This window comes from Dinoroseobacter sp. S76 (genome assembly GCF_049801095.1).
GTDB lineage: Bacteria > Pseudomonadota > Alphaproteobacteria > Rhodobacterales > Rhodobacteraceae > Dinoroseobacter.
Genome location: NZ_JBNAGH010000001.1, coordinates 723,886 through 950,888 on the forward strand (window position 1 = coordinate 723,886; position 227,003 = coordinate 950,888).

Consider the following 227,003-nt stretch of genomic DNA (forward strand, 5'->3'; position numbering starts at 1 on the left):
CCGCCGCCGGAACGGTCTTCGCCAGATCCGGGATCACCGTCTCGGGCGCGGGCGCGTCGAGGTCCTTTTTCCGCACCATCACCCAGCGCACATATTCCAGCACGGTCTCGTCGCGCTGGTTGAGCCCGCGCGTGCGGACATAGACCACGCCGGACTTGCCGTTCGAGTTCTGCTTCAGCCCGATCACCTCGGAGACCGAGCGCAGGGTGTCGCCGGGATAGACCGGCTTCAGGAACCGCCCCTCGCCATAGCCCAGATTGGCCACCGCATTGAGGGAGACATCGGGCACGGTCTTGCCAAAGACGATGTGAAACGCCGCCATGTCATCCAGCGGGCTCGCAGGCAAACCACTCGCCTGGGCGAAGACGTCCGAAGAATAGAGCGCATGCCGCGCCGGGTAGAGCATGTGGTAGAGCGCACGCTCCCCCCCAGAGACCGTCCGCGGCACCGCATGGGTCAGCACCTGACCCAGGGAATAGTCTTCGAAAAAGCGGCCCGCATTGGTTTTGGCCATTATTGGTCTCCTAGTTTCATCTCGGGGCTGTAGGGGGTGTCGACCTCCTTGGTGACCGCCTGACCGCAGCGCATGACGCCATGGGCGGCGTCAAAGGCATAGGTCGGGTCGCCATGGAGCTCCCACCCCTTGGACAGCGCCTCCGAGACCTTGTGACAGAAGGCCGAGGTGTCATCCTCGGTCAGGAAGCGATAGATTTTCATGGGGTCAGGCTCCGAACGGCGACACGCCGAGCCAGGCATGGATGCCCGCGATCAGCACGTAGAGCACCACTGTGATCACAGCGAGGCGGATGGTCGTCTTGGTCCCGGCCTTTTCAGGCGCGGTCCAATCCGGCTCCGCCTTGTTGATCAGGATGACCGAGCCCACGGCCCAACCGAGGATGCTGCCAAAGAGCAGGATCGACGCGAGATCTCCGTTGACCAGCAGATGCGCGAAAGCCCAGATCTTCACCCCAAGAAGCTGCGGATGCCGGGTCCGGTACGCCGGCCAGGCCTTCGCGCCCTTTGCAGCACTCGAGCCGTAGACCCAGAGCGCCAGCAGCATCAGCGCGTTGTTTACATGGGTGAAAATCGCCGGCGGATACCAGACCGAGATGAACTCCGCCCCGCGATAGCCGAGGATCATCAACACCAGTGCTATGGCAATCGCCGCGGCGACCACTCCCTTGCCCATGTCGCCCATGGCGGCACGTTTCTCGGGCATCAGGCGTTTGAAATAATGGGCCCCAGTCCAGAGGACGAGACCGGCGATCAGAAGGACGAAAGACATGGCTTACTCCGCGGCGATGGCTTGGATTGCCTCCGCTTTTGCCAGAAGTTGCCGCGCGGTGGCAACGTGAAGGTTCTCCACGATCTTGCCATCGACCACGGCGACGCCCTGCCCGCTGGCTTCGGCCTCTTCAAAGGCGATGATCTGCCGATTGGCGAGGTCCAGCTCCGCCTCTGACGGGGCAAACGCGCTGTTCGCAACGGCGATCTGCGCCGGGTGGATCAGGGTCTTGCCATCAAAGCCCATATCGCGCCCTTGGTCGCATTCCGCCTTGAGCCCCTCTTCATCCTTGAAGGCATTATAGACGCCATCCACAGCCACCAGCCCGTAAGCCCGCGCCGCCAGAAGGCAGAGGCCCAGACCCGTCTGCATCGGCAGGCGGTCGGCGCGGAAGCGGCTGTCGAGCTCTTTGGCCAAATCATTGGTGCCCATCACGAAGCCCGCCATGCGCGGCGCCGCAGCGATCTCGGCCGCATTCAGCATCCCTAGCGGGGTCTCCATCATGGTCCAGATCGTGGTCTCGGCCGTCTCGGGACGGGCGTCGAGCTTGGCAGCGAGCGCTTCGACATCGGCTGCCGAATTCACCTTGGGCAGGAGCACAGCCTCGGGCTTCGCAGCGGCCACCACATCCAGATCCGCTTGCCCCCACTCCGTGTCAAACCCGTTCAAACGCACGATTTTTGCCCGCGCACCGTAGTCTTTCTCGGCCAGCGTCTCGGCGAGCAGATGGCGCGCATTCTCCTTTTCCTCGACGGCCACAGCATCCTCGAGATCGAAGATGATGGCGTCCACGGGCAGGGTCTGGGCCTTTTCGAGCGCGCGCGCCTTGGAGGCGGGGATGTACAGAACGGAACGGTAAGGGCGCGCACGGTGATCCATGATTCTCTCCAAAGACAAACTTCGCGGAAAGAACCCCAGAGCGAGAAATTTTGCAAGAAAGTTTCTTCTGCGCCGCAGAAATGCAGAAAGGTCAACAACTTGGACATAATTGCTGCAGGTGCGAAAAGGTCGCACGCTGCATTAACACATTTTGAGGTATTCTATGGGCACGATAGCTCTATGCGTCGGACTTAGGAGGGATGCGCGATCCGGCCCGGATCGCACGATACAAGCGGGTAGTCCGGCATGGCTTAACCAACGAAAGCGGTTCTCGGGATCTCCCGAGGAGTGCAAGGAAAGGTAGACCCATGAAGACCCAACTGAAGACGCTGTCCCTTGGCCTGATGACGACCCTGGTGTTCACCGGCGCGGCTTTGGCACAATCCTCCCCCTCCCCCTGCGCGGAACGGGACAAGGTGGTAAGCCGCCTGACCTCCAATTACGGCGAAACGGTTCGGAGCATGGGGCTCGGTGCCAATAATGGCGTGATGGAGGTGTTTGCCTCCGACGAGACCGGCACCTGGACGATCACGGTGACAATGCCAAACGGCCAGACCTGTCTCATCGCCTCCGGTCAGGCCTTTGAGGGCGCGGCCGTGATGGACAAGATCGCCCCCGGCGACGACGTCTGATCTTGCTTCCGCGCCGCGTTTCAACCGCGCGCGCACGGCAAATCGCCCCCCAGATCCCTCATTTCCCTTCCGCGCAGCCCTGATTTCGGGGCGCGCGCCCCCTCTACAGGGGCGCTGATCCCACCGCAGCCCCGACGGGAATCGCCCATTTCGGCCTGTTTTCAGGACCAATCCTCCGATTTGTATGCAACGGCACACCGAATGCGCGATGGGTCGCACCCGCGGCCCTCGCGAGATAATCACCAGTTTTCCAACTCTTAGCCATACCTGCCGAAGTCGCGGCAGCCTTGGGGCGTTCCGCCGCGCGGCACTTCCCTTGTAAGGCCATGCTGCAGCCGCTAGGCACGCTGCGAAGATCAACGAAAGCCGGAGACTTATCCATGGCCCGACCCAAGATCGCCCTCATCGGCGCTGGTCAGATCGGTGGCACCCTTGCCCACCTCGTCGCACTCAAGGAACTCGGGGACGTCGTTCTGTTCGACATCTCGGATGGCATCCCGCAGGGCAAGGCGCTCGACATCGCCGAGAGCGGTCCGGTCGAAGGCTTCGACGCCGCATTGAAAGGGACCACGGATTACGCGGATATCGCGGGCGCCGATGTCTGCATCGTCACCGCCGGTGTGCCGCGCAAGCCGGGCATGTCCCGCGACGACCTGCTGGGCATCAACCTCAAGGTCATGAAGTCGGTCGGCGAAGGCATCGCCGCCAACGCTCCCGACGCTTTCGTCATCTGCATCACCAACCCGCTCGACGCGATGGTCTGGGCGCTGCAGCAGTTCTCCGGCCTGCCGAAAGAGAAAGTCGTCGGCATGGCGGGTGTTCTGGACGCCGCGCGCTTCCGTCACTTCCTGTCCGTGGAGTTCGACGTCTCCATGAAAGACGTCACCGCCTTCGTGCTGGGGGGCCATGGCGACACGATGGTGCCGCTGACCCGCTACTCCACCGTGGCCGGCATCCCGCTCCCGGATCTGGTGAGCATGGGCTGGACCAGCCAGGAGAAGCTCGACGCGATCGTGCAGCGCACCCGGGATGGCGGCGCCGAGATCGTTGGGCTGCTGAAAACCGGTTCGGCCTTCTACGCGCCCGCCGCCTCCGCGGTGGAGATGGCGGAAGCCTATCTCAAGGACCAGAAACGCCTCCTGCCCTGCGCGGCCTATTGCGATGGCGAGTTCGGCCTCGAAAAGATGTATGTGGGCGTACCCACCGTGATCGGCGCCAATGGCATCGAGAAGGTCGTGGACATCAAGCTCAGCAAGGACGAGCAGGCGATGTTCGACAACTCCGTCAACGCCGTCAAAGGCCTGATGGAAGCCTGCAAGGGCATCGACGACAGCCTGTCCTGATCGCGCAGAGCACCTCAAGAAATCCGGCGACGCATGGCAGCATGCGTCGCTTTTTTTGTGCCCCATGGGTACCGCGCGCTTCGCGTTGAGACCCCGGTTTCGAATCGCTTGCTGCTTACCAAGTTCCTAATGGTTTTGGATTTGTGATCACACTTTTTCGGGGTGTGATCACAAATGTCGAAAAAAGACCCTGTGCGGCGAATTGGCGTTTTGCGGCCCTTCCTGCCTGTGTAACACCCGAAGAAATACAAGCAGAACGGGACAGTTTCATGAACATTCATGAGTACCAGGCGAAAGCCCTCCTTCGCAGCTACGGCGCTCCGGTGTCGGATGGTCGTGTGGTCTTGAAGGCAGAGGATGCCAAAACGGCCGCGGGCGAGATGGACGGGCCGCTTTGGGTGGTCAAGGCGCAGATCCACGCCGGGGGCCGCGGAAAAGGGTCCTTCAAAGAAGCAGATGCGGGCGAAAAGGGCGGTGTCCGTCTCGCCAAGTCGGTCGAAGAGGCCGCCGATGAAGCCAAGAAGATGCTGGGCCGCACGCTTGTGACCCACCAGACCGGCCCGGTCGGCAAAACCGTCAACCGGATCTACATCGAAGACGGCTCCGGCATCGAGACCGAGCTCTATCTCGCGCTGCTCGTGGATCGTGGAACCTCGCGGATCTCCTTCGTCTGCTCCACCGAGGGCGGCATGGATATCGAGGAAGTGGCGGCCTCCACCCCGGAAAAGATCCTCTCCTTTGCAGTGGACCCGGCAACCGGTTATCAGGCCTATCATGGCCGCCGCATCGCCTTTGCCCTCGGCCTCACCGGCGCGCAGGTCAAGCAATGCGTCAAGCTGATGAGCCAGCTCTACACCTGCTTTGTCGAGAAAGACATGGAGATGCTGGAGATCAACCCGCTGATCGTGACCGATGGCGGTGATCTGAAGTGCCTCGATGCCAAGATGGGCTTTGACGGGAACGCGGTCTACCGCCACCCGGACATCGCCGAGCTGCGTGACGAGACCGAGGAAGACCCCAAGGAACTCGCGGCCTCTAAATATGACCTGAACTACATCGCGCTGGACGGCGAAATCGGGTGCATGGTGAACGGCGCAGGCCTCGCCATGGCGACCATGGACATCATCAAGCTCTACGGCTCCGAGCCGGCGAACTTCCTCGATGTGGGCGGCGGCGCCACCAAGGAGAAGGTGACCGAAGCCTTCAAGATCATCACCTCTGACCCGAACGTCAAAGGCATCCTCGTGAACATCTTCGGCGGCATCATGCGCTGCGATGTGATCGCCGAGGGAGTGGTTGCCGCGGTCAAGGAAGTGGGCCTGCAAGTGCCCCTGGTTGTCCGTCTCGAGGGGACGAATGTCGAACGGGGCAAGGAGATCATTAACACCTCCGGCCTTAACGTCATCGCCGCCGAGAACCTCAAGGACGGCGCAGAAAAGATCGTGGCAGCCGTCAAGGGCTGACCCAATATCCGCCGCGCGCCTTTCGGGGCGCGTGGCACCCAAGCTGCGAGACGGACCACGTCCGATGATGATCGACGCCACTGATATGCACGCCCCTGCCCGCGCATCCCGCTTGTTGAGCGGTTGCGCGTTGGACAGAGCGACCGATCATGAAAGCGGGCCGCGCGTGATCGCGGGTTGCCCGGGCGCTGTCTCGCTTGGCCCTGCGGGGGCCCGCCCATGAGCGCGTCCTATCTCTTTCCCCTCTCCGCCCTGATTTCCGGCGTGATCTTCGCCGCCCCGCAAATCCCCGCGCGGACCCTCACCTTTGAGGACGCAGCTAGGATCAACCTGCAGGAAGCGGCCGAGATCTGCTTTGCGCCCGCAGCCAGCAATGACGCGATTGTCGCGGAATTCCGGGCAGCCGGCTATGCCGAGACCGTGCGCAGCGACGCGCGCAACACCGGCAAGACCTATACGTTCCGGGCCCCCTCCGAGACCGTCGTGGCCGAGGTCTATTCCGGCGAGCGACCGGACCGCTGCGCCGTGGCGACACGCGCCGTCGGTGTGCAGGAAGCCTCCGCCATTCTCGACCAGATCGTTCCCGATTTTTATCCCGAATTCATCCGCAAGGTGAACCGCGGCGGCCTCTCCCCGGTCACCGGCGAGCAAATCACCTGCGTGAATTTCGAGGATCCCGACAATCCGATCGGGCGCTATTTCAGCACCCGCAGCGCTCAGACCGATGCCTGTGTCGATGACGGCACGAGCATCCTGTTTTCCGCCTATCGCCAATGAGGAGCCGCCCATGACCCGCCGCCTCTCATGGCCCCGCGCATCTCAGGCTCTCTCCCGGAGCCAGACCCGCACGATCACGCGACACATGATGTCGCGACCAATGACATAAACGACCCGAAGGACACCCAATGGCCGTACTTATCGACGAAAACACCAAAGTCATTTGCCAGGGCTTCACCGGCAGCCAAGGCACCTTCCATTCCGAGCAGGCCATTGCCTATGGGACGAAGATGGTCGGTGGCGTCACGCCCGGCAAAGGCGGGATGACTCATCTGGACCTGCCCGTGTTCAACTCGGTCCACGAGGCCAAGCATGTGACCGAGGCCAATGCGACCGTGATCTACGTGCCGCCGCCCTTCGCCGCGGATTCGATCCTCGAGGCCATTGATGCCGAGATGGAAGTGATCGTCTGCATCACCGAAGGCATCCCGGTGCTCGACATGATGAAGGTCAAGCGCGCACTTGAGGGGTCCTCCTCGCGTCTGATCGGCCCGAACTGCCCCGGCGTGATCACGCCCGATGCCTGCAAGATCGGCATCATGCCCGGCCATATCCACAAGCGCGGCTCCGTGGGCGTTGTGTCCCGTTCCGGCACCCTGACCTATGAGGCGGTCAAGCAGACCACCGATGTGGGCCTCGGCCAGTCCACCTGTGTTGGCATCGGCGGTGACCCGATCAAAGGCACCGAGCATCTGGACGTGCTCGAGTGGTTCCTGGCCGATGACGAAACCACTTCGATCATCATGATCGGCGAGATCGGTGGCTCCGCCGAAGAAGAAGCCGCCCAGTTCCTTGCCGACGAGAAGAAGAAGGGCCGCTGGAAGCCGACCGCTGGCTTCATCGCGGGCCGCACCGCCCCTCCGGGCCGTCGCATGGGCCATGCCGGTGCGATCGTCGCGGGCGGCAAAGGTGGCGCTGAAGACAAGATCGAAGCCATGCAGAGCGCAGGCATCGTGGTGGCCGAAAGCCCCGCGGGCCTGGGCGAAGCCGTTCTCAAGGCCATCGAGAACGGCTGATACAGCAAGTTCAGGTCCCGGCGGAGCGCCGCAGAGCGCGCCGGGGCCTGCACCGTCCAACACTCTTCGAGGGGGGATCCCATGACCGACCAAAGCCCGAACGATGTTTTTCATGCCTCCTCGTTTATGCAGGGGCATAATGCCGAGTATCTCGAGCAGCTCTATGCGCAATATGCCAACGACCCCAATGCGGTTGATGCGGCCTGGGCCGAGTTCTTTCGCGCCCTCGGGGACGCCGAAATGGACGTCAAAGCCGAAGCGGCAGGCCCGTCCTGGTCACGAGGCGACTGGCCGCCCGCGCCGAGCGACGACCTGACCGGTGCGCTGACTGGCGAATGGCCCGCCCCGGCGCCGACCGAAGCGAAAGCCGCCGGCAAGAAAATCGCAGCGAAAGCCGCCGAGAAGGGCGTTGAGGTCACCGATGACCAGATCAAGCGCGCCGTGCTCGACAGTATCCGCGCCCTGATGATCATCCGCGCCTACCGGATCCGGGGCCACCTCGTGGCCGATCTCGATCCGCTGAAGATGCGCAACCAGACGCCCCATCCGGAGCTTGATCCCAAGACCTACGGCTTTGCCGAGGCGGATATGGATCGCCCGATCTTCATCGATAACGTTCTGGGTCTGCAGATCGCCTCCATGCGCCAGATCATCGAGATCGTGAAGCGCACCTATTGCGGCACCTTCGCCCTGCAATACATGCACATCTCCAACCCCGAAGAGGCCGCCTTCCTGAAAGAGCGGATCGAGGGTCTGGGCAAAGAGGTGCAGTTCACCCGCGAGGGCCGGAAGGCCATCCTGAACAAGCTGGTGGAGGCCGAGGGCTTCGAGAAGTTCCTCCATGTGAAATACATGGGCACCAAGCGCTTCGGTCTCGACGGCGGGGAATCCCTCGTCCCCGCCATGGAGCAGATCATCAAGCGCGGCGGCAATCTGGGCGTCAAGGAGATCATCATCGGCATGCCCCACCGGGGCCGTCTGTCGGTGCTGGCCAATGTGATGTCCAAGCCCTATCGCGCGATCTTCAACGAGTTCCAGGGCGGCTCGTTCAAGCCTGAGGATGTGGATGGCTCCGGCGATGTGAAATACCATCTCGGCGCCTCTGCGGACCGGGAGTTTGACGGCAATTCCGTGCACCTGTCGCTGACTGCGAACCCGTCGCATCTCGAGGCGGTGAACCCGGTTGTGCTCGGCAAGGCGCGGGCAAAGCAGGACCAGCTCAATGATGAAGAGCGGATCGCCTGTCTGCCGATCCTGCTGCACGGGGATGCGGCTTTTGCCGGACAGGGTGTCGTGGCCGAATGCTTCGCGCTCTCGGGCCTGCGCGGTCACAAGACCGGCGGCACGATCCATATCGTTGTGAACAACCAGATCGGCTTTACGACCGCGCCGCATTTCAGCCGCTCCAGCCCCTATCCCACGGATAACGCGCTGGTGGTCGAGGCCCCGATTTTCCACGTGAATGGCGACGACCCGGAGGCCGTGGTCCATGCCGCCAAGGTGGCCACCGAGTTCCGGCAGAAGTTCCACAAGGACGTGGTTCTCGACATCTTCTGCTACCGCCGCTTCGGGCATAACGAGGGCGACGAGCCCATGTTCACCAACCCGATCATGTACAAGGCGATCAAGAAGCAGAAGACCACGCTGCAGCTCTATACCGAGCGGCTGGTCAAGGACGGTCTGATCCCCGAGGGCGAGATCGAGGACATGAAGGCCTCGTTCCAGGCCCATCTGAACGAAGAGTTCGAGATCGGCAAAGACTACAAGCCGAACAAGGCCGATTGGCTGGATGGGCGCTGGTCCCACCTGCAAACGGATAAAGAGGATTACCAACGCGGTCAGACCGCCATCAAGCCCGAGACCATGGCCGAGGTCGGGGCCGCGCTTTGCCGCGCGCCCGATGGCTTCCCGATGCACAAGACTGTCGGGCGGCTTCTGGAAACCAAGTCCAAGATGTTCGAGAGTGGCGCCGGGTTCGACTGGGCCACGGCCGAGGCGCTGGCCTTTGGCTCGCTCCTGACCGAGGGCTATCCGGTGCGTCTCGCCGGGCAGGACTCGACCCGCGGGACCTTCTCCCAGCGGCATTCGGGTCTGGTGAACCAGGACACGGAAGAGCGCTACTATCCGCTCAACAACATTCGCGAGGGTCAGGCACGCTACGAGGTGATCGATAGTGCGCTCAGCGAGTATGCGGTGCTCGGGTTCGAGTATGGCTACTCGCTCGCCGAGCCGAACGCGCTGACTATGTGGGAAGCTCAGTTCGGCGACTTCGCCAATGGCGCGCAGATCATGTTCGACCAGTTCATCAGCTCTGGTGAGCGGAAATGGCTGCGCATGTCCGGTCTCGTTATGCTGCTGCCCCACGGGTTCGAGGGTCAGGGACCCGAGCACTCCTCCGCACGGCTGGAGCGGTTCTTGCAGCTTTCGGCAGAAGACAACTGGATCGTTGCGAACTGCACGACCCCGGCGAACTACTTCCACATTCTGCGTCGCCAGCTGCACCGGACGTTCCGGAAGCCGCTGGTCCTGATGACGCCGAAATCGCTGCTGCGCCACAAACTGGCCGTATCGACGGCGGCGGAGTTCACCACCGGGTCGAGCTTCCACCGGGTGCTCTGGGATGACGCCCAACAGGGCAATTCCGATACGCAACTGGTGAGCGATGACAAGATCAAGCGGGTCGTGATCTGCTCGGGCAAGGTCTATTACGACCTGCTGGAAGAGCGCGACGCGCGCGGGATCGAGGATGTCTACCTGCTGCGTCTGGAGCAGTTCTATCCCTTCCCGGCGCTGGCCATGATGAAGGAGCTCGAGCGGTTCAAAGGCGCCGAGATCGTCTGGTGTCAGGAAGAACCCAAGAACCAGGGTGGCTGGACCTTTGTCGAGCCGAATATCGAATGGGTCCTGAGCCGCATCGGCGCCAAGCATAGCCGCCCGGTCTATGCCGGACGCGCGTCCTCCGCGTCGCCGGCCACCGGTCTCGCCAGCATGCACAAAGCACAACAAGCCGCGCTCGTGAATGAAGCGCTTACGATTGAGGGATAAGAATATGTCTGTAGAAGTCCGCGTCCCCACGCTGGGGGAAAGCGTCACCGAGGCGACGGTCGCCACCTGGTTCAAGAAGCCGGGTGACACTGTGGCGGTCGACGAAATGCTCTGCGAGCTGGAAACCGACAAAGTGACCGTGGAAGTGCCCTCCCCCGCTGCGGGCACCCTCGCCGAAATCGTGGCCGAAGAAGGCACCACCGTGGGCGTCGATGCCCTGCTCGCCTCGATCGGCGAAGGCGCAGGTGCGGCCCCGGCCGAAGCGCCCGCGGCTGCCTCTGCCGAGGCTCCGGCCGCGGGTGGTGGTGAGAGCGTGGATGTCATGGTCCCGACCCTTGGGGAAAGCGTGACGGAAGCCACCGTCTCGACCTGGTTCAAGAAGGTGGGGGATACGGTCGCTCAGGACGAAATGCTCTGCGAGCTGGAAACCGACAAGGTTTCCGTCGAGGTGCCCTCGCCCGCGGCGGGTGTGCTTTCCGAGATCGTGGCCGCCGAAGGCACCACCGTGGATGCCACGGCCAAGCTCGCGGTGATCGGCGGGGCCGGCGCGGTCGCGGCACCTGCGGCACCGGCTCCCGCACCGGCGGCGCCCACCGCCTCCGCCAAGGATGTCGAGGATGCGCCCTCGGCCAAGAAACTGATGGCGGAGAACAACCTGTCATCGGCGGATGTTCAGGGCACCGGTCGCGATGGTCGCGTCATGAAAGGCGACGTGCTCGCCGCCATGGCCGCCCCCAAAGCTGCTGCTCCGGCAGCGGTTGCCGCGCCGCGCGCGCCCGTTGCCGCAGATGATGTGGCCCGCGAGGAGCGCGTGAAGATGACGCGCCTGCGTCAGACCATCGCAAAGCGCCTGAAGGACAGCCAGAACACCGCCGCCATGCTCACCACCTATAACGAGGTGGACATGACCGAGACCATGGCACTGCGGAAGGAGTACAAGGACCTCTTTGAGAAGAAGCACGGCGTGCGCCTCGGCTTCATGTCCTTCTTCACCAAGGCCTGCTGCCACGCGCTCAAGGAAGTGCCCGAAGTGAATGCGGAGATCGACGGTACGGACATCGTCTACAAGAACTTCGTTCATATGGGCATCGCCGCCGGGACGCCCACGGGCCTCGTAGTGCCGGTCATCCGCGACGCAGACGCCATGAGCTTTGCCGAAATCGAGAAGGCCATCTCCGAAAAGGGCAAGCGCGCCCGGGACGGCAAGCTCTCCATGGCCGAGATGCAGGGCGGGACCTTCACGATCTCCAATGGCGGTGTCTACGGCTCGCTGATGTCCTCACCGATCCTGAACCCGCCGCAATCGGGCATCCTCGGCATGCACAAGATCCAGGACCGCCCCATGGTCATCAATGGCGAGATCAAGATCCGCCCGATGATGTATCTCGCGCTGAGCTACGACCACCGGATTGTGGATGGCAAAGGCGCTGTGACCTTCCTCGTTCGCGTCAAGGAAGCGCTGGAAGATCCGCGGCGTCTGTTGATGGATCTGTAAGAAACAAGCCCCGGCGTTTCGCCGGGGCAGCCTCGGACCCTTTGGGACGCTCGCATGTCGCTGACCCTGACAGCATTGAGGTGGATGATCGCTCTGGCGATCTTTGGGCTGGCTGTCCGCATTTTCGCGGCCTTCTTTGGTGAGGCGACGGCAGCTCAGGTCACCATGGCAACAGCAAACGTCGCAATTCTTTGGGGCTTCTTGGCTGCACTCAAAAGACCCATAAAATGGGTCGCCTATCTCGCGCTCCCACTGTGCATCTTGGATGTCTTTGGGGCCATGTCCGGCGGCTTCGCGCCAGAAAACGCAGTAAACATGGTCGACGCCATTTTCTCATTCGTCGCCGCATGCGGTCTGGTGATCTGGATGAGTGAACAACGGAAGGCGCCTGTCCGATGACACCCGAACTTACTGTCCTTGCCCTCGCGGCCCTGCTCCAAGCGGTCCAATTCACCTTGTTTTCCGTTGCGGGCAACCTGCAAGTCGGATCCAAAACAGCCCTCGGCCCCCGCGACCAACCGATCCACCTCACAGGCATCCCCGGACGCTTCCAACGCGCGATGAACAACCATTTCGAGGGGCTCATCCTCTTCACCATCGCCGTTGTCGTGGTGACCCTTGGGGAGCAATCCACACCCTTCACCGCCCTCTGCGCCCATACCTATCTGATCGCGCGGATTCTCTACATTCCGGCCTATGCCCAGGGCCTGGCCCCATGGCGCTCGGTCATCTGGTTCGTTGGCTTCGCCGCCACCATCGCGATGATCCTGGCAGCGCTCCTATGACCTCATTGTTCCCGAAATACTCCGGGGGAGTCGCGCAGCGACGGGGGCAGCGCCCCCTCAGCCCCCGCCCGCCCATGAAAGGACCTCTCCATGGCAAGCTATGACGTTATCATCATCGGTTCCGGCCCCGGTGGCTATGTCTGCGCGATCCGTTGCGCGCAGCTCGGCTTGAAAACCGCCTGTGTCGAAGGGCGCGAGACCCTTGGCGGCACCTGCCTGAATGTGGGCTGCATTCCGTCCAAGGCGCTGCTGCATGCTTCGCATCAGTTGCACGAGGCAGAGCACAACTTCGCGAAGATGGGCCTCAAGGTTGCGCCCAAGGTCGATTGGAAACAGATGCTCACCTACAAGGATGACGTGATCGGCCAGAACACCAAGGGCGTCGAGTTTTTGTTCAAAAAGAACAAGGTCGACTGGCTGAGGGGCTGGGGCTCGATCCCCGAGGCCGGCAAGGTCAAAGTCGGTGACGAGGTCCATGAGGCCAAGCATATCATCATCGCCTCGGGCTCTGAGGCGGCCTCGATCCCCGGCGCCGAAGTGACCATCGACGAGAAGGTCGTCGTGACCTCCACCGGTGCTTTGGAGCTGGGCAAGATCCCCAAGCGCATGGTCGTTGTCGGTGGCGGCGTGATCGGGCTGGAGCTCGGCTCGGTCTATGCCCGCCTCGGCACCGAAGTGTCCGTCATCGAGTTCATGGATGGCATCACCCCGGGTCAGGACATGGAAGTGGCGCGCCAGTTCCAGAAGATCCTGACGAAGCAGGGCCTGAAATTCATCCTCGGCGCCGCAGTTCAGAAGGTCGCCGCAACCAAGACCAAAGCCACGGTCACCTACAAGATGCGCAAGGATGACAGCGAGGAAAGCCTCGAGGCAGATGTCGTCCTCGTCTCCACCGGACGCAAACCCTATACCGAAGGCCTTGGCCTCGATGCTCTGGGCGTCAAACTGACGGAGCGCGGCCAGGTCGCCACCGATGGCAGCTACCGCACCAGCGTGGCCGGGATCTATGCGATTGGCGACGTGATTGACGGTCCGATGCTGGCCCATAAGGCCGAGGATGAGGGCATGGCCGTGGCCGAGATGATCGCCGGCCAGCACCCCCATGTGAACTACGACGTGATCCCGGGCGTGATCTACACCCATCCGGAGGTCGGCAGCGTCGGCAAGACCGAAGAACAGCTCAAGGCCGAAGGCATCGACTACAAGGTCGGCAAGTTCTCTTTCATGGGCAATGGCCGCGCAAAAGCGAATTTCGCCGCCGAGGGCTTTGTGAAGCTGCTGGCCGATGCCAAGACCGACCGGATCCTGGGCGCCCATGTGATCGGGCCCATGGCAGGTGATCTGATCCACGAGGTTTGCGTGGCCATGGAATTTGGCGCCGCGGCGGAGGATCTGGCCCGGACCTGCCATGCGCACCCGACCTATTCCGAGGCCATGCGCGAAGCAGCTCTGGCCTGTGGCGATGGCGCGATCCACGCCTGAGCAAGGCGACATCTGCAAACGACAAAGCCCCGCGCCATGGCGCGGGGCTTTGGATTTCTGGCCTCCGGCGGGGATATTTCCGGACTTAAGTCAGGCCCTCAAACCGAGAGGCAGATGTATTTCATCTCGAGGTATTCTTCGATCCCGTGGTGGGAGCCTTCGCGCCCGAGACCCGATTGCTTGACCCCGCCAAACGGCGCGCTCTCGGTTGAAATGATCCCGGTGTTCACGCCAACAATACCGTATTCCAGCGCCTCGGAGACCCGCGTGATCCGCCCGATGTCACGGGCATAGAAGTACCCCGCAAGGCCAAAGATCGTGTCATTGGCCATGGCGATGACCTCGTCATCCGTCTCAAACCGGAAGAGAGGCGCCACGGGACCAAAGGTTTCCTCCTGCGCGACTTTCATCTCCTGGGTCACGCCAGTGACTACGGTAGGGGTGAAGAAAGTCCCCCCCAGCGGATGCGGCTCGCCACCTGTGATCACATCACCACCCTTGGCACGCAGATCGTCCAGATGGTCCTGAACCTTTTCCACGGCGGGCATGTTGATGAGCGGGCCGATCGTGACACCCTCCTCGAACCCGTCGCCGACCTTGAGCGCCTCGACCGCCTTGGCCAGCTTCTCGGCAAAAGCATCATACACGCCATCCTGCACGTAAATCCGGTTCGCACAGACACAGGTTTGCCCGGCATTGCGGAACTTGCAGGCCATGGCGCCCACGACCGCCGCATCCAGATCCGCATCATCAAACACGATGAAGGGCGCATTGCCCCCGAGCTCCATGGAGCATTTCTTCACCTGCTCCGCCGCCTGCGCGAGCAGGATCCGTCCGACCTGGGTCGAGCCGGTGAAGGTCAGTTTGCGCACCGTGTGGTTCTCACAGAATTCCTTGCCAATGGCCGCGGAATCGTTGCTCGGCACCACGGCAAAGAGCCCCGCGGGGATCCCCGCGCGCTCCGCGAGGACTGCCAGCGCGAGGGCTGAGAGCGGCGTGTCTTCGGCCGGTTTCGAGATGAACGCGCAGCCTGCCGCCAGCGCCGGGGCGGCTTTGCGGGTGATCATCGCCACGGGGAAGTTCCACGGCGTGATCGCCCCCACAACCCCCACGGGCTGCTTGATCACCTGGATCCGCGCATCGGGGAGATGCGCCGGAATGGTCTCGCCATAGATCCGCTTGCCTTCTTCGGCGAACCACTCGACGAAAGAGGCTCCATAGCCGATCTCGCCCTTCGCCTCGGCGAGCGGCTTGCCCATCTCAGCGGTCAGGATCCGGGCCAGATCCTCGGTATTCTCGGTGATCAGGTCGAACCAGCGGCGCAGAACGTTGGCGCGATCCTTGGCCGTGCGCGCGGCCCATGCCTTTTGCACCGCATCGGCGGCGGCGATGGCGCGCGCGGTCTCGGCGCGGCCCAGATCCGCCACTTCGGCGATCAGGTCCCCCCGGGCCGGGTTGCGCACCGGGAAGGTCGCGCCGCTATCGGCCTCGATCCAGTCACCACCAATATAGGCCCGCGTTTCCAGCAATGTCGCATCGCTGAGCTGCCCGCGCAGATCGGTCACGGTATCAAGCATTCTGGACCCTCCCTCGTCACTTGTGCCAGACCAAGAGCTAGCCGCGCCGGAAGGCGAGGACAAGAGCAAGGAGCAGAGCAGATGGATTGGAGCGCCGCTTATGACAATGCCGGGTTCATCCCCGAGGCTGCCGGGTATCTGACCCGCTGGCCGACGGAGGCGGCGGCCTTTCGCGCCGAGGCGGCGGGGCGGTTGGACCTGCCCTATGGCGCGGGGCCGCGGGAGGCGTTTGATCTCTTCACGCCCGAGGGTACGCCCGAAGGATTGGTGATCTTCGTCCATGGCGGCTATTGGCGGCGCTTTGACCGGACGGATTGGTCGCATTTCGCTGCCGGCCCGCTGACGCGGGGTTGGGCGGTGGCGATGCCGAGCTATCCGCTCTGTCCCGATGTGACGATTCCAGAGATCACCGATTGCATCCGGCGCGCGGTCGAGGCCGCGGCGGCGGAAATTCCCGGGCCGATCCGGCTCACCGGGCATTCGGCGGGCGGGCATCTGGTGGCGCGCATGCCGGCAGCAGAGCTCGCGCCCGAGGCGCTGTCGCGGGTCGAACGGATCTTGCCAATCTCCCCGGTCAGTGATCTCCGTCCGCTCCTGCAGATCGATCTGGTCGAAACCCTGCGCCTCACGCCGGAGAGCGCCGAGGCCGAGAGCCCGCGTCTTGCCCCTGCTCCGGATATCCCGGTGGATGTCTGGGTCGGGGCAGAGGAGCGCCCTGTCTTCCTCGATCAGGCCCGTTGGCTGGCCGAGGCCTGGGGCGCGGCCCATCATGTGGCGACCGGACGGCACCATTTCGACGTGATCGATGATCTGCGCGATCCCGAGAGCCCGATGGTGGCGGCCCTGCTGGCCTAGCCGGGCAGATCGACCCAACAGGGCAACACATCCTCCGGCGCCGGGCGGGCCGCATGTACGCCACGTGCAATCGCCCGCGCCAGGCAGAGGGACGCCGCATGCCCCAGGAGCAGCGGATCAGACGCGCGCGTCCCGAGCGAGGCCGCGAAGACCAGATCGCCATCCATGGGCGTGTGAGACGGGACCAACGCCCGGGCCATCCCATCATGGGCCGCCACAGCCATGCGTGTGGCTTGAGCCTGGGTCAGGGCGGCATCCGTGGCGACGATGGCAATAGTCGTCGCCGTGCGAGCCACACCCTTGATCGGGGGCAGCGCGGTCGGATCCGCTGCGCCCAGACTGAGGCCGCCGAACTCATCGCCAATCTCAAAGGGTGCAGCCCAGAATTGGCGCGTCCCCGGGACGGTTGCGGAGCCCAGCGCGTTCACCGCCACCAAAGCCCCGACCGTCGCTCCATCGGGCAAGACCAGCGAGGCGGAGCCGAGCCCGCCCTTCAGGGTCGCAGTCAAGGCTCCGGTCCCCGCGCCCTTGGACCCCAGGTCAAACTCGGGCGAGGCGTCCTCCAGCGCCTCCCGCCCGAGCCAGTTATAGGGGTTCACCATCCAATCCTTGTCGCCACCATTCAGCAGGTCAAAGAGGATCGCGGCGGGGACGATCGGGACCCGCTGACCGCCCACATCAAAGCCCCGTCCCTTGGCGCGCAGAGCATCCGCCACGCCCGAAGCCGCATCGAGCCCGAGGGCCGAGCCCCCGGACAGGACGAGGGCATCGACCTGCTCCACGGTTTTGTCTGGCGCGAGAAGATCCGTTTCCCGCGTTCCGGGCGCGCCGCCCATCACATGGACCCCCGCGGTGAAGGGCGCGTCGGCGGTCACCACCGTGACGCCGGATTTCAGCCCGTCATCCTCGGCACTGCCCACAAGCAAGCTGGGCACATCCGTGATCAGGTTCCGGGCGCCCGGGCGCATGGCTACCCCGCTCATGCGCGCCTCAGGGTCCCCTGGGCAAAGCCCAACGGAGTGAGCCGCGCGCTGCCGGGGAAGACGCCCGCATCGGGCATCATGAGGACCAGCGTGTCGTCCTCGTCCAGCGCCACCAGCAACCGCGTGACCGTCTCGGGTGGAAAGAACCCCTCCAGCCGTTTGCGGATCCCGCGATCCTGCAGCACTTCGATCTGGTCGAAATCGAGATTGGGCGCCTCGTCGAGGAGATGGGCGAAGACCAGAGGCTGGCTCTCGAAGGTGCCGGCGAACACCGCGATATCCGCGGGCAGGTCCTGCGGCCCGCTCATATGCAGCGCCCTCCGTCGACTTCCATGGCCACGCCGGTGATCATGCTGGCCTCGTCCGAGCAGAGGAAGGCCGCGGCATTGCCCAGATCCTCGGGCTGCGAGAACCGGCCCAGCGGGATGGTCGACAGGAATTTCGCACGCATCTCGGGCGTGTCCTCCCCCATGAAAGAGGCCAGCAAGGGCGTCTCCCCCGCCACCGGGTTCAGGGCGTTCACGCGGACGCCATGGGGCGCAAGCTCCACCGCCATGGCCTTGGTCGCCGTGATCATCCACCCCTTGGAGGCATTGTACCAGTTCAGGTTCGGGCGCGGGCTCACCCCAGCGGTCGAGGCGATGTTCAGGATCGCGCCGGATCCCCGCGCCTTCATCCCGGGCACGAAATGGCGCGCCGTCAGATAGACCGACTTGGCATTGACCGCGAGCACCCGGTCGAACTCGTCCTCGGTCACCTCTTCCATGGGTTTCGGCAGATGGGTGATCCCGGCATTGTTCACGAAGATATCCGGCGCGGGATGGGCTGCGGCCAAAGCCGCAACGCTGGCCCCATCGGCCACATCCACCTCTGCCGCGATGCTGCCAAACTCCTCGGCCACATCACGGGCGGCCTGCAGGTTGATATCGGCAACGATCACCGAGGCGCCCTCGGCGGCGAATTTGCGGACGATCCCGGCCCCGAAGCCGGAGCCCCCACCGGTCACGATTGCGGTCTTTTCAGCCAAGCGCATGCTGGTTCCTCCCCTTGGGACCAAGGTGCTCAGGATCCCCGCAGCGCGCAAGCCGAAACGCAAAACGGGCGCGCCGAGGCACGCCCGTCAGAACCTCTATGCCGCGCGATTACGCGGCGACTGTGCCTTCCACGGCCTCGGCCTGGCGGCCATTGCCGATGGCGATCCGGCGCGGTTTCAGCGCCTCAGGCACTTCGCGCTTGAGATCGATATCGAGCATGCCGTTCACAAGGCTCGCCCCGGTCACACGGACATGGTCGGCGAGATGGAAGCGACGCTCGAAAGCGCGGGTGGCGATGCCGCGATGGAGATAGCTGCGCTCAGCCTCATCCTCGGGCTTCTTGGCGGTCACGACGAGTGCGTTCTCGCGGACCTCGATGTTCAGATCGTTCTCACCGAAGCCAGCCGCAGCGATCGAGATGCGATAGGCATCCGCGTCGGTCTTTTCGATGTTGAACGGGGGGTAGCTCGGCTGGTTGCCGGCATCGGCCCGCATAACCCGGTCCACAAGATCGGCGAAGTGGTCAAAGCCAACAGTGGCGCGGTAAAGCGGGGACATATCAATAGATCGCATGGTCATCCTCCTGGAGCGATGTGCGGTGTTCAGGCCCCCCATCCGGGGCGACCTTGGTTGAGATACCGGACCCGATTGGCGTCCGATGACATTGATCTGGGGATGTGGATTTGGGCTTTCAAGAGGGGGGACGCGCATCACGGGCGCAGAAATTTCGCCCCTGCCCCTTGCATGGCGCGGTCCCGGGTCAGGGTGCGCACCTTGGGGGCCTCGCGCTTGAAAACCCCATCGGTTTCCGCGAGATGGCCGCGCAGATCCTCCACGGCGGTTTCGACCTTCACGGCGAGTGCGACGCGCTCCTCCTTGTAGAGGGACTTGGCCGAGATCACCGAGACGACGCGCGGCACCCCGTTCAGCCAAGCGAGGACCGGCGCCCCGGAGGAGCCGAAATCCACATCGCAGGAGAGGACCTGCACCGCCTCCTCCCGCTCCAGCACGCGGCAGGAGGATTGGAGCGAGGGTACCTCCTCCCGGTCGCGGGCATAGGAGACGAGCGCCACCTCGTTCAGCCAGCGCGGGGTCTGGTCCACGATGAGCGGCGTGATGTTGGACTGCCGGATCGGCTGGGCCAGCTCGAGAATGGCCAGATCCGTGGCAACCCGGTGCAGGGTGTCCGGATCCCCGAAGGTGTAATCGGGATGGATCGCCGCGCGCCGGATGCTGCGATAGGCCGCCGCGCGCCCATTGCGCAGCCCCGGCTTGAAGGTGATATCCTGGGCCCGGACCCGCTCCCCGCTGCGCTTGTCGAACAGGCAATGGGCCGCCGTCAGAACCAGATCCATGCTGACCAGCGTCCCGGTGCAGAACCCGGTGCCGCCGATATCGAGCCGCCCGACCGCCTGATACGCGCGGACGGCATCCGCCGTCTCCAACGCTTCGAGCGGTTCATCCGCCAAGGCCGCAGGGCCCTGTGCAAAAAGCGGGGCCAGAAACAGGGCCAGAACACAAGCCTTCAGAAAGGATACCACACCACACTCCGTCCACGACCGATCCAGGGTGCAGGCACCCTAGCGCCGGTTTAGGGCGGAAATCAGGCAGCCTCCGCCGCGACCAGTGCCTGCGGCTTGGGACCCCCGGTCGCCCAATCGATCAGCTCGACCGTATGCACGATCGGGACCTGCGTGCCAGAGCCGATCTGCATCATGCAGCCGATATTCCCCGCGGCGATCAGATCCGGCGATTTGGCCTCCAGCGTCTCGACCTTGCGCGCCTTGAGCTGGCCCGAGATCTCGGGCTGCATCAGGTTATAGGTCCCCGCCGAACCACAGCAGAGATGGCTGTTCTCCGGCTCGACCACCTTGAACCCGACCCGACGCAGCAGGTCCTTGGGGAAGGTCTTGATCTGTTGGCCATGCTGCAGCGAGCAGGCCGCATGATAGGCCACCGTCAGGCCCTGGCTGAACTTCTCATGCTCGGGCACCTCAAGCCCCATGAGCACCTCCGAAATGTCCTTGGCGATCCCGGCCACGGCTGCGGCCTCTTTGGCCAGCGGCTCATTGCGGAACATATGGCCGTAATCCTTGACCGTGGTGCCGCAGCCCGAGGTGTTGATGACGATGGCGTCGAGCCCCTCGCCCGCCATCTCCCGGTGCCAGGCGCGGATGTTATGGGCTGCCGTCGCGTGGCTCTCGGCGGTCTTGCCCATATGGTGCGTGAGCGCCCCGCAGCAGCCCTGCCCCTCGGCGATCACCACCTCGCAGCCCAGCCGCCGCAGCACCCGGATTGTCGCGTCGTTGATATCGGTGTTGAGCGCCCGTTGGGCACAGCCGGTCATCAGCGCCACGCGCTTCTTGCGCGGACCAATCGCGGGAAAGACCTGCGGGTCGTCATTGCGGCTGACAGGCGGGATCGTCTTGGGCGCCATGTCCAGCATCGCGCGCAACCGGGCATCCGGCACAAAGCGCTTGAACGGTTTGGCGATCTTCGCGCCCAGCATCGCCACCCGGAACCGCATGGGATAGGGCAGGATCCGCGCCAGGGTCCAGCGCAGCAGCCGTTCGGTCAGCGGGCGCTTGTAGGTCTCTTCGATATACTCGCGCGCGTGATCCACCAGATGCATGTAGTTTACGCCCGAGGGACAAGTGGTCATGCAGGCCAGACAACTCAGGCAGCGGTCCACATGCTTGACGGTCTTCTCATCCGCCGGGCGCCCCTCCTCCAGCATGTCCTTGATCAAATAGATCCGGCCTCGTGGGCTATCGAGCTCATCGCCCAGCACCTGATAGGTCGGGCAGGTCGCCGTGCAGAACCCGCAATGAACGCAGTTGCGCAGGATGCCATTGGAATGGGCCGTGGCCGGATCCTTGAGCTGTTCGGGCGTGAAATTCGTTTGCATGAGTGTCTCCCTGCTCTGCGGTCAGGCCATCAGGCCGGGGTTCAGGATGCCCTTGGGGTCAAACTGCGCGCGCAGCCGGGTCTGGATCGCGGCCAGCGGCGCAGGCTCGGGTTGGAACACGGGCCGTGCGGCACGGGTCTCTTCGCTGGCGCGGATCAGGGTCGCATGACCCTGGAAGCCCTCGGGCAGCTTGGCGCGCAGGTCGAGCCCTTCGGGCACGCGCGCCCAAATGAGGCCACCACCCCAATCATAGTAGACCGCTCCGCCCAGCCCTGCGACCAAGGCCCCAAGCGCGGGCCCAGCCGAGGGTTTGACAGAGATCCGCCAGATATCCCCATCCTCCGCGCTGAGCGGCGCCACGTCTCGCAACCCCTGCCACAGCGCCGCGCCCGCATCTCCACTCACGAGAGTCACCTGCCCAAACCGCCCCAGCACGGCGCGCAGCTTCTCGGTGCGATAGGCGACCGAAGCCTCAAACCCCTCGATCCGCACGCAGGTCTCAGGCCCCGAAGCGCCCTTGGGAAGATGCGCCGCCCCCGTCACCTCATAGGGGGCGCCCAAAGCTGCGGATAAGGCGCCGACCGCATCCGCATCGGACAGGCCATGCACCACCAGCGTCGCCTCGGTTTCCGGCTGCGGCAGCACCTTGAAGCTCACTTCGGTCAGGACCCCGAGCGTGCCAAAGCTCCCCGCCATCAGTTTCACGAGGTCATAGCCCGTGACATTCTTCATCACGCGACCGCCGTTCTTGATGACCTCGCCCTCGCCAGAGACAAACCGCACCCCGATCAGGCTGTCGCGGCAAGCCCCGGCCTGGATCCGGCGCGGGCCGGAGATATTGCCCGCGACGACACCGCCAATCGTCGGCTCCCCTGCCTGCCCCAGCAGCCCGCGATGGTCCATGGGCTCAAAGGGCAGCCTCTGCCGCTCCGCCGCCAGCGCCGCCTCGATCTCCGCCACCGGCGTGCCGGCCTGGGCCACAATGGTCAGCGCCCCGGGCTCATAGAGTCCGATCCCCGACAGCGCCGCCGTGGACATAACCTCCCCCGCCACGGGTTTCCCAATGGGCCGCGTGCCCCCACCACGCACCCGCAAAGGTGCCTCTGCAGCCGCAATCATTCCGGCCAGATCGGCCTCGCTCGTCGGTGCCAGCATGGGCCCGCCCCCTCATTGTTCTTGAAATACTCCGGGGTGAGGCGCGCAAGCGCCGAGGGGCAGCGCCCCTCCCCCGCCCAGACCTCAGGCCGCTGCGTCCGGCCGCGCGCGCCGCGCCTCTGTCACGTCCAGCGGAAACACCTTGGACGGGTTGAGCAACCACGCGGGATCGAACACATCCTTGACCCGCAGCTGCATCTCCATATCCGCACCGGTGAACTGCGTGTTCATCAGATCGCGCTTCTCGATCCCGACCCCATGCTCCCCGGTCAGACAACCGCCAACCTCGACACAGAGTTTCAGGATCTCGGCCCCAAAGGCCTCACAAAGCTCCAGATCCCCCTCCTTGTTCGCATCGAACAGGATCAGCGGATGCATGTTGCCATCCCCCGCATGGAAAACATTGCCAACCTTGAGCCCGAACTCCTCGGACATCTCTCCGATCCGGCGCAGCACGTAGGGCAGCTCCGATACCGGGATCGTCCCGTCGAGACACATGTAATCGTTGAGCTGCCCGATCGCGCCAAAGGCTGATTTCCGGCCCAGCCAGATCTTGGCGCTCTCCTCGGGCGATTGGCTCTGGCGCAGCTCCACCGGATTGTGCTTGCGCGCGATCTGAAGGATCACACCGAGCTGCTCGTCGATCTCCGCCTGCGACCCCTCGACCTCAACAATCAACAGCGCCTCGCAATCGGGGTATCCCGCCTTGGCGAAATTCTCCGAGGTTTCGATGCAGAGCTTGTCCATGAACTCGATCGCCACGGGCAGAACACCCGCCTTGATGATATCCGCAACGCAGGCCCCGGCAACTTCGTTGTCGTCGAAGGCGATCAGGGCCGGACGCGCCCCTTCGGGCTTGCGCAGGATCCGCAAGGTTGCCTCGGTCACTACACCGAGCTGGCCCTCGGAACCGCAGATCACCCCAAGCAGATCGAGCCCGCCCGCATCCAGATGCGCGCCACCAATCTCGACCACGGTGCCATCCATCAGGACCATGGTCACACCCAGCAAATTATTCGTGGTCACGCCGTATTTCAGGCAGTGCGCCCCGCCGGAATTCATCGCGATATTGCCCGCAATCGCACAGGCGAGCTGCGAGGACGGGTCGGGCGCGTAGAAGAAATCCTCCTCTTCCACCGCTCCGGTCACGCTGAGGTTCGTGCGCCCGGATTGCACGCGGATGATCCGGTTCTCGTAATCGGTCTCGAGCACCTGGTTCAGCTTGGCCACCCCAAGGATCACGCTATCCGCCGTGGGCAGCGCCCCACCTGCGAGGGATGTGCCCGAGCCGCGCGGCACGACCGGAACCCCTTCCGCATGGCAGATCTTGAGCACAGCCGCGACCTCAGCGGTGTTCGCGGGCAGCACGGCTGCGAGCGGCGGGCATTTATAAGCGGTCAGCGCATCGCATTCATAAGCGCGCGTCTCATGGGGCTCGTGGATGACCGCATCTGTCGGCAGCACGTCCTGCAAGAGCGCGACGATGCGGCTCTTTTTGGCCAGAACAGCCGCATCTGGCGTTGGCATCTCCATCGGATTTCCTCCTGATCCACGGGGCCTTTGCCCAATTGGTAATAATTTATAACCAATTTCAGTGATCCGGCAAGGTGTTTCTGACCCACCCCACGCAAAAAGAAAAACCGCGCGAAGCAGAGCCCGCGCGGTTCAACCCCTGCAACTCACCGCGCGTTCGTCGCGGCAGATTTCGATTTCAAAGGGTTACTCGGCAGTCGCGGCCTCGACCAGACCGCTGAGCAGCGTGCTCATCCCCGCTTGTGCCTTGGCGGGCATCTCCAAGCCGTGGCGCGCCATAGCGGCCTCGGCCAGCCACTCGCCGGAGTTATAGGCCACGAAAACCTCGCCTTCGCCGGTTTCATAGACCAGCGCCCGCAGGGGCAGATCAATCGCAAGGGTCGGCGCCTTGAGGAACATGGGCGTCCCGGCCTTGGGCACGCCGAAATAGATCACCGTCGCCGCGGGCATCTGCAGGTCGACCCCGGCCGCGGCCGCCTGATGGTCGATCTTGCCCAGCAGCGTCATCTTGCGCGCAGCGATCTCCGCTTCGAGCTTGGCGATGGTCTCTTCCGCGGAATGGGCGCTGGGAACGGAAATCGGCGCGATATCATCGGCCAGGGCGGGCCCGCCAAACCAGGCGAGGCAGAGGATCACGAGGGCGCGAAAAGTCATGGGTCAGTCTCCTTGAGGACAATCTCTGGCGCGACGCTATCGGCAAAGCCCAGCGCCCCACAACGCACCCCACCGGAACGTGATGGCGCGTGCGCGGCCCGCCGCCGAACGGGCCGTCCGCGCACAAAAAAGAGGGCCCGCGTCGCCACGAGCCCCCTTGGGAAGAAAGGTCTTGGTGGTTAATTCACCATTCCAATCGAGCGGAACAACGTCTCGCCGGAATGGTCATCCACACCGTCATTGTCGGTGGAGATGAAAATTTCGCCTGCTTCGGTGATGGCCAGTCCCTCGACCTTATCGAGCACATAGCCACCGGTCGCCGTCAGGTCGGGCAGCAGGTCGCGGACCAGCTCCTTGGACACGACGGGCATGTCATCCCCGTCCAGCGCGCCCGGCACCATCTCGGCGGCTGGCACCCGGTAAACCTTCTTGGTTGCCGCTTCGAGGCCATGCTGGTTGTCACGCTCGAGGATGTAGAAATGGTCGCCATGGGCGGTGATCTCCGACAGACCAACCCAACCCTTCTCGGGATCCGCCTTGGGATAGAGCACCGCGCCCCATTCCTCGGTCTCGAGGTTATAGGCCACAAGCTTTACGTGGTTCTCCGGGTCATCCTTCCATTCGCGCTGAACGGCCATCCAAAGGGTGTCACCGACCTTGGTGATCCCTTCGAAGCCAAAGCGACGCTCCACCGCCATCAGTTCCGTCGGCAGGCCGATCTCCGCCTCGATCTCGCCATCCGAGTTAATGTGGTAGAGCGCATGGGGTGTGACGCGGTCCGTGCGGCCTTCGGAGGCAACCCAGAACCCGCCTTCGCCGTCCAGCGTGATGCCTTCCAGGTCGAGCTTCTGCGCCGGGCGGCCCTTGCGCGTTACCGGCAGGGCGGAGGTGATCCGCGCCGGGGTGGTCGAGGCGTCGATCGTGTAGATGGTCGGCTGGTAGCTGTAGAAGCTGTCATTGACCGCATAGATCGTGCTGCCTTCGCCCGCGACCATGCCAGAGATTGCACCCCAGCCGATCAGCTCATCTGCGCCCTCGGAGGTCAGATGCGGGTAAGAGGCCGGTGCCTCGGAATACTGATAAAGCATCACATGGGCGCGCGCGGCACCATCCTCGAGCCCGTCATACTCGTTGGCCGTCGCCAGGAGCCCTCGGGACGGGATCGCCACGGCGCCCTCCGGCGAGATGCCCGAGGGCAAAAGCTGTGCCAGCACCGGCGCTGCCGGATCGGTCACATCATAGACGCCCACGACCGAGGCCCGCTCGGCCATCACGAAGACATAAGGCGTGCCCTCGAAAGTGCCGAATTCCATACCCTCTGGCTCGACACCCTTGGCGTCCGAGCGCTTGTCCGGGTAATGGCCGATCTGCACGATCGCATGCTCAAAGCTCACGCCGGTCTCGAAGATCTCGGTGCCGTCCTTGGCAAAGATCGTCATCCCGCGGGAGCCGCCATCCATATCGCCCTCATTGGCGATGGCGAAATGGGTGTCGTCGATCCACTGGATCCCATCGGGTTCGCGCACCCGGCCCATCTGGCTCTCGGTGAAGATCAGCGCGCCGCGCTCATCCGTGGCGTCGATCCCGTCGAGATCCACGGCCCCGGCGGAGAAATGCGACACGATCGAGCCGTCGCGGGCCACCACGGCAATGTGGTTGTTCTCCTGCAGGGTGACGACCGTCTCCCCGAGGCTGTTGATGTCGACAAATTCGGGCTCGGGATCCTCGCCTGCCACTTCGGCCAAGCCGGTCAGGTCGGCACGGATCAGGCTGTCACAATCGAGGCTGCCCGCCACCACATCGATCATCACCAGATCGCCTGCGGGCATCTGCGGCACGCGGCCATCGCCCAGATCCTCGTCGCGCTCATTCTCGATCGCGATGGAAATGAAGGAGCCATCCGGTGCCTTGGCTGTGCTGTCGGGCTGGCCGCCCAGATCGCAGCGCGCGAGCTCGGTCATGGTGGTCACATCGATGGCCTTCACCATGCCCGACGGCGCGGTATAGCTCTCGGAGGTGTTGATCCCCACAAAGGCGGTGGTGCCGATGATCGACACGGCGGTTGGCTCTCCATCCATGGCCATGGTGCCAAGCGGCTTGGGGTTGGCCGGGTCGGTGATGTCGATGGCCCCGATCACGCCTGCCGGGCTGTCCGTGTAGACCAGCGTCATGCCGTCTGCGGTGGCGTCGATGATCTCAGCCGAGGTTTCCTCCGGCGCGGCCCCGTCAAAGTTTGTCGTGACCGGGAAAGAGGCGATGCGGTTGAAATTCATGTCGGCAGACGCGGACCCTGCGATCAGGGCGATGGCGGCGCTGCTCAGAAGACCAGATTTAGTCATGAAGCTCCCCAAGGTTTGGCGGCCTTGGCATGCAACGATTATGTAACACCCCCGCGTCAGACAGATGTCAGTTCTGTAAAACCCGCGCTGGCGCAGACGTGACTGCCCCTTGGCCGCCGCGCGTGCGAGACTGGCGCAAAGCCAAAGGAGCCCCCCGCATGACCCGATCGCCCTTCCGCACTACCCTCCTCGCCACAGGACTGAGCATTGCAGGCGCCGCCGCCCTCGCCAGCCCCTCGGTGATCGAACATGCGGAGGCCCAGCGCTCCGGCGAGACCTACCGGATCTCCGTCACCCTCAGCCATCCGGATACGGGCTGGGACCACTATGCCGATGGTTGGGAGGTGCAGACCCCGGACGGCACCGTGATCGGCACCCGCGTCCTGCACCACCCCCATGTGAACGAGCAGCCCTTCACCCGCAGCCTCAGCGGCGTGAACGTCCCGCCGGGCGTGACCGAGCTCGTGATCCGCGCGCGCTGCAATGTCGACGGTTATTCGGGCGAGCCCTACCGCCTGCGCCTCAACAACTAGGGCCGCGCGCGGATCCGCGCACAGCCCCTTTCATTGTTCCAAAAATACTCAGGGCGCGACCTTGGCCTTCCCGCGGCGCGCCCGCAGCGGTGCTCAGCCCGGCGTGCTGCGCCGCCCCTCTCGCAGCCATGCCGCAATGGTCAGCAGCGCCACAAGCGCCAGGAACAGCCAGGCCGCGATCAGCGGCGAGATCCGCAGATCCGTGGTCAGAGCCGCCTCGCGCGGGGTCAGGCCGATCCAGCCGCGCCCGGCCGCATTGCGCCCCGTGCCGACATCCCGCAAGCGCGGCACGCCATTCTCAATCGCCAGCACCCCGCCCCGCGTGGCATCCACCGCCGGGGCCAGCTTGTCGCCGCTGGCGAGGGTCTCCTCGAACTCGCGCGGCGCAGCAGGCCCCAAGGCCACCACAGCCTCCAGATCCCCCTCGGCGAGCCGATAAAGACCCGGCTCGGCGCCCGTGAACTCCGCGCTCCAGCGCCCCGGGGCGATCTCGGTCAGAGGCACAACCGTCTCAACCCCCTCGGGATCGACAATCGTCACTTCCCGGTCCCCATCGGTTAGGGCGCGGCGCGTGATGGTCATGGTTTGCCCCTCGGCAGTCGCGGTCAGCGCGTCCTCCTCGAGCTCCGGCTCCTTCATCATCCAATGGGCCAAACGGCGCAGAAGCTCGAGCTGCGGCCCCCCGCCCTCATAGCCCCGCGACCAGAGCCAGGCATGATCCGACGCCAGAAGCGCCACACGCCCCTCGCCCACGCGGTCGAGCAACAGCAGTGGCCGATCGCCAGGACCGGTCATCACCACATCGCCCGCCATGGGCTCGACCTCGATAAGGCGGAACCAGCGGCCCCAGGGCGTCTCACCTTCGGCAAGGTTCGCAGGCGCCAGACCGGCGGTGACCGGATGCCGGTCGCCCACCTCACTGATCGACGGGGTATACCCCTCTTCGATCACCTGCGCCGTGGGCTCTCCGGGCAGGATATCGGCCAAGGGCGAGCGATAGATCGAATTGGCCGAGGCGAAATCAGGTCCCGCGGCGACGAGCACGGCGCCGCCGGATTCCACATATTGCGCTATATTAGCCAGGTAGATCTGCGGCAGGATTCCCCGCCGCCTGTAGCGGTCAAAGATGATCAGATCGAAATCATCTATCTTCTCGAGAAAGAGCTCCCGCGTCGGGAAGGCGATCAGAGACAGTTCCGAAACCGGCACGCCATCCTGCTTCTCCGGCGGGCGCAGAATGGTGAAATGCACCAGATCAACGGCGGAATCCGACTTCAAGAGGTTGCGCCAGGTTCGCTCGCCCGCATGGGGCTCGCCCGAGACCAGAAGCACCCGGAGCCGGTCACGCACCCCGTTGATCTGCACCACGGCGGCATTGTTCCGATCTGTCAGCTCGCCTTCGGCTTCCGGCACCGAGAGCTGCACCACATTCATCCCGCCATGGTCGAGCAACAGCGGCACGGTGATATCGCGCCCCACGGGCACATCGACGGCAAAGCCCTCGCCGCCGTCGATGGCAATCTGGAGGGAGACCTGCCCCCGGGCGGATTGCGGCACCGCGCCCTGATCCTCAACGCTCAGGGTCAGCTCCACCTCCTCGCCCAGAATACCGAAGGCCGGCGCGGTCTTGACCACGAGACGGCGATCCCAGTCGCCCTCCCGCCCGGTCAGAAGCAGATGCAACGGCGCAGGCAGGCTGGGCATGGTGCCCAGATCATGGACCTGCCCGTCGCTCAGCAGAATCGTCCCCGCCAGCCGCGCCTGAGGGATCTCGCTCAGCGCCTCGGTCAGCGCGCCGGTCAGCAGCGTGCCCGCGTTCCCCGGGCCATCGCCCACACGCACCACGCGCAGCTCGGTGTTGGACCGCGCCTCGATCTCAGCCGACAGTTCGGCGAGCGCCGCCTCTGTCTGCTCCGCCCGGTCGGAGATCCGCTGACTTGCAGTGTCATCCACGACCACCAGCACGATATCCGTGAGCGGGCTGCGATCCTCCTCTTGCAAGGACGGATTGGCCAGCGCCAGCAGAAGTGCCGCCGCCGCGAGCCCGCGGATCCAGGCGCCCAGAAGCCCTCGCACCCCGGCAAAAAAGAGCAGCCCCACCATCAGAAGCGCAAGCACTGCCAGCGCCACCCAGGGCAGGTACGGATCGAAGATCACAGTCCCCGTGGTCATTGGCCGAGCCTTTCGAGCAGAGCAGGCACATGGACCTGGTCGGATTTATAATTCCCGGTCAGCACATGCATGATCAGGTTCACGCCGAACCGGTAGGCCAGCTCCCGTTGCTGGCGGCCCGAAAAGCCGCGCCCGATCGGCACCATGGCGCGCCCGTTTTCGTCCGTGGCCCAGGCGGCGGCCCAGTCATTGCCGCCGATCACCACAGGCGTGACGCCGTCATTGAGGTTGCGGAAGGGCATGCCCTCCACCTGCTCGGCATCGGGGGGGGCCGCCTCCACCCAGAGGGTCCGCCCCTGATGACGCCCGGGGAAATCCTGCAGCAGATAGAAGGTCCGCGTCAGCACGTGATCCGGCGGCAGCGGCTCCAGCGGCGGCACATCGAGTGGCGCCGCGAGGGCGCGGAGGGTCCGCATGCCCTGACTGTCCGTCCCGAACCGCGAGACATCCGCGTCGCGCGTATCAAACAGGATCATCCCGCCCCCACGCAGATAGCGGTTCAGCTTGGCATAGGCCTCCGCCGAGGGGAGCGGCTGGCGATCGGTCACGGGCCAATAGAGGAAGGGGAAGAACGCCAGCTCGTCGGTCTCGAGATCCACGGTGATCGGATCCGCAGGCTCGATGGAGGTCCGCTGTGTCAGGATCCGCGACAGGCCGCGGAGCCCGGCAAAGGCTGTGCGGTCAAGCTGGGCATCGCCCGTGCGGACATGGGCAAGGACCACGGCGCTCGTGGCCTCCAACGCGAGTACATCGTCGGGCACGCCCTGGGCCTGACCCGGCGCGGGCGCCATGGCCAGCAGGGCCGCGATGGCCAGCGCGGCGGGGGCCGCACGGTGGCTTTGACGCAACCGGCCCGAGAGCCAGAGCGCCGCCAGAATGTCCAACGCGAGCAGCATGAGCGCCGCGGTCAGAAGCCATCCTGCGAGCGGCTGATCCTGCTGCGCCTCCATCCCCTCCACGGTGATCGACGCGGGCCAGACCGCGGGTGCCAGCGTGGCATCGGGACCGAGCACGTTGCGCGCGAGGCGCCGATCCCCGCCCGCATAGAGCCCCGGGGGCACATCGGCGCTGAGCGGAGCTTCGGCGAGATCCTCGCCCGCGATCCCGGCAAGCTGTCCCGCATCTTCGAGCGTGCCATAGGGGCCAAGCACCTGCTCGGCGACCCAGGTCGTGCCCGCCAGCGCCTCAGCGGTCAGGGCCGCTGGGCGCGAGGACACGGCCAGTCGCTCCAGCATCTGCACGAAGAGCCCCGAGAGCGGCAGGCTCGACCATTCCGCATTCGCCGTCACATGGATCAGCACCACCTGCCCCTGGCCCAGCGCCTTGCGCGTGACCAGCGGCGTGCCATCGGTCAGGGCCGCGATCACGCGGTCCGGCAAGCTCGGGTCTGGCTGCGCCATCACTTGCGCGGTGACGGAGACATCCTCCGGCAAGGGCAGGCCAAAGAAAGGCGAGGTTTCCGCAAAGGGGCGCAGGGATTTCGGCTCCCCCCAGCTCATGGCGCCACCGACAGAGCGCCCGCCCGCGCGCAGGCGCACGGGCATGAGCGGATCCTCGGACGTGCGCGAGACATCCGATGCCGCCAATCGCGGCCCGGCAAAGCGCAGCAGCAGCCCGCCGTTTTCGACCCACTCCTGCAGGCCTTCCGCCTCGGTCGGGGCGAGCTGGGCGACATCCGCCAAGATGATCACATCGGGATTTGCCGGCAGGGCATCAACAAGCGGCACCTCAAGAATATCCGCCGTGGGCGTCAGAGCCCGGCGCAGGTAATGCAGCGGCGTGAGCAGCTCGAGCCCCTCGCGGTCATCCCGTCCGGAGAACAGCGCGATCTCACGGCGGCGCAGGGCGTCATCGGCGAGGCTGACCGCACCTGCCGTGGTCTGACCGGGGATCTCGAACCGGGTGATCCGGTTGCGCAGCTCCGGCGGCAGGTCAAACTGCGCCTCGGCGCTGGTCGCACCCGCCTCGAAGGTGATCTCGGACCGACCGAGCTCCCGCGTGATGCCGTTTGGCCCGGGGCCCCGGGCGATCACGGTCAAAGCGCGCTCCCCGGCGGCGGGGCTGCGCAGGACCTCGGCCGTCACGTCGCCGTCGTTAATCTGTGCCGGGGTCAGGCCGAACACGGCCCGCGGGCTTTCGAACACGCGCACGGATCCGCGCGCCTCAAGGGCTGCAAGCACATCACCGCGGCCGTCCCAATCGAGGCCGTCGGACATCCAGAACGTATCGAAATCCCCCTCGACCGCAGCGAGCCAGTCGAGCACCGCAGGGCCATGAACCGGCCAAGGCTGCGGTTGCACACCGGGCAGGCGCGCGCGCTCGGCTTCGGGCGCACCGAAGGCGATCTCGGCGGGCGGCAGGTCGGTCAGCGTCACCAGCGCGACGGGGCGCCCATCGCGGGCGGCCTCGGCCAAGAGGGCTTCAAGCCGATCCTGCCGCGCGGACCAGTCGCGCGCCGAGGCCCAGCTCGCATCCGCCGCGATCAAGAGCGGGCCATTTCCCGGCGTGCGCTCATCGGGGTTCAGGATCGGACCCGCAAAGCCAAGGATCATCGCCCCTACGGCCAGCGCCCGGAGCAAGAGCAGCCACCAGGGCGTCTTGTCGGTCTCGCTCTCGGGATCATTCAGCCCAAGCAGCAGCGCGACCCCGGGGAACCGCCGCGTGATCGGCGCAGGCGGCACCGCCCGCAGGATCAGCCACAGGATCGGCAGCGCCAGCAGCAACAGCAAGAGGCCCGGCGAGGCAAAGGCGATGGGTCCGAGGGAAAACATCAGCGCACCTGCTCCAACGCATGATAGAGCCAGAGAACCGGGTCCTCGGGCGGATGATCCGTATGGTGAATGTCGAGCCGCCAACCCGTACGCCGGGCCAGCATCTGTAGCCAGTCCTTGCGCTCGGCCAGACGCTCCAGATAGGCCTCGCGCAGGCCCTTGGCCTTCAGCGTCTCGAAGCGGATCGCGCCCGACATGCTCTCAAAGACCGTGCGCCCGTCATAGGGGAAGGCCTCTTCATCCGGGTCGAGGATCATCACCAGCGCACCCTTCACGCCGCGATCGGCGGCGGTGGTCAGGGCCTTTTCGATGGGCGCGGTCTCGCCCAGAAAATCCGACAGGAACACCGCCCGCGCGCCCGAGGGCATCACCCGGGGGACCGGGACGCCGTAATCATCCGGGTCCTTGGGGTCCATCAGGGCCGCAGCCAGCCGGATCAGCTGGGTGTTGCCGGCCTTGGGCGGCTCCGGCAGGGTCATGAGCCCAACGCGCTCGCCCGCGCGCACCGCGAGGATCGCCAGCGCCATGCCGATGGTCTGGGCCCGGCGCAGCTTCGACGGACGGTTCCGTCCGCCCGTGAACCCCATGGATTGCGCGTCATCGACCCAGAGCATCAGGCTCTGCGCCGCTTGCCATTCCTTTTCGCGCACGAAGGGGCTGTCGGCCCGGGCCGAGCGACGCCAATCGATGGCCCGCACCCCGTCCCCGGCCTCCGCCGGACGGTATTGCCAGAACTCGTCGCCCATGCCCGCCCGCTTGCGCCCGTGATTGCCAAGCATGATCGTGGCCGCCAGATGCTCCGCAGCCACCATGAGCGGCGGCAGGCTGCCCGAGACGGTCTCGGAGCGGTGGCGCAGGCTGTCAGGAGTGTGGAGCGCCTCGGAGAACCCGGATCGGCTCACGCGGCCTGCTCAATCCGGGTGACCCCGTGGGTGACGCTGTCGATCACCTCTTCGAGCACCACGCCCTCGGCGCGGGCCGCAAAGCTGAGCGCCATGCGGTGGGACAGGATCGGGCGGGCCAGAGCGGCGACATCCTCAGCCGAAGGCGCCAGACGCCCATCGAGCAGAGCGCGCGCCCGCACGCAGAGCATCAGCGACTGTGCGGCGCGCGGCCCCGGCCCCCAGGAAACGGAACGGGAGACCGCATCATGGGCCTCGGGTTCGTTCGGGCGGCAGGCGCGCACGAGATCGAGGATCATCTCGACCACTGCATCGCCCACGGGCATGCGGCGCACGACGTCTTGGGCGTGGATCAGCTCCTCACCGGTGAAGACCGGATGGGCCGTGGCACTCTCGGAGCCGGTGGTCGCCATCAGGATCCCCTTCTCGGTCTCACGATCCGGGTAATCCACATCGATGCGCAGCAGGAACCGGTCGAGCTGCGCTTCGGGAAGCGGGTATGTTCCCTCCTGCTCAATCGGGTTTTGCGTGGCGAGCACATGGAACGGCGCGGGCAGCGGACGCTCTTCGCCCGCGATGCTCACATGCTTTTCCTGCATCGCCTGCAGGAGTGCGGATTGCGTGCGCGGCGAGGCACGGTTGATCTCGTCGGCCATCAGTAGCTGACAGAAAATAGGGCCCTCAAGAAACCGGAAGGACCGTGCACCATCGGTCGCGGTCTCCAGCACTTCGGAGCCGAGAATATCCGCAGGCATCAGGTCAGGGGTGAACTGCACCCGGTTCGCGCTCAGCCCCATCACCGTGCTCAGCGTATCCACCAGCAGCGTCTTGCCCAGCCCGGGCAACCCCATGAGCAGCGCATGTCCACCCGACAACATTGCATTCAATGACAGATCCACAACTGTAGGTTGTCCAATGATCTGGGTCGCGATGCTGGCCTTGGCCTCGGCGAGTTTCTCACCCAGCGTCTCGATATCTTTCACCAGAGTGTCCGCGTCAGACATGTCCGCTCCTTGCCCTTGCCTTATATAGTCGCATTAAAGGGAAGTATGGCCCGTCTGACAAATGGCAAAAACAATGAGCGCACAAAACATCGTGACCCCCTCCGCCGAAGACATCGCGGCCTCGGCCCGCGCGGCCTCGGAAAAGGGGCTCCCGCCGGTGCATTTGTGGACCCCGCCCTTTTGCGGCGACCTGGACATCCACATCGCCCGGGACGGCAAATGGTATTATGAGGGCTCACTGATCAGCCGGGCACCGCTGGTGCGGCTCTTCTCCTCGATTCTGAAGCTTGAGGACGGCAAATACTTCCTCGTCACCCCGGTCGAGAAGGTCGGGATCACCGTGGAGGACGCGCCCTTTGTCGCCACAGATTTCGACGTCAGCGCTGAGGAGGACGTGCAGGTCCTGACCTTCACCACCCAAGTGGGCGACACCAGCCGCGCCGGCACAGAAAACCCGATCCGCGTCACCCGCGACACGGAGACCGGCGAGCCCGCGCCTTATATCCATATCCGGCGCGGGTTGGAGGCGCTGATCGACCGTAAGAGCTTCTACCGATTGGTGGAATTGGGCGAAACGGCCCCCTTCGAGGGCGAAGACTGGTTCGGCGTGCGCTCGGACGGCGTGTTCTTTCCGATGATCCCGGCGGCGGAGATGCAGGGCGTCTGATCCGCCCTGCAACAGGCCTCAGGCGCGGCGACGGCCGACCCCGAGCGCGCCCAGCGCGCCAAGTAGCAAAAGACCGCTCATCGGCAGCGGAATCACCGCCGGTTGTGGCAGACCGCTCAGGCTGCGCGGCATATCCCCGAAGCTGTCGATCGCGATCACCACCTCGCCCTCTCCCAACAGGTCGAAGGTGTCCGCGTCGGTCTTGAGCAGAATGGTCTCAAGGAAATCACTCTGAGAGATACGCGGATCCTCGAAGGTGAAGGTGACCGTGTCGCCATCGGCACTGCGCATGATCTCGACAGGCGGCACCTCGGGACCGGTGGGAGAAATCCAGCCGACATCCACGTCGAACCCGGCATAGCCCGACACGGAAAACACCGCCGCCCCATTCAACGCACCCGCGCCGCTCATATCGACCGAGGACAGGTCATAGGCAAAGACCGCATGGCCGTTGACCGACTGGATCGCGGTCGCCGTGATGGTGCCGGTCACATTGTAAAGGTCGTCCACCACCATGCTGCCATCAAACCCGTCGCGGATCTCCGTCGCCGAGGCGACCACGGTCACCAGCTCGGTCCCGAGGAAATCCGGATCTCCGGCAGTCACTTCCCCGGATGTGAAATAGTCGTTTTGATCCAAGGTCGTGCCCGGCAACAGCGTCAGGGCCTGCGCGGCCCCGGCAGCACAGGTGAGGACAAGGGCTAGGGCTGTTCTGAAATACATCTTCATCTCCAAAAATCGCCAAAAACATGGGGACGTTAACACAGATTAACGTTCTGGCCAGCTTTGCCTTGGGGCGCGGCCCGGGCCCGTAGGCGCGGGTTTCGAAACACGCCACGTGGGGAGCCCTGGTTTGCTCCCGCCAAGCCCTGCGATTGACCCATGACGTTCCGCCAGCGCAGGATCGCGGGGCAGCCATGGGAGGGACGGATGGGCAAAACGGATCTGGACAAGGTGCTGCAAAACTATGGCGCGGCTTGGAATGCAACCGATGCGTCCGAGCGGGCGACCCTGCTGGCGGCGTCTTTCGCCAAGGACGGGCTCTATTGCGATCCCAGCGCGCGGGTCGAGGGCCGCACAGCGCTCGTCGCCCATATCGGCGGGATGCAGGAAGGCATGCCCGGCGCGCTGCTGGAGCTGACCAGCGGACCCGATACCCATCACGGTTTTGTCCGGTTTCACTGGCACTTGCGTGGCGCGGACGGGGCGGTGGCGATCACGGGCCTCGATTGTTGCACGCTGGCCGACGATGGCCGCCTGCAGCAGGTGATCGGGTTTTTCGGCGAGGTTCCTGCCCTTCAGTGACTTTGTCGCTGACGCGGCGGGGCGGGTTGGCTAGAACCAGCCCATCTGCCCCTTGCGCGAGACGCCCGCGATGCTGCCTGCCCGATTTGCCCCTTACCTCTTTGCCCTGATCCTGTCCGGGGTGATGTCCTTCATCGTCTCAGGCGTGGTGAGTTTCAAGGCGCTGGGGCTCCCGCCGGGCTTTGTCGGGTTGTGGCTGAACGCCTGGCTCTTTGCCTGGGCCGTGGCTTTTCCCAGCGCTTTGCTGGCCGGACCGGTCGCGCGCAAGATCGTGGCGCGGCTGACCACGCCTGCGGGCTAGCGGCGAAACGGGCTGGGACGGAGGCCCGCGCCCGCGCTCTCGACCACATCAGCGATGCGTTTCGCCCGGGTTGGCGCAGTTTTTGCGGTCTTGATCCACTCCAGCGTGCCGCGCTTGACGGAGCGCGGCCAATCCTGCCAAACGGGCAAGAGATCGCCCAAAGCCGCGTCCAGATCCGCCGGACGCTCCAACCGCTCCACATCGTCGAGAAACACCCACATCCCGTTCGCTTCGGCCTCGGCGATCACCGCCTCGCCGGAAGGCTGCATGAGACCGGCGGCACGCAGACGCGCGACCTTTTCCTTGTTCACCCGGGACCAGGCGGATTTCGGATTGCGCGGGCTGATCCGCAGCTTTGCGCGATCCGCATCCACGCGCCCCGTGACGGAATCCACCCAGCCCCAACAGAGCAACTCGTCAATCGCCGCGTCATAGCTGAGATAGTGATCTGTGTGCTTTTTATAGGTGATCATCCAGACCGAGGCCGCCTGCCCGTGATGCTCTGCGAGCCAGGCGCGCAAGTCGGCGCGGCTGCGGACCTCCACCTCTTCAAGGCTGCTCATGACGCCATTCTCCCGGGGCGAGATCGCCCAGATGCCAATCGCCGATCTGCGTCCGGATCAGCCGGAGACAAGGCAGGCCAACCGCCGCACACATGCGCCGCACTTGCCGATTCTTGCCTTCGGTGATCGTCAGCCGCAGCCAGGCATCGGGCACGGTTTTTCGAACGCGCACGGGCGGATCCCGGGGCCAGAGCCAGTCCGGCGCGGGCACCTCGGCCACCTTGGCCGGTCGGGTCTTGCCATCCTTCAGGGTGACGCCCCGCCGCAGCTGGTCCAGTGCCTCCGATTTGGGCGTCCCCTCGACGAGCGCGTAGTAAGTCTTGGGCATCTTGGCGCGCGGCTGGGTGATCCGCGCCTGCAGCTTGCCATTATCGGTGAGCAGCAAAAGCCCCTCGCTGTCCCGATCCAACCGCCCGGCGGCATAAACCCCGGGCAGATCAATCCAGTCCTTCAACCCGCGCCACTGCCCCTCGGGCGTGAATTGCGAAAGCACATTCATGGGTTTGTTGAAGGCGATCAGCATCGGATCGCGCCGCTAGTGGGCCTCGGCCCAGCTCGCCCCCTGCCCCGCATCCACGGTCAGCGGAACATCGAGCCGGACAACTGGCTCAGCCGCGCCTTCCATGATGTCGCGCACGACAGGGATGACCTGATCCACGGCCTCCTCCGCGACCTCGAAGATCAGTTCGTCATGGACCTGCAGCAGCATCCGCGCGGGCAGATCGGCGATGGCACCCGGCATGCGCACCATGGCGCGCCGGATGATATCCGCCGCCGTGCCCTGGATCGGCGCGTTGATCGCCGCGCGTTTGGCAAAGCCCGCTTGAGGCCCCCGCGCGCCAATCTCGGGCGTGTGGATCTTGCGCCCGAAGAGGGTCTTGACGAACTTGTTCTCCTTCGCGAAGGCCACCGTGTCGTCCATGTACGCGCGGATCCCGGGGAAGCGCTCGAAATAGGTGTCGATGAAGGCCTGCGCCTCGCTCCGCGGGATGCGCAGATTGCGCGCAAGGCCAAAGCCGGAGATGCCGTAGATCACCCCGAAATTAATCGCCTTGGCCTGGCGGCGGATCTCGGGCGTCATCTCCTCCAGCGGCACATCGAACATCTCCGACGCGGTCATAGCGTGAATGTCGAGCCCGTCGCGGAACGCGGTTTTCAGCGCGTCGATCCCGGCGATATGGGCGAGGATCCTGAGCTCGATCTGCGAATAGTCGAGGCTGACCAGCACATTGCCAGGCTCGGCCACGAAGGCCTCGCGGATCCGGCGCCCTTCCTCGGAGCGGACCGGGATGTTCTGCAGGTTCGGATCCGTTGAGGCCAGCCGACCGGTATTCGCGCCGGCAATGGAGTAGGAGGTATGCACCCGTCCCGTCTCGGGGTTGATATGGTCCTGCAGCGCGTCCGTATAGGTCGATTTCAGCTTGCTGAGCTGCCGCCAGTCGAGCACCCGGCGTGGCAGGTCATGCTCGGTCGCCAGATCCTCCAGCACATCGGCGGGGGTCGAGTATTTGCCCGACTTGCCCTTCTTGCCGCCCTCGAACCCCATCTTCTCAAACAGAATATCGCCGAGCTGCGCGGGGCTGCCGACATTGAAGCTCTCGCCCGCAAGCTCGTGGATCTCCGCCTCGAGCCCGGCCATCTTCTGGGCAAAGGCATTGGACATCCGGCTGAGCGTGTCGCGGTCGACCTTGATCCCGTGCATCTCCATTTCGGCGAGGACCGGGACCATGGGCCGCTCCATCCGCTCATAGACCTTGGTGACCTGCGCCACATGCAGGCGCGGCTTCAAAAGCTGCCAGAGCCGCAGAGTGATCTCGGCATCCTCAGCGGCGTATTTCGTGGCCTCGTCGATGGGGACGAAATCAAAGGTGATCGCGGATTTACCCGTGCCCAGCAGGGTCTTGATCGGAATCGGCGTGTGATCGAGATAGCGCTCGGACAGGGCGTCCATGCCGTGATTGTGCTGCCCCGCATGGAGCGCGTAGCTCAAGAGCATCGTGTCATCGATGGGTGCTATGGCGATGCCGTTGCGGGCGAGGATCTTGGCGTCATATTTCATGTTCTGCCCGATCTTGAGGATCGCGGGATCCTCCAGAACCGGCTTGAGCATCGCAAGCGCCTCGTCGAGATCCATCTGGCCCTCGGCCAGTTTGGGCTCCGACGAAAAGAGGTCCGTTTCCCCGCCGCCATCCTTGTGGGTCAGGGGCAGATAGGCCGCCTTGCCCGGCTCGACACAGAGGCACACGCCGACCAGATCCGCGCGCATCTCGTTGAGCCCCGTGGTCTCGGTGTCGACCGCCACATACCCCCGGGCGTGGATCGTCTCGATCCACGCGGAGAGCGCGGCGGCATCCCGGATGGTCTCATAGGCGCTCGGGTCGAGCGGCGGAAGGTCCACCGCGTCTGCCTCGGCAGACGCGGCCGCTGGTTCGGGCACAGCGGGGGCCTCGACGCCCAGGGTCGCCGAAATCCGCTTGGTGAGCGTCCGGAACTCCATCTCCCCGAGAAACCCGAGCAGGGTCTCCGGCTCCGGGTCGCGCACCTCCAGATCATCCAGCGTGAAGCCGAGCTCCATCTCGCAATCGAGCTGCACGAGCTTCTTCGACAGCTCGATCTGCGCCCGATGCTCGATCAGGGTCTGGCGGCGCTTGGGCTGCTTGATCTCCTCGGCGCGGTCCAGAAGCTCTTCGAGCGAGCCGTATTCGTTGATCAGCAGGGCGGCGGTCTTGATCCCGATCCCCGGCGCGCCGGGCACATTGTCCACGGAATCCCCTGCAAGCGCCTGCACATCCACCACGCGCTCGGGGCCCACGCCGAACTTCTCATGCACCCCATCCACGTCGATGGTCCGGTTCTTCATGGCGTCGAGCATCTCGACCCCGCCGCCCACAAGCTGCATCAGGTCCTTGTCCGAGCTGATAATCGTGCAGCGCCCGCCCGCTTCGCGCGCCTGCACGGCGAGGGTGGCGATGATGTCATCGGCCTCAAACCCCTCGATCTCCTTGCAGGCGATGTTGAAGGCCTCGGTCGCCGTGCGGGTCAGGGGGATCTGCGGGCGCAGATCCTCGGGCATGGCCTCACGATTGGCCTTGTACTGATCATAGAGATCATTGCGGAAGGTGTGGCTGCCCTTGTCGAAGATCACCGCCACATGGGTCGGCGCGTCCGAGCCGGTATTCCCCTCCACATAGCGCTGCAGCATGTTGCAAAAGCCCGAGACCGCCCCGATGGGCAGCCCGTCGGATTTCCGCGTCAGCGGCGGCAGCGCGTGATAGGCGCGGAAAATGAACGCCGATCCGTCGATCAGATGCAGATGATGTCCCTTGCCAAATGCCATGGCCGCCCCCCAGTCTCGCGTCGCGTCCCCAGCGATATAGCCTTGCACCGGGATTGGCGAGGGGTCAGCGGCCAGTTCAGGCCGGTGGCAGCGCGGTCTGGGTCATATGGATGAAAACCGCGATGAAATAGAGCACGCTCGCGGTCACCACAAAGCCATGCCAGATCGTGTTGTGGAACCGCATCCGCGTGGCCAGCAGGAACGGCACGCCGATGGAATAGAGCAGCCCGCCCGCCACCATCAGCATCACCACCGTCCCCGAAAGCGTCGCCAGAAGCCCCTGCCCTCCGAGGACAATGGCCCAACCGAGCCCCAGACACAGCAACGCCGAAGGCAGCACCGAGCGATGGCGCCGCAAGGTGGCAAGCACCACGCCAAAGGCGGCCCCGCTCCAGATCGTGGTCAGCAGCCCGAAGCCCGTTCCCGAGAGCAATGCAAAGGGAGTGTAGGTCCCAGCGATCTTGACGAAGATCGCCCCCTGATCGAGCGCGCGCAGCCGCACCACCCAATCCGGGCGCGGCACGTGATTATAAAGAAACGAGCACAGCAGCATGGCGATCAGGCTCCCGCCATAGATCGCTAGCCCCGTGATCGGCCCGGCCCCCAGCTTCCACACGGCCGACAAGGTGATCAGCACCGGCACCGCCGCCAGGGCCGCCCCGAGCGCGCCCAGATGTACCACCGCGTCGCTGATACGCTCAGCGCGGGAATAGGGACGCTCCGGGTCGCGATAATGGGTCATGGGAAGGACTATAGCACGCTTATCCCCTCACACCGGGTTAACCGCACGGAACCCGCCCTGGCGGCAGGGGGCCGCCCAGACCAAACGACCAGCCGCGAAGGTCGAATGCCCTCGCCCCGCATCTCCCCCGTTCGACGTCAAGGCCGCGCGCCAGCACCCCCGGCGCCGCGCGTTCGGAGAGGCCTCAGTCGATGGCGATCTTGCCTTCGAAATCCTTGTGGATATAGCGCGCATCACAATAGGGGCACTCGACCCAGCCATGCTCTTCGGGGATCTGGAGCCAGACGCGCGGATGGCCGAGCGCGCCCTCGCCTCCATCACAAGCGATCCGCCAATCGGTCACGATTTTGGTCTCGGGGACAGCGGTGGGCATGGGATGGCTCCGTCGATAAGATCACAAAGTCTTGCCTCGGAGCGTGCACACCCCTAGGTCGGGCGCATCATACGCCTTGTCCCGCCCCGAACAAGAGCTTGGGGGCCAGAGGCGCACGGGGGGACGCCATGTCACATCAGAGCTCTGCAGCCGCTATCGAGATTACCGGCCTGCGCAAAACCTATGGCGCAGCCAATGGTCAGCCGCCCAAGGACGCGCTGAAGGGGGTGGACCTGACGATCCCGGCGGGCTCGATCTTTGGTCTGCTCGGGCCGAACGGGGCGGGCAAGTCCACGCTGATCAACATCCTCGCCGGGCTCGTGCGCAAGACCGCCGGACAAGTCCGGATCTGGGGCTTTGATCAGGATGTGAACCCGCGCCAGAGCCGCGCCGCGATCGGGGTGATGCCCCAGGAGCTGAACCTGGATCCGTTCTTCACCCCGCGCGGCGCGCTCGACATGCAAAGCGGGCTTTACGGCGTGCCGCGCAGCGAGTGGCGGACCGATGAGATTCTCGCGCTGATTGGTCTGAGCGACAAGGCGGACGCCTACGCGCGCTCGCTCTCGGGGGGGATGCGGCGGCGGCTTTTGCTGGGCAAGGCGCTGGTCCATACGCCTCATGTTCTGGTGCTGGACGAGCCCACCGCCGGGGTGGATATCGAGTTGCGCCAAATGCTGTGGCGCAATGTGCGCAAGCTCAACGAGGACGGGATGACGATCATCCTGACCACGCACTACCTCGAAGAGGCCGAGGAGATGTGCGACGAGATCGCAATCATCAATCACGGCGAAAAGATCGCCCAGGACAAGACCGCGAACCTGCTGGGGCGGCTCGACGCCAAGACGCTGGTGATCACCCCCGAGGCGCCCGTTTCAGGCCCGCTGCCCGAGATCCCGGGCGTGCAGGGACAGATCCGGCCTGACGGGACGCTCTGCTTTGCCTATCGGCGCGGGCAGATCTCGGTCGAGACGATCCTGGAAGCCGTGCGCCATGCGGAGATCCATATCCGCGAGCTGGCGACCGAGGAGCCGGATCTGGAAGACGTTTTCGTCGCCCTGACTCGGAGCGCGGACGCGGCCTAATCCGCCTCTGCCTCGCGTCCCTCCAGCCGCGCGGCGAGATCCGAGGCGTTGAAGAGGCGCCGTACGGCCTCGCCATAATCCATTTCCGGCGCGAAGGCCCCGGTCTCAAGGAAGGCGACCGATTGGGCGATCACCTTGGGATCGTTCATCATCAGCGTGTGGGTCACGGGCAAGGTGATGTGATCGGCCATGCCCGCCACCTTGGTCCGCGCGACCGAGACCTTGCCGTCATCCTCCCCCGGCAGCACCCGCGAGAAGAGCGGGTTGAGGCTGTTCGTGCCCGCGATCACACCAAGCTCGAAGGGAACGGGTCCCAGCTGGTTGGGCACCGAATCTGGCCCGGTCCCGAGCTGCCGCCCCGCCGGGCCGTTCACCCATTGAAAGAGCGCCCAATCGCCGAGCTCATCCACCAGTTCCGAGCCCTGGTTCGGCGGGCCGAGCATCACGACGCGGCCAATCCCCTCGGGACCAAGCTCCGCCGCGTGGGCGCGTAGCAGGATGCCGCCCATGGAATGGGCCACCACATCCGCCGCACGGGGCGCGCACTCCGCCAGCGCAGGTGGGATCACCTCGGCGGCGAGCGTTTCCACCGTCGCTTCGGTAGAGGCGTAATCCGGCGAGATCACCTCGTGGCCGAGCCCGCTGAGCACGACCTCCATCACCGTGAAGGACGCATCACTGCGCGCCAACCCGTGCAGAAGCACGATACAGGCCGCGCTCGCGGTCTGCGGCAAAAGGAGGGTGAGAAGGGCAGCGAGGACAGGAGCGCGCATGGCCACAACCTACCCGGGGGACAGGGCCAAGGCGAGAGGCTTGCCAAGTCGGGGACGCAACGACACTCTGACCCTATGTCCCGCCCCTCCCCCAGACTGGCCGTCCGCGCCCTGATCCTCGACGCGCAGCAGCGCCTGCTGCTGGTCAATGCCTATCGGGACAAGCGCTATGATCTGTGGTGCGCACCGGGCGGCGGGGTGGAGCGCGGAAGCTCCCTGCCCGAAAACCTCGTCCGCGAGGTGCATGAGGAAACCGGCCTGACGGTCGCCGTGGGCGCCCCCTGTCTGGTGAATGAGTTCCACGACCCGGGTGGCAGCTTCCATCAGGTCGATCTCTATTTCCGAGCGGTCGTGACAGACGGGGTGCTTGACCCAAACTGGCGCGATCCGGAAGGGATCGTCAGCGAGCGGCGCTTCGTGACCCGGGCGGAGATGGCCACCCTGCGCGTGAAACCCGACAGCCTGGCCGAGGCGGCTTGGGGCGAAGGGCTCCTCTATGATCCGCTGGAGCCGATTGTCCGCTAACCCTTGCGCAGGGAAATCGCCACCCCGCCCAGCACCAGAAGCGTCGCAAGCCCGGTGAGCCATGTCACCGCCTCACCCAGCAGGATGAGCCCGCCCAGCGCCGCGATCACCGGCACGGTCAGCTGCGCCACGGCCGCGCGCGTCGCGCCAAGCGACGGCAGCACCGCATACCAGAGCGCATAGCCAAGCCCCGAGGTCAGCGCCCCCGACACCACCGCCAGCAGGATCCCCGGCACCGACAGCGCATCATCGCTCGCCCAGATCAACCACGCGAGCAGGCCGAGGGGCAAAGCCAGCAGGAAGTTCGCCGCCGTATCCGAGAGCGGCGCGCGGCTCCCGCGACCGTGGAGGGAATAGATCCCCCAGCCCACAGCCGCGATCATCATCAGGCCAAGGCCCAGCGGATCCGGCCGCCCCACCGCCCCAGGCCACAGCAAGAGCGCAAGCCCCGCCAGCGCCATGCCCGCGCCCAGCCAACGCGCCAGCGGCACCACCTCGCGCGCCAGTAGCGCGCCGGCAAACATGGTGATCTGCACACCGCCAAAGAGGATCAGCGCCCCGAGGCCCGCATCAAGGCTCAGATAGGCGAAGGAAAACCCCAGCATATAGGCGGTCAGGCTCAGCACCCCGATCCAGCGCCCGGGCGTGGTCAGCCCCAGCGGTCCACGCCGCCGCGCCAGCAGCACCAGTGCCAGCGCGCCCGCCGCCAAACGGATCGCCGCAAAGGCTGCCGGGCCGATCCCGGCTTCGGCAAGCGCCGCCCGGTTCAGAAGGGAATTGGCCGCGAAAGCCGTCATGGTCAGGGCAACAAGCGCGAAAAGGCGGGGGCCGGAAAGCGGGGCAGTAGCAGTCGTCATGGGCCAGCCTGATCACGGGGCGCGGGGACGGGCAAGGCCGGATCGTCGGACCGCGTGCAACTCCCCGTGAAACCGGGCGGGTTTAACCCAACAGACGCTCGGCGAACCCTCCGCCAAGGAACGAGACGACGCCGCCGGAAAAGCTCGCCGCAACTTGGCCCGTGGCCCGCTCCAGCACCACCAGATCGGCGCGGTTTCCCGGTTGCAGTGTCCCGCGATCGGTCAGCCCGAGCATCTCGGCCGGGCGGGCGCTGATCTTGTCCCAGACCGGGCCAAGGGCGGGAGTGACCCCGCCGGCCAGATCAAGGGCGGCGGCCTTGAGCGACGGGTAGTGATAGTCCGAGACCAGCGCGTCGCAGAGCTCAGCCTCGATCAATGTCCGCGCCGAGACATTGCCCGCATGTGACGCGCCCCGCATGACATTCGGTGCCCCGAGGATGATCGGATCCCCATGGTCACGAGCCGCTTTGGCAGCCTCCTCGGTTTCCGGGAACTCGGCAATGGTGACGCCCATCTGTCGCGCGGCGGCGCGATCCTTGGCGGTGTGGTCGTCATGGCTGCCCAGCGTGACGCCGCGCGCGATCAGAGCCGCGGCCAGTGCAGTCAGCCGATCCGGCACCTCGCCACTGCGCGCGTGCAGGTCTTGCATCAGGCGCAGATGCGCCTCCGGGTTGCGCCCGCTCTTGAGAGCCTGCCCGGTCAGGCGCGGCGGGCGACGCCCCTCGGCCAGACGTTGATGAGGGAGGTGATCGTTGAAGACGACATAGCGGATCCCGGCCTCGGCCACGAACCCCTCCACCGTGTCGAAATCGTCGATCATATGGGTTTCCAGTCGCAGCTGGATCTGCATATCCGTGCGCAGGCGCGCGCGCGTCGCGGCCAGAGCCCGGGCAAGCTCGCGCGCGAAGTCGGGGCTGCGCATCCCCCCTTCCCAGGACCAGAACTGCGCGAGAATCGCCGTTGTGATCCCGGCGGCGGCGAGCTCTGCATCAAGCGCGAGCAATCCTTCCTCGGTGGTGCGCAAGGCGCCGCGGCGGGGCGCAAGATGCCGCTCGAACCCATCCCCGTGCAGATCGATCGCACCGGGGAGAAGCGCGTAGCCTTGCAAGTCCACCGACCGGCCCCTTGCCCCGTCAGGCAGTATGCGACCGTCGGCAATCGCAAGTTCCTCCAGCACGCCAAGGCGCGGATCGAGGATCAGACCGTTATGAAACCGAAGCGACAGCATGGGCGGGTGATGCGCCGGGCGGGCGGGCTATGCAAGCCCCCTCCGCGCGGCAGCCTGCCTCAGGACTTGACGTTGCCCAGCCCCCGGAAGAAGGCCGTGGGATAGCGCACATCGAACCGCTCGCCTCCGAGCCCCGGCTGGAAGGGCAGCAACATCAGATTGTTGCGCGGATAGGCGCTCGACAGTCGCGACGCACCTTTCACCGAGAAGCCGAACCGCTCGTAATAGGTGGGATCCCCGAGCACGAGGATCGCGGGCACATGGCGGCGGCGGAGGATGTCGATCCCCTCGCGCACGAGCGCGGCCCCGACGCCCTGCCGTCGCCGATCAGACCGCACCGTGAGCGGCGCCAGAGCGATCCAGCCTTCGGGGGTGATGAGCCGGGGAAAGGCGATATGGCCGATGACATGCCCGTTCTCGATCGCCACAAGCTCCAGCTCCATGGCGTTCTCGTCACGCAGGGCCTGGAGCAGGCGCGACTCGCCCGGCCCCTCAAAACTCGTATCCACCAGAATGGAGACCGCGCGGTGATCGTCCAACCGGACCGGACGGTAGTCAATCGGAGGGCGCGCGTTGATGTTCATCACGCTACTCTGCGCGGGATTTGTCCGAGAGGCCAAGCCTTTTTGCGGCGCGCTTGATGTTTCTCGGACAATTTATCGGGCGCCCCCGGACCGGGCCCGAGACCGGATCCGGGCCTGCACGCAAAAAGGGGGCCCGAAGGCCCCCTCTCGCATCTCGTGATGAGCCGGGCTGGCTTACATCATGCCGCCCATGCCGCCCATGTCGGGCATGCCGCCCGGTGCGCCTGCGCCTTCCTTGGCGGGCAGGTCAGCAACCATGGCTTCGGTGGTGATCAGCAGACCCGCGATGGAGGCTGCGTCTTCCAGAGCGGTCCGCACGACCTTGGCCGGGTCGATCACACCGAAGGCGAACAGGTCGCCATATTCTTCGGTCTGAGCGTTGAAGCCGTAGGAGGTGTCGTCGCTCTCGCGGACCTTGCCGGCCACGACCGCGCCGTCCACACCGGCGTTTTCGGCGATCTGGCGCAGGGGCGCTTCGATGGCCTTCTTGACGATGGCGATGCCTGCGTCCTGATCGGAGTTCACACCGGAGAGACCGTCGAGCGCCTTGGCGGCCTGCACGAGGGCCACGCCGCCACCGACGACAACGCCTTCCTGCACAGCAGCGCGGGTCGCGTTCAGAGCATCGTCCACACGGTCCTTGCGCTCTTTCACTTCGACTTCGGTCATGCCGCCAACGCGGATGACAGCCACGCCACCGGCGAGCTTGGCCACACGTTCCTGCAGCTTCTCACGGTCGTAGTCGGAGGTGGTCTCTTCGATCTGGTTGCGGATCTGAGCGACGCGCGCTTCGATCTCGGCCTTGGCGCCCGCACCGTCGACGATGGTGGTCTCGTCCTTGGTGATTGAAACGCGCTTGGCGGTGCCCAGCATGTCGATGGTCACGTTCTCGAGCTTCATGCCCAGATCTTCGGAGATCACCTGGCCGCCGGTCAGGATCGCGATGTCCTGCAGCATGGCCTTGCGGCGGTCACCGAAGCCCGGTGCCTTGACGGCTGCGATCTTCAGACCGCCGCGCAGCTTGTTGACCACGAGGGTCGCCAGCGCTTCGCCTTCCACGTCCTCAGCAATGATGAGGAGCGGCTTGCCGGACTGGATCACGGACTCAAGGAGCGGCACCATCGGCTGCAGCGACGAGAGTTTCTTCTCGTGCAGCAGGATGATCGCGTCTTCCAGCTCGGTGGTCATCTTGTCGGGGTTGGTCACGAAGTAGGGGCTCAGGTAACCACGGTCGAACTGCATGCCTTCGACGACATCGGTCTCGGTCTCGAGGCCTTTGTTCTCTTCGACGGTGATGACACCCTCGTTGCCGACCTTCTGCATCGCGTCCGCGATCTGGTTGCCGATTTCGGCTTCGCCATTCGCGGAGATAGTGCCGACCTGCGCAACTTCAGCGCTGTCTGCAACTTCGCGGGAGGCGGCTTTGATCGCTTCGACGATCTTCGCGGTGGCCATGTCGACGCCGCGCTTCAGATCCATCGGGTTCATGCCAGCGGCAACCGACTTCATGCCTTCCTTGACGATGGCTTGAGCCAGCACGGTGGCGGTGGTGGTGCCGTCGCCGGCCTCATCATTGGTGCGGGAAGCCACTTCCTTCACCATCTGTGCGCCCATGTTCTCGAACTTGTCTTCCAGCTCGATCTCTTTGGCGACAGAGACACCGTCCTTGGTGATGCGCGGGGCGCCGAAGGACTTGTCGAGGACCACGTTGCGGCCTTTCGGGCCCAGGGTCACTTTCACAGCATCGGCGAGGATGTTCACGCCTTTGAGCATGCGGTTGCGGGCGTCGGTATCAAACTTGACGTCTTTAGCAGCCATTGTGTTCGCTCCTATAGAATTTCGTTGAGGGGGTCAGCGGCGGCTCAGGAAATGATCCCGAGGATGTCGCTTTCCTTCATGATCAGCAGGTCTTTGCCGTCGACGGACACCTCGGTGCCGGACCACTTGCCGAACAGGATCTTGTCGCCTTCCTTGACGTCCATGGCGATCCGGTCGCCATCTTCGTCCTTGGCGCCTGCGCCCACGGCCACAACCAGGCCCTCGGCCGGCTTTTCCTTGGCGCTGTCGGGGATGATCAGCCCGCCTGCGGTTTTCTCTTCGCTCTCAACGCGCTCGACCAGCACACGGTCGTGTAGCGGAGTGAATGCCATGTCTGAGGCTCCTTCGCTCAGTGTTTCTCCCTGGCCCTTTCGGGCCGTTAGCACTCATCTCTGGCGAGTGCTAACGCAGCGTAGGTAGAGATCCCTCACGAGGGTGTCAACGGGCATGGCTGGAAAAAATGGGATCTGCCCGAGCGCGGATCTCGGACAGAGCTACGGAAGCCTGTTGGGACGGGTTGCGTCGAAACCTTGCCACGTTTGCAACGGCTTAGAAGTCTCGCACATTGTTGAGACGCGTGCAGAAGCGGCAGTTGGGGGAGCGACTTACCCCCGGAGCCAGCCCTGCTCGGTGCCGCTCCGGCGCTGCGCCGCGTCCCATGCGGAGCCGTCTACCCCTTGGCGGCACCCTGCTCGGAAGGATCCGTGCGGCGCCACTGGAGGAGGCTCAGCAGAATCGCCGAACCCGAGACGAGGGTCATCACAGTGCCCGGGAAGAAATGCACAAAACCCGGCAGGTCGAGAAAGAAGAAATAACCGAGATCCGCGAGCCCGCCGACCATCGCCGTCACCCAGAGCGCGGTTCGGTTTCCGCGCCAGATCAAAACACCGCCGATGCAGGTCGCCACCCCGAACCAGCCGAGGTTCCAGCCATGCTGGTTCAGGATGCCCGCCGCCGCCGGGTGATACTCCGCCTGCAAGAGCTCCGGCGCGACCGCATCGGCAATGGCCTGAAACCCGCCACTGGCATCGGAAGAGAGGACGATCACACCAGCCAGCGTGTGTACCAGCCCCCAGATGACCCAGAGGATTGCGATGATCTTGGGCAGCGACATGGTGGACCTCCGGTGGCGAACGCAATTTAGTAGACAAAGTCTACCATTATTGATGCAGTGGACCATGTCAACTATGCAAGGCCATGGCTGACACCGATCTCGCCCTGTTCGTGGACCGCTTCATGCGGCGGATCCACAGCGCCCTGCAGGCCAAGGCTGCGGAGTTCGACACCGAGAATGTGGGACCCGCCGGGGGCATGTTGCTGCTCACCCTCGCGGAAATGGGTCAGCCCGAGATCCGCGAGCTCACCGCCCGTTTTGCCAGGGACAAGTCGCAGATGACCCGCGTCATCGGCATGCTGGAGACCAAGGGCCTCGTGGCGCGCCGTCCCTCGCAACGGGATCAGCGGGCCAGCGTCGTCTCGCTCACCCCCAAGGGTCACGCGGTGGTCGCCGATCTCAGCCGCGCTTTGGCGGAGACCATCGGCACGCTCGTGGCGCCCTTGAGCGCCGAGGAGCAAGAGACACTCAAAACCCTGATGGCGCGGATCGCCTGAGCCCCGCGCCAAACGCCGGGTTGTCAGCGCTTATCGGATCAAAGGCCCGAAGCCCTCCACACGCGCTCACTCCTCAGGCGGCGTGTCGCCTTCCCAGCTATAGGCCCAGTGGACCAGCCCGGCGCGGCCCACCTCGGTGAGCCCGTAGACCCCGGTCTCGACCTTCTCGAACCAGCCATAATGGTTATCCCGCATCAGCCGAGTCGCGGCGGCGACCCCGCTGGCCTTGGCCACATCCTGCCCGCGCGACGGGCCTTGTTCAGCCAGGTAGGCCGCGCAGCGCAAGGCATCCTGCCGATAGGCAGTGACGATCCCGTGGCGCGTGGCGCCGCCTGCATTCGGGTCGCCCTCCAGCCGTTGGAACTCGCGCAGCAGCTTGGCCTGCTTGGCCTTGACCTTGCGCGGCGCATAGGGGCCTGGATCGCACTGCACCTCGGCGCGCCCATCTGCGCGCACGGTGATCAGGCCAAGCCCGAGACGTCGGCAGAGGCTGAGATTGTCCTTCAGGCTGCGCTTGGCCGTGCGTCCCTTGGGTTTCGGCACAGCGATATAAACCGTCTCGCTCAGGCGCAGCCGTGCCACGGCCTGATGATAAAGGCTGAGCGAGAAGCCGGTTTTCAGCTCCACCAGCACCGGTGGCTCGTCTTCGCGGATGGCCACCACATCCACCGCGCCCACCTCGCCCTTGACCACGTAGCCCTGCGCCTCGAGCAGGGCTTTGATCGGAGGGTAGAGGTCAGTCTCGCGCATATCCGCACCCTACCCGGCTGAGCGCTCGACGCCAGCCCGGCGCGCTGCAGTGCGGCGTCCAAATGCCGCCCACGGGACCCGGTGACACTGGACAGACGCGCTTCTATAAGGCGCGCAAAGATCCTTCCACAGATGGAACAACGCCATGACGATCCAAGTATTCGGCCATAAATCCCCCGACACTGATTCCACCGGCTCGCCCCTGATCTGGGCCTGGTACCTGTCGGAAATCAAAGGCACCCCGGCCGAAGCCGTGCTGCTCGGCACGCCCAACACCGAAGCCGCCTTCGTGGTGGAGCGCTGGGGCTTTGAGACCCCCGCGATCATCGAGGATGTGGCCGAGGACGCGCCGGTCGTCATCGTCGACACCAACAACCCCGCCGAACTGCCCGCCAGCATCAATGGTGCCGACATCCAGCAGATCATCGACCACCACAAGCTGGTCGGCGGGCTGGAAACCAAGGGTCCGATCGACATCACGATCCGTCCCGTCGCCTGCACCGCCACCATCATGTACGACCTGATGGGCGCGGACGCCGCCAAGATGCCCGAGAACATCAAGGGCGCGATGCTCTCCTGCATCATCTCCGACACGCTGGAATTCCGCTCGCCGACCACCACCGACCGGGACCGCGAAGTGGTCGAGGCGCTGGCGGGTGAGCTGGGCATCTCCGTGCCTGACTACGCCGCCGAGATGTTTGCCGCGAAATCCGATGTCTCGGCCTTCTCCGATGCGGAACTGCTGCGGATGGATTCCAAGGAATACGAGGTCGACGGCACCAAGTTCCGCGTCTCGGTTCTCGAGACCACCTCCCCCGCGACCGTGCTGGACCGCAAGGCGTCCCTGATCGAGAGCATGACCACCGTCGCCGCCGAAGATGGGGTCGATCAGGTGCTGCTCTTTGTGGTCGATATCCTGAACGAGGAATCCACGCTGCTCGTGCCCAATGATCTGGTCAAGACCGTCGCCGCCAAGAGCTTTGACGCCGACGCCACCGGCGATGCGGTGGTCCTGCCCGGCGTGGTCAGCCGCAAGAAGCAGATCATCCCGAACCTCAAGGTCTGATCGACCCAGCATCCGAACAGGAAGGGGACGCAAAGCGCGTCCCCTTTTCCATGTCGCTAAAACGACGAAGGGCTGCCCTTGCGGACAGCCCTTGCCAAGAGGGTCAAGCGCAGGTGTGTCAGGATTGCGCGCGACGCCGACGGAGCACCACGAGGCCTCCGAGACCAGCTGCCAGAAGCGGCAGACCGGCAGGAAGCGGAACCGGGGTGGCCCCCACTTCGAGAACGGACGGATCGCCATTGGTCGCCACATAGAGCAGACCGAACGTGCCCCCGTCGAAGCCGGAAACGCTGGTGGTGCGCACGCCGTTCGGACCGTTGAAGCCATCGACCAGCACGCCATCGTCGAAGATGTTCATGCCATCATCGTGACGCACGTCGAAGTCATGGGCGCCAACGCCGGCCTTGGTGAAGTAGAAGAAAGTCGAGGTTGCCGAGCCAGCGCCGATATCGGGCTTGCTGAGCTGCAGATCGCCCACAGAGCTGTCGAGACCGGAGACGGAGCCACCGACACCTGTGTCGAGCCACATCTGGATCGTGGTGCCGTCGGAACCGTCAAAGGTGCCGAAGCTGAGCTCACCGGTATAGGTGAAGGTGTCGGAGACCGACGCCACATTCGCCTGGGCCGCATTGAAATTCGCCATGGTCGCCTGAGACTGAGCCGAGCTCAGGTTCTGCAGGTTCACAACCGTGACGTCGAAGGTGCCGCTCAGGGTGGCAGCGCTTGCCATGCTTCCCAGAACGACGGATGCCAGAGCGGCACCCAGAACACGTTTAATCATTACAATTATCCTGTAACTGGTTTTCCGTATAATTGGCCTAGCAATTGAATAGCGCTTAATTCAAATTAATTTCGTGACTATTTTCCATTAATATTAATGGTTTAACCATAGTCGCAATTAACCATTTTCCGGGTTTACCTACAGGATCGGGAACGGTGCGGGCCCAGAGCCCGGAACTGTCAACGAGATGCAGGGCAAGCCCGGCCTTTATGGCCCAAATCCCGAGCAAACCGGGCCGAAGCGCGCAGGGGACGGCCTCCCGAACGGCCTTCCCCCTTGCGCCGCGCCACGATGACCGACACAAGTCCCGCAAAGGCCCGGGCCCCGTGCGGCCCGCCCCCTCGACCGACCAGGAGCTTCGCCCATGACTCGCATCGTGACCTCTCTGTCCGAGATTTCGCATCAATATGACGCCCTGCTCGTGGACCTTTGGGGCTGCGTCCATAACGGGGTTGCGGCCCATCCCGAGGCGGTGGCGGCCCTGACCAGCTATAAAGCAGGCGGGGGCACCGTGCTCTTGCTGACGAACTCGCCGCGACCTCGGGCCGGGGTGGAAAAGCAGCTCGACAGTCTCGGGGTGCCGCCCAGTTGCTGGCACACCATCGCGACCTCCGGTGACAGCGCCCGCGCGGCCATGTTCCGCGGCGTGGTGGGACAGAAGGTCTATTTCATCGGCGAGGATCACGACCAGCGCTTCTTTGACCCGATCAATGTGGTGAGCGACCCGGTCGCGATCCAGCAGGTGCCCCTGGCCGAAGCCGAGGGCATTGTCTGCACCGGGCCTTTCGACCCCATGGCCGACCCGGCAGAGAATCGGGCGGACTTTCTCTATGCCAAGCAGAAGGGGATGAAGCTGCTCTGCGCGAATCCCGACATCGTCGTGGACCGGGGGGAGCGGCGCGAATGGTGCGCGGGCGCCCTCGCCGCGCTCTATACAGAGATGGGGGGCGAGAGCCTCTATTTCGGCAAACCCCACCCGCCGATCTATGATCTGGCGCGGGCGCGCCTGGCCGAGTTGGGCAAGCATCCCGCCACAGACCGACTGCTGGCCATCGGCGACGGGATCCACACGGATATTCAGGGGGCCCAGGGCGAGGACATCGATTCCCTTTTTATTACAGGGGGCTTGGCCGCGGCGGAAACCGGCACGACCGACCAGCCGGATCCGGCAAAACTCGAGAGCTTCCTCGCCAAAGGCCAGATCACGCCGACCTATGCCATCGGGAAACTTCGCTAGGCTGCGCGACTCCGTCGCGTAACAATGTTTCAACACATGCGCTCAGTTTGTCGCATTCTTTCCTTCGCGGTTGCAGAAAGCGCGCAATTCGACTATCCAGCGCCCAGCTAGACTGGAGTGAGAGATGTTGGACAACACCCCGCGCGGCACAATTTGCATCGAAGACATCGAGATCGGCATGTCCCGGTCTCTGCGCAAGGTCATCTCGGACCGCGACATCGAGATGTTTGCCGAAGTCTCCACCGACCGAAATCCGGTGCATCTGGACGAGGAATACGCCCAGGACACCCGGTTCGAGGGGCGCATCGCCCATGGCATGCTGACCGCCAGCCTGATCTCGGCGGTGATCGGCGAGCAATTGCCTGGCCATGGCACGGTCTATCTCGGCCAGTCCCTGAAATTCATGGGCCCTGTCCGCCCCGGCGACATGGTCTTTGCCGAAGTCACCGTCACCGACATCAACTTCCCCAAGCGCCGGGTCTCGCTGGAGACCAAGTGCTTTGTGGAGGATAAGGTCGTGCTCAAGGGCGACGCCCTCGTGATCGCGCCCAGCCGCAAGTTCGACTGACCCTCCGCCAACGCTTGCGCGTCGCCGCGCTGCGGGCTACCTCAGGCTCATGATGAGGATTGTCCGAGACGCTGATTTCGTGTTGCCGACCGACCGGGGCGCTTGTGCCGCGATCGGGAATTTCGACGGCGTGCATCTCGGCCATCAAAGCGTTCTGGACCGGACCCGGGCCGCTGCCTCGGCGATCTCGGCGCCTGTGGGAGTTCTGACCTTCGAGCCCCATCCCCGCGAGTTCTTTGCCCCGGACGCGCCGCCCTTTCGGCTGATGTCCGAGACCGCGCGCGCCCACCGGCTGGAAAAGCTCGGGGTGGATGTGCTCTATCAACTGCCCTTTGATGCAGATCTGGCCGGGCTGAGCGCCGAAAGCTTCGCCCGCGAGATCATCCATGACGCGCTGGGGCTAAAGCATGTGCTGGTCGGGGCGGATTTCTGCTTTGGCAAGGGGCGCAAGGGCACCACAGAGATGCTGCGCGCCTTTGGCGAAGAGATGGGGTTTGGCGTGACCATCGCGGATCTTTTGCAGGATTCCGACACGGTCGTGTCCTCTACCTCGATCCGCAGGGCGCTCTCCGAGGGGCGGCCCGAGGATGCTGCGCGCATGCTGGGCCATTGGCACCGGATCGAAGGCCCCGTCATCCATGGGGAGAAGCGCGGGCGTACGCTCGGCTACCCCACGGCGAACATGTCCATCGCCGGTCTGCACCCGCCGAAATTCGGGGTCTACGCAGTGCTGGTCAATGTGCTCGAAGGCCCCCATGAGGGGCGTTATCACGGCGCGGCCTCCATGGGCGTGCGCCCGATGTTCGGCGAGAATGTCCCGAACCTCGAGACCTTCATCTTTGACTTCAAGGGCGATCTCTATGACACGGCGCTCTCGGTTGCGCTCGTGTCGTTCCTGCGCCCCGAAGAGAAATTCGACGGGCTCGATGCGCTGATCACCCAGATGGATGCGGATTGCGCCCGCGCGCGCGAGATCCTGGCCCGGGCCGAGGCCGCCGCGTGAGCCGCCGCAAGGCGCGCAAAGGCGCACCGCCCCCGACGCGCCTGCGCCGCCGGTTCTGGGAGACGGTCCCCCTCACCGAGATGACCCAGGCGGAATGGGAGGCGCTCTGCGATGGCTGCGGCAAGTGCTGCCTCCTGAAGCTTGAGGACGCGGACACCGCCGAGGTGGCCTTCACCCGGGTCAGCTGCCGGCTTCTGGACACGGAAAGCTGCCGCTGCGGGCAATACGAGCTGCGCAAGCAATTCGTCCCCGATTGCGTGGTGCTGACACCCGAGAATATCGATACCGTCGCCTATTGGATGCCCGCAACCTGCGCCTACAAGCTGCTCTATGATGGCAAGCCACTCTACCCGTGGCACCCGCTGATCTCCGGCCGGGCCGAGAGCGTCCATGAGGCCGGGATCTCGGTCGCGGGCTGGGCGATCCCGGAGTTTGAGGTCGCGGAAGAAGAGCTCGAGGATTACCTGATCGAGCCCGAGGGCGAGTAGCCCTCCGCCGTCAGAAAAGCCTGCAGCAGGGGCGCAATCTCCGCCGCATGGGTCAGGGGCAGCATATGCCCCGCCCCCGCGATCACCCGCGCAGTCGCTTGCGGCAGCGCCGTGCCAAGCGCGGTCTGGATCGCCGAGATGATCGGTGGCGAGCGATCCCCGGCCAAGAGGAGCGCCGGGCAAGTGATTTCCTCCAGACGCGGAACAAGGTCGAATTGATCCGCCAACATCGTGGGGATGGAGCGTGGGATCATCGGGATCCGCGCGGTCACCTCAGCCTGCTGCGCCGGGCTCAGGCGCGCCCAGGGCGCCCCACCCCAGCGATCAAAGAAGAGCGCCGCGGCCCGGGGCCAATCCTCGGCAGCGAAAGCTTCGCCCTCCGGGGCGCAGGACGCCTCATAGGCGCGCAAGGCCACAGGATCGGACAAGCGCGCGGCGGCGAAGAGCACAGGCTCCGCCAGCACCAACCGCCGCACCCGCGCCGGGTTCTCCAGTGCGAGGCGCAGGGCCACCGTGCCACCATAGCTGTGCCCGACCAGATCCACCGGCCCCTCGAACCGCGCGAGCAGGGCCTGCGCCACCTCCATCACATGGCTGTGATCATCGCGCGCCGGATCCCAGGGACCCGAGCCGCCATGTCCGGGCATGTCGAAGCTCACGAGACGCCGCCCGGGCAGGCGCGCAAACAACGGCTGCCAGCCCCGCGCGCTCCCAAGTGCGCAATGGAGAAAGAGCGTGACCGGGCCCTCCCCCGTCACGCTCCAGCATATTTCGGTCCCTGCGAGGGTCTCGCGCGGCACTAGAGCGTGCCGTCGAGATGCGCCTCCAGATCATCGAGCCGGTCCTGCCCCCAGAACCGCTGATCATCCTCGGTGATGAAGAAGGGCGCGCCGAAGACACCCCGGCTCACCGCCTCTTCGAGGTTGTTGGCATAGGCCTCGGCCCCGCTCAGGAGCCCACTATCGGCAAGGCTCGGGTCAAAGCCCGCCGCGCTGAGACACTCCTTGATCACGACATCCTCGGCCACATCCTTTTCACCGGCCCAGCAGGCCGCGGTGAGGCCATTGACCAGCTTGCCCATATCCCCACCTCCGGCGGCCTGCGCGGCGATGATCGCATAGGAGCTCGGCGCCGGGTTCGTCGGCCAATGGGCGGGTTTGATGTTGAGCGGCAGCCCGGTCTTTTTCGCCTGACGGGCCAGTTCCTGCAGGCGGTATTCCTGCCGGGAGGGGTGGCGATCCTTGGGTGGCGTGCCCCCGGTGCGGCTGAACAAAGCCATGATATCCAGAGGCTTGTAGACCAGCGTCAGGCCATGCTTGGCGGCGATCTCCTCGACACGCCCTCCGGTGAGATAGGTGAAGGGTGAAATTGTTGCGAAATAGTAGTCCAGCTGCGCCATTGATGCCCCCCGCTGCGCTGTGTGCGCCCGGATCGGGCGCTTACCTAGGCAAGACCGTATGGCAGTGGTAAGCGGTGTCAACTCCACCACGAGGTGAGTCCCCCGGCAACAGGCCCGCAAAGGATCAGAGACCCGATGCCCGCACAAATCTCCCCGAAAATCATCTCCGGCAATGCCAATGTCCCCTTGGCCAAAGCCATCTCCCGCCGCATGTCCGCCTATCGCGGAATGCAGGTCGGTCTGGTCGATACCCGCGTGGAGCGGTTCAACGATGGCGAGATCTTCGTCGAGGTCTTCGAGAATGTGCGCGGGGAGGATATGTTCATCATCCAATCCACCTCGAACCCGGCCAATGACAACCTGATGGAGCTGTTGATCATCTCCGACGCGCTGCGCCGCTCTTCGGCGAGCCGGATCACGGCGATCATCCCCTATTTCGGTTATGCCCGTCAGGACCGCCGCACTAAGGCGCGGACGCCGATCACGGCCAAGCTGGTGGCGAATATGATGGTCGAGGCCGGGGTCGAGCGGATCCTGACCATGGATCTGCACGCGGCCCAGATCCAGGGCTTTTTCGATATCCCGGTGGATAACCTCTATGCCGCGCCGATCTTTGCGCTGGATGTGCTGCACCACTTTGCGGGCAAGCTCGAGAACGTGACCGTGGTCTCGCCCGATGTGGGCGGCGTGGCGCGCGCGCGCGAACTTGCCCAACGGATCGGCTGTGGTCTGGCGATTGTGGACAAGCGCCGCTCGCAGCCGGGCGTCGTGGAAGAGATGACCGTGATCGGCGAGGTCGAGGGCAAGACCTGCATCATCGTGGACGACATCTGCGACACGGCCGGAACACTCTGCAAGGCGGCGGACCTGCTGATGAGCGAAGGGGCGACCGAGGTCCACTCCTACATCACCCACGGCGTGCTCTCGGGGCCTGCCGTGGACCGGATTACCAAATCCTCGATGAAGAGCCTCGTGATCACCGACTCGATTGCAGCCACGGAGCCCGTGAAAGCCGCCCATAACATCCGCATCGTGCCCACGGCCCCGGTCTTTGCCCAGGCGATCCTGAACATCTGGAACGGCACGAGCGTCTCGTCTCTCTTCGACACGGACACGCTGACACCGATCTATGAAGGCATGTACGCCAACGCGAGTTAGAGACTTTCGGGACTGATGATTGGCTAGCGTCGGTTTGGCGGACAAACCTGTCATCGTTTCCAAGCACCCAATGACGGCAGCACCACCCAAACCGGACACTCGCGTTAAGCGTAAGCTAAGGCGAGTATCTTAGGTCAATCGTTCTGGCACCTGCGCCATACTGCTCCATTGCCGGGGCGACTGACCGTACATCCGCTTAAACTCTCGGCTGAACTGAGAGGCGCTTTTATAGCCTACATCCCAGGCTGCCTCCGACACGGTCTTTCCTTCGGCAATCTTCATAGCGGCGTTGTTCAGCCGCATGGATTTCACGAACTGGATCGGAGACATCGTCGTGGCGTCCTTGAACCGCCGATGGAAGACCGCGCGGCTCATGCCAGCGTGGTCGGCCATGTCGTCGATGGTGACGTGCTTGTCCAGATGGGTCGACAGGTAGTCGATGGTGCGCGCGATTTCGTTGCCGACAACAAAGGCACGTCTTGCCGCTGCCCCGGCCTCGCCCATGAGCACCGCATAACACAACTCGCGCAGTCGCCCCTGTCCGAGCACCCCCAGATCCACCGGATTGTCGAGCAACTCAAGAAGCCGCAACAGAGCCTGCGTGAAACCAACATCCCAGGACGCCAATGCCAAAGCCGATGGCGCGTCATCCCACGATTGTCTGTGGCCATCGGCGGCGGTCTCGATCTCCATGGTGAGCTCGCGCATCATCCGTGACTCCAGCGCAATCACGACGCCGAGCAGAGGATCGTCCTTGGACGCCAATGGCGTGCCCGCCTCTACCGGTAAAGTCATGGGGCACAGCAGGTATTTGTCGCTGCCATAGACGTGGTGCTCACCGTCCAAGACAGCTTCCTTGGTGCCACTGAGAATAGCCACCACCGTGGGCTCGTAGACGGCAGGCACGCAGGGCTTGGCCTCGGTCACCCGGAAAAGCTGGACGCCTTTCAACGCGGTGTCGACGAGGCCTGCCTCTGGCAGACGGCCCTCGATTAGGTTTTTGATCTGGTCTTTGCTCATGCGCTCTAGCTGGCAGAGGACTTTCATCTTTGCAATAGGGTTGAGACGATTGGGCAAGTAATTGAGATTATATCGCCTGTTTCTGTGTCAAACCTGGTTCTATCTGTACTTCCAAGCAACCACACCTCAAACCGCCAGTTTGGGCTGGCAGGAGACAGAAAATGGCAGATACGACATTTGGACCCAAAGGCTGGACACCCGAGCGCCTGGGCAACCAGACAGGCAAGACCTACATCATCACTGGCGCCAATGCTGGCGCGGGCTTTCAAGCCGCGCGCATTCTTCTGAAGAAGAACGCTAGGGTGGTGATGCTGAACCGCTCAGCCGAGAAATCCGAGGCGGCCGTCGCGGACCTGAAACAGGAATTTGGCGCAAAAGCCGATGTGAGCTTCATTCGCATGGATCTATCCGTTTTGGATAGCGTGCGCGAGGCGGCCGAAGAAGTTCTGAAGACGGTGCCTCGGATCGACGCGCTGATCAACAACGCGGCCATCGCGCAGGTACCGACGCGCAAGCTGACCGTCGACGGGTTCGAAAGCCAGCTTGGCACCAACCACTACGGACATTTTCTGCTCAATGGCCTACTCTTTGATCGCATAGCCGAAAGCAAAGGCCGGATCGTGGTCGTTGCCAGCCTCGGCTACAACATGGGTCTCAAGACCATCAAGTTCGACGACATGAACTGGGATGAGGGCTACGGAGCGAACACCGCCTATTCTCAGAGCAAGCTGGCGCAAATGATGTTTGCCTATGAGTTGCAAGACCGTTTGGCTGCGGAGGGGCGTAAAGATGTAGAGGTCTTCGTCTGTCATCCGGGCTCGTCGGCCACATCGTTAATCACAACAAGCGGCAGCCGCACAATGCGTTTCATCTGGTGGCTGATGACGAAGACCCCGATGGTCCAAACCGCAGAGCAAGGCTCGTACCCTGAGGTCATGTGCGCGACCGAAGAGGCCCTGACCGAGCAACGCGCCCTTTACGGCCCGACGGGCCACATGGAAGCGGTCGGCCCAGTCGGCAAGGGCACATTGAACGGGCACGCCCATGACAAGGCTGTCATGACACGGCTTTGGGATGAGTCTGAAAAAGCTGTGGGGTTCGAGTGGAAACTCTGACCAATTGTTAGAAGTCGGCTACCAGCGCACCGGGACGGAAAGCGGCCATTGGTGCGCTGTGCAGCATCCTGAAGGTCTGGGCTCAAAGTTGACTTCCGTCGCCCCACATCAATCCACCTGCCACTGATCCTCTGAGGTCAACTCGCCAATTGCGAGCCACGTCGCGTGGAGGCGCGCCACCCGCGTATCTCCCCAGGTTCGAAACACCAGATCGAACCCATCCGCCGTGACCCCATCAGCCTGCAGGTCCGCGCGCTGGTTGGCGCCGTGATCGATATCCCAGAGCGCCAGCCCCACATGGACCACCGGAGCCGCGCTGAACGGCTCGGAGAAGGTCACCGAGCGGCGCACTTCGCGCTGGCCTTCGCCGGTCCACATCTCGCCACCGTCCTCGAAATCGGAAAAGAGCGAGACATAGCCTTGGTCCACACCGATCAGGTGGTTGCGCAGTTTCTTCATGACAGAGCTTTTCGGGGAAACATTGCCGTTCTTTTAGGCAAAGTGTCGCCGGGAGGCAAAGAAAAAGCCCCGCCGAAGCGGGGCCTTCTATTCTTCAGATGCCGGGCTGAGCGCAGAGGCCTCAGACCATATCCTCGAGCAGACGCACGAAGTCGGACACGACCTTTTCGGCCACGTCCTTATCCGCACCTTCCGCATCCGCGGCTTTGGCGCGGGCTGCTTCGAGATGCTCCTCGATGGCGGCGCGGGACTCCGCACCGGCAGGATAGGCCCGCTCGGCCAGCACGGTCGTGCCGGTCGGGCTGATCTCGGCAAAGCCACCGGTCACCACATAGGCCGACGTCCCCTCGGGGCCGTTGACCTGCAGCAAGCCGGGGCGCAGCGTCGTGATGGTCGGCGCATGATCGGCCATGGCCGTCATGTCCCCGTCCGCCCCGGGCAGCTGCACCTCGGTCACCTCAAGCGACGCGAGGCGCCGCTCGGGGGACACGAGGTCGAATTGCAGGGTGTTTGCCATGATGACCCCTTACGCCGCGTCTGCGGCCATGCGCTCGGCTTTGGCGATCACCTCGTCAATGCCGCCCACCATGTAGAAGGCGCCTTCCGGCAGGTGGTCGTACTCGCCCGCCACAACGGCCTTGAAGGACGCGATGGTGTCTTCGAGCGGCACCTGCACCCCGTCGGAGCCGGTGAATACCTTCGCCACGTCGAACGGCTGGGAGAGGAAGCGCTGGATCTTCCGGGCGCGGGCCACGGTCAGCTTGTCCTCTTCAGACAGTTCGTCCATCCCGAGGATCGCGATGATGTCCTGCAGCGACTTGTAGCGCTGGAGGATCCCCTGCACCGCACGGGCCACACCGTAATGCTCTTCGCCGACGATGGCCGGGTCCATGAGACGCGAGGTGGAGTCGAGCGGGTCCACAGCCGGGTAGATCCCGAGCTCGGAGATCGCACGCGACAGAACGGTCGTGGCGTCGAGGTGGGCAAAGGACGTGGCCGGCGCGGGGTCGGTCAGGTCATCCGCAGGCACGTAGACGGCCTGCACCGAGGTGATCGAGCCGGACTTCGTGGAGGTAATCCGCTCCTGCATGGCGCCCATATCAGTGGCCAGGGTCGGCTGGTAGCCCACAGCAGAGGGAATACGGCCCAGAAGCGCCGACACCTCAGAGCCTGCCTGGGTAAAGCGGAAGATGTTGTCCACGAAGAACAGAACGTCGGTCCCGGACTGGTCGCGGAACTGCTCGGCCAGGGTCAGACCGGTCAGAGCCACACGCATCCGGGCTCCCGGAGGCTCGTTCATCTGACCGTAAACCAGGGCCACCTGGCTCTTGGACAGATCATCAGGGTTGATGACGTTGGATTCGATCATCTCGTGGTAGAGGTCGTTGCCCTCACGGGTCCGCTCGCCCACGCCCGCGAACACCGAGAAGCCCGAGTGCACTTTGGCGATGTTGTTGATCAGTTCCATGATGAGAACCGTCTTGCCCACGCCGGCACCGCCGAAGAGGCCGATCTTGCCGCCCTTGGCGTAGGGCGCGAGCAGGTCGATCACCTTGATGCCCGTGGCGAGCACGGCGCTCTCGGTGGACTGTTCGTTGAACTCCGGCGCGTCCGCGTGGATCGAGCGGGTCTCGGTCGCTTCGACCGGGCCGCCTTCGTCCACGGGCTCACCCACAACGTTCAGGATCCGGCCCAGGGTCGCGTTGCCCACGGGGATCGTGATCGGGCCGCCCGTGTCCTCAACCGCCTGCCCGCGCACGAGTCCTTCGGTTGCGTCCATGGCGATCGCGCGCACGGTGTTTTCGCCGAGGTGCTGGGCCACTTCGAGGACCAGCCGCTTCCCATTGTTGTCCGTCGTCAGAGAGTTCAGGATTTCCGGCAGGGCATCCTCGAACTGCACGTCGACAACGGCGCCGATCACCTGAGTGATTTTGCCTTTAGCATTTGCCATTTGATGTCTCCGGTTCCGTTAGAGCGCCTCGGCGCCCGAAATGATTTCGATAAGCTCGTTGGTGATGACGGCCTGACGCGAGCGGTTGAACTCGATGGTCAGCTTGTCGATCATCTCGCCGGCATTGCGCGTCGCGTTGTCCATGGCGCTCATGCGAGCCCCCTGTTCGGACGCGCCGTTCTCCAGCAGAGCTGCGAAAATTTGCGTTGCGACCCCGCGCGGCAGAAGATCGGCGAGGATCGCCTCTTCCGACGGCTCGTAGTCATAGAGCGTGGCATCTCCGCCCTCTTCAGGGGCGTCGAAGGAGGCCGGGATGATCTGCTGCGCAGTCGGGGTCTGACTGATCACCGACTGGAATTGCGCATAGAAGATCGTCGCGACATCGAACTCTTCAGCGTCGAAGCGGGACAGCAGGTCCTGCGCGATATCGGAGGCATTGTCATAGCCGATGCGCTTGACCTCGGAGAGATCCACGTGACCGACGAAATACTCGCCCAGATCGCGCTTGATCGCCTCGCGGCCCTTCTTGCCGACGGTCAGGATCTTGACGGTCTTGCCCGCTGCGATGAGCTCCTGGGCATGGGTCCGGGCGAGCTTGGCAATGGACGAGTTGAACCCGCCGCACAGACCCCGCTCGGCGGTCATGACCACCAGAAGCTGCACCTGATCGCTGCCCGAGCCCACGAGGAGCTTGGGACCGCTATCGCCATCGCCGACCGATGCCGCGAGCCCGCCGAGCACGGCATTAAACCGCTCGGTATAGGGGCGCGAGGCCTCGGCCGCATCCTGGGCCCGCCGCAGTTTTGCGGCAGCCACCATCTGCATGGCCTTCGTGATCTTCCGAGTGCTTTTCACACTCTCGATCCTGTTTTTGAGGTCCTTAAGACTTGGCATGTCTCAGACCCCTTACGCGAAGGTCGCGGCGTATTCGTCGAGCGCGGCCTTGATCTTGTCCTCGGCGTCCCCTTTGATTTTGGGGTCGTCCTTGGTGATCATGTCGAGAAGCGAAGCGTGCTTGCCACGCAGATGGGCCAGCAGCCCCTGCTCGTAGCGGCCCACATCGGACACGTCGATCTTGTCGAGATAGCCTTTGGTGCCCGCATAGATCACGCAGACGATCTCTGCGTTGGTCAGGGGCGAGTACTGGGGCTGCTTCATCAGCTCGGTCAGACGCGCACCGCGGTTCAACAGCTGCTGGGTCGCGGCGTCGAGGTCGGAGCCGAACTGGGCGAAGGCCGCCATCTCGCGGTACTGAGCCAGTTCCAGTTTCACCGGACCGGCAACCGATTTCATCGAGTTGGTCTGGGCCGAGGAGCCCACGCGCGACACCGACAGACCGGTGTTCACGGCGGGACGGATGCCCTGATAGAACAGCTCGGTTTCGAGGAAGATCTGACCGTCGGTGATGGAGATCACGTTGGTCGGAATAAACGCGGACACGTCGCCACCCTGGGTTTCGATGATCGGCAGAGCCGTCAGCGAGCCATTGCCGCTGTCATCGCCGAGCTTCGCGGAGCGCTCGAGCAGGCGGGAGTGGAGGTAGAACACGTCACCCGGATAGGCTTCACGCCCCGGCGGACGGCGCAGCAGCAGGGACATCTGACGATAGGACACGGCCTGCTTGGAGAGGTCATCATAGATGATCAGCGCGTGACGGCCATTGTCGCGGAAATGCTCAGCCATCGCGGTCGCGGCATAGGGTGCCAGGAACTGCATCGGGGCCGGGTCAGAGGCGGTGGCTGCCACAACGATGGAGTAGTCGATGGCGCCGCTCTCTTCGAGCTTCTTCACCAGCTGCGCCACGGTGGAGCGCTTCTGGCCCACGGCGACGTAAACGCAGTAGAGCTTCTGGCTCTCGTCGTCGCCCGCGGCTTCGTTATAGGATTTCTGGTTCAGGATCGCGTCCAGAGCCACGGCGGTCTTGCCGGTCTGACGGTCACCAATGATCAGCTCGCGCTGGCCACGGCCGATCGGGATCATCGCGTCCACGGATTTCAGGCCGGTTGCCATGGGCTCGTGCACGGATTTACGCGGGATGATGCCCGGCGCCTTGACGTCCGCGATGCCGCGCTTGGAGGCGCCGATCGGGCCTTTGCCGTCCAGCGGGTTGCCCAGACCGTCCACAACACGGCCCAGCAGCTCGTCACCGATCGGCACGTCCACGATGGAGTTGGTGCGCTTGACGGTGTCGCCTTCTTTAATGTCGCGGTCGGAGCCGAAGATCACGATACCGACATTGTCGACTTCCAGGTTCAGGGCCATCCCGCGGATGCCGCCCGGGAATTCGACCATCTCACCGGCCTGCACATTGTCCAGCCCGTGGACACGCGCGATGCCGTCACCGACGCTGAGCACGCGGCCCACTTCGGCGACTTCGGCTTCCTGGCCAAAGTTCTTGATCTGCTCCTTGAGGATCGCAGAGATTTCGGCAGCTTGGATTCCCATTTACCCGACCTCTTTCATTGTATTCTGGAGTGCATTGAGCTTCGCGCGGATCGAGGTGTCGATCATCTTCGAGCCCATTTTGACGACAAGACCGCCGATAAGGGAGCTATCGACGGTCGTATTCACTTTAACGGTTTTGCTGGCGGAAGCGCTGAGGACCTTGGTCAGCTCGGCCAGATTGTCCGCGCTGAGCGGCTGGGCGGAGGTGACATCGGCGGTGATCTCGCCCTTCTCCTCGGCGATGCGCGCGCGCAGGCTTGCCACAAGCTGGGGCAGCACAAAGAGACGGCGCTTGCCGGCCATCAGGGTCAGCGCATTCGCGAGCATCGCGGGCAGCCCCATTTTCTGTGCAAGCGCAGAAATCGCAGCGCCCTGCTCATCGCGGCTATAGACCGGAGACGAGATCAGGTCGCGGAACTCCGCGCTGTCTTTCAGCGCGGCGTCGAGCGTGTCTGCACCCGCCTCCAGCGCGCTGAGGTTGTTTTCTTCCTTGGCCAGTTCAAAGATCGCCGTCGCATAACGATCAGCGATACCGGAGGAGATCGAAGCTGAGTCTGACACGTCCACCCTTCCGCTGTCTGTGCCGCACGGAGATGGAGGTTCCGTGGCAGCCGCTTGAGGACCCCGCCAGACGCAGGATCCGGAAATTCTCGGCGGAAATAACAGACACCCCCTGCTGCCGCAACTCTGTTAGTATTTGTGATCACTACCAAAAAATACGTAGTTTCAAGAGATTAGACCTAAGCCCTTGAGAGCGCGACACTTTGAAGCTTGAAGATTGACGGATCCCCCTCCTGTGTTAGCGCCAGAACAGTGAATCGTTCTACCTGAGGTGGATTCTGCAGCTGCTAAATCGGCTTGACCCCGGAGGCCGGAATCCCCTCCAGAACCTGAAGCGGTCGGCGCAACCGCGTGGCCCGGTCCGCATAGGTCGGTTCCTGCACGTGCTTGGACACTTCCACGAGGAAAACACCCCCCGCGAACCGCGCGGGCAGGTACTGCCCCAGCTTCTCGCAGGCGGCGGTGGAACGCAGCCAGAAGCGTTTCTCGCTGGGCGGTGTAAAGAGGGCCGAGGCGTGACGTTCGTTCACGAAGCCATGGTCGCTGAGCTGCGCCTCAAGCTGACCGAGGCTGTAAGGGCGGCCATAGCCAAAGGGCGTCCCGTCCCGCCGGGTCCAGAGGCCCGCCCGGTTCGGCACGACAAAGAGGCCCCGCCCCCCCGTGGCCAGCACCCGCCAACACTCCGCCAAGAGCGAGGCCGGGGTCTCGGAGGTCTCGAGCCCGTGCAGAACAACCAGCTTGTCCACACTGCCGGTCTCCAGGGGCCAGGAGCGTTCGTCGCACAGGACCGAGATATTGGGCATCCCCGCGGGCCAGGGCATCACCCCTTGGGGGCCGGGCATCAGGCCCACCACCCGTTCGGCATCGGCAAGATAGGGGCGCAGCAAGGGCACCGCGAAACCAAAGCCCGCCACGGTCTCGCCTTGCGCCTTGGGCCAAAGGCTCAGCATCCCGTCACGAATGGCCGCCTGTGCCACCCGCCCCAGACGCGTGCGATAGTAGAACTGGCGCAGATCAAGTACGTCGAGGTGCAAACGCGGTCTCACAAAGATGAACGGTCCCGCACGCCTCATCTTGAACGTGCCCACGGCATTATTAACTACATGGCCCGACCGGATCGGCAAAGAAATAGCGCGGCGCCAGACCGGTGATGTTGTCGCGGCCTCGAGAGGCTCGCCCCCGAACCGGGACACACGCAAGGGTGATAAAGTCCTGAGCCCCTTACCCTTAGACCACTTTTTGCACAAAAAATGTGCAACCCATTCAACAGAAATAGGGGCTGCGGCCCGAAACCCACCGAGACATCTCGTCTCAAAACACAGCCAATCCTTCGGAGCCCTTGCGGATCCACACGGTTTTTCGCCGGAGAAAGGCGCAAAACCCCAGAAAAATGCGCGGCGCCTCGGAATGCGCGCCACTGCCTTCAGCCTGATCACGAATGGGGTCAGAACGCGGTTTTAAGGAAAAAAGCCTTGAAGCGCGCCAAAGAACACCGAACTTTAATGAACAAGGGAAATGGTTACGGATACAGCCCCCATCCGTGGCCCCAATGAAAGGAGCTCCCGGTGCCTTCGTTTTCTAATACGCTCGAACAGGCAATCCACACCGCGCTCGCCCAGGCCAATGCACGTCGCCATGAGCTGGCGACGCTCGAGCATCTGCTTCTGGCGCTCATTGATGAGCCGGATGCCGCCAAGGTGATGAAAGCCTGCAATGTCGATCTGGACGCCCTGCGCCAGACGCTCGAAACCTTTATCGAAGATGACCTCTCGACCCTCGCCACGGATGTCGAGGGGTCCGAAGCCGTGCCCACCGCCGCGTTCCAGCGCGTGATCCAGCGCGCGGCGATCCATGTGCAATCCTCCGGACGGCAGGAAGTGACCGGGGCGAATGTCCTTGTTGCGATCTTTGCCGAGCGGGAATCCAACGCGGCCTATTTCCTGCAGGAGCAGGACATGACGCGCTATGACGCGGTGAACTTCATCGCCCATGGCGTGGCCAAAAACCCAAGCTTTGGCGAGTCCCGCCCGGTCTCGGGCGCGTCCGATATGGATGAGGAGGCAACCGCCTCCACCGATCAGGGCGGTGAAGAGAAAGAGTCCGCGCTTGCCAAGTATTGCGTCGATCTCAACGCAAAGGCCCGCAAGGGCGATGTCGACCCGCTGATCGGGCGCGATGGCGAGGTGGAGCGGTGCATTCAGGTGCTCTGCCGTCGGCGCAAGAATAACCCGCTTCTTGTGGGCGATCCCGGCGTTGGTAAGACCGCCATCGCCGAAGGTCTTGCGCGCAAGATCGTGCAGGCCGAGACGCCGGAGGTCCTACAAGGGGCCACGATCTATAGCCTCGACATGGGCGCTCTGCTCGCCGGGACCCGCTATCGCGGGGATTTCGAGGAGCGTCTGAAGGCTGTGGTCACCGAGCTCGAGGATCACCCGGATGCGGTGCTCTTCATCGACGAGATCCACACGGTGATCGGCGCGGGCGCGACCTCGGGCGGGGCGATGGATGCCTCGAACCTGCTGAAGCCTGCGTTGCAGGGCGGCAAGCTGCGCTGCATGGGCTCGACCACCTACAAGGAATTCCGCCAGCATTTCGAGAAGGACCGCGCACTGAGCCGCCGGTTCCAGAAGATCGACGTGACGGAGCCTTCGGTCGAGGACGCGGTGAAGATCCTCAAAGGTCTCAAGCCCTATTTCGAAGATCACCACGCGATCAAATACACCTCCGACGCGATCAAGACCGCGGTGGAACTCTCGGCACGCTACATCAATGACCGCAAGCTACCGGACAAGGCGATCGACGTGATCGACGAGGCCGGTGCCGCGCAGCATCTGGTGGCCGAGAGCAAGCGGCGCAAGACCATCGGCGCCAAGGAGATCGAAGCGGTCGTCGCCAAGATCGCCCGGATCCCGCCGAAGAACGTGTCCAAGGATGATGCCGAGGTGCTCAAGGACCTCGAGGTCACCCTGAAGCGCGTGGTCTTCGGTCAGGACAAGGCCATCGAGGCGCTCAGCTCCGCTATCAAACTGGCCCGGGCCGGTCTGCGTGAACCCGAAAAACCCATTGGCAACTACCTCTTTGCAGGTCCCACCGGGGTCGGCAAAACCGAGGTGGCCAAGCAACTCTCGGATACGCTGGGCGTCGAGCTTCTGCGCTTTGATATGTCGGAATACATGGAGAAGCACGCGGTCAGCCGCCTGATCGGCGCGCCTCCGGGCTATGTCGGGTTCGACCAGGGCGGTCTGCTGACCGATGGCGTGGATCAACACCCGCATTGCGTGCTCCTGCTCGACGAGATCGAGAAGGCGCATCCGGATGTTTACAACATCCTGCTGCAGGTGATGGATCACGGCACCCTGACCGACCACAATGGCCGGACGGTGGATTTCCGCAATGTGATCCTGATCATGACCTCCAATGCGGGCGCCGCCGAGCAGGCCAAGGCCGCCATCGGCTTCGGTCGTGATCGGCGCGAGGGCGAGGATACCGCCGCGATCGAGCGGACCTTCACGCCCGAATTCCGCAACCGTCTGGACGCGGTCATCAGCTTCGCGCCGCTCGGCAAGGAGATCATCCTGCAAGTGGTCGAGAAGTTCGTGCTGCAACTCGAAGCGCAGCTTCTGGACCGCAATGTCACCATCGAGCTCACGCCCGAGGCCGCGCAACTGCTGGGTGACAAGGGCTACGACGACAAGATGGGTGCCCGCCCGCTGGGCCGTGTCATTCAGGAGCAGATCAAGAAGCCGCTGGCCGAAGAACTGCTCTTTGGCAAACTGGCCAAGGGCGGTGTGGTGAAGGTCGCTGTGAAAGACGGCGAGATTGATCTGCAGATCGAGCCGATCGGCGCGCCGCGCCTTTCGAGCAAGAAGCCCCCTCTGCTGACCGCCGACTGAGGCAGTCGCCAAGACACACAAAGCCCGGTCCAAGTGACCGGGCTTTTTTCATGGCCCCAGATCCGCTTATTTCTCGGTGAATTTCAGCTCGATCCGGCGGTTGAGGGCCCGCCCCTCCGGCGTATCCGCCAAGCTCACCGGCTGGTACTCGCCAAAGCCCGTGGGCGCGAGCCGCCCGGGCGGGATGCCCAGATCCTCGATCATATAGCGCACCACCGACAGGGCCCGGCCCTGGCTCAGCTCCCAATTGTCCGCGTATTTCCCGCCGCCGAAGATCGGCACATTGTCCGTATGCCCATCGACGCGCAGCACCCAGTCGATGCCCGCGGGGATCCGGTCCGCCACATCCCGCAGGATACCCGCGACCTTGGCGACCTCTGCCTGCCCCTGCCCCGAGAGCTCCACTTCGCCCGTATCAAAGAGCACCGAGGACGAAAACACGAAGCGGTCGCCCTCGATCCGAACACCTTCCTGATCCCCAAGAAGATCGCGCAACTGCCCGAAGAACTCCGACCGGAACCGTTCGAGGTTCTGCGCTTCCGCCTCAAGGCGCAAGCGTTCGGCCTCCTCAAGATTGGCACGGGCGCGCTGTTCGGAGGCCACCCGGGCCAGCGCGGTGTTCAGCTCGGTCCCCAGAGCCTGGATCTGCACCTGCGCCTCGGCATCCTTGGCATTGGCCACGTCCAAAAGCCCCTGCAACCCGTTAAGCTGCGATCGCAGGGCCGCAACCTGCTCGTTGAGAACGGCGACGCGCCGGGCATCTTCGGCGGATTGCGCCTCGACCTGGCTGAGCTGGCGTTGCGCAAGCCCCAGCAAAAGCCGGTCGCGCTGCGCCGCGGTCAGGCGCTCGGACAGGTCTTCGGCCCGGGCGCTCGCCTCGGCCAGATCCCCCGACAATTGCTCCTGCGCCAGTTCGGCGGCGGCCAGCTTGGTCAGCGTATCCTCCGCCTCTTGCCGGCGCTCCTCCAGAGCGAGGGTCATCGCTGTCAGTTCCGCATCGGCGTTCTCGAGCCGCGCGCGCAGGGCCTCCGCAGCGGCTGCCTCGGCAAGACGGGCAGCCTCGGCCTCGCTCAGCGCGCCTTCGCTGTATTCCAACCGGGCACGCAGAGCCTCGGCAGCGGCCAGCTCTGCCAGACGCTCGGTTTCCGCCGCATCGAGCGCGGCAGTCTGATCCGCCACGGTGTCACGCAATTCTTCGAGACGCGCGAGATCCTCGAGCCGGGAAAGCTCGGCCGCATCCAGCGCCGCGGTCTGTTCCGCCACTTGCGTCCGCAGCTCCTCCAGACGGGCCAGACCTTCGAGACGCGCCAGCTCCGCCGCATCAAAGGCTTCGCTTTGCGTGGCCAGATCCGCCTCGAGGGCCGCACGCCGGGCCGCCTCATTCTCCAGCCCAACCTCCGCATCGGACAGGGCACTGCGCAGAGCAAGCTGATCCGCCTCCGCCGCCGCGATCTGGGCCAAGAGAGTGCTGAGCCGGGTTTCCTGTGCTGCCTGATCCGCCTGCAGATCCGCGACCAATGCCTCCAGCGCGTCCGAGCGTGCCGCAGCAAGACGTGCGGCCTCAACCTGGCTGTCCATCTCGGTCCGCATCCGGGCCAGCGCGAGGTTCAACGCCTCAGCCTCGCTGAGCGCCACATCCCGCGCGGCCTCGACCTCGGCGAGAGAGGCCGAGAGGCTGTCACGCTCGCCCGTACGATCCGACAGGGTCTGGCCCAGCGATTGGTTCTCAGACAGCAGAGCCGCCACCCGATCCTCAAAGCCGGAGATCCGTGCGTCGCGTTCAGCGATCGCTGCCTCGGCCGTGTCGATCTGCGCGGTGAGCGTCGCAATCAGCGTGTCCTGCGCCAGCGCCTGCGCCTCAGCATCATCCAGCGTGGCGGACAAGGCCCCGACCGTGTCCGACAGGGTCTCGGTCCGCGTCCGCTCCAACCCCAGCGCATCAGCCAGATCCGAGAGCTGCACGGTGAGGCTATCAAGCTCCGTATCCTTGACCTCGATCTGCTCGCTCAGCACCGATTGCATCACCATGAAGATCGTGAGCACGAAGAACAGCACCAGCAAGAGCGCCGTCATCGCATCCACGAAACCGGGCCAGATATTGCCCGTGGAACGTTGGTTGAACCGGCGCGTCACGGCCATGGATCAGCGCTCATCCGTGGGGTCATTGGGGCGGCGCGCGCGCTGGAACGCCTCCTCCGGGTCGAAGTCATCATGCAGAACCGTGCGCAGGGCTTCGGCAGCCACCGCGGTCGGATCGCTCACACCGGAGCGCGCGGCCTGTTTTACGGTCATGTTGAGCGAGGCCAGATCCCCGCGCAGCTCCGAGACCGTTTCCTGACGCCCGGCGGACATCTCTTCGAGGATGCGGAGAAGCTGCACATCGATGCTGCGCAGGCGCATGCGGCTCTCGGCGTCGATCCCGTCATGGCCCGAAGTGATCTGCTGCTCCAGCATATTGCTGAGCCGTTCCTGACTTTGCGCCACCCGTTCGAGCGCGGCAGTGGTCTGGTCGTTACGTCCAAGTTGCGACGTCAGCGAGGTCACTGACTGCGCCACGCCGACAAGACGCTGGTCGAGCCGGGTCGCACGCTCATCGGCCTGCACGAAGAGGTCCTGCAGGGATTCAATCTGCGCCACCATATGGTCGAGCACCTGCGCCACGATATCCATGTCAAAGCCGCCGCCCTCGACCTCGGAGGAAGCAAAGCCGACCTTGGTGATCGTGGATAGCCATTCTTCCAGCTCCCGGTAGAAGCGGTTTTGGCCATGACCCACGAAGAGCTCCAGAAGCCCGACCACAAGCGAGCCCGCAAGGCCCAGAAGGGAGGAGGCAAAGGCCGTGCCCATACCGCCCAGCTGAGCCTCGAGCCCGGTCATGAGGCGCCCGAACACGGCCACGCCGCCTTCCCCTTCGCTTGGGTCCAGCGATCGGATGGTCTCGACCACCGCCGGCACGGTCGTGGCCAGACCATAGAAGGTACCCAGAAGGCCTAGGAAAATCAGCAGGTTGACGATATATCGGGTGATATCCCGCGCCTCGTCGATCCGTGTCGCCACGGATTCCAGGATCGAGCGGGAGGAGTTCGCGCTCAGCTGCATACGCGCCTTGCGCGCCCCAAGCAGCCCGGCCAGCGAGCCCACGAGCCGCGGCGCGGTCACCCGGGTCGCCGAGGGGACCCCGTTGGCGAAATTCTCGATCCAGCGCACCGCCGACGAAAGTTGCAGCAACTGCAACAGACACGACATCACCCCCGCCACGAAAACCAGGACGATCACCCCGTTCAGATAGGGGTTGGCCAGAAAGATCGGCGCGACCCGCGGATAGGCGAGCCAGCCCCCGGCGCCCACAAGGCCAAGCACCATCAGCATCAGCAGGAACTGACGGGTCGGGCGACCGAACAAGCGCCGCGCTTGGGGGGCCGGAGTTTCCATGATCGAAGCCTTCTTGCCGGTTTTGGCGCAAACGATAAGGTCTGTGCCGCCTATTGCAAAGTGCGACTTACCTGTTTTCCGGCTCAGGTCAAAGAGTTGTGGGCAATTGTTCCACGCGTGCCACCAACCAGGCGAGGTCCGGATCCTGCAGACCGATCTCGCGCAGATGGGACTCGGTGTTGCGCAGATACTCCGTATTGGGACCACGTCCCCCCACAGCCTGGGAGATGATCTGCGCCTGATCCTCGAGCGGCAGGTTCCCGCAATACTGCACATGGCTCTGATCGACCACATAGGTCACCGCCGTCACCGCGCGCCCATCGCGCAAGACCACCGGGGCCGTGATCTCCAGATAGGCCGACGAGACCAGCTCACGCTCGCGCAGGGCCTCCATCGTGTCGGCCTCGGTGCCGGGGGTGACGCGGAACGCGACCCCGTCACAGAAACTCTCGGGCGCTTCATCGAGGGCCAGGACCAGCCCAGGATCCGTCTCGGTCCCGCGATGGTGGATCGAACGCATGCAGAAGGACCTGTGCCAACCGTCGAGCCGGGCAATCTGTTGCTCAGCCACGGGAAATTCCGGGTTCCAGATCAGCGATCCGTATCCAAAGACCCAAAGGGGCGCGTCCATTCTCTGGTCCTCCATGCTTCGCGCGGTTAAACAGCAGCACGTGCTCCGAGGGAAGGGAAAACCCTGATGAAATGGCTATTGGGTGTCTGTGCCGCAGCGGCGCTGGGATGGTTTGCCTATTGGTTCGTCGGGGCATCCGCGCTGGAGCGCAGCCTGACCGCCTGGTTCGAGGATCGGCGCACTGAGGGCTGGCAGGTGGAGTGGACCGAGCTCGACGTGCGGGGCTTTCCCAACCGGTTCGACACGGTGCTCACGGAGCCCGCCCTGGCCGATCCCGGCACCGGGCTCGCCTGGGAGGCACCGTTCTTTCAGCTTCTCGCGCTCAGCTATCAGCCCAACAAGGTCATTGCGGTCTTTCCCAACACGCAGGTGATTTCGACCCCGCTCGGCCGGTCGCAGCTGGATACGTCCAAGATGCAGGCCTCGCTCCATCTCGGCGCCAGTGCCCGCCTGCCCCTGCAAAGCGCGATCTTCGTGGCCGAGACGCCGGAGCTGAGCAGTGACATCGGCCGCACCCGGGCGCAGGCTCTGCGTCTTGCCATGCGCGCGACCGAAGGCGCGGAGCAGACCTATGATCTGGGGATCGAAGCCGTGGGCTTTGCCCTGCCCGTGGCGATCAAGCGGCGGCTCGACCCGGGGGAGCTTCTGCCCCCGGCGCTTGAGACCGTTCGGCTCGACGCGGTGATCCGCTTTGATCGCGATTGGGATCTGGACGCGATTGAAAATCGCCGCCCCCAGCCCCGCGCCATCACCCTCAATGAGGCCCGGGCGCAATGGGGCCCTCTGGGCCTGCGTGCGGTCGGTGACCTTGAGATCGATGAGCGTGGCCGGGCCAGTGGCGCGTTGACGATCAAGGCGAGCAATTGGCGCGAGATCCTGCAGGTGGCGGACCGCTCCGGGCTGGTGCCCAGTGCGTTCCTGCCCCTTCTGGAGCGGGGGCTTGAGGCTTTGGCCGGGCTCTCGGGGCCGGAAACCTCGCTGGACATTCCACTGACCCTGCGCGACGGGCAGATGCGGCTCGGGTTCCTGAACCTCGGCCAGGCGCCACGGTTCTTGCTGCGTTAGGCCGGGCGCCTCAGCGGCAATAGGGCCCGCTGCGATAGCGGGCGACATCGAAATGGAAGTGGTCCTTGTGGTAGCGGTCCGCTTCCGGGCCAAGCACCGTACCAAAGGGGCCACAAGCCGCCTTGTGCATCTGGCGCAGCATTTTGCCCTGCCGCCGGTCATCCCACCCCTTGAGGAGCGTGATCACCGTTCCGTCCTTCAGAACCACGCCGGAGATATCGATGGCCTTGCCCTTGCCATGTTCCGAGATCTTCGCGCCGGGTTTGTGGTTCCGGGTTCGGCAGCTGTAATGGGCCGCCACGCGCAGCTCGGCCAACCCGCCGCCCGTGCGTTTGACCGCCGGTTTGACGCCCGTATCGACCCAACGGCGCAGGGCCTCAGCCGCCTCGCAGGTCATGGTCGCGGCGGTCGACAGGCGCACGCCCTCCACCTCGACCACCTGCACCGCGCCGCGCACCCCGCAGCCGGGCAAGCGTCCCGCGATGTCCGGCACTGGGCGCCCAATGATCTGGCGACTGCCGCAGATACGACCCGTTTTCAAGGGCGTTCCCGGCGGGCGGGTGACCTTCACCCGGGCCTTTTGCGGCTTGAGATCCCCGCGAGGGGCCGGGCGGGGCGAGATCCGCAGGATCGAGAGGCTTGCCGCCTTGATCGCCGGGCGCGTATCCACAAGCGGCAGGGTTGGACGCGGCGCGGGCACGAACCGTTCGGCGACCTGCGAGAGGATCAGCGCCTCGGTACGCGGCGCAGGCCGGGGGGAGCGGTCGAGCGCGAGGGCGGGCAGGCCAAGCGCGATCAGCACCGCACCGAGAACCGCCCCGCGCCCCGGGCTCATTCCGCAGGCGCCTTGGTCTTGGTCAGCGGGACCCGGCCGAAATCTGGCGCATCCGTATCCTGACCCGCGTCGATGATCCCGCGCCGGATCGCACGGGTGCGGGTGAAATAGTCATGCAGGTGGTCGCCATCCTCGGTCCGGATCGCGCGCTGCAGGGCAAAGAGCTCTTCGGTGAAACGCCCGAGGATCTCCAGCGTGGCCGCCTTGTTGGTCAGGAACACATCCCGCCACATGGTCGGATCCGAGGCCGCGATCCGGGTGAAATCCCGGAACCCCGCCGCCGAATACTTGATCACCTCGCTATCGGTGACCCGGCGCAGGTCATCGGCCACGCCGACCATCGTGTAAGCTATCAGGTGCGGCGCATGGCTCGTGACCGCAAGCACCAGATCATGATGCGCCGGATCCATCACATCCACATTGCTGCCAAGCTGCTCCCAATAGGTGCGGAGCTTGGCGACCTCCTCTGCGTCGCTGCCCTCGACCGGCACCAGGATGCACCACTTATTGTCGAAGAGCTCCGCAAAGCCCGAGCGCGGGCCGGAATGCTCGGTCCCGGCGAGAGGGTGACCGGGGATGAAGTGCACGCCCTCGGGGATATGGGGCGCGACCGCTTCGATCACCGCGGCCTTCACGGAGCCCACATCGGTGACCACCGCGCCCGGCTTCAGAACCGGCGCGATCTGGGCGGCCACGCTGCCCATGGCGCCCACGGGCACGCAGAGCACGACGAGATCCGCATCACGCACCGCCGCCTCGACGGTGTCGCAGACCGTGTCGACAAGGCCGATCTCGGCGGCGATGCCGCGGGTCTCGGCACTGCGGGCATACCCTCGGATCTCGGTCGCCAACCCGGCGCGGCGCATGCCATGGGCCATGGAGCCCGCAATCAGACCCAGCCCGATCAGGGCAACCTTGGGGTAGATGACGGTCATCGCGCTTGCTCCTTGAAGGCGGCGACGCCCGCGACCAGCGCGCGGCAGCCTTCCTCATCGCCCACGGTCATGCGCAGGGCTGCGGGCAGCTTGTAGCCCGTCACCCGTCGCACGATCAGACCCCGCGCCTTGAGAAAGGCGTCGCAGGCGCCGGCTTCCTCGGGGCTGGCGAAGCGCGCGAGGATGAAATTGGCCGAGGAAGTATCCGACGGCACGCCAAGTGCTGCCAGTTCGGATGCGAGCCAGGACCGCCATTTGGCGTTCTCGGCGAGGCAATGGGCGGTGTAATCGGTATCCAGCACCGCAGCCTCCGCCGCAGCCAGCGCCCCGGTCGAGAGGTTGAACGGCCCCCGCACCCGGTTCAGCACATCCACCACGGCTTTCGGACCATAGCCCCAGCCCACGCGCAGGGCGCCAAGACCGTAGATTTTCGAGAAGGTCCGGGTCATCACCACATTCTCGCGGCTTTCGACCAGCGCGAGCCCGGCATCGTAATCCGGCACATATTCCGCGTAAGCCCCGTCGAGGACCAGCAGGCAGCCCTCGGGCAGACCATCGGCCAGACGGCCCAGCGCGTTGCCGCCGATCATCGTCCCGGTCGGGTTGTTCGGATTGGCGATGAAGACCAGTTTCGTGCGTTCGGTCACGCCCGCAAGGATCGCGTCCACATCCGTCACACGCTCCCGCTCGGGCACCTCGACCGGGGTGCCCCCGGCGGCAAGGGTGCTGATCCGGTACATGGCAAAACCGTGCTCGGTGTGGATCACCTCGTCCCCCGGCCCCACATAGGCCTGGCAGAGAAAGGCGATGATCTCGTCCGAGCCCGCGCCGCAGATCACCCGATCCGCGTCGAGCCCGTTCACCTCGGCAATCGCCGCGCGCAGGCCCGCGTGATCCGTGGAGGGGTAGCGATGCAGATCCCCTGCCGCGTCCTTATAGGCCGCAATGGCCCGGGGGCTCGGCCCTAGCGGGTTCTCGTTCGAGCTGAGCTTGATGACCTTTTCAACCCCGGCCACATGGGACGCCCCGCCCTCGTATAGCGCGATATCCATGATTCCAGGCTGCGGGGCGATCTGTGTCATATCAAACTCTTAGCGGACGAGAGTGTTCTGCAAGGCCCATGGCTCGTCCAGGGCCAGGTCCTCGGGAAAGGGGCTTTCGCGGTCGGTGAGAGGCGTCCAGTCGGTGTAATGCCCCTCCACCGGGCCGAGATAGGGCAGCTGCACTTCGAGGCAGCGGGCGTAATCCATCTCATCGGTCTCGACGATGCCGGCATTCGGGTTCTCGAGCGCCCAGACCATGCCCGCGAGCACGGCTGAGGTCACCTGCAAGCCGGTGGCGTTCTGATCCGGCGCCAGCTCCTTGGTCTCTTCATTCGAGAGACGCGAGCCATACCAGAGCGCGTTCTTCGCGTGCCCGTAGAGCAGGACGCCGAGCTCATCGATGCCGTCGGTGATCTCATCCACGTCAAAGATGTGATGCGCGGTCTGGATCTGGCCCGAGCCGAACATCTCATGGAGCGACAGCACCGCGTCATCGCAGGGATGATAGGCGTAGTGGCAGGTCGGGCGGAACTCCGGATGGTCGCCCTCGCCCACGGTGAAGTAATCAGCGATGGAAATCGCCTCGTTATGGGTGACGAGGAAACCGAACTGCGGCCCGCGGGTCGGGCACCAGGTGCGCACCCGGGTATCGGCCCCAGGCTGCTCGAGCCAGATCGCGGCCTTGCAGCCACTCTCCTGCCGGTGGGCATTGGCGGGCATCCAGGGCTCGAAGGTGCCCCACCCCATCTCGGAGGGTTGGTAGCCCTCGGCGATGAAGCCCTCGACCGACCATGTATTGACGAAGACCTGATGGGGCTTGGCCTCGGCGCGCACTTGTGTGTCTCGCTCGGCAATATGCACGCCTTGCACGCCCAGATCGCGCATCAGCGCGGCCCAGCCGTCGCGGTTGGTCGGCGCCGCGATGTCGCGCCCGGTATCCTTGGCGAGCATCATCAGCCCGGCCTTGACGAACCACGACACCATGCCCGGGTTGGCCCCGCAGCAGGAGACGGCGGTGGTCCCGCCCGGGTTCGCGGCCTTCTCATCCCGCACCGATTGGCGCAGGGCGTAATTGGTCCGCGCCGCGTTATCCGCCGTGTCGAAATAGTAGCCCGCCCAAGGCTCGACGACCGTGTCGATATAAGGCACCCCGATCTCGCGGCAGTGCTTCATCAGATCGAGCGACGAGGTATCCACCGAAAGGTTCACGCAAAACCCCTTGCCCTCCGGAAAGAGCGCGTTCAGCTCGTCGCGGTAGTTCTCGGGCGTCAGCGCCACCTGCTTATGGGCGATCCCGCGGGCCTTGAGGATCTCGACACCCTCGGGCTTGGGCTCCACTACCAGAAACTGATCGCGGTCAAAGTCGAAATGCCGCTCGATCAGAGGAAGCGTGCCCTGGCCGATAGACCCGAAGCCGATCATCACCACCGGGCCGTCGATGCGGCCATAAACGGGATAGTCGGACATGGGGCTCTCCTGCTCTGGATCGCGGACACGAAAAAAGGGCCGCGCGGATGTCGCGCGGCCCTGAAAAGCGGTTATGCGCGAACGGATTAGTTCTGTGCGTAGTATTCGATCACGAGGTTCGGTTCCATCATCACCGGATAGGGCACATCTGCAAGACCCGGCGTGCGGACGAAGGTCGCTTTCATCTTGTTATGGTCGGCGTCCACATAGTCCGGCACATCGCGCTCGGGCAGCTGGGTCGCCTCCAGCAGCGCGGCCATCTGGCGGGACTTCTCACGCACCTCGACGACATCGCCTTCCTTGACGCGGTAGGAGGGGATGTTGACGCGCTGACCGTTGACCAGGACATGGCCGTGGTTCACGAACTGACGAGCGGCAAAGATGGTGGCGACGAACTTGGCGCGGTAAACCACGGCGTCCAGACGACGCTCGAGCAGACCGATCAGGTTCTCACCGGTATCGCCCTTCACCCGCTCGGCTTCGCCATAGATGCGGCGGAACTGCTTCTCGGTGAGGTCGCCATAATAGCCCTTGAGCTTCTGCTTGGCGCGCAGCTGCAGACCGAAGTCGGACATCTTCTGCTTGCGGCGCTGACCGTGCTGGCCGGGGCCATATTCGCGGCGGTTGATCGGGGACTTCGGACGACCCCAGATGTTCTCGCCCATGCGGCGGTCGATTTTGTACTTGGCAGACGTGCGTTTGGTCACGGCTGATCTCCTTCGATAGAGCGCGCCCGGCTGGGCGCTATGAAGGGCGTTGTCCTCTGGCCTTGCGGCCTGACAGGGATCCTCTTGCGAGGGCCACCAACACCAATGAATGGCGCGCTTATACGCATCGCCCTCGCGGTGTCAACGGCTGTCGCGCCGAGCACGCGCCAAGGGGCGATTTGGCGCGCTCAGGCCCCGGTTTTGCTGGTCACAGCCGGCCCGCTCAGTTGCGCCTCGCCATGGAGCACCCGGTCCGCGAGCACCGCGGCAGAGGTGCGATTCTCCACACCCATCTTCTGGAACACCTGTTCGAGATGCTTGTTGATGGTGCGCGCGCTCAGAGACAGGATCTGCGCGATGTCGCGGTTCGATTTGCCCATGGAGAGCCAATAGAGCACCTCGGCCTCGCGCGGGGTGAGCTGGAACACCTGGGCCAGACGCTCTTCCGGGGCCAGGTCCACAGCCGCCCGGATCCGCAGAAGGATTTCGCGCGACGGCGAGGAGCCAAGATAGGAGATCTCGCACGCCCCCGCCCGGTAGGGCGTGGCGCTTGAGGTCGGCGCCGAACTGCAGGTGCGGAGCCACTGGCCAAAGGCCTGCCCGGAAAAGAGCTCCCGCGCGCAGGTGATCCCGCCGCGCGCCAGTTCTTCCTGGGCCTTGGGGCTGCTCCAGATCAGCTCGCCACTGGTGTTGACGGCGATCACCGTGCGGCCAGTGGTATCGAGGGCTTCGCGCGCGCTCTGGATCATCTTGGCGTTGATCATATGGATGGTGATCCGCGCCAGCAGCTCATCCACCACCACCGGTTTCGTGACATAATCGACCCCGCCGGAATTGAGCCCGCGCACGATATGCTCCGGCTCGGTCAAGCCGGTCATGAACACAACGGGTGCGGGGATCGGGTCGGCCCCGCTCTTCATGCGCAGGCAGGTCTCGAACCCGTCCATCTCGGGCATGACCGCATCCATCAACACCACATCCGGCTCGATCCGCCGCGCGAGATCGATGGCCGTGGCCCCGCTGCGCGCGACGATCACGGTGATCCCGTTTTCTTCGAGCACCGAGGCCACCATGCCGAGGGAATCCGGATCGTCATCCACCACAAGTGCAATATCGTGACGATCCCGATCAGCTGGCAACATCGCGCGTGTCCTTCAATACATCAACAATTCCCGGCAGGTCATAAAGTCCGGCCATCTTGTTCAATCGCACCAGCATCGAGCCGCGCAGGCTGCCGCTTTCGGCCAGCTCCGCGATGCGTTCGGTCAGGGCGCGCGCCATACCGTCCCGGGCCAGCTCGATCAGGGCGAGCCGGTCCTCATCCGAAAGCTCAGAGACCGCCACGCCCGTGGGCGCCGTCGTCTCAGTCATCACAAGCTCCAACCGCAGCAGCTCGGCGATCCGCACCAGAAGGTCGTCGAGGCTATAGGGCTTGGCGACAAAGGCATCGCAGAGGGCAACCTCGCGCGGGGCAGGCTTGCCCACGCGGGCATGGCCCGAAACCATCACGATGGGCGTGGCGCGGAATGCGCCCGAGCGGAGCTTTTCGGCCAGGGTCCAGCCATCCTGCCCCGGCAAGTCGATATCGAGCACAAAGAGGTCGGGCGAGATATCATCCAGCATCGCAAGCCCCTGCTCCGCGCTGTCGGCGGTCACCACCGCAAAGCCCAACGGATCGAAGAAGGCCGTGGCAAGCTGCAGGTGATTGCGGTCATCATCCACAACCATCAGCGTCTTGCGCGGCCCGACAAAGCCCCGCACCGCCCGGGTCCGCGACGGCGAGCCCGTGGTCGCCGGGGCCTGATGGGCATCCACCGCAACGCTGGGCAGCATCAGGCGCACGCGGAACACGCTGCCCACCCCGGGTGTGCTTTCGACGGTGATCTCGCCTCCGAGGATTTCGACCAGCAGCTTGGTGATCGTCAGGCCCAGCCCCGAGCCGGTTTCGCGCACGGTGTTGATCCGCTCGAACGGATTCCAGATCCGCTTGAGGTCCTCGGGTGCGATGCCGACCCCGGTATCGCGCACCTCGATCACGACAACCTCGTTGCGATAGATGATGTGGAGCCCGACCTCCCCTTTCTGGGTGTAGCGGATCGCGTTCGAGAGCAGATTGATGATGATCTGACGCAGGCGCTTTTCGTCGAAACTCACCCATTCCGGCAGCGCGCCCGAGGTGGTGAGCGAGGATTTGAGGCCCTTTTCCCGCGCGCTTTCCTCGAAGATCGCGCTCACTTGGCGCAGGAAGGAAGGAAAGGCGATGCGGTCCCGGCTGATCTCGAGCCGCCCGGCCTCGATCTTCGAGATGTCCAGCAGCCCCTCGATCAGCCCCGCGAGATGCTCGCTGCTGCGCCGGATCGTCTTGACCGAATTGCGTCGCTGGTCGGGGATCTCGGGATCCTTCTCGAGGATCTGCGCAAAGCCGTAGATCGAGTTGAGCGGCGTGCGCAGCTCATGACTGAGCCCGGTCATGTAGCGGGTCTTGGCCAGGTTCGCGGCCTCGGCCTTCTCCTTGGCACGTTGCAGCTCCAGATCCGTCCGCTCATGGGCCCGCACTTCGAACAGCAGGCGTTCGGTCTGCTTCTCGGCCTCGTCCCGGGCCTGATCCTGGCTCTCGCTGATCAGCAGATACATCCAGACCACGACGCCGATGGCGATCATCACCATGGAGAAGATCACCCAGAGCACCGCATCGAAATTCTCGGCATTCTGGAAACTTCGCACCAGCAGAAGGAGCGCCCCAAAGGCCGCCCCAAGCAGGGAGGTGACCATGGCAAACCGGAACATTCGGGACATCAGGACCGTCGCCACGGGGCGGGGGAACACCTCTGTCACGATGCTCTTGGACATATCCGCCAGTCGCGCATGCGGCTTGCAGGCGTCGCGACAATTGCTGTCCAGCGTGCAGCAGAGCGAACAGATCGGCCCGGTATGGAACGGGCAATGGGTCATGTCCTCGGGATCAAAGGTGTATTCGCAGATGATGCAGGTGGAGGCGATCTCCTCCGGGGTGGGGCGTGCGATGTAGTACTTGCCCTTGGTCGCCGCCGCGATCACCGGCGCAAGCACGAAGGAACTGCCCAGCGCGATGAAGGAAGACGTCGCCTCCGCCAGATCCCCGAAGAGCCCGCCATAGGCCAGAAACGACAGCACGCAGGCCGTCGCCATGGCACCAATGCCCACCGGGTTGATGTCATAGAGATGCGCCCGGCGGAACTCTATCCCCGGCGGGCTGTAGCCGAGGGGCTTGTTCACCACCAGATCCGCGACCAGCGCCCCGATCCAGGCCAGCGCCACATGGGAATAGAGCGCCAGTGTCTTTTCCAGCGCGCCGAACACGCCGAGCTCCATCAGCATCACCGCGATGCCCACGTTGAACACGAGCCAGACCACCCGCCCCGGATGGGCATGGGTGAGCCGCGAGAAGAAATTCGACCAAGCGATGGAGCCCGCATAGGCATTGGTCACGTTGATTTTCAGCTGGCTCAGGATCACGAAGACGCTGGTCAGAAAGAGCACGACCATGGGCGAATTGATCGTCTGGTTGAAGACGGTCTCATACATGCGCGTGGGGTCGGTCGCCTCCTCCGCCGGCACGCCATGGGCAATGGCCAGGGTGATCAGGTAGGAACCCGCCAGCATCTTGAGCATGCCCAGCACCGACCAGCCCGGCCCCGCCACGATCAGCGCGCCCCACCAGCGGCGCTTGTCGGCCTTGGTCTCGGGCTCTGGCAGAAAGCGCAGGTAGTCCACCTGTTCGCCGACCTGCGCGATCAGCGAAAAGATCACGCCCGAGGCCGCGCCGAGCAGAATCAGTTTGCCCGCATTGTCCACCGGCTCGGGCGTGTTGCCCTGAAAGCTCGACCAGCCCTCAATGTCGTAGCCCACAAAGGCGAGGATCACGAAGGGCGTGATATGCAGCACAACCCAGAGCGGCTGGGTCCAGGCCTGAAAGGCGGAGATCTTGGAAAACCCGTTGATCACCAAAGGGATGACCACAAACGCGCTGATGAGATAGCCGAGCACCAAGGGCACGCCGAAACAGTATTCCAGCGCCAGCGCGAGGATCGCGGCCTCCAGCGCGAAGAAAATGAAGGTGAAGGTCGCATAGATCAGCGAAGTGATGGTCGAGCCGATATAGCCGAAGCCCGCCCCGCGGGTCAGAAGGTCGATATCCACGCTGTAGCGTGCCGCGTAATAGCTGATCGGGAAGGCCGTCAGGAAGAGAAACGCCCCCACAAGCATGATCGCGAGAATCGCGATATCGAAGCCATATGTCAGGGTCAGCGCCCCGCCGATCGCCTCCAGCGCGAGGAAGGAAATCGACCCAATCGCCGTGTTCGCGACGCGGGCATAAGACCAACGCCGGGCGCGCCGCGCAGTGAAGCGCAGGGCGAAATCTTCCATCGTTTCATTGGCAACCCAGCGGTTATAGCGCCGCTTTTCCTGAGTTGCACGATAGAGCGTTGCCATGAGGCCCCCGGGGATCGATCGCCTTAACATACACAAGGGCGGTCGCGGCTTAGCTGCGGCTAAGCGCGTCCCTCCGCCCCCTGTGTCCTCTTAGTTCCGTTAACGACCTTACAGGGGAGGAACGCGCACCTGCATACGTCATTCGACGTATAAGGTTTCCGACGCTCTTCGGGAAAAAGTTAACGCAGACGGCAGACCCGCTGCCCGACACGTCACTCTATCCCCACAAGGAGCTGTTATGACTGATCGCAAAACACCCAAATCCATGGCCGGACCCAGCCGACGCGCTGTCATGGCCGGCGGCACGGCGCTGGCGGCCTCGCTGTTTCTGCCCAAGGACCTGCGCGCGGCGGATTACCCGACCGCCGAGGTGAACACCACAGGGCTGGCCGTGACCGACGACACGGTCACCATCGGCATCCTGCACTCCGTCACGGGCACCATGGCGATCTCCGAGACCGGCTCCGTGCAGGCCGAGAAGCTCGCGATCGAGCAGATCAACGCACAGGGCGGCATTCTCGGCCGCAAGATCGAGTACATTCAGGAAGACGGCGCCTCCGACTGGCCGACCTTTGCGGAAAAGGCCCGCAAACTGCTGGTCAACGACAAGGTCGCCTCGGTCATGGGCTGCTGGACCTCTGCCAGCCGCAAGGCCGTTCTACCGGTCTTCGAGCAGCATAACGGGTTCCTCTACTACCCGACCTTCTATGAAGGCCTCGAGCAGTCGCCGAACGTCATCTATACCGGTCAGGAAGCGACCCAACAGATCATCGCGGGCCTCGACTGGGTCTCCGAGACCAAGGGCGCCAAGACCTTCTACCTGCTGGGCTCCGACTACATCTGGCCACGCACCTCGAACAAGATTGCGCGGAAGCATATCGAGAACTTCCTCGAAGGCTCCAAGGTCGTGGGCGAAGAGTATTATCCGCTCGGCCATACCCAGTTCAACTCGGTCATCAACAAGATCCGCCTGCGCAAGCCGGACGTGATCTATGCGATCGTTGTGGGTGGCTCGAACGTGGCCTTCTACAAGCAGCTCAAGGCCGCAGGCATCGACCCGGCTGGCGAGAGCCCGCTTGTGCTGACCATCTCCGTGACCGAGGACGAGATCCGCGGCATCGGCGGTGAGAACATCGAAGGCACCTATGCCTGCATGAAGTACTTCCAGAGCCTGGAAAACGAGAACAACCTCGATTTCGTCCGTGCCTTCAAAGAGATGTGGGGCGAGGACATGGTGATCGGCGACGTGACCCAGGCCGCCTATCTCGGACCGTGGCTCTGGAAAGCCGCTGTCGAAAAAGCCGGTTCGTTCGATGTGGACAAGGTCCGCGAAGCGAGCCCGGGCATCGAGCTCACCACAGCCCCCGAGGGCTACGTCAAGGTCCATGAGAACCACCACCTCTGGTCCAAGACGCGGGTGGGCCGTGCCAAGGCGGACGGTCAGTACGACGTCGTGTTCGAGACAGCAGACCTGGTCGAGCCGGATCCGTTTCCCGAAGGCTACCAGTAAGCTGCGACCGAGGGAGGGCGCGGTGCCAGGCGCGCCCTCCCCCACTCCTCCCCCGGCGTTTTCCTAATCCCCCCAGAGGTTTGCGATGTTTTCCGACTATTCGATGGGTGAGCTCGGCGCGATTTTCGCGATGCAGGGTTTCGCCGGTCTCATCCTGTTTTCCGTCTTTGTCCTGATGGCCCTGGGGCTTGCGATCATCTTTGGCCAGATGGGCGTGATCAACATGGCCCATGGCGAGTTCATGATCCTCGGGGCTTACGTCACCTATCTGACTTCGAATGTCTTCGCGACCTACCTGCCGGATCTCTTCAGCATCTACTTCTTCGTCGCGATGATCCTCGCCTTCCTTGCCTCAGGCGCCCTGGGCCTGATCGTGGAATGGGGGCTCATACGACATCTCTATAAACGCCCCTTGGACACGCTTCTGGCGACCTGGGGTCTGAGCCTCATCCTGCAGCAGATCTATCGCAGCGTCTTTGGCGCGCGCGAGGTGGGCGTGACAATTCCCGACTGGATGATGGGCTCCCTGCCCCTGACCGACCTCGTGGAGGTGCCGATCAACGGGATTTTCGTGATGGTGCTCGCGACCTGCATCTCGATTGCCGTCTATGTCATGATGTTCCGCTCGTCCTGGGGCCTGCAGGTGCGCGCGATCAACCAGAACCGCGTGATGGCCGATGCCACGGGCATCAACACCGCCTGGACCGACCGGCTGACCTTCGGGATCGGCTGCGGCGTAGCCGGTGTGGCGGGCTCGGCCTTTACGATGATCGGCTCCACCGGGCCAACGGCGGGGCAGCTCTATATCGTCGACACCTTCCTCGTGGTGGTCTTCGGCGGCGCAGGCAGCCTGCTCGGCACCATCGCCAGCGCCTTCTCGATCAGCCAGGCCCAGTCGATCATGGAGTTCTTCCTCTCCGGATCCATGGCCAAGGTCCTCACCCTGCTGGTGGTGGTCGGCATCCTGATGGTGCGTCCGCAAGGCCTCTTCTCCCTGAAACTGCGCAAGTAAGGAGCTCGACCCGATGCAGGTTTCCTCCAACCGTATCTTCTCCCGCCAGGATCTGATCGCCTTTGCTGTGCTTGCCGCGGTGATCTTCATCCTCCTCCCGCTCGCCCTGGACAGCTTCCGCCTCAACCTTTTTGGCAAGTACCTGACATATGCCTTTGTTGCGGTGGGGCTCGTGCTCTGCTGGGGCGCGGGCGGGATCCTCAGCCTCGGCCAGGGCGTGTTCTTTGGCCTCGGCGGCTACTGCATGGCGATGTTCCTCAAGCTCGAGGCTTCGACGCCCGAGAACACCGCCATCCAGTCCACTCCGGGCATTCCCGACTTCATGGACTGGAACCAGCTGACGGCCCTGCCCTGGTGGTGGGAACCCTTCAACAACCTCGCCTTTGCCCTGTTCGCCGTCGTCGCGGTCCCGGTGATCTTCGCCTTCATCATCGGTGTGGCCATGTTCACCCGGCGGGTGGGGGGCGTCTACTTCGCCATCATCACCCAGGCCTTTGCCGCGATCCTGACGATCCTGATCATCGGTCAGCAGGGCTTCACCGGTGGCGTGAACGGGATCACCGATCTGCGCACTCTGAATGGCTGGGACATCCGCACCGATGAGGCCAAGGAACTGCTCTACTACGTCAATGGCGTTCTACTCTTCCTGTGTCTCGCAGCCGCGCAATATGTCCGCAAGTCCAAGCTCGGCCGGCTTCTGATCGCCATGCGCGACCAGGAAGATCGCGTCCGCTTCTCCGGCTACAACGTGGCCAGCTTCAAGATCTTCATCTTCTGCCTCGGCGCGGCCTTTGCCGGGATCGGCGGCGCGATGTTCACACTGCAGGTGGGCTTCATGTCCCCGACGCTCGTAGGGATCGTCCCCTCGATCGAGATGGTCATTTTCTGCGCTGTGGGCGGTCGCCTGTCGATCGTCGGTGCTGTCTATGGCGCACTCCTGGTGAACTGGGCCAAGACCTCGCTCTCCGAGAGCTTCCCGGAGCTTTGGCTCCTCGGTCTCGGCGGTCTTTTCATCGCGGTGGTGATGGCCTTCCCGAACGGTCTGGCCGGTGTCTATTCCGAGCATGTGGCCCCGCGCATCGCGGCCCTCTTCAAGAAGACGCCCCCGGATCCAAGCCCTGCCAACACGCCTGCCGCGCCGACCAACGTCGCGCCGGTCACCAAGACAGCCGCGGAATAGGAGGCAGCCATGCAAGGACATAACCCCAATTTCGTACTCGCGGTCGAAGGGCTCACGGTTTCCTTCGACGGGTTCAAGGCGGTGGACGATCTCAGCTTTTATGTGGAGCCGAACGAGTGCCGCGTGATCATCGGCCCCAACGGGGCGGGCAAAACCACGGTGCTCGACCTGATCTGCGGGCGCACCAAAGCCACGAGCGGGTCGGTCAACTTCAAGGGGCTTGAGCTGCTTGAAAAGCGCGAAGACCAGATCGTCCATGCGGGCGTCGGGCGCAAGTTCCAGACCCCGTCGGTCTATGAAGACCTCACGGTGTTCGAGAACCTCGAGCTCAGCTATCCGCGCGGGCACTCGGTCTTTGGCGCCTTGCTCTTTCGCCGCGACAAGGAGGTGCAGGCCCGCATCCAGGAGATCGCCGAGACGATCTTCCTCGACGATCAGCTCGAAGAGAAAGCCGCCTTCCTCAGCCATGGCCAGAAGCAATGGCTCGAAATCGGGATGCTGCTGATCCAGGACCCGGAACTGTTGATGCTGGACGAGCCCGTGGCGGGCATGTCGGTGGCCGAACGTAAGAAGACCGCCGAGCTGCTCAACAAGATCATCAAGGACCGCTCGGTCATCGTGATCGAGCATGACATGGGCTTTGTCGCGGATATCGCGACCCGGGTCACCGTGCTGCACCAGGGCAAGACCCTGTCCGAGGGCTCCATGGAGCGGGTGCAGGCCGATCCCAAAGTCATCGAAGTCTATCTCGGCCACTGAAGGAGAACCGCAATGCTGTCCGTTGAAAACCTCTGTGCGGCCTATGGCGAGTCCGAAGTCCTCCACAGTCTCAATCTTGATGTGAAACCCGCCGAGATCGTGGCCGTGATGGGCCGCAACGGGATGGGCAAAACCACCCTGATGAAGACCCTGATGGGGATTGTGCCCGAAAAGGATGGGGAGGCGCGGATCGGCGACACCCCGATCTCGGGCATGAAACCGCACCAGCGGGTCTCGTCGGGCATCGCCTATGTGCCCCAGGGCCGGATGATCTTCTCGGCCATGACCGTGCGCGAGAATATCGAGACCGGCCTGACCTCCACGGGCTCCAAGACCGTGCCCGAGGATATCTATGAGCTCTTCCCGGTGCTTCTGGAGATGAAATCCCGCCGGGGCGGCAACCTCTCGGGCGGGCAGCAGCAGCAGCTGGCCATTGCCCGGGCGCTCGCAAGTGATCCCAAGGTGCTGCTGCTCGATGAGCCGACCGAGGGGATCCAACCCTCCATCATCCGCGAAATGGCCCGGACCCTGCGCAAGATCCGCGATCAGAAGGGCCTGACGATTATCGTATCCGAGCAGGTGCTGAGCTTTGCGCTCGACGTCGCCGACCGGGTGATCGTCATCGAGAACGGCAATTTCGTCCATGACAGCCCGCGAGACGGGATCGACGAGGACCGCGTCGCAAAATTCCTATCGGTTTGACCAAGAAGGAGAGGACAAAACCATGGCTGACACACTGATTTCGGTGGATCTCAGCGAGAGCCCGCACACCAATGAGAATGTGCACAATCGCTGGCATCCCGATATCCCGATCAATGTCTGGGTCGAGCCCGGGGACGATTTCAAGATCGAGACCTATGACTGGACCGGCGGACAGATCAAGAATGACGACGACGCCTCTGACGTGCGCGACGTGGAGCTGGAACAGGTGCACTACCTGTCGGGTCCCATCGGGGTCAAAGGGGCCGAGCCGGGCGATCTTCTGGTGGTCGACATTCTCGATATCGGCGCCAAGGAAGAGATGCTCTGGGGCTTTAACGGCTTCTTTTCCAAGCAGAATGGCGGCGGCTTCCTGACCGAGCATTTCCCCGAGGCTCAGAAATCGATCTGGGATTTCGACGGCATGTTCACCAAGTCTCGCCACGTGCCGGGCGTGAAATATGCCGGTCTCATCCATCCGGGTCTGATCGGCTGTCTGCCGGATCGCAAGATGCTGGACATGTGGAACAGCCGCGAGACCAAGCTCTTCAACACCGACCCGGAGCGCACTCCGCCCCTCGCGGCCCTGCCCAACACCCAGAGTGCCCATATGGGCGCGATGAAGGGCGATGAGCGTGACCAGGCCGCGACCGAGGCCGCCCGCACCGTCCCGCCCCGCGAGCATGGCGGGAACTGTGACATCAAGGACCTGAGCCGCGGCTGCAAGATCTACTTCCCGGTCTATGTGGATGGCGCGGGCCTCTCCATGGGGGATCTCCACTTCAGCCAGGGCGATGGCGAGATCACCTTCTGCGGCGCGATCGAGATGGCAGGCTGGCTGCATCTCAAGGTCGAGCTGATCAAGGGCGGCGTCGAAAAATACGGGATCAAGAACCCGATCTTCAAACCCTCCCCGATCAAGCCGGTCTATGACGATTACCTGATCTTCGAAGGCATCTCCGTGGATGAGGCGGGCGAGCAGCATTATCTCGACGTCCATGTTGCCTATCGGCAGGCCTGCCTGAACGCGATCGAGTATCTCAAGAAGTTCGGTTATACGGGCGCCCAGGCCTACGCGATCCTCGGGACAGCACCTGTGCAAGGGCATATCTCGGGCGTGGTGGATATTCCAAACGCCTGTGCCACGCTCTGGCTGCCCAATGACATCTTCGAATGGGACATGATGCCGAATGCCAACGGCCCGACCAAGTATCTGGACGGCTCGGTGGACATTCCGCTCGCACCCGATCTCTGAGTCCTCACCTGAGGGAGGCCCCCGGGCCTCCCATTTTTATACCGCGCCCGGAGACCCCGATGCCCGTTTATGATTACCTCTGCGAAGAGTGCGGCCCCTTCACCGCCCTGAACTCCATCGCCAATTACAAAGAGCCCTGCGACTGCCCCTCCTGCGAGGCCGAGAGCCCGCGGGTCATGCTCAACGTTCCGCGTCTGGCGATGATGAGCAATGCGAGCCGCACGGCCCATGCCACGAACGAACGCAGCGCCGACAGCCCGAAGCGGTCCAAGAACCACGGGCCGAATTGCGGCTGCTGCGGGGGCGGATCCTCGAAGATGCCGTCAAAGACCCTTCACCACAGCAATGGCGCAAAGTCCTTTCCAACCAAGCGCCCCTGGATGATTTCGCACTGAGCTGCAGGGCCTCGGTGCGCCCCCGGGCCTCCGGGGCCTGGCGCGCGTGTTGGAGGACCGTGCGCCTTTTTTATGCGCTTTATGGAGGGGTTACTGGGTCTGGAAGGCCAGCGGCCACATGAAATCGAGCGGCTTGTAGCCTTGCCCGAGATACTGAACCGTCCCATTGTCGTCGGTCATGTTGTAGCCCGGATGCAGCGCGCCCGCGGGCACCGAGAAGGGGAAGAACGCGCCCGTCTCCGGATTGTAGGACGCGGTCGCGTGACAGGCATGGCAGCTCGCATTGAACCGGGTCCAATAGGCGGGCTGGGCGGTATTGGGACTGCCCGCGAAATCCTCCATATCCGTATGGCCGAGGATCACCGGCACCGTGCCCGCCCCATCCTGGGTGAAGCGGATCTGCGTCCCGTTCGGCGCGTAATTCTCGAACCCGAAGCCGGAGAGCCCCGCCGTCTCCAGCAGACGCGCGATCTCATCGGCAGGCAACGGCGCGCGCTGGGTGATGAAGCTGTCGCGCACATGGGCAATGCCGGGATTGTCGTTGAATTCGATCGTGCTCCAGAACCAGCTGGGGGCCTCGTCATAGAACATCGCCCCCGGATCCGGCAGGGACTGCATCTTCACCATCAGGTGCAGGCCCCGCCACCAGTACTCGCCGCCCTCGAACGGAAAGGTCAGCGCGCCCTCCGGCGCCGGGCTGCCCTCGGTCACCTGAAGCCAGGATGCTTTGAGCTCGATGGCGCCCACGGGCATGTCCACATAGTCGTTTTTGGTGAAGAACGCCGCGATGCCGCGCTTCGTGGTCAGGTCATTCTCGACCAGATAGTCATAGCTGATCTGGTTGCGGTTGACCTCCTCATTCGCCCCATCCGGATCCGCCGTGGCCACGCGCCCGGCCTTCAGGTCCTTCTTCTCGGCGGAGGGTTTCATGGTGCTCCGCGCCGTGTTGGAGAACTCGAAAGGCACCGCCGTCGCAAACGTATCGGGATCCGTGGGCCAGGCCATCCAGAGCGGCACCTGCCCAGTGTCCGACATGCCCCGCCCGGGATCCGCGATCAGCTGATTGACCCGGGCAAAGATCATCCAGGCCAGCAATTGGCGATCGGCCAGATCGCCCTCAAAGGCGAAACTGGCGCAGTCGGCAGCAAAAGCCGCATCGGATTTCTCTAGCCAGCCCGCCCCGGTGCAGGCCTCGGCATCGAGCGCCTGAGCCGGGCTCGCGCTGCCCAGAGCCAAAACGCTCAGGATTGCCGCATGTCGTGTGATGGTCATGAAAGGTGCCCCCCTTTGGAGTCAAAACGCGTGAAGAAAGCGGTCTTTGGATAAACTCCTTCGACTGTATCCCATTCCGCGCCAATCGGGAGAAAACTTGCGAACTGACGCTCGGATGCCCAAATTACCGCTCCGGAACCCAGGATCGATCAGCCCTTAACAGGACCGCCACAAAACCCTGTCAAAACCCGGGCAGATCCGGGCGGGGGCCAGATGCGGCGATGGGGAATTTCCCCTGTGCCCCGCGCACCGTTACACCGGAGAGAGCGCAGGCAAACAGGCACCGGAGACCGGAGAATGACGAGCATCTATGACGATCTGCAGATCGGAGCCGAGGCGCAGGCGACGCGCCTTTGTCGGGAAGAGGACCTGATCGTCTTTGCCAATACCTCGGGCAATTTCAATCCGTTGAACGTCCCCGATCAGGATGGCGACGGGGATGGCCGCCCAGAGGCGGTCGCGCCCTCCATGTGGGTCGCCTCGCTGATCTCTTCGGTGCTTGGGAACCAGCTGCCCGGGCCGGGCACGCGCTACCGGTCCCAGAGCCTGACATTTGTCGGGCAGGCCATGGCAGGCGAGACGCTGGTCGCCAAGGTCCGGGTCCGCGAGAAGTTTGCCGACCGGGTGGTGCGCCTCGACACATGGGTGGAGACAGAGGATGGGCGGCTCCTCGTCGAGGGCGAGGCTGAGGTCTATGCCCCCGAGGTCCTTGTCAGCCTCGACCGCGATCAGGTCCCGGGCCTCGTCGTGCAGCGCCATGTGCATTTCGACGAAATGATTGCCCGGGCCGCCCCTCTGCCACCCTTTACCACCGCTGTCGTCGCCCCGGAGGAGCCTGACGCGCTGGCCGGTGCGATCCTCGGGGCCGAGCACACCTTGATCACGCCGCTCCTCGTTGGGGATCCGGAAAAAATCGCCGCCGCCGCCGAAGCGCGGGGCATTGACCTGTCCCCCTACGAGATCATCGCCGAGCCCCAGCATAAGGCCGCCGCCAAGCGCGCCGTGCAACTGGTTCATGAGGGGCGGGCAAAGGCGCTCATGAAAGGCCATCTGCACACGGATGTGCTCCTGAGTGCGATCCTCAAGAAGGACGGGGGGCTGCGCGGGACGCGGCGGCTCAGCCATGTCTTCGTCATGGATGTGCCCGGGCTGGACCATCCGATCATGATCACCGATGCGGCCATCAACATCGCGCCGGATCTCAAGACCAAGGCAGATATCATCCAGAACGCCATCGATTTGGCCAATGCGATCGGGATCGACACGCCCAAGGTCGGGATCCTCTCGGCGGTCGAGACCGTGAACCCGGCAATCCCGTCGACCCTTGATGCGGCGATCCTGTCCAAGATGGCCGAACGCGGGCAGATCACCGGCGGGTTGGTGGATGGCCCGCTGGCCATGGACAACGCCGTGGATCTGGCGGCTGCGCGCACCAAGGGCATCACTTCGATGGTGGCCGGGCGCGCGGATATCCTCGTGGCCCCCAACCTGGAGGCCGGGAATATGCTCGCCAAGGAGCTGACCTTCCTCGCCCATGCGGATGCGGGCGGGATCGTGATGGGCGCCCAATGCCCGGTGATCCTGACGAGCCGCGCCGACAGCGATCAGGCGCGGCTGGCCTCCTGCGCCATCGCCGCCCTGGCCGTGGGTGCCGCCGGATGAGCGTGCTGCTGACCCTGAATGCGGGCAGTTCCTCGGTCAAGTTTTCGGTCTATGAGGTCACGGCAGAGCCGGACCTGCTGGTCGAGGGGCTGGTGGACGGGCTCGGTCCCGAGGCGCGGCTGATCCTGAAACCAGAGGACCGCGCGCCCTTGCCTCTGGGCCCCACGGACAATGCCGGTGCCATGAGCGCGATCCTCGCCGCGCTCGCTCCGGTTCTGGCCGGGCGGGAGGTTGCCGGGATCGGCCATCGCATCGTCCATGGCGGCCCGGCCTTTGGCGCGCCCGTGGCCCTGACCCCCGAGGTGCTGGAGCAGCTCCGCGCGTTCATCCCGCTTGCCCCTCTGCACCAGCCGCACAACCTCGCCATGGTCACCGCCGCGCAGGCGGCCTTTCCCTCGGCCATCCAGATCGGCTGCTTCGACACGGCATTCCACAAGGGGCATCCATGGGTGAACGACACCTTCGCCCTGCCCCGCCGGTTTTACGCCGAGGGCGTGCGGCGCTACGGGTTCCATGGCCTGTCTTACGATTTCGTCACGGGCCATCTGCGGGAAACAGAACCCGACCTGGCAGCCGGGCGGATCGTCATCGCCCATCTTGGCAATGGCGCCTCCATGTGCGCGATCCGGGATGGGCAAAGCGTGGGGTCGAGCATGGGCTTCTCGGCGCTGGACGGGTTGCCCATGGGCACGCGCTGCGGGCAGCTCGATCCGGGCGTGCTGCTCTATATGCTCGACCAGGGTCTCAGCCCGGCGGAGATCACCGCGCTCCTCTACAAGGAGAGCGGGCTCAAAGGCCTCTCGGGGATCAGCCATGACATGCGCACCCTGCTGGCCAGCGACGCGCCTGAGGCCGCCGAGGCGATCGACTACTACGTCTTCCGGATCCGCCGCGAGCTGGGCGCGATGTCGGCGGTGCTGGGCGGGCTCGATGGGCTCGTCTTCTGCGGCGGCATTGGCGAACACGCCGCCGAGATCCGCGCCCGGGTGGTCGACGGCATGGGCTATCTCGGCCTCACGCTCGATGCCGAGGCCAATTCCCGCGACGCCGGCCGGATCAGCGCGGGCCCGGTGCCGGTTCTGGTCATTCCCACCGATGAGGAGCGCGTGATCGCCCGTGCCGTGGCGCGCAACCTGACGGGCTGAGCCCCACACGTCTTGCAGCGCCCGCATTTTGCCGCCATCGTTGCGGCGACGGCCGGACAGGACCCCATGCCCAACGACACTGCCCCCAGCGATGCCCCGCTCTACCTGACCACGAAGGAGGTCGCGGATCTGCTGCGTGTGCGGGAACGCAAGGTCTATGACCTGGCAGGCGCCGATGAGATCCCGCACCGGCGGATCACCGGCAAGCTGCTCTTTCCCCGCGACGAGATCATGGCCTGGATCGATGGCTCGGGCGAGGTCGCACCCGCGCAGGTGCCCGATGTGCTCACCGGCTCCCATGATCCGCTGCTGGCCTGGGCCGTCGGCGAATCCGATGGCGGGCTCGCTGTCCTGCAAAACGGCAGCGCGGATGGTCTGGCCTGCTTTGCAGCGGGCAAGGCGGCGCTGACCGGATTGCATATTCCCGAGGGTGACGGGCGTTGGAACCGGAGCGCGGTGGCCAGCCTCGGCCTGCGGGATTGCGTGCTGATCCGCTGGGCCCTGCGGGAGCGCGGTCTGATCCTGCCCCCCGGGCTTGCGGACAAGGTCAAAAGCCTCAACGATCTCGCGGGCCTGCGCGTGGTCCGGCGGCAATCGGGGGCAGGTGCGGCCGCCCTTCTGGACCAGCTTCTGGGTGCTGAAGGCCTGTCAACCGACGCGCTGGCCCCGGCTGACGGGGTCGCGCGCACGGAATCTGACGCGGCCATCGCGGTGGCCTCCGGCGCGGCAGACGCGGCCCTCGGCATCGCCGCCATGGCGCGACAGTTCAATCTCGGCTTCCTGCCGATCCTGATGGAGCCGTTCGATTTGCTGATCCACCGGCGCGCCTATTTCACGCCGCCGGTGCAGAGCCTGATGCAACTCGCCCACAGAGCGGAGATCGCGCAGAAGGCCAGCAGCCTTGGGGGTTACGACATCTCGACCATGGGCGAAGTGCTCTGGAACGGGCCCTAAGCCGCTTCAGCCCCCGGCATTGGGGAAAAACAGCTGCTGCCCGTCCACCTGGAAAGCGGCAATCGCGGCCTGCCCCTCCTCCGAGAGGATCCAGTCGACAAAGCCCTGCCCCAGCTCGGCCTTGACCCGGGGATGCACCTCCGGGTTCACGAGGATGATGCCGTATTGGTTGAAGAGCCGCTCGTCCCCTTCGACCAGAATACGGTGCCCCGCCTTGTTGCCAAAGGCGATCCAGGTGGCGCGGTCGGTCATCACATAACCGCCCATGCCGATCCCCGTGTTCAGGGTCGCGCCCATGCCCGATCCGGTTTCGCGATACCAACCGCCAGAAACGGATTTGGCGTCGATCCCCGTCGCCTCCCAGAGCCGCAGCTCGGCCTTGTTGGTCCCGCTGTCATCCCCGCGGCTGAGAAACGGCGCCTCCGCCTCGGCGATCTGGCGCAGGGCGGCGGTCACATCCGTCTCGCCGGCCACGCCCGCCGGGTCCGCTTCGGGCCCGACAATGACGAAGTCATTATACATCACATCCGCCCGTGAGACGCCGTAGCCCTCCGCCACGAAGGCGAGTTCCGCCTCCTTGGCGTGGACAAAGAGGACATCGCCATCCCCGTTGGCCGCATTGCGCAAGGCCTGCCCTGTCCCCACGGCCACCACGCGCACATCGATGCCACTTTGCGCCTCGTAGATCGGCAGGAGATGGTCGAACAGGCCGGAATTCTGGGTCGAGGTCGTGGACTGGACCAGAATGAACCGATCCTCGGTCGCGGCTCCCTGCAGGGCGAAAGAAGACAGTCCGGCGGCGAGCGCCAGAGCGGCTAGACGAGATGTTATGGACACATTTCCCTCCTCGGATCGGGGTACAGACAAGAACGCCCGGGGATCTAATCTATCAGCCGCCCATCGAGCCAGGCGGCCACTTCGGGGCTGCGCGGCGCATGCAGGACCTGCGCGGCGCGCCCGGTCTCGGCCACGCGGCCCTTGTGCAAAAAGACGACATCATCGGCCAGACGCTGGGCCTGTCCGCGATCATGGGTGACCATCACCACCGACACGCCCGCCTTGTGGGCTTCGGTGACGAGGGTCTCGATATGGCGGGTCGCGGCCGGATCAAGGCTGGCCGTCGGTTCATCCAGCAAGAGCATGCGCGGCTGCGTGGAGAGCGCGCGCGCCACGGCCAGACGCTGCTGCTCGCCGCCTGACAGGACCCGCGCGGGCCGGTGGGCCAGATCGCTGAGACCGGCGCGCGCCAGCGCCTCGGCCTCCCGCGCGACGCGGGCCTTGCCGCGCACACCGCGCACGGAAAGTGCAAAGCGCAGATTGCCGAGCACGGAGCGCCGCAAGAGGACGGGACGCTGCAGCACCATGGCCTGGGCGGCGCGTGCAGTTGCATCAAGCGGGCCGCCTTCCCAGCTCACCGCGCCGCTATCGGGGGTGATCAACCCATGGAGCACCCGCAGGAGCAGGCTCTTGCCCGCCCCATTGGCTCCGAGAATGACCGTCTTCCGCCCGGGCTGGATCGCCAGAGACAGGGTGTCGAGCAGACGCGTTCCCCGCAGGGTCAGCGAGATATCCTGCACCGCGAGCTGGGCCGGGCCCAGCGGGCGTGTGGCATCCGCGACCAGCGGAAGATCGGGGGAGAGATCACGCATAGGCCGCCCTCACCGCAGAGGCGCGCACGGACATCACCAGCGCATTCACGATCACCGCAAGCGTCAGCAGGATCACCCCGAGGGCCAGCGCCAGTTCCAGATTGCCCTTGGACGTCTCGAGCGCGATCGACGTGGTCATCACCCGCGTTGCATGGTCGATATTGCCCCCGACGATCATCACCGCGCCAACCTCGGCCACGGCCCGGCCAAACCCGGCCAGAGCCACGGTCAGCAGCGCATAGCGCGCATCCCAGAGATAGGCCGCGATCCGGTCCAGGGGCCCGACCTGCAGCGACGCGAATTGCTCGGCATATTCCAGGTTCAGATCCGCCACCACCTGCCGCGTCAATGCGGCAATGATCGGCGTCACCAGCAGGGTCTGCGCGATGATCATCGCTGTGGGCGTATAGAGCAGACCCAGGGTCCCCAGTGGTCCTGCCGCCGACAGCATCAGATATACCAGCAGCCCCACCACCACAGGGGGCATGCCCATCGCCGCGTTCAGCAGGACCACCAGAACCGTTCGCCCAGGAAACCGAAACGCGCCGGCAGCCGCACCCAGCGGCAAACCGATCAGACAAGAGAGAGCGACGGCGGTGAGGGTGACACGCAACGACAGGCCAATGATCTCCAAGAGGTCCGGATCCCATGCAAAGATCAGACCAAAAGCATCTGCGAGAATGCTCCAGAAACCCGGCATCGTTAGGCGTCTCCTTCCCCTGTACGGGAAGAAATGCACAAAAATGCAGTCTCGGCCAGTAAAATCCACGGCGCGATACACGTTCCGGATGAGAAACGCGTGTTTTGCATGTGTCTTTTCAACGGGTAAGGCACGCCTTGCGACTATAGTCGCAAGCGCCGTCCGGTGGACTCTGCGCGGCTGGGTTTAGCGGGGGTCGTTCAGCTTACCGCTGATCCAATAGGCGTAGCTGACGCCCACATTGTCCAGAAGCTCACTGAATTCATTAGCCTGGGACACCATCTGCGCCTGGGCCTGGAGAAAGATATTGCCGGTGCGCTCGACGTATTTCGGCATGGTATTGGCCCCCTCGAGCGACTGGGCATAGGACATCCAATTGCTCCAATCCTGGATCCAGGATTGCTGCAAGGCGTTCATCCGCTTGTAGGTCGCCTCGGCCAGCTCCCAGCTCTCGACCAAAGTATCCGCGTTCGGCTTTTGCGCGGCCAGCTGCGCGGCATCCCGCGTCTGGGTCAGAGCGCGGCTCGCGAGGCTCGCTTGCAGCTTTGCCGTGGTCTCGAAGGCGCTTTCCATGGAGAAACCTCTCAGACGCCGCCCAACCGGGCCAGCATGGTGTGGATCGCGCGGATCTGCAGCGCGTCGCGGGAATAATAGTCCGGAGCATAGGGGTCAGCCGCGCTATAGCCCCACCAGTCCCAGCATCCTTCCGGGTTCTGGACGTCATTGCTGTCCCCGCCCTCGGCCTGGGGGAAGAGCAGGATCAGATCGTTCGCCTCGGCCCATTCCATGTAGCCGGTGGTCCGCACATAGCGGTCGCCATAGGGCGGCTGGTTCTGGCTGTCCTCGATCCCGTTGACGAAATCAATATAGGCATAGCCCTGCTTGCAGCCATGGAGCACCACATGCACGCCGATGGCCTGCGCCTCCCCGGCCGCGACGCGCGACGGGATATAGGCATAGCCGAACTCGGACATCGAGGCGCGCGGCGCGCCGATCTCGAAAAACTCCGACTGATCGAAGCGAATAAGGTCGCCCAGACACGACGGCGCGGGAGGATTCGCGCCGGGATAGAGATGGTCGAGGATCTGGTGCGACTGCACGAACGGACCCCTGTTGATATAGGGAGGCTGGTTCGCGGCAAGGAGGGAGTCTTCGGGGTTCATGGTGATGATCGAATGCCCCGCGGGCACATCGTCCACAAACTGGATCGCATCCGCGTCCACGCCGAGCTCTTCGTAGAAGGCCCGCGTCGCGTGGACAGCATACTGGTTGACCACCTTGTCCTCGGACCCGGTGAATATATAGAGCCGTTGCCCCGCCAGATTGGAGAGATCGTCGATATTCGCCGTCGCCCGCGCCAGCTCCGCCAGTTTCACGGGATTGGGCGCCGTGGAGGCGGTTAGCGGGGTCATCGCCACATAAAGCGAGTTCAGAATGCAGGAGGTTGGCGCCAGGGGCGCGGCCTCAAACGTCTCGGCAGCGCGGTAAGGCCCGCCGGCAATCACACCCGCGCCGATGAAAGAAGAAGAATGCGCGACATGCAGTTGGACCGTCATAAAGGCCCCGGACGAAAGCCCGGAGATCGAGTGACGCTTGTCGGAAGGAAAACTCGGAAGGGTAACGATAGCACTGTCGAACATAGGCGTCCCCGGGGTCCTAAAGCTTCCTGCATGTCGCGCAATAAAGGTCCAGTCAGAGGGCTGGAGGCAATCGAACCGCTCAGACAAAACACTCTGAACGTAGGGTCACTTTCTGCCATGCAGCATGATTCAAGCAAGCACTTATTTCGCCCATGCAGCATTTTGTCCATTTTCCGCCGATTGGCGCGAAAACAGCAACAAATACAGCGCCTCCCCTCTCAGAAAGCCTAATATGCAACCATCGTTTTCAGAGTGTATGTTGCAACTGCATCGTTCTCGGAATCGTGAAGATCCACATGCCACTGGATCTCGCCATATTCTTCCGTCCGCCGCGTCTTGCGCTTGACGGTCAGATGCGCGTGCACCGAAGTGCCCGGCACGACGGGCTTCTCGAACTGCAGATCCGCAAGGCCCGTATTGGCCAGAACCGGCCCCTCTGAAGGCTCCACAAAGAGCCCGGCGGCAAAGGACAGCAGGAGATAGCCATGGGCCACCCGCCCGGGGAAGAACGGGTTGCGCGCAGCGGCGGCCTCGTCGAGATGGGCGTAGAAGCGATCTCCGGTGAACTCCGCGAAATGGGCGATGTCGTCCTGGGTCACCTCCCGCGCTTGGGTCTCAAGCGTCTCGCCGATCTCGAGATCGCCAAACCGACGCTGGAACGGGTGACACGGACCCGAGTGCTGCGCCGCGCCTGGCACCCAGATCCCGCCGATCGCCGTCAGCAGGTCAGGGCTGCCCTGAATCGCGGTCCGTTGCATATAGTGAAGGACCCCGCGGACCCCGCCGAGCTCCTCGCCGCCACCGGCACGACCCGGGCCGCCATGGACCATATGCGGCAAGGGCGCCCCATGACCGGTGGCCTCGGCCATGCTGTGGCGGTTGTTGAAATAGAGCCGCCCGTGGTACGCCGCCGCCCCCAGGGCAATGTCGCGCCCGAACCCGGTATCGGCCGTGATCACCGAGGCGACGAGGCTGCCTCCGCCCCGGTTCACCAGATCCATCGCATCGCCCGGATCCCCATAGCCCATGACCGTGGCCACGGGGCCGAAGGCCTCCACCGCGTGCAGCGCCTGGGCCGCGTGCGGATCGGCGCAATGATAAAGCATGGGGGGCAAGAACGCCCCCGCCTCCGCATCGGCGCCCTGGACCTCGAAGGCCGCCGGATCGCCAGAGACCCGCTCGGCCTCCTGCCCGAGGATCTCCGCCTTGGCGAGCACATCGGCCCGTTGCCCGGCGGAAACCAGCGCGCCCATCTGCGTCTCTGCATGGGCGGGATGACCGACCACCGTCTCCGAGAGCCGCGCCGAGAGCGTACTCAACACCGGATCCAAATGGGCCTCGGGCACGAGGATCCGCCGGATGGCCGTGCATTTCTGCCCGGCCTTCACGGTCATCTCGCGGTGCACTTCGGTGATGAAGAGGTCAAACTCCGGCGTGCCCGGTCCCGCATCGGGGCCAAGGATCGAGGCGTTCAGGCTGTCCTGCTCGGCCACAAAGCGCACGGAGTTGCGCAACAGATGCTCAGAGCCGCGCAGCATCAGGGCTGTCTCCGCGGATCCGGTGAAGCTCACTACATCCTGACAGTCGAGCTGGTCCAACAGATCCCCGAGCCCGCCCGTCACCAGCTGTAGCGCGCCCTCGGGCAGGATCCCGCTCTGCAGCACCAGCCGCACGCAGGCCTCGGTCACCTGACAGGTCGCCGTGGCGGGTTTGACGATCGCGGGCATCCCCGCCAGCAGGGTCGGCGCGAGCTTTTCCAGCATGCCCCAGACCGGGAAGTTGAAGGCGTTGATATGGACCGCAACCCCGCGCAGCGGCGTGCAGATATGCTGGCCGACAAAGCTGCCGGAGCGGGATAGCGCCTCGACCCCGCCATCGAGATAGACCTGCCCGTCGGGCATCTCGCGCCGCCCCTTGGAGGCGATGACGAACATGGTGCCGATCCCGCCCTCGATATCGATCTTGCCGTCGCTCCGGGTCGCCCCGGTGCGCAGGGACAGGGCGTGCAGCACCTCCTTATGGGCGTTGAGATGGGTCGCCAGCGCCTTGAGCATCTTGGCCCGGTCATGAAATCCCATGGCCCGCAAGGTCGGACCACCCACGCGACGGGCATGGTCGCGCATCGCCGCCAGATCGAGGGCGCTGTTGCCCGCCCGGCCCAGCGCGGCGCCAGTGACCGCATCGTGAATGATCCGCGCATCCGCGCCCGGCGGTACCCAGGCCCCCGCGGCAAAGCTTTCGATGTCCTGCAGTGTCATGTCCCCTCCCAAGGATCCTGGGCCGGGGCCCGTCCTGGGGGATACTGCGCGATCCGGGGGGCTGATGGCCAGTCCCCCGCCTGCGCTCAGGTCACGGTGAGATCCAGCGTGCCGAGCCCGGCCACATGGGCCTCCAGCTGTTCACCCCGCTGCACCGGGCCCACCCCGGCCGGAGTGCCGGTCAGGATCACATCCCCCGGCTGCAGCACAAAAAAGCGCGACAGGATCGCGATCATCTCGGCGGTTTTCCAGATCATCTGGTTGAGATCCCCGCTCTGGCGCAGCGCGCCGTTGACCTTGAGCCAGATCGCCCCCTCCTCGGGATGGCCGACAGCGCTCACCGGGTGCAGCGGCCCGGCGGGGGCGGACATCTCGAACGCTTTCCCGATCTCCCAGGGCCGCCCCATTTTCTTCATCTGCCCCTGCAGATCCCGGCGCGTCATGTCGAGCGCGATGCCGTAACCAAAGACGCAGTCCAGCGCCGCCGCCACCGGGATTTCGGCCCCGCCCTGGTGCAGAGCGACGAGCATCTCGATCTCATGATGCACATCCGTGGTCTCGGGCGGATAGGGGAAGGTCTCGGCCTCCGGGATCAGGTTGTCCGGGTTCTTCTGGAAAAAGAAGGGCGGCTCCTTCTCCGGGTCATGGCCCATCTCCACCGCATGGGCGGCATAGTTGCGCCCGACGCAATAGACCCGGCGCACGGGAAACCGCGCGGCCTGCCCGGCAATCGATAGGCTCGTGGGCGCGGGCGGGGCAAAGACATAGTCGGGCGCGGCAGGGCGGGGCATGGGCGTCGTCTCCTCGGGTCGCTCCGGGCCTAGCACTCTTTGTCCGCGAAGGCCTGCGTGATCTGATCGCAGCCCTCAGGGCGCGGGGTGGGCGGCCTTGAGACAATCGAGGAACTCGCGGGTTTTGCGATCGGGCTCGGGATTGCGGCGGGCAATGGCGGCGAAGGTCGTGGCATAGGCGGTTTCCGCCGGGGCCACGGGCCGAACCCGCCCCTCGCGCAAAAACGCTGCGGCCACGTGATCAGCGAGAAACCCGAGATAGCGGCCCGATTGCACCAGAAGGGAGAGCGCCTCCTCCTCCTGCACCCGCGCGCTGCGCTCGACGCCGAGACCAACGCCCGCATGCATGTTGGGTGAGTTGAAGGCGTAGCCCGCGTATTTGTATCGCCCGAGATCCAGCTCGGACAGGGAGGTCGCCGGATCCGCATCAAAGAGCGGGTGGCCCGCGCCACAATAAAGCGTCATGTGCTCGGAATAGAGCGGCTGGTAGGCCAGATGGCTCGAATCCCGGTGGATCGGCACGATGGCCAGATCGAGGGAGCCATCGCTGACCCGCGCCTCCAACACCCCCGGGGCAGCCAGAGCGATCTCGAGCGAGACATCAGGCGCAATCGCGTCATAGGCCCGGATCGCCTCGGCCACATGGGCGTTGGGATTGGTGGAGGACTGATCAAACAGCCCCACCCGCAACGTCCCCGTCAGATGGGTGTGAATGCTGTCGATCTCGGCCTGGAACCCATCGATGGAGGCCAAGAGCTTGCGCGCGGCCTCCAGCACCAGTTCGCCCTCGGGCGTCAGGGAGAACCCGGAGGGTCCGCGATTGCAGAGTTTCAGGCCGATCCGAAGTTCCAGATCGGAGATATGCTTCGAAATTGTCGAGCGGCCGATATTCAATTCCACTTCCGAAGCGGCAAATCCCCCGCATTCGGTCACCGTAATGAAAATGCGGACCAGGCGAATATCGACGTCGCTTAGGGAGCGTAAGTGTGCGCGATTGAGCATCCAAAGTTTCCTGTGGCTGCAACTATAGTCGCCCATGTTGCAACTTACCAAAAGATGAACGTACCGTATGATACGCTCATTCAAGAACACGCGTAAAACGTGTGATAGTCCACAGGGAGACAGAGAAGTGTCTATAAAGCCCCCACTATCGGAGCTTCCGATCAAAACTGCGGATAGCGGTTTTTATCGAGGCTTCAGCCTAAACGTGACAGTCGTAAGTAAGATCATCATCAGCGTCCTGGTCGTCTGGTGTATTGTCTGGCCTACGGAAGCTGGCACGATCCTCGGTAACTGGAATACGGCCATCCTGGCGCAGTTCGCCGCCTGGTATATCTGGGTCGTGACCGCCTTTGTGCTGGTATGTATCGGTCTGGCCATCTGGCCGGCTGCCGGTCGCCTCAATCTCGGCGTGGCCGGAGAGAAGCCCGAGTTTTCGAATTTCTCTTGGTTTTCCATGATGTTCGGCGCCGGTATCGGTGTCGGCATGCTGACCTGGGCCGTGGCCGAACCCGTCGCGCATTTCCAGAACAACCCGTCCGTGATCATGGGCGAAACCACTGCGCTCGATGCCAATAACGTCCGCACCGCCTATGTCTGGTCCTACCTGCACTGGGGTCTCGGCGCCTGGGCCTGCTATGCGATTGCCGGTCTTGCGCTCGCGTTCTTCAGCTATCGCCGCGGCCTGCCGCTGACGATCCGGTCCTCGCTGACCCCGCTCTTCGGCAAGTCCCTGTCGGGCAATGTCGGGCATATCATCGACATCGTGGCCGTGGTGGCCACCATCCTCGGTGTGGCCCAGACCCTCGGTTTCGGGGTCGAGCAATTCGTGGCGGGTCTGACTCGGATCGGGTTTGGCGGCCTTGCGAATGCCGATGGCTCCGCGACCACCCTGGGTATCGTGATCGCCCTGCTGGTGATCATGGGGGCCTCGACCCTCTCGGCACTGTCCGGTGTCGGCAAGGGCATCAAGTGGCTCTCCAACATCAACATGACCCTGTCGATCTTCCTGCTCGGCTTCTTCATCCTCTTCGGCGCAACCTGGTTCGGTGCCATGGCCTTCTTCGTGGGCATCTGGGACTACCTGATCGCGCTGCCTTTCCTGAGCTTCAACGTCTACAGCTCTGACGGGGTCGAGGGCTCCGAAGCCTTCCTGCTGACCCAGTGGCAAGGCTGGTGGCCGGTGTTCTACTGGGCCTGGTGGATCGCGTTTGCGCCCTTCGTGGGCCTCTTCCTCGCGCGCATCTCGCGCGGCCGGTCGATCCGCGAATTCGTTCTGGGCGCCATGATCGTTCCGTCGCTGATGTGCTTTGTCTGGTTCGCCTGGGCCGGTGGCACCGCGATCGATCTGGAGCTCAACGGAGGCGCCGATGGCGTGATCCTGGGCGCGGCCAATGGCGACAAGATCTTCGCCATGACCGAGTTCATGCTCGCCCCCATCGCCGAGGCTCTGGCCTGGGGCATGGCGGTTCTGATCGTTGTGCTGCTGCTGACCTTCCTGGTGACCTCCGCAGACTCCGCGGTTCTGATCGTGAACACGATCAACGCGGCGGGCGATGAGGGCCCCAAGGCGCGTCCGCATATCCTCTTCTGGGGGGCGGCCCTGGCTCTGGTGGTTGGCGGTCTGCTGATCTCCGGCGGGACGGGCGCGATCCAGACCGCGATGGTGATCGGGGCGCTGCCCTTCTCCATCGTGATGGCGCTCATGTGCCTCGCGCTGATCAAGGCGATCTGGAACGATGGGCGGCGCGAAGCCGCAGGTGTTGCCACCACCATCGACCCGGAAACCGCGACCATGCCGGCGGAGTGATCCCCACCTCATAATTAGAAACGGCCCCGGAAATTCCGGGGCCGTTTTCGTTTCGGGCAAGTGTTGCGGCGTGGCTCAAGTCACGGGGACCGGCTCCGGCGCTCATGGCGTCTCCTGCAACTGAGCGCGGAGAAACCCGACATTGAGCGCGAGCCCCGGCAGCAGCCACTGAAAGAGCCGCACGACCTCCAGCACTTCCGCAACCGATGCATCCTGCGCCGCGGCCGCGCGCAGATCCTCTGCCATCAGGCCGGGCGCGCTCGGCAATCCCGCGACCAGGGCCACCGCCTTGTCATGCACCCGACACACATGCCCCTCATAGGCCGCGGACCGGACCGCCCGGCGCAAGTCCTCCCACGCAGGGATGAAATAGCTCGGCCACCGGGCGAAGGCACGGTAGTCGGTATTCACAAAAGGCAGGCCCAAGGTCTCGCGGATCTCGCCGTAAAGCGACGCGATGATCGGATCCGCATGATGGGGTTCGATCAGGGGCGGGCGCGGCACCGCTGGCGGCACGGGCATCGCAGGTCCGGGCGTCACGCCCCCGGCCCAATCCTGCCCTTCGAGCACCCGCCGCGCGAGGGTCGCCATCAGCAGATAGGGCATATTGCCCGCCGAGAAGACCTCGTTGCAGGCGCGGATCTCTTCCAGTTCTCGCGCGTCATAGCCCAGCGCGCGCAGCCGCCCCACGAGGGGTGCCGGGGAGAGGGCAGCAGCCTCCGCCTCCGCCTCCGCGCGCAGCTCTGCACAGGCCGTCGCGAAAGCCGCGCTGCGGGCCATGGGGTCCAGCGCGGACCAGAGACGGTCGTAGAACGCGGGATATTGCGCGAAGGCCATGGCCACCACGCCCATCCAGGGCACGCCGAAGCCCGTTTTGGTCCGCGCATAGGCCTCGGCCAGCGCCCCTGTCGCGGCATATTCGGGGACCGGGTGGATTGCGGGGATCGGCGCGGGCTTCAACCGCGCGAGTTCAGCCACCATCTGGCAGCTGGGGCAGATGCTCGCTCCACTCCCGCAGCTCGTTCAACACACCCAGCGCCGTGCGACCCCGCGCGGTAATCTCGTACTGCACCGAGACCGGCGCGGTCTCCATCACTTGCCGCGAGACGAGACCATGGGCCTCCAGATGGCGCAGCCGCTCGGTGATCATCTTCTTCGAGGCGCCCCCGACCATGCGGGCCAGATCGTTGAACCGCACCGGTCCATCCTTGAGATGCCACAAGATCGAGCCGGTCCATTTGCCGCCGATGATCCGCATTCCACGCTCGATCGCGCAGGGCTCGGTGCAGGCATCATGCACCTGCCGCCGCCCCGCCGCATCGGTCTCGACCCGCGCCTCCATGTGATCGCGCCTCCTCGCGCTGCCTAGGTTACCAAAAGTATACTAATTGCTTTTGGTGCATTTGCTTCCCAGCTTCCGCTGCAGGTCCCTGCCCGTCAAGGGATCCGAGAGCCACACCTGCCAGAGAGACCGCCCATGTCCGCACCCGATATCCATCTCTACACCGCCGCCACGATGAACGGCTACAAGCCCGTCATCTTCCTGGAGGAAGCTGGCGTGCCCTATGATCTGACCTTCATCGATTTCTCCAAACGGGAGCAGAAAGCGCCGGACTACATGCGCCTGAACCCGAACGGGCGGATCCCGACCATCGTGGATCGCGGCAATGGCGATTTCCCCGTGTTCGAGAGCGGCGCAATCCTGTGGTATCTGGCCGAGAAATACGGGCAGTTCCTGCCAGAGGCGCCCAAGGCGCGCTCCGAGGTGCTGCAATGGCTGATGTTTCAGATGGGCGGGATCGGCCCGATGATGGGGCAGGCCATGTATTTCCAGCGGATCGCCGCACCCAACGGCCATGAGGAGCCGTTTTCGATCAAGCGCTATGTGGACGAGACCCGCCGCCTGCTCGAGGTGCTGAACACGCGTCTTGAGGGGCGGGAGTGGTTGGCGGGCGACGCCTATTCCATTGCCGACATGGCGACCTATCCCTGGGCGCGGGCTTATCCCTGGGCCAAGGTCGAGGTCTCGGACCTGCCCGCGCTGACCGCGTGGTTCGACCGGATCGATGCGCGCCCGGCGGTGCAAAAGGCGCTGACCATCCCCAAGGCGCAGCCGCAATTCTGGGACGCGGCTGCGGATGATGGGGCCTTTGCCGCCGAGAACGCCGCGCGCTTTGCATCGGACGCCAAAAAGGGTTGAGGCATGGGGCGATCGCGGATCGCCCCTTCCCTTACCAGCTGCCTGTATTGGGCATGGAGGCCCAGGGCTCCTGCGGTGCGAGATCCGGGCCCGCCTGCAAAAGCTCGATCGAGATCCCGTCCGGGGAGCGGACAAAGGCCATATGGCCGTCCCGTGGCGGACGGTTGATCTCGACCCCGGCCTCCATCAGGCGCGCGCAAGTGGCGTAGATATCCGGCACGCGAAAGGCCAGATGGCCGAAATTCCGCCCGCCGGTATACGCCTCGGGGTCCCAGTTATAGGTCAGCTCGAGCAAGGGGGATTTCGCCTCGCGCGCACGCTCCGCATCGCCGGGAGCGGCGAGAAAGACAAGGGTGAAGCGCCCTTGGGCGTTCTCGTATCGGTTGGTTTCCACCAGCCCCAGCTTGTCGCAATAGAATGCGAGAGACGCATCCAGATCCGAGACACGCACCATCGTATGCAGGTATTCCATGGGTCCTCCAGAAAGATCTCCCCGGCCTGAGGGCGCGGGGCTGTGTGATATGCTTTAGGCCGCATCGCGGCGCTCGGACAGCGCTTCGAGCATCAGGGTCGCAACAGCAGCGCTCGACATCGGGTTCTGTCCGGTGATCAGGTGGCCATCGCGAACCGCCGTCTCGGTGAAAGTCTCGCCCCCCACAAACTGCGCGCCGAGCGCGCGGAACCGGGTCTCCAACAGGAAGGGAACCTCGCTGGTAAGCCCGACGGCCTCCTCCTCGGCATCGGTGAAACTATTGACCCGCAGCCCCGCAACCAGCGGCGTGCCATCGCCCCGCGTCGCATTCACCAACCCGGCCGGACCATGGCAGACTGCGGCCACGAGGCCGTCGCGCGCGTAGATGTCGCTGACGGCCGCGGCGAGAGCGCGGCTCTCGGGGAAGTCGAACATGGTGCCATGGCCCCCGGGCAGGAAGATCCCGTCATAGGTGGAAGGGTCCAGCGTCTCCAGAGCGGGCGTGTCGGCCAGTTGCGCCATGGCCTCGGGCGCCTCGAGAAACCGCTGCACAGCTGCGGGGCGCTGCGCTGGGTCGGGATCGAGGCTGGTGGGATCATGGGGCGCCGCGCCGCCCTGGATCGAGGCGAGCGTGACCGCGTGGCCCGCGTCAAGAAGCGCCCAATAGGGGGTCGCAAGCTCCTCGAAATAGAACCCGGTCGGTCGCCCTGTGCGGCCCAGCACCGTGTGAGAGGTCAGAACAATCAGAATATGCGCCATGGGATCCTCTGCTGTGAAACGCGTGTGGATCCCAAGATGGGGGCCGGGCCATGCGGCGGGAAATCGGATCTGCCGATAGCCGAAATCGGCCTGCCCGAGGTCAGCTGCCCGGCGGGAAAGACGCGCTGACCAGATCGCGGAACCACCGCTCGGCAGGGTCGCGATGGGTAGTTGCACTCCAGGCGAGCGTGTTGGTCACCGGCGGAACCGCCACGGGACAGGGCTCCACCGCGAAGGCCCCGTGCTGGCACAAGGCCTCTGCTACGAAATCCGGCAGTGTCGTGATCAGGTCCGTGCCCGGCAGGGTCGCAAGGATCAGGGCAAAGCTCGACAGGCCGAGCGCCACGCGCCGGGTCCGCCCCATCTCGCGCAGCTGGTCATCCACGAAGCCCGCAAGGTCTCCCATGGGCGTGACCAGCGCTTGCGGGCGCTGGCAGAAATCGTCGAGCCCTTCGAGCGGCGCGGCCCCCCTGTTGCGCAGCACGACCCAGGGCGCATGGCGCAGCACGCGCATCTTGGCGCTCGCCGCCGGATCGTCGCGCAAATAGCCCGCGATGGTCGCCACCTCGCCCCGCGCCAGCATCTCCGGGAGGGAGCGGTAATCGCCGATCCGCACCGAAAGATCGCAATGGGGGGCCTCCGCCCGGAGCCGCGCGGTCATGGCGGGCAGCGCACTCAGCGCCAGCGCATCGGTGCAGCCGAACCGAAAGACCCGCGCGTCCTGCGCCGGATCAAAGGCGCGCAGCTCGCCCAGTGCCGCGGCCAGCCCGTCATAATGGGGGCGGAGCGCCTGTACCAACTCCTCGGCGCGGGCGGTCGGGACCAGATCGCGGCCCTGCCGCACCAGCAGCTCATCCTCGAAGACATCGCGCAGCCGGGCCAGGGTCCCCGACACCGTGGATTGGGCAAGATGCAGCCGCCGGGCCGCCTTGGTGGTGGACCGTTCCTCGATCAGCGCGATCAGGGCCGAGATCATCTTGAGATCGAGATGATCGAGCCCCGGCGGGGTGCCAGCCATCTGGGTCTTTCCTGCAGGATACGGTCCCCTATGGCATGAGGGCGCGGCCCGAGGCAACGATGCCCGGCAGGGCAGGGTCAGACCACGCCGCGCGACGCGCGCGCCGAGAGGGCCACGCCGATACAGATGACACAAATGGCGATCCAGGTGCCGAGATCCGGCTGCTCCTGCAAGACCGGGATCGCCATGAGCGCGGCGAGCGCCGGGGTGGCCGAGCCCAACGCGGCGCAGCGGGCCGAGCCCAGTCGGGCAATGGCGAAAGCATAGGTCGCCACAGCCAGCACGCTGACAAGGATCCCCTGCACGAGGATGAATGGCATCGCCTCCGCCAACGTGAACGCCCCCCAATGCGTCGGGGCCAGACCGGTGGCCAGCAGCACCCCGATTGCCACCGTGGAGGGCAGCGAAATCACCAGCGCGCAGCCCAGCGGATCGAGGCCGGAGCGTTTTACGGCCAGCGTGAAGGCCCCCCAGCACAGCGATGCCAGCAGTAACGCCGCCACGCCACCGATGACCGCCTGCCCACTGATCGGCCCCACCATCAGAGCCACGCCGCCCAGGATCAACACCAGCGCGAGGCTGCCCAGGGCCGAGGGGCGCTCCCCATGCCGCAGCCAGAGCAACAGCGCCACGCTGACCGGCACCGTCCCGGCCACCAGCGCGGCCACATGGGCCGCCGAGGTCGCAGCCGCCCCGGCCACCGCGAGCCAGAAAAAGGGCAGCCCGGCGCCCACCGCAATGATCGCGCAGTTTCGCAGGCCCGCCCGCCGGATCATGCCCATCCGCGCGGGCAGAAAAGGCAAGAAAACGAGTGTCGGAACGAGGGAGCGGATCAGGGCGATATCGGCAAAGGCCAGTGCGGCGCCATCGCTCATCCGCGTGCTCAGGGCGAAGGCAGCCCAGACAAACACGGTTGCTGTCATGGCGAGATAGCCCATCGCCTGCCCCGCCCCGAGGGACGGAAGAAGGATGGGGCGGAAGGAGGCTGTGAGGACGGACATGGGACCACTTTCTGATTGCACGCTGCTTATGGCAGCTTTCCCAACGCCTTGGATTGCCAATCCTGCTTCCAGATGATCTTGTATTGGCAGATTCTGCTAAGAACATCGCCATGGATGCCAAAGACTATCAGATCATCAAGGAGCTGCAGCGCGACGGCCGGCTGACAAATCAGGAATTGTCGGAGCGGGTGAACCTCTCGCCCTCGCCCTGTCTGCGCCGGGTACGCAATCTCGAGAAGGCCGGCATCCTCAAGGGTTATGCCGCCGTGGTGGATGAGCGCGCCTTCGGGCTGTCGATGACCGCCTTTGTCCGCATCACGCTGGAGCGGCATTCCGGCGAGGCGGCCACGGCCTTTGAGCAGGGAGTGCAGGGGATCGACGAGGTGGTCGATTGCTATGTGATGGCCGGGGGGACGGATTACCTGTTGCGGGTGCTGGTCCCGGATCTGCAAAGCTACGAGCGGTTCATCCGCAACCGCCTGCACAAGATCAAGGGGATCGCCTCGATCGACACGGGCTTTGCCTATGGCGTCGTAAAGCAATCCACAGTCTTTCCCGACATCCCGCGCTAGGGGCCGGAGACGAGAAAGCGGTTGGAGCGGCGCGCGCCCCGCGTCTAGGCTGCCCTCACGACAGGAGGAGCCCCGCCATGAAGGACCGCTATGACAATCCGCTGAGCACGCAATCGGCCCGCGCCCGAGACCGCTATGTAGCTGGGCTCGACCTGCTGCTGGCCGGGCAGGTTCGCTTTGTTGATGCGTTTGAACAGGCGATCGAGGCGGATCCGGGCTTTGCCCTTGGCCATGTGGCTTTGGCCCGCGGCCTCCAGAATACAGGCGATATGACACGCGCCGGCGCGGCCATGGCCTCTGCCCGGGATCTGACTGCCGGGATCACCGAGCGGGAGCAGAGCCATGTCCACGCGATGGATCTTCTGATCTCCGGAAAGACCGCGCAGGCCTATCGGGCGATCCGCGCCCATGTGGACCGCTTCCCTCGGGATGCGCTGGTGGCGCAGACCTGCTCCTCGGTTTTCGGTCTGATCGGTTTCTCAGGCCAGCCGGGGCGGGAGGCGGAGATCCTCGCCTACACGGCCGCCCTTCTGCCCCATTACGGGGAGGATTGGTGGTGTCTCAGCCAATACGCCTTTGCCCTTTGCGAGACGGGGGCTTTGGATCCGGCAGATCAGTGTATCGACCGCGCTCTGGCGCTGAATCCGGACAATGCCAATGGCGCCCATGTGCGGAGCCATATCTACTACGAGGCCGGGGAGCCCGCGCGCGGGATCTCCTATCTGGGCGATTGGCTCGCCGGGTATCACCGGGAGGGCTACCTGCACGGCCATCTCTCCTGGCACGCGGCCCTTTGGGCGCTGGAACAGGGGGAGGCAGAGGTGATGTGGGCGCGGATCGATGCGGATATCGGCCCCTCGGCAAGCGCAGGACTGCCGATCAATGTGCTAACGGACACAGCGTCGCTTCTTTACCGGGCGGAGCTGGCAGGCCTGCCCGTGGCCCCGGAACGCTGGTCCGAGATCAGCCGATATGCCGCGCAGTTCTTTCCAGAATCCGGGCTCGGGTTCGTGGATATTCACGCCGCCCTCGCCCATGCCATGGCCGGAAACGGGGAGGCGATGGCCAAGCTGCTTGAGGCACCCAACGACCTCACCGGAGATCTCGTCACGCCGATTGCGGCGGCCTATCTGGCTATCGCGCGCGGTGATTGGGCGGAGGCGGCAGCCCTGCTGACCTCCGCCATGGCCGACCATGCCCGGCTCGGCGGCAGTCGGGCGCAGCGGGACCTGCTGGAGATCTCATTGCTCGGCGCGCTCCTGAAGCTCGGGAAGGATACCGAGGCAAGGCGGCTTCTGGCCCTGCGCCGCCCCGCATTGGATGCCTCGCGGCTGGTCCATGGGCTGGCCGCCCATAGCTGAGCCCTGCGCGGGGGTCGGTGCCGACAGGCTGTGCGATGATGCACAGGGACTTGCGGTTGACAGGTCCTGCGGCAATGGAAACGATCCAAGGCTCGAGAGCGGTATTGGCATCGCCCAAGGGGTCCTACCCACCATGGGCCCGCGCCATGCCGCTCATGTCAGACAGTGTTGCTGCCCGGTGCAGGCCTCTTAAAAGCCCTGCAATCTACCGGACCGCCTTTCTCCTCGGAGGCCCCATCATGAACCGTCGTGCCCTACTTAAACTCGCCGCTGCCGCCCCGGTCGCACCGCTCGCCATCCAGTTCGTGCCCATGGCACAGGCCGCTGGCCATGGCGACGTCACCCAGGTCATCGGGGTCCAGCATTTCCGCGTGGGCGATTGGATCGTCACCGCGCTGCTGGACGGCTCCCTGCCCATTGGGCCAGAGAACTTCTCGAACCTCTCCGCCGAGGAGGCCGAAGCCTTCACCCGCGCGGCCTTCGCCGAAGGCCCCGCCATGCCCACGGGCGTGAACGCCTATGTCCTGCGCAATGGCAGCCAGACCGTGCTGGTGGATGCCGGGGGTGCGAATGCCTTCCCCGGATTGGGCGCGCTGCCCGCGGCACTTGAGGCCGCCGAGATTGCCGCGGACGACGTCACCCATGTGGTGCTAACCCATTTGCACCCGGACCATATCGGCGGGCTTCTGGGGGAGGCCGGACCGGTCTTTGCCAATGCCAGTATCCATGTGAGTTCTGCCGATATCGCCTTCTGGACAGATGCCGAGATCAGGGCCCAGGTGCCGGAAGCATTTCAGGGCTTCTTCGATCTGGCCGTTGCTGTGATCGAAGCCTATGGCGACAAGGTCATGCCGTTTGACGGGGATACCGAGCTTCTGCCCGGTCTCGCCGCACGGGCCCTACCCGGGCATACCCCGGGGCATTCGGGCTTCCTTGTGTCCTCCGGGGATGCAGAGATGCTGATATGGGGCGATATCATCCATGTGGCGGCCTTCCAGTTCCCGAAACCCGCCGCCGCCATCGGCTTTGACGTGGATCCCGAGACCGCAGTCACCACGCGGCAGGCCTTGCTCGCCGAAGTCGCCGAGAGCCGCCTGACCGTGGCCGGGATGCACCTGCCCTTCCCGGGGGTTGGCCATGTGGTGACCGATGGCGAGGGCTATCGCTTCGTGCCGCAAGACTGGACCTTCGCGCTCTGATCCGGGCGTCGGGCGGGCCGGGGCGATCCGGCCTGCCCCCCCCGCTCACCAGGTCGTGAGCAGGCGCGGCTTTCCGGCCGCGCCGGGATCGCTAGGGTGCGACCCATACTCCAGCAGAAACCGGTGCCCGATGGCCGATCTCTTTTCCCCTTTCACCTTGCGCGGTGTCACTTTCGCGAACCGCGTTGCCGTCTCCCCCATGAGCCAGTACCGCGCTCGCGAGGGCCACGCCAATGACTGGCACATGGTGCATCTCGGACGGTTCGCGCTTGGCGGGGCGGGACTGGTCTATGCCGAGGCAACCGCGGTCACCCGCGACGGGCGGCGCACCCACGGGGATCTCGGTCTCTGGGACGACGCGCAGATCGGGGCCCTGCGCCCGATCACGGCGTTCCTCAGCGCCGAGGGCGCCGTCCCCGGCATCCAGCTGAGCCATGCCGGGCGCAAAGCCTCCGAACGCCGCCCGTGGGACGGGGAAACCCCGGTGGATGCCGAAGACGAGGCGCTGCGCGGCGAGGCTCCCTGGACCGCCTGCGCCCCCTCGCCCCTGCCCTATGCAGAAGGATGGCCCACGCCCACGGAGCTCTCCGAGGGCGAGATCCGCGATATCATTGCCGCTTTCGGCGCGGCGGCGGGCCGCGCGCGGGAGGCCGGGTTCAAGATCATCGAGGTCTATGCCGCGCACGGCTTTCTAATCCACCAATTCCTGTCGCCCCTGTCCAACCACAGGACCGATGCCTGGGGCGGTTCGGCTGAGAACCGGCAGCGCTTCGCCGTGGAGGTTGCCCGCGCCATCCGCGCGCAGTGGCCCGAGGATCTGCCCCTCGCCTTCCGGCTTTCGGCCACGGATTGGATCGATGGCGGGCTTGAGGTCGCGGACACGGTCGCAGCCGCCCGGGCGCTGAAGGCTGCGGGCGTCGACATGATCGATTGTTCGAGCGGAGGGATCGGCGGCAAGGACCGCCCGCGCCGCATGACCATCACCGAAGGTTTCCAGGCGCCTTTTGCCGCGACCCTGCGCGAGGAGGCCGAGATGGCCACCATGGCCGTGGGCTTTCTCTGGGATCCCAAAACCTGCAACACGCTGATTGCCGAGGGGCGAGCCGATATGATCGCTCTGGCGCGCGAGTTGCTGGACGACCCGAACTGGCCGCTCCACGCTGCGGCTGCGCTTGGCGCGGATGAAAACCACGGGCGCTGGCCGATTGAGGCGGGCTGGTGGCTGATGAAGCGGGACCGTCTGTTGCAGAAACTGGGGCTGCGCGGCTAGGCACCGCGCGCATTTCAGGTGACGAGCACCCGGCACCCCGCCTGCAGCGCGTCGATCAGGGCGCGCATGCGCTTGTTGATCCGACGCCCTGCGGGGTAGACGACCTGAATGCGGAAATCAGGCATCTCGCTCTGGGCGAGGACGGGGATAACCACTCCGGCGCGCCGCGCCTCCGCCACCATGAAATCCGGCAGCTTGATGATGCCCAGCCCCTGCGCCGCCGCGTCGAGCAGGAAGGGTCCGTTATTCGAGTTCAGGGCCGGTTGGAAGGTCACCGCCTGGGTTTTGCCCTCCCTGAGAAACTCCCACCGGGCGCGCCGCGCGGACCCGTAGTGCAGCAGGGCATGTTTGGGCAGATCCGACAGGGTCTCCGGCAGTCCATGCTCGGCGGCGTATCCCGGGCTGGCAAAGAGGCCGTGGCGCGTGACGCCCAGGGGCAGATGCACGAGCCCGTCGAGATCGTCCGAAGCGATGCGCACGCCCAGATCGTAATTCTCGTTCTCCAGATCCGCCATCCGGTCATCGAAATCGAGCGTCATGTCGATCTGCGGATGAGCCTTGAGGAAGGCAAACAGGGTCGGTTTGAGAAAGGACAGGCCAAACTCCCGCGCGACGCTGACCCGCAAGGGCCCGCGCAAGCTATGGGCAGCATGCATGAAGTCCGCGTCCAGATCCTCGGCATCGGCGACCATGAGGCTGGCCCGCTGATAAAGCTCCTGGCCCGCGGTCGTGACCTCCCATGTGCGCGGCTGGCGATCGATGAGCCGCATGCCATAGCGATCCTCAAGCTGGCTCAGACGCCGGCTGACCGCGGATTTCGCGATGCCCAGCACATCCGCCGCCCGCGCGATCCCCCCGCTATCGACCACGGTGACAAACATCCGGAGGTCCTCGATCTGGCCCATGACTATGTTCTCATTTTGTGACCCTTGAGGGCACTTCTTTCCATCTAGCCACAAAAAACACAACGCTTAGCTTGGCGGCATCCGAAATCTGAAAGGAGACCGCGATGTCCATTTCCAGATCCACCCTCACGGCGAGCGCCCTTGCCATGGCCATGGGATCCACCCCGATCCATTCGGCGGAGCTGCACTCCGCAGGCGCACTGGCCTTCGACACGGGCAATGTGCTCTTTGTCGGCGATGGCAAGGCCGGGCTGGTCCATGCCTTTGACCTCTCGGCGCTTGTTGCGGACCAGTCCGCGTATCAACTGGGCCGGGCACAGACCTTTGAGGGGCGCACGATCCTCGACGGGCTGGACACGGAGATCGCCGGACTGCTCGGGGTGCCACCCGGGGATGTGGTGATCAATGACATGGTGGTGCACAAGCCGAGCAAGCAGATTTTCCTGTCGGTGCATCGCGGCCATGGGCCCGAGGCCGAGGCGGTGATCCTTGCGGTGAATAACGGCGCGCTGGAGCTCGTCGATCTCGCTTCCGCCCCCCATAGCGCGCAAAGCGTGGGCCCCGTGCCCGAGGCCGAGACCTTTGAATTCGGGCAACCCCTGAACAGTCTCGCGATCACGGATATCGACTATTATCAGGGCGAGATCTTCGTGGCGGGCCTCTCGAATGAGGAGTTCAGCTCGACCCTGCGTCGCATTCCCTACCCTTTCACGGATCAGGTGGCCCAGTCCTCGATCGAGATCTGGCACGCGGTCCACGCGCAATATGAGACGCGGGCGCCCATCATCAGCCAGACCATCACCGAGCTCGACGGCACCCCGACCCTGATCGCGGTCTATGCCTGCACGCCGATCGTGCGGATCCCGCTCGACGCGCTGACCGATGGCGCCGCCTTGCGCGGGACGATGATCGGCGAGATGGGGTTCGGGAACACTCCGCTCGACATCGTGCCCTATGTGAATGCCTGGGAGGGGAGCAGCAATCTGGTGGTCACGAACTCGAACCGCTCTGCTGTCTCCATGAGCCTTGATGCGGTGGCGCAGGCCGAAGAGATGCCCCATGGCGAAGGCGTGCAGCCGGTCTTTTCCGTGGCCGGTGTGGCCCAGTTCCCCCTACCCATGAGCGGCACGCTTCATCTCGACACGCTGGATGACAGCTTCGCGGTCGTGGTGCGCCGCAGCCCGGAGGATGCGCGCAATCTCCAGCTGCACACCTTGCCGCTGCCGTTCTTCTTTGACCGGGCCGATCACATCGTGGAGATGAACTTCGCCGATGGTCCGGATCCGTTCGGCTACAAGGCGGCGCCGCCGCTCGAGTACAACTGATGCGGGGGCGCATGGGCTGGGCACTGTTGCTGGCGTGGCTCCTCCCGAGTGTCGCGGGATGGGCGGCCCCGGGCGCGGGCTATGACGCGGCGGCGGGCGAGATCCGGGTGACCGGGCTGAGCCCCGCCGAGCGGGCCGCGCTTCTGTCCGGTGCGCCCCTGCGCCTGCAGATTGCGGGCCTGAACAGCACGCGGGGCATGCCCCTGTCCATCGCCGAAACTGGGGCGGAGCTGCGGGTCACCCCGCGCTTCGCCCTGAAGCCGGGGACGCGCTATACCTTGCGGTTTGATCTTGCCTCTGCGCGTCACGCGCTGACCGTGACGCCGCCTGCCCTGCCGGAGGAAGCGCCAGCTCTGATCGGGTTCGACCCGGCGCAGGCAGTGATTCCGGCGAACACCTTGCGGCTCTATCTGCACTTCTCCACCCCCATGGCACGCGGACAGCTGCGCGACGCCCTCACTCTGACCAAAGCCGATGGCACGCCGGTCGAGCGTCCGTTTCTGTCGCTCGCGACCGAGCTCTGGGACCATGACCAGACCCGCGCGACACTTCTGCTCGACCCCGGGCGGATCAAACAGGGGGTCGGTCCGAACCGGATCGGCGGCGCGCCTTTGCAGGCAGGTGAAGCCTATCAACTGACGCTCGCGGCAAGGATGCGGAGCGCTGCGGGCGCGCCGATGGGAAAACCCTCGCGCATGACCTTCCGGGTGGGCCCGCCCGAGCAGACAGCCATCGACCCCGCCACCTGGCAGGTCGCGCCGCCCCCGGCGGGCAGCCACGCCCCGCTCTCCATCACCTTTGACCGGATCATGGATCCCGCCACGCTCCGGCGCCTTCTGACTTTGCAAGACCCGCAAGGGCGCCGGGTGCGCGGGCGGATTGCCAGCGATGGCGGCGGTTGGTCCCTGACACCGAGCGCGCCCTGGCAGACGGGGCGCTACACGCTCCGGCTTGACCCCGCGCTGGAGGATATCGCGGGCAACCGGATCGCCGCGCCGTTCGACGCCCCACCGGGCACGATGGGCACTGTCAGACACGCGGTTGAGCATGTCGTGGACATCGCCCCGACGCCCCAAACCCGCGCGCAGGTTTGCAGAATGCAATGCAATCGGTCACCCTGACCCATGCGCCCGCGCCAAGATCAGAACACGCCCGCAGGGGCGGCCACCCAGGAAGGACCCCATAGCATGAGCCAATCCGTTCCCATTATCGCCGCCAAGGCCCCGGCCAAGGTCACACTCGAGGCAGGCAAGGACTACCTCTGGTGCCGCTGCGGTCGTTCCAAAACGCAACCCTTCTGCGATGGCAGCCATGTGGGCACTGGGATCCAACCGCTCAAGTTTACTGCAGACAAGGATGGGGATGCGGTCCTCTGCCGCTGCAAGTCGAGCGCCAATGCGCCCTTCTGCGATGGGTCCCACACGCGGCTTGGCGATCTGGCCGTGGGTGATGCCGCCCCCGCGCCGAAATCGGAAATTCCCCAGGCAACCCCGACGCCCGAAGAACCCACGGTCGCGCGCATCCACGCGCTGGCCCGGGACGGGCTCTCGAAGCTGGGGCATCACGGCGAGATGGGCGCCATGGGCGTGCCGCGCAAGGACCTGCCCCATTGGGACGATATCCAGATCCTGCCCGCGCAGATGGCGCGCAAACCCCTGCTCGACGACGCGCCCGTGGCAACCTCTGTCACGATCGGGCCGCGCGCGGCCAAGCCCTTGCAGCTCGAGATCCCACTCTTTGTCTCGGATATGAGCTATGGCGCGCTCTCGGAGGAGGCAAAGACGGCGCTCTCCCGCGGGGCGCAGATGGCGGGGACGGGGATCTGCTCGGGCGAAGGGGGCATGCTCCCGGAGGAGCAGGCCGAGAATGACCGCTATTTCTATGAGCTCGCCTCGGCCCAGTTCGGCTGGTCGCTCGATCATGTGGCCAAGGTGCAGGCCTTTCATTTCAAGGGCGGCCAGGGGGCCAAGACCGGCACGGGGGGGCACCTGCCCGGCGACAAGGTGCAGGGCAAGATCGCCGAGGTGCGCGGGCTGGAACCCGGGCAATCGGCCATCTCCCCCGCCACCTTTCCCGAGCTGAGCACCCCGGAAGATTTCAAGCGGATCGCCGATCAGGTGCGGGAGCGGTCGGGCGGCATTCCCATCGGCTTCAAGCTTTCGGCCAACCATATCGAGGACGATATCGACTTCGCCCTCGCGGCCAGTGCCGACTACATCATCCTCGACGGGCGGGGCGGGGGCACCGGGGCGGCGCCACTGATCTTCCGGGATCACATCTCGGTGCCGACCATCCCCGCTCTTGCTCGGGCGCGCCGGCATCTGGACACGCGCGCCGGCCGAGACGTGACCCTCGTGATCACCGGCGGCCTCCGCGTGGCGGAGGACTTCGCCAAGGCGATGGCCCTTGGCGCCGATGCAATCGCGGTCAGCAATTCGGCGATGCAGGCCGTGGGCTGTATCGCGGCGCGGATGTGCAATTCGAACAATTGCCCCGTGGGGGTCGCGACGCAAAAGCCGGAGCTGCGCAAGCGGCTCGATGTGCAGGTCGGGGCCGAGCGGCTCTCCCGGTACTTCAGCGCGAGTGTCGAGCTGATGCAGGTGCTCGCCCGGGCATGTGGCCATGACAGCCTCTCGGGTTTCTCGCCCCGCGACATCACCACATGGAAGCGCGAAGTCGCCGATCTCAGCGGGATCCGCTTCGCCGGAGTAAGCTGACAAAGGTGGAGCAAGGCCCTTTCGGGCCTTGCATCCCCCGTGCAAAGACAAAGACTGCGCCCATGACCCGAGATCGCTCGACCGAAGAAGACCAGACCGACATCAAAGCCCGCCGGGCGCGTGGCGAGTTCGTGCGCGGAGTGAGCGGGTTTCGCCATGGGATTGGCGATCCCGATGTCCCGCCGGAGCCCGGGCGCTATCACCTCTTTGTCGCGCTGAACTGCCCCTGGTGTCACCGCGTCACCCTCGCCCGGAATGTGCTGGGGCTGCAGGACGCGATCAGCATGGATGTGGCCTTTCCCAACCGGACGGGCGAGGACGATCCGGAGGGGCTGAACCTCTGGGAGTTTGCGCCGCACCGTATGGCGAGCCTCACCGGAGCGACCCTGCCCGAATGCACCGCCGAAACCGGCACCGGACAGGGCCTGCGCCTCGCGCGGCAGGTCTATCAGCGCGAAGGCTCCGACGAACAGTCGGTCCCGATCCTTTATGACAAACTGGCCCAGCGCATCGTGAGCAACGAAAGCGCCGAGATCATCCGGATGCTGGATCGCCATGCGGAGGCTCTGGGCAGCACCCTGCCTGCGGGCGCGCGGGTGCAGCTTGTGCCTGCGGACGACGCGTTGCACACCGAGATCCAGAGCCTGAATGATCTGATCTACTCCACCATCAATAACGGCGCCTATAAAGCCGGGTTCTCGTCGGATCAGGCGGTCTACGCCCAAGCTTTCGCCGCCTATTTCGAAACCCTTGAGGCCTTGGAAATGCGGCTCTCGGATGGGCGTCCGTTTCTGACGGGCTCCGAGTTTACCGAAGCAGATTTACGCCTCTTTCCAACGCTCTACCGCCATGATCCGGTCTATTATGTCCGGATGAAGCTGAACGGCGCGCGGATCCTCGACTACCCGCATCTCTGGCGCTGGCTCTGCCGGGTGCATGCCCTGCCGGGCATCGCGGCAGCGGGTTCCTTGATCCATTGTCGGCAAGGCTATTTCGGGCGGTCCTGGAACGGGGTGATCCCCCTTGGCCCCCTCAAACCGGTGCCCTACCCGGAGGCCTATGCCCATCCGGAGCTTGCCGGTCCCTCGGGCGACTAGCCCTTCCAGACCGTCTCGCCTCCGATCAGCTTGAAGCCCACATCCCGCTTGGGATCGATGGGCTGACCGTTGATCTTGGCCAGCAGCATTTCGGCTGCGATCTGGCCGATCTTGAGATGGGGGATTGCCGTGGAGGTCAGCCGCCAGGGCTGGATCGACGCGATCGGCAGATCGCCCCACCCCGCAATCCCGATATCCTCGGGGATCTTCAGCCCGGCCTTCTGACAGTATTGCAGGCCGCCCACGGCCATATTGTCGTTCTGGTAATAGATCACCTCGACCTGCGCACCTGTGGCGAGCAGCTGCTCGGTGCCGTAGAAACCCGTGTAGAAGCCCGGCGTGTCCCGGAAGAGGAGCTGTTTCTCCAGCACGCCGCCCGCGTCACTGACCGCCTGCGCGTATCCGCTGACCCGGGAACTGGCTGCGTTACCCGTATCGTGACTCGTCCCCACATAAGCGAATTTTTTGTAGCCCAAACCAGAGAGATAGCGGCCCATCTCATAGCCGCTGTCATAGTGGTTCAACCCCACGGACATATCGAGCGGGCTGGAGTTCAGATCCCAGATCTCCACCACCGGCAGGTTCGAGCCGCTGAGCATCTGAATCGCCCGCGAGGTGTGGGAGCGCCCGGTGATGATCAGCCCCGCAGGCTGCCAGGACAAAACCGTCTCAATCCATTTTTCTTCTTGTTCTAGAGCATGTTCCGTCAATCCGAGCACGGTCTGGTGACCGAAGGAGCCGAGCTTGCGATCGATCCCTTCAAGGACCTGCGCAAAGATCTCATTGCCCAGTTCGGGGATGCTCACCCCCACAAAAGTCGATTTCTTGTCCCCGGCAAAAACAGTCGCGAGGCGATTCGGGAGGTAGCCCAATCGCTCCACTTCAGCCATGACTTTGGCCCGCGTTTTCTCCGAGAAGCCGCCCTCGTCACGTAACACGCGACTGGCCGTCATCTTGGAGACGCCTGCGCTGCGCGCGACCTCTGCCAAGCTTATCTTATTGTTTTTGTTCATCTATAACCTGATTTCTCTCGGTTACGTTACGGGTAACATTTTGTGGTTGACTTATTGTCGCACGAGCCGAATGCTAATCGAACGTTACGGGTAACTCAATGCTCCGATCGCATTTGAACTTGCCCAGCTGCCTTGGGAGGGGCGCACGTATGCTGCACGACTTGCGAAATAACCTGTTCTTTAATGGCGTCAAAAAACACTTTGGCGGCACATACGCCCTCCGCGATGTCTCTCTCAATGTCGAGCGCGGTGAAATCGTTGCCCTTCTGGGCGAGAACGGCGCCGGCAAATCGACCCTAATCAAGATCCTCGGCGGCATCCACAAGGCCGATGAAGGCGGAGTGCTGATCAATGGCGAGCCCTATGAGCATCGCCCCGGCAGTTTTGGCGAACGACAATCCGTGGCCTTCATCCACCAGGATCTGGGCATGATCGAGTGGATGAGTGTCGCCGAAAACATCGCACTGGCGCTGGGATATTCCCGCAAGGGCGGGCTGATCAAATGGGACGATGTCACGGCCTTTGCCCAGCGCGCCCTGGACAAGGTGGGCTGCGATTTCGATCCGACCACCCGGGTGCAGGACCTGTCGCGCACCGAGAAATCCCTCGTCGCCATCGCCCGGGCCCTGGCCGTGGACTGCGATTTCCTCGTGCTGGACGAGCCCACCGCGTCGCTTCCGGCGGATGAGGTCGAGCGGCTCTTCGAGGCGCTGCGCCCGCTCAAGGACCAGGGCGTGGGGATGATCTATGTCTCTCACCGGCTCGACGAGATCTTTCGCATCGCCGACCGGGTGGCTGTACTGCGCGATGGTGAGCTGGTCGGGCTGCGCGACATCGAACACACCACACCCGAAGAGCTGGTCTACATGATCGTCGGCCGCAAGACGCGGCAGGTGATGAAGCCCAAGCTGACCCGCGGCGACACGATCCTCGAGGTCTCAAACCTGCGGGTCGAGGCGGCGGGCCCGGTGGATTTCACCCTCCACAAGCAAGAGATCGTCGGTCTCGTCGGTCTGCGCGGCGCCGGGCATGAAGGCGTGTCGCGCGCGATCTTCGGCGCCGAGGAGTTCTCGGGCCAGATCCTGCTGGACGGGGAGGTCCCGGACCTCACCTCGCCGCAGACCGCACTCACCTCGGGCATCGGCCTTGTTGCCAAGGACCGGACCGAGGAATCCGTTGCCATGTCGCTCAGCATCCGCGAGAACACATTTCTCAACCCCGCGGCCTTTGGCAGGTCGCTCTTTTCCTTCATGAGCCCCAAGACCGAGACCGCCATGGCCGAGCAGATCGGCGCGGATGTGGCGCTCTCGCCCAATGACCAGACCATGGCCATCGAGAGCCTCTCGGGCGGCAACCAGCAGAAGGTGGTGATCGGGCGCTGGCTGGAGACCAAGCGCAAGCTCCTGATCTGCGAGGACCCGACCGCGGGCGTCGATGTGGGCGCCAAGGCCGAGATCTATGCCCTGCTCAACCGGGCCGCCGAGAACGGCGTCGGGATCGTCGTTGTCTCCACCGATTTCGAGGAGGTCGCCGCCATCTGCCACCGGGCCATCGTGTTCAGCCAGGGCGCCATCGTCAAAGAGCTCTCCGGGGCCGAGCTGACCACTGAAAACCTGATCCAAACCGCATCCGCGTCGAACGCTGCTGAGAGCTGAGGAAGAAGACTATGCAATCGCTTGAATCAAACGCGCTCGAGCCCACGAAAGCCGAACTGAAGAACGCCTCGCTCAAGACAAAGGTCATTCGCTTCCTGCCTGTCTATGGTCTGGTGATCCTGACGGCGTTGCTGATCGTGCTGTTTTCGATCCTCTTGCCGAACACCTTTCCGACGATGCTGAACCTGCGGGCGATCATTTCGGACAAGGCGATCATTGCGCTGCTGTCGCTCGGGGCGATGATCCCCATGGTGGCCGGGCGGATCGACCTGACCGTGGGCTATGGCATCGTGCTCTGGCATGTGCTCGCGATCTCGCTGCAGACGCTTTACGGTTCCCCCTGGCCCATCGCGGTGATGAGCGTGCTGGCCCTTGGCCTTCTGACCGGGTTCCTGAACGGGATGCTGGTGGAGATCGCCAAGATCGACAGCTTCATCGCCACGCTGGGGACGGGCACCGTGCTCTATGCGCTGGCCCTGTGGCACACCGGGGGCCGCCAGATGGTCGGCGCCCTGCCCGAGCCCTTTTATGCTATCAACGGGACCTTCGTGTTCGGCCTGCCGATCACCGGGTACTATGTGCTGGGCCTGACCATCGCCATGTGGCTGATCCTCGAATACACGCCCGTCGGCCGGTACCTCTACGCCATCGGCGCGAACCAGCGCGCGGCCCAGCTCAACGGCATCAACACCCGTAAATTCGTCATCGGGGCATTCATGTCCTCGGGCTTCATCACCGCCTTTGCCGGGGTGCTCTTGGCCTCGAAACTGCGGATCGGGCAAGCCTCGGTGGGTCTTGAGTTCCTGTTGCCGGCGCTGGTCGGGGCCTTTCTCGGCTCCACCACCATCAAGCCGGGGCGGGTCAATGTCTGGGGCACGGTTGTGGGGGTTGCGATCCTCGCCGTGGGGATCTCCGGCATCCAGCAATTCGGCGGCTCGTTCTGGGTTGAGCCGATGTTCAACGGTGTGACCCTGCTGATCGCCATCGGCATCGCGGGATACGCACAACGGCGCAAGGGCGCCAAGAAATAAGCATAAGCATCAGGGAGGACACCATGCTTAGAAAAACATTCACCACTGTCTCCGCCGCGGCCTTGATGGCCGGACTGGGCTTCACCGCCCTCGCCGAGACCCCGTTTGACGGACCGACCACGGGCCCCAAGGCCGCCGAAGGCAAGTCCATCGTCGTGGTCGCGGGTGACCTGAAAAACGGCGGGATCCTCGGGGTTACCAATGGCATCGAAGAGGCCGTGGCCACCATCGGCTGGGACCTGCGGGTGCTCGACGGCGCAGGCTCCATCCAGGGTCGCACCGCGGCCATCGGTCAGGCCCTGGCGCTGAAGGCCGACGGGATCATCATCAACGGGTTTGACGCCGTCGAACAGCAGGCCGCCCTCGAAGGCGTGGTCAATGCGAACATCCCCATGGTCGCCTGGCATTCCGGGCCCAAGATCGGCTGTGACGCGCCCGGTGGTGTGTTCACCAATGTCTCGACCGATGCGATGACCGTCTCCGAAGTGGCCGCGCAATGGGCCATGAATGACGCCGAGAAAGTGGGCGCGGTGATCTTCACCGACAGCACCTACCAGATCGCCATCGACAAGGCGGATCGGATCAAGGAAACCATCGAGGCCATGGGCGGCACGGTGCTCGAATATGTCGACACGCCAATCGCGGACACCTCCTCGCGCATGGGGCCGCTGACAATCAGCCTGCTGCAGAAATACGGCGATAGCTGGACCCACGCCCTGGCGATCAATGACCTCTATTTCGACTTCATGGGCCCCGCCCTTGCCTCTGCTGGCATCTCCAGCGCCGATGGCCCCCAGGCGGGCTCCGCGGGCGACGGTTCCGAAGCCGCCTTCCAGCGGATCCGGACCACGAACTACCAGACGATCACCGTGGCCGAGCCGCTGAACCTGCAGGGCTGGCAGCTGGTGGATGAGCTGAACCGCGCCATGCAGGGCGAGGCCTGCTCGGGCTATGTCACCACCCCGGCCCTCGTGACCCAGGAAGGTCTGGCCAAGCTCGGTGACAGCAACCAGTTCGACCCCGACAGCCCCTATCGCGAGGCTTACGCGGCCATCTGGGGCAAGTAACGCACCCAACAGGCGGCCCTGATCCACGCGGCTGACGCGCCGCGGCAGGGCCCCTTTTCCCAAACTCAGACCAGAACTTTTGAAACCGGGCCTGCCCGAACAGGAGAGCTGTGTCGTCAAGGAGGAAGACTATGAGTAATACGCCACTCATCCAAATGCGCGGCATTACCAAGCGCTTCGGGGGCGTCACCGCGCTTCAGGATGTCGATCTGGAGGCCTATGCCGGGGAAGTTCTGGCCATTGTCGGCGATAACGGCGCGGGCAAATCCACCCTGATCAAAGTGTTGACGGGGGTGTATCAGCCGACCGAAGGCGAGATCTACATGGATGGCGAGAAGGTCGAGTTTTCGAACCACGCCGACGCCGCCAAGCTGGGCATTGATGCGGTCTATCAGACCCTCGCCCTGGCCGATCATCTGGACCCGCCAGCCAACATGTTTCTCGGCAATGAGCTGACCAAGAAATTCCTCGGGATCACCATTCTCGACAACAAGAAGATGCGCGAGGAGACAGAGCGCGTTCTGATGGAACGCCTCGGGGTCCGCCTGCGCTCGCTGGAGGCCTCGACCGACAGCCTGTCCGGCGGTCAGCGTCAGGCCGTGGCCATCGCCCGGGCGGTCTATCACGAGGGCCTGCGGGTTCTGGTCATGGACGAGCCCACCGCCGCTCTGGGGCCGCAGGAAACCGCGCGCACCCTGAAACTCATCAAAACCCTGAAGGCCCAAGGACTGGCCGTGATCCTGATCAGCCACTCGCTGGACGATGTGTTCGAGGTCTCCGACCGCGTCCATGTCCAGCGCCGTGGTCAATGTGTCGGGGTCGCTCTGACCGCTCAAAGCTCCACCCAGGAGGTGCTGGGCATGATCGTTGGTGCCAAGGAGGACGCCGCATGAACGCCGCAGTTGCAACAAATGAGACCCCTCAGCCCCTCACGGAGCGGCTGGAGCCCTACATGGCGATCATCGCCCCGATGGCGATGATCCTGGCGATCTTTATCTTCATGGGGATTGCCTCGCCGGACCGGTTTTTCCGGGTCAGCAACCTGCAGCTGATCCTGCAGGATGCCGCCCTCTACATGCCCATGGCGATGGCCATGACCTTCGTCATCACCCAGCGTGGGATTGACCTGTCGGTGGGTTCGGTCGCGGTGCTCTCCGCGATCATCATGGCCTTTCTGGTCAAACAGTTCGGCTTCTCGATCTATGTGGGCATTCCGATTGCCCTGACCATCGGCGCGCTTCTGGGGCTGATCAACGGTCTGGTCATCACCCGGTTCAATGTGCCGGACCTGATCGGCACGCTGGCCATGGACCTCGTCTACAAGGGCCTGGCCCTGCTGCTGGCCAAGGGTCTGGTGCTGGCGCGGTTCCCCGACCTTTTGACCGAGATCGGGCGCGGCACCACGCCGTTCTTCATTCCGACCCCGGCTGTGATCGGGATCCTGACCATGGTCGCGGGCTACTTCATCCTGCAGCGCACCTATTTTGGCCGCTACACCGTCGCCATCGGCTCCAGCCCGGAATCGGCGGAACTGACCGGCATCGGTGTGAACCGCCACAAGGTCTATGCCTATGTGCTCTGCGGGGCCTGTGCCGCGCTCGCCGGTCTGATGCTGACGGGCAAGCAAAACGCGATCCAGGCGACGATGGCGCCGTTCTTCAACCTGCACGTGATCGCGGCGGTTGTCGTGGGCGGCACATCCCTCTTCGGGGGCCGCGCCTCGATCATCGGCTCGTTCTCGGGCGTTCTGCTTCTGGCGATGATGCTGAACGCGCTTGTGACCCTGCGGATCGAGTTCTTCTGGCAGCCGGTGGCCTCGGGCTTCGTGATCATCAGCTCCGTCGCGCTCTATGCCTGGATCCAGAAGAAGGACCGCGATGGCGCGGGCGGATGGCTCGCCGACCTGAAAACGGCCGAAGGCATGAAGATGGTCAGATTTGCAGCCGCGATCATCGGACTTCTGATTGCCCTTCTGGCGATCGGCGGACTGACAGCTGGCGACGTCGTCGCAAGCGGTTGACCCAAGTTTTCGGCGGCCGTGAGACCCATGGCCGCCGGGAAACCCCAACAAACCAATACGTAACGGGAGGAACGAACGTATGAAACTTCTGACAACAACAGCAATGGTCGCCGCCACGGCACTGAGCACAGCGGCTTTCGCAGACGGTCACAGCACCCTGCCCCTGAAGGAACTGCCCGACATCGCCGAGCGCGACCACTGGGTCCCCGCCGAGGTGAACGCGGATGGCACGCTGGAAGCCATGCAGGCCGTGGTCGGCGCAGCGGCCGTGAAGTTCACCGGCTCGCTCGACAAGCCGATCCAGATCGCACTGATCTATCCGTCCTCGGACACCTCGGACTTCTGGGCGCGCAACTATCTGGCCATGACCAAGCGTCTGGACCAGCTGGGTGTGCCCTATGAGACGACCGAGTTCGCCTCGCGTCAGATCGAACACTCGCTGCAGACCACCTATGCCAACCAGGTTGTGCAGGACAAAGACCTCTATGACTATGTGATCTTTGGCCCGTCCGAGCTGGCGGTGCAGGCGGACAATATCTCCAAGCTGGCCGCGGAGACCGACGATCTGACCACCTATGTCTGGGCGTTCCACACGCCGCTGAAGGACATGAAGGCCCAGCCCGCGGCCTGGTTCGACTTCTCCTCCGCTGCCGGGGCGCTGACCATGTGCGACTACATGCTCGAGCGTCTGGGCAATGACGTCACCATGGCCATGAACCGCGGCATTCCGGGCATCACCGACAACCAGCGCTCGGGTGATTTCAAGGCCTGCGTCGAGGAGAAAGGCAACTGGACCACGGTCTATGAGCATTATGGCGAGTACCAGCGTGAGGGCGGCTTTGCCGGCACCTCGCTGATCCTGCAGTCCTATCCGGAAGCCAAGATCATCCATAACGCGAACACCGCGATGGCCATGGGCTCGGTCGAGGCACAGGTCTCCGTCGGCAAGGAGAAAGAGATCTTCTCCACCGGTTGGGGCGGCACAGGTCTCGAGCTTGACGCGATCCGCCGGGGCGAGCTGGACGCCACGCCCATGCGCATGGGCGACGATGTGGGTGCGGCCACGGCCGAGGCGATCAAGGCCGATCTGGAAAACCGCGCGGGCGAGCTGCCCTTTGTCTTCCTGGGTCGGATCACCGTCGCCCATGACCAGATGAGCGCCGAAGAGATCGACGCGCTCGAAAAGGAAGCCTTCCGCTTCTCCGGCGTTGGCGCGCTGGAGCGCTAAGCCAAGGCTCGGGCGGGGCATGCGCCTCGCCCGACACCCCACGAAGACCACCCGCCGCAGACCCCCGGCACCGAGAAGAAGGGACATCCCCATGGCGCAATCCATGATGCTAATTGAGAAATGCAGCCATTGCGTAAGCTGGTACGACATCGAGACCGGCGCCCTGCAAGGTCGGTTGGGTCTGCCGGATTACCCCCATGAATTCGTCGTCGATGACGAATTTCACTACGCTTACATCGGTCATTACGGCGTTCAGAATTCCGGGATCGACGGCAATGATGGCCGCTCGGTGATCGTGGTCGACATCCGCAAACAGGAGGTCGCCCATATCTACGATCTGGGCGAACATGCCCGCCCCCATGGCATCGGGCTCGACGGCCAGGGGCGGCTTTATGTGCTGTCGGAATGGACCGGCCACCTGCTGGTCAAGGAGAACCCCCGCGCCTTTGATCAGGGTTGGGACCACATCACCCCCACGGGCGGCAGCAAATGCCACCTCTTTGCCCTGACCGAAGATGGCCAGACCGCCTATTCCATGAACCTGACCTCCGGCGACGTGACGGTCTTCAATCCCTATGACGCGGCGGTCGCGCCGATCTCGATCAAGACCGGCGAGAAGCCCGAGGGCCGCTGCCTGCGCGAGGCCGAAGGCATCCTCTATACCTCGCAGCGGATCTCCAACACCGTGGCTGTGATCGACACCGGCACCCTTGAGATCCTACGCAGCTTCCCGACCCCCGATGATCCCTGCCGCATCTACTATGACGGCAAGCGGAACCGGCTCGTGACCATGAACCACCATGGCGGGTCCTTCTCGGTCTTTGACGAGGCCACGGGCGAGATGCTCCACGAGCAGAAGACCCCCGCCAACCCGCTGGCGCTCTGCATCGATGACGAAGCGGCCTTCGCCTATATCGCCATCGATTGCGAGCAGGTGCAGCGGTTCAATCTCGACACATTCGAGGTCGTGCAGACCTTCGACACCGGCAAGGAACCTGACGTGATGGTCATCCTGCCGGACGGATTTTCAAAACACTGGGAGGGGCGGGCATGAGCAAGCCACGCATCGCCATCGTGCCGGGGGATCCCTCGGGCATCGGACCGGAACTGATCGCGAAACTGCTGCAGAGCGCAGAGGTCCGCGACGCCGCCGATATCCTGCTCGTGGGCGACAGCCATCTCTGGGAGCAGGGCGCGACACAGGCTCAGACCGAGCTGGAGCTGGCCACGATCTCCGAAGGCGAGATCGCCGATCAGGTCGGGCTCTCCCATCTGGAGATGGAGACGATCGCCCCCGAGGACGTGCAGGTGGCCGAGGTCACCGTGCCCGGCGGCACGACCTCCCTCCGCTGTCTCGACAAGGCCATGGATCTGGCCATGGCCGGGCTGGTGGACGGGATCCTCTTTGGCCCGTTCAACAAGGCGGCCATGACGGCGGCGGGGCTGAATGCCGAGGATGAGCACCGCTATATGGCCCGCTATCTCGGACATGAGGGCTACCATTCCGAGCTCAATGTGCTCGACGAGCTGATGACCACGCGGGTGACCAGCCATATCGGCCTGAAGGATGTGGCGGCGAACATCACCGAGGCGGGCGTGCTGCGTGCCGTGAACCTCGCCAATGACACCCTGCGCAAGGCAGGCAAGGCCCGGCCCCGGATCGCCGTGGCGGCGCTTAATCCCCATGCGGGCGACAACGGTAAGTTTGGCCGCGAAGAGATCGACATTCTCGAGCCCGCCGTCGCCTCCGCCCAGAAACGCCAGATGGATGTGACCGGCCCCTGGCCCTCGGACACTGTGTTTCTCAAGGCCCAGCGCGGCGAGGTCGATGCGGTCGTGACCATGTATCACGACCAGGGCCAGATCGCGATCAAGCTCATGGGGTTCGAGCGCGGCGTGACCGTGGCGGGCGGGCTGCCGATCCCGGTGGCCACCCCGGCCCATGGCACCGCCTTCGATATCGCCGGACAGAACAAGGCCAATGTGGGCGCCACGCGGCAAGCCTTTGATTTGCTGGTGCGCATGGCCAAGACACACCGCGCCGAACGCGACGCGGCCTGAAGGAGACACTGAGATGACCAAGATCAAATCCGTCCGCACAAGGGTGTGGAACTGGACCGGCCCCACGGTCCCGCCCACGGGGAATTTCTGCACCAACGCCTCGGACGTGCTCTGGGACAAGGGCGATGCCATGTCCTCCTTCCGGTTCCACCAATGGCTGACCTGCGAGATCGAGACCGAGGATGGCACCGTGGGCATCGGCAATGCCGCCCTCGCCCCGACCGTGGTCAAGACAGCCATTGATGACTGGTTCGGCCCCATGGTGATCGGCGAGGACCCGTTCGACTACGCTTATCTCTGGGAAAAGATGTACCGCCGCTCCCATGCCTGGGGCCGCAAGGGGATCGGGATGACCGCGATCTCGGCGGTGGATCTGGCGATCTGGGACCTGATGGGCAAGCTTGCGGGCAAGCCGGTGTTCAAGCTGCTCGGCGGGCGCACCAAGGAGAAGATCCCGGTCTATTACTCCAAGCTCTATGCCGGTCCGATCGAGGCGATGCAGACGGAGGCCGAAGAGGCTAAAAAGCACGGCTATCATTCCTACAAGATGCGCTTTGGCTATGGTCCCAAGGACGGCCCCAAGGGGATGCAGGAGAACCTCGACCGCGTGCGCGCGGTGCGCGAGGTGATCGGGGACGACGCGGACCTTATGCTCGAATGCTATCAGGGCTGGAACGTGGATTACACCAAGCGGATGCTGCCCAAGCTCGCCGAGTTCCAGCCCCGCTGGCTTGAGGAGCCGGTGATCGCCGACGATGTCGAGGGGTACCGCCAACTCAACGCCATGAACATCATCCCGATCTCGGGGGGCGAGCACGAGTTCTCGGTGATCGGCTGCAAGGACCTGATCGCGAGCAATGCGGTGAGCATTCTGCAATATGACACCAACCGGGTCGGTGGCATCACGGCGGCTCAGAAGATCAACGCCATCGCGGAGGCCTTCCAGGTGCCGGTCATCCCCCATGCGGGGCAGATGCATAACTACCACCTGACCATGGCCAATGCGAATTGCATGATCTCGGAATACTTCCCCGTCTTCGATGTCGAGGTCGGCAACGAGCTCTTCTACTACATCTTCGAGGGCGACCCCGATGCGGTCGACGGCTTCATCGATCTCGATGACGACCTGCCGGGCCTCGGGATCACCATCACCGACAAGCACCTGCACAATTTCGAGATCACGGAGTAACGCATGACCCAGTATACAGGGATATGGCCCGTGGCCCCGACCCCTTTCCAGGAGGACGGATCGCTCGATCTGGAGGGGATGAAGCGGGTGCTCGACTGCCTGATCGATCAGGGCGCGGACGGGATCTGCGTGCTCGCGAACTTCTCCGAGCAGTTCCTGCTGGCCGATGAAGAGCGCGAGATCCTGACCCGGCTCTGTGTCGAGCATATCGCGGGCCGCGTGCCCGTGATCGTCACCATCAGCCACTACGCCACCCGCATCGCGGTGGAGCGCGCGAAGCTCTGCAAATCGCTGGGCGTGGATATCGTGATGATGATGCCGCCCTATCACGGCGCGCTGATGAAAGGGAACGCCAACCAGACCTTCGAACAGTTTGCCGCCGTGGGCGAAGTCGGCGTGCCGATCATGGTGCAGGACGCGCCGCTCTCGGGCGTGGACCTGCCGGTGCCGCTTCTGGTGAAGATGGCGCAAGAGATCGAGGCGGTGAAGCTCTTCAAGATCGAATGCCCGCGTGCGGCCAACAAGCTGCGCGATCTGATCGCCGTAGGCGGTGACGCCATCGAAGCCCCCTTTGACGGAGAGGAGGCGATCACGCTTCTCGCCGATCTTGATGCGGGGGCCACGGGCTCGATGACCTCGGGTATGATCGTGGATCAGATCAAGCCGGTGATCACCCATTACCATGCAGGCCGGATCGACGAGGCCACGGCCGCCTATGGCCGGGTGGCCATGGCGATCAATCATGAGAACCGCCAATGCGGCTGGCTCTCTTGCAAGGCGGCGATGGTCGAGGGCGGCGTGATCGCCTCCGAGGCCTGTCGCCATCCCATCGAACCGCTCCATCCGGCCATTCGCGCCCGGATGATCGACCTTTTGAAACCACTGGACCCGTTGGTCCTGCGCTGGGGAAAGTAGAATGCTCTACGGTAAGAATTTGATTGATGGGGCCTGGGTCGGCTCCGAAGTGACCTTGGCCTCCGCTGATCTCGATGGTCAGGTCTTCGCCCAGGCCAGCCCCGAGCAGATCGATGTGGCCTGCCGGGCGGCGCGGCGCGATTTCCGTGCCTATTCCGCCCTGCCCCGGGCCACGCGCGCGGCCTTCCTGCGGGAATGCGCCGACCAAATCGACGCGCTTGGCGACGAGATCACCCGCACGGCCATGGCTGAGACCGGCCTGCCTGAGGCGCGGCTGGTGGGGGAGCGGGGCCGGACAACCGGGCAGCTCAAGATGTTCGCGGACCTTCTGGAGTCCACCGAGTATCTCGACATCCGCAAGGACGCGGCCCTGCCCGATCGCGCGCCCCTGCCCCGCCCGGATCTGCGCCTGATCCACAAGGCGATCGGCCCGGTCGCGGTGTTCGGGGCCTCGAACTTCCCGCTGGCCTTCTCGACCGCAGGGGGCGACACGGCCTCGGCCCTGGCCGCAGGCTGCCCGGTGATCGTGAAGGGCCACGGCGCCCATGCGGGGACCGCCGAGCTTGTGGGGCAGGCCATTGCCAAGGCCATGGAGGCCTGCGGCATGCCGCAAGCGACCTTCCAGATGATACAGGGGGCGAGTAACGAGACCGGCTCGGCGCTCGTCACCCATCCGGAGATCTCGGCGGTGGGCTTCACCGGGTCGCTGGCCGGGGGGCGCGCGCTCTTCGATCTGTGTCAGGCGCGCCCTGTTCCCATCCCCTTCTATGGCGAGCTCGGCTCGATCAACCCGATGTTCTGCCTGCCCGAGGCCATGGTTGCCCGCGCGGCCGAGATCGGCGGCGGCTGGGCCGGATCCCTGACCATGGGCGCGGGCCAGTTCTGCACCAATCCCGGCATCGCCGTGATGGTCAAGGGCGCCGAGGCTGATGCGTTTGAGGCCGCCGCGGTTGCGGGCCTGCAAGGCACGGCCGAGCAGGTCATGCTCACCGATGGCATCAAGGCCGCCTATGAGGCCGGAGTGAAGACCTGGTCCGAGCTCGCGCCGGAGCTCGCCGGTTGCCCGGCTCCCAAGGGCGCGCGCGCGGCCATGCCGGCGGTGTTCAAAGTGTCCGCCAAGGACTGGATGGCGACCCGCGCCCTGCAGCATGAGGTGTTCGGCGCGGCGGGGATCCTGGTGCTCTGCGAGGATACCGCCGAGATGGAGGCGCTTGCGGAAGGTCTGGAGGGGCAGCTTACCGCGACCTTGCAGATGGATGCGGGCGATACCGCGCTGGGGCAGACCCTGCTCCCGATCCTAGAGGAGAAAGCCGGGCGCATCCTCGCCAATGGCTTCCCCACCGGGGTCGAGGTGGCGCCCGCGATGATGCATGGCGGCCCCTACCCGGCCAGCACCGATGTGCGCGGCACCTCCGTGGGCACGCTTGCCATCACGCGCTGGCTGCGTCCGGTGAGCTATCAGAACGTCCCCGAGGCGCTGTTGCCTGCGGATCTGCGCGACTAGCGCCTGCTTCTTGCGGCGGGGCCGAACCGGTCCCGTCGTCTCAGACCACATCGCGCAAAGAGAGGACGCAGCATGACTTTCGGCGTCATTGAGGGCACGGGGTTCGAGGTGATCGAGCCGGAGTTTGCCGCCTGTTTCATCGGCCATGCCCGGGTCGAGCGGCTCTGGACCGGGGCGCGCTGGTCCGAGGGGCCCGCATGGTTTCCCGCCGGGCGCTACCTTGTCTGGTCCGATATCCCGAACAACCGTATGATGCGCTGGGACGAGACCGATGGCTCGGTCTCCGTCTTCCGCGCGCCCGCGAACAACACCAATGGCCATACGGTCGACACGCAGGGGCGGCTTGTCTCTTGCGAGCATCTGACCCGTCGCGTGACGCGAACCGAGCATGACGGCAGCGTCACTGTGCTCGCGGACCGCGTGGATGGCAAACGCCTGAACTCGCCCAATGATGTGGTGGTGAAATCCGACGGTTCGATCTGGTTCACGGACCCGTCCTACGGGATCATGATGGACTATGAGGGCGACCGCGCCGAGAGCGAGATCGGCGCCTGCCATGTCTACCGCATTGATCCGGCAACGGGCGATGTCCGTGCGGTCGCGACGGATTTCGTGAAACCCAACGGGCTGGCCTTCTCGGCGGACGAAGAAACGCTCTTCATCGCCGATACGGGCGGCACCCATGATCCGGATGGACCCGCCCATATCCGGCGGTTCGCCGTGGGTGCGGATGGCAAAAGCCTGTCCGGGGGCGAAGTCTTTGCGACCTGCACGAACGGGTTCTTTGACGGGTTCCGGCTGGATCGCGAGGGGCGGATCTGGAGCTCGGCGGCCGATGGCGTCCATTGCCTGGCGCCGGATGGGCGGTTGATCGGCAAGATCCACCTGCCCGAGATCGTGGGCAATGTCTGTTTTGGTGGGGCCAAGAAGAACCGTCTCTTCATGGCCGCCACCAGTTCGCTTTATGCGGTCTATCTGAACGTCAATGGCGTCTGACCGGGCGGGAGGGGCGCGCGGCCCCTCCCCCTTGGCCTAGCCGAGATCCATGCCGAGATCGGTGAGAGCCTGCACCAGCTGGCTCTCAGGCTCGAGGATCCCGCTCCAGGACGGTGCGGTCAGGCTGCCTTCAGTGAGGTCTTCGGCCTGCACTCCGTCGAGCACGACGAAATCGCCGCCATTGCCCAGCACCTCGAAGACGAGATCGCCTTCCTGCTCGGTCACGCCGATCTGATCGCCGGAGAAGGAGCCGAAGTCGAACGTGTCCTCCGCCGGGTTGAAGCCGGTGATCGTGGTGGTGGAGCCATAGCTCCAACCGAGCGTGTAGCTCTCGGCAGTGCCATCACTGAAGGCCACCGTGTCGCCGCCGTCCGGGATGCCGCCGCTGCCGCCATCATCCCCGTTGCCGTCGCCATTGCCGTCACCGTCCCCGTTGCCATCGCCATTCCCGTCGCCCTCATAGATCGAGCCGGTCATGTCGCCCGTCCGGGTCTGGAACCCGTCCGTGGTCGCCCCTGCCGGGGCCTCAGGCGTCAGCAGAACCGTGCGATCCACCAGCGTGACGTCGTTCTGATCAAAGCCAAAGGGCGTTTCGAGATTGTCCTCCATAACCTGGTCGAAATGGAACTCGACCAGACCCGGGATCAGATCCGCCTTGGTCACCCCGGTGAAGGTGAAGCTTTGACCGCTGGGCAGAGAGGAGATCACCAGACCGTCATCGCTGTCCTCGACGCTGAGCCGCTCGCGCGTGCCGAAATAGAGGAAGCTGATCTTCATGCTGGTGGGATCGAACCCGTCGATCACCTCGCTCGCGCCGTATTCGTGGCTGCGGATATAGACGGTGTCATCCGCGCGCGGACCGACCCCTTGCTCCCATGAGACGACCCCGCCCATGTCCTGACGGAAATGCTCGTTGCCGACCACGCCGAAGCTGTCGATGGTCACATCCTGATAGGTCACGCCCTGCACGATCTGGGCGGCGGCCGACCAGGGGCTGTCTATCACGATCTCGCCCGCCTGGGACTTGGTGACGATCATGCCATGGACCGAGGTGCCGCCAAAATCGAGCGCGTCCCGGGTCACATCGAAGCCAACGATGTCGTCGGCATTGCTGTCGGCCTTGTACTTGACGCCGCCCGCATCGGTCGTGCCGGTGGTCTCGGGCGGGTTGGAACCATCGTTGTCATAGCTCAGCGTGTAGCCTTCGCCATTATCCGGCGTGCTCGTATCCGCGCCGATGGCCGCTGCAATCTCATTCTGCACGCCCTGATTGACGCCCGAGATATTGGCCAGCGTGAGGTCTTCGAGACCGAAGCCGGTGAAGATGATCTGCTTGGTCTCGCCGTTCTGGGTCAGCTCGATCCGCACGGTCTGGCCAAGGGCATCGCCGGATTCCTCGAAGAGGCTGAAGGCCTCGGCGGTCACATCCCCTTCGATCTCGATCATGTCGCCCATGGCGGGCAGGAACCCGTCGATCACCTGGGCGGGGGTGTCGAGATTGATGTAGATATGTTGGTGCATATGGCCATCGCCATGGCCGTCACCATCCCCATGACCGTCCCCATCGCCATGGCCATCTCCGTCGCCGTGGCCATCACCGTCACCATGGCCATCGCCATCTCCGTGACCGTCGCCATCCCCGTGACCGTCACCGGATCCGTCGCCGATCAGCCCAAGGATCTCGGCCGCTGCGGTGTCATCGAGGATGGTGAAGTTCGCTGCGGAGAGATCCGAGAGCGAGACATTCTCCAAGGTCGTCGACTGGTTGTTCGAGGGCACAAAAAACGTCACCCCAAACGCGCCGCCCTCATCGGCGGTGTATTCCACCACGTCCAGCGCATCCGCACCGATCCAATCCACAAAGATCGTATCCGTGGCCGGGTCGAAATCCGAGATCACGGCATCGGTGCCATAGGACCATGTGATCACGACATCCGCCGTCTCTGCGGTGACATTCGCATCGCCATTGCCCGTGGGGCCATCGGTCCCACCATCGCCCGAACCATCACCGGACCCGTCGCCAGTTCCGTCGCCGCCAGGGGTGCCGACCCCCTCGTCTCCGGTCTTGCGGTCCTCGAAGAAGGCGATCGCTTCGTCCACGCTGGGGCTTTCATAGCCGCCATATTCCTCGATATAGCGCAGGATCGAGGTGCCGTTCTCGTCCGTGGACGCCCCGCCGCCGAGCAACAGGTTGACCGTGCCAAAGGCCCCGCGCAGGTGGGAGGCCGCCATCAGGCCGGTGATCGAGATCTCGACCGAAACCGTGGAGCCATCCACATCCTGATAGGTGAAGGTCTCGCCGATGAAGTCATCGAGGCTGTGGCCCTGATACCCCAGCTGCTGCTCGATGATCTGCAGGTTGAAGCCGAACGCCTCCTGGATCGCGACCTCCTGCGCCTCAGCGGTCATGAAGTCTTCGAGCGAATTGACCCCAGCCTTGCCGGTCCAATCCCCGTCCCAACGGTTGATCGTGTCCCCGCCCAGATAATAGACGTCGTCATCATAGTAGCCGAGATCGATCAGCAGGGCCTCGCCGAACTGATACCCGACAAAGCCGAGCGAGTTGGTGGAGCGATAGGACATCGCATCCCACTCCGCGTCGCTCAGATCGCCCCAGCTGCTATAGCCCGGATAGAAATCCGTAACCGGACCGCCCGCCCACTGGTCGAGCTGGGCGTCGATGATGATGCCATTGTCATAACGCTCCCGATCCCAGCCGGATTCAAAAGCGCGCAGCGCATCACGAAACTCTTCGTAAGTCCCTTTGGACATTGTCTTCCTCTCAGCAATAATTGATGGCCAGCCCGATCATTGCGGGCTCTGTGGCTCAAATTGCATCGAAGGCCGGGTTTCGCTTGGGCCGACGCGCCAAAGACTTGGTCTGACCCGCCGTCCGGGGATCTAGGCGGTTTTCTGCCGGGGGAGACGGGCCGAGATGGGTGGCCGCCCGGTCCAGCGACGATAGGCGTTGGAGAAGCTGCTGGGATCCGCAAACCCCAGAAGATAGCTGATCTCGGTCAGGGAGATGCTGGGATCCTCCAGAAGGGCCGCGGCCATGGCCTCCCGCGTCTCGTCGATCAGCGTGCGGAAGGAGGTCCCCTCCTCCGCCAGCTTGCGCGACAGGGTCCGTTCCGACAGGCCGAGGTCTTCGGCGGCATCCTGCAGGCGCGGCAGACCTGCGTGGAGACGCCGGAGCAGGTATTGAAACACCCGCTCCCGGGTGGTCGTGCGGTCCGGGCGGCGCTGTGCGAGGATCAGGCGGCCATATTCGGTCAGATGGAGCAGCAGATGCGCATCGCTGGACCGGATCGGCAGATCGAGCGCCGAGGATTTCAGCTCGATCGCCGTGTAGCCCGTGGCATCCTCCACCGGACAGCCCAGCGCACCCGAGATCGCCCGGGCCCGTGCACCAATCGGGGCCGCCACCGAGACCCGCCGCGGCTGGACCGGGACCCGTGTCGCGGTGGACCAGCTGTTGAGGATGCTGCCCAGCACAAATTCCCGATAATGGACCGCCCGCTGCACCTTGGGCGCCGGGTGCCACATGCGAAACTCCGTAGTCGCCGTCTCCGCGCGGATCTCGACCCGGCTGCGCGGGCGCGTGAGTTGCACAAACTCCGCGATATGGGTCAGACCTGCGCGCAGGGTGGGCGAGGCAAAGAGGATATAGGACAGAACCGAGCCCGTATTCGCATTGGCCGAAAGCCCCAGCTTCAGGGCAAAGAGCGGATCCCCGCTCTGCCGCGCAAGGGCCTCGACCACCGCGATCTCCTGCATCAGGGGCACCATTTCCCCGGGCCGGTCGAGGGTCCCCATGTCGAGCCCGGCCTGCTCGAGCGCGGCGCCCAAAACGCGCTCCTCCAGCTCAGGCGCGCCTTTCAGGCTGCTCAACCAGTAATTCGGAACTAATTCCTGCCCGTCATCGGCAACGGGGGCTGCACGCTTCATGGGTCACTTTCCGTCTGCGCTCGGTCCGGGATGCGGTCGGCAAATCCCGCATTTGAGCAAGTTTAGGGCTCGCGGTTTCGCGCAGCAAGACAATAGGGAGACGGGCCTGAAATTGTCGCCCCACAGACCCAGCTGGGGTCTGCTGAAGCATTTGAGATCTGTTCCAGACAAACTGCAGATACATCACGCGGCCAAAGCAGCACGATCCGTGGCCATCAAGGCCGTGCATTTTAGTCCCACTTGCCCTGGAGCTTTGCTGCGAACCCTCTTTCGATCCTCGCCGCCATGATGGCGCTCACCTTTGCCTCCATCGCCAATGCAGCGACCTTCAAGGTAGAGGTGACAGGGATTGTCGAGAACGTGGTCAGCGGTGCTCGGTGGTGCCCGATCAGCCCGTGAGCCCGAGCGACCCGTTCCGTGTCAGCTTCACGGTCACCGATGAGAATGCCATCCCGCGCCCCTTCGGCCCCAGCGTGCTGGAATATCAGGGCGGGGTGCAGAACATCTCGGGCCAATTCGGAGCGCTCGACTTTATGACGACGATCACTGATCTGACCCCGCTGCAGGAGCAGGGCGTTTTCGTGCGGGTGGTCGATGATCTGGGCGGAGCATCCGACGCGATCGAGGTGCGGGGGCTGGTCGACACAAGCCTGCCGATCCAGGGCAGCTCCTTTGCCACCTTCGGGTTTGCCTATGACAATTATCAGCCGCCGCATCCCCCGCTTTTCGACGGGCTCGATCTGGATCCGGCCAAGTTCGGTCAGGATGTATTCGATCTGGCATCGGAGACCCGGATCGGTTTGCGTTTCGAAGGGGCCGATGGCGAGACCTATTTCCTGAGGGGTATCCCCCGCGAGGTCACCGTTTCGCCGGTCCCGCTGCCGGGCTCGGCACCGCTCATGGCCGCCGGCCTTGCGGGTGTCGCGGCGCTCTCCTGGCGCAAGCGGCGCGCCCGGGGCTGAAAACGCGGCCCTGGAGGGCCGTCTGCAGTGGCCAGACCTCCGGAGCCCGGCTACCCTGCCCGGGCTCCCGCGAATTTCGGGGCGCGACAGGAGGACCCTCATGAAATCCCTATGCTCTCCTCAAGCACGGAGGCTGGTGCCTTGCTACGCCGGGGTCATCACGCGGCGGATCCTCTGCCGCCTTGCCCTGTTTGGAGACACCCATGCTCGACGCGACCCTTATGACCGACCTGCTTGATACCCCTGTACGCGCATCCTTTGACGCCGATTGGCGACCCCATGCGGTCTCCCGGGGGGCCGCCGCCGCCCTGCGCCCCGATATTGGCCCTTTCGCGGCCCCGGCCAGCGACAGGCCTGAGGATCTGGCGGATCTGGCCGCCCTGGTGACGGCCCGTGCGGCCCCTGTCCTCATGGCGCAAGTCCCCGAGATCCGGGTGCCCGAGGGGCTGGCACTCCTCGGTCTCGTCAAGGCCGTGCAGATGGTCGCCACGGAGGCCGCCCAATCGGACCCGACCGAGTTCCGCGAGCTCGGCCCCGAGGATGCGCCCGAGATGCTGCGCCTCGCGCAGCTCACCAAGCCCGGCCCGTTCGAGCTGCGGACCCATCGCCTCGGGACATTTGTCGGGCTGCACGCGGAGGGCGCGCTGGTCGCCATGGCCGGGCAGCGCATGGGCTTTGGCGGCTACCGCGAGATCAGCGGTGTCTGCGTCCACCCGGACCATCGCGGCAAGGGCCACGCCACGCGGCTGCTCGGCGCGATGATCGGAAGGATCCGGGCCGAGGGCAAAACGCCCTTCCTGCACACCTATGCGGATAACGCCACGGCGATCCGGCTCTATGAGAGCCTCGGCTTTGAGCTCCGGGCCGAACTGAACGTGGCCGAAATCGCCTGAGCCCCGCGCTCACATCATCATGCAATCCCCGCCCGTGGGCAGCGCCTTGGCGCCTTCGGGCAGGGTCGGCGTGTAGTCGAAGCTCGCGATGCGCGCGCCCACATCGAAGGCCACGAAAAGTTGGTTCGAGCCGGGGCGGATCGCGATCCCTTCCGGGTCGATCCCGTAAGGCAGCAGCGACGCCGTCGACAGGAGCCGCCCCTCCGTGTCGAACTCATAGAGGCTGTTGGTCCCTTCGCGATCATCCACGATCAGCAGATGCCCGGTGCGGGGATCCCGGGCGATGCCCTGGGCCTCGCTCAGGGGCGGGTTGAGGGTCATGGTGTCGATCCGGCGCAGCACCTCGCCCTCGGGCGACAGCCAGGTCAGGTATTCGGGATCATCCTCGACCATGACGAGGTTGCCGGCCTCATCCACCGCAAGCCCCTCGGTATCGGCCCAGCCCAAAGTGCTGCGAAACGGCGCGCCGAGGGGCTCGCCCATCTTCGTCAGCCGCTGAAACTGACCCGCGCCATCGGCCACGAGCAGGTCATCCCCCTCCAGCGTGATGGCCTTGATCATGAAGAGATCCGAGGAGAAGCGCCGCAGCTCGAGCCCGTCCAGCGTAACCAGGATCACCTCCGGCCCTTCATTGGCGATCCAGAGCCCGCAAAAGGCCGGGTCGTAGTCGAGGCTGGAGGGATGGTTGATCTCGAACGTGCCCGTGTGCCGCAGATCGAGGGCCGCGGCGGCGCCGGGGCTGAGCAGGGTCAGTATCGCGAGAATTCGGAGCATGGCAGCACCTCCTGACATGGGGGTGCTGCAAAGGATGGGGCAGTTGCGCCGAACATCAACCGAAAGGGTGCGGGCGCGCCCGTCGAAAGGCGCGCCCCGCCGCTCGAATAGGCAGGTCTCAGGCCGCCGAGAGCAGGCCGCAAGCGGTCCCGCGCTGCGGTGCGGCCTCGGCCAAAGCCGCCGCGAAATGCGGATTGACCTGATCTGCATGGGTCAGCGGCGCCATATGGCCCAATCCCGGCAGGACGGTGCAGCGGGCCTGGGGGTAATCGGCGAGGATCTTGGCGCTGACATCCACTGTGACCTGCGGAGACCGCCCGCCACGCAGCACCGTGACCGGGCCGAAATAGGCTGGATGCGCGACCGTCCAGTAACCGGCACAGATCTCTTCGAAGTCGCGGGTCAGCGCAGCGCTTTGGGTCAGCAGCGCATCCTGACGATGGCGGGGCAATCCTATCCACGTGCCGGGGGCGCACCAGAAATCGAGGAAGCGCGCCATCATGACGGGGGCGGGCTGGCCGCGCACCTGCGTCCAGAGCACGCGAAGGTCCGGCGCAACGCTGGCCGCGCCGCGCCCGGGCAGGACCGGCATGACCGGGTCAAAGAGGGTGAGGCTGCGCACGCGGTCCGGGTTCCGGTTGGCCAGCATGAGCGCGACCGCGCCTCCAAAGGAGTGTGCGACCAGATCCATGGGCCCCGGGCTCTGCCAGAGCATCGCCTCCAGATAGGAGAGCCGGTCGAGCTGGGAGGGCGTCGCGCCATAGCCCGGCAGATCCGGTGCGATCAGGGTCCGGGAGGCTCCGAGATGGGCGGCGAGGCTTTGCCACTGGCGCCCGGAACTGGCGGTTCCGTGAATGGCAAAGACCGGTGGGAGGGTCGGGGTTTCGACAGAAGGCGCAGGACGATTGTCGTCGCAGTCTTCGGTTCGGGCATCGGTTCGGGCAAGGCGGGTCTGGGTAGAGATGGACATGGGCGAAATACCTGACTGGGGCGCCGGGAAGCGCGTGGAAGACAGGCCAGAGCGAGGCGCTGGCGCTGCCCCTGCCTAGCGCGCCCTGTCTTGCGAACCTTGAGGACAAGTTGGGGATTTGATGGTTTCCGCCCCCTGGAAACCGCCCTCAGGCGCCCAAATCGCCGGGTCTCGCACGCAAATCCTCAGCCAATCCCCAAGCAGGCCTCAAGCAGACGCGCCCGCCACGGGCGATAACCGCCCCACCACGGGAACCGGCGCATCCAGAACGATGCAGATCCGGCTGCCTTTACAGAATTGGAGACCCCATGATACCCATCCTCAAGGCCCTTCGGCTGAGACGATCTTCGACCCAACCCGGTCGGAGCACCCCGCGCGCACCAAACCGGACTGGTCGGCGACGCAGATCCCAGATCCGCCTGCCCCTCGACACTGCCCTGTCTCGCGCTCTCAAATTGTAAGGTCCTGATCCCATGAAACGCATCTCTGTTTTCGCCTATGGCGTGCTCGCCTACCTCCTCTTTCTTTCCGTGTTCAGCTATATGGCGGGCTTCCTGCAGGGCCTTTTCGTGCCAAGGGGCATCAACGATCCGGCCCTGGTTCCGGTGGCCAGCCCTGCCCTCGCCGTGGGGCTCAACCTCGCGGTGATCGCGCTTTTCGGCCTGCTGCACAGCCTGCTCGCCCGGGATTGGGTCAAGGCCTGGCTGACCCGCTTCCTGCCCGTTGCCGCCGAGCGCAGCACCTATGTGGTACAATCGAGCCTCTGCCTTGCCCTCGCCATGTGGCTCTGGCAGCCCATGACCGGCACGATTTGGCAGGTGGAAGGCCCGGCGGGCTTTGCCTTCTACGCGCTCTTTGCGCTCGGGGCCGGGATCGTGCTCTGGTCGACCTTCCTGATCGACCATTTCGAGCTTTTTGGCCTGCGCCAGATCTGGACCCATCTGCGCGGTCAGCCCATGCCCGCGCCGGAATTCCGAACCCCGGTGCTCTATCGCTTCGTCCGCCATCCAATGCAGTTGGGGGTGGTGATCCTGCTCTTTGCGACACCGCATCTGACCGCGGGGCATCTGCTCTTTGCCGGGTCGATGACGCTCTATGTCTTCGTCGGCCTCTATTTCGAGGAGCGCGCCCTGGTCCGCACCTATGGCGCCCGGTACCAGGCCTATCAGGCATCCGTGCCCATGCTGATCCCGGGGCTCCGCCCGAAGGCCGGGTCACGGGTCAGCTGACGACGCGTTATACCAAGACAGAGCGCCGGGCCCGTGGGTCCGGCGTTTTGCTGTCGGCTAGGGGAGGATTTTGATCGACCAAATCAGAGCCGTGCCATAGCCCGCCCGCTCCAGCAGGTCGATTTTCGAATGCCATGCCGCCGGGCATACGACGAAAACCGCCCCATCGCCCCGCGCCTGCCGCGCGGCCTCGGCGGTCTGCAGCAAGCGGATCGCTTCCTCGCGTCCGGGGCCAAGCGCCTCGGGATCGGCCAGGGCCGTATGGTAGAAATCATCGATAATCCCAACCCCGGCGGCGGAGTGACCGGCGGGCATGTGCAGCGCCGTGATGGGCTGAGAAATGGCGTAGCCCGCAACGGCGGCGGCTCCCGCGACGAACATGTCCCGATCCTCCAGACCAAGGCTCCGCGTCATCCAGGCACCGAACCGGGCATCCGCCTCCGGATGGGGCCGCCAGAACGGCTCGTGGAGCTGCGCGAGGATCCGGCGGTGCTCGGCACTGAGCGCAACGATCGCGCCGATATCCCCGGCGGCGGCGGAACGCACAGGCGGTCGCACCGCCTCCGCTCCAAGATCCGGCTTCGCCAGATACAGGGTCAGCGGCGCATAGCCTTGCGCCGCATGGAGGTCCTGCCACGCCTCCCCCGCCCCGCTGGCCGTCAGGAGGATCCGCGCCCCGGCGGCGACAAGCTCCGCCTCCGCCGCTTCGAGCAGGATCCGACCGGTATCTGTAGGCGCATCGGGGTGCAGGGCGCAATCCTGCAAGATCAGCCCGGGCGGACCGAACGCGCCCGCATAGATCGGAGGCACGGGCAGCAATAGGGCATGGCTCGCCCCCAGAACTTGGCCATCCTCCTCCGCCGCACGCCAGAACTGGCGGGGCTGCGCCCCTGCGGCGGAATATGCCCGGTGCAGCGCGGCCAGAACCGCGTCACGCGGATCCGCCGCGAGGGGCCACAGACCAGGGGCGCGCGCCGCGCGCGACTGCGCCTCGGCTGCCAACAGGTCCGCCAGCCCTTCGAAATCCGCCGCATCCGCCGCGCGTGTGGTGATCGCCATGACATCCCCTTTCCCCTCGGTGATCGCAGGGCCAACCGGGTTTGACAAAGCAGTTCTCATGGGAGACGCATTAGAAAATCTATGAGCTGATCCCGATGCCCAACCCTCTCAACCTCAACGCGCTCCGCGTCTTTGACATGGCGGCGCGGCTTGGCAGTTTTCAGCAGGCGGCGGACGCGTTGCATATCTCGCAGGGCGCCGTCTCGCAGCGGATCAAGGCATTGGAGGAGGTGCTGGGCCTGCGCCTCTTTGAGCGGGCTGCGCGGGGGGTGACCCTCACCCCCTCCGGAGCAGCCTATCACGCCGAGATCGCCGAGGCGCTGGCCCGGATCGAGACGGCGACGCGCCATCTGATGCAGCAGGACCGCCCGATCACCTTTCGGGTCGGGCCGTCCTTTGCCACGCGCTGGTTGATGCCGCGTCTAGCGCGGTTTCGGGCTGCGCATCCGGATCTGTCGGTGACGACCGATGTGCAGGAAGCCGTGTTGAGCCAACCGCTGGGGCGACATGAGCTGGCCGTGCTGCCGCGGGATCTGGTGCCTCAGACGCCTGCGCTGGACACACGGGAGCTCGCGCGCTTCGAGCTGCTTGCGGTCTGCCATCCGGATCTGCCACGCCCGTCCGGTGCGCTGGAGCTGAAGGCGATCCTGACCCTGCCGCTTCTGCAGGATTCCAAGGAACGCTGGGCGCGCCTGATCAGGGCCCGAGGCCTCACCGCGACGCCCGGATACCTGAATTTCGATCGCTCCGCGCTCGCCCTTGATGCTGCGCGCAATGGGCACGGGGTCGCCATCGCGCCGCGTCATCTGGTGGAAACCGCGCTCGCAAGCGGCGAGTTGATCGCCCTGTGGCGCGACCCGACGCCGCCCGAGGAAACCCTGCACCTGTGTTGGGCGCGAGCCCATGGGGAGGAGCGCGGCTTGCGGCGCGCGCTGGATTGGGTGCTGGCCGAGTTCGGCCTGCCCCCGGCTTAGGGCGCCGCGCGCGCCTCGCGCCGCAAGGCATAGTAGTTCGCAGCAAAGATCATGAACGCCCCGACCCCGAGCCATGGATCCAGCGCCTCGCCATAGACCCAGAACCCGACCAGCGCGATCAGCGGCACGCGCGCGAAGTCGATCGGCACCACCGTCGACGCCTCCAGAAGCCGCAAGGCCCGGGCCATGGTGTAGTGGGCGCTGAGCCCCGTGATCCCGGCCAGCAGGATCCAGGGCAGGTCCGGCAGGGTCGGCGCCCGCCAGTCCAGCAGCGCCAGCGCAAACCCCATGGGCAGCTGCATGACGATCATGAACGCGACGATCACCAGAGGCGCGCAGTCCTCGGTCAGCCGCTTGACCAGCACGATCGACAGGCCGTAGCCCATGGCCGCCGCGAGCACAATAAAGGCGGCCGGATCAATGATCTCGACACCTGGTCGCAGGATCACGAGGACCCCGGCGAAACTGCCCAGCACCGCGGTCAGGCGCGCATGGTGGATCCGTTCGCCCAGCAGAGCCCAGGCGAAGACCGCCACCCAGACGGGCATGGTGAATTCCAGCGCAAAGACCTCGGCCAGGGGCAACAGCACAACGCCGAGGGTCCAGCAATACTGAGCCGCGAAATGGATGATGTTGCGGGTCAGGTGCAAACCGATCCGCTGCGCCTTGCGGCAGGCCGGCCAGACGCGCGGCGCAAGAAGCACCAGCACCCCGAGCCCGACCAAGGAGCGGAAGAACAGGATCTGGACCACCGAGAGGCTGCCAGCCAGCTCGCGGGACGCGACCGCCATACCGATGAAGGAGGCCAGACATCCGATCATCCAGAGCACCCCCTGCACAAGCATGCTCGGGGGACGGACGGGCTGGGCAATGGGGGGCATGGGTGGAACCTCTGGCTGGGTAGATCCCGGTCTGCCAGAAGCGCTCACGCATTGATAATTCAGTGTCTAGATATTAAGGATTGATTTTTCAAATGCCTCGCGCAAGCGCATGGCTGCGGGTGAGAGCTTGCGCGCGCCGCTCCAGGCGATGCCGACATCCATGGTCGGGATCGCCTCGACAAGATCAATCGTTTCGACCCGGCGCCCCTCCAGCGTCCACGGGCGGTAGACCACATCGCTCAGGATGGTGACCGCCTGCCCCGAAGCGACAAGGCTGCGCACGGCCTCGATCGAGGCCGATGCGAGCTTGATCTCCGGGCGACCGGTGGCCTCGGTCCAATGGGCAAGGCCCTGTTTCTCGGCCTCATCCGAGCGGAGGATCGCATAAGGGTACCGCGCCACATCCGCCAGAGAGACCTGCTTCAGCTTGGTCAGCGGATGGTCGGAACTGACCCAGAGGCGCCGTTGCGAGCGCCGAAACGTCCGGCTCTTGAGGCCCAGATCCGGGGTCAGGTTCGAGGTCAGCATCAAGGCCAGATCCACACGATCCGCCAGCAAATCCTGCTCCAGCGCAGGGCGGAGATCTTCGGTCAGGGTCAGGGACACATGGGGGTGCGCGCGGCTGAACTGCTCGATCACCGGCATGGCGAAATAGCTCGACAGGGTCCAACTCATCCCCAGCCGCACGGTCCCGGTCAGCCCTTCATCCCGGGCCGAAACGCTTTTCATCGCCGCCTCAAAGGAGGCCGCAATGGTCTGGGCATGATGACGAAACTGCTGGCCCGCACGGGTCAGGCGCACCCCGGACGGCAACCGTTCAAAGAGCGGCGTGCCCAGCAGCGCCTCCATATCCTTGATCGACAGGGTCACCGCCGATTGCGAGACGTTCAACGCCCGCGCCGCGGCAGAGACTTGCCCAGCCTCCGAGACAGCGAGGAAATAGCGGATCTGCCGATGGGTCAGCATATGAGTTTCTTTAATGCTAGGGATTAGCAGCCTGAATTTTCAATGAAGCTTTTCCTCTGTCAAGCTCGCACTCGCAACCGGGGGGGGGAGATCATGGCACGTTCAGAGATCCAGTCAGACGAGACGTCCCAGGACGCCCGAACCGAAGCGCAGGTCTTTGCGACGCTCGCGGCAGAGGCCGAGGCACGCGCGGCAGAGGACGCGCGGGACAGGGTGGTGTTGGCCACGCCAAAGGGCCCACGACTGAGGACGTGGCTGCGATCCCTCTGGCGCGATCCGCGCAGCTAGCCTCGGATCAGGCCGCTGGTAGATAGGGCGCGACCATCGCATCGAGCTGCGCCATGAGTGCGGCGGTTTGCGCGGCATCCGCCGCCGCCGGGTGCGGGCTGTTGAAGCGGCCCGCATCATTGTCGAAGTAAGCGCCGGAGCGGCCTTCGAACGTCTCGGAGAGGGCCGCATCGCAGAGAACTTGCGCCCCCACGCCCAGATCGCTCCCGGCCACGCCGAAGCCCTGTTTCACCATCTTGGTGGCCAGCAGGGACCCCGGGTTCACCGACACAAAGAGTGGCCCTTCGGGATGCCGCGCCGCCAAGGCCTGGGTCCAGACGGTGATGGCGAGCTTGCTTTGGGAATAGGCCTCCATCAGCGACAGTTGCGGCGTGCCGGTCATCGCAGACAGGGTCACGGGCGCCTGAGCCGCCGAAGACAGGTTCACCACCCGCCCGGACGTGCCCAAGAGCGGCATCAGCCCAAGTGTCAGCAGATAGGGCGCGAGCGTGTTGACCATGAAGCGCAGCTCAATGCCATTCGCAGCCATCAGATCCGGCGTCTTGAACACGCCCGCATTGTTGATGAGCGCATCAAGCTGGCCATGGGCGCGCCCGATCTCGGCGATCAGCTTCTGCACCTCTGCGAAGTCCGACAGATCCGCGAGATACCCTTCGGCCGTCTCGGGCAGCTCCGCCAGCGCAACGGCCAGCTTGTCGGCACCACGCCCATGGACGCAGAGCCGGTGCCCCGCTGCGCCAAGCCGCCGGGCGGTCTCAAGCCCAATGCCATCGGTGGCCCCGGTGATCAGGATCGTTTTCGTCATGGTGTCATCCTTTCAGGACGCAAAGACCGGCAGAACCGCGTCGGCCAGATGGTGGAGCGTGTCCTCGGTGGACCGCGAAGAAAAGCGCAGGTTGAGCGCCACGTGATTTACGCCCACGGCCTCGATCTCGCGCAGATAGGCGATCAGCGCATCGGTGCCCGAGCGAAAGCCCAGATGGATCGGGCTCGGCGGCGTGTCGGCCTCGGGGCGCAGATCCACATAGAGCGACTGCATCACCGGCTTGTCCGGCAGGCCCAGCGCCCGCGTCCCGGATCGGTAGGTGTCGATCACCGCCTGTTGCTGCGGCACCGAGCGGGGATAGGTGATCCAGCCATCGGAATGCTCGGCGATCCAGGCGGGCGACTGACGGCTACTGCCCGTCACCAGAAGCGGCAGACGCGGCCCCGTGGGCTTGGGCAAAAGATCCATGCTCTGCACGCGCCCCTGCGCCGCCGTGACCTCACTGCGCGGAGCGCCAACCCCGCGGATATAGGCCACACTGTCCCGGAAACGCTCAGCGCGATCCTCAAAGGACATGTTCATGGCCGGGTATTCCTCGGGCCGGTCCCCGGAGGCCACACCCAGCAGCAAGCGCCCCTCCGAGAGGACATCGGCACTCGCCGCCGCCTTGGCCACATGGGCCGGATGGCGCAGGGGCAAGATCACGCTGGCCACGCCGAGCGAAATCTCCTGCGTGGCGCCGGCCAGCAGCCCGAGATAGACGAAGGGGTCGAACACCTGCCCGGCATCACCGAAGCTCGGCACATTGAACGGCACATCCCGCAGCCAGACCGCCGAAAAGCCCAACTGCTCAGCCAGCTGCACGCGGGCCAGATGATCCGTCATGCTCGGCACAGCACTATTGGGATAGGCCTCCAGCGGCACGACGAGGCCCAGGCTCAGGCGGCCAGGTTGGAACGTGCGCGCAAAGCCCTTGTTCATTGGGGCGAAGCGGGTCGGATCAGGCATGGTCAGCATCAGCTTTTCCTCGGGGTTGCGGGGCGCTCGGGGGTGGGGGGCCTATGCTCGGGCGCTTTGGCCACCATCGGACCCCTGTCACAGGCCGTATCGTGACACCGTAGATACACCCAGGTCTCGCAGGATAAAGGCGCTGGATCCGACTTCAGAATTCGGATTTTCGCAATAATCGAACGGGGCCTGCGCAGAGGGATGGCGGGGCCGCACCCCACCGAGATCGGCAGCGCTTCCCGGGTTTTCCGAGGCCTATCGCGGCGCTGGCGCGCGCGAAATTCTGACGCTACCGTGGTCGGCAGCGCGGGTCCCGCGCCCCATCCAAACGAGGAGCCCGCTGGATGAAATCGATCACAGAACCCGCCCGGCATGTGGATGTCATCTTTGAAACCGATGTCATCGTTGTGGGCTCGGGTCCGGCGGGACTGGCCGCCGCGCTGGCCGCTGCACGGGCGGGCGTGGATGTGGCCTTGGTCGAGCGGTTTGGCTGTTTTGGTGGCAATATCACCGCTGTCGGGGTCGAGGGGTTTGCCTGGTACCGCCACGAGGCCACCATCGAGGCCGGCGGCATCGGGCGCGAGTTCGAAGACCGCGCCAAGGAGATGGGCGCCGCCGTGCCCGAAAGCCAATCCCTGAGTTATGAGCTCGACAGCGAGGGCTTCAAGCTCGTCGCCGACCGGCTGGTGGAGGAGGCCGGGATCCACCCCATGCTCCACCGCCAATTCGTCGCCCCGGTGATGGATGGCGACCGGGTGACCGGGATCATCACCGAGAGCAAGGCCGGACGCGAGGCGATCCTGGGCAAGGTCGTGATCGACGCCACGGGTGACGCGGATGTCGCCCATCGCGCGGGCGCGCCGACCTACAAGACCCCGCGCGAGGATATGATGGCGGCCTCGGTGATGTTCCATCTGGCGGGCGTCGACAAATCGGCCTTCATGGCCGGGATCCGCGACGATCCCCAGACCTACAAGGATTGGGATGGCGGTGGCGAATGGGCGATCGAGACCTCGGGCAAGGAGGACGACATGTTCTCACCCTTCATCAAGAAACCCTTCGAGCGCGCCATCGAAGAGGGGCTGATCCCCGCCCATCTCAACACGATCGCCGGGACCTGGGGCGCGATGCATGACACGGGCGAGCTGACCTATATGAACCTGATCCACATGGATGAGGTAGATGGAACCGACCCGGACAGCCTCACCCAGGGCGAGATTGAGGGCCGCCGTCAGGCCATGCTCGCCATCGATGCGCTCCGCCGCTACATGCCCGGCTGTGCAGGCGCGCGGCTGCGGAATTTCGGGATGACCGTGGGGATCCGCGACACCCGCAAGATCGATGCGGTGTATAATATGACCGAAACAGATGTGCGCGAGCAGGGCCGGTTCGAGGACAGTATCGGGATCTATCCGGAGTTCATCGACGGCTATGGCCTGCTGATCTTGCCCACGACGGGGCGCTATATGCAGTTGCCCTACCGCTCCCTCCTGCCGAAGAAAATCCAAGGGCTGCTTGTGGCCGGACGTTCCACTGGCGGGGACCGGATTGCCCATGCGGCCACCCGGAACATGTCTTGCTGCGCTGTGGTGGGACAGGCCGCAGGGGTGGCGGCGGCGCAGGTCGTCCGCTCCAACCGGGATTTCTCGGATGTGGACCTGACGGCGGTGCGTGGGGAGCTCGACCGGCAGGGGATGCGGGTCCACTAGCTACCAGCCGAAGCGATCCCGGATCCGGTAGACCAGCACGGAAGGCGCGAGAAACCACGGGCTCCCTGTGTAGAAGGGCCGCGTCGGCACGGGCACCCGCCCGGTCCAAGGGAGGGTGTCCTCCTCCCCCGCGAGGCGCTTGCCGATCCGATGCCCGAGATAGCCCGCCATCCCCACGCCCGAGCCGCAATAGCCCATGGCGTAATGCAGGCCATCGTCTGTGCCTGTATGCGCCAAAGTGTCGAAGCTGAAGGCGACGGTACCGCTCCAGGAATGGCAGATGCGGGTGCCTGCGAGCTCCGGGAAGAGCTTCACGAGCTCGCGCAGCAGGATGGGACCTGTACGCTCCGGGTCCGCCTCGCTGAGCGAGACCCGCCCGCCAAAAAGGACCCGCGACCGGTCCGGTGACGGGCGGTAGTAGTAAACGAGCTTGCGCGTGTCCGACAGGATCCGGTCCGTGGGAAAGAGCCGGTCCATCAGCGCTGGATCGAGCGCTTCCGTCGCGATCACATAAGACCCGATGGGGATCACCCGCCTTTGGTGCCAGGGCGAGAGCGGCCCGCTATAGCCATTCGTGGCCAGCACCACCTGCCCCGCGCGCAGCGCTCCGCGCTCCGTGCGCAGGCGAAACCCGGGGCGTAAACGCTCCAGCTCCGTCACCCGGCACTGGGGGATGATCTGCACCCCGGCCTCCCGGCACAGGCGCATCAAGCCCGCATGGTACTTGCCGGGATCGAGACTGGCATGGCGCGGGAACACCACGCCGCCATGGTAAGCCCCGGTCCCAAGCTCCGCCGCCATCTTAGCCCGTGGCACCATATAGGCGCCGGTCTCGAGACTCGGGTTGGGAGCGGCGATCTCGCGGGCGAGTTGGTCGTAGCTCTTGGCCAGATGCGCGCCGTGGAACCGCCCGACCGCGCGAAAGGATGCGTCGATCCCCTCGGCAGCAATGAAATCCCGGGTGAAGTCCAGCGAGGCCTGCCCATCACGCAGGATCCCCTCGGCAATCTCGGCCCCGTAGCGTTGCGCGAGGCTCGCATAGCCCGGCTTCACACTGGTCGAGACCTGCCCACCATTGCGCGTGCTACAGCCCCAGCCCGGGGCTTCGGCCTCCAGCACCACGGTCGCGAGACCTCCCCGCGCGGCCTGCAGCGCCGCATGCAGGCCCGTATAGCCCGAGCCGATGACCGCCACGTCAGCCTCCGCCGGCAGTTCCGGCGCAGCCTCAGTGCTAAGTGGACTGGCCTCCCACCAATAGGGCGCGGACTTATACCCTTCGGCAAAGACCGACGCCGCAGCCATGGGCTTCAGTTTTTCTCGGGCCGCTGTACGGCGACCGAGATCAGCGCCAAGAGACCGGACCCCACCATCAGGAAGAAGGACACCGCGTTCAGCACGGGGGTCGAGCCGACCTTGGCCATGCGGTCATACATGGTGATGGTCAGCGGGCTCTCGGAGCCGACGAGGAAGAGCGTGGTGTTAAAATTCTCGAAAGACACAAGAAACGCTACGATCCCCGAGGCGATCATCGCGGGCCGCAGGAAGGGCAGCGTGATCGTCCAGAGCACCCGCGCCCGGCTGGCCCCGAGGTTGAAAGCGGCCTCCTCAAGCGAGACATCGAATTTGCGCAGCCGCGCCACGATCACCAGGGACGAGATGGTGGTGATGAAGGAGAACTGCCCCAGCACCACGAGGAAGAGCCCGGGGCGCAGGAACTCCAGCTCCAGCCCCAGCACGTCATCGGCGGAGTTCGCCACATTGCTCGCCATCACGAGGATCGAGATCCCGAGGATCACGCCAGGAATGACGAGCGGGACGATCATCAGGATGTAGAAGAAGTTCTTGTACGGAAACTCTCGCCGCACGAAGAGGAACGCATTGGTCGTGCCCACCGCCACCGAGAGGGTCGAGACCATCAGCGCGATCACGAAGGAATAGTAGAGCCCGCGCAACAGCCTCCGGTCATGGAACATACCCAGCTTCGGCTCGGTATCGTTGAAGAACCAGTCGAGCGTGAAGCCCTGCCACGGCAACGCGGGGAAGAGCGAGTCGTTGAACGCAAAGGTCCCTGCCGCGATCAGCGGGGCCGCGAGAAAGATGAAGAAGGCCACCACATAGAGCCGGTAGCCAAAGAGAAGCGCGGGGTTGCTGTTTGCCATTGCCATCTCCGCCCCCTCAGGTCTTTGCGACTGTGTTGGCCAGGGATTGCCCGCTCAGCCGCAGGCCAAGCCAGACCACGAAGGAGGTGAAGGCCAGCAGCAGGAAGCCAAAGGCCGCGCCGGATTCCCAATTGAACCGGGTGATGAACTGGTCATAGATCTGCTCGGTGAACCAGCTTGAATTCTTGCCGCCCAGTAGGATCGGCGTCAGGTAGCTGCCCGCCGTCAGCATGAAGACCACGATGCAGCCCGCCACGATGCCGGGCATGGCGTAGGGGATGATGATCCGGCGCAGCACGGTCAGGGTGTTCCCGCCCAGGTTATACCCCGCCTCGATCATGTCATCGCCCATCCCATCCAGGGTCGAGACCAGCGGCACGATCATGAAGAGGATCACCGTATAGACGAGGCCAACAACCACCGTGACGTCGTTGTAGAGGAACTCGATCCCCTCGCTGGTCATTCCAGACCAGATGAGGACGCTTGAGACCACGCCGGTCTCACGCAGGAGCAGAATCCAGCCAAAGGCCCGGATCAGGTCACTGACCCAAAGCGGGATCAGACACATCAGAAACAGCGCCCCGCGCGACCTCCGCCCGGCGATCTTGGCGATGTAATAGGCGATCGGAAAGCCGATGACCAAGGCCAGCGCCGTCACCAGCAGCGACATGGAGCCGGTCCTGAGAAGCGTGTTCCAGTAGATCGGCTCGTTGATGAAATCGATATAGTTGCCGAACCCGAACTCATAGACCCGCGGCGCCACCTTCTCGCGCAGGGAAAGTGCGATCATGCCCAGATGGGGCAGGATGATCAGGAGCAGGATCCAGAGCGCGAAGGGCGCGAAGAGCAGGATCAGCGAGAGGCGTTTGGCATCCGAACTCATGGCCCGCTCACACCGCAAAGCACATGGATTGCGCCTGCGCCCAGTTGAGTGCCACCGCGTCGCCTGCGCGCAAATCATTGCCCCCGCCGGTCACGACCACATCGGCCTCAATCAGCTGCCCTGCCGGGCTGCGCACCAGCACGCGGCTGTTCGCGCCGTTGAAAAGGACACTGTCCACGGTGCCGGAATAGCTGTTCTCGCCGCCCGCAGCCCCCTGATCTACGGGGGTGGCGGCGATGAACTCGGGACGCACGAACACCTCGACCGTATCGCCCTCGGCCACGGCGCGGTCGCCATAACCCGTGGCGACGACGTTCAGCCCCGCTTCGGTCTCGACCCTGATGCCATCGGCGCCGACCTGCGTCGCGCGCCCCTTCCAGCGGTTGGAATCGCCGACAAACCCGGCCACGAAGGCCGTGCGCGGCGAATGATAGAGCTCCTCCGGGCGGCCCACCTGCTCGAACCGACCTGCATTCATCACGGCCACATAGTCGGACATGACCAGCGCTTCGGACTGGTCATGGGTGATGTACACAAAGGTCGTGTCGAACTGGTGCTGGAGCAGCTTCAGCTCGATCTTCATCGCCTCGCGCAGCTTGAGATCCAGCGCGCCCAGCGGTTCATCCAGCAAGAGCACATCCGGGTTCAGCGCCATGCAACGGGCAATCGCGATCCGCTGTTTCTGCCCGCCCGAGAGCTGATGGATCTCGCGTCGGGCCAGATCCGGCAGGGCCACGCGGTCGAGCACATCCGAGACCTTCTGCGCGATCTCCTCCTTCGAGGCGCCAGCGCAGCGCAGCCCATAGGCAATGTTTTCATAGACATCCATCATCGGGAAGAGCGCCAGATGCTGGAAGACCATCTTCACATTGCGCTTGTTCGGCGGGACCGAGAGCACGGATTTGCCCTTGATTGCGATATCGCCACGGGTCGGGGTCTCGAACCCGGCGATCATGCGCATCAGCGTGGTTTTGCCACAGCCCGACGGGCCAAGGATGGAGAAGAAGGTTCCGCTCGGGATCTGGAAAGAGACGTTATCCACGGCGCGAAAATCGCCGAAATCCTTGTGGAGACCCGTGCATTCGAGGTCAAGGGCGTCGGCAGCTGTCATGTGGTCCCGAACTTGTAATCAGTCAATGTCAAACGGAGAAAGGGGCGCCGCGCTGTCGCGACGCCCCGGATGTCAAAGTGCAAGGATCAGCCGCCCGTAGCCGCCTTGATCTTCTCCAGCGCCTTGCCTTCCATATCCTCCACGCCGGGGGGGATGTTGGCGAAGAACTTGAGGTTCGCGATGTCTTCCTCGGTGAAGGCCGCGTTCACAGCTTTCTTCTTGTCCTCGGGCAGCAGATCCGCACCGCCGGGCACAGCCGCGATCGCGCCGGTGCTGCCGGACATGATCGAGATGTTCTCGGGCTGCATCACGAAGTTGATCCACTTGTAAGCCGCGTCGTCCGCCTTGCCCTTGGCCGGGATCACGAAGGTATCGATCCAGGTCAGCGCGCCGGTCTCTGGCGGGATGAAGACGATGTTTTCGTTCTGGTTGAACAGCTTATACGCGGTCGAGTCCCAGGTCTCGGAGGCCACGATCTCGCCCGACAGCATCATTGCCGACAGGTCGTCGCCGCCCTGCCAATAGGCTTTGATGTTCGCCTTGCACTCGATCAGCTTGTCCGCCACCCGGTCCAGCAGGTCCTGATAGGCGTCGAGATCGGCATACATCGCGAAGGGGTCTTCCCCCATGGCAAAGGCCGTCCCCAGCAGGATCGTGCGGCGCAGACGCATGGAGGTCTTGCCCGCATAGGCCGGGTTGCAGAGGTCGTCCCAGCCCGACACATCCGGCGCCATGGACATATCCGCCATCAGGCCGGAGGTGCCCCACTGGTGCGGCACGGCGTAGACCTCGCCGTCGATGGTGGTGTTGCCCTTCACAGCATCCAGATGGACCGAGGACATCACGCTCGTGTCGATCTGCGACAGGTCGAGCGGCTTGTAGATCTCGTATTCGAGCTGGGCCGCATAGATCCGGTCATGGCTCGGCTGCGCCAGATCAAAGCCAGCCCCGCCGGTGGCGCGCAGCTTGGCGATCATCTCTTCATTGTTCGAGAAGGTCACCTCGACGGTGATATCCGGATATTGCGCCTCGAATTTCTCGACGAGCGCCTCGGGGGCGTAGGAGCCCCAGGTCAGCAGGCGCAGCGTCTCGGCGGAGACCGCCGTGGACGTCAAAGCGGTGGAGGCCGCGAGGCCCATAACGAGAAGGTATGATTTCATAAATTGCGCTCCCTGAATTAATACGGTGCCTTTTCCAGGCATCCGATACGCAACACTAGGTCAGTCTTTGAAGTTTGTCGTCACCCGAAGGACTCTCCCTGCAGGTGAGCCTAGCCGCGCTCCGGGATTTCAACAAGCGTTCAGTTTCGGGACCTTATGCAAGGGATGTGACAGCGCGTTGACAGAGCCCGACCGTCGGTGATCCGACCGGGAGATCGGGGCGCCGAGGATCAGGCGCTCCGGGCGGCCTTCGCCTCCTTGGCGGTGCCATAGCTCGGCAGGTCAGAGGCGCTCTTGCCATGGGCGGCCATGAGCGTGTCGCGGACAAAGGCGATATGGGCGGTCTCCTCGATGATCTCGGCGAGGTATTGCGCCGCCGTCAGGGTCTTGCCCACGCCGATCGTGCCGTGATTGGCCAGCACCGCGGCCCGCACGGAGGGGTCCTCAAAGACCGGGCTGATCTCGACCTCGGTCTGCGGGCCGCCATTTTCCGACAGGGGGATGAGCGGCATGCGCCCGATCTTTTCGATGGTTTGCACGGTCAGACAGGGGATCTCGATCCCCGCGCTGGCATAGCCCGTGGCCCAGGGGCTGTGGCAATGGACGATGGCGTTGATGTCAGGGCGGATGCGATAAAGATCGAGGTGGAAATCCAGATCCTTCGACGGCTTGAACGACGATGGCTCGATCGTGCCATCCAGATGCACCACCTGCAGGTTGTCGCGCGAGCATTCCGCAAAGCCCACGCCCGAGGGCTTGATCACGATGGCATCGGCCGAAGAGAGCCGCACGGAGAGGTTCCCGCCCGCATTGGTCTGCAGCCCCAGATCAAAACAGCGCTGCGCCGACCAGATCAGCGCGTCTTTCTTGGCCTCGACATCGGAGGGGTCAATCATCTCAGGGTTCCTTTATGATCTCGGCAAGGGCGTCGGCGGCGGCATGGGCCACCTCCGCATCATTGATATGGCCGGGGAGCCGGGTGACAGGCACGTGCTGCTCCAGCGTGTCGGCAAAAAGATGGCGCAAGGCGGGGCTCTCGACCGCGCCGCCGGGGCGATCCTCGGAGGAAAAGCCCCCCATGGGGATCAGAACCCGCTGGGGCGCTGTCGCGGCGGCGACCGCTTCCCCCAGGATGTTGGCGCAGCGCGTCATCTCAGCCTCGGAGCATTGCACATGGGTGAAAAGCGGCGAATGGGCGTAATGGGGCCGGGCGCGATAGATCTCGGGCATCAGGCTCGCCTCACCCAGCCCGATCACGTTTACCGCCCCCGGCAAAAGGACCCGGGGCAGATCCCCCATGCCCGTAAACCGGTTCGGCATTTCCGCATGGATCCCGGCCACATGGCAGCGGGTCAGCTCGTGAGGGGTGTAGTCCACCACTCCCTTGAACGCGCCGATCTCGGCCCAGCGCGTGAAGGCGGCACCGCCAAACCCGTTGGCATGAAACACCGTGACCTCATGCCCATCCTCGGTCAGCCGCTGGCGCAGGGCGTCGGTGCCGGGCCCGGTCACCCCGAGCGACGTCACGCCAATCGAGGGGGTCAAGCTCTTCTCCCCCTCCGCTGGCAGCGCGCCGCGCAGGCCCGCCGCAATGGCCGCCGCCCGGTCCAGCACATCGCGGGTCGTGGCGTTCAACCCGCAAAGATCGGCAATGGTCGGGACCAGCACGATCGCGTTGTCGGCAATCACATAGCGCGGATCGAAGGGCAGCGTCGTGACCAGCAGCTTGGGCATCATCGCAGGCAGGGAATGCAGCACCTTCAGCGCGATCTGCCCCCCTGTCCCGCCGCCAATGGCGACCACGAGGCGCGGCGCCTTGGCCGAGGCCGCGGCGATCTCGGCAATGGCGCGTTCGGCGGCGGCATCCATCCCGGCAAGCTTCTCCTCGGGCGACCAATGGGCCCCGTCGGCGTTCAGCGAGATATCGCAGCGGCGCACGGTCAGCCCGGCGGCCTCCATCGCGCGGGAGAAATACTCGGTCTCCTCCCGCTTGGTGTCGAACGTGGCCAGTAAGAGGACGGACATCAGCCTTTGACAGCTCCTGCAGTCATGCCGGTGATGATCTGACGGCTGGCGACAAAGGTAAAGATGATTGGCGGGATCGCGAGCAGCATCCCCGTGGCCATGATCACGCCCCAGTCGATATCGAATTCCGTCAGCGAGTTCACGATGGTCACCGGCACAGTCCGGCTGCTGCGATCGGCGAGCGCATTGGCCAACAGGAACTCGTTCCACGCCACCCGGAAGGTAAAGATCGAGGCCGCTGCAATGCCCGGCTTGATCAGGGGCAATACCACGAGGAAGAAGACCTGGAACGGGCCCGCGCCATCCATCCGCGCGGCCTCTTCGAGCTGGATCGGAACCTGCACGATGAAGCTCTGCAGGATCCAGATCACGAAGGGCAGGTTCAGGGCCACATAGACAAGGATGATCCCGCCGCGCGTGCCATCTATGCCGAACTGAAAGGTCCAGATGCCGAAAACCGGCACCAGCAGGACCGCCGGCGGCACCATCCGCATCATCAGCGTCCAGATCGACACCACGTCCCGACCCATGAAGCGGAACCGCACCAGCGCATAGGCCGCCATGGTCCCGATCACCAGCGTGATGCCCGTCGAGATCAGCCCGATGATCAGCGAGTTCGTCAGCGCCCGCCCAAAGGTCGGATCGCAGCGGCGCAGGTGTTCGGGCTCGTACCACAGGAAGTCGCAGAGCGCGGTCTCGTAGTTCCGCAAGGTCGGCATGAAGAACAGGCTCGAGCTGTCGGACATGATGTCCACGTTCAGCTTCAGCGAGGTGACCAGCATCAGATAGATCGGCCCCACCGCCATCAGCACCAGCGCCACGAGCAGCGCATAGAAAGCCGGGTTCTGCCGGTCGTAAGTCTGGGTGCTCATGCCTCTTCCTCCACCGCGCGCAGCCGGGCGGCGCGGGCGTCTTGAGCTTTATTGTAGATGAACATGGCGAAGGTCAGGATCAGCAGCACGATGAGCAGCAGGTTCGACATGGCCGCAGCCTCCCCGAGTTCTCGGAATTCAGAGGCCGTTCGGTTGATCCTGAGCGAGAGGATCTCCGTCGAGAGGCCCGGGCCGCCATTGGTCATCACGAGGATCACCTCCAGCACCTTGAAGCTGTCGATCAGCCGCAACAGGAGCGTAACGATCAGCACCGGCAGCATGAGCGGCAGCTTGATATAGACGATCTGCTGCCAGCCGGTGGCGCCGTCGATCTTGCTTGCTTCGATTGCCGAGGACGGGAGCGATTGCAGCGCCGCCAGCGACAGGATGAAGATGAACGGGGTCCATTGCCAGATATCGGCGATGATCACCGAGGCGAAGGCCCAGGACCCGTCCGAGAGCCAAGGTACGCTGTCAAACCCGAGCCCGGTCAGTGTCTTGTTAAAGATCCCCACGGTCGGGTGGTACATGTAGCGCCACATCAAACCCACGACGATCGGCGCAATCATCATCGGCAGGATGAAGAGCGTGCGCAGCACCGACATACCTCGGATGTTCCGGTCCAGAAGCAGGGCAAGCCCGACCCCGATGATCATCTCGAGCGTGACGACGATGCCTGCGAATTTCAGGGTGACCCAAAGGCTCTCGCGGAAGTTCGGATCGCCAAAGAGCTTGACGTAGTTCCGGATCCCCACGAACTCCGCCTCGCCGATCCTCTGGCTGGGGTTCCAGTCCAGAAAGCTGGCATAGATCATGTAGCAGATCGGGTAGAACAGCGCGACGGCCAGTACCAGAGCCGCGGGCGCGAGGAACATATACGGGGTCAGACGGGACGCGCGCGCAAGGGACATGGGCGGAGGGCCTTTTCAGAGAGGGTCACCTGACCGACCACGGGGGCCGGTCAGGTGCGGGAGGAGGATTACTGCCAGGTGTAGTAGCCGGCCTCATCCATCACCGCGCGGGCACGCTCGGCGACACCATCCAGAGCTTCCTGGATATCGGTCCCTTCGGTCAGCACCTGGCTGAGCGTCGTGCCGATATCGGCGTTGATCTTGCCCCAGGTCGGGATGATCGGGCGCCAGTCCGGATCCGCGTATTTCAGCGCTTCACCGAAGGTCGCGGAATAGGGGTATTTCTCGTTCAGCTCCGCGTTCTGATAGGTCGAGAAGCGCGAGGGGTTCCCGCCCGCCATGGCCACGGCCAGATCGCCTTCCTTGGAGGTCAGCCACTGCATCAGCAGGAAGGCCGCTTCCTTGTTCTGGGCGTTCTTGGGGATCGCGATGCCGAAACCGCCGGTCTGGCTGCCGCGACGCACACCTTCGGGGTGCAGGGCATAGCCCACCTTGCCGGCCACTTTGGACTGGCTCGGATCCTCGAACCCGGCGGCAAAGGCGATGGAGTCCATGAACATGGCCGCCTGACCCTGCTTGAACGCCGCCGCCGCTTCGGCGGGGCCAAAGGTCGTGCTGCCCTCGGGCCCGCAATCCACGATGGTCTTCAGCGCATTAGCCGCAGCCACCCCGGCCTCGTTGTTGATGATCGGGTTCCAGCTGTCGTCAAAGACGCGTCCGCCGAGCGGTGCAAGGTGCAGCAGGAAGGCATGGCTCGCCTGGTGGCCGGAGGCGGCGCGGGAGGCCATGCCGCCCATGCCTGGCTCAACCTCGGGGATTTTGCAAGCCGCGTCGAGCAGTTGGTCATAGGTCTCGGGCGTGGCGATGCCGTGCTTCTCGAAGATGTCCTTGCGATAGGCGAGCACCGACGTTTCGGAACCAAACGGGATCCCGAAGGCAGAACCGAGCTTGCCCGGCAGATAGCCCTTCTGGCCGCCTGCCACGCCGATATTTTCGACATAGCCGTCAATCAGATCGGCCTGATCATAGTTCGGATCGGCCAGCTTGGGGTTCATGAAATACTTGGCGAGGTTCTCCAGCTGATCGGCGAAAACGTAATCCGCCTTGGAGAAGACCACATAAGCGATCAGGTCATAATCACCCTCATCCTTAGTCAGCTCGAGCGTCTGGCGCTCGCGCATCTTGAGGTATTGAAGCTGGTCCACCTCGACCTCGATGCCGGTCTGCTCGGTGAACTCGGGCAGCACATCCATCACCGCGTTGTAATGCGGGTGGGCGGGGAAGTTCACCACCAGCGTGGTGCCTGCGTAGGGTGCGTAGGGGTCCGAATGGCCCGCGGCCATAGCAAAGCCACCGCTGAATGTAAGGGCCACCGCCGCCGCAGCGGACCAGACCTTGGACGTGTGTCGTGTCATGTCATCCTCCCAGATGTTGATCGACCGCCTGCGCGGCCATCCTGCGGGCCGCGCTAGAGCGCCGCCTCCGTCTTTGGATCAAAGAGATGTACTTCCTCTCCCTGAACCGTGAATTCTCGCGTCTCGCCGGAGCGGATCGGCTCCACCGTGTTGACCTCGATGGCCACGCGCTGGCTGCCGAGCTCGGAGATCAGGACCGATTGCGCGCCGATATATTCCGACAGAATGATCGGCATCTGCATGCCGCCTGCCCCTTCGGCAAAGCTCGACGGGCGAATGCCCAGATGCACCGCGCGGTCCTTGTGACCCTGCAGGCTGGCCTTGCGCGCCTCCGGCAGCGGGATCGAGAAGCCCTGCCCGGCGGCGCTGAGCACGCCATCGCTCTCGGTCAGTTCCGCATTGAGGAAATTCATGGTCGGCGAGCCGATGAAGCCCGCAACGAATTTGTTGGCCGGGCTGCGATAGAGCTCTTCCGGGGAGCCCGCCTGCATGATCTCGCCAAACTTCATGACCACGATCTGATCGCCGAGGGTCATTGCCTCGACCTGATCATGGGTCACGTAAATCATGTTCTTCTTGATGCGCTGGGACATGAGCGCGAGCTCGGCCCGCATCTGCCCGCGCAGCTTGGCGTCAAGGTTCGAGAGCGGCTCATCAAAGAGGAATGTGCTCGCATCCCGCACAAGCGCGCGGCCCATGGCGACCCTCTGACGCTGCCCGCCGGAGAGCTCAGCCGGTTTGCGATCGAGATAGGCGGTCAGATCGAGCGTCGCCGCGACCTCCTTCACGCGCTTTTCGATCTCGGACTTGTTCATCCGCGCGAGGCGCAGGGCAAAGGACATGTTCTTGGCCACATCCATATGCGGGTAGAGCGCGTAATCCTGGAACACCATGGCCAGGTCCCGCTCCTTCGGTTCGAGCTGCGAGACATCGCGCTCGCCGATCATGATCTGTCCGCTGGTGACGCTCTCGAGCCCAGCGATCATCCGCAGGGTCGTGGACTTGCCACACCCGGACGGCCCCACGAGCACCGTGAACTCGCCATCCTTCATGGTGAGGTTCAAATCCTCAATCACCGTCAGCGACCCGTAATCCTTGCGCAGGCTTTGCAGGCGTATCTCAGGCATATCCGGCTCTCTCCCCTTACCGTGACAGCAAGGAACATGACTTTGTATACAAACGCAACAAAAAATATGCAAAAACGTCGTCTCGATGGATTTCAGCAAAGTTTCATGCTAGAGACGGGCAGAGTTCAGCCCAGCCAGGAGCGCGCAAATGGACCGAAACACCGGATCCCCTCGCGAATCATCCAGCCAACGAATCGAGAGCCAGCTTCTCGATGACATTGCTGCGGGCCTGCTCGAGCCCGGGCAGCGTCTGGATGAAAGCAAGCTGGCGGAACGCTTCGGCGTCTCCCGCACGCCCGTGCGCGAGGCGCTCAACCGGTTGACCGCACAAGGCGTGCTGGTCGCTGGCGAGAAACGTGGCGTCCGCGTGGCGGAGTATTCGCGTGAAAAACTCGCGCAAATGTTTGAAGCTATGCAGGAAATTGAGAGTGTCTGCGCCCGCCTTGCCAATCAGAGGCTGACGCTTCTGGCCCGGTCTGAGATCGAAGCGGCCCAAGCGGAATGCGCCCAGGCGGCCGCTCAAAACGACCGCCTTCGCTATATAAAGGCCAATGAAGCGCTGCATCTGGCGATCTATCGCGCCACAGAGAACCCCTTCATTTCCGAGCTCGCCTCGGACTTCCGCCGGCGCACGGGTCCCTTCCGCGCCAAGAAGCTTCAGTCTCAGGAAGACCTGCTGAAATCGGTGGAGAACCATGTGGACCTGCTGGCGAAGATTTTCTCAGGGGACTCGCAGACCGCTGTCGACGGAATGCGCAAACACATGACCGAAAGCTTCATGCAGGTGCTCGCTGCGAACGGGTAATTTGCCCCCTCGGGTGGAAAAATTGCCGCTCTCTGTAGACATGCGCGTTTTTATGTATACAAACATCGTGAACCGTATGTGGAGGACCCGATGGGCGTTGCAGAGACCAAGATCTATCCAATCAATACCGGCTGGCTCGAGGCTGACCTCGGCACCTACATCTTCTGGAAAGGCCCGGCCGGGAAGAAGATCTGGAACCCGGTCTATTGCCATTATGTGGACACCGGCGAGCACAAGATCCTGATAGATACGGGGCTGTGCGACGAGGAACGCGCCACCAAGTACCACCATAAATGCGACAAGCGCGGCTGCCTGCAGGTTCATGAGCATCTCGAGCAGAAGCTGGGCGTGCATCCGGATGAGATCGACGCCATCGTCTTCACCCATCTGCACTGGGACCACGTGCAGAACATGAAGGAATTCAAGAACGCCCGCTACATCGCGCCCAAGGCCGAGATCGAAATGGCGTTCAACCCCCTCCCCCTCTACTACCGCACCTATGAGAGCGGCTATCTCGGCATCGATCCGGCCTATACGGGCTGCGTCTTCGAAGCCGTTGAGGACGAATGCGAGGTCCTGCCGGGCATCACCATGTTCCACACGCCAGGGCATTCGGTGGGCCATATGGCCGTGACCGTCGCCACCAGCGCGGGCGATATCGTCATTGCGGGCGACGCGATCTTTCAGGAGCGGAACATGGAGCCGAACCCCGATGAGGGCTGGCGCTATTGGGTGCCCGCACGCTTCGTGAACAGCTATGAGGGCTGGAAATCCGTTGAGGAGCTCGACAAGCGCGCGGATTACATCCTCGCCTGCCATGACAAGGTCGCGAATGCCCGCTCGGATGTCTTCCCCTATGAGGGCATGCCCCTGCGCAAGCGCCGTCAGGTGATCCCGGGCTACCAGTTCTACTTTGGCGACATGCCCCCGGGCAGCGCGGGCAAATCTGCCCCGGCCCTCACCAAGGAAGAGGCCGAGGCCTATATCGCCAGCCTCGTGCCGCCGACGCCCGACCCCAAGTAAGATGCCCCCCCTCGACAGCCTTCTGTCCGTGGCCGCGCGCTATGACGCCATCGTCTTTGACCAATGGGGCGTGCTGCATGACGGCAGCACGGCCTATCCGGAGGCGGTGGCCACGGTGGCCGAGCTCGCCGCGCGCGGACAGCGGATGGCAGTGCTGTCGAACTCCGGCAAGCGGGCGGAGATCAACCGTGCGCGCATTGCCGGGATGGGGTTTGAAGGGGACGGGTTCGAGGTTGTGATGACCTCGGGCGAGGCGCTTTGGCGGGACATGCAGGGCGCTGCGCTCGCGCATCTCCGCACGTTGCTGCCGATCACAGCGGCTGAGGGGGATGCCCAGACCTGGGCCGAGGGCCTTTCGGTGCAGTTCACGCAGGATCTCGCAGAGGCGGATGGCGCGCTGCTCATGGGGCTGCCCGATGGGGCAGATCACAGCGAGACGCGGGCGATGCTTGAGGCGGCGCGGGCGCGGGGTCTGCCGCTGATCTGCTCGAACCCGGATCGCGCCTCGCCCCGCGCGGGCGGGGTCACCGTGATCTCCCCCGGCGCGCTGGCCCATGAGTATCAGGATGCGGGTGGAGACGTGACCTTCTATGGCAAGCCCCACCTGCCGATCTTTGCCGCTCTGCAATCGGCCCTCGGCATCGCGGATCCGGCCCGGATCCTGATGGTCGGGGACAGTCCCGAGCATGACATCGCCGGCGCCCATGGGGCCGGGTGGCACGCGCTTTTCATTGCGGGCGGTCTCCACGCCGCAGCGACGGAGGATCTCTTTTCCGCCATCGCGCCGCCCCACTATAGTCTTCCAACGCTCAGGTGACCCGATGACCCTCCTCAGCCATGATTTCCGCGCCTTGAGCGCCCGATTGGGCTCCGACCCGCTGCAGGTGCAGGGGCCCGGGGGGAACACCTCGATCAAGGGCGATGGGGTCATGTGGATCAAGGCCTCGGGGACTGAGCTCGCCAATGCGCTCTACGCGCCGATCTTTGTGGCCGTGGATCGCGAGAAGGCCAAGGCGGAGGCGTTTGGCGCGGGCGACGGGACCTGCAAATCGACGGTTCTGGACCCGGAGAACACCCTGCGTCCGTCGATCGAGACGACCTTCCATGCGCTGGTGGATTGGGCTGTGGTCGCCCACACCCATTCGGTGGCGACGCTGGTCCATGCGATCTCCCCCGAGGGGCGGCGCGTGGCAGCCGAGAAGCTCGCGGGCCTGCCGGTGATCTTCGTGCCCTATCACAAGCCCGGCGTGCCATTGACCGGCGCGATTGCCGAGCGCCTGACGCCTGAGACGCAAGTGATCATTCTTGAGAACCACGGGCTGGTTTGTGCCGGGGCAACAGTGGCGGAGGTCTCTGATCTGATCGCGGAAGTTGAGAGGCGGCTCGCGATGCCCGTCCTGACGCCGCCCGTCCCCGCGCCCAGTACCGCCGCGCCGGAGGGCTACACATGGGACGCGGCGGCAACCGTGCTGGCCACCGATACAACGCTTCGCGCTATGGCACTTGGCGGCTCTTATTACCCGGACCATGTGGTGTTTCTCGGGCCAGCCCTGCCCACGGCGCTTGGCCAGTCCGTATGCCTGCAGGGGAGCGAAGGCGCGCTCTTGCAAGATGAGGCCACCTCCTCTCAGGCCGCCATGCTCCGCTGTATCGCGGATGTCCTGACGCGCTTGCCCGAGGGGTGGACGCCCGAGGCCATCGGCCCTGCCGCGGAAGCCGAACTTCTGAACTGGGACGCCGAGAAGTATCGCCAGGCGCTGGCCGCACGCACATGAGCGGTCTTCGCCTCGGCATCGATATCGGCACGTCGGGCATCCGCAGCGCGGTCCTGGAGGCCGATGGCACCCAGATCAGCAGCGCGCGCGCCGCCCATTTGCCCCAGCCCGACCCGGATCGGATTGATGCGGAGGCTTGGTGGCAGGCAACCTGCACCTGCCTCGCCGCCCAAGGCGCTGCGCTGGCCGAGATCGGGCGCGACCTGCGCGAGGTCACCCGGATCGGGATCGATGGGACCTCGGGAACGATGGTTCTGACCGACGCGGCGCTGCGTCCAGTGACCCGCGCGCTCATGTACAATTCCACGGGGTTCGAGGCCGAGGCCAGCCGCATCGCCGCCGCCTGCCCCGGCTCGCATATCGCCAAAGGGTCGAACTCAGCCCTCGCCCGGGCGCTCTGTTTGCAAGACGAAGACACCGACCGGCGCGCCACCCATCTCCTGCATCAGGCGGATTTCATCGCGGCCAAGCTGCTGGGCCAAGGCGGCGTGAGCGATGAGAACAACACCTTGAAGCTCGGCTATGACCCGGAGACGGAGACCTGGCCCGACTGGTTTGCCGCGACCGGGCTGCGGCTCGAGCTGTTGCCCCGAGTTCTGCCCGCAGGTGCTGCGATCGACCGGATCTCGGGCGACGCCGCAGCGGCCCTTGGTCTGTCGCGCGACGCGGTGATCCATGCCGGAACCACGGACAGCATCGCCGCCTTTCTCGCGGCGGCGCCCTTGGTGCCCGGGGCGGCGGTGACCTCGCTCGGCACAACGCTGGCACTCAAGATCCTGTCGCCCAACCGCGTGGATGCCCCGGAACTTGGGCTCTATTCGCACAAACTGGGCGATATCTGGCTCGTGGGCGGCGCGTCCAATACCGGCGGCGGCGTGCTCGCCTCCCTCTTCTCGCCGCAGGAGCTTGCTGCTCTGTCGCGCGAGATTGACCCAACAAAGCAATCGCCGCTCGACTACTATCCCCTGCTGAAACCCGGAGAGCGCTTTCCGGTCAATGACCCGACGCTTGCGCCGCGGATGACTCCGCGTCCGGAGGATGACGCGGCCTTCCTCCATGGCCTGCTCGAGAGCATCGCGCGGATTGAGGCGCAGGGCTATGCCGCAATCGCCGAACGCGGCGGTCCGCAGCCTTCACAGCTCTATACCGCAGGGGGCGGAGCACAGAACCCGGTCTGGACGCAAATCCGCGCGCGCTGCCTTGGGTTGGCGATCCGCGATGCCGGGGATTGCGAGGCGAGCGTTGGAATCGCCCGGCTTATCGGGGCTTAACCGGTCAGGCCGAGATAGACGAGGTTCACTCCGGCCAGGGCGAGCAGCCCATAGGCGATCTTGCCAAAGAGAACCTGCGGCACCCGGTCATGCATGGCAAAGCCCACCGCCACACCGATCCCGAGAAAGGGCAAGAGAGAGGCCGAGGCCCACAGGCTCTCGGTTGAGAAGAGGCCCAGCGCGCCGTAGCCCACCGCCTTGAACAGGTTCAGCATCAGGAAGAAGACCGCGTTCGTTCCGACGAAGGCGGCCTTGTCGAGCCCCATGCGCAGAAAGGTGCCCTTGATCGGTGGCCCGCCCGCATGGGCAATGCAGCCTGCAAACCCCGAGAGCGCGCTCGCCCCGAAGACCAGCGGCCAGGGCGCGCGCGGTTCCGAACCGGCAGGCGGGGCACCGGCCCAAAGGAACCGCGCCACAAAACCCAGCGCCATCACGCCGATCCCCAGCCGCAGCAGCCCGTCATCCACATGGGAGAGGCTCGCAAAGCCCAACCCGATCCCGAACGCCGCCCCCGGCAGAAGCGCGAGGATTACTCCGGCACGCCCAGCGCGGCGGTAGCGCCAGACCGACAGCAGGTCGATCCCCAGAAGGATCGGCAGCAGCAGGACAACCGCCGCTTGGGCCGGCATGACCAGCGCCAGAAGCGGTACACCGAGAATGCCGAGCCCCCCGGCAAACCCGCTCTTGGAGATACCCGTTAACAGAACGGCGAAGGCGGCGAGGAGATAGGCAGTCAGATCCATGGCCATGGGGTAGCGCCCAAGACATAGGACGTGAAACGATTTTACTGGATATCAAAAATCGCGTTTAGTGATTTAATGGCGTTGGATCTGAAACAGGTGGAAAGCTTTGTGGCCGTGGCGGAGACCCGCAGCTTCTCGCTCGCGGCGGAGCGGACCCATACGGTGCAATCGGCGATCAGCGCCCATATCGCGGCACTGGAGGCGCGGCTGGGGCGGCAGCTTGTGGCACGCGGGCGCGGCAAACCGGTGCGGGTCACAGCTGAGGGTGCCGCTTTTCTCGTACAAGCGCGGCGGCTGCTGGCCCTTGCCGAGGAAATGACCCATGGGCCAGCCGCGATCGCCTCACGGCCCACTGTCAAGCTGGGTACGACCGTCACCTTCGCGCTCTCCGTGGTGCCACGGGCCTTGCGCCGACTTGCAGCCGGGACCGGACCGAAGCTCGACGTCACCACCCGAACAGCGCGGAGCCATGACCTGCTTGATCTGCTCGATCGGGGGGAGATCGATATGGCTGTCGTCCTCGATCAGGGGCCAAGGCCCAGTCGCCGGGTCACCCTGCCCAGCGATCTGATCTGGGTGGGGGCCGCGCCACTCGCCTGGCAAGCCGGGGCCCCCCTGCCCCTCGCCTTTCTGGAGGATGCGCGGGATCTCCGGCGCCATGCGTTCGCGGCGCTCGATCCCCATCCCGAGATCACACCAGTGCTGCGCACGGCGCCGGATCCGGTAGGCTTGCGCGCCACATTGGCGGGCGGTGAGGCGATCACGTTGCTGCCAGCAATCGCTCGCACCGCGCCGCTGGCCGATCTCGGGCCAGAGCTTGGGTTGCCGCCGCCCGGTCAGGTGCAGATCTCGATCTACGGCCCCGAGCGCGGCGCGTCTGCCACGGCCCTGCGCGAAGCGCTGACCCATGTGCTCAGCATGCTTAACGCTCCCGCTGCCTTGCGGTAACTTGGCCCCATGGGCTCCGTGACGTCGCTTTTTGTACGCAAAATGGTGGCCGCGGCCGGGCAGGCCGTGGACGGCGATGCCCTGCTGGCGTCTGTCGGGATCGACACCGCCGCGCCGGTCGATCCCAAACTGCAGATCTCCGACACGGCCTATTATGACCTGCTGGAGCGGATGGCGGCGCAGATGGATGTCACCGCCCTGCCCCTGCGCACCGGGGCCTCCATGCGCTGCGACGAGTATGGCGCGCTCGGGCTCGCCTATAAGACCGCCGCGACGTTGCAAGGCTCCTGCGCGCGGGTGGCGCGCTATGCGCGGCTCTGGACCAGCGTTGTCGAGTATGAGCTCGCGCCCGATGGCGACCGGTCCTGGTTCCTGCTGCACCGGGCCGGGCCACGGCGGCTCGGGCTGCGCCTGTCCAACGAGGCGACCCTGGCCAGCTCCGTCGCGCTGGCGCGGGAGGTCTCGCAAACCGGGCAGTTCCAGCCGCTGGAGGTCCATCTTCAGCATCCGCCGCCAAAGACCCTGCACCACCACGACGCCTATTTCGGCTGCCCGGTCATCTTTGGCTCGGACCGCGACGGGCTGCTGATCAGTGCCGAGGCACTGGCCCGTCCCAACCGGCTGGGAGATCAGGGCATCACCGAGTTTCTGATCGGGCATCTGGATCAGGAGCTCTTGGCCCTGGCCCAGACCACTTCCCTGCAGGACCGCCTGCGCGATGCGATTGCCCGCTCGCTCAGCGAAGGCTTGCCGCGGATGGAGGATATGGCGAACCGTCTCGGCATGAGTGTCCGCTCGCTCCATCGGCGTCTGGCCGAGGATGGACTGAGCTTTCAGACCCTGACCGAGGAAACGCGCCGGGATCTGGCCGAAGGGCTTCTGACGGATGAGCGGTATTCCCTCGCGGAGATTGCCTTTCTGACCGGGTTTTCCGAGCAAAGCTCCTTCACCCGGGCATTCAAGCGCTGGCGCGGCGAAACCCCGGCCCAGTTCCGCAAAACCCGCCAGAGCTGACCGCGTCGGTCAATCCCTTGGCAGCGCCGGTCAAGACCGCCCGCGCCCCCTCCGTCTATCCAGAGCCCATCACAATTCAGCTCAGGAGACAGACAGATGACTTCGCAAACCACCCTCGTGATCGGCGCAAACGGCAAGACGGGGTCCCGCGTGGCGACCCGGCTCGAGGCACGGGGCCTGCCCGTGCGCCGGGTCTCGCGCTCGACGCCCATCGCCTTTGACTGGGATGCCCCGGAAACCTGGGGCCCGGCGCTCGAGGGTATGGACGCGGCCTATGTCACCTATTTCCCCGATCTCGCCTTCCCCGGCGCCGTGGAGAAAGTCGCGGGTTTTGCCAAGACGGCCAAATCCATGGGCCTCGGGCGGTTCGTTCTGCTCTCGGGGCGGGGAGAGCACCATGCGCGGCTCGGCGAAGAGGTCGTGCGCGCCTCTGGTCTCGACTACACCCTGATCCGCTCCGCGTGGTTTGCGCAGAACTTCTCCGAAGGGTATCTGCGCGACCCGCTTCTGTCGGGTGTGCTGCCCATGCCGGGCGGCGATGTGGTCGAGCCGATCATCGATGTGGAGGATATCGCCGATGTGGCCGTCGCCGCCCTGACCGAGCCGCAGCATGGCGGCAAGCTCTATGAGGTCACGGGCCCGCGGCTCCTGACCTTTGCCGAGATGGCCGACACGCTGGCCCAGGCGATCGGGCGCCCCATCCAGCATATCCCGATCAGCTTTGAAGAGTTCCACGCGGGGATTGCCGAGAGCGGCGGTGAGTTTGTCGCCGATGTCTTCACCGCCATCGCCCGCGAGACCCTGGACGGGCGCAACGCCCAGACCAGCGACGGGGTCTTCCAGGCGCTGGGCCGCCCGCCCCGGGATTTCGCCGATTTCGCCGCTCGGGCCGCCCAGGCCGGGGCCTGGTCCGTCGCCGCCTAACCCTGCTCAGGAGACCTCTTATGTCGATGCTCTTCCTCTTTCTGATGCAGATCGCCATCCTCGCCTATGCGCTGGTCGGCGGCGTCTTCCTCGCCTTCTCGGATTTCATCATGCGCTCTCTGGCCCTGTCGGGGGCCGGAGCGGGCACCATGCAGGTGATCAATCGCGAGGTGTTCCGCTGGATTTTCATGGGGCTGTTTCTCGGGCTCGCCCCCCTCTCCATCGCGCTGGCGCTTTATGCGCTCCTGGCGCTGGACGGGCATGGCGGCGCGCTGATCGCCGTGGCCGGGCTGATCTATGTGGTCGGCGTCTTTGGGGTCACGGTCCTGCGCAATGTGCCCCTCAACAACGCGCTGGCCGAGCTGAGCCTTGATGCGCCCGAGACCGAGCGGTTCTGGACAGGTGTCTACCTGCCGCGTTGGACCTTCTGGAACACGGTGCGGGCCGGGGCCTGCACCCTGTCAGCGGCCTTTCTGCTGCTCGGGGTCTGGGCGAGCCTGCAAGGCACGCTCGTCTGACCCGATCTGCGGCGCACGTTTCGGCCGGGCTCAGCGCCCGGCCTTTTTTCTATGCGGTTTGCGCATAGCCGCTTGGACTGACCTAGCGTCACAAAGCGCGCCCTCTGGACCTGTGCCGAGCCATCCGCCATCACCACGCTGATTTCGATGACGCAAGGATCCCCGTGATGAAAGCCCTGACCTATGCCCGATATGGTGGCCCTGATGTGGTACAGATCTCCGATCTTCCGCGCCCGGAGGCTGGGGCGGGGGAGCTGCTCATCCGGGTTCATGCCAGCGCGGTGAACACCGCCGACTGGCGGCTGCGCGCGGCGGCGTTTCCCGGCATCATGGCGATCCCCGGACGGCTGATGTTCGGTCTGACGCGGCCTCGGAACCCACAAATGGGGTCGGAATTCGCCGGGGTGGTCGAAGCGGTCGGGGACGGAGTGACCCGCTTTGCCCCCGGAGACCGGGTGTTCGGAATGCAGCCCAATGGCGGCGCCAGCGCGGAATACATCGCGGTGGCTGAGGACAGCGCCGTCGCGCCCATGCCCGAGGGGCTGAGTTTTGACGAAGCTGCGGCCCTGCCCTTTGGCGGGCTCTGTGCGCTGGTCTTCCTGCAGGACTTCGCAAATCTGGAGCAAGGGCAGCATGTGCTGATCATCGGGGCCTCCGGCGGGGTCGGCACCTACGCGGTGCAGATCGCAAAGGCCCTCGGGGCCGAGGTGACCGGGGTCAGCGGGCCGGACAGCCAGGGTTTTGTGACAGGTCTCGGGGCGGATCACGTGGTGAATTACCGCGAGACCCGGCTCGCGGATCTGCCGGGCGGCTATGATCTGGTCTTCGACACGGTCGGGGTCGCCAGCCCGGGGCAGGCCCTTGGGCTGCTGAAACCCGGCGGCCTGTTCCTGCCCCTCAATTTCGGTTTGCGCGAGATCGGCGCGGCCCTGATGAACCCGTTGCGCGACCGGAAGATCCGGCTGGAGGTGAACCCGGACCGGGCCGAGGATCTGACCCGGCTGGCCGCGCTTGTGGCGGCGGGCAAGCTTCGCCCGGTGATCGATACGCGCTTCCCGCTGGACGAGGCCCGCGCCGCCCATGCCAAGGTGGAGACCCGGCACCGGCAGGGGTCGATCATCCTGACCATGCCCGAGGCTTGACCCCTCAGAGCAAGCGCCAGACCTCCTGCGCCGGTTGGTCAAACGGGACCTGACTGGCAAAGGCCGATACCGTAAGCTTGGCAATCCAGGCCGGGCCCCCGATCGGCACGACCTGCCCGGTTTCAAGCTCACGGGCGATCGCGCTCTCCGGCATCCAGGCAAAGCCGCATCCCGCCATCAGCCGCCGCTTGATCGCTTCCACCAGCCCGTCCACATAAAGGGTCTTAGCCGCCAGAGGCTTTCCGCCCACGGTGGCCTCGACCACCATGCCCAGAAAGCTCGACCGCTCATAGGCGAGATAGGGCAGCCGCCCGGCTGTGGGCTGATCCAGATCCCAGCCCTGCTCCACCACCTGGCTGCGCAAGGCAACCGGGATCAAGCGCTCAACCTGCAGATCCTTGCGCGCAAACCGCGCCTCGTCGATCTCCAGCGAGACCGAGGGGTGACTGTAGCAGAGCATGATGTCCACCGCGCTCTCGACCAGAAGCTCGCAACAGGTGTTGAGGCTCTCGGAGATGACCCGGGTGCGCAGGTCCGGCAGATCCCGCTGCATCGCATCGAGCCGCCCCGCCAGCACATGGATCGAGATTGTCGGCAGAACCGACAGACGGACGAAGCGGTTCTCCCCTTGATCCGCATCGCGCAGGGATTGCCTCGCCTCGGAGAGGCGCGAGACCGCCGCAACGGCCACCGGCAGGAAGGATTGCCCGGATTCGGTCAGCTCCACCGGATATGTCGCGCGATTGACCAAAGGCAGGCCCACCCAACTCTCCAACGCCTTAATTCTTCGGCTAAAGGCGGACTGAGTGATGCTTCTTTCATCAGCTGCCCGCGTAAAGTTCTGTGTCCGGGCCAGACACTCGAAATCTCGCAACCAATTGAGATCCATGATTTCCCCATGTTTTCAGAGGCTTTCCCAAAAATCGCATCAAACTATGCAAATCCGGAATAGTTTAATGAGTACTTCGAATTTGCCCCGGGTAAAACCCCCGCTCTAGAGTTTCGCCATGAAGAGACACCCCGCTCAGGCCGAAATCACTTCATCCCGGATGCATCGGGCTTCGATGCGGTCCCAAATGCTTGGCCCGGTCCACTCACGAACAATCCCCGCTCACGGGGCGACCGACCACCGCAGCCCCCTCGATCAAAGGGGTGCTGCGGGCGCGCCAAGATAACATCCCCGTCGGTTGAACCGGCGGCCCCCAACACAGGAGACGACTATGGATCTGAACATGAAATCGCTGGGTATGGCGACCGCACTGAGCGTGCTGGCCCTGCCTGCCTTTGCCGCCGAAGAGGTCAAGATCGGCGTGCCGTCCTGGACCGGTGCCCAGGCCATTGCCTATGTGCTGGGCGAGGTCGTGGAATCGCGGATCGGCGGCGAAGTCGAGTATGTGCCCGGCAACAACGCCACGATCTTCCAGGCTATGGACCAGGGTAAGGGTGACATCGATGTGCACCCGGATGTCTGGCTGCCGAACCAGGAGAGCTTCACCAAGAAATACGTGGATGAAGCCGGCACCGTAACCCTGTCCTCGAACCCCTATCAGGGCAATCAGGGCTTCTGCGTCACGCAGGATTTCGGCGAAGCCAACGACATCACCGACATCGCTGATCTGGGCCGTCCCGATGTGGCCGCGCTGATGGATAGCGATGGCAACGGTCTGGGCGAGATGTGGATCGGCGCGCCGGGCTGGGCCTCGGCCAATGTGAACGAGGTCAAGACTCGGGACTATGGCCTGATGGACTTCATCGAGCCCATCCGGGCCGAGGAAAGCGTGAAGACCGCGCGCATCAAGGACTCGATCGCCAAGGGTGAAGGCTATGCCTTCTATTGCTACAAGCCCCATGCGGTGTGGTTCATGTTCGACGTGCAGATGCTGACCGAGCCGACCTTTGATCCGGAAAAATACGTGATGGTTCAGCCCTCGGACGACGCGGATTGGTTCGAAAAGTCCATGGTTGCCACCAAGGACGCGCTGAAGGACGTCCAGATCGCCTGGTCGAACTCCCTCGTGGATCGCTCGCCGGCCATCGCGGAATTCTTCGCGAACTTCCAGCTCACCGCTGACGATGTGAGCCAGCTGGCTTTCGAGATCAGCGCCAATGGCAAGACCCCGGCCGAAGTTGCCGAAGCCTGGGTGAATGCCAACAATGATCGCGTGGACGGCTGGCTCGGCCTCTGATCCGACCCCCGATCACACCCAACGGCACCGGGTCTCCGGTGCCGTTTCCCGAACGCCCCAGCAGGAACAGAGCGCCATGACCGATGAGACCGTCATCGAAATCTCCAACGTGTGGAAGATCTTCGGTGCCAATGCCCAGGCCGCCCTGGCCGCAATCCGAGACCGCGGGATCGGCAAGGCCGAAGTGCTGGCGGAGTTCAACTCCGTGGTTGGCGTCGCCGATGTCAGCCTGTCGGTCAATCGCGGCGAGATCTTTTGCATCATGGGCCTGTCGGGCAGTGGCAAATCCACGCTCGTGCGCCACTTCAACCGCTTGCTTGAGCCCACGGCGGGCAAGATCGAGATCGAGGGCACCGATGTGATGGCCCTCGCCCCTGCCGAGCTGCAGCGGTTCCGCAACCAGAAAATCGGCATGGTCTTTCAGAACTTCGCGCTGATGCCCCACCGCTCGGTGCTCGACAATGTCGCCATGCCGCTGGAGATCCGCAAGGTCCCGAAGAACGAGCGCATGCGCCAGGCCGCCGCGATCCTCGACATCGTGGAGCTCGGGGCCTGGGGCGCGAAATTCGCCCATGAGCTCTCGGGCGGGATGCAGCAGCGGGTGGGCCTTGCCCGGGCGCTGGCGGCAAACCCCGATGTTCTGCTCATGGACGAGCCCTTCTCGGCGCTCGACCCGCTGATCCGGCGCCAGTTGCAGGATGAATTCATCCGCCTGTCGAAGATCCTCAAGAAAACCACGATTTTCATCACTCATGACCTGGACGAGGCTGTGCGGATCGGCGACCGGATCGCGATCATGCGCGACGGCAAGATGGTCCAGATGGGCACCGCCGAGGATATCGTGATGCATCCGGCCGATGACTATGTGGCCGACTTCGTCGCCGGGATCTCGCGCCTCAAGGTGGTGCATGCCCATGCGGTCATGCAGCCCATCGAGGCCCATGTGGCGGCCCATGGCCCGCTTTCTGCAGATGCCCCGCGGGTCGATGAGGCGGAAAATCTCAGCACTCTGATCAACCTCGCCATCGATGACGATCACCCGATCGTCGTGCAGGACAAAGGCAAGGACACAGGCATTATCACCCGCGCCGATCTGCTGCGCACCGTGATCGAGGGGACGGAAGTATCATGAAAGACAGCGACATCAATCCGCTCGAAGACACGGAATCCGAAGCCGCACTGGCCTATGCCGCCGAGCGCAAGGAGAACATCGCCACCTTCGTGCGCACGAACCCCGACTATTACACAGCGATGTTTGACAAGATCGGGGCCTCGTCCAAATTCGTGCCCACGGTCAACATCAATGCGGGCCTGTTCGGGCCGGTCTGGTTCGGTGCGCGGGGCCTGTGGAACTGGGCGCTGGTCTTCCTGATCGTCGAGACCCTCGCCCTTGTGCAGATCGCGCGCGGCCTCTTCGGGGATCTCGCGGCGGATGCCATGGCGCGCATCGCCTCCATCGAAGGCACGCTGGAGCTGCGCCGCCAACAGCTTGCCGCCGCCATCGAGAGCGGCTCGGACCGGGTGGACGCGTTCCGCCGCACGGTGGAATCCCTCGAGGCCAATATCGGCGGGATCCGTGCAGAGGCCGAGGCCATGGCCGCGGAGGGCCCGAGCATCGCGCTCACCGGGCTTGTCATCCTGATCGTGGCCAAGGTTGCGCAGTCCCTCATCGCGAATACGGCGCTCGAAGCGCGGTTTTCCGAATGGCTGAGCGATCGCAGCGTCCGCTCCGGCCTGCCGGTGCAGCACATCGTGCTCAGCGCGATTTTCATGGCGCTGATCGTGGCGACGGCCATGGTCCATTACAGCTTTCCGGGCCGGTTCAACATCCTCAGCACTTTCCCGACGGATCCCGATATCCGGCTCACAGGGATTGCCTGGGTCGAGGATTTTATTGCCTGGACCGTACGCAACACGGAGGCCTTCTTTGATGGTCTGACCCTGGGCATCCGGGCGCTTCTGGACGCGCTCGAAGTGATCCTCGTGCAAACCCCCTGGATCGTGATCGCAAGCTTGATCGTACTGTTGACCTGGCTGACGGCGGGCTTGCGCACGGCGATCTATTCCAGCGCGTTTCTGCTCTACATGGGCCTTCTGGGCTTCTGGGAGGCGGCGATGACCACGCTGGCGCTTCTGGGGACGGCGGCGTGTCTGTCGATTGTGATCGGCATCCCGCTCGGCATGTTCGCGGCGCGGCGGCCCCGGTTCTATGCGGTCATCCAACCGATCATGGACTTCATGCAGACCATGCCCGCCTTCGTCTTCATGGTGCCTGTCATCGCCTTCTTCGGCGTGGGCAAGCCGGCGGCGGTCATCGTGACGATGATCTTCGGCGGCACGCCCGTGGTGCGCCTGACGGTGCTCGGCCTGCGCGGTGTTCCCGAGAGCGTCCGGGAGGCGGCGATCAGTTTCGGCGCCAACAAATGGTACCTGCTGACCAAGGTCGACCTGCCGCTGGCCAGCCCGTCGATCCGCGCAGGCATCAACCAGACGATCATGCTCTCGCTGGCGATGGTCGTGGTGGCCTCGCTGATCGGGGCCAAGGGTCTGGGCGAGGACGTGCTCGAAGCGTTGCAATATGCGAATGTGGGCCAAGGGATCCTCGCGGGCTTCTCGATCCTCTTCTGCGCCATGATCCTCGACCGGATTGTGCAGGGCGGACGTAAATGACGCCACTCGTCTGTGTCCATGGCTTCATGGGCGGCAGCGCACAATGGCAGGCCCAGCGCGAGGCGCTGGGTCCGGATCTGGCAGTGCATGCTGTCGATCTGCCGGGCTATGGAGAGAGCGCGCATCTGGACGCGCCCTGCCAGATCGCCGGATTTGCCCGTTGGGTGCTGGATCAATTGCGGGAACAGGGGCTGGAGCGGTTCCACCTGATGGGCCATTCCATGGGCGGCATGATCGTGCAGGAGATGGTCGCCCAGGCCCCCGAACAGGTCGACCGTCTGATCCTTTACGGCACCGGGGCCAAGGGGATGCTGCCCGGGAGGTTCGAACCCATCGACACGTCCAAGCAGCGGGCGCGCGAGGATGGACCTCGGGACACGGCCCGTCGGATCTCGGCCACCTGGTTCCTCCAGCGGGACGAAAGCCCTGCCTATGAGGCCTGCGCCGCCATTGCCGAACGTGCCAGCCTGCAATCCATCGTCGCCGGCCTCGACGCCATGCGGGATTGGAGCGGGGAGGACGCGCTCTCGGACATCCATGCGCGCACGCTGGTGGTTTGGGGCGACCATGACCGCACCTATCCCTGGAGCCAGACCGAGCGGCTCTGGCAATCCATCGACGGGGCGAGCCTCGCGGTGATCCCGAACTGCGCCCATGCGGCCCATCTGGAGAAACCGCATCTCTTCAACGAGATCGTCGGGGACTTCCTGCGGGCGTCCTAGCCTTCCGGGCGGGCGCGGGTCGTGAGCTGATCCAGCAGGAGCTCGGCGCTGCGATCCTCGCGTCGCGCATAGAGCGTGATCTGTAGCCCGATCTGACCATAGCTGGGCGCGAGGGCGCGCAGCCGCCCAGCCTCCAGATCCGCGACGCACATGGCGTGGGGCAGCCAGCCGACCCCGAGGCCCCGGCGCACCATCTCATGGATCCCGTTGGAAAACGCCGTCTCACAGACCGGGTTCTGGGCCTGCTCCACCGTCCCGAAGGCGCAGCGCGCAGCACTCAGCGCCTGCCCGAACGAGCTCTGGACCGGATAGACAATCGCGGGTGTGTCGGCGGGCACGGTGCCATCGGTGCGCAACCGGTGCCGGATCTGTCCGCCCACCACGGGGATGAGCTGATCGCGGCCCCAAACCTCCCGCCGGACGGAGGCATCAAAGGGCATCGGCCCGGTCAGCTGCGTCTCGTGGGAGAGCAGCATCCCCGTATCCCCGCGCAGAAACATGGACACGCATTCGCTGCGATTGCCCGGGCGCAAACGCACCCGCAGGGCGGGCAGCACCTGCCGCGCGTGGAGGGCAATGTCGGGAAAGACCGACGAGATCAGCGCGTGCTGGGCCGCCATCTCAACCACGCTGCCTGCGGGATCGTAGCGCGCGATGCGGCCCTTGAGCTCCCGGATCCGGTCGATCAGGGCGCGGATTTCGTCCTCATTGGCGATAAGCGCCGGATCGATCTCAATATGGTTGGAGCCCCGGGCGAGGATCTCTGTTCCGAGCCAGGTTTCGAAACTGCGGATGCGGCGCGAGAAGGCGGGTTGAGTGATGTTCCGCCGCGCGGCGGCCCGGCTCATATTGCCCTCTTCGAGCAGGATCAGCACATCCTCGAGCCATTGCATATCCATGTGTCACGCCCTCTGCTCATACAATCGCTTTGACTGGACTGCGAAGATAGCACTCTTCAAGCGCGCCAGCCAAATGTATGCTTGGGCCAACAGGACCCAAAAGGCAAAGACCATGACGACAGCAGCACCCCAAGAGGACACGGATTTTCAGGCAACCCTGCGCAAGGAGCTGGCCACGACCCTCGCCACCTTCCCGCGCATCCGCTTCGGGCATCTGCCCACGGCGCTGGAGCCCATGGACCGGCTGAGCGAGCTTCTGGGTGGGCCGCGGCTCTGGGTGAAGCGGGATGATTGCACCGGCCTGTCCTCGGGCGGCAACAAGACCCGCAAGCTGGAATACCTGATGGCGGATGCGCAGGCCAAAGGCGCGGATACGATCATCACCCAAGGCGCGACCCAGTCAAACCACGCGCGCCAGACGGCGGCGGCCTCGGCCAAGCTGGGCCTCGACTGCCACATCCTGCTGGAGGATCGGACGGGCTCGAATGATCCGGCCTATATCCTGAACGGCAATGTCCTGCTGGACCGGCTGCATGGGGCGAGCGTCTCCAAGCGCGCGGGCGGCGCGGATATGAATGCCGAGATGGAAACGCTGGCCGAGACCCTGCGGGCCGAGGGCAAGTCGCCCTATATCATCCCCGGCGGTGGCTCGAACCAGATCGGCGCGCTCGGCTATGTGAACTGCGTGCGCGAGATGGCCGATCAGGCCGCCGAGATTGGCCTGTCGATCGATGCACTGGTCCATGCCACGGGCAGCTCAGGCACCCAGGCCGGGCTGGTCACGGGTCTCGCGGCGCTTCAGAGCGACGTGCACCTTCTAGGGATTGGTGTGCGCGCGCCGCAAGAAAAGCAGGAACAGATGGTCTATGATCTGGCCTGCAAGACCGCGGATCACCTCGGCACCGGGCTCGAGATCGCGCGGGATCAGGTGCGCGCCAATTGCGACTATGTGGGGCCGGGCTATGGCCTGCCGACGGAGGGTATGATCGAAGCGGTGAAGCTTTTGGCGCGGACCGAAGGCCTGCTCTTTGATCCGGTCTATTCCGGCAAGGGGCTCGACGGGCTGATCGACCAGATCAAGAAGGGCTACTTCGCGGGTCTCGACAATGTCGTCTTCCTGCACACGGGCGGTAGTGCTGCGCTCTTCGGCTATCCCGAAACCTTCGAGCTGCACGGCTACAGCTAAGCCCGCCGGGCGACGCCCTCAGGCGTCGCTCAGCACCAGATCGCTGGCCTTTTCACCGATCATGATGGCGGGGGCATTCGTGTTCCCGCTGACAATCTCCGGCATGATCGAGCAATCGGCGACCCGCAGATTGCCGATCCCGTGGACCCGCAGGTCCGCCCCGACCACGGCCCCTTCCCCGGAGCCCATCGCGCAGGTGCCCGTGGGGTGATAGATCGATACCGAGTTCGACCGCGCCCAATCCAGCGTGCCGTCATAGTCATCCTGAGACAGGTCTGCGGTGGGCCGGAACTCTTCCGAGATTTTCGAGGCCAGCGGCGCATGCTGCGCGATCTTGCGGGCCACATTCACCCCGGCGACGATCGTCTGGCAGTCGGTCTCGGTCGACAGATAGTTCGGGTGGATCTTGACATAGCTTGACGGATCCGGCCCGTTCAGGCGTAGGCTGCCGCGGCTTTCGGGCCGGAGCTGACAGACCGACATGGTGAAGGCCGAGAAGGGATGCACCCCTTCGCCCGGGCTGTCTGCCGACCAGGGCTGCACGTGGAACTGGATGTCCGGGGTCTCAACCTCGGGCCGTGTCTTGATGAAGCCGGTCGCAAGGCTCGCGGCCATGGTCATCGGCCCCGCCCGGAACATCGCGTATTTCAGGGCGATCCGCGCCTGATTGAAAAGACTGCGCACCTCGTCATTCAGGGTCGGCTCATTGCACTTATAGACCAGCCGCGCTTGCAGGTGGTCCTGCAGGCCCTGCCCCACGCCAGGCAGGCTGTGCACCGGCTCGATCCCGTTTTCCTTCAGGTGGTCCGGATCGCCGATCCCCGACAGCATCAGCATCTGCGGCGAGTTGATTGCCCCACCGCTCAGAATGATGTCGCGCTTTACGATCAGGGTCTGCTCGGTCCCGGACTTGTCGCGATAGCGCAGCCCGGTCGCCTTCTTGCCGTCCAGCACGATTCGCGTCACCAGCGCATTGGTGATGATGTTGAGATTCGCGCGCTTCTTCGCGGGCTTGAGATAGGCCACCGCCGAGCTGCAGCGCCGCCCGTCCCGGGTGGTGAGCTGGAAGTACCCGACCCCCTCCTGCGTGGCGCCATTGTAGTCCGGATTGAACGGGTATCCCGCCTCTTGCGCGGCGGCGACCCAGGCATCGCAAATCGGGCGCTGGATCCGCATATTCGAGACCGAGAGCGGCCCACCCGTGCCGTGATAGGCGTCCTCGCCGCGCTCCTGATCCTCGCTCCGGCGGAAGAGCGGCAGGACATCATCCCAGCCCCAGCCTGCATTGCCCATTTGACGCCAGCGATCGTAATCCTCTTTCTGGCCGCGCACATAGAGCAGCCCGTTGAGCGAGGAAGACCCGCCCAGAACCTTGCCCCGGGGCCAGTCGATGGAGCGTCCGTTCAGGCCCGGATCGGGCTCCGTCCGGTAGCACCAGTCCACCTTGGGGTTGTGCATGGTCTTGAAGTAGCCAACGGGGATATGGATCCAGGGGTTCGTATCCGGCCCGCCCGCCTCAAGCACAGCGACCCTGTTTTTCGGGTCTGCACTCAGGCGATTGGCAAGCACACAGCCTGCAGAACCGGCCCCCACAATGGCATAATCGACCTCCATTTCACGTCCCCTCCCGTCGTCCGTGAAAAAAACTCTATGCAAATTGCGATTACTAAACTAGCATTTTTTGATACAAAAGGTCTCAAAAATTGCAAAACGGGAGGAAAGCAATGGGAGTATATGATCGGATCAAGGGAGTCTCGCGTCGAGATTTCTTCAGGATCGCAGGGACTTATGGCATGAGCTCGACCCTGCTCGCGGCGGGCGCCTTTGGCGGGGCCATGACCGCAGGCAATCTCGCGAAAGCCGCTGAGTCCACCTATAACAAACGCTTCTCCAAGGAAGCCAAGCACACGTTGAAGTTCGGCGCCGCCGGTTTCAACCCCCAAAACCTGTTGATCGAGCGCGCGGGCTGCCTGGAATTTGCCCGCGATCTTGAAGAGCGGACCGATGGCGAGATTCGCATCGAGTTCATCGGCAACAACCAGATCTGCGGTCAGCTCTCCTGTGTGGAGAAGGCGCAGCAGGGCATCATCGACCTCTATGCGGCCTCGACCCAGAACTCCGCAGGCGGCGCGCCCTATCTGAACGTGCTGGACTATGCCTACATGTTCCGCTCGCGCGCGGACCAGTACTACTTCATGTACTCGCCCGAATCGCAGCGCATCCTGCGGGATCCGTTCGAGAAGCGGCACGGCCTGAAGTTCCTCTTCACCCATGCGGAACTGCGCGGCATCCAGCTGGGTCTCAGCTGGCAGGACAAGGACACCGTCACCAGCATCGACCAACTGAACGGCACCAAGAACCGGGTGACGGGCACGCAGCTGGGCCGGATCGCCATGCAGGCGCTTGGCCTGAACCCGGTGCCGGTGGCCTGGGAAGAGACCCTCGACGGCCTGAAGCAGGGCCTGATCGATGGCGCCGAGACATGGGCTTCGGCCGTGGCCTACGCCAACATGTCGCCTGTGGTCAGCCAGTGTGTGGACCTGCGCTTCTTCTGCGGGACCGAGCATACGGCCATGACGTCCAAGGCCTTCGACGGGCTGAGCGGCGAGCTGCAGGATGCGGTGATGGAATCCTCGTATCTCACGCAGGTGCATGTGCAGGCGGCCAACGAAGCCGCACTGGTCAACACCGTCGGCTTCACCGATCCGCCCATGCCGGGCACGATCTTTGCCGAGAACAACGTGCGGGTGGCCAAGCTCTCTGACGCCGAAATCAAGAAGGCCGAAGAGATGTGCTCGCCCGAGTTCCAGCCGCAGCTCTGGGAGCAGTGGCGCGAGCGGATCAACAACTGGGCCGGTGGCATCGACACCTACCAGGACATCTACAACGAGGTGCGCAACAACCCGCATACCCTCGCTGAGAATGTTGAGCCCCGCCGGTGGTGGAAAGGCTAAGGCTCACGCCCTAGACTACGGTGGCCGGCCCCAGAGCGGGGCCGGTCGACCACACGACACCCCACAGGGCCTAACCCGCGGTGCGGAGTATAGGGCGGAGGGACCGATGGAGATCTGGTCCGATTTGGGTGCATTGATCAGCGCCCTAGGCAGTCAGGATTCCTGGACGATCCGCCAGGCACTGACCCCCAACACAGTCTACATTTTCGGGGCGGCGTTTCTGGTCGTGTCGGGCTTGGTTCTGGCCTGGATTTACCACCATGTCCCGATCGTCGAGCGGTATTTCGAGCGGACGGTCATGGTGACCTGCTATCTCGCGACTGCGGGCATCATCTTTTGGGGCGTGATCGACCGCTTCATCTTTTCGAACCAGCAGCCCTGGTCGACGACCATCCCCCCGTTCCTCTTCATGATCATGGCGCTCTTCGGCGGGGCCTATAACATTCGCCTGAGGACCCATCTGAGCTTCTCTGAATTCCGGACCGTCATGCCGCGCAAGGCGCAATATGCCTGCCTCTGCCTCGATTTCGCCCTGTGGTTCGGCTTTGCGCTGATCCTGCTGGTGACAACACTGCGGGTCGTCGCGCTCTCGGCGTCGAACTTCCAGATCGTGCTGGGCACGGACAACACCATGCAGTGGTGGTTCCTGCTCTCGGCGCCGATTGCCGCGACCCTGATGGCCGCGCGGGCGATCGAGAACATCCAGGATGACACCAAGAACCTGCGCAGCGGTGAGCCGCTGATCAAGCAGGCCGTGATCGGGGGAGATGTCTGATGGCTGACGGAACTCTTGTCACACTGATCTCGGTCGGGGTCACCTTCCTCTTCATGCTGGGCGTGCCGGTCTTTCTGGTCATCGCCTACTGGGTCGTCGGCTGCTCTTTCGTGCTGGGCCTGACGCTCGACAATATGGGCGCCGAGATCCTCAACGTCTTCAACAAGGGCTTTGCCCTTCTCGCAATGCCCCTCTTCATCCTGACCGGGGACCTGATCAACAAATCAGGCATCGCGCGACGGCTCTCGGATTTCGCCTATGCCTGTCTCGGCTGGCTGCGTGGCGGTCTCGCCATGGCGTCGCTCGGGGCCTGTGGTCTCTTCGCGGCGATCTCGGGCTCGAACTCGGCCACCACGGCAACCATCGGCTCCATGCTCCATCCCGAGATGGTCAAGGGCGGCTATGATGAGCGCTTCTCGGCGGCCACCGCAGCTGCCGGCGGCACGGTCGGGATCATCATCCCGCCCTCGATCATCTTCATCGTCTATGGCTTCCTGATGAACCTGCCGATTTCGGACCTCTTTGTGGCGGGCATCATTCCCGGCACGCTGATGGTGGTCGGCATGCAGCTCGCCTGCTGGATCATCTGCCGGATCAATGGCTGGGGCTATCTGATCCCGCTGCAGCTCAACCGGGTGCTCAAGACCGCCTTCGGGGCCTGGCTCGGCTTCTTCGCCATCGGCCTCGTGCTTTGGGGGATCTATACGGGCAAGTTCTCCCCCACCGAGGCGGCGGGCGTGACCGTGGGCTTCTGCATCATCGCGGGGCTTGTATCCTGGCTTCTGACCAAGGTGCTGAGCCTGCGTTCGGACAAGACCTGGGAAGAGAAGAGCTATGGCGAGATGCTGGTCGTCGAGGGCTTCACCCTGCGCCAGATCCCCGGGATCACCATGCGCTCGGCTGAGATTACGGGCATCCTCGCGCCGCTCATCGCCATCTCGGTGGTGATGCAGCAGATCCTCTCGCTCCTCGGTGCGCAGCAGGTGATCGGGGACTTCGTGACCTCCATGGGCGGCTACCACGCGGTGCTCTTTACGGCGATGATCATCGTGTTCTTCTCGGGCATGGTTCTTGAGAGCCTGCCGGTGACGATCATCCTTGCGCCGATCCTCGCACCGATTGCGGCGAGTGTCGGGGTGGACCCGATCCACTTTGCAGTGATCTTCCTCGTGGGGGCTTCGATCGGGTTCATCACCCCGCCATATGGGCTCAACCTTTATGTGGCCTCAGGGGTCACGGGCGTGCCCTATTTCCGGCTTCTGCGCTACACGGTGCCTTATCTTGTGGCACTGATCTCGGTGTGGTTCCTGGTGTCGCTGGTCCCCGATTTAGCCTTGATACTGCTGCCGAATAAGTAACCCTTAGCGGCATGGATGAGACGGTAACACATGAGAAAGACGCCCAGATTCCCACGAACCTGCGGTTACTTCTGATCCTTGAGGAGGTGGCGCGCCGCGGCGTGCCCCTCAAACCGTCTGATCTGATCGAGACCTTGGGGCTCGCGAAGCCCACGGTGCACCGTCTGTTGCAAACCGCCGAGGCCGAGGGTTTCGTGCAGCGCGATCTTGACGGGCGGTCCTATGGGCCGGGGCCACGGCTCCGGCTCTTATCCGTCAACACCATGTCTTCCGAGCATCTGCGCACCGCCCGTCTGGCGATCCTGCGCAGCGTGGCCGAAGAGATTGGCGAGACCTGCAATCTGGCGATCCCGGACCGGGAGGGGATGATCTATCTCGACCGGGTCGAGACGAAATGGCCCCTGCGGATCCAACTGGCCGTGGGGACGCAAGTGCCGTTTCACTGCACGGCAAGCGGCAAGCTCTACCTCTCTACGCTGCGGCGCAAGACCCTGGACGGGTTTCTCGCCGCCGGCAGCCTGCCGGCCAGCACCGAGCAGACCCTGACCGAGCCCGAAGACCTGCGCGAGGAATTGACGACCATCGCGCGGAACGGCTTTTCCACGGATGACGAGGAGTTCATGACCGGAATGGCGGCGGTTGCGGTGCCTATTCTCGACACGCAGCGCCGCCTCGTGGCCTCGCTGGCGGTGCACGCCCCGGTGCAGCGCCATGACCTGTCGGGGCTTCTAGCCTTCCTGCCCGTTCTGCAATCCGGGTCAACGAAGCTCGCCAAACTTCTGGCGAGCTAAGAGCGCCTACGCATGGCCCGGTTTCCTAAGCGTCGCTCGGAGTGGCGCGGTTGGCTCGGCCCCCTGCGGGTCAGCGCCGATTACATGTAATCGGCGCGTCACGCTCCGCTGCAATTGTCTTTCAGTATGGTGACGAGGCGCTCGATCACCGCGCGAACTGCGGGGATGTGGCGATCATCCTGATGCATGACCAGCCATTGGTCATGGGCCAGATCCTCGATCTCTGCGGAGACCCGCATCAGCCCGGCCTCCCGGTCGCCGACAAAGCATGGCAGGACCGCCCGCCCGGCCCCCGCAAGGGCCAGATCGAGCGCATTGCGCGGATGGGTGACCTCAATTCCTTCGCTTCCCCCCGCCTCTGCCGCAACCCAGCGGGACGAGGGCGTCGCGCCCATCACACGGATCCATGGCCGGTCCGCAGGGTCCATCGCGTAGGCCGCAAACGCGATCCGACCGATCTTACGCCCGGCGAGGGACACATCCTCCGGCGGTTGGTTGCGCACCCCGATCAGGGTCTCGCGCCGAGAAATGCTCAGTACCTCTTCCGCCGCGATGAAGCGCAGCTGCGCCCCGCTTTGCCCCAGAAGCTCCGGCACCCGGCGGCAGAGAAGGGCCGTGACCCAGCTCCCGGCGGAGATCTTGATCAGCGGGCGCGCGGGATCGGCAGTCTCCACCAGCGGGAGAAGATCCGTCTCCAGCCCGCAGAGTTTCTCAAAGAACGCCTGCCCCTCCTCCGTCAGCGCATAGCCCCGCGGCATCCGGTGAAACAGCTCCTGCCCCAGCCGTCTTTCCAGCGCGAGCATCCGCCGCCCCAGAGTTGGCGCGCTCTTGCCGGTGGTTTCGGTCGCAGGGGCCAGCCCCTTCCCCCGCGCCACGGCGAGGAACAACCGTAAGTCATCCCAGTCGAAAGTCGTTTCATTCATGAAATGAAAGGTACAGTTTGTTCCGTGGATTGACAGCCCAAGCTTGTCCTAGCCTGAACGCATCTCGCAACGGAGCACGCAGATGCAGTTTCTCGACCACGAAATCGCCCCGCTCGGCATGGGCTGCTGGCCCATTGGCGGCCCGATGTTCTCGGGCGATCAATCCCTTGGCTACAGCAATGCGGAGGACAGCATGTCGATCCGCACGATCCATGCCGCACTGGACGGTGGGATCACCCTGTTTGACACGGCCGCCGCCTATGGCGCGGGGCATTCCGAGCGCTTGCTGGCTCAAGCCCTCGCGGACCGGCCCGACGCGCTGATCGTCACCAAGATCGGCATCGGGATCGACGAGGCGCGCAAGCAGCTCTCCTTCGCCCCGCCACAGCCCGCGGATGTCCTCCCTGCGATCGAAGGATGCCTGCGGCGCCTGAACCGCGACCGGATTGACCTCCTCCTGCTGCACCCGAACGAAACCCCTATCGCCGATGCCGCCCCCCTCTTCGACGCGATGGAGGCCGCGCGCCAAGCCGGCAAGATCCGCGCCTTTGGCTGGAGCACGGACTACTCGGATCGCGCGGTCGCCATGGCCGAGCGGGACGGCTTTGTGGCCATCGAGCACGCCATGAATGTCTTCTTCGACGCAAGGCAAATTCAGGAGACGGCGCGCAGCCATGGCCTCACGACACTCCTGCGGTCGCCGCTGGCGATGGGGGTGCTGAGCGGGAAATACGGGGCGACGGAGCGGCTCGCCAAGGACGATATCCGCGCCTCCGGGGCAACTTGGATGGAATACTTCAAGGACGGCAAGGCGAACCCGGACTTCCTGCGGCGGCTGGAGGCGATCCGGGATCTGCTGACCACGGAAGGACGCTCCCTCGTTCAGGGGGCGCTGGCGTGGATCTGGGCCAGGAACCCGACGAATATCCCCATTCCGGGCGCACGCACGGAAGCTCAGATCACCGAGATCGCCCGGGCGCTCGACGACGGCCCGCTGCCCCCCGCGACGATGAACGAGATCGAGACGCTGCTCGATCGCGACGCTGAATGGAGCATTGAGCGTCCGCGCTAGGCCGGACGTGAAGAAGGCGCGACGTCCCTGCGTCGCGCCCACAATTCTCGGACGGATGACCGCCCCTCAGTTGCTGGTCCTAGTAGAACTTCATCGCCTGTTTGAGGTCGAACAGCACATCCGGGTCCACTGCACCTTTGGTGTTTGCATTGCCATGGAGCATCTTCGCGAGGCTCAACAAGCCGCCCGCGACCGCAGTGGCCGCAGAAGTACCGGAGAACCGCGAGAAAAGCGATCCGATCTCGAGCAGAGGTTCATCCTCGGCTCCGGACAGGCTCGGCATGCTGCTCGGGTTGTAGCCCTGACGCCCGCGCGGATCCAAAGTGATCAGGTCCCGCGGCGTCACCGTCTTGTAGCCCGAGGGCTCCTTGCGCAACTCGGCCAGCTCATAGGCAAAATTGTCGATCACCGTTTCACCCCGGTCGCTGCGCGGCAATTGGGTGCTGATCGTCTTGATCATGCGCCATTCCTTGTTGAGCGGCGGTGAATAGCTGAGCTCCTCTCCCACTTCGTCACAGGCGGTCACGGCCCAGATGTTGTTGTCATCTTCGGCACAAAGACGGGCCGGGAAGACAAGCTGTTCGGCATCCACGTTCCCCGCTGCGCACACCACCGTCGAGACCTTGCTGAGGTCCTTCAGTTTTTGCGCGACCTCTTCCCAGATGTCGGAATCCACCTGCAAAGCCGGATCGTTGGAGAAATCAACGTCATCCTCGTTCTGCTCCAGGGTCCAGGTCGGATCATCCGGATCATGTTGCGGCGCCAGATCCCGGCCATCGGCCCAGGCGGCGGCAACTACGATGACATCCGGTTTCAGGGCAGAGATGTAGTTCAGAGCGCCCAGCACCATGTCCGGATAAGGCGCCGCCGTCAGGCTGATCGGCACGATCCTTGCGAAGGGGTTGATGCCCGCATAGGCCAGCTGCACCGCAACCGTCTCGGAGGGTTTGATGGTCTCCCCGAAGGACACAGCGCTCTGCACCGGCATCTCCGCCGGAATGCTCGCGATGATCCCGGCCACCGCGGTGCCATGGGCCCCGGGCACATATTTCGCGAAATTGCGCCGTTTCGCGGCGAGGCTCGGCTCCTCCTGAGGATCGCCCCCGGGGCGGCCGAAGCTCGCATCCTTGAGGTCCCGAAGGATATCGCCAGAGATCTCCGGGTGCATCTTGCCCCACTCGGAATTGGGCAGGGCCTTGATCTCGGCCTCGGTCAGGTTGTGCGGCACCGGATCCGGCAGCACCTTGACCAGCGCCAGACGCTTCTGGAAATCCTGCAGGCTCAGATCGAAGCTGGGCGTGGGGAAGACCCCTTCATAAAGCACCGAGAAATCCCGCATGAGGGCCTTGTCGATATTCCGCGCGAGGTTCGGATGCCCCGCATCGAGGGGCGTGTCCATGACCACCACGAGTGGCGACTTCGCGCCCCCGTTGATCTTGCTTTCCGCCAGATCCCAGGCCTCGGACTCAAAGGACTCAAGGCTCGAAACCACGCCCAGATCCTTCAGATGCCAGCAGGCTTCGAATTCCGGTCGCAGATGACGTCCCTGAGGGCCATTTGCGACAGCTTCGGCGCGGAGGGCTGAATTGTTATCATTCGACATCAGGACTTCCTTCAATACCATTCGCTGCGCACGCGCAGGATCTGTTCTTCCAGGGCGCGCTCCATCACCGGAGCACACAGGCGCGCGAGCTTCTGGCCGGACTTGGTCTCGGACCGAATGTGAAGCCCGGCATATTCCCGGTTCAACGCAACCTGCCCGGCCGCTCTGTAGAGGGCGAGGATCCCGGAATGCTCCGGCACCGCGCGGGCGAAGATCTCGGCGATCAGGTAGGACTGGAAGGAATGGTTCGACGGATAGCTGTAGAAGGCCGGCACCGGCAGATAGGGCTCGATATGCGGGTTGGTGACATGGGGCCGCTGCGCCGCAAAGCGTTCCTTGTAGAAGAGCCCAATGACATTCCCGAGCCAGAGGACCATCTGGAACAGAACCGCCGTCTCGGAGCTCGGCGCCGAGACATCGGTGCCAAGAGGCGTCATATAGGCGCTGATATCGTTGGTCGCCTCCTGCTGGATGCGCGCGCGCCGCCAGCCGTTTTTGCCTTGCCGCAGGATCTCCTGCTTTTTCAGGACATCGAGTGTTTCGCGATACTGGTCCTCGGGCGAGCGGGGTTTGTCGAGAAACCCGTCCTCGTCGAATTTGTGCCAGCGGAACTCATCGCGCAGATCATAGAGACGGCCGAGCTCGACCCAGGGCGGCAAGATCTGCGGCCATTCCAGGGACGGCGCACCATAGGCCGAGGTCGTGGGCGACGAGATCCCGGAGCGTTTGTGCAGGCCCTTGTGCAGCCCTTTGTGCAACCCCTTGTGGAGGCCTTTGTGCAAAGCCACGCCCTTGTGCAGGCGCCCGCCCTGCGCGCTCGCCCGTGCCGCACTGGCAGTTGCCGATCCGGTGCTGGCACCCGAAAGCGCCTTGGTGAAGGCATCGAAAATCTTTTGAGGGTTCTCATGGGCCGCTGCGTCCCGCATGGCGCTTGCACGGCTGCCCTGACTGTCCCCAAGCGACGGAATGTCGTTGAGAACCTGGGCCATCACCTGCTGTTGCAGAGCGTCGAGGTCCCCGCCAGACCCACCGGACCCGAACATGTTCGGCGGCGCGGCCGGCTCGATTGGTTCGGATGAAATCTGATCGTTGCGCACCACAAGGCGCGCTTTTCGCAATTCGGCTGAAACCCAATTCCCGTCTGCCATCTAATACCCTTCCTGATGGAGTCTAAATCAAGCTATGCTTGTGGAGCGTTATTGAAACGTTATTGGCGAAGACCGGATCGCTGCGTTTGAGCAGGCCTTCCACCCATCCTTCGAGATTGTAACTGGGCCGAAGTTTGAAAATGCCCTGTTTCATGAGCCGGGCATTCTCGGCGCTTTCGGTCATGGCAAACCCGATCATGGCGTAGCGCAATGCGCCCACGAAACGGGGCTTCTTGATCAAGGACGAATTGGCGAGACGCAGGGCCGAGCGGAAATCACCGCTCGCCATGGCAATCATCGCGCCGGTGATGTCATAGCTGTACCGCCAGGAGCTTTGGGCGCTGAGCTTGGTGCAGCGGGTATAGGCATCCTTGGCCGCCGACAGATTGCCCTGGGACAGGTGCAGCACCGCCAGATGATCCAGGTTGATCGCCAGGTTGGGCGCCCGCAGCTTGGCCTTCTCAAGCAGCATGGTGCCGAGCTGATTGTCGGAACACAGCATATGCGCCGAGTACCCGATCAGGCTCTCGCAGAGGGGCCGGAGCGGGTCGTTCAGCGGCACCCGGGACAGCTCGAGGATCAGATCCCCGGGCTCATAGGCACGGGCATCCGCGACCCCCTCATTTTCCTTGAAGATTTGGATGAACACCTTCACGCATCGCAGTGACGGCGATCCCCCCTGCAGGAGGAGGCGATCAACCTCCGCCTCTGTGGAGGTCACCGCATCCGCATCCAGCGAGAAGAGCGAAGAGAGCACCGCCCAGGGGGCCAGTTCCGCGCTGAGATCCGGCTTCAGGGAGGCCACGAATTCATCAAGGATCTTCTCCGCCGCGCTGAGCATCCCCGTCTCCATCGAGACATCGCCCAAAAGCACGGGCTGGAAGGACTTCACCTTGCGACCACTGCGCGGCGCGACCAGCTCCAACCAGATGAAGAACTCCTTATCCTGTTGGTACACAACGGACTTCAGGAGAAGCGTTCGGGATGTGGTGGACGAAGACGGCAACCCGCCCCCTTCAAGCGTCACCCCGCGCAAATCGAAGATGGCCACGGGCGAAAGGATCGACAGGTTCTGCAGCAGCGACTCCACCGCGAGATTGGCATAGGTCTCTGCCCTTGGGTCGAGCGCCCGGATCTCCGTCGGCAGGATACCGAGGGCGTTCTGCTCCATGATATTGCTGCGAAACCCAGGGGAAGGTGCGGCCCGCGCAACGATCAGCGGCTCTTCCGGGGGCTCCTCGGGCTCCTCGGAGACGCGCTGCTCACGCAACCAATCCTCAAAGGATTCCGCCCCCTCGACATCCAGATCCATTCCCTCAAGGAACAACTCCGCATCCGATGACCGCTCGACCCGCCACCGATCCGGCGCGAGAGAGATATGGTTTCGGTGAGATTGGATGACATCGTCACCCGCCTTCTGGAAGTCGCGCCGCAACTGAAACGCAGCGGATCTGAGGCTTCCCGAGGCTCTCTTGCTGTCCGAGTTTCCCCAGAACATCTCCTGCAAGCGCGCGCGGGCAACCGTCTTGTCGGGGGAGGCGGCGAGAACAGCGAGAAGCGCACAGCGCAGCTTGCTCTCCGGTGTGACATCTTCTCCGGATGCGAGAAGAACGCGAAAAGGCCCCGTCAGGTGTACAACAAGAACGTCCGGCTCGGTCCCCTGCACCGCCCCTCTCATCCCCTTAAACGTAAGTTTTCACGTATATTTTTTGCACAAAAGCGGGGGTTAGGCAAATGATGAATAGACCCCATCGATGAGTCGCAGGCTTTTCATGCGAATTACACCCCAGGGTTGCGAGGTCGTTTTTAATTGCCGCAAATCCGCCTTTGAGTGCGGGGGCGGAATTTCCACTATAGGCATGATTTCGCCATCAAATTGGAATCGAACCTCGGGACGCACTTTGGTTTAAAACGGCAGGTTCCTCGAATCGGAAAAATCCGCTATTCTTTTCTTGGGAATGAACCCAAAATGAAAATGCAGCTAGGGAATAAAAATGACAGATTTTGTGACTGAAGACGCACCCGTGGCGAACCGTACGGACTCATTCTCTGTTGAGGATGCACCCGTCGCAAATCGTACTCAGGCATTTGTCATTGAGGACGCCCCTCTCGCAAACCGCTCCCCCGCTTTCGTGGTTGAGGATGCGCCTATCGCCAATCGTAAGGCCGCCTGAGATCATCGGTTGAAGAAGGCAGCGCGCGAATGATGCGCGCGCTGCCAACTGGTTTTTCATTTGAAATTATTGAATTCTAAGAACTGGGTACGTTCTGAGAGTTTCTTTGCGCGACACTACAAAAACCCAACAAGAGAGCAGCAAGAAACCCGGTCGAGATGATCAACACAGGCGCGTCCTTTGGGATCACGATCACGGACAGCGCCCCACCCAATCGAGCACATGTGATATCGAGACTAGCCACCAACCCATATTCCTTGGACTGCGTGTCGCGCAGGATCAACTCTGTGGTCGGCATATTCGCCAAGGCCATCGCGGCACCTGCCAAAACCACGCTGAGCGGTGACAGGTTGAAAGTAACGGCCGCAGCGATCAGCAGCAGCGCGCTAACCCTGAGAGACGCGAAGAGGGCGCTGTCATTCTCAAGCGACCTCATGAACCAGCAGACGGTCGCGAACACGCCCCAAAGAAGTGTGGAATAGACCCCTATAGCCAAGGGGCTCAACCCGAACAGCTCCTCCGCATGGAGCGGAAAGGCGTATATAAACCAAGTTGTTATCCCATATGATATGAAAACATAGGCGAACATCAGATTGCTTGTGACGCGGTTCGCACTGGGCCTGTGACGTTGCCCGAGGCGGAAGGACTCATCGATCTTGGAGGCGTTGAGGATCGCGACGAATGCGATGAACGGCACGATCAACCACGCGACGCGCCACTCAAACAGGATGATGAGGGTGGAAAAGACGACAGGAGACGCTGCCGCAACGATCCCGCTCCAGAACCCCCAGATGGTCAAGCTCTCCGCGGAATTCGCATCGCCGCTCCTTGAGATGATCAAAGGGACGCATGGCGAGAACAAGGCGGCTCCGACCCCCTGCACGCCACGCAGAACAAGCAGGCTTAAAAAGCTTTCGGCAAAAACAATGAGAGACGCTGCAAATGCATACAGAAAAACACCGGCAATAAACAGAATTCGAACTGGCATGCGATCGGTCAGGATGCCCCCCAGGATCAATGTCGCTGACAAACTGAAACCATAGACAGAATAAGCCGTCAGGCCCTGCCCCGGGTCAGACAGAATTTCCGCCGAAAGGAACGGCAGAATCACTGCAAATGCAGAAATATCAAGAATGTAAGAGAAGTTTGCGATGAGGGCGGTTTTCTGGGACCCAGATAACCTCACGTAGTGGGTTTCCCGCGTTTGAGACGGCGGTACTCACGGGCATAGGTGCCCTTTTCCGAATTCTGGCTCAATGATTTTTCCATGACCTTTGAATATCTTTCCCAATCAGATTTGCTAAAATTATCCAAACCAATATCCACAGTATAATCCTGATGAATTTTGCGATTGCAATCCTCTGTACGCATCATCTGGACAAAAAAGATCGGCGCGCTCCGACGCAAGGAAACAATCGTGTCTGTTTTTGTAATTCGTATATTGGTCAGCAGAGGCCCAAACCAAAGGTCAGAATGAATGACGCCCTCATAGCTTTCAAAGTTTTCAAGCTTGGGAAGATTGGGTGGGTCCCGCACCAACGCGCTATAGCCCGGTGCGGTTTCGAGGATATAGCCGCTCCAAACCTGCAGGACACCCGGTTCCGCGGAAGATCCGATGGTAATTGGCGCGGTTCCTGAGAGATGGCTCGGGCACGCCGCCTCGAAATCAGATCTGAAATGGGCGTCCTTCAGACTCTGGAGCTTTTGCCAGGCGGTATCCTCGGGCAGTTTCCAAAATGTGGCGGCTCCGTCGAAAATCAGATCAATGTCGACGGGAGAGAAAATATACCAGCCCGACTCACTCGCAAGGCGCATTGGCTCGCAATAGCGAAACGCCCGGGTGAACATTGTGCCCATGGCCGAACTATCGCCGAGCTGAGGATCGGGCGCCTGTTCAAGGAGTTTGATAAACCGGGCCTTCTTTCCCTCTTCCATCGCTGGCTCGCCCTTTGACCCAACTTGCACGCTCCCGTCTTGGACAGAGAGAGCACAGCAAGCGTAGCAGTCGAGAATGGCGCGCGTCGCCCTCAAACCTGGGGGTCGAGGCATCTTCGTCTCAGAAACCGGCGCGCCCGGATAACAAAGAAGGGGGAGAGCCTTTCGGTAAAGCCTCTCCAGATGGATCTTTAGACGAGGAAGCTGTCGTCGTAGATCAGCCCTTCATTCATCGCGATGTAGCCTGCGACTTCGTTGGTATGGCGGGTTTCGGAATCTCCGGATGTCTCCTCTTCGACAAAGAGGGAGACGCTGGCATTGTCGATTTCCGCCAGGCGCACGGTCGCGGTGTCGCTGCCATCGGTTGTCTGCATATCCGCGAGCAGGACCGGTGCGGTCGCAAACCCAGTGTTGAAGACGAAAGTGTCGACCCGCTCGTCCAGCTGATCGCCCGTCAGGAAGACGTCGAGGCCCGCGCGGCTCCCGGTTTCCATGGCGATCCAGGACACGGTCTCGTTTGCGTGGGCGCCGAGGGCCTCCTCCTCCTCGATCTGCACCTCGAAGCCGGTCGCATCCACATTGCGGATCCGCGTGGTCACAGCATCGGCCTCGTTCACCGAGGTCACCTCGGCCAGAACAACGGCCTCACCCAGGCTTTCGCCAAAGCTCACATCCGAGAAATCCGTCCCGACGCTTTGGGTGCCCGCGACGATGGTCTGACCATTGGCCAGCGTGTGCGAGCCTTCGGAGATGGCGAGCCAGCTGACGGTCTCGGCCATATGGGTCCCGTCGAGATAGCTCCACTCGTCGATCTGGAACTCGAACCCAGTCTCCGTGACGTTGCGCACGCGGGTTGTCGCCGCATCAGTGCCATTGAAAGAGATCGGGCCCATGACCACCACCGCGTTGGAGATCGCCGTGTCGAAGGTCACCGTATGCCACTGATCGCCACCGGTCTGTTCCACCGTGACCGTGCCGCTCTGGCCGATGGCCCCGCCGGACCCGGTTTCATCCGCGCCATCGATGGTGATGGCCACATTGGCCGATGCAGACCCGCCCTGCCAGTCGGAGACCGTGTAGGTGAAGCTGTCATTGGCGGTCTCGCCGGTCGCGAGGCTGTCGAAGGCGCGGTTCTGCGCATAGCTCAGAGTGCCGTCACTGTTCAGCGTCACGAATGCGCCGGACTGGAGCGCCACGGTCTCCTCGACCGCGATCGCCTGCCCGTTGATCTCGGTGATGATGAGCGGGTCATCATCCGCGTCACTGTCATTGCCCAGCACATTCAGCACCAGCAACGCATCTTCTGCGACCGTGGCCGCGTCATCGGTCGGGGTCGGGGCCGTGTTGTCGCTGGCCACGCCGTAGAGCAGCCCGCCTTCCAACGCCACAAAGCCTGCGGTCTCGCTGGTGTGATTGGTTTCGGTGTCGCCCGATTGCTCTTCATCCACATAAAGTGTGACACCCTCCGCATCGAGCGCATCCAACCGCAGGGTTGACGTGTCACCACCATCCACGCTCTGCATATCCGCCAGCAGCACCGGCGCCGCGCCGAACCCGGTGGAGAACTGGAACGAGTCGAGCCGGTGGGTGACTTGATCCCCCGTCCGCACCACATCAAGGCCCGGGGCGGTCCCGGTCTCGAGCGCGATCCAGGACACCGTTTCGGCCCCATGGGCGCCCAGAGCCTCCTCCTCTTCGATCTGCACTTCGAAGCCGTTCGCATCCACGTTGCGGATCCGCGTGGTCACCGCATCGGCTTCGTTGACCGAGGTCACCTCGGCCAGAACCACAGCCTCGCCAAGCCCTTGGCCAAAGCTCACATCGGTAAAGCTTGTCCCCACGGATTGCGTGCCGGCCACCAGGGTCTGTCCGCTGGCAAGCGTATGGGACCCCGCACTCACCGCGAGCCAGCTCACACTTTCCAGCCCATGGGCGCCGTCGAGGTAGTTCCATTCGTCGATCTGGAACTCGAACCCGGTCTCCGTCACGTTGCGCACGCGGGTCGTCGCGGCGGCATCATCATTCGAAGAGAGCGGACCCATGACCACCACCGCATTGGCGATGGCCGTATCAAAGGTCACCGTGTGCCACTGGTCCGAACCGGTTTGCGCGACGGAGACCGTACCGCTCTGCCCGATCGGGGTGTCCTCATCCACCCCATCCACGGTGATCGACACGGTGGCGCTCGCCGCGCCGCCATTTCCGTCCGAGACGGTGTAGGTGAAGCTCTCGCTGCCGGTCTCCCCGGCGTTCAGCCCGTCGAAGGCGCCGTTCTGGACATAGCTGAGCGTGCCATCGGCATTCAGCGTCACCGACGCGCCGGAGGCCAGATCAACGGTGCCATTGCTGGCGATTGCCTGACCATCCACCTCGGTGATCGTCAGGGCATCGCCCTCGGGATCCACATCATTGCCCAGAACCGCCAGCACCAGCGGCGCATCCTCGTCGACACGCGCCGTGTCATCAGCCGGGAGCGGAGCCTGATTGCCGAAGAGGTTGAAGATATCCGAGAAGGTGTAGCTGATATCCACAAACTCGAAGCTCTCGATGGTGTCATAGACAAAATCGATCCCTTCCCCGATCACCTGGATCGCGTCATCGATCAGGGAGAAGCTGTAGGAGCTGAAGACAAGGTTGTAGACGACCGTGTCGAACCCAGCATCGCCGTGGAACACGTCATTCCCGAGCTGACCGATAAAGAGGTCATTGCCCGCCCCGCCCTGAAAGACGTTGTCCGCCTCGTTCCCGATGAAGAGGTCATTGCCGGACCCGCCAATGGCGTTCTCGATCACCGTGCCCACGGCCAGGGTCAGGTTGCCGGTGCGCCCACCGATATTCGAGGTGTTCTGCGCCGTCTGATCCGCGGTCTGGACCGTGAGGTCAATCTTCTGGTTTGCGCCGTAGCCGCTGAAATCCAGTGTGTCGATGCCGCCCCCATCCACGATGGTCGAGGCCGTGCGATCCGCATAATCCGCAAACTCGTTCCAGATCTGGCTCTCACTGGCGGAGATATTGGTGTTGAAGCCATAGACCGTGTCGCCGGTAAACGCGTTCGATACCCCGTAACCCTGCTGACCATAGATGCTGTCGAGCGCCAGCCAATCCACGGCCATGGGGGTCTGCAGGAACTCATAGCTCGCGGAGATCGCGGAGTTCTCCGATTGCGAGAAATAGGACATCATCGACGCCTGCCAGCTGTCGAGCTCGAAGATCGCGTCATCCGCGTAATTGGCGCTGCCGTTATAGGGGCCCTGATGCCCGAGACCCAGCGCGTGCCCGATCTCGTGGAAGATCGTCTGCAGCGTGTAGTCGTCATAAGTCGAGGTGCCGCCCGACCAGCTATCATCGATATTGATGTAAGAGTAGTAGATCGTCCCGTCGCTATAGCGGGTCGACCCCGCAAAGGCGCCGCTTTGGTTGTCCGAAAAGAAGAAGTCCACAACGCTGTCATCGGTGCTCGTCGTCTCGATGAACTGGATGCCCAGCACCGCCTCATAGACGTCGAACACATCGCGGATCAGCTCGGCGCGCTCTTCGGAGACCCCATCCAGATCGCTGCCGCCGCCATAGGTCAGCGGGCCATAGCCCGTCACGTTGTAATAGAGGACACCGTTATTCGCATCCGGGCCGGTTGAGCCGACATTGTGGCGTAAACCTGTCGAGTTGCCCCAATATCCCAGCTCCAGAAAGTCGGCCATCTCCTGCATTGTGGCGGTCACGGCAGAGGCGCTCAGACCGCCTGTCGTCACTGTTCCGGAACGTTCCTCGTCGTCCTTGAACCGATCATCCGCCATGCAGGCCGGGCAGGTGCAGGTCGACAGATGCGCCGACAAGTCTTCTGAATTTGCAGAAAAATCTTCGGAATTTTGAATTGAATCGGTCACGGACATGGACGCCTCTCTTGTTGGAGCGCTTGGGATCTGCGGAACCGCCGGGGCCAGCTGCTCGCGCGCAGGTTGAGTTCATCTTGCGGCCACACTGCCCGGTGATTTGAGGCAGGGTAATGACCAAATTGTGTCCGCGGCACCCAGCGCAAATTCCAGCCGAACCTGTGCCCGATTTGCGGCGCCAAACCGCCGGTTCGCGCGCCTAAGGGGGGCTAGGAGCTTGTGAAACAAGCCATTCCCAGGATGGGTGTTCGGGCGGAGATCTGGGCGCGTCGCCATAGGACGGTACGATAGAGGCCCTGTTTCACCGTTAGCGGGGCGCAAGAAGGGCCTCTTCCCGCCCAGACCGTTAAAATCCGCAACAAAAAACCACCATGCGAAGGACGCATGGTGGCCAGTCCGATGACAAAGGAATGGGGCGACCGGGTTCGGTCAGCCCTGCCTCACCCGCATTTCGAGAAGCCGCAATCGGCGCAGGTGTTGCACCCTTCGACCATGCGCAGCGAGAGCGATCCGCAATTCGGGCAGGACGGCCCGCGCGGCGCTTCGCCCACGGCCACGACCTCCGCATGGGGATCGGTCTTCAGCCCCATGCCCTCGCCCTCGATGAAGCCCGTGGCGATCATGTGGCGCTCGATGACACCCCCGATGGCCGCAAGGATAGACGGCACGTATTTCCCCTCCATCCAGGCGCCGCCGCGCGGATCGAAGACGGCCTTGAGCTCTTCAACCACAAAGGACACATCGCCCCCGCGCCGGAACACGGCCGAGACCATGCGGGTCAGGGCCACGGTCCAGGCGAAATGCTCCATGTTCTTGGAGTTGATGAACACCTCGAACGGGCGCCGGTGCCCGTTGATCACCACATCGTTGATCGTGATGTAGATCGCGTGGTCGGTCAGCGGCCATTTCACCTTATAGGTCTGCCCCTCGAGCGCCTGAGGCCGATCCAGCGGGTCGGAGATATAAACGACATCACCATCGAGCCGCGCGTCGGAGACCGCCTTGACCTCGCCGCTCTCCTCCTCGGCCTTCGGGCTCTCGGAGACACTGAGGACCGAGCCCGTGACCGCGTTGGGCCGATATGTGGTGCAGCCTTTGCAGCCCTGGTCCCAGGCCGCCATATAGACGTCCTTGAAGGCATCAAAACTGATATCCTCGGGGCAGTTGATCGTCTTGGAGATCGACGAATCCACCCATTTCTGGGCCGCTGCTTGCATGCGGACATGGTCTTGCGGCGCCAGGGTCTGGGCGTTGACGAAATAGTCCGGCAGCGGTGCGTCGCCTTTCAGGTCGCGCCACATCTGCACGGCGTAGTCGACAACCTCTTCCTCCGTGCGCGAGCCGTCCTTCTGAAGAACCTTGCGCGTGTAGGAATAGGCAAAGACCGGCTCGATCCCGGAACTCACATTGCCCGCATAAAGACTGATCGTCCCCGTCGGCGCGATAGAGGTCAGCAGGGCGTTGCGGATCCCGTGTTCGGCAATCTCGGCGCGCACGTCGTCATCCATGGCCTGCATCGTGCCCGACTGCAGATAGGCCTCCGCATCAAAGAGCGGAAAGGCACCCTTTTCCTTCGCCAATTGCACCGACGCCCGGTACGCGGCGCGCGCGATACTGTGCAACCAGCGCTCGGTCTGACGCGCCGCCTCCTCGGAGCCATAGCGCAGCCCAAGCATCAAAAGCGCATCGGCAAGCCCGGTCACCCCAAGCCCGATCCGCCGCTTGGCCCGGGCCTCGGCGGCCTGCGCCTCCAGCGGGAAGCGCGAGGCATCCACCACATTGTCCATCATCCGCACAGCCGTCGCGACCAGCGCGTCCAGCTCCGCCTCATTGAGCTCGGCGGCCTCTGCGAATGGCTCAGAGACCAGCCGCGCGAGGTTGATCGAGCCCAGCAGACAGGCGCCATAGGGCGGCAGAGGCTGCTCGCCGCAGGGGTTCGTCGCCGCGATCGTCTCGCAATAGTTCAGGTTGTTCGCCGCATTGATGCGGTCGATGAAGATCACCCCGGGCTCGGCATAGTCATAGGTCGCCTGCATGATCCGGTTCCACAGATCCCGCGCCTGCACGGTTTTGTAGACCTTGCCGTCAAAGACCAGATCCCAGGATCCATCGGCCTTCACCGCCTCCATGAACGGATCCGTGACCAGAACCGAGACATTGAACATCCGCAGCCGTGCCGGATCGGATTTGGCGGCAATAAAGTCCTCCACATCCGGATGGTCGCAGCGCATGGTCGCCATCATCGCCCCGCGGCGCGAGCCCGCGGACATGATCGTGCGGCACATGGCATCCCAGACATCCATGAACGAGAGCGGCCCCGACGCATCCGCCGCCACGCCCTTCACCACCGCGCCTTTGGGACGGATGGTCGAGAAGTCATAGCCGATCCCACCGCCCTGCTGCATGGTCAGCGCGGCCTCTTTCAGCCCCTCGAAAATCCCGCCCATATCATCGGGCACCGTGCCCATGACAAAGCAGTTGAAGAGGGTCACCGACCGCTCGGTCCCGGCGCCCGCAGTGATCCGACCCGCCGGCAGGAACTTGAAATCCTCAAGGGCGGCATAAAACTTCGGTTCCCAGGCCTCCGGCTCCGCCTCGACCTCGGCCAGGGACCGCGCAATCCGGCGCCAGCTATCCTCGACCGTGACGTCGATGGGCGTGCCATCCGCTTCCTTGAAGCGGTATTTCATGTCCCAGATGGTTTCGGAGATAGGCGCGGAAAAACGAGTCATGGCAGCGATTCCCTGAGTGCAGCAGCATCGCAGTCTACATCAAGACCGGGGAAAGACACAACAGGTTGCAGTGAAATCCGAGCGCTCTACGATATACGGTGTCTCGCGCCCCAATCTGGGGACGAATCTGGGGATAAGCCTGTGGAAAAGACCGTCCATCTCATCAAACTCTGCGTCGGGGCCGAGAAAGTCGAGGATCTGACCAATTGGCAAGCCTCCGCGCGGGCCAAGGGACCGGACGGCCTGCCGCGCCATGTGACCCGGATGTGGCCGAAACGCAGCGCCGAGATTCTCAATGGCGGGTCGATCTACTGGGTGTTCAAGGGCATCGTTCTGGCCCGGCAACGGATCCTGCGGCTCGACGAAGTGCTGGGCGGCGACGACATCACGCGCTGCGGGATCGTACTCGACCCGGAGGTGCACCGGACCGAGGCCGCGCCCAAACGCCCTTTTCAGGGCTGGCGCTATCTCACTCCGCAGGACGCTCCGGCGGACCTCACCAGCGCCCAGCGGCGGGAGGAGACCCTGCCGCCCAAGCTGGAACTGGCGCTGGCCGAGATCGGCGTCCGTTAGGCCGAGGCCCCTCGCCTAGCCACCCTGGGGGCAACGCGGGTTGGGCCGTCCGGCCGTGGCATAGGCCATCACCATCACGATCTCATCCGGGCGCGGGCCATCGGGCACGCTGACGGTCAACGTATCAAAATGGTCAAAGGACCACGGGTCATCCTTATGCCCCAGCGGCACATCGATCGACGCCCCCAGCGTGCCGATTTTGACGTTTGACGGAATAACCGCATCGCCGCCGCCCACGGCCCGACGCATGGGCGCGCCCAGACGCGGATGCACCATGGCCCCGCCATGCTCCATATCCCCTGCCACGCCCACCAGTGCTGCCTTGCCATAGCTGACCGCCGGCGCCCCGAGGGCCTCCACAGCCTCCGCCGCCAGGGTCTCGCCCAAAGCCCCTCCCAGCGCGAAGAGAGGCGTCAGATCCGCGGCCACCTGCCCCGCCAACGGGTTTCGGACAATAGCCAAAGCCGCGACCCGTGTGACCGGATCGCAAGGCGTTCCCATCGCATCCTGCCGGATCACCTCCCGCAGCAGCAGCGTCTTTCGCAACCCGTCCATCACGTCCCCCCTCGCGCGTCTTCGCCAGATGTCAGCCCCAGCGCGCCAAAGCAGCACTGGGACCGGTGATATCCCCGATCTCCTGCGCGACCCATTTCGGATCGTAATAGGTGTCGAGATAGCGATCCCCCGCATCGCACATGACCGTCACGATGGATCCGCGCTTGCCCGCAGCCTGCATCTCGCCCGCAATCTCGAGCGCGCCCCAGAGGTTCGTCCCGGTAGAGCCACCCACCCTGCGCCCGATCTGCTCGGACAACCACAGGGTCGTCGCCACCGAGGCCGCATCGGGCACTTGCCGCATGGCATCGATCACATCGGGCTGGAACGACTTTTCGACTTTGGGCCGCCCGATCCCCTCGATCCGGCTGGAGCAGGCCCGGGTCAGGGTCGCGTCGCGCCGCGTATAGCTATCATAGAAGACCGAGTTCTCCGGATCGACCACCACCAGCCGCGTCGCGTGCCCGCAATAGCGGATATAGCGGCCCAGCGTGGCCGAGGTGCCGCCGGTCCCGGCACTCATCACCAGCACGGAGGGCACCGGGAACTGCTCCCGCGCCATCTGGCGAAAAATGCTCTCGGCGATGTTGTTGTTGCCCCGCCAATCCGTGGCCCGCTCCGCATAGAGGAACTGGTCCATAAAATACCCGCCACGCTCGGCGGCCAGAGCGGTGGCCGCATCATGCATCTCGGGTGCGCTTTCGACGAAATGGCATTGCCCGCCATAGCGGGTGATCTCGGCGATCTTGCTGGGCGCGGTCTTGCGCGGCATCACGGCGATGAAGGGCAGGTCCAGCATCTTCGCGAAATAGGCCTCAGACACCGCCGTACTTCCCGAAGACGCCTCGATCACCGGACGGTCCGGCGCGAGCTTGCCGTTGCAGAGCGCATAGAGAAAGAGCGACCGCGCCAGCCGATGCTTCAGGCTGCCCGTGGGATGAGTGCTCTCATCCTTGAGGTAGATGTCCACATCACGCAAACCGGGCAGTTCCAGCTTGAAGAGATGGGTATCGGCGGAGCGCTGGAAGTCCGCCTCGATCTTGCGGACGGCCTCATGCACCCAAACGCTCATCGGGTTATCTCACGGCCACATTGTCGATCAAACGGGCACCGCCGAGCTTCGCGGCGACAAACACGCGGGCGCTGCCCGGTTTGGGCGTCTCGACAATCTGCAGCGTCGTGGCGTCCCGGCATTCGAGGTAATCCACCGTCTTGAACCCGAGCGCCAGCACGTCCTTGGCCGCCGTATAGCAGACCCCTGAGGCGCCATGCCCATGGGCAATGCGTGCCGCCGCGTTGCGCAGGATCTTGTGCATGCCCGGCGCGATCGCGCGCTCTTCCTCGGTAAGGTAGGCGTTGCGCGAGCTGAGCGCGAGCCCATCCTCGGCGCGCACCGTGGGAATGCCGACCACCTCCGTGGGGAAGTTCAGATCCCGCGCCATCTGTCGCACGACAGCGAGCTGCTGCCAGTCCTTCTGGCCGAAATAGGCGCGATCCGCCTGGCCGAGATTGAAGAGCTTGGTGACCACCTGTGTCACGCCATCGAAATGCCCCGGGCGCGTCTGCCCGCAGAGCATATCCGTCAGCCCGCCGACCTTGACCGTCGTGCTGAACCCCTCGGGGTACATCACGTCGCGCGTGGGCGAGAAGACCACGTCCACCCCCGCCTCGCGCAGCATCTGCAGATCCGCATCGAACGTGTCGGGATAGGCGTCCAGATCCTCATTCGCGCCGAACTGGGTCGGGTTCACGAAGATCGTCACGATCACCTTGGCGCATTCCTCACGCGCCGCCGCGACCAGCGCCATATGCCCCGCATGGAGCGCACCCATGGTCGGCACCAGCCCCACGCTCTCGCCCGCGCGGCGCCACATCCCCTGCAGCATGCGCAGGGAGGCCACATCCCGGATCACGTCAGTCATGGAACACTCCATCCGTCACGTCGTCCCGCCCGAGCGCTGCGCCCAACGCCTGTAGCGCCGCGCGCTCCGCCGCGCCCCAAGGGGCCATGCGCGAGGCGAACAGGGTCGCTTGAGAGCGCAGCACGGGCTCACCCTTCAGGATCTTAAGGTGATTGGCGCGCAAAGTCTCGCCGGTCGAGGTGATGTCCGCGATCGCCTCGGCGGTCAGGTTGGCCACCGTGCCCTCAGTCGCCCCCTGGCTGTCCACCAGTTGGTAATCCGCGACGCCATGGCCGCTCAGATGCGCATGGACAAGCCGGTGATACTTGGTGGCGATGCGCAGGCGGAAGCCGTGATTGGCCCGGAACTGCGCGGCCACCGCGTCCAAATCATCGAGGGTTTCCACATCGACCCAGCAGCGCGGCACCGCAAGGATCAGATCCGCGTGGCCAAAGCCCAGAGCCTCGAGGCTGCGCACCTGGCGCATCCAATCGGGCAGCTTCTCCTGCACGAGATCCGTGCCCGTGACACCGAGATGGATCCGCCCGGCGGCCAGCTCGCGCGGGATCTCCCCCGCCGAGAGCAACACCAGAGACACCCCGTCGAGCCCGTCCACCGCGCCTGCGTATTCCCGCTCCGAGCCGGTGCGGCGCAGGGTGACACCATGCTTGCCGAACCAGTCGAAGGTCTTTTCCATCAGCCGCCCCTTGGACGGCACGCCAAGCTTCAGGGTCATCGCTGGGCCTCCTCAAGCGCGGCGACGAGGCCGGGGCGGATCACCCCGCCTACCGCGGGGATCGCCCGGCCTTGCCCCAGCACAGTGGTCAGCGCATCGTAGCGCCCGCCCGAGGCCACCGGTGCCATATGGGGACGCGATCGCGAGAAGATGCCAAAGACGAACCCGTCATAGTATTCCAGCGAAGCGCGCCCATAGGTCCCGTCGAATTCCAGCAGCGCCGGATCCTCGCCACGGGTGGCCAGCGCCTCAAGCCGGGCCTCCATCTGGTCGAGCGCCGGGGTCAGGGTCGGCAGATCCACCGCGAGATCCCGCAACCGCTCCAGCGCGTTGGGCGCGCTTTCGCGCAAGCGCGAAATATCCTCAAGAACCGAGACCTCCGCCGCCGGGATCGGGGCCGTGTCCTGATCCGCGCGCAGCCGGTCGATGCGGGCAGTGATCTCTTCCGGGCTGCGCCGCCCCATATCCGGACCGTTGGCGGCAAGCACCGCCGCGACGCCCTTCTCGGCAACCTCCGCCACCAGCGCGGCGCGCCCCTCGGGTTCGGGCAATTGCCCGCCAAACCGGCTCAGAAGCGCGCGAAACCTGCGCGGGCGCCAGATATGGCGCAGCAGCGCGGCCCGACGCTCGGGCGTGGTGGTCAGTCCGGCAATGGCAGCGCGCAGAATGCCGATATCGCCAATCACAGCCCGGGTCGGCAGATGGGCCAGCTGCGCCCGCAGCAGGGCAAAAACCTCCGCATCCGCAGCCGCCGGGTCCTGGCCGTCAAACACCTCATAGCCCGCCTGCAGGAACTCGCGCGGGCGTTCGACCCCCGCCGCCTGCTTGCGGAAGACCTCGCCCATATAGGCGTAGCGCGCGGGCTCGGCCCCCTCGCTCATATGCATCTGCACGACCGGCACCGTGAAATCCGGGCGCAGCATCTGCTCGCCCCGCACCGCATCGGCGGTGACATAGGCCCGGTGCCGGATCGTCTCGCCATAGAGGTCGAGCAACGTCTCCGCAGGCTGCAGGATATCCGCGTCAACGGGGGCCGCCCCCGCATCCAGAAACGCAGAGAAAAGGCGCGCGCCCACCGCCCGATCCGCTTGGGAAATTGTCATCGCGTCAGGCCCCACGCCCCAGGATTGCCTGCACCTCGGCCACCAGATCGGTCACGGCAACCTCGCGCTGCGCGGGCTGGGATTTCCATTCATCGAGGCTGGCACTCGCGGCGATCTGCGCCCCCAGCACCAGATCCTTGATCTGGACCACGCCGCGCGCGGCCTCGTCCGAGCCCTGGATCACCGCCACGGGGGCGCCGCGTTTATCCGCGTATTTCAACTGATTGCCGAAGTTTTTGGGGTTGCCGAGATAGAGCTCGGCCCGGATGCCTGCCTCGCGCAACGTACCAACCATTGTCTGATAGTCGGCGATGCGATCACGATCCATCACCGTGACAATCACGGGCCCCGGGGCTGCGGCCTGCGCCTTGCCCTTGGCCCGCAAGGCTGCGAGCAGCCGGTCTACCCCGATGGACACCCCAGTCGCAGGCACTGCCTGCCCGGTGAAGCGCTTGACCAGATCGTCATAGCGCCCGCCCCCGGCCACGGAGCCGAACTGCACCGTCTGGCCCTTTTCGTTCTGCACGTCGAAGGTCAGCTCCGCCTCGAAGACCGGACCTGTGTAATAGCCCAGACCGCGCACGACGCTCGGGTCGATCTCGATCCGGTCCGCACCATAGCCCTGCGCCTCCGTCAGGGCAGCGATGGTCTCAAGCTCGGCCACGCCCTCGGCCCCGGCCTTGGACCCACCGACAAGCTCGCCCAGAGCGGCACAGGTTGCCACCCCGGTCTCGCGCTTGGCGTCCATGAAGGCCATGACCCGCGCGGCCTGCTCATCGCTGAGCCCGGCCCCATCGGTAAAGTCTCCGCTCTCATCCTTGCGCCCGGCCCCGAGCAGAGCGCGCACGCCTTCGGTGCCCAGCCGGTCGAGCTTGTCGATGGCCCGCAGGACGATCCCCCGCTCGGAAGCGAACTTCTCGGGATCAGACGGATCGAGCACGCCCGCCGCCTCCATCACGCCGTTGAGCACTTTGCGATTGTTGACCCGCACGATGTAGTCGCCGCGCGGAATGCCCACCGCCTCGAGCGCGGTCGCAAGCATGGCGCAAACCTCGGCATCGGCCGCGACACTGGGCGCGCCCACGGTATCCGCATCGCATTGATAAAACTGCCGGAACCGCCCTGGACCCGGCTTTTCATTGCGCCAGACCGGCCCCATTGCATAGCGGCGATAGGGGCTCGGCAGATCGTTGCGGTATTGCGCGGCCACCCGGGCCAGCGGCGCCGTGAGATCATAGCGCAACGCGAGCCAGTCGCTCTCCTCCTCTTGCCAGGCAAAAACCCCCTCATTGGGGCGGTCTACATCCGGCAGGAACTTTCCCAGCGCCTCGACCGTCTCGACAGCGGAGGTTTCCAAAGGATCAAACCCATAGAGATGATACACCTCGGCAATGCGGTCGAGCATGGCCTTGCGTTCGGTCACCTCAGCGCCGAAATAGTCGCGAAAGCCCTTCGGCGTTTGTGCCTTGGGGCGGGGTGTTTTCTTGGGCTTGGCCATCGAATGGCTCCATTGGGTCTGGTGCGCCCGCGTTTAGCGGAGCAAAGGCACAGGAGCAAGACAAGGGGCCCGGACAAGCGTGTGGAGCGGAAAGATGTCTCAGGCAGCAATCGACCGGTTGGAAGAGAAACTGGCCTATCAGGAAAAGACCATCGACGAGTTGTCGGAGGTGATCGCCGCCCAGGCCCGCCAGATTGATCTGATCGAGGCGCGCCTGCGCCGCCTGATGGAGCGCGAAGCCACTCGCGAAGCCGAAGGTACCGGCGGCGTGATCCTCGGTGACGAACGCCCGCCCCACTACTAACACCAAAGACAAGAATACCCCGCCGCATCGGCGAGGTATCCCTTAAGTCACGGCCATCGGCGTCCCCGCCTGTACCGTAGTCAGACGGTGCCGCGATTCTGGTTTCTTAAGTCTTAAAATATCCCCGCCGGAGGCACTGGCTGCAGGCCAGTTGGCCCGAGCAAAGCTCGGGCGGATTTTGGGCCTCCGGCGGGGATATTTAGGGACTTAAGACCGCCAATTGGCTCAAAGCTCTTCGACCATGGCCACACCGGACAGGCTCTTGAGCGCGCCCTTGATCTGTGGGTTGACGGGTAGGGTCTCGCCGAGCAGCACATCCACCTCGCCCGGAAGGTCCGGATCGACCAGGGCCAGGGTGATCGGGCCTCGGGTTCGGATGCTGGGATCATCCGCCATTCGCCCAAGCAGGCCCGCGATATTGGGCACCGCCTCGTCATCATCCACGAAGATCCGCAGCCCCATCATCCCCTTGGCATCGGACACCGCATCATCAATGGGCGCAGCGGACCGGCAGAGCAGCTTCAGCTGGTCCGCCTCCAGGGTCGCCTCGACGGTGAGTACCACGTTTTTGCCCGTCTCCAGGTGGGGGCGCGCGGTCTCCAACGTATCGGAGAAGACCGTCACCTCATAGAGCCCCGTGGGATCCGAGGCCTGCACGAAGGCGAACCGGTTGCCGCGCGCGGATTTGCGTTCCTGCCGTCCGGCGACGGTGCCCGCGATCTTGGCGACGGCAGCCCCGCGATCCATCTGCTGGGTCAGTGCCTCCAGCGTGACGACGCCCTTGCGTTTCAAAGCGCCCATATAGTCGTCGAGCGGATGGCCCGAGAGGTAGAAGCCCACGGCTTTGTGCTCTTCGGCGAGCCGTTCGGCGGGCAGCCAGTCGTCGCAGGGCAGGATGCGCGGTTCCGGCAGATCCTCGCCCGCCTCGCCAAAGAGCGAGACCTGTGCCGAGGCGCGCTGCTCGAAGATGGCGGCGGAGTACGCCACCAGCCCATCCAGGCTCTGGAAGACCCGCCGCCGGTTGTTATCGAGTTGGTCAAAAGCCCCGGCCCGGGCGAGCATCTCCAACGGGCGCTTGCCGACCCGTTTCAGATCCACGCGGCGCGCAAGATCAAAAAGCGTGACGAAGGGTTTGTCGCCGCGCCCGGCCACCACCAGCTCCATCGCGTCGGCGCCCACATTCTTCAGCGCGCCAAGCCCATAGACCAGCTTGCCCTCGGTCACCGAGAAGGTCGCGAGCGAGCGGTTCACGCAAGGCGGCACGATCTCCAGATCAAGCCCGCGCCGCACCTCCTCGGCATAGACGGCGAGCTTGTCGGTCAGGTGGATATCGCAGTTCATGACCCCGGCCATGAACTCCACCGGGTGGTTTGCCTTAAGCCAGGCGGTCTGGTAGCTCACCACCGCATAGGCGGCGGCGTGGGATTTGTTGAAGCCGTAATTGGCGAACTTGTCGAGAAGGTTCCAAACCTCCAGCGCCTTGTCCTTGTCGACGCCGTTTTCCTTGGCACCGGCGAGGAACTTCGGGCGCTCGGCGTCCATCGCCTCCTGGATCTTCTTGCCCATGGCGCGGCGCAGCATGTCGGCCCCGCCGAGCGTGTAGCCCGCCATCTCCTGGGCGATCTGCATCACCTGTTCCTGATAGACGATGATACCTTGGGTCTCGTCGAGGATGTGATCCACCGTGGGATGCAACAGCTCCCGCTCGCTGAGCTTGTTCTTCACCTCGCAGAATTTCGGGATGTTCTCCATCGGGCCCGGACGATAGAGCGCCACGAGCGCGATGATATCCTCGATGCAGTCGGGCTTCATCCGCCGCAGGGCGTCCATCATGCCCGTACTTTCCACCTGGAACACGGCGACGGTTTTGGCGGCGGCATAGAGCTTGTAAGACGCCTCATCATCCAGCGGGATCGCGTTGATGTCGTTCTCGGTGCCCGGTTTCGGCGCATAGAGCTCGGTCCCGTCGGCAGCGATATGCAGGTCGCGTCCGCTGGCGAGGATCAGGTCCACCGCGTTCTGGATCACGGTCAGGGTTTTCAGCCCGAGGAAGTCGAACTTCACGAGCCCGGCCTGCTCCACCCATTTCATGTTGAACTGGGTCGCCGGCATGTCCGAGCGCGGATCCTGATAGAGCGGCACCAGCGCGTCCAGCGGACGGTCCCCGATCACGACACCGGCAGCGTGGGTCGAGGCGTTCCGCAAAAGCCCCTCGACCTGCATTCCGTATTTCAGGAGCCGGTCCACGACCTCCTCGGCCTTGGCCTCCTCGCGCAGACGCGGCTCATCGGCCAGCGCCTTCTCGATCGAGACGGGCTTCACGCCTTCCACCGGGATCATCTTGCTCAGCCGGTCCACCTGCCCATAGGGCATTTGCAGCACCCGGCCCACATCGCGCACGGCCGCCTTGGACAGGAGCGCACCGAAGGTGATGATCTGGCCCACCTTGTCGCGCCCGTATTTCTCTTGCACGTAGCGGATCACCTCCTCCCGGCGATCCATGCAGAAATCGATGTCGAAATCCGGCATCGAGATCCGTTCCGGGTTCAGGAACCGCTCGAACAGCAGCGAATAGCGCAGCGGGTCGAGATCCGTGATCGTTAGAGCATAGGCCACAAGCGAGCCCGCTCCGGACCCCCTGCCCGGCCCCACGGGGATGTTGTGATCCTTGGACCACTGGATGAAATCCGCAACGATCAGAAAATAGCCAGGGAAGCCCATTCCCTCGATGATGCCCAGCTCGAAATCGAGCCGCTTCTCGTATTCCTCCACCGAGGTCGCATGGGGGATGACCTCCAGCCGCTTGGCCAGCCCCTCCTTGGCCATCCGGCGCAGCTCGGCCACCTCGTCATCGGCGAATTTCGGCAGGATCGGGTCGCGTTTATAGGCCTTGAAGGCGCAGCGCTGCGCGATCTCCACCGTGTTCTCGATCGCCTCGGGCAGGTCCGCAAAAAGCGTGACCATCTCTGTCTGGGTCTTGAAATAGTGCTGATCGGTCAGGCGACGGCGATCGGCCTGCTGGTCTACATAGGCGCCCTCGGCTATGCAGATCAGCGCATCATGGGCCTCGTACATGCCCTCATTCGGGAAGTAGACATCATTGGTCGCCACCAGCGGCAAGTCCATCGCATAGGCCAGCCCGACCATCCCGGGCTCGGTCTCGACGCAGACCGGGTCGCCCGGATGGCGCTGCAGCTCCACATAAAGCCGATCCGCGAAGGCCGCCTTGAGCCGCGCCATCAACGCTTCGGCCTTGGGGGTTTGGCCCGCCGATAGGAGCCGCCCGACCGGGCCGCGCGGCCCGCCGGTCAGGCAAATCAGGTCGCGGCTGTACTGCTCCAGCTCCGCCAAGGTGACCTGCGGCAGCTGCCCGCCCTTGTCCACATAGAGGCAGGAGTTGAGCTTCATCAGGTTCTCATACCCCGCCTCGCTCTGCGCCAGCAGCACGAGCGGCGCCGGGGCCCGCGGGCGCTCTCCGGGCTCGGCAGGATCATATTCGAGATCCACCTGGCAGCCGATGATCGGCTGAATCCCCGCCTTGGCCATGCCTTCCGAGAACTCCAGCGCCGCGAACATGTTGTTCGTATCCGTCAGGGCGATCGCGGGCATGCCCGCCTTGGCCGTCAGATCCGGCAGTTTCTTGAGCCGCATCGCCCCTTCGAGGAGCGAGTATTCGGTGTGAACGCGCAGATGGATGAATCGGGGATCAAGCATAATGAAAAGTTAGCGCAACTTATTGCGGGCGGAAAGCGCCAGACCACCGGATCTTGTGGATAACAAAGCGTAAATACGCGCGTCGTGCATTAACCGTCGGGCAAGAAATGACTGCCCGTGCAGGCCTCTAGCATTTAGTGTGCATTTTAGACGCTTTTGACCCGAACTTGCATCAAAGCTTCGAACAAACGCAAAGAACCGGATGGACACGACATGATCGACGCAGCTACCAAGACCGCCTTCGCTCTCCTGGGCCTCGCACCGACCACCGATGTCACCGCGATCCGGAAAGCCTGGCGCAAGCTGGTTCGGATCCATCACCCGGATCAGGCGGAGGGCTGCAAGGACGAAGCCAATGCTCGCCTGGCCGAGATCAACGCCGCGTTTGACCTCGTCTGGGTCTGGGCCGAGCAAGGCCCCCAGACCGCGCAAGCCTCCCGCGCCGACGCCCAGGCCGAAGCCCGCGCCAAGGCCGAAGCTGCCGCACGCCGCGCCGCTGCCGAGGCAGCCGCCCGCGCCAAGGCAGAGGCCGCTGCGCGTGCCAAGGCCGAAGCGGCTGCCCGTGCCAAAGCGGAAGCCGCCGCCCGTGCGAAAGCCGAAGCAGCTGCACGCGCCAAAGCGGAAGCCGAGGCTCGGACCAAGGCGCAAGCCGCAGCCCGCGCCAAGGCCGAAGCCGCCGCCCGCGCCCAGAACGCCGCGCGCACCCGCACCGACACCAGCGCCGCCGCCGTCGCCCGGGCCCGCTTCATGGACGCTCTCTCGGCTCTGGAGCCCAAAGCCGCCCAGCGTACCTTTGGGTTTGCCTGATCCCTAAAATTCGACTCAAGCGCCGCTCAAACTCTGAACGCTTTTGAAAGAGTTTGGCCCGATTTCCAGAGAGATCGATCCCGCGAGCGTCCTCCAGGGCTGTTGTCAGGCCAGCAAGACACAGATGCCAAAGGATTGGGCATCTGCGCAAAACCAAGACAATCTCTTGCCAAATCTCTTGCAAAGCCTCCGGATCCCCGGTTTCCTGTGCTGGGTTGATCCAGATACAAGGGGCTGCCTTCTACGCCGCATCGAAGGCTGCAGAACCCTCCCTCGCTTCAGTAACGCGGCGGGCACATATCTATGGAGACGACGTTTCTTCTGAATGGAGAGACCGTGTGCGTCGCGGATGAACCCGCGACACGGACCCTGTTGGATTGGCTGCGCGAGCGGCGCGGACTGACCGGCACGAAGGAAGGCTGCAACGAAGGCGATTGCGGCGCGTGTACGGTGATCGTCACCGACGAGGCCGGGCCGCGGACGTTGAATGCCTGCATCCTGTTTCTGCCGCAGCTGCGGGGCAAGGCCGTGCGGACGGTGGAGGGGATCTCCGGGCCAGATGGCACGCTGCACCCGATGCAAGAAGCGATGGTCACCCATCATGGGAGCCAATGCGGCTTCTGCACGCCAGGGATCATCGCCACCCTGGCCTGCGCCCATAGCGCGGGCAAAACCGACTACGCGGATCAACTGGCGGGCAATCTATGCCGATGCACGGGTTACGCCCCGATCCTGCGCGCCGCCGAGGCCGCGACGGACGCACCAGTCCCAAACTGGATGACCGAGCCACCCTTGCCGGACCCGGCGTCGCAGGCGCGGGAGGCCACGACAGCGGGCGCGGAGGCGGGCGTGGTGCAGCCGCGCTCCTCCGACGCGCTCGCCACATGGTACGCCGCCAACCCGGATGCGACCCTGATCGCAGGCGCCACGGATGTCGGGCTCTGGGTGACCAAACAGCTACGCGAGCTTGCTCCGATCGCCTATCTCTCCGGCTGCGAGGATCTCAAAACCGTTCAGACCAACCCTGACCACTGGCGCGTGGGCGCGATGGTCGCCATCACCGATCTCTTGGAACTCGTTCGCGACGAGTACCCGAGCCTTGCGGAAATGCTGCGCCGCTATGGCTCGGTGCAGGTGCGCAACGCCGCCACCTTGGGCGGCAATATCGCCAATGGCTCCCCCATCGGGGACAGCCCGCCCCCGCTCATCGCCCTGGATGCGACGCTGCATCTGCGACACGGAGAGGCGCGCCGCGATCTGCCGCTCGAGGCGTTCTTTCTCGACTATGGCAAACAGGATCGCGCCGCCGGCGAGTTTGTCGAGGCCATCACCATCCCCCGCGGGCAAAAGGCCCTCAGGGTCTACAAGCTCTCGAAGCGGTTCGATCAAGACATCTCGGCCGTCTGTGGTGCCTTCAACCTGCAGCGCGATGGCGACACCATCGCGCGGACGCGCATCGCCTTTGGCGGCATGGCAGGGATCCCCAAACGCGCGACCCATGCAGAACAAGCCCTCACCGGCGCGCCCTGGACGGCCGCCTCATTCGAGGCAGCCGCCGATTCCCTCGCCCTGGATTTCACACCCCTGAGCGACATGCGGGCCTCTGCGGATTACAGACTGCGCAGCACACAGAACATGCTGCACCGCTACAGGGCCGAAATCGAGGGGGTGCCGACCTCCCTCGCGGAGCTGCGCCCATGAGTGTCGCCAAGCCCCTGCCCCATGACGCCGCCCAGCTCCACGTGACCGGCGCGGCGCGCTATGTGGATGATATCCCGACGCCCGCAAACGCCCTGCATCTGGCCTTTGGCCTGAGCGAGGTCGCCCACGGGGACATCACGGGCCTGAACCTCGAAGCGGTCCGCGCCGCACCCGGTGTGGTCTGCGTTCTGACCGCAGAGGATCTGCCTCACCACAACGACGTCTCGCCTTCCCCCTCGCCCGAGCCGATGCTCGCGACGGGGGAGGTCCACTATGTGGGCCAACCGATCTTCATCGTGGCCGCCGAGAGCCATCTGGCCGCGCGCAAGGCCGTACGGCTGGCACAGGTGACCTACGCGGAAAAACCCGCACTTCTCACCATTGACGATGCTCTCGCCGCCGGTGCGATCTTTGAAGAGGCCCCGCGCCACTACACCAAGGGCGATGCGGAGGCGGCCCTCGCCACCGCGCCCCAGGTGATCGCGGGCAGTATGGAGATTGGCGGGCAGGAGCATTTCTATCTGGAAGGTCAGGCCGCCCTCGCCCTGCCCCAGGAAGGCGGCGACATGATCGTCCATTCTTCCACCCAGCATCCGACCGAGATCCAGCACAAGGTGGCCGAAACCCTCGGCGTGCCGATGCATAGCGTCCGGGTCGAGATCCGGCGCATGGGCGGCGGGTTCGGTGGCAAGGAAAGCCAGGGCAACGCGCTGGCCTGCTCCTGCGCGGTGGTCGCGTCCCTCACCGGGCGTCCGGCCAAGATGCGCTATGACCGGGATGACGACATGGTCATCACCGGCAAGCGCCATGATTTCCGCATCGATTATAGGGTCGGGATTGATAGCGAGGGCCGCATTCTCGGGATCGCATTTGAGCAATACTGCCGCTGCGGCTGGTCCATGGATCTGAGCCTGCCTGTGGCCGACCGGGCCATGCTCCACGCGGACAACGCCTATCATCTGGAGCATGTGTCGATCCGCTCCCACAGGTTACGCACAAATACCCAGTCGAACACGGCGTTCCGGGGATTTGGCGGGCCTCAGGGCATGGTGGGGATCGAGCGGGTTCTGGATCATATCGCCTTTGTGGTCGGGCGCGATCCGCTCGATGTGCGGCGCTTGAATTATTATGCGGAGGGGGGCCGTCTGCCCCCCGCTGCCGCTGGCAGCCCCCCCGAGGATATTTCCGGACTTAAGTCAGAGGGGGCAGTGCAGACCACGCCCTATCACATGCCGGTGGAAGATTTCGTTCTGCATGGGCTGACGGATCAGTTGGCGCAGCAGGCCGAGTATGGCGTGCGGCGTGCGCAGATCCGGGCCTGGAACGAGACGAGCCCCCTGATCAAGCGGGGGCTGGCGCTGACGCCGGTGAAGTTCGGGATCTCCTTCACGCTGACCCATCTCAACCAGGCGGGCGCGCTGGTCCATGTCTATCAGGACGGCTCGATCCACATGAACCATGGCGGGACCGAGATGGGACAGGGCCTGTTCCAGAAGGTTGCCCAAGTGGCCGCCGCCCGGTTTGGCGTGGATGTTGGCGCGGTCAAGATCACCGCCACCGATACGGGCAAGGTGCCCAACACCTCGGCTACGGCGGCCTCTTCAGGCTCGGATCTGAACGGCATGGCGGTACAGGCGGCCTGTGACACGATCCGCGACCGGATTGCCGAATGCATAGCTCCGGATCTGCAGGCGCGACCGGAGGAGATCGTCTTCGAAGGCGGCATGCTGCGCGCGGGCGGGGCGGAGATCTCTTTCCCGGAGGCCGTGCAGAGGGCCTATATGTCCCGGGTCAGCCTCTCGGCGACCGGGTTCTACAAGACCCCCAAGATCGTCTGGGACCGGATCAAGGGCGAGGGGCGGCCGTTCTACTACTTCGCCTATGGCGCGGCGCTGACCGAGGTCGCGGTAGATACGCTGACCGGCGAGTACCGGATTTTGCGCACGGATATCCTCCATGATGCGGGGGCATCGCTAAACCCCGCGCTGGATATCGGTCAGATCGAGGGCGGCTATGTGCAGGGTGCGGGCTGGCTCACCATGGAGGAGCTGGTCTGGGACAAGGCCGGGCGGCTCCGGACCCACGCGCCTTCGACCTACAAGATACCGGCGGTCGGCGACACGCCCCCGGTCTTCAACGTGGCTCTCTGGGACGGGTCGAACCGGGAGGAGACGGTCTATCGCTCCAAGGCCGTGGGGGAGCCGCCCCTGATGCTCGGGATTTCGGCGCTCATGGCGCTCTCGGATGCGGTGGCGGCCTGCGGCGATGGCGGGACCTACCCGGACCTCGACGCGCCTGCGACACCGGAACGGGTGCTCTGGGCGATTGAGCATGTGCGGGGCGCGTCATGAGCCTCGACCCGGACGCCCTGCGCACTGCGATCGCAGCCCACGGGCCCGTGGCGCGGGTTGTGGTGGCCGAGATCAAGGGCTCCGTGCCCCGGGAAGTCGGCGCATCGATGCTGGTCTGGGCCGAGGGGCAATCGGGGACGATCGGGGGCGGCGCTCTGGAATATGAGGCCGCGGCGCGGGCGCGGGAGAGCTGGCGGGATCGGCTCGATCCGGTGCCGCTTGGCCCCGGGCTTGGCCAGTGCTGCGGCGGAGCGGTGACGCTGCTGACCGAGATTTATGACGCAAATCGACTGGAGGCGCTGACCGGTCCGCTTCATGCGCGCGCCCTACCGGGGACAGCGGGGGAGCCGCCTCTCGTTCTGCGCCGGATCCTCGCCGAAGCCCGCGGACAGGGGCAGATCCCGCGTCTGCGGATGGTCGATGGCTGGGTGGTGGAGGCGATGTCCCCGCCGCGCCGCCCCCTCTGGATCTTTGGCGCAGGCCATGTGGGCCGGGCGCTGGTGCACACGCTGGCGCCCCTGCCGGATCTTGCGATCACCTGGGTCGATACGGGGCCGGAGCGGTTTCCGGAGACTGTCCCACCTGGCGTCACCTGCCTGCCTGCTGCGGACCCGGTGGTCGCTGCCCGTCGCGCGCCGCCGGAAGCGACCCATCTCATCCTGACCTATTCCCACACGCTGGATCTGGCGCTCTGCCACGCGCTTCTGCAACAGCCTTGCGCCGGGATCGGGTTGATCGGCTCGCAGACCAAATGGGCGCGCTTCCGGTCCCGGCTGGCGCAACTGGGCCACGCACCTGCCCAAATTTCACGCATCACCTGTCCAATTGGCGATCCAAGCCTCGGCAAACATCCGCAGGCCATTGCCGTAGGGGTCGCCGCCAGCCTACTTTCCGAGCAGATGACCAAAAGACCCGCAGAACTTCCGCCCCGCGAGGCGCGCTCGTGACGTCGCTGCTGACCGTTGAGAGCCTGACCAAGGCCTATCCCGGGGTCGTCGCCAACGATTCCGTGTCCTTCGAGATCGCCCCCGGTGAGGTCCATGCGTTGCTGGGCGAAAACGGCGCGGGCAAGTCCACGCTGGTGAAGATGATCTACGGGCTCGTGCGCCCCGACAGTGGCAGCATGACCCTGCGCGACGCGCCTTTTGCCCCGCCAGAGCCCCGGATCGCGCGCGCCTCGGGCGTCGCCATGGTGTTCCAGCATTTCAGCCTGTTCGAAGCGCTGACCGTGGCCGAGAATATCGCCCTGGGGATGGAAGATCCGCCCAAGATGCGCGATCTGGCGACCCGGATCACCGAGGTCAGCCATGCCTATGGCCTGCCCCTCGATCCGGCCCGCCTCGTCGGCACGCTCAGCGCCGGGGAGCGGCAACGGGTCGAGATCATCCGTTGCCTTCTGCAAGACCCAAAACTCCTGATCATGGACGAGCCGACCTCGGTCCTGACCCCGCAGGAGGTTGAAATCCTCTTTGGCACTCTGCGCAAGCTGCGCGATGAGGGCACGGCGATCCTCTACATCTCCCACAAGCTCGAGGAAATCCGCAGCCTGTGTGACAGCGCCACGATCCTGCGCCTCGGCAAGGTGGTGGGCACCTGTGATCCGCGCGCGAAGTCCGCGCGCGAGCTTGCGGAAATGATGGTCGGCAAGACCCTGCAGCAGACGAAATCGGCGGGCCACGCCCATGGTGCGCCGGTGCTGGAGCTGCGCAACCTCTCGCTACCCGCGGCCACGCAATTCGGCACGCCCCTGCGCGACATCAACCTGAGCGTCCGCGCGGGCGAGGTGCTGGGCATTGGCGGGGTGGCGGGCAATGGGCAGGATGAACTGCTCTCGGCGATCTCCGGCGAGCGGCGGGCCGAGGACGCGATCTTCCTCCATGGCGAACCGATCAGTGCCGCAGGCCCCACGGCGCGCCGCCATCTGGGCGTGCTCAGCGGCCCGGAGGAGCGTCTCGGCCATGCCGCCGCCCCGGATATGAGCCTGACCGAGAACGCGCTGCTCACTGGCTCCGTGCGCGAGAACCTGACGCGGCGCGGCTTCCTCGATTGGGGCAAAACCCGCGCCTTTGCCGAACGGATCATCGCGGAATTCGACGTGCGCACCCCGGGTCCCGGCGCCGCAGCCCGCGCGCTCTCGGGCGGGAACCTGCAGAAATTCGTTATCGGGCGGGAGGTGCTTCAGCGCCCCGAGGTCCTCGTGGTCAACCAGCCCACCTGGGGGGTCGACGCCTCCGCCGCTGCCGCGATCCGCCAGGCCCTGCTGGATCTGGCTGCAGGCGGCACGGCTTTGGTGGTGATCAGTCAGGATCTCGACGAGTTGATGGAGATCTCCGACACCTTCGCTGCCCTCAATGGCGGACGGCTCAGCGCCAAGGTTCCCGCAGCCGGGCTGACCGTGGACCAGATCGGACTGATGCTCGGCGGGGCTCATGACATGGACGCGCCCAGTGACGAGGCCGAGGCGGTGCTCCATGGCTGACCACATCTGCCACGCGCGCCAGCGCGGCGACCTCTGCGCACCACCCTGCCCTCTTAAGTCTCTAAATATCCCCGCCGGAGGCTCCCGCCCGCGCAACTGTCCCGACCGGGTCGCAACGGCGCGCGCCACGGCCCCGAGGCCCCAACCATGATCCGTCTCGAAAAACGCCCGAATCCGTCCCGCCTCTGGACCGCCCTCACCCCGGTGGTTGCGGTGATCCTGACCATGATCGCTGGTGGCATCCTCTTTGCTGCCCTTGGCAAGGACCCGTTCGAGGCCCTGCGCACGATCTTCTGGGATCCGCTCTTTTCCGAGCAATTCGCGGCCTTCTCGCGCCCGCAGCTCCTGATCAAGGCCGGGCCCCTGATCCTGATCGCCATCGGTCTCAGTCTTGGCTTTCGCGCCGGGATCTGGAATATCGGCGCCGAGGGGCAATACATCATGGGCGCGATCTGCGGCGCGGCGGTGGGGCTTGCAGCCTATCCCACCGAGAGCGCCCTGATCTTCCCCGCCATGGTGCTCGCCGGAGCTCTCGGCGGCTGGGCCTGGTCGATGATTCCGGCCCTTCTCAAGATCAAATTCGGCACGAACGAGATCCTCGTCTCGCTCATGCTCGTCTATGTGGCCGAAGCCATCCTCGCCTCCATGGCGCTCGGCGCCCTGCGCAACCCCGAGGGCGGCGGCTTTCCCGGCTCGCGCAACCTGTCGCAGATCGACGCCATGTCGAACCCGGAGCTGATCGCAGGCACCGGCATGCATTGGGGCGTGGTCACAGCCTTCATCGCGGTGATCGCCGCCTATGTGATGTTGAACCGGCATCTGCTCGGCTACCAGATCAAGCTCACGGGGCAAGCCCCCCGCGCCGCGCGCTTTGCCGGGGTGAACCCGTCGCTCCTGGTGGCGGTCTGCCTCGGGGTTTCGGGCGGGCTCGCCGGGCTCGCGGGCCTTTTTGAAGTCACCGGCCCTGCCGGACAGATCAGCATCGATTTCAACTCGGGCTACGGGTTCACGGCGATCATCGTGGCCTTCCTCGGACGCCTGAACCCGATCGGCATCCTGCTCGCCGGGCTCTTGATGGCGCTGACCTATATCGGCGGAGAGCTTGCGCAGTTCATGCTCGGCCTGCCCTCGGCGGCGATCCAGGCCTTCCAGGGCATGCTCCTGTTCTTCCTGCTTGGGGTCGACGTGCTGTCGAACTACCGCGTGCGTCTGGGTAAGGGGTCCACAGCATGATGCGCCTTTCCAATCCACCGCTCGCTATGGGGCTGATGATGGGCCTCATGATCCCGTTCCTGCTCCATGCGGAGACACCGGCTGGGCTGGGCTTTGTGCTGGCGCATGTGGCTGTCTTAGGTGGCGGAGCCGTATTGTTCCTGTTGGTCCCCGGTTTACGGTCATACCTGCGCCCCCTGCTATCCCACCGCCCTAGCTTCCGCCACCTGCCCCGGATGGCGCTTGGTCTGGCTGCGGGCTGGAGCATCATCTGCCTTTTCTGCATCGCACTCGACGGGAGCCATTTCTGATGGAGGCCATTAATCCTGTTATCCTGATCGCCTCGCTGATCGTGGCTTCCACTCCGATCCTGCTGGCCGCTCTGGGCGAGCTGGTTTGCGAGAAGGCCGGAGTGCTGAACCTCGGGGTCGAGGGCATGATGATCTTCGGCGCCATCTGCGGCTTTGCCATCGCGGTCGAGACCGAAAGCCCGGCCCTCGGCTTTGTCTTCGCCGCCCTCGGGGGCGCGGCGCTGTCGATGATCTTTGGCGTGCTGACGCAGTTCCTTTTGTCCAATCAAGTGGCCACGGGCCTGGCGCTCACGCTCTTCGGCCTCGGCTTCTCGGCGCTGGTCGGGCAAGGCTATGTGGGGATCAAGGCCCCGGTGACGGAGCCGCTGAATTTCGGGCCAATGTCGGATATTCCGGTGCTCGGGCGGATCCTTTTTTCCCATGACCTGATGGTCTATATCTCCATCGCCTTGGTCGCCGCGGTCTGGGCGGTGCTGACATTCACCCGCGCAGGGCTCATCCTGCGCGCCGTGGGCGAGAGCCATGATGCAGCCCATGCGCTCGGCTACAAGGTCGTGCGGATCCGCCTGATGGCGATTGCCTTTGGCGGCGCGCTGGCAGGCCTGGGCGGCGCCTATCTGAGCCTTGTTCGCGTGCCGCAATGGACAGAAGGCATGACCGCAGGCGCAGGCTGGATCGCTCTGGCAATCGTGGTCTTTGCTAGCTGGCGGCCCTGGCGAGTCGTGCTGGGCGCCTATCTCTTTGGCGGCATCACTGTGCTGCAACTGAACCTGCAGGCGGCAGGTGTGAAAGTCCCGGTGGAGCTGCTCTCCATGAGCCCCTACCTGATCACCATCCTCGTGCTGGTCCTGATGTCCATGGACAAGACCCGCGCGGCTCTGAATGCTCCTGCAGCCCTCGGGCGCAGCTTCCACGCGTCGAGCTAGGCAGGCCATGCCGGCAAAGCCGCGCCCCAGTACCGGGGCGCGCATTCTAACGGTCGCACATTTTTCGGGCACGCGCTCAAGCTGCGAGCAAGACAAGCCGCGCCTGCTCTTGCCGACCGGGCGGCGGTCTGTAGGATAAAGCCACGCGACGCCCCCCCGGACGGGCTCAACACCAACAGGTTTCACAGGGAACACAACGTATGAAATTCCGCTTTGGACTAAAAAGCGCCGCGCTCGCGGCAGCACTGGCAGCTGGGGTCAGCAGTGGCGCGTTCGCCGAAGACAAGACAAAGGTTGGCTTCATCATGGTTGGGCCGATCAATGATGGTGGTTGGAACACCCAGCACAATGAAGGCCGTCTGGCAGTCGAAGAGCATTTTGGCGATGCAGTCGAAACTGTGTTCCAGGAAATCGTGCCCGAAGGGGCGGATGCCGAACGCGTCATGACGCAGATGGCTCTGTCTGGTGCCGACATCATCTTCGCGACATCCTTTGGCTACATGGATCCAGTGAACAATATCGCCGCCAAGTTTCCCAATGTGAAGTTTGAGCATGCGACGGGCTACAAGCGCCTGCACCCGAATGTTTCCAGCTACAATGCCCGGTTCTACGAAGGTCGGGCCGTGCTCGGGCATATCGCGGGCAGCATGACGCAAACCAACAAGATCGGCTACATCGCCTCTTTCCCGATCCCCGAAGTGATCCAAGGCATCAACTCGGCCTTCCTGCACGCGCAGAAAGTGAACCCCGATGTCGAGATCAGCGTGGTCTGGGCTTATACATGGTACGATCCCGCGAAAGAGGCCGATGCAGCCAAAGCCCTGCTGGAGCAGGGCGTTGATATCATCATGCAGCATACGGACTCGACTGCTCCGTTGGCCGAGATGGCCAAGGCGGAGGGTGTCTATGGGTTCGGTCAGGCCAATGATATGGCCGCCTACAAGCCCTCCCCGCGCATCGCGTCGATCATTGACGAATGGAGCCCTTACTACATCAAGCGTGTTCAGGCCGTGATGGATGGCACATGGGAGCAGGTGAACAGCTGGGGCGGCATGGCCGAAGGCGAAGTCGTGATCGGTGAGATCACTGCGCCGGTGCCTGCCGAGGTCAAGGCAGAGGCTGAAGCGATGATCGCTGCGATTACCGCTGGCGAGTACCACCCCTTCACCGGGCCGATCCTGAAGCAGGATGGCAGCGTGTTCTTGGCCGAGGGCGAGGTCGCCACGGATGAGCAGCTCGTGACCATGGATTTTTACGTCCAGGGCATCACCGGCGATATTCCGAACTGATCCGGTACCGCGCGGTGCGCGCCTGACGGCGCGGGCCTCCGGCGGGGATATTTAGAGACTTAAGAAGGAGGGGCAGCACGGAACGGCGCTGCCCCTTTTCACGTCTGACGCGGACCTCGCGGGGGGAAGCTGGTGGAGGAGCCCGAGGCCCGGTTGCGCCGGACGATCAGCTTTTCTTCAACCCGCAGGTGTTGATCCCGAAGATCGAATAGGCCGGGCAGTAGCCGACAAGCCCGGTCAGCAGCGGGACGATACCGACCCAGCCCCAGGGGGTTTGCGGGCCAATGAAAACGAGCGAGAGCAGGACAAGCCCTGCGATGATGCGCAGCGCGCGGTCGAGCGTGCCTTCGTTGCGGGTCATGATGCGACTCCTTTCGTGTCAGATCCTGACCCGAGCATCGCCCATAGCACCCGCCCCTGTCGGTGACACAGTCACCAAAGCGCTGCGACAAACACAGCTTTAGCCATAGGTCTCGTCCTCGCCCGGAAAGCTGCGACCCCGGACGGCGGCCGCATAGGCGCCGGCGGCCCGGTCGACCTCGCCGCGCAGATCCGCGAATTTGCGGACGAATTTCGGGGCCCAGCCGCCGAGGCCCAGCATGTCCTCCATCACGAGGATCTGGCCATCGCAGACTTTCGACGCGCCAATCCCGATGGTCGGGATCGTGCAGGCTGCAGAGACCTCCGCCGCCAGGGGCTCTACCATCCCCTCCAGCACCACGGAGAACGCACCCGCCTCAGTCACGGCCTTGGCATCCGCGTGGTGCAAGGGCCAGCTCTCGGCATCGCGCCCTTGGGTCTTGAACCCGCCCATGGCGTTGGAGCTTTGCGGGGTCAGCCCGATATGAGCCATCACCGGGATGCCACGCGCGGTCAGAAAGGCGATCGTCTCGGCCATGCGCGCACCGCCTTCGAGCTTGACCGCCTGACAGCCGGTCTCGGCCATGATGCGCGCCGCATTGCGAAACGCCACCTCAGGGCTTTCCTCATAGGAGCCAAAGGGCATGTCCACCACGACCAGCGCCCGCTTGGTCCCCCGCACCACCGCGGCCCCATGGGCGATCATCAGATCCACGCTCACCGGCAGGGTCGTCTCAAAGCCATGGGTCACCATCCCAAGGCTGTCGCCCACCAGAA

General features: G+C 64.3%; 208 protein-coding genes (2 of these 208 only partly in view). 96 read left to right on the forward strand and 112 right to left on the reverse strand.

Features of this window, described 5'->3' with window-relative positions:
* The 4 genes in view from ACP153_RS03570 to ACP153_RS03585 are tightly spaced (at most 4 nt apart) and all read right to left on the reverse strand, a layout consistent with a single transcriptional unit that may run on beyond the window.
* On the reverse strand, positions 1-514 hold the 5' portion of the coding sequence (locus ACP153_RS03570; RefSeq protein WP_424969593.1) for a MaoC family dehydratase. 518 nt of this gene lie to the left of the window's left edge; the window shows 514 of its 1,032 coding nt (coding positions 1-514); its start codon is at positions 512-514; its stop codon lies beyond the left edge, outside the window.
* Positions 514-717 carry a DUF1737 domain-containing protein gene (locus ACP153_RS03575; RefSeq protein ID WP_424969594.1) on the reverse strand — a complete coding sequence of 68 codons (204 nt, stop codon included), beginning with the start codon at positions 715-717 and terminating at the stop codon, positions 514-516. The genes ACP153_RS03570 and ACP153_RS03575 overlap by 1 nt, the downstream gene beginning before the upstream one ends.
* Positions 718-721: 4 nt before the next feature.
* Complete coding sequence (locus ACP153_RS03580; RefSeq protein WP_424969595.1) at positions 722-1,285, reverse strand: NnrU family protein; 564 nt, start codon at positions 1,283-1,285, stop codon at positions 722-724.
* A gap of 3 nt (positions 1,286-1,288) precedes the next feature.
* The gene (locus ACP153_RS03585; protein ID WP_424969596.1) at positions 1,289-2,164 is read right to left on the reverse strand and encodes an HpcH/HpaI aldolase/citrate lyase family protein; all 876 of its coding nucleotides are present in this window, start codon (positions 2,162-2,164) and stop codon (positions 1,289-1,291) included.
* Between the two features lie 308 nt (positions 2,165-2,472).
* On the opposite strand from ACP153_RS03585, the gene ACP153_RS03590 reads away from it, so the two are divergent.
* The 10 genes from ACP153_RS03590 to lpdA all read left to right on the forward strand — a co-directional run bounded on the left by ACP153_RS03590 (position 2,473) and on the right by lpdA (position 14,202).
* Complete coding sequence (locus tag ACP153_RS03590; RefSeq protein WP_424969597.1) at positions 2,473-2,796, forward strand: hypothetical protein; 324 nt, start codon at positions 2,473-2,475, stop codon at positions 2,794-2,796.
* 380 nt (positions 2,797-3,176) lie between these two features.
* Positions 3,177-4,139, forward strand: coding sequence for a malate dehydrogenase (mdh, locus tag ACP153_RS03595; RefSeq protein WP_424969598.1), 963 nt, complete (start codon positions 3,177-3,179; stop codon positions 4,137-4,139).
* 269 nt (positions 4,140-4,408) lie between these two features.
* Positions 4,409-5,602, forward strand: coding sequence for an ADP-forming succinate--CoA ligase subunit beta (sucC, locus tag ACP153_RS03600; protein ID WP_424969599.1), 1,194 nt, complete (start codon positions 4,409-4,411; stop codon positions 5,600-5,602).
* A gap of 219 nt (positions 5,603-5,821) precedes the next feature.
* On the forward strand, positions 5,822-6,379 hold the full coding sequence (locus ACP153_RS03605; RefSeq protein WP_424969600.1) for a hypothetical protein: 558 nt from the start codon (positions 5,822-5,824) through the stop codon (positions 6,377-6,379).
* A gap of 128 nt (positions 6,380-6,507) precedes the next feature.
* The gene (gene sucD / locus ACP153_RS03610) at positions 6,508-7,395 is read left to right on the forward strand and encodes a succinate--CoA ligase subunit alpha (RefSeq protein WP_424969601.1); all 888 of its coding nucleotides are present in this window, start codon (positions 6,508-6,510) and stop codon (positions 7,393-7,395) included.
* Between the two features lie 81 nt (positions 7,396-7,476).
* Entirely contained in the window at positions 7,477-10,440 is a 2,964-nt protein-coding gene (locus ACP153_RS03615; protein ID WP_424969602.1) for a 2-oxoglutarate dehydrogenase E1 component, read from the forward strand.
* Between the two features lie 4 nt (positions 10,441-10,444).
* Entirely contained in the window at positions 10,445-11,935 is a 1,491-nt protein-coding gene (odhB, locus tag ACP153_RS03620; RefSeq protein WP_424969603.1) for a 2-oxoglutarate dehydrogenase complex dihydrolipoyllysine-residue succinyltransferase, read from the forward strand.
* A gap of 54 nt (positions 11,936-11,989) precedes the next feature.
* Complete coding sequence (locus tag ACP153_RS03625; protein WP_424969604.1) at positions 11,990-12,334, forward strand: hypothetical protein; 345 nt, start codon at positions 11,990-11,992, stop codon at positions 12,332-12,334.
* Positions 12,331-12,720 (forward strand): MAPEG family protein, encoded by a 390-nt coding sequence (locus tag ACP153_RS03630; RefSeq protein WP_424969605.1) that lies wholly within the window; start codon positions 12,331-12,333, stop codon positions 12,718-12,720. Before ACP153_RS03625 ends, ACP153_RS03630 begins: the two co-directional genes overlap by 4 nt.
* 90 nt (positions 12,721-12,810) lie before the next feature.
* Positions 12,811-14,202 (forward strand): dihydrolipoyl dehydrogenase, encoded by a 1,392-nt coding sequence (lpdA, locus tag ACP153_RS03635; protein ID WP_424969606.1) that lies wholly within the window; start codon positions 12,811-12,813, stop codon positions 14,200-14,202.
* Between the two features lie 98 nt (positions 14,203-14,300).
* Here lpdA and ACP153_RS03640 read toward each other — a convergent pair whose 3' ends face one another.
* Positions 14,301-15,779 (reverse strand): NAD-dependent succinate-semialdehyde dehydrogenase, encoded by a 1,479-nt coding sequence (locus ACP153_RS03640; RefSeq protein WP_424969607.1) that lies wholly within the window; start codon positions 15,777-15,779, stop codon positions 14,301-14,303.
* Between the two features lie 81 nt (positions 15,780-15,860).
* Here ACP153_RS03640 and ACP153_RS03645 point away from each other — a divergent pair, with 81 nt between their 5' ends.
* Complete coding sequence (locus tag ACP153_RS03645; RefSeq protein ID WP_424969608.1) at positions 15,861-16,634, forward strand: alpha/beta hydrolase; 774 nt, start codon at positions 15,861-15,863, stop codon at positions 16,632-16,634.
* On the opposite strand, the gene ACP153_RS03650 is transcribed toward ACP153_RS03645, so the two are convergent.
* The 10 genes from ACP153_RS03650 to ACP153_RS03695 all read right to left on the reverse strand — a co-directional run bounded on the left by ACP153_RS03650 (position 16,631) and on the right by ACP153_RS03695 (position 27,240).
* Positions 16,631-17,602 carry a P1 family peptidase gene (locus ACP153_RS03650; RefSeq protein WP_424970004.1) on the reverse strand — a complete coding sequence of 324 codons (972 nt, stop codon included), beginning with the start codon at positions 17,600-17,602 and terminating at the stop codon, positions 16,631-16,633. The genes ACP153_RS03645 and ACP153_RS03650 overlap by 4 nt on opposite strands.
* Positions 17,603-17,613: 11 nt before the next feature.
* Positions 17,614-17,925: a hypothetical protein gene (locus ACP153_RS03655; RefSeq protein ID WP_424969609.1), complete on the reverse strand. Its 312-nt coding sequence runs from the start codon at positions 17,923-17,925 to the stop codon at positions 17,614-17,616.
* Entirely contained in the window at positions 17,922-18,650 is a 729-nt protein-coding gene (locus tag ACP153_RS03660) for a glucose 1-dehydrogenase (RefSeq protein WP_424969610.1), read from the reverse strand. The genes ACP153_RS03655 and ACP153_RS03660 overlap by 4 nt, the downstream gene beginning before the upstream one ends.
* 109 nt (positions 18,651-18,759) lie before the next feature.
* On the reverse strand, positions 18,760-19,224 hold the full coding sequence (locus tag ACP153_RS03665; protein WP_424969611.1) for an Hsp20 family protein: 465 nt from the start codon (positions 19,222-19,224) through the stop codon (positions 18,760-18,762).
* Between the two features lie 137 nt (positions 19,225-19,361).
* Positions 19,362-20,192: a trypsin-like serine peptidase gene (locus tag ACP153_RS03670; protein WP_424969612.1), complete on the reverse strand. Its 831-nt coding sequence runs from the start codon at positions 20,190-20,192 to the stop codon at positions 19,362-19,364.
* Between the two features lie 62 nt (positions 20,193-20,254).
* Positions 20,255-21,559, reverse strand: a complete 1,305-nt coding sequence (glcF, locus tag ACP153_RS03675) for a glycolate oxidase subunit GlcF (RefSeq protein WP_424969613.1) — start codon at positions 21,557-21,559, stop codon at positions 20,255-20,257.
* A 21-nt stretch (positions 21,560-21,580) separates the two neighbouring features.
* A complete protein-coding gene (locus ACP153_RS03680) occupies positions 21,581-22,714 on the reverse strand; it encodes an FAD-binding protein (RefSeq protein WP_424969614.1) in 1,134 nt (377 codons plus the stop codon).
* 84 nt (positions 22,715-22,798) lie between these two features.
* Positions 22,799-24,247 carry an FAD-linked oxidase C-terminal domain-containing protein gene (locus ACP153_RS03685; protein WP_424969615.1) on the reverse strand — a complete coding sequence of 483 codons (1,449 nt, stop codon included), beginning with the start codon at positions 24,245-24,247 and terminating at the stop codon, positions 22,799-22,801.
* Positions 24,248-24,433: 186 nt separating this feature from the next.
* Positions 24,434-24,901 carry a DUF302 domain-containing protein gene (locus ACP153_RS03690; protein WP_424969616.1) on the reverse strand — a complete coding sequence of 156 codons (468 nt, stop codon included), beginning with the start codon at positions 24,899-24,901 and terminating at the stop codon, positions 24,434-24,436.
* A gap of 179 nt (positions 24,902-25,080) precedes the next feature.
* Positions 25,081-27,240 (reverse strand): esterase-like activity of phytase family protein, encoded by a 2,160-nt coding sequence (locus ACP153_RS03695; protein WP_424969617.1) that lies wholly within the window; start codon positions 27,238-27,240, stop codon positions 25,081-25,083.
* A 158-nt stretch (positions 27,241-27,398) separates the two neighbouring features.
* Between ACP153_RS03695 and ACP153_RS03700 the strand changes: the two genes are divergently transcribed.
* Entirely contained in the window at positions 27,399-27,773 is a 375-nt protein-coding gene (locus ACP153_RS03700; protein WP_424969618.1) for a hypothetical protein, read from the forward strand.
* Positions 27,774-27,866: 93 nt separating this feature from the next.
* Here ACP153_RS03700 and ACP153_RS03705 read toward each other — a convergent pair whose 3' ends face one another.
* From ACP153_RS03705 to ACP153_RS03720, 4 genes are read right to left on the reverse strand one after another with little or no spacing between them, the layout of a single operon-like run.
* Entirely contained in the window at positions 27,867-29,945 is a 2,079-nt protein-coding gene (locus tag ACP153_RS03705) for a hypothetical protein (RefSeq protein ID WP_424969619.1), read from the reverse strand.
* Positions 29,942-32,716: a DUF4159 domain-containing protein gene (locus ACP153_RS03710; RefSeq protein WP_424969620.1), complete on the reverse strand. Its 2,775-nt coding sequence runs from the start codon at positions 32,714-32,716 to the stop codon at positions 29,942-29,944. The genes ACP153_RS03705 and ACP153_RS03710 overlap by 4 nt, the downstream gene beginning before the upstream one ends.
* Complete coding sequence (locus ACP153_RS03715) at positions 32,716-33,618, reverse strand: DUF58 domain-containing protein (protein WP_424969621.1); 903 nt, start codon at positions 33,616-33,618, stop codon at positions 32,716-32,718. Before ACP153_RS03715 ends, ACP153_RS03710 begins: the two co-directional genes overlap by 1 nt.
* Positions 33,615-34,622, reverse strand: a complete 1,008-nt coding sequence (locus tag ACP153_RS03720; RefSeq protein WP_424969622.1) for an AAA family ATPase — start codon at positions 34,620-34,622, stop codon at positions 33,615-33,617. Before ACP153_RS03720 ends, ACP153_RS03715 begins: the two co-directional genes overlap by 4 nt.
* Positions 34,623-34,695: 73 nt before the next feature.
* On the opposite strand from ACP153_RS03720, the gene ACP153_RS03725 reads away from it, so the two are divergent.
* Complete coding sequence (locus ACP153_RS03725) at positions 34,696-35,289, forward strand: DUF1285 domain-containing protein (protein WP_424969623.1); 594 nt, start codon at positions 34,696-34,698, stop codon at positions 35,287-35,289.
* An 18-nt stretch (positions 35,290-35,307) separates the two neighbouring features.
* On the opposite strand, the gene ACP153_RS03730 is transcribed toward ACP153_RS03725, so the two are convergent.
* Entirely contained in the window at positions 35,308-36,012 is a 705-nt protein-coding gene (locus ACP153_RS03730; protein ID WP_424969624.1) for a hypothetical protein, read from the reverse strand.
* Between the two features lie 207 nt (positions 36,013-36,219).
* On the opposite strand from ACP153_RS03730, the gene ACP153_RS03735 reads away from it, so the two are divergent.
* Both ACP153_RS03735 and ACP153_RS03740 read left to right on the forward strand, forming a co-directional pair.
* A complete protein-coding gene (locus tag ACP153_RS03735) occupies positions 36,220-36,594 on the forward strand; it encodes a nuclear transport factor 2 family protein (protein WP_424969625.1) in 375 nt (124 codons plus the stop codon).
* 52 nt (positions 36,595-36,646) lie between these two features.
* Entirely contained in the window at positions 36,647-36,895 is a 249-nt protein-coding gene (locus ACP153_RS03740) for a DUF2798 domain-containing protein (protein ID WP_424969626.1), read from the forward strand.
* Here the strand turns inward: ACP153_RS03740 and ACP153_RS03745 are convergent.
* The 5 genes from ACP153_RS03745 to ACP153_RS03765 form a co-directional block, all read right to left on the reverse strand.
* Positions 36,892-37,458, reverse strand: coding sequence for a YdeI/OmpD-associated family protein (locus ACP153_RS03745; RefSeq protein ID WP_424969627.1), 567 nt, complete (start codon positions 37,456-37,458; stop codon positions 36,892-36,894). The two genes, ACP153_RS03740 and ACP153_RS03745, sit on opposite strands and share 4 nt — an antisense overlap.
* Positions 37,445-37,981 carry a pseudouridine synthase gene (locus ACP153_RS03750; RefSeq protein ID WP_424969628.1) on the reverse strand — a complete coding sequence of 179 codons (537 nt, stop codon included), beginning with the start codon at positions 37,979-37,981 and terminating at the stop codon, positions 37,445-37,447. Before ACP153_RS03750 ends, ACP153_RS03745 begins: the two co-directional genes overlap by 14 nt.
* Before the next feature lie 12 nt (positions 37,982-37,993).
* Positions 37,994-40,795 carry a DNA polymerase I gene (gene polA / locus ACP153_RS03755; protein WP_424969629.1) on the reverse strand — a complete coding sequence of 934 codons (2,802 nt, stop codon included), beginning with the start codon at positions 40,793-40,795 and terminating at the stop codon, positions 37,994-37,996.
* Positions 40,796-40,871: 76 nt separating this feature from the next.
* Positions 40,872-41,537 (reverse strand): PAQR family membrane homeostasis protein TrhA, encoded by a 666-nt coding sequence (gene trhA / locus ACP153_RS03760; protein WP_424969630.1) that lies wholly within the window; start codon positions 41,535-41,537, stop codon positions 40,872-40,874.
* 184 nt (positions 41,538-41,721) lie between these two features.
* Positions 41,722-41,910, reverse strand: a complete 189-nt coding sequence (locus tag ACP153_RS03765) for a zinc-finger domain-containing protein (protein WP_424965153.1) — start codon at positions 41,908-41,910, stop codon at positions 41,722-41,724.
* A 128-nt stretch (positions 41,911-42,038) separates the two neighbouring features.
* Here ACP153_RS03765 and ACP153_RS03770 point away from each other — a divergent pair, with 128 nt between their 5' ends.
* Entirely contained in the window at positions 42,039-42,992 is a 954-nt protein-coding gene (locus ACP153_RS03770; RefSeq protein WP_424969631.1) for an ABC transporter ATP-binding protein, read from the forward strand.
* On the opposite strand, the gene ACP153_RS03775 is transcribed toward ACP153_RS03770, so the two are convergent.
* Positions 42,989-43,765, reverse strand: a complete 777-nt coding sequence (locus ACP153_RS03775; protein WP_424969632.1) for an esterase/lipase family protein — start codon at positions 43,763-43,765, stop codon at positions 42,989-42,991. The genes ACP153_RS03770 and ACP153_RS03775 overlap by 4 nt on opposite strands.
* Before the next feature lie 75 nt (positions 43,766-43,840).
* Between ACP153_RS03775 and ACP153_RS03780 the strand changes: the two genes are divergently transcribed.
* Positions 43,841-44,290 carry an NUDIX domain-containing protein gene (locus ACP153_RS03780; RefSeq protein ID WP_424969633.1) on the forward strand — a complete coding sequence of 150 codons (450 nt, stop codon included), beginning with the start codon at positions 43,841-43,843 and terminating at the stop codon, positions 44,288-44,290.
* Here ACP153_RS03780 and ACP153_RS03785 read toward each other — a convergent pair.
* From ACP153_RS03785 to ACP153_RS03810, 6 genes are all read right to left on the reverse strand, one after another.
* A complete protein-coding gene (locus ACP153_RS03785) occupies positions 44,287-45,147 on the reverse strand; it encodes a DMT family transporter (RefSeq protein ID WP_424969634.1) in 861 nt (286 codons plus the stop codon). The two genes, ACP153_RS03780 and ACP153_RS03785, sit on opposite strands and share 4 nt — an antisense overlap.
* Positions 45,148-45,229: 82 nt before the next feature.
* A complete protein-coding gene (locus ACP153_RS03790; RefSeq protein WP_424969635.1) occupies positions 45,230-46,375 on the reverse strand; it encodes an alpha-D-ribose 1-methylphosphonate 5-triphosphate diphosphatase in 1,146 nt (381 codons plus the stop codon).
* Between the two features lie 59 nt (positions 46,376-46,434).
* The gene (locus ACP153_RS03795; protein WP_424969636.1) at positions 46,435-46,959 is read right to left on the reverse strand and encodes a GNAT family N-acetyltransferase; all 525 of its coding nucleotides are present in this window, start codon (positions 46,957-46,959) and stop codon (positions 46,435-46,437) included.
* 174 nt (positions 46,960-47,133) lie between these two features.
* On the reverse strand, positions 47,134-48,777 hold the full coding sequence (groL, locus tag ACP153_RS03800; RefSeq protein WP_424969637.1) for a chaperonin GroEL: 1,644 nt from the start codon (positions 48,775-48,777) through the stop codon (positions 47,134-47,136).
* A gap of 44 nt (positions 48,778-48,821) precedes the next feature.
* Complete coding sequence (gene groES / locus ACP153_RS03805) at positions 48,822-49,109, reverse strand: co-chaperone GroES (protein ID WP_424965161.1); 288 nt, start codon at positions 49,107-49,109, stop codon at positions 48,822-48,824.
* Between the two features lie 338 nt (positions 49,110-49,447).
* Entirely contained in the window at positions 49,448-49,891 is a 444-nt protein-coding gene (locus tag ACP153_RS03810; RefSeq protein ID WP_424969638.1) for a hypothetical protein, read from the reverse strand.
* An 83-nt stretch (positions 49,892-49,974) separates the two neighbouring features.
* On the opposite strand from ACP153_RS03810, the gene ACP153_RS03815 reads away from it, so the two are divergent.
* Complete coding sequence (locus ACP153_RS03815; RefSeq protein ID WP_424969639.1) at positions 49,975-50,388, forward strand: MarR family winged helix-turn-helix transcriptional regulator; 414 nt, start codon at positions 49,975-49,977, stop codon at positions 50,386-50,388.
* Between the two features lie 66 nt (positions 50,389-50,454).
* Here ACP153_RS03815 and ACP153_RS03820 read toward each other — a convergent pair whose 3' ends face one another.
* The gene (locus ACP153_RS03820) at positions 50,455-51,138 is read right to left on the reverse strand and encodes a DUF2161 domain-containing phosphodiesterase (RefSeq protein WP_424969640.1); all 684 of its coding nucleotides are present in this window, start codon (positions 51,136-51,138) and stop codon (positions 50,455-50,457) included.
* Positions 51,139-51,283: 145 nt separating this feature from the next.
* Between ACP153_RS03820 and ACP153_RS03825 the strand changes: the two genes are divergently transcribed.
* The gene (locus ACP153_RS03825; RefSeq protein ID WP_424969641.1) at positions 51,284-52,204 is read left to right on the forward strand and encodes a manganese-dependent inorganic pyrophosphatase; all 921 of its coding nucleotides are present in this window, start codon (positions 51,284-51,286) and stop codon (positions 52,202-52,204) included.
* A 118-nt stretch (positions 52,205-52,322) separates the two neighbouring features.
* Here the strand turns inward: ACP153_RS03825 and ACP153_RS03830 are convergent, their stop codons facing one another.
* The gene (locus tag ACP153_RS03830; RefSeq protein ID WP_424969642.1) at positions 52,323-52,985 is read right to left on the reverse strand and encodes a VPLPA-CTERM sorting domain-containing protein; all 663 of its coding nucleotides are present in this window, start codon (positions 52,983-52,985) and stop codon (positions 52,323-52,325) included.
* A 364-nt stretch (positions 52,986-53,349) separates the two neighbouring features.
* On the opposite strand from ACP153_RS03830, the gene ACP153_RS03835 reads away from it, so the two are divergent.
* The 4 genes from ACP153_RS03835 to ACP153_RS03850 all read left to right on the forward strand — a co-directional run bounded on the left by ACP153_RS03835 (position 53,350) and on the right by ACP153_RS03850 (position 56,281).
* On the forward strand, positions 53,350-54,222 hold the full coding sequence (locus ACP153_RS03835) for a TIGR01459 family HAD-type hydrolase (protein ID WP_424969643.1): 873 nt from the start codon (positions 53,350-53,352) through the stop codon (positions 54,220-54,222).
* A 124-nt stretch (positions 54,223-54,346) separates the two neighbouring features.
* Positions 54,347-54,790 (forward strand): MaoC family dehydratase, encoded by a 444-nt coding sequence (locus tag ACP153_RS03840; RefSeq protein ID WP_424969644.1) that lies wholly within the window; start codon positions 54,347-54,349, stop codon positions 54,788-54,790.
* Positions 54,791-54,842: 52 nt separating this feature from the next.
* Positions 54,843-55,793, forward strand: a complete 951-nt coding sequence (locus ACP153_RS03845; RefSeq protein WP_424970005.1) for a bifunctional riboflavin kinase/FAD synthetase — start codon at positions 54,843-54,845, stop codon at positions 55,791-55,793.
* A gap of 80 nt (positions 55,794-55,873) precedes the next feature.
* The gene (locus ACP153_RS03850) at positions 55,874-56,281 is read left to right on the forward strand and encodes a YcgN family cysteine cluster protein (RefSeq protein WP_424970006.1); all 408 of its coding nucleotides are present in this window, start codon (positions 55,874-55,876) and stop codon (positions 56,279-56,281) included.
* Here ACP153_RS03850 and ACP153_RS03855 read toward each other — a convergent pair.
* Together ACP153_RS03855 and ACP153_RS03860 are read right to left on the reverse strand one after the other, a co-directional pair.
* The gene (locus ACP153_RS03855) at positions 56,254-57,081 is read right to left on the reverse strand and encodes an alpha/beta fold hydrolase (RefSeq protein ID WP_424969645.1); all 828 of its coding nucleotides are present in this window, start codon (positions 57,079-57,081) and stop codon (positions 56,254-56,256) included. The genes ACP153_RS03850 and ACP153_RS03855 overlap by 28 nt on opposite strands.
* Positions 57,081-57,680 (reverse strand): 2-hydroxychromene-2-carboxylate isomerase, encoded by a 600-nt coding sequence (locus tag ACP153_RS03860; RefSeq protein WP_424969646.1) that lies wholly within the window; start codon positions 57,678-57,680, stop codon positions 57,081-57,083. The genes ACP153_RS03855 and ACP153_RS03860 overlap by 1 nt, the downstream gene beginning before the upstream one ends.
* A gap of 135 nt (positions 57,681-57,815) precedes the next feature.
* Here ACP153_RS03860 and ACP153_RS03865 point away from each other — a divergent pair, with 135 nt between their 5' ends.
* On the forward strand, positions 57,816-58,838 hold the full coding sequence (locus tag ACP153_RS03865; protein WP_424969647.1) for a ribose-phosphate pyrophosphokinase: 1,023 nt from the start codon (positions 57,816-57,818) through the stop codon (positions 58,836-58,838).
* A 129-nt stretch (positions 58,839-58,967) separates the two neighbouring features.
* Here the strand turns inward: ACP153_RS03865 and ACP153_RS03870 are convergent, their stop codons facing one another.
* The gene (locus ACP153_RS03870; protein ID WP_424969648.1) at positions 58,968-59,858 is read right to left on the reverse strand and encodes an AraC family transcriptional regulator; all 891 of its coding nucleotides are present in this window, start codon (positions 59,856-59,858) and stop codon (positions 58,968-58,970) included.
* 161 nt (positions 59,859-60,019) lie between these two features.
* Here ACP153_RS03870 and ACP153_RS03875 point away from each other — a divergent pair, with 161 nt between their 5' ends.
* Positions 60,020-60,973, forward strand: a complete 954-nt coding sequence (locus ACP153_RS03875) for an SDR family oxidoreductase (protein ID WP_424969649.1) — start codon at positions 60,020-60,022, stop codon at positions 60,971-60,973.
* Between the two features lie 108 nt (positions 60,974-61,081).
* On the opposite strand, the gene ACP153_RS03880 is transcribed toward ACP153_RS03875, so the two are convergent.
* The 7 genes from ACP153_RS03880 to ACP153_RS03910 all read right to left on the reverse strand — a co-directional run bounded on the left by ACP153_RS03880 (position 61,082) and on the right by ACP153_RS03910 (position 67,423).
* Positions 61,082-61,432: an H-type lectin domain-containing protein gene (locus ACP153_RS03880; RefSeq protein ID WP_424969650.1), complete on the reverse strand. Its 351-nt coding sequence runs from the start codon at positions 61,430-61,432 to the stop codon at positions 61,082-61,084.
* A 121-nt stretch (positions 61,433-61,553) separates the two neighbouring features.
* Entirely contained in the window at positions 61,554-61,949 is a 396-nt protein-coding gene (locus tag ACP153_RS03885) for a F0F1 ATP synthase subunit epsilon (protein ID WP_424969651.1), read from the reverse strand.
* 9 nt (positions 61,950-61,958) lie between these two features.
* Complete coding sequence (gene atpD / locus ACP153_RS03890; RefSeq protein WP_424969652.1) at positions 61,959-63,383, reverse strand: F0F1 ATP synthase subunit beta; 1,425 nt, start codon at positions 63,381-63,383, stop codon at positions 61,959-61,961.
* Between the two features lie 18 nt (positions 63,384-63,401).
* A complete protein-coding gene (locus tag ACP153_RS03895; protein WP_424969653.1) occupies positions 63,402-64,277 on the reverse strand; it encodes a F0F1 ATP synthase subunit gamma in 876 nt (291 codons plus the stop codon).
* Between the two features lie 12 nt (positions 64,278-64,289).
* Entirely contained in the window at positions 64,290-65,828 is a 1,539-nt protein-coding gene (gene atpA, locus ACP153_RS03900) for a F0F1 ATP synthase subunit alpha (RefSeq protein ID WP_424969654.1), read from the reverse strand.
* Positions 65,829-66,395, reverse strand: coding sequence for a F0F1 ATP synthase subunit delta (locus ACP153_RS03905; protein WP_424969655.1), 567 nt, complete (start codon positions 66,393-66,395; stop codon positions 65,829-65,831).
* Positions 66,396-66,676: 281 nt separating this feature from the next.
* Positions 66,677-67,423, reverse strand: a complete 747-nt coding sequence (locus ACP153_RS03910) for a class I SAM-dependent methyltransferase (RefSeq protein WP_424969656.1) — start codon at positions 67,421-67,423, stop codon at positions 66,677-66,679.
* Between the two features lie 531 nt (positions 67,424-67,954).
* On the opposite strand from ACP153_RS03910, the gene clpA reads away from it, so the two are divergent.
* The gene (gene clpA / locus ACP153_RS03915; RefSeq protein ID WP_424969657.1) at positions 67,955-70,282 is read left to right on the forward strand and encodes an ATP-dependent Clp protease ATP-binding subunit ClpA; all 2,328 of its coding nucleotides are present in this window, start codon (positions 67,955-67,957) and stop codon (positions 70,280-70,282) included.
* Between the two features lie 66 nt (positions 70,283-70,348).
* Here the strand turns inward: clpA and ACP153_RS03920 are convergent, their stop codons facing one another.
* The 3 genes from ACP153_RS03920 to ACP153_RS03930 form a co-directional block, all read right to left on the reverse strand.
* Positions 70,349-72,421 (reverse strand): peptidoglycan -binding protein, encoded by a 2,073-nt coding sequence (locus tag ACP153_RS03920; protein WP_424969658.1) that lies wholly within the window; start codon positions 72,419-72,421, stop codon positions 70,349-70,351.
* A 3-nt stretch (positions 72,422-72,424) separates the two neighbouring features.
* Complete coding sequence (locus tag ACP153_RS03925; RefSeq protein ID WP_424969659.1) at positions 72,425-73,714, reverse strand: biopolymer transporter ExbB; 1,290 nt, start codon at positions 73,712-73,714, stop codon at positions 72,425-72,427.
* An 88-nt stretch (positions 73,715-73,802) separates the two neighbouring features.
* Entirely contained in the window at positions 73,803-74,345 is a 543-nt protein-coding gene (locus ACP153_RS03930) for a gamma-glutamylcyclotransferase (RefSeq protein WP_424969660.1), read from the reverse strand.
* Between the two features lie 66 nt (positions 74,346-74,411).
* On the opposite strand from ACP153_RS03930, the gene ACP153_RS03935 reads away from it, so the two are divergent.
* A complete protein-coding gene (locus ACP153_RS03935) occupies positions 74,412-75,410 on the forward strand; it encodes a DUF2125 domain-containing protein (protein WP_424969661.1) in 999 nt (332 codons plus the stop codon).
* Between the two features lie 10 nt (positions 75,411-75,420).
* Here ACP153_RS03935 and ACP153_RS03940 read toward each other — a convergent pair whose 3' ends face one another.
* From ACP153_RS03940 to ACP153_RS03970, 7 genes are all read right to left on the reverse strand, one after another.
* Positions 75,421-76,245 (reverse strand): extensin family protein, encoded by an 825-nt coding sequence (locus tag ACP153_RS03940; protein ID WP_424969662.1) that lies wholly within the window; start codon positions 76,243-76,245, stop codon positions 75,421-75,423.
* Entirely contained in the window at positions 76,242-77,180 is a 939-nt protein-coding gene (locus tag ACP153_RS03945; protein ID WP_424969663.1) for a prephenate/arogenate dehydrogenase family protein, read from the reverse strand. Before ACP153_RS03945 ends, ACP153_RS03940 begins: the two co-directional genes overlap by 4 nt.
* Positions 77,177-78,262 carry a histidinol-phosphate transaminase gene (gene hisC, locus ACP153_RS03950; RefSeq protein ID WP_424969664.1) on the reverse strand — a complete coding sequence of 362 codons (1,086 nt, stop codon included), beginning with the start codon at positions 78,260-78,262 and terminating at the stop codon, positions 77,177-77,179. Before hisC ends, ACP153_RS03945 begins: the two co-directional genes overlap by 4 nt.
* Before the next feature lie 9 nt (positions 78,263-78,271).
* The gene (locus ACP153_RS03955) at positions 78,272-79,690 is read right to left on the reverse strand and encodes a homospermidine synthase (protein WP_424969665.1); all 1,419 of its coding nucleotides are present in this window, start codon (positions 79,688-79,690) and stop codon (positions 78,272-78,274) included.
* Positions 79,691-79,776: 86 nt separating this feature from the next.
* Positions 79,777-80,397: a 30S ribosomal protein S4 gene (gene rpsD, locus ACP153_RS03960; RefSeq protein ID WP_424965195.1), complete on the reverse strand. Its 621-nt coding sequence runs from the start codon at positions 80,395-80,397 to the stop codon at positions 79,777-79,779.
* 188 nt (positions 80,398-80,585) lie between these two features.
* The gene (locus tag ACP153_RS03965; protein ID WP_424969666.1) at positions 80,586-81,539 is read right to left on the reverse strand and encodes a response regulator; all 954 of its coding nucleotides are present in this window, start codon (positions 81,537-81,539) and stop codon (positions 80,586-80,588) included.
* A complete protein-coding gene (locus tag ACP153_RS03970; protein WP_424969667.1) occupies positions 81,526-84,870 on the reverse strand; it encodes a hybrid sensor histidine kinase/response regulator in 3,345 nt (1,114 codons plus the stop codon). Before ACP153_RS03970 ends, ACP153_RS03965 begins: the two co-directional genes overlap by 14 nt.
* 238 nt (positions 84,871-85,108) lie before the next feature.
* Between ACP153_RS03970 and urtA the strand changes: the two genes are divergently transcribed.
* From urtA to ACP153_RS04005, 7 genes are all read left to right on the forward strand, one after another.
* Complete coding sequence (gene urtA / locus ACP153_RS03975; RefSeq protein WP_424969668.1) at positions 85,109-86,380, forward strand: urea ABC transporter substrate-binding protein; 1,272 nt, start codon at positions 85,109-85,111, stop codon at positions 86,378-86,380.
* An 85-nt stretch (positions 86,381-86,465) separates the two neighbouring features.
* Positions 86,466-87,392, forward strand: coding sequence for an urea ABC transporter permease subunit UrtB (gene urtB, locus ACP153_RS03980; protein WP_424969669.1), 927 nt, complete (start codon positions 86,466-86,468; stop codon positions 87,390-87,392).
* Between the two features lie 13 nt (positions 87,393-87,405).
* Entirely contained in the window at positions 87,406-88,572 is a 1,167-nt protein-coding gene (gene urtC, locus ACP153_RS03985) for an urea ABC transporter permease subunit UrtC (protein ID WP_424969670.1), read from the forward strand.
* Between the two features lie 9 nt (positions 88,573-88,581).
* A complete protein-coding gene (gene urtD / locus ACP153_RS03990) occupies positions 88,582-89,331 on the forward strand; it encodes an urea ABC transporter ATP-binding protein UrtD (RefSeq protein WP_424969671.1) in 750 nt (249 codons plus the stop codon).
* Positions 89,332-89,343: 12 nt separating this feature from the next.
* Complete coding sequence (gene urtE, locus ACP153_RS03995; protein WP_424969672.1) at positions 89,344-90,033, forward strand: urea ABC transporter ATP-binding subunit UrtE; 690 nt, start codon at positions 89,344-89,346, stop codon at positions 90,031-90,033.
* A gap of 22 nt (positions 90,034-90,055) precedes the next feature.
* The gene (gene fmdA, locus ACP153_RS04000) at positions 90,056-91,285 is read left to right on the forward strand and encodes a formamidase (protein ID WP_424969673.1); all 1,230 of its coding nucleotides are present in this window, start codon (positions 90,056-90,058) and stop codon (positions 91,283-91,285) included.
* 59 nt (positions 91,286-91,344) lie between these two features.
* Positions 91,345-91,680 carry an FmdB family zinc ribbon protein gene (locus tag ACP153_RS04005; protein WP_424969674.1) on the forward strand — a complete coding sequence of 112 codons (336 nt, stop codon included), beginning with the start codon at positions 91,345-91,347 and terminating at the stop codon, positions 91,678-91,680.
* A 90-nt stretch (positions 91,681-91,770) separates the two neighbouring features.
* Here ACP153_RS04005 and ACP153_RS04010 read toward each other — a convergent pair whose 3' ends face one another.
* The gene (locus tag ACP153_RS04010; protein WP_424969675.1) at positions 91,771-92,952 is read right to left on the reverse strand and encodes a hypothetical protein; all 1,182 of its coding nucleotides are present in this window, start codon (positions 92,950-92,952) and stop codon (positions 91,771-91,773) included.
* Positions 92,953-93,249: 297 nt separating this feature from the next.
* Here ACP153_RS04010 and ACP153_RS04015 point away from each other — a divergent pair, with 297 nt between their 5' ends.
* The 3 genes from ACP153_RS04015 to ACP153_RS04025 all read left to right on the forward strand — a co-directional run bounded on the left by ACP153_RS04015 (position 93,250) and on the right by ACP153_RS04025 (position 96,713).
* Positions 93,250-94,614, forward strand: a complete 1,365-nt coding sequence (locus tag ACP153_RS04015; protein ID WP_424969676.1) for a bifunctional enoyl-CoA hydratase/phosphate acetyltransferase — start codon at positions 93,250-93,252, stop codon at positions 94,612-94,614.
* Complete coding sequence (locus ACP153_RS04020; RefSeq protein WP_424969677.1) at positions 94,611-95,759, forward strand: acetate/propionate family kinase; 1,149 nt, start codon at positions 94,611-94,613, stop codon at positions 95,757-95,759. The genes ACP153_RS04015 and ACP153_RS04020 overlap by 4 nt, the downstream gene beginning before the upstream one ends.
* 66 nt (positions 95,760-95,825) lie before the next feature.
* Entirely contained in the window at positions 95,826-96,713 is an 888-nt protein-coding gene (locus tag ACP153_RS04025) for a substrate-binding domain-containing protein (protein ID WP_424969678.1), read from the forward strand.
* 6 nt (positions 96,714-96,719) lie between these two features.
* On the opposite strand, the gene ACP153_RS04030 is transcribed toward ACP153_RS04025, so the two are convergent.
* The 8 genes from ACP153_RS04030 to ACP153_RS04065 form a co-directional block, all read right to left on the reverse strand.
* Complete coding sequence (locus tag ACP153_RS04030) at positions 96,720-97,544, reverse strand: substrate-binding domain-containing protein (RefSeq protein WP_424970007.1); 825 nt, start codon at positions 97,542-97,544, stop codon at positions 96,720-96,722.
* Positions 97,545-97,594: 50 nt separating this feature from the next.
* Complete coding sequence (locus tag ACP153_RS04035; RefSeq protein WP_424969679.1) at positions 97,595-98,362, reverse strand: ATP-binding cassette domain-containing protein; 768 nt, start codon at positions 98,360-98,362, stop codon at positions 97,595-97,597.
* On the reverse strand, positions 98,355-99,062 hold the full coding sequence (locus ACP153_RS04040) for an ABC transporter permease (protein WP_424969680.1): 708 nt from the start codon (positions 99,060-99,062) through the stop codon (positions 98,355-98,357). Before ACP153_RS04040 ends, ACP153_RS04035 begins: the two co-directional genes overlap by 8 nt.
* Before the next feature lie 186 nt (positions 99,063-99,248).
* On the reverse strand, positions 99,249-99,635 hold the full coding sequence (locus ACP153_RS04045; protein WP_424969681.1) for a hypothetical protein: 387 nt from the start codon (positions 99,633-99,635) through the stop codon (positions 99,249-99,251).
* Positions 99,636-99,646: 11 nt separating this feature from the next.
* Positions 99,647-100,618, reverse strand: coding sequence for a hypothetical protein (locus ACP153_RS04050; RefSeq protein ID WP_424969682.1), 972 nt, complete (start codon positions 100,616-100,618; stop codon positions 99,647-99,649).
* 311 nt (positions 100,619-100,929) lie between these two features.
* The gene (paaZ, locus tag ACP153_RS04055) at positions 100,930-102,960 is read right to left on the reverse strand and encodes a phenylacetic acid degradation bifunctional protein PaaZ (RefSeq protein WP_424969683.1); all 2,031 of its coding nucleotides are present in this window, start codon (positions 102,958-102,960) and stop codon (positions 100,930-100,932) included.
* A gap of 86 nt (positions 102,961-103,046) precedes the next feature.
* Entirely contained in the window at positions 103,047-103,751 is a 705-nt protein-coding gene (locus ACP153_RS04060; protein WP_424969684.1) for a fumarylacetoacetate hydrolase family protein, read from the reverse strand.
* A 75-nt stretch (positions 103,752-103,826) separates the two neighbouring features.
* The gene (locus ACP153_RS04065) at positions 103,827-104,789 is read right to left on the reverse strand and encodes a LysR family transcriptional regulator (RefSeq protein ID WP_424969685.1); all 963 of its coding nucleotides are present in this window, start codon (positions 104,787-104,789) and stop codon (positions 103,827-103,829) included.
* A 91-nt stretch (positions 104,790-104,880) separates the two neighbouring features.
* Here ACP153_RS04065 and ACP153_RS04070 point away from each other — a divergent pair, with 91 nt between their 5' ends.
* Entirely contained in the window at positions 104,881-106,560 is a 1,680-nt protein-coding gene (locus tag ACP153_RS04070) for a BCCT family transporter (RefSeq protein WP_424969686.1), read from the forward strand.
* A gap of 102 nt (positions 106,561-106,662) precedes the next feature.
* Here ACP153_RS04070 and ACP153_RS04075 read toward each other — a convergent pair whose 3' ends face one another.
* Both ACP153_RS04075 and ACP153_RS04080 read right to left on the reverse strand, forming a co-directional pair.
* Positions 106,663-107,541 carry a hypothetical protein gene (locus ACP153_RS04075; RefSeq protein WP_424969687.1) on the reverse strand — a complete coding sequence of 293 codons (879 nt, stop codon included), beginning with the start codon at positions 107,539-107,541 and terminating at the stop codon, positions 106,663-106,665.
* The gene (locus ACP153_RS04080; protein WP_424969688.1) at positions 107,531-107,902 is read right to left on the reverse strand and encodes a winged helix-turn-helix transcriptional regulator; all 372 of its coding nucleotides are present in this window, start codon (positions 107,900-107,902) and stop codon (positions 107,531-107,533) included. Before ACP153_RS04080 ends, ACP153_RS04075 begins: the two co-directional genes overlap by 11 nt.
* Before the next feature lie 135 nt (positions 107,903-108,037).
* On the opposite strand from ACP153_RS04080, the gene ACP153_RS04085 reads away from it, so the two are divergent.
* The gene (locus ACP153_RS04085) at positions 108,038-108,760 is read left to right on the forward strand and encodes a glutathione S-transferase family protein (protein ID WP_424969689.1); all 723 of its coding nucleotides are present in this window, start codon (positions 108,038-108,040) and stop codon (positions 108,758-108,760) included.
* A 31-nt stretch (positions 108,761-108,791) separates the two neighbouring features.
* Here the strand turns inward: ACP153_RS04085 and ACP153_RS04090 are convergent, their stop codons facing one another.
* From ACP153_RS04090 to ACP153_RS04105, 4 genes are all read right to left on the reverse strand, one after another.
* Positions 108,792-109,232 carry a VOC family protein gene (locus tag ACP153_RS04090; RefSeq protein ID WP_424969690.1) on the reverse strand — a complete coding sequence of 147 codons (441 nt, stop codon included), beginning with the start codon at positions 109,230-109,232 and terminating at the stop codon, positions 108,792-108,794.
* Positions 109,233-109,286: 54 nt separating this feature from the next.
* On the reverse strand, positions 109,287-109,991 hold the full coding sequence (locus ACP153_RS04095; protein WP_424969691.1) for a type 1 glutamine amidotransferase domain-containing protein: 705 nt from the start codon (positions 109,989-109,991) through the stop codon (positions 109,287-109,289).
* Between the two features lie 100 nt (positions 109,992-110,091).
* The gene (locus ACP153_RS04100) at positions 110,092-111,009 is read right to left on the reverse strand and encodes a LysR family transcriptional regulator (RefSeq protein ID WP_424969692.1); all 918 of its coding nucleotides are present in this window, start codon (positions 111,007-111,009) and stop codon (positions 110,092-110,094) included.
* 77 nt (positions 111,010-111,086) lie between these two features.
* Positions 111,087-112,010 (reverse strand): DMT family transporter, encoded by a 924-nt coding sequence (locus ACP153_RS04105; protein ID WP_424969693.1) that lies wholly within the window; start codon positions 112,008-112,010, stop codon positions 111,087-111,089.
* Positions 112,011-112,120: 110 nt separating this feature from the next.
* On the opposite strand from ACP153_RS04105, the gene ACP153_RS04110 reads away from it, so the two are divergent.
* The 4 genes from ACP153_RS04110 to ACP153_RS04125 all read left to right on the forward strand — a co-directional run bounded on the left by ACP153_RS04110 (position 112,121) and on the right by ACP153_RS04125 (position 116,412).
* The gene (locus tag ACP153_RS04110; RefSeq protein WP_424970008.1) at positions 112,121-112,582 is read left to right on the forward strand and encodes an Lrp/AsnC family transcriptional regulator; all 462 of its coding nucleotides are present in this window, start codon (positions 112,121-112,123) and stop codon (positions 112,580-112,582) included.
* Positions 112,583-112,659: 77 nt separating this feature from the next.
* Positions 112,660-113,943 carry a tetratricopeptide repeat protein gene (locus tag ACP153_RS04115; RefSeq protein WP_424969694.1) on the forward strand — a complete coding sequence of 428 codons (1,284 nt, stop codon included), beginning with the start codon at positions 112,660-112,662 and terminating at the stop codon, positions 113,941-113,943.
* Positions 113,944-114,182: 239 nt separating this feature from the next.
* Positions 114,183-115,142, forward strand: coding sequence for an MBL fold metallo-hydrolase (locus ACP153_RS04120; RefSeq protein ID WP_424969695.1), 960 nt, complete (start codon positions 114,183-114,185; stop codon positions 115,140-115,142).
* Between the two features lie 130 nt (positions 115,143-115,272).
* Positions 115,273-116,412, forward strand: coding sequence for an NADH:flavin oxidoreductase/NADH oxidase (locus tag ACP153_RS04125; protein WP_424969696.1), 1,140 nt, complete (start codon positions 115,273-115,275; stop codon positions 116,410-116,412).
* Positions 116,413-116,426: 14 nt separating this feature from the next.
* Here the strand turns inward: ACP153_RS04125 and ACP153_RS04130 are convergent, their stop codons facing one another.
* Entirely contained in the window at positions 116,427-117,317 is an 891-nt protein-coding gene (locus tag ACP153_RS04130; RefSeq protein ID WP_424969697.1) for a LysR family transcriptional regulator, read from the reverse strand.
* A gap of 104 nt (positions 117,318-117,421) precedes the next feature.
* Here ACP153_RS04130 and ACP153_RS04135 point away from each other — a divergent pair, with 104 nt between their 5' ends.
* From ACP153_RS04135 to ACP153_RS04150, 4 genes are all read left to right on the forward strand, one after another.
* The gene (locus tag ACP153_RS04135; RefSeq protein WP_424969698.1) at positions 117,422-118,642 is read left to right on the forward strand and encodes a hypothetical protein; all 1,221 of its coding nucleotides are present in this window, start codon (positions 117,422-117,424) and stop codon (positions 118,640-118,642) included.
* Positions 118,643-118,653: 11 nt separating this feature from the next.
* Complete coding sequence (locus tag ACP153_RS04140; protein WP_424969699.1) at positions 118,654-119,763, forward strand: Ig-like domain-containing protein; 1,110 nt, start codon at positions 118,654-118,656, stop codon at positions 119,761-119,763.
* Between the two features lie 66 nt (positions 119,764-119,829).
* Positions 119,830-121,359 (forward strand): glutamate synthase-related protein, encoded by a 1,530-nt coding sequence (locus ACP153_RS04145; protein WP_424970009.1) that lies wholly within the window; start codon positions 119,830-119,832, stop codon positions 121,357-121,359.
* 62 nt (positions 121,360-121,421) lie between these two features.
* Entirely contained in the window at positions 121,422-122,456 is a 1,035-nt protein-coding gene (locus tag ACP153_RS04150) for a glutathione S-transferase C-terminal domain-containing protein (protein WP_424969700.1), read from the forward strand.
* Here ACP153_RS04150 and ACP153_RS04155 read toward each other — a convergent pair.
* Positions 122,453-123,469, reverse strand: a complete 1,017-nt coding sequence (locus ACP153_RS04155) for a LacI family DNA-binding transcriptional regulator (protein WP_424969701.1) — start codon at positions 123,467-123,469, stop codon at positions 122,453-122,455. The two genes, ACP153_RS04150 and ACP153_RS04155, sit on opposite strands and share 4 nt — an antisense overlap.
* Positions 123,470-123,618: 149 nt before the next feature.
* On the opposite strand from ACP153_RS04155, the gene ACP153_RS04160 reads away from it, so the two are divergent.
* The 12 genes from ACP153_RS04160 to ACP153_RS04215 all read left to right on the forward strand — a co-directional run bounded on the left by ACP153_RS04160 (position 123,619) and on the right by ACP153_RS04215 (position 137,135).
* Positions 123,619-125,124, forward strand: coding sequence for a sugar ABC transporter ATP-binding protein (locus ACP153_RS04160; RefSeq protein ID WP_424969702.1), 1,506 nt, complete (start codon positions 123,619-123,621; stop codon positions 125,122-125,124).
* Between the two features lie 11 nt (positions 125,125-125,135).
* Positions 125,136-126,155 carry an ABC transporter permease gene (locus ACP153_RS04165; RefSeq protein WP_424969703.1) on the forward strand — a complete coding sequence of 340 codons (1,020 nt, stop codon included), beginning with the start codon at positions 125,136-125,138 and terminating at the stop codon, positions 126,153-126,155.
* A 23-nt stretch (positions 126,156-126,178) separates the two neighbouring features.
* Positions 126,179-127,222: a substrate-binding domain-containing protein gene (locus ACP153_RS04170; protein WP_424969704.1), complete on the forward strand. Its 1,044-nt coding sequence runs from the start codon at positions 126,179-126,181 to the stop codon at positions 127,220-127,222.
* A 131-nt stretch (positions 127,223-127,353) separates the two neighbouring features.
* Positions 127,354-128,115 (forward strand): ATP-binding cassette domain-containing protein, encoded by a 762-nt coding sequence (locus tag ACP153_RS04175; protein ID WP_424969705.1) that lies wholly within the window; start codon positions 127,354-127,356, stop codon positions 128,113-128,115.
* Positions 128,112-129,242, forward strand: a complete 1,131-nt coding sequence (locus ACP153_RS04180; protein WP_424969706.1) for an ABC transporter permease — start codon at positions 128,112-128,114, stop codon at positions 129,240-129,242. The genes ACP153_RS04175 and ACP153_RS04180 overlap by 4 nt, the downstream gene beginning before the upstream one ends.
* A gap of 79 nt (positions 129,243-129,321) precedes the next feature.
* Positions 129,322-130,470: a substrate-binding domain-containing protein gene (locus ACP153_RS04185; RefSeq protein ID WP_424969707.1), complete on the forward strand. Its 1,149-nt coding sequence runs from the start codon at positions 129,322-129,324 to the stop codon at positions 130,468-130,470.
* Positions 130,471-130,561: 91 nt separating this feature from the next.
* The gene (locus ACP153_RS04190; RefSeq protein ID WP_424969708.1) at positions 130,562-131,524 is read left to right on the forward strand and encodes a YncE family protein; all 963 of its coding nucleotides are present in this window, start codon (positions 130,562-130,564) and stop codon (positions 131,522-131,524) included.
* A complete protein-coding gene (locus ACP153_RS04195; protein WP_424969709.1) occupies positions 131,521-132,531 on the forward strand; it encodes a 4-hydroxythreonine-4-phosphate dehydrogenase PdxA in 1,011 nt (336 codons plus the stop codon). The genes ACP153_RS04190 and ACP153_RS04195 overlap by 4 nt, the downstream gene beginning before the upstream one ends.
* A 13-nt stretch (positions 132,532-132,544) precedes the next feature.
* The gene (locus tag ACP153_RS04200) at positions 132,545-133,720 is read left to right on the forward strand and encodes an L-rhamnonate dehydratase (RefSeq protein WP_424969710.1); all 1,176 of its coding nucleotides are present in this window, start codon (positions 132,545-132,547) and stop codon (positions 133,718-133,720) included.
* Between the two features lie 3 nt (positions 133,721-133,723).
* Positions 133,724-134,635, forward strand: a complete 912-nt coding sequence (locus tag ACP153_RS04205; protein ID WP_424969711.1) for a dihydrodipicolinate synthase family protein — start codon at positions 133,724-133,726, stop codon at positions 134,633-134,635.
* Position 134,636: 1 nt separating this feature from the next.
* Entirely contained in the window at positions 134,637-136,139 is a 1,503-nt protein-coding gene (locus ACP153_RS04210; protein ID WP_424969712.1) for an aldehyde dehydrogenase (NADP(+)), read from the forward strand.
* Positions 136,140-136,211: 72 nt separating this feature from the next.
* Entirely contained in the window at positions 136,212-137,135 is a 924-nt protein-coding gene (locus tag ACP153_RS04215; RefSeq protein ID WP_424969713.1) for an SMP-30/gluconolactonase/LRE family protein, read from the forward strand.
* A gap of 36 nt (positions 137,136-137,171) precedes the next feature.
* Here ACP153_RS04215 and ACP153_RS04220 read toward each other — a convergent pair whose 3' ends face one another.
* Positions 137,172-139,907: a hypothetical protein gene (locus tag ACP153_RS04220; protein ID WP_424969714.1), complete on the reverse strand. Its 2,736-nt coding sequence runs from the start codon at positions 139,905-139,907 to the stop codon at positions 137,172-137,174.
* 129 nt (positions 139,908-140,036) lie between these two features.
* A complete protein-coding gene (locus ACP153_RS04225; protein WP_424969715.1) occupies positions 140,037-141,083 on the reverse strand; it encodes an AraC family transcriptional regulator ligand-binding domain-containing protein in 1,047 nt (348 codons plus the stop codon).
* Between the two features lie 380 nt (positions 141,084-141,463).
* On the opposite strand from ACP153_RS04225, the gene ACP153_RS04230 reads away from it, so the two are divergent.
* On the forward strand, positions 141,464-142,045 hold the full coding sequence (locus tag ACP153_RS04230; protein ID WP_424969716.1) for a PEP-CTERM sorting domain-containing protein: 582 nt from the start codon (positions 141,464-141,466) through the stop codon (positions 142,043-142,045).
* Positions 142,046-142,248: 203 nt separating this feature from the next.
* A complete protein-coding gene (locus ACP153_RS04235) occupies positions 142,249-142,938 on the forward strand; it encodes a GNAT family N-acetyltransferase (protein ID WP_424969717.1) in 690 nt (229 codons plus the stop codon).
* A 9-nt stretch (positions 142,939-142,947) separates the two neighbouring features.
* On the opposite strand, the gene ACP153_RS04240 is transcribed toward ACP153_RS04235, so the two are convergent.
* Together ACP153_RS04240 and ACP153_RS04245 are read right to left on the reverse strand one after the other, a co-directional pair.
* Positions 142,948-143,712, reverse strand: coding sequence for a hypothetical protein (locus ACP153_RS04240; RefSeq protein ID WP_424969718.1), 765 nt, complete (start codon positions 143,710-143,712; stop codon positions 142,948-142,950).
* A gap of 118 nt (positions 143,713-143,830) precedes the next feature.
* Complete coding sequence (locus ACP153_RS04245) at positions 143,831-144,682, reverse strand: alpha/beta fold hydrolase (protein ID WP_424969719.1); 852 nt, start codon at positions 144,680-144,682, stop codon at positions 143,831-143,833.
* A gap of 473 nt (positions 144,683-145,155) precedes the next feature.
* On the opposite strand from ACP153_RS04245, the gene ACP153_RS04250 reads away from it, so the two are divergent.
* Entirely contained in the window at positions 145,156-145,911 is a 756-nt protein-coding gene (locus tag ACP153_RS04250; protein ID WP_424969720.1) for a methyltransferase family protein, read from the forward strand.
* Positions 145,912-145,968: 57 nt separating this feature from the next.
* Here the strand turns inward: ACP153_RS04250 and ACP153_RS04255 are convergent, their stop codons facing one another.
* On the reverse strand, positions 145,969-147,030 hold the full coding sequence (locus ACP153_RS04255; protein ID WP_424969721.1) for a hypothetical protein: 1,062 nt from the start codon (positions 147,028-147,030) through the stop codon (positions 145,969-145,971).
* A gap of 35 nt (positions 147,031-147,065) precedes the next feature.
* Here ACP153_RS04255 and ACP153_RS04260 point away from each other — a divergent pair, with 35 nt between their 5' ends.
* Positions 147,066-147,944, forward strand: a complete 879-nt coding sequence (locus ACP153_RS04260; protein ID WP_424969722.1) for a LysR substrate-binding domain-containing protein — start codon at positions 147,066-147,068, stop codon at positions 147,942-147,944.
* On the opposite strand, the gene ACP153_RS04265 is transcribed toward ACP153_RS04260, so the two are convergent.
* Both ACP153_RS04265 and ACP153_RS04270 read right to left on the reverse strand, forming a co-directional pair.
* The gene (locus tag ACP153_RS04265) at positions 147,941-148,825 is read right to left on the reverse strand and encodes a DMT family transporter (RefSeq protein WP_424969723.1); all 885 of its coding nucleotides are present in this window, start codon (positions 148,823-148,825) and stop codon (positions 147,941-147,943) included. The genes ACP153_RS04260 and ACP153_RS04265 overlap by 4 nt on opposite strands.
* 66 nt (positions 148,826-148,891) lie before the next feature.
* Positions 148,892-149,791 carry a LysR family transcriptional regulator gene (locus tag ACP153_RS04270; RefSeq protein ID WP_424969724.1) on the reverse strand — a complete coding sequence of 300 codons (900 nt, stop codon included), beginning with the start codon at positions 149,789-149,791 and terminating at the stop codon, positions 148,892-148,894.
* Positions 149,792-149,884: 93 nt separating this feature from the next.
* Here ACP153_RS04270 and ACP153_RS04275 point away from each other — a divergent pair, with 93 nt between their 5' ends.
* Complete coding sequence (locus ACP153_RS04275) at positions 149,885-150,079, forward strand: hypothetical protein (RefSeq protein WP_424969725.1); 195 nt, start codon at positions 149,885-149,887, stop codon at positions 150,077-150,079.
* 7 nt (positions 150,080-150,086) lie between these two features.
* Here the strand turns inward: ACP153_RS04275 and ACP153_RS04280 are convergent, their stop codons facing one another.
* Both ACP153_RS04280 and ACP153_RS04285 read right to left on the reverse strand, forming a co-directional pair.
* The gene (locus ACP153_RS04280; RefSeq protein ID WP_424969726.1) at positions 150,087-150,884 is read right to left on the reverse strand and encodes an SDR family NAD(P)-dependent oxidoreductase; all 798 of its coding nucleotides are present in this window, start codon (positions 150,882-150,884) and stop codon (positions 150,087-150,089) included.
* 12 nt (positions 150,885-150,896) lie between these two features.
* The gene (locus tag ACP153_RS04285) at positions 150,897-151,862 is read right to left on the reverse strand and encodes a TIGR03571 family LLM class oxidoreductase (protein ID WP_424969727.1); all 966 of its coding nucleotides are present in this window, start codon (positions 151,860-151,862) and stop codon (positions 150,897-150,899) included.
* Positions 151,863-152,197: 335 nt separating this feature from the next.
* Here ACP153_RS04285 and ACP153_RS04290 point away from each other — a divergent pair, with 335 nt between their 5' ends.
* Positions 152,198-153,562, forward strand: coding sequence for an FAD-dependent oxidoreductase (locus ACP153_RS04290; RefSeq protein ID WP_424969728.1), 1,365 nt, complete (start codon positions 152,198-152,200; stop codon positions 153,560-153,562).
* On the opposite strand, the gene ACP153_RS04295 is transcribed toward ACP153_RS04290, so the two are convergent.
* From ACP153_RS04295 to ACP153_RS04345, 11 genes are all read right to left on the reverse strand, one after another.
* On the reverse strand, positions 153,563-154,864 hold the full coding sequence (locus ACP153_RS04295) for an NAD(P)/FAD-dependent oxidoreductase (RefSeq protein WP_424969729.1): 1,302 nt from the start codon (positions 154,862-154,864) through the stop codon (positions 153,563-153,565).
* A gap of 5 nt (positions 154,865-154,869) precedes the next feature.
* Positions 154,870-155,721, reverse strand: a complete 852-nt coding sequence (locus ACP153_RS04300) for an ABC transporter permease (RefSeq protein WP_424969730.1) — start codon at positions 155,719-155,721, stop codon at positions 154,870-154,872.
* A 16-nt stretch (positions 155,722-155,737) separates the two neighbouring features.
* Complete coding sequence (locus ACP153_RS04305) at positions 155,738-156,604, reverse strand: ABC transporter permease (RefSeq protein WP_424969731.1); 867 nt, start codon at positions 156,602-156,604, stop codon at positions 155,738-155,740.
* Positions 156,605-156,611: 7 nt separating this feature from the next.
* On the reverse strand, positions 156,612-157,715 hold the full coding sequence (locus tag ACP153_RS04310) for an ABC transporter ATP-binding protein (RefSeq protein WP_424969732.1): 1,104 nt from the start codon (positions 157,713-157,715) through the stop codon (positions 156,612-156,614).
* 86 nt (positions 157,716-157,801) lie between these two features.
* Positions 157,802-158,875: an extracellular solute-binding protein gene (locus ACP153_RS04315; RefSeq protein ID WP_424969733.1), complete on the reverse strand. Its 1,074-nt coding sequence runs from the start codon at positions 158,873-158,875 to the stop codon at positions 157,802-157,804.
* A 230-nt stretch (positions 158,876-159,105) separates the two neighbouring features.
* Positions 159,106-159,771 carry a class II aldolase/adducin family protein gene (locus tag ACP153_RS04320; protein ID WP_424969734.1) on the reverse strand — a complete coding sequence of 222 codons (666 nt, stop codon included), beginning with the start codon at positions 159,769-159,771 and terminating at the stop codon, positions 159,106-159,108.
* Position 159,772: 1 nt separating this feature from the next.
* On the reverse strand, positions 159,773-160,900 hold the full coding sequence (locus ACP153_RS04325) for a Tm-1-like ATP-binding domain-containing protein (protein ID WP_424969735.1): 1,128 nt from the start codon (positions 160,898-160,900) through the stop codon (positions 159,773-159,775).
* Positions 160,900-161,772 carry a carbohydrate ABC transporter permease gene (locus ACP153_RS04330; RefSeq protein WP_424969736.1) on the reverse strand — a complete coding sequence of 291 codons (873 nt, stop codon included), beginning with the start codon at positions 161,770-161,772 and terminating at the stop codon, positions 160,900-160,902. The genes ACP153_RS04325 and ACP153_RS04330 overlap by 1 nt, the downstream gene beginning before the upstream one ends.
* Positions 161,769-162,647 (reverse strand): carbohydrate ABC transporter permease, encoded by an 879-nt coding sequence (locus ACP153_RS04335; protein ID WP_424969737.1) that lies wholly within the window; start codon positions 162,645-162,647, stop codon positions 161,769-161,771. The genes ACP153_RS04330 and ACP153_RS04335 overlap by 4 nt, the downstream gene beginning before the upstream one ends.
* Positions 162,648-162,751: 104 nt before the next feature.
* The gene (locus tag ACP153_RS04340) at positions 162,752-164,098 is read right to left on the reverse strand and encodes an extracellular solute-binding protein (protein ID WP_424969738.1); all 1,347 of its coding nucleotides are present in this window, start codon (positions 164,096-164,098) and stop codon (positions 162,752-162,754) included.
* A 53-nt stretch (positions 164,099-164,151) separates the two neighbouring features.
* A complete protein-coding gene (locus tag ACP153_RS04345) occupies positions 164,152-165,225 on the reverse strand; it encodes an ABC transporter ATP-binding protein (protein ID WP_424969739.1) in 1,074 nt (357 codons plus the stop codon).
* Between the two features lie 148 nt (positions 165,226-165,373).
* Between ACP153_RS04345 and ACP153_RS04350 the strand changes: the two genes are divergently transcribed.
* From ACP153_RS04350 to ACP153_RS04370, 5 genes are all read left to right on the forward strand, one after another.
* The gene (locus ACP153_RS04350) at positions 165,374-166,030 is read left to right on the forward strand and encodes a GntR family transcriptional regulator (protein ID WP_424969740.1); all 657 of its coding nucleotides are present in this window, start codon (positions 165,374-165,376) and stop codon (positions 166,028-166,030) included.
* 90 nt (positions 166,031-166,120) lie between these two features.
* Positions 166,121-167,053 carry an N-acyl homoserine lactonase family protein gene (locus ACP153_RS04355; RefSeq protein ID WP_424969741.1) on the forward strand — a complete coding sequence of 311 codons (933 nt, stop codon included), beginning with the start codon at positions 166,121-166,123 and terminating at the stop codon, positions 167,051-167,053.
* A 1-nt stretch (position 167,054) separates the two neighbouring features.
* Positions 167,055-167,870, forward strand: a complete 816-nt coding sequence (locus ACP153_RS04360) for a TIGR01459 family HAD-type hydrolase (protein WP_424969742.1) — start codon at positions 167,055-167,057, stop codon at positions 167,868-167,870.
* 4 nt (positions 167,871-167,874) lie between these two features.
* Complete coding sequence (locus ACP153_RS04365; protein ID WP_424969743.1) at positions 167,875-168,828, forward strand: class II aldolase/adducin family protein; 954 nt, start codon at positions 167,875-167,877, stop codon at positions 168,826-168,828.
* On the forward strand, positions 168,825-170,099 hold the full coding sequence (locus tag ACP153_RS04370) for an FGGY-family carbohydrate kinase (protein WP_424969744.1): 1,275 nt from the start codon (positions 168,825-168,827) through the stop codon (positions 170,097-170,099). Before ACP153_RS04365 ends, ACP153_RS04370 begins: the two co-directional genes overlap by 4 nt.
* Here ACP153_RS04370 and ACP153_RS04375 read toward each other — a convergent pair.
* Positions 170,096-170,842, reverse strand: a complete 747-nt coding sequence (locus ACP153_RS04375; RefSeq protein ID WP_424969745.1) for a sulfite exporter TauE/SafE family protein — start codon at positions 170,840-170,842, stop codon at positions 170,096-170,098. The two genes, ACP153_RS04370 and ACP153_RS04375, sit on opposite strands and share 4 nt — an antisense overlap.
* A gap of 75 nt (positions 170,843-170,917) precedes the next feature.
* Here ACP153_RS04375 and ACP153_RS04380 point away from each other — a divergent pair, with 75 nt between their 5' ends.
* The 5 genes from ACP153_RS04380 to ACP153_RS04400 all read left to right on the forward strand — a co-directional run bounded on the left by ACP153_RS04380 (position 170,918) and on the right by ACP153_RS04400 (position 175,388).
* Positions 170,918-171,790: a LysR family transcriptional regulator gene (locus ACP153_RS04380; RefSeq protein WP_424969746.1), complete on the forward strand. Its 873-nt coding sequence runs from the start codon at positions 170,918-170,920 to the stop codon at positions 171,788-171,790.
* A gap of 9 nt (positions 171,791-171,799) precedes the next feature.
* Complete coding sequence (locus tag ACP153_RS04385; protein ID WP_424969747.1) at positions 171,800-172,804, forward strand: AraC family transcriptional regulator; 1,005 nt, start codon at positions 171,800-171,802, stop codon at positions 172,802-172,804.
* 96 nt (positions 172,805-172,900) lie between these two features.
* Positions 172,901-173,728, forward strand: coding sequence for an NAD(P)H-binding protein (locus tag ACP153_RS04390; protein ID WP_424969748.1), 828 nt, complete (start codon positions 172,901-172,903; stop codon positions 173,726-173,728).
* Between the two features lie 20 nt (positions 173,729-173,748).
* Positions 173,749-174,246: a DUF1772 domain-containing protein gene (locus ACP153_RS04395; RefSeq protein WP_424969749.1), complete on the forward strand. Its 498-nt coding sequence runs from the start codon at positions 173,749-173,751 to the stop codon at positions 174,244-174,246.
* Positions 174,247-174,413: 167 nt separating this feature from the next.
* On the forward strand, positions 174,414-175,388 hold the full coding sequence (locus tag ACP153_RS04400; protein ID WP_424969750.1) for an NAD(P)-dependent alcohol dehydrogenase: 975 nt from the start codon (positions 174,414-174,416) through the stop codon (positions 175,386-175,388).
* 4 nt (positions 175,389-175,392) lie between these two features.
* Here the strand turns inward: ACP153_RS04400 and ACP153_RS04405 are convergent, their stop codons facing one another.
* Entirely contained in the window at positions 175,393-176,277 is an 885-nt protein-coding gene (locus ACP153_RS04405) for a LysR family transcriptional regulator (RefSeq protein ID WP_424969751.1), read from the reverse strand.
* A gap of 331 nt (positions 176,278-176,608) precedes the next feature.
* Here ACP153_RS04405 and ACP153_RS04410 point away from each other — a divergent pair, with 331 nt between their 5' ends.
* The 4 genes from ACP153_RS04410 (at position 176,609) to ACP153_RS04425 (ending at position 180,966) form a co-directional block, all read left to right on the forward strand.
* On the forward strand, positions 176,609-177,574 hold the full coding sequence (locus tag ACP153_RS04410; RefSeq protein WP_424969752.1) for a glycine betaine ABC transporter substrate-binding protein: 966 nt from the start codon (positions 176,609-176,611) through the stop codon (positions 177,572-177,574).
* 76 nt (positions 177,575-177,650) lie between these two features.
* Positions 177,651-178,706 carry a quaternary amine ABC transporter ATP-binding protein gene (locus ACP153_RS04415; RefSeq protein ID WP_424969753.1) on the forward strand — a complete coding sequence of 352 codons (1,056 nt, stop codon included), beginning with the start codon at positions 177,651-177,653 and terminating at the stop codon, positions 178,704-178,706.
* Positions 178,703-180,244 carry an ABC transporter permease gene (locus ACP153_RS04420; RefSeq protein WP_424969754.1) on the forward strand — a complete coding sequence of 514 codons (1,542 nt, stop codon included), beginning with the start codon at positions 178,703-178,705 and terminating at the stop codon, positions 180,242-180,244. The genes ACP153_RS04415 and ACP153_RS04420 overlap by 4 nt, the downstream gene beginning before the upstream one ends.
* Positions 180,241-180,966: an alpha/beta fold hydrolase gene (locus ACP153_RS04425; RefSeq protein ID WP_424969755.1), complete on the forward strand. Its 726-nt coding sequence runs from the start codon at positions 180,241-180,243 to the stop codon at positions 180,964-180,966. Before ACP153_RS04420 ends, ACP153_RS04425 begins: the two co-directional genes overlap by 4 nt.
* Here ACP153_RS04425 and ACP153_RS04430 read toward each other — a convergent pair.
* The gene (locus tag ACP153_RS04430; RefSeq protein WP_424969756.1) at positions 180,963-181,865 is read right to left on the reverse strand and encodes a LysR family transcriptional regulator; all 903 of its coding nucleotides are present in this window, start codon (positions 181,863-181,865) and stop codon (positions 180,963-180,965) included. The two genes, ACP153_RS04425 and ACP153_RS04430, sit on opposite strands and share 4 nt — an antisense overlap.
* A gap of 112 nt (positions 181,866-181,977) precedes the next feature.
* Here ACP153_RS04430 and ACP153_RS04435 point away from each other — a divergent pair, with 112 nt between their 5' ends.
* Positions 181,978-183,051, forward strand: a complete 1,074-nt coding sequence (locus ACP153_RS04435; RefSeq protein ID WP_424969757.1) for a D-cysteine desulfhydrase — start codon at positions 181,978-181,980, stop codon at positions 183,049-183,051.
* Positions 183,052-183,069: 18 nt separating this feature from the next.
* On the opposite strand, the gene ACP153_RS04440 is transcribed toward ACP153_RS04435, so the two are convergent.
* Complete coding sequence (locus tag ACP153_RS04440) at positions 183,070-184,665, reverse strand: GMC family oxidoreductase (protein ID WP_424969758.1); 1,596 nt, start codon at positions 184,663-184,665, stop codon at positions 183,070-183,072.
* A gap of 110 nt (positions 184,666-184,775) precedes the next feature.
* Here ACP153_RS04440 and ACP153_RS04445 point away from each other — a divergent pair, with 110 nt between their 5' ends.
* From ACP153_RS04445 to ACP153_RS04460, 4 genes are all read left to right on the forward strand, one after another.
* Complete coding sequence (locus ACP153_RS04445) at positions 184,776-186,005, forward strand: TRAP transporter substrate-binding protein (protein ID WP_424969759.1); 1,230 nt, start codon at positions 184,776-184,778, stop codon at positions 186,003-186,005.
* A 106-nt stretch (positions 186,006-186,111) separates the two neighbouring features.
* On the forward strand, positions 186,112-186,780 hold the full coding sequence (locus ACP153_RS04450) for a TRAP transporter small permease (RefSeq protein WP_424969760.1): 669 nt from the start codon (positions 186,112-186,114) through the stop codon (positions 186,778-186,780).
* Positions 186,780-188,138 (forward strand): TRAP transporter large permease, encoded by a 1,359-nt coding sequence (locus ACP153_RS04455; RefSeq protein WP_424969761.1) that lies wholly within the window; start codon positions 186,780-186,782, stop codon positions 188,136-188,138. The genes ACP153_RS04450 and ACP153_RS04455 overlap by 1 nt, the downstream gene beginning before the upstream one ends.
* A gap of 11 nt (positions 188,139-188,149) precedes the next feature.
* Positions 188,150-188,929: an IclR family transcriptional regulator gene (locus ACP153_RS04460; protein ID WP_424969762.1), complete on the forward strand. Its 780-nt coding sequence runs from the start codon at positions 188,150-188,152 to the stop codon at positions 188,927-188,929.
* Between the two features lie 98 nt (positions 188,930-189,027).
* Here ACP153_RS04460 and ACP153_RS04465 read toward each other — a convergent pair whose 3' ends face one another.
* Positions 189,028-189,852 (reverse strand): LysR family transcriptional regulator, encoded by an 825-nt coding sequence (locus ACP153_RS04465; RefSeq protein WP_424969763.1) that lies wholly within the window; start codon positions 189,850-189,852, stop codon positions 189,028-189,030.
* A gap of 82 nt (positions 189,853-189,934) precedes the next feature.
* Between ACP153_RS04465 and ACP153_RS04470 the strand changes: the two genes are divergently transcribed.
* Entirely contained in the window at positions 189,935-190,924 is a 990-nt protein-coding gene (locus ACP153_RS04470) for an aldo/keto reductase (protein WP_424969764.1), read from the forward strand.
* A 79-nt stretch (positions 190,925-191,003) separates the two neighbouring features.
* Here ACP153_RS04470 and ACP153_RS04475 read toward each other — a convergent pair whose 3' ends face one another.
* The 7 genes from ACP153_RS04475 to ACP153_RS04505 form a co-directional block, all read right to left on the reverse strand.
* Complete coding sequence (locus ACP153_RS04475) at positions 191,004-192,527, reverse strand: S8 family serine peptidase (RefSeq protein WP_424969765.1); 1,524 nt, start codon at positions 192,525-192,527, stop codon at positions 191,004-191,006.
* 11 nt (positions 192,528-192,538) lie between these two features.
* Positions 192,539-193,675 (reverse strand): phosphatase PAP2 family protein, encoded by a 1,137-nt coding sequence (locus tag ACP153_RS04480; RefSeq protein ID WP_424969766.1) that lies wholly within the window; start codon positions 193,673-193,675, stop codon positions 192,539-192,541.
* Between the two features lie 22 nt (positions 193,676-193,697).
* Complete coding sequence (locus ACP153_RS04485; protein WP_424969767.1) at positions 193,698-195,173, reverse strand: hypothetical protein; 1,476 nt, start codon at positions 195,171-195,173, stop codon at positions 193,698-193,700.
* A 752-nt stretch (positions 195,174-195,925) separates the two neighbouring features.
* On the reverse strand, positions 195,926-197,035 hold the full coding sequence (locus tag ACP153_RS04490; protein WP_424969768.1) for an MFS transporter: 1,110 nt from the start codon (positions 197,033-197,035) through the stop codon (positions 195,926-195,928).
* Positions 197,032-197,784 (reverse strand): DUF6065 family protein, encoded by a 753-nt coding sequence (locus tag ACP153_RS04495; protein WP_424969769.1) that lies wholly within the window; start codon positions 197,782-197,784, stop codon positions 197,032-197,034. The genes ACP153_RS04490 and ACP153_RS04495 overlap by 4 nt, the downstream gene beginning before the upstream one ends.
* 191 nt (positions 197,785-197,975) lie before the next feature.
* Positions 197,976-201,617 carry an Ig-like domain-containing protein gene (locus ACP153_RS04500; RefSeq protein WP_424969770.1) on the reverse strand — a complete coding sequence of 1,214 codons (3,642 nt, stop codon included), beginning with the start codon at positions 201,615-201,617 and terminating at the stop codon, positions 197,976-197,978.
* A gap of 497 nt (positions 201,618-202,114) precedes the next feature.
* Complete coding sequence (locus ACP153_RS04505) at positions 202,115-204,406, reverse strand: adenosylcobalamin-dependent ribonucleoside-diphosphate reductase (protein ID WP_424969771.1); 2,292 nt, start codon at positions 204,404-204,406, stop codon at positions 202,115-202,117.
* Positions 204,407-204,547: 141 nt separating this feature from the next.
* On the opposite strand from ACP153_RS04505, the gene ACP153_RS04510 reads away from it, so the two are divergent.
* Positions 204,548-204,979, forward strand: coding sequence for a DUF1489 family protein (locus ACP153_RS04510; protein ID WP_424969772.1), 432 nt, complete (start codon positions 204,548-204,550; stop codon positions 204,977-204,979).
* 15 nt (positions 204,980-204,994) lie between these two features.
* Here the strand turns inward: ACP153_RS04510 and ACP153_RS04515 are convergent, their stop codons facing one another.
* From ACP153_RS04515 to hisS, 6 genes are read right to left on the reverse strand one after another with little or no spacing between them, the layout of a single operon-like run.
* Positions 204,995-205,534: an amino acid synthesis family protein gene (locus ACP153_RS04515; RefSeq protein ID WP_424969773.1), complete on the reverse strand. Its 540-nt coding sequence runs from the start codon at positions 205,532-205,534 to the stop codon at positions 204,995-204,997.
* A 31-nt stretch (positions 205,535-205,565) separates the two neighbouring features.
* Positions 205,566-206,606, reverse strand: a complete 1,041-nt coding sequence (locus ACP153_RS04520) for a PLP-dependent cysteine synthase family protein (protein WP_424969774.1) — start codon at positions 206,604-206,606, stop codon at positions 205,566-205,568.
* Positions 206,607-206,610: 4 nt separating this feature from the next.
* A complete protein-coding gene (gene panC, locus ACP153_RS04525; protein WP_424969775.1) occupies positions 206,611-207,456 on the reverse strand; it encodes a pantoate--beta-alanine ligase in 846 nt (281 codons plus the stop codon).
* A complete protein-coding gene (gene hisG / locus ACP153_RS04530; RefSeq protein WP_424969776.1) occupies positions 207,449-208,171 on the reverse strand; it encodes an ATP phosphoribosyltransferase in 723 nt (240 codons plus the stop codon). Before hisG ends, panC begins: the two co-directional genes overlap by 8 nt.
* Complete coding sequence (locus ACP153_RS04535; protein WP_424969777.1) at positions 208,168-209,274, reverse strand: ATP phosphoribosyltransferase regulatory subunit; 1,107 nt, start codon at positions 209,272-209,274, stop codon at positions 208,168-208,170. The genes hisG and ACP153_RS04535 overlap by 4 nt, the downstream gene beginning before the upstream one ends.
* Positions 209,275-209,278: 4 nt before the next feature.
* The gene (gene hisS, locus ACP153_RS04540; RefSeq protein WP_424969778.1) at positions 209,279-210,772 is read right to left on the reverse strand and encodes a histidine--tRNA ligase; all 1,494 of its coding nucleotides are present in this window, start codon (positions 210,770-210,772) and stop codon (positions 209,279-209,281) included.
* Positions 210,773-210,866: 94 nt separating this feature from the next.
* On the opposite strand from hisS, the gene ACP153_RS04545 reads away from it, so the two are divergent.
* Complete coding sequence (locus ACP153_RS04545; protein WP_424969779.1) at positions 210,867-211,076, forward strand: SlyX family protein; 210 nt, start codon at positions 210,867-210,869, stop codon at positions 211,074-211,076.
* A 225-nt stretch (positions 211,077-211,301) separates the two neighbouring features.
* On the opposite strand, the gene dnaE is transcribed toward ACP153_RS04545, so the two are convergent.
* Positions 211,302-214,790 carry a DNA polymerase III subunit alpha gene (gene dnaE, locus ACP153_RS04550; RefSeq protein WP_424969780.1) on the reverse strand — a complete coding sequence of 1,163 codons (3,489 nt, stop codon included), beginning with the start codon at positions 214,788-214,790 and terminating at the stop codon, positions 211,302-211,304.
* A gap of 213 nt (positions 214,791-215,003) precedes the next feature.
* Here dnaE and ACP153_RS04555 point away from each other — a divergent pair, with 213 nt between their 5' ends.
* From ACP153_RS04555 to ACP153_RS04595, 9 genes are all read left to right on the forward strand, one after another.
* Complete coding sequence (locus tag ACP153_RS04555) at positions 215,004-215,597, forward strand: J domain-containing protein (RefSeq protein WP_424969781.1); 594 nt, start codon at positions 215,004-215,006, stop codon at positions 215,595-215,597.
* A 303-nt stretch (positions 215,598-215,900) separates the two neighbouring features.
* Positions 215,901-217,298 carry a xanthine dehydrogenase small subunit gene (xdhA, locus tag ACP153_RS04560; RefSeq protein ID WP_424969782.1) on the forward strand — a complete coding sequence of 466 codons (1,398 nt, stop codon included), beginning with the start codon at positions 215,901-215,903 and terminating at the stop codon, positions 217,296-217,298.
* Positions 217,295-219,649: a xanthine dehydrogenase molybdopterin binding subunit gene (gene xdhB, locus ACP153_RS04565; protein WP_424969783.1), complete on the forward strand. Its 2,355-nt coding sequence runs from the start codon at positions 217,295-217,297 to the stop codon at positions 219,647-219,649. Before xdhA ends, xdhB begins: the two co-directional genes overlap by 4 nt.
* Entirely contained in the window at positions 219,646-220,596 is a 951-nt protein-coding gene (gene xdhC, locus ACP153_RS04570; RefSeq protein WP_424969784.1) for a xanthine dehydrogenase accessory protein XdhC, read from the forward strand. The genes xdhB and xdhC overlap by 4 nt, the downstream gene beginning before the upstream one ends.
* The gene (locus tag ACP153_RS04575; protein WP_424969785.1) at positions 220,593-222,128 is read left to right on the forward strand and encodes an ABC transporter ATP-binding protein; all 1,536 of its coding nucleotides are present in this window, start codon (positions 220,593-220,595) and stop codon (positions 222,126-222,128) included. Before xdhC ends, ACP153_RS04575 begins: the two co-directional genes overlap by 4 nt.
* Positions 222,129-222,275: 147 nt before the next feature.
* A complete protein-coding gene (locus ACP153_RS04580; RefSeq protein WP_424969786.1) occupies positions 222,276-223,361 on the forward strand; it encodes an ABC transporter permease in 1,086 nt (361 codons plus the stop codon).
* Positions 223,358-223,651 (forward strand): hypothetical protein, encoded by a 294-nt coding sequence (locus tag ACP153_RS04585; protein ID WP_424969787.1) that lies wholly within the window; start codon positions 223,358-223,360, stop codon positions 223,649-223,651. The genes ACP153_RS04580 and ACP153_RS04585 overlap by 4 nt, the downstream gene beginning before the upstream one ends.
* Positions 223,651-224,577 (forward strand): ABC transporter permease, encoded by a 927-nt coding sequence (locus ACP153_RS04590; RefSeq protein WP_424969788.1) that lies wholly within the window; start codon positions 223,651-223,653, stop codon positions 224,575-224,577. Before ACP153_RS04585 ends, ACP153_RS04590 begins: the two co-directional genes overlap by 1 nt.
* 200 nt (positions 224,578-224,777) lie before the next feature.
* Positions 224,778-225,866, forward strand: coding sequence for a BMP family ABC transporter substrate-binding protein (locus tag ACP153_RS04595; RefSeq protein WP_424969789.1), 1,089 nt, complete (start codon positions 224,778-224,780; stop codon positions 225,864-225,866).
* A gap of 166 nt (positions 225,867-226,032) precedes the next feature.
* Here the strand turns inward: ACP153_RS04595 and ACP153_RS04600 are convergent, their stop codons facing one another.
* On the reverse strand, positions 226,033-226,227 hold the full coding sequence (locus ACP153_RS04600; RefSeq protein ID WP_424967955.1) for a YgaP family membrane protein: 195 nt from the start codon (positions 226,225-226,227) through the stop codon (positions 226,033-226,035).
* Positions 226,228-226,326: 99 nt separating this feature from the next.
* Positions 226,327-227,003, reverse strand: the 3' portion of a protein-coding gene (gene panB, locus ACP153_RS04605; RefSeq protein WP_424969790.1) for a 3-methyl-2-oxobutanoate hydroxymethyltransferase. Its footprint extends 154 nt past the window's final position; only the last 677 of its 831 coding nucleotides appear in the window; its start codon lies beyond the right edge, outside the window; the stop codon is at positions 226,327-226,329.

What these genes read in the sequence shown, in the direction of transcription:
- ACP153_RS04155 (WP_424969701.1), bottom strand. Translation starts at nt 123,469, where the DNA reads ATGAACAAAAACAATAAGATAAGCTTGGCAGAGGTCGCGCGCAGCGCA.
- ACP153_RS04420 (WP_424969754.1), top strand. Translation starts at nt 178,703, where the DNA reads ATGAAAGACAGCGACATCAATCCGCTCGAAGACACGGAATCCGAAGCC.
- ACP153_RS03710 (WP_424969620.1), bottom strand. Translation starts at nt 32,716, where the DNA reads ATGTTTTCCCTCGGACCCATCGCCTTTGCCTCGCCGGGCCTCTTGCTG.
- ACP153_RS03835 (WP_424969643.1), top strand. Translation starts at nt 53,350, where the DNA reads ATGACTCGCATCGTGACCTCTCTGTCCGAGATTTCGCATCAATATGAC.
- ACP153_RS04025 (WP_424969678.1), top strand. Translation starts at nt 95,826, where the DNA reads ATGCCCAACGACACTGCCCCCAGCGATGCCCCGCTCTACCTGACCACG.
- ACP153_RS04355 (WP_424969741.1), top strand. Translation starts at nt 166,121, where the DNA reads ATGGGCGTTGCAGAGACCAAGATCTATCCAATCAATACCGGCTGGCTC.
- ACP153_RS04290 (WP_424969728.1), top strand. Translation starts at nt 152,198, where the DNA reads ATGAAATCGATCACAGAACCCGCCCGGCATGTGGATGTCATCTTTGAA.
- hisC (WP_424969664.1), bottom strand. Translation starts at nt 78,262, where the DNA reads ATGACACAGATCGCCCCGCAGCCTGGAATCATGGATATCGCGCTATAC.
- ACP153_RS04250 (WP_424969720.1), top strand. Translation starts at nt 145,156, where the DNA reads ATGAAACGCATCTCTGTTTTCGCCTATGGCGTGCTCGCCTACCTCCTC.
- ACP153_RS03630 (WP_424969605.1), top strand. Translation starts at nt 12,331, where the DNA reads ATGACACCCGAACTTACTGTCCTTGCCCTCGCGGCCCTGCTCCAAGCG.
- xdhB (WP_424969783.1), top strand. Translation starts at nt 217,295, where the DNA reads ATGAGTGTCGCCAAGCCCCTGCCCCATGACGCCGCCCAGCTCCACGTG.
- ACP153_RS03745 (WP_424969627.1), bottom strand. Translation starts at nt 37,458, where the DNA reads ATGAGCAGCCTTGAAGAGGTGGAGGTCCGCAGCCGCGCCGACTTGCGC.
- ACP153_RS04395 (WP_424969749.1), top strand. Translation starts at nt 173,749, where the DNA reads ATGTCGATGCTCTTCCTCTTTCTGATGCAGATCGCCATCCTCGCCTAT.
- ACP153_RS04545 (WP_424969779.1), top strand. Translation starts at nt 210,867, where the DNA reads ATGTCTCAGGCAGCAATCGACCGGTTGGAAGAGAAACTGGCCTATCAG.
- atpD (WP_424969652.1), bottom strand. Translation starts at nt 63,383, where the DNA reads ATGGCAAATGCTAAAGGCAAAATCACTCAGGTGATCGGCGCCGTTGTC.
- ACP153_RS04215 (WP_424969713.1), top strand. Translation starts at nt 136,212, where the DNA reads ATGACTTTCGGCGTCATTGAGGGCACGGGGTTCGAGGTGATCGAGCCG.
- ACP153_RS03730 (WP_424969624.1), bottom strand. Translation starts at nt 36,012, where the DNA reads ATGTATTTCAGAACAGCCCTAGCCCTTGTCCTCACCTGTGCTGCCGGG.
- mdh (WP_424969598.1), top strand. Translation starts at nt 3,177, where the DNA reads ATGGCCCGACCCAAGATCGCCCTCATCGGCGCTGGTCAGATCGGTGGC.
- ACP153_RS04345 (WP_424969739.1), bottom strand. Translation starts at nt 165,225, where the DNA reads ATGCCTGAGATACGCCTGCAAAGCCTGCGCAAGGATTACGGGTCGCTG.
- ACP153_RS04085 (WP_424969689.1), top strand. Translation starts at nt 108,038, where the DNA reads ATGTCCGCACCCGATATCCATCTCTACACCGCCGCCACGATGAACGGC.
- ACP153_RS03885 (WP_424969651.1), bottom strand. Translation starts at nt 61,949, where the DNA reads ATGGCAAACACCCTGCAATTCGACCTCGTGTCCCCCGAGCGGCGCCTC.
- ACP153_RS04135 (WP_424969698.1), top strand. Translation starts at nt 117,422, where the DNA reads ATGTCCATTTCCAGATCCACCCTCACGGCGAGCGCCCTTGCCATGGCC.
- hisS (WP_424969778.1), bottom strand. Translation starts at nt 210,772, where the DNA reads ATGGCCAAGCCCAAGAAAACACCCCGCCCCAAGGCACAAACGCCGAAG.
- ACP153_RS04280 (WP_424969726.1), bottom strand. Translation starts at nt 150,884, where the DNA reads ATGACGAAAACGATCCTGATCACCGGGGCCACCGATGGCATTGGGCTT.
- ACP153_RS04190 (WP_424969708.1), top strand. Translation starts at nt 130,562, where the DNA reads ATGGCGCAATCCATGATGCTAATTGAGAAATGCAGCCATTGCGTAAGC.
- ACP153_RS04005 (WP_424969674.1), top strand. Translation starts at nt 91,345, where the DNA reads ATGCCCGTTTATGATTACCTCTGCGAAGAGTGCGGCCCCTTCACCGCC.
- ACP153_RS04535 (WP_424969777.1), bottom strand. Translation starts at nt 209,274, where the DNA reads ATGACAATTTCCCAAGCGGATCGGGCGGTGGGCGCGCGCCTTTTCTCT.
- groL (WP_424969637.1), bottom strand. Translation starts at nt 48,777, where the DNA reads ATGGCTGCTAAAGACGTCAAGTTTGATACCGACGCCCGCAACCGCATG.
- ACP153_RS03725 (WP_424969623.1), top strand. Translation starts at nt 34,696, where the DNA reads ATGAGCGCACAAAACATCGTGACCCCCTCCGCCGAAGACATCGCGGCC.
- ACP153_RS04335 (WP_424969737.1), bottom strand. Translation starts at nt 162,647, where the DNA reads ATGTTCCTCGCGCCCGCGGCTCTGGTACTGGCCGTCGCGCTGTTCTAC.
- ACP153_RS04365 (WP_424969743.1), top strand. Translation starts at nt 167,875, where the DNA reads ATGACCCTCCTCAGCCATGATTTCCGCGCCTTGAGCGCCCGATTGGGC.
- ACP153_RS03775 (WP_424969632.1), bottom strand. Translation starts at nt 43,765, where the DNA reads ATGCGCGCTCCTGTCCTCGCTGCCCTTCTCACCCTCCTTTTGCCGCAG.
- ACP153_RS03605 (WP_424969600.1), top strand. Translation starts at nt 5,822, where the DNA reads ATGAGCGCGTCCTATCTCTTTCCCCTCTCCGCCCTGATTTCCGGCGTG.
- ACP153_RS04585 (WP_424969787.1), top strand. Translation starts at nt 223,358, where the DNA reads ATGATGCGCCTTTCCAATCCACCGCTCGCTATGGGGCTGATGATGGGC.
- ACP153_RS04410 (WP_424969752.1), top strand. Translation starts at nt 176,609, where the DNA reads ATGGATCTGAACATGAAATCGCTGGGTATGGCGACCGCACTGAGCGTG.
- ACP153_RS04175 (WP_424969705.1), top strand. Translation starts at nt 127,354, where the DNA reads ATGAGTAATACGCCACTCATCCAAATGCGCGGCATTACCAAGCGCTTC.
- ACP153_RS04555 (WP_424969781.1), top strand. Translation starts at nt 215,004, where the DNA reads ATGATCGACGCAGCTACCAAGACCGCCTTCGCTCTCCTGGGCCTCGCA.
- ACP153_RS04105 (WP_424969693.1), bottom strand. Translation starts at nt 112,010, where the DNA reads ATGTCCGTCCTCACAGCCTCCTTCCGCCCCATCCTTCTTCCGTCCCTC.
- ACP153_RS03690 (WP_424969616.1), bottom strand. Translation starts at nt 24,901, where the DNA reads ATGACTTTTCGCGCCCTCGTGATCCTCTGCCTCGCCTGGTTTGGCGGG.
- ACP153_RS04505 (WP_424969771.1), bottom strand. Translation starts at nt 204,406, where the DNA reads ATGACTCGTTTTTCCGCGCCTATCTCCGAAACCATCTGGGACATGAAA.
- ACP153_RS04370 (WP_424969744.1), top strand. Translation starts at nt 168,825, where the DNA reads ATGAGCGGTCTTCGCCTCGGCATCGATATCGGCACGTCGGGCATCCGC.
- ACP153_RS04125 (WP_424969696.1), top strand. Translation starts at nt 115,273, where the DNA reads ATGGCCGATCTCTTTTCCCCTTTCACCTTGCGCGGTGTCACTTTCGCG.
- ACP153_RS04200 (WP_424969710.1), top strand. Translation starts at nt 132,545, where the DNA reads ATGACCAAGATCAAATCCGTCCGCACAAGGGTGTGGAACTGGACCGGC.
- ACP153_RS04300 (WP_424969730.1), bottom strand. Translation starts at nt 155,721, where the DNA reads ATGGCAAACAGCAACCCCGCGCTTCTCTTTGGCTACCGGCTCTATGTG.
- ACP153_RS03970 (WP_424969667.1), bottom strand. Translation starts at nt 84,870, where the DNA reads ATGGCAACGCTCTATCGTGCAACTCAGGAAAAGCGGCGCTATAACCGC.
- ACP153_RS03700 (WP_424969618.1), top strand. Translation starts at nt 27,399, where the DNA reads ATGACCCGATCGCCCTTCCGCACTACCCTCCTCGCCACAGGACTGAGC.
- ACP153_RS04275 (WP_424969725.1), top strand. Translation starts at nt 149,885, where the DNA reads ATGGCACGTTCAGAGATCCAGTCAGACGAGACGTCCCAGGACGCCCGA.
- ACP153_RS03665 (WP_424969611.1), bottom strand. Translation starts at nt 19,224, where the DNA reads ATGCGATCTATTGATATGTCCCCGCTTTACCGCGCCACTGTTGGCTTT.
- ACP153_RS04180 (WP_424969706.1), top strand. Translation starts at nt 128,112, where the DNA reads ATGAACGCCGCAGTTGCAACAAATGAGACCCCTCAGCCCCTCACGGAG.
- ACP153_RS04115 (WP_424969694.1), top strand. Translation starts at nt 112,660, where the DNA reads ATGAAGGACCGCTATGACAATCCGCTGAGCACGCAATCGGCCCGCGCC.
- ACP153_RS04520 (WP_424969774.1), bottom strand. Translation starts at nt 206,606, where the DNA reads ATGAGCGTTTGGGTGCATGAGGCCGTCCGCAAGATCGAGGCGGACTTC.
- ACP153_RS03765 (WP_424965153.1), bottom strand. Translation starts at nt 41,910, where the DNA reads ATGCCCACCGCTGTCCCCGAGACCAAAATCGTGACCGATTGGCGGATC.
- ACP153_RS04165 (WP_424969703.1), top strand. Translation starts at nt 125,136, where the DNA reads ATGCAATCGCTTGAATCAAACGCGCTCGAGCCCACGAAAGCCGAACTG.
- ACP153_RS04465 (WP_424969763.1), bottom strand. Translation starts at nt 189,852, where the DNA reads ATGAATGAAACGACTTTCGACTGGGATGACTTACGGTTGTTCCTCGCC.
- ACP153_RS04065 (WP_424969685.1), bottom strand. Translation starts at nt 104,789, where the DNA reads ATGGGCGACTATAGTTGCAGCCACAGGAAACTTTGGATGCTCAATCGC.
- ACP153_RS04375 (WP_424969745.1), bottom strand. Translation starts at nt 170,842, where the DNA reads ATGGATCTGACTGCCTATCTCCTCGCCGCCTTCGCCGTTCTGTTAACG.
- ACP153_RS04145 (WP_424970009.1), top strand. Translation starts at nt 119,830, where the DNA reads ATGAGCCAATCCGTTCCCATTATCGCCGCCAAGGCCCCGGCCAAGGTC.
- ACP153_RS03720 (WP_424969622.1), bottom strand. Translation starts at nt 34,622, where the DNA reads ATGTCTGACGCGGACACTCTGGTGAAAGATATCGAGACGCTGGGTGAG.
- ACP153_RS04260 (WP_424969722.1), top strand. Translation starts at nt 147,066, where the DNA reads ATGCCCAACCCTCTCAACCTCAACGCGCTCCGCGTCTTTGACATGGCG.
- ACP153_RS04305 (WP_424969731.1), bottom strand. Translation starts at nt 156,604, where the DNA reads ATGAGTTCGGATGCCAAACGCCTCTCGCTGATCCTGCTCTTCGCGCCC.
- ACP153_RS04350 (WP_424969740.1), top strand. Translation starts at nt 165,374, where the DNA reads ATGGACCGAAACACCGGATCCCCTCGCGAATCATCCAGCCAACGAATC.
- ACP153_RS04255 (WP_424969721.1), bottom strand. Translation starts at nt 147,030, where the DNA reads ATGAGAACTGCTTTGTCAAACCCGGTTGGCCCTGCGATCACCGAGGGG.
- ACP153_RS04045 (WP_424969681.1), bottom strand. Translation starts at nt 99,635, where the DNA reads ATGGAAAGCGCCTTCGAGACCACGGCAAAGCTGCAAGCGAGCCTCGCG.
- ACP153_RS04400 (WP_424969750.1), top strand. Translation starts at nt 174,414, where the DNA reads ATGAAAGCCCTGACCTATGCCCGATATGGTGGCCCTGATGTGGTACAG.
- ACP153_RS03955 (WP_424969665.1), bottom strand. Translation starts at nt 79,690, where the DNA reads ATGTCCGACTATCCCGTTTATGGCCGCATCGACGGCCCGGTGGTGATG.
- ACP153_RS04460 (WP_424969762.1), top strand. Translation starts at nt 188,150, where the DNA reads ATGGATGAGACGGTAACACATGAGAAAGACGCCCAGATTCCCACGAAC.
- ACP153_RS04080 (WP_424969688.1), bottom strand. Translation starts at nt 107,902, where the DNA reads ATGGAGGCGCGGGTCGAGACCGATGCGGCGGGGCGGCGGCAGGTGCAT.
- ACP153_RS04130 (WP_424969697.1), bottom strand. Translation starts at nt 117,317, where the DNA reads ATGGGCCAGATCGAGGACCTCCGGATGTTTGTCACCGTGGTCGATAGC.
- ACP153_RS04340 (WP_424969738.1), bottom strand. Translation starts at nt 164,098, where the DNA reads ATGACACGACACACGTCCAAGGTCTGGTCCGCTGCGGCGGCGGTGGCC.
- glcF (WP_424969613.1), bottom strand. Translation starts at nt 21,559, where the DNA reads ATGCAAACGAATTTCACGCCCGAACAGCTCAAGGATCCGGCCACGGCC.
- ACP153_RS03580 (WP_424969595.1), bottom strand. Translation starts at nt 1,285, where the DNA reads ATGTCTTTCGTCCTTCTGATCGCCGGTCTCGTCCTCTGGACTGGGGCC.
- ACP153_RS03820 (WP_424969640.1), bottom strand. Translation starts at nt 51,138, where the DNA reads ATGCGCGAGACTGACCTCTACCCTCCGATCAAAGCCCTGCTCGAGGCG.
- ACP153_RS04390 (WP_424969748.1), top strand. Translation starts at nt 172,901, where the DNA reads ATGACTTCGCAAACCACCCTCGTGATCGGCGCAAACGGCAAGACGGGG.
- ACP153_RS03860 (WP_424969646.1), bottom strand. Translation starts at nt 57,680, where the DNA reads ATGGCGCAGCTGGACTACTATTTCGCAACAATTTCACCCTTCACCTAT.
- groES (WP_424965161.1), bottom strand. Translation starts at nt 49,109, where the DNA reads ATGGCATTCACTCCGCTACACGACCGTGTGCTGGTCGAGCGCGTTGAG.
- trhA (WP_424969630.1), bottom strand. Translation starts at nt 41,537, where the DNA reads ATGACCCATTATCGCGACCCGGAGCGTCCCTATTCCCGCGCTGAGCGT.
- ACP153_RS04595 (WP_424969789.1), top strand. Translation starts at nt 224,778, where the DNA reads ATGAAATTCCGCTTTGGACTAAAAAGCGCCGCGCTCGCGGCAGCACTG.
- ACP153_RS04270 (WP_424969724.1), bottom strand. Translation starts at nt 149,791, where the DNA reads ATGCTGACCCATCGGCAGATCCGCTATTTCCTCGCTGTCTCGGAGGCT.
- ACP153_RS04360 (WP_424969742.1), top strand. Translation starts at nt 167,055, where the DNA reads ATGCCCCCCCTCGACAGCCTTCTGTCCGTGGCCGCGCGCTATGACGCC.
- ACP153_RS04415 (WP_424969753.1), top strand. Translation starts at nt 177,651, where the DNA reads ATGACCGATGAGACCGTCATCGAAATCTCCAACGTGTGGAAGATCTTC.
- urtA (WP_424969668.1), top strand. Translation starts at nt 85,109, where the DNA reads ATGACTGATCGCAAAACACCCAAATCCATGGCCGGACCCAGCCGACGC.
- ACP153_RS04320 (WP_424969734.1), bottom strand. Translation starts at nt 159,771, where the DNA reads ATGATTGACCCCTCCGATGTCGAGGCCAAGAAAGACGCGCTGATCTGG.
- ACP153_RS04265 (WP_424969723.1), bottom strand. Translation starts at nt 148,825, where the DNA reads ATGCCCCCCATTGCCCAGCCCGTCCGTCCCCCGAGCATGCTTGTGCAG.
- ACP153_RS03790 (WP_424969635.1), bottom strand. Translation starts at nt 46,375, where the DNA reads ATGCTGTCGCTTCGGTTTCATAACGGTCTGATCCTCGATCCGCGCCTT.
- paaZ (WP_424969683.1), bottom strand. Translation starts at nt 102,960, where the DNA reads ATGACACTGCAGGACATCGAAAGCTTTGCCGCGGGGGCCTGGGTACCG.
- ACP153_RS04450 (WP_424969760.1), top strand. Translation starts at nt 186,112, where the DNA reads ATGGAGATCTGGTCCGATTTGGGTGCATTGATCAGCGCCCTAGGCAGT.
- ACP153_RS04185 (WP_424969707.1), top strand. Translation starts at nt 129,322, where the DNA reads ATGAAACTTCTGACAACAACAGCAATGGTCGCCGCCACGGCACTGAGC.
- ACP153_RS03815 (WP_424969639.1), top strand. Translation starts at nt 49,975, where the DNA reads ATGGCTGACACCGATCTCGCCCTGTTCGTGGACCGCTTCATGCGGCGG.
- ACP153_RS04435 (WP_424969757.1), top strand. Translation starts at nt 181,978, where the DNA reads ATGACGACAGCAGCACCCCAAGAGGACACGGATTTTCAGGCAACCCTG.
- ACP153_RS03770 (WP_424969631.1), top strand. Translation starts at nt 42,039, where the DNA reads ATGTCACATCAGAGCTCTGCAGCCGCTATCGAGATTACCGGCCTGCGC.
- ACP153_RS04405 (WP_424969751.1), bottom strand. Translation starts at nt 176,277, where the DNA reads ATGGATCTCAATTGGTTGCGAGATTTCGAGTGTCTGGCCCGGACACAG.
- ACP153_RS04010 (WP_424969675.1), bottom strand. Translation starts at nt 92,952, where the DNA reads ATGACCATCACACGACATGCGGCAATCCTGAGCGTTTTGGCTCTGGGC.
- ACP153_RS04455 (WP_424969761.1), top strand. Translation starts at nt 186,780, where the DNA reads ATGGCTGACGGAACTCTTGTCACACTGATCTCGGTCGGGGTCACCTTC.
- ACP153_RS03650 (WP_424970004.1), bottom strand. Translation starts at nt 17,602, where the DNA reads ATGCGCCCGGGCGCCCGGAACCTGATCACGGATGTGCCCAGCTTGCTT.
- ACP153_RS04590 (WP_424969788.1), top strand. Translation starts at nt 223,651, where the DNA reads ATGGAGGCCATTAATCCTGTTATCCTGATCGCCTCGCTGATCGTGGCT.
- ACP153_RS03965 (WP_424969666.1), bottom strand. Translation starts at nt 81,539, where the DNA reads ATGTTGCCAGCTGATCGGGATCGTCACGATATTGCACTTGTGGTGGAT.
- ACP153_RS03880 (WP_424969650.1), bottom strand. Translation starts at nt 61,432, where the DNA reads ATGAAGAAACTGCGCAACCACCTGATCGGTGTGGACCAAGGCTATGTC.
- ACP153_RS04060 (WP_424969684.1), bottom strand. Translation starts at nt 103,751, where the DNA reads ATGCCCCGCCCTGCCGCGCCCGACTATGTCTTTGCCCCGCCCGCGCCC.
- ACP153_RS03625 (WP_424969604.1), top strand. Translation starts at nt 11,990, where the DNA reads ATGTCGCTGACCCTGACAGCATTGAGGTGGATGATCGCTCTGGCGATC.
- ACP153_RS04480 (WP_424969766.1), bottom strand. Translation starts at nt 193,675, where the DNA reads ATGGCAGACGGGAATTGGGTTTCAGCCGAATTGCGAAAAGCGCGCCTT.
- ACP153_RS03810 (WP_424969638.1), bottom strand. Translation starts at nt 49,891, where the DNA reads ATGTCGCTGCCCAAGATCATCGCAATCCTCTGGGTCATCTGGGGGCTG.
- ACP153_RS03925 (WP_424969659.1), bottom strand. Translation starts at nt 73,714, where the DNA reads ATGGAAACTCCGGCCCCCCAAGCGCGGCGCTTGTTCGGTCGCCCGACC.
- ACP153_RS03935 (WP_424969661.1), top strand. Translation starts at nt 74,412, where the DNA reads ATGAAATGGCTATTGGGTGTCTGTGCCGCAGCGGCGCTGGGATGGTTT.
- ACP153_RS04140 (WP_424969699.1), top strand. Translation starts at nt 118,654, where the DNA reads ATGGGCTGGGCACTGTTGCTGGCGTGGCTCCTCCCGAGTGTCGCGGGA.
- ACP153_RS04580 (WP_424969786.1), top strand. Translation starts at nt 222,276, where the DNA reads ATGATCCGTCTCGAAAAACGCCCGAATCCGTCCCGCCTCTGGACCGCC.
- sucC (WP_424969599.1), top strand. Translation starts at nt 4,409, where the DNA reads ATGAACATTCATGAGTACCAGGCGAAAGCCCTCCTTCGCAGCTACGGC.
- ACP153_RS04075 (WP_424969687.1), bottom strand. Translation starts at nt 107,541, where the DNA reads ATGGTGGCTGAACTCGCGCGGTTGAAGCCCGCGCCGATCCCCGCAATC.
- ACP153_RS04330 (WP_424969736.1), bottom strand. Translation starts at nt 161,772, where the DNA reads ATGAGCACCCAGACTTACGACCGGCAGAACCCGGCTTTCTATGCGCTG.
- ACP153_RS04015 (WP_424969676.1), top strand. Translation starts at nt 93,250, where the DNA reads ATGACGAGCATCTATGACGATCTGCAGATCGGAGCCGAGGCGCAGGCG.
- ACP153_RS04095 (WP_424969691.1), bottom strand. Translation starts at nt 109,991, where the DNA reads ATGGCGCATATTCTGATTGTTCTGACCTCTCACACGGTGCTGGGCCGC.
- ACP153_RS04120 (WP_424969695.1), top strand. Translation starts at nt 114,183, where the DNA reads ATGAACCGTCGTGCCCTACTTAAACTCGCCGCTGCCGCCCCGGTCGCA.
- ACP153_RS03870 (WP_424969648.1), bottom strand. Translation starts at nt 59,858, where the DNA reads ATGAGCAAAGACCAGATCAAAAACCTAATCGAGGGCCGTCTGCCAGAG.
- ACP153_RS03735 (WP_424969625.1), top strand. Translation starts at nt 36,220, where the DNA reads ATGGGCAAAACGGATCTGGACAAGGTGCTGCAAAACTATGGCGCGGCT.
- ACP153_RS03640 (WP_424969607.1), bottom strand. Translation starts at nt 15,779, where the DNA reads ATGCTTGATACCGTGACCGATCTGCGCGGGCAGCTCAGCGATGCGACA.
- ACP153_RS04245 (WP_424969719.1), bottom strand. Translation starts at nt 144,682, where the DNA reads ATGTCCATCTCTACCCAGACCCGCCTTGCCCGAACCGATGCCCGAACC.
- fmdA (WP_424969673.1), top strand. Translation starts at nt 90,056, where the DNA reads ATGGCTGACACACTGATTTCGGTGGATCTCAGCGAGAGCCCGCACACC.
- ACP153_RS03830 (WP_424969642.1), bottom strand. Translation starts at nt 52,985, where the DNA reads ATGATTAAACGTGTTCTGGGTGCCGCTCTGGCATCCGTCGTTCTGGGA.
- ACP153_RS03705 (WP_424969619.1), bottom strand. Translation starts at nt 29,945, where the DNA reads ATGACCACGGGGACTGTGATCTTCGATCCGTACCTGCCCTGGGTGGCG.
- ACP153_RS03945 (WP_424969663.1), bottom strand. Translation starts at nt 77,180, where the DNA reads ATGACCGTCATCTACCCCAAGGTTGCCCTGATCGGGCTGGGTCTGATT.
- ACP153_RS04495 (WP_424969769.1), bottom strand. Translation starts at nt 197,784, where the DNA reads ATGGAAGAGGGAAAGAAGGCCCGGTTTATCAAACTCCTTGAACAGGCG.
- ACP153_RS03795 (WP_424969636.1), bottom strand. Translation starts at nt 46,959, where the DNA reads ATGAACATCAACGCGCGCCCTCCGATTGACTACCGTCCGGTCCGGTTG.
- ACP153_RS03590 (WP_424969597.1), top strand. Translation starts at nt 2,473, where the DNA reads ATGAAGACCCAACTGAAGACGCTGTCCCTTGGCCTGATGACGACCCTG.
- ACP153_RS04150 (WP_424969700.1), top strand. Translation starts at nt 121,422, where the DNA reads ATGACCCGAGATCGCTCGACCGAAGAAGACCAGACCGACATCAAAGCC.
- ACP153_RS03685 (WP_424969615.1), bottom strand. Translation starts at nt 24,247, where the DNA reads ATGGAGATGCCAACGCCAGATGCGGCTGTTCTGGCCAAAAAGAGCCGC.
- urtC (WP_424969670.1), top strand. Translation starts at nt 87,406, where the DNA reads ATGCAGGTTTCCTCCAACCGTATCTTCTCCCGCCAGGATCTGATCGCC.
- ACP153_RS04430 (WP_424969756.1), bottom strand. Translation starts at nt 181,865, where the DNA reads ATGGATATGCAATGGCTCGAGGATGTGCTGATCCTGCTCGAAGAGGGC.
- ACP153_RS03680 (WP_424969614.1), bottom strand. Translation starts at nt 22,714, where the DNA reads ATGCTGGCACCGACGAGCGAGGCCGATCTGGCCGGAATGATTGCGGCT.
- ACP153_RS03895 (WP_424969653.1), bottom strand. Translation starts at nt 64,277, where the DNA reads ATGCCAAGTCTTAAGGACCTCAAAAACAGGATCGAGAGTGTGAAAAGC.
- ACP153_RS03875 (WP_424969649.1), top strand. Translation starts at nt 60,020, where the DNA reads ATGGCAGATACGACATTTGGACCCAAAGGCTGGACACCCGAGCGCCTG.
- ACP153_RS04285 (WP_424969727.1), bottom strand. Translation starts at nt 151,862, where the DNA reads ATGCTGACCATGCCTGATCCGACCCGCTTCGCCCCAATGAACAAGGGC.
- ACP153_RS03645 (WP_424969608.1), top strand. Translation starts at nt 15,861, where the DNA reads ATGGATTGGAGCGCCGCTTATGACAATGCCGGGTTCATCCCCGAGGCT.
- ACP153_RS03840 (WP_424969644.1), top strand. Translation starts at nt 54,347, where the DNA reads ATGTTGGACAACACCCCGCGCGGCACAATTTGCATCGAAGACATCGAG.
- ACP153_RS03850 (WP_424970006.1), top strand. Translation starts at nt 55,874, where the DNA reads ATGACCCAGGCGGAATGGGAGGCGCTCTGCGATGGCTGCGGCAAGTGC.
- ACP153_RS04445 (WP_424969759.1), top strand. Translation starts at nt 184,776, where the DNA reads ATGGGAGTATATGATCGGATCAAGGGAGTCTCGCGTCGAGATTTCTTC.
- ACP153_RS04475 (WP_424969765.1), bottom strand. Translation starts at nt 192,527, where the DNA reads ATGTCGAATGATAACAATTCAGCCCTCCGCGCCGAAGCTGTCGCAAAT.
- ACP153_RS03750 (WP_424969628.1), bottom strand. Translation starts at nt 37,981, where the DNA reads ATGCTGATCGCCTTCAACAAACCCATGAATGTGCTTTCGCAATTCACG.
- xdhC (WP_424969784.1), top strand. Translation starts at nt 219,646, where the DNA reads ATGAGCCTCGACCCGGACGCCCTGCGCACTGCGATCGCAGCCCACGGG.
- ACP153_RS04040 (WP_424969680.1), bottom strand. Translation starts at nt 99,062, where the DNA reads ATGCCGGGTTTCTGGAGCATTCTCGCAGATGCTTTTGGTCTGATCTTT.
- ACP153_RS03575 (WP_424969594.1), bottom strand. Translation starts at nt 717, where the DNA reads ATGAAAATCTATCGCTTCCTGACCGAGGATGACACCTCGGCCTTCTGT.
- ACP153_RS03785 (WP_424969634.1), bottom strand. Translation starts at nt 45,147, where the DNA reads ATGACGACTGCTACTGCCCCGCTTTCCGGCCCCCGCCTTTTCGCGCTT.
- odhB (WP_424969603.1), top strand. Translation starts at nt 10,445, where the DNA reads ATGTCTGTAGAAGTCCGCGTCCCCACGCTGGGGGAAAGCGTCACCGAG.
- urtB (WP_424969669.1), top strand. Translation starts at nt 86,466, where the DNA reads ATGTTTTCCGACTATTCGATGGGTGAGCTCGGCGCGATTTTCGCGATG.
- ACP153_RS04160 (WP_424969702.1), top strand. Translation starts at nt 123,619, where the DNA reads ATGCTGCACGACTTGCGAAATAACCTGTTCTTTAATGGCGTCAAAAAA.
- ACP153_RS04020 (WP_424969677.1), top strand. Translation starts at nt 94,611, where the DNA reads ATGAGCGTGCTGCTGACCCTGAATGCGGGCAGTTCCTCGGTCAAGTTT.
- ACP153_RS04050 (WP_424969682.1), bottom strand. Translation starts at nt 100,618, where the DNA reads ATGACGGTCCAACTGCATGTCGCGCATTCTTCTTCTTTCATCGGCGCG.
- ACP153_RS03845 (WP_424970005.1), top strand. Translation starts at nt 54,843, where the DNA reads ATGAGGATTGTCCGAGACGCTGATTTCGTGTTGCCGACCGACCGGGGC.
- ACP153_RS03930 (WP_424969660.1), bottom strand. Translation starts at nt 74,345, where the DNA reads ATGGACGCGCCCCTTTGGGTCTTTGGATACGGATCGCTGATCTGGAAC.
- ACP153_RS03940 (WP_424969662.1), bottom strand. Translation starts at nt 76,245, where the DNA reads ATGAGCCCGGGGCGCGGGGCGGTTCTCGGTGCGGTGCTGATCGCGCTT.
- ACP153_RS03920 (WP_424969658.1), bottom strand. Translation starts at nt 72,421, where the DNA reads ATGGCCGTGACGCGCCGGTTCAACCAACGTTCCACGGGCAATATCTGG.
- urtD (WP_424969671.1), top strand. Translation starts at nt 88,582, where the DNA reads ATGCAAGGACATAACCCCAATTTCGTACTCGCGGTCGAAGGGCTCACG.
- ACP153_RS03585 (WP_424969596.1), bottom strand. Translation starts at nt 2,164, where the DNA reads ATGGATCACCGTGCGCGCCCTTACCGTTCCGTTCTGTACATCCCCGCC.
- ACP153_RS04100 (WP_424969692.1), bottom strand. Translation starts at nt 111,009, where the DNA reads ATGGCTGGCACCCCGCCGGGGCTCGATCATCTCGATCTCAAGATGATC.
- lpdA (WP_424969606.1), top strand. Translation starts at nt 12,811, where the DNA reads ATGGCAAGCTATGACGTTATCATCATCGGTTCCGGCCCCGGTGGCTAT.
- urtE (WP_424969672.1), top strand. Translation starts at nt 89,344, where the DNA reads ATGCTGTCCGTTGAAAACCTCTGTGCGGCCTATGGCGAGTCCGAAGTC.
- ACP153_RS04380 (WP_424969746.1), top strand. Translation starts at nt 170,918, where the DNA reads ATGGCGTTGGATCTGAAACAGGTGGAAAGCTTTGTGGCCGTGGCGGAG.
- ACP153_RS03655 (WP_424969609.1), bottom strand. Translation starts at nt 17,925, where the DNA reads ATGAGCGGGCCGCAGGACCTGCCCGCGGATATCGCGGTGTTCGCCGGC.
- ACP153_RS04220 (WP_424969714.1), bottom strand. Translation starts at nt 139,907, where the DNA reads ATGTCCAAAGGGACTTACGAAGAGTTTCGTGATGCGCTGCGCGCTTTT.
- ACP153_RS03615 (WP_424969602.1), top strand. Translation starts at nt 7,477, where the DNA reads ATGACCGACCAAAGCCCGAACGATGTTTTTCATGCCTCCTCGTTTATG.
- ACP153_RS04110 (WP_424970008.1), top strand. Translation starts at nt 112,121, where the DNA reads ATGGATGCCAAAGACTATCAGATCATCAAGGAGCTGCAGCGCGACGGC.
- ACP153_RS04310 (WP_424969732.1), bottom strand. Translation starts at nt 157,715, where the DNA reads ATGACAGCTGCCGACGCCCTTGACCTCGAATGCACGGGTCTCCACAAG.
- ACP153_RS04600 (WP_424967955.1), bottom strand. Translation starts at nt 226,227, where the DNA reads ATGACCCGCAACGAAGGCACGCTCGACCGCGCGCTGCGCATCATCGCA.
- ACP153_RS04315 (WP_424969733.1), bottom strand. Translation starts at nt 158,875, where the DNA reads ATGAAATCATACCTTCTCGTTATGGGCCTCGCGGCCTCCACCGCTTTG.
- ACP153_RS04485 (WP_424969767.1), bottom strand. Translation starts at nt 195,173, where the DNA reads ATGTTCTGGGGAAACTCGGACAGCAAGAGAGCCTCGGGAAGCCTCAGA.
- ACP153_RS04295 (WP_424969729.1), bottom strand. Translation starts at nt 154,864, where the DNA reads ATGGCTGCGGCGTCGGTCTTTGCCGAAGGGTATAAGTCCGCGCCCTAT.
- ACP153_RS04515 (WP_424969773.1), bottom strand. Translation starts at nt 205,534, where the DNA reads ATGGACGGGTTGCGAAAGACGCTGCTGCTGCGGGAGGTGATCCGGCAG.
- ACP153_RS03660 (WP_424969610.1), bottom strand. Translation starts at nt 18,650, where the DNA reads ATGCGCTTGGCTGAAAAGACCGCAATCGTGACCGGTGGGGGCTCCGGC.
- ACP153_RS04470 (WP_424969764.1), top strand. Translation starts at nt 189,935, where the DNA reads ATGCAGTTTCTCGACCACGAAATCGCCCCGCTCGGCATGGGCTGCTGG.
- ACP153_RS04235 (WP_424969717.1), top strand. Translation starts at nt 142,249, where the DNA reads ATGCTCGACGCGACCCTTATGACCGACCTGCTTGATACCCCTGTACGC.
- ACP153_RS04425 (WP_424969755.1), top strand. Translation starts at nt 180,241, where the DNA reads ATGACGCCACTCGTCTGTGTCCATGGCTTCATGGGCGGCAGCGCACAA.
- ACP153_RS04170 (WP_424969704.1), top strand. Translation starts at nt 126,179, where the DNA reads ATGCTTAGAAAAACATTCACCACTGTCTCCGCCGCGGCCTTGATGGCC.
- ACP153_RS03780 (WP_424969633.1), top strand. Translation starts at nt 43,841, where the DNA reads ATGTCCCGCCCCTCCCCCAGACTGGCCGTCCGCGCCCTGATCCTCGAC.
- polA (WP_424969629.1), bottom strand. Translation starts at nt 40,795, where the DNA reads ATGGCATTTGGCAAGGGACATCATCTGCATCTGATCGACGGATCGGCG.
- ACP153_RS03865 (WP_424969647.1), top strand. Translation starts at nt 57,816, where the DNA reads ATGCCCGCACAAATCTCCCCGAAAATCATCTCCGGCAATGCCAATGTC.
- ACP153_RS04210 (WP_424969712.1), top strand. Translation starts at nt 134,637, where the DNA reads ATGCTCTACGGTAAGAATTTGATTGATGGGGCCTGGGTCGGCTCCGAA.
- ACP153_RS04440 (WP_424969758.1), bottom strand. Translation starts at nt 184,665, where the DNA reads ATGGAGGTCGATTATGCCATTGTGGGGGCCGGTTCTGCAGGCTGTGTG.
- ACP153_RS03695 (WP_424969617.1), bottom strand. Translation starts at nt 27,240, where the DNA reads ATGACTAAATCTGGTCTTCTGAGCAGCGCCGCCATCGCCCTGATCGCA.
- ACP153_RS04240 (WP_424969718.1), bottom strand. Translation starts at nt 143,712, where the DNA reads ATGCTCCGAATTCTCGCGATACTGACCCTGCTCAGCCCCGGCGCCGCC.
- ACP153_RS04205 (WP_424969711.1), top strand. Translation starts at nt 133,724, where the DNA reads ATGACCCAGTATACAGGGATATGGCCCGTGGCCCCGACCCCTTTCCAG.
- sucD (WP_424969601.1), top strand. Translation starts at nt 6,508, where the DNA reads ATGGCCGTACTTATCGACGAAAACACCAAAGTCATTTGCCAGGGCTTC.
- ACP153_RS04325 (WP_424969735.1), bottom strand. Translation starts at nt 160,900, where the DNA reads ATGTCCGTCCTCTTACTGGCCACGTTCGACACCAAGCGGGAGGAGACC.
- ACP153_RS04385 (WP_424969747.1), top strand. Translation starts at nt 171,800, where the DNA reads ATGGGCTCCGTGACGTCGCTTTTTGTACGCAAAATGGTGGCCGCGGCC.
- dnaE (WP_424969780.1), bottom strand. Translation starts at nt 214,790, where the DNA reads ATGCTTGATCCCCGATTCATCCATCTGCGCGTTCACACCGAATACTCG.
- ACP153_RS03825 (WP_424969641.1), top strand. Translation starts at nt 51,284, where the DNA reads ATGACGATCCAAGTATTCGGCCATAAATCCCCCGACACTGATTCCACC.
- xdhA (WP_424969782.1), top strand. Translation starts at nt 215,901, where the DNA reads ATGGAGACGACGTTTCTTCTGAATGGAGAGACCGTGTGCGTCGCGGAT.
- ACP153_RS04090 (WP_424969690.1), bottom strand. Translation starts at nt 109,232, where the DNA reads ATGGAATACCTGCATACGATGGTGCGTGTCTCGGATCTGGATGCGTCT.
- atpA (WP_424969654.1), bottom strand. Translation starts at nt 65,828, where the DNA reads ATGGGAATCCAAGCTGCCGAAATCTCTGCGATCCTCAAGGAGCAGATC.
- hisG (WP_424969776.1), bottom strand. Translation starts at nt 208,171, where the DNA reads ATGACCCTGAAGCTTGGCGTGCCGTCCAAGGGGCGGCTGATGGAAAAG.
- ACP153_RS04195 (WP_424969709.1), top strand. Translation starts at nt 131,521, where the DNA reads ATGAGCAAGCCACGCATCGCCATCGTGCCGGGGGATCCCTCGGGCATC.
- ACP153_RS04225 (WP_424969715.1), bottom strand. Translation starts at nt 141,083, where the DNA reads ATGAAGCGTGCAGCCCCCGTTGCCGATGACGGGCAGGAATTAGTTCCG.
- ACP153_RS04035 (WP_424969679.1), bottom strand. Translation starts at nt 98,362, where the DNA reads ATGCGTGATCTCTCCCCCGATCTTCCGCTGGTCGCGGATGCCACACGC.
- panC (WP_424969775.1), bottom strand. Translation starts at nt 207,456, where the DNA reads ATGACTGACGTGATCCGGGATGTGGCCTCCCTGCGCATGCTGCAGGGG.